Here is a 230,686-nt window from a genome sequence, read left to right as displayed (position 1 = left end):
CAGCTGGCCGAGGTCGCGCGCCTCGACCGCCTCGTGCGGCGCGAGCAGCTCCGCCGCGCCTCGACGAGCGGTCTCGTGACGGCCCTGCTGTCGCTGCTGTCGGGCGCCGCGGTGGTCGCCTCGGTGTCGGCGGCTGCGCCCTCGGTCGCCGCGGGAGAGCTGTCCGGGCCCGCGTTCGCGCTCGTGGCGCTCGTGCCGCTGGCCGTCTTCGAGGTCGTCGGCAGCGTGCCCGTGGCCGTGCTCGCCTGGCGGCGGGTGCGCGCGAGCGGCGACCGCGTCGACGCCGCGGTGCCCGAGGCCGTCCCCGAGGGCGTCGTCGACGAGTCCCTCGACGACCTCGACGCCGACCGCGCTGCCTCGAGGTCGGCCGACGTGCGCGCGGTGCAGGGCGTAGGAGGCGCACCCGGCTCCGGCACGGACGCGACGTCCGTCGACGCCCCGGCCCCGGCCTCCTACCCTGCCCCGGTCCCGGCCCCCGGCCCGCGGGGCGAGGCGCTCGTGGTGCCCGCCGCGGGGGCGCCGGTGTTCGAGCTGACCGGGCTCTCGGCACGGTGGCCGGGCCAGGGCGGCGACGCCCTCCGCGACGTCGACCTCGTCGTGCGCGCGGGGGACCGGATCGTCGTCGAGGGCCCGAGCGGCGGCGGCAAGAGCACGCTCGCGGCGGTGCTCGTGCGGTTCCTCGAGCACGGAGGCTCGTACCGCGTCTGCGGACGGTCCGCCCGCGACGTGCCGGGGGAGCGGGTGCGCGAGGTCGTGGGCCTGCTCGAGCAGGACCCGTGGCTCTTCGACGACGACGTGCGGCAGAACCTGCTGTTCGCGCGCGACACCGCGTCCGACGCCGAGCTGGAGGCCGTGCTCGACCGGGTCGGGCTCGGGCCGTGGCTGGCCGAGCGCGGCGGCCTCCGAGCGCGGATCGGGGAACGGGGTGCCCTCGTCTCGGGCGGTCAGGCGCAGCGGATCTCGCTCGCCCGGGCGCTGCTGCGGGGGTTCCCCGTGCTCGTGCTCGACGAGCCGACGGCGGGCGTCGACCCGGAGCAGGCGGCGCAGCTCGTCGACGACGTGCTCCGCACGGCGCGGCAGGACGGCCGGACCGTGCTGCTCGCCAGCCACGTGCCCGTCCCCGAGGAGCTCGTCACCCGACGCCTGCGCGTCGAGGACGGCCGAGTGCGGGAGCTGCCGACCCGGCCGTGACCGGCGGCGGGGCGACCGCCTGGCGCCGTGGCCTCGGGGCGTCGGCGCGGACGGCGGCGTCAGGGCGACCGCGTCGACGCGACCACGTCGGGGCGGTCACGTCGGGTCGCTGGGGCAGAGGGGCGGCGTCGGGGCCGCCGGGTCAGAGGGGCCGGCGCAGCGCGTCGAGCCGGGCGCGCCAGGAGCGCAGGCGGCCGGGCTGCTCGGCGAGGGCCGGACCGTCGACCCAGCGGGTCGCGATGCGAACCCCGTGCAGGGCACTGAGCGACCAGACCTCGAGCCCGTCGAGCTCGTCGGGTCGGCGCCGCTCGTGCAGCACGTCGACGCCCAGGGCGGCGGCCAGGGCGAGGACCGTCCGCAGCGTGACGCCGGGCAGCCGGGCGACGTCGGCGGGGGGCAGGCAGAGCGCATCGCCCTCCCACCAGACGAGGGAGCTCCAGGCGCCCTCGACGATCGTGCCGTCGGGGGCGAGCAGCACGGCCTCCTCGGCGCCCGAGGGAGCGACGGCCTCGCGGAGCGCGCCGAGCGCGGCCAGGTCGGGGCCCTTGACCAGCGGGGCGGTGCGCGGGTCCGTGGGGGCGGTCGCCAGGACGACGTCGCGGCGCCGCTCGGGCGCGGGGCGCAGGTGCAGCCGCAGGAGGAGGCCCGTGCCCTCGTCGGCCCGGTCGTGGCGGCGACCGTGGTCGTGGTCGTGGTCGTTCTCGCGGTCGTGGTCGTGCTCGTGGTCGGTGGGCACCCGTTCCACGAGCTCGACGCGCGGGAACCACGCCCCCTCGCGCGGGAGTGCGGCGACGACGGCCGACCAGAAGCCCGCCACCTCGGCGGTGAGGGCGGGCACGGCGTCCGCCACGGACCCGGCGAACCGGTCGCGGTGCACGTCGAGCGCCCGCACCAGCCCGTCGTCGACCAGCCACGAGTCGGCGACCAGCACGCTGCCCACAGCCCCGCCCTCGTCGGGCACCCACCCGTCGTCGGACCACCGGGACACCTTCGCGACGTTCACCCGCCCAGGCTAAGCGCCCCACCCCTCCTGCCCCCGCCGGCGCCCGCGCGCGCCCAGCCTGCCCCGGCCCGCCCCCCAACCTGCCCAGCCTGCCCCGGAGACCAGCCCCACTTCCGAAAAGGCGACAGGAGGGTGGTGCCCGGCCGGGCTTCCGGTCCTCCTGGCGGCGTGTCGTGGGTCGGATGTCGCGTTCGGCGGCGCAGCCGCGGCTGCACGCGCGTCGGCCGTCAGGAGGCGCGGCTCGGCCGCGCCCCGGACCTCCAGTTCCGACAAGGCGACAGGACGGTGGTGCCCGGCCGGACTTCGGGTTCTCCTGGCGGCGTGTTGCCCGCCCGCTGTCGCGTTCGGCGGCGCAGCCGCGGCTGCACGCACGCCGGCCGTCAGGAGGCGCGGCTCGGCCTCGCCCCGGACCTCCAGTTCCGACAAGGCGACAGGACGGTGGTGCCCGGCCGGACTTCGGGTCCTCCTGGCGGCGTGTCGCCCGGCCGCTGTCGCGTTCGGCAGCCCGGTGCCGCCGGACGGGTGCTCCGGCGCGGCCGGAAGGGCAGCCCGGCGCCGCCGGACGGGCGGCCCGGCCCGCCCTCCTAGACTCGTCGGGTGGTCCACGAACTGCTGCGGTCGGTGCTGCCCTGGCGCGATCCGGAGGCGGTGGTCGCCTCCGCCCTCGTGCCCTCCGACGTCGCCTGGCACGACGCCGGGGCCGGTGCGGCCACGGGCACCTCGACGGTGGGCTGGGGCCCCGCCCTCACGGGGTGCGCCGGCGACGGGACCCTCGAGGCGGCGTGGGCAGTCCTCCGGGCGGAGCTGCCCCCGCCGACGCCCGTGCCCGCAGGAGGCGCGCCCGATCCGACGGGGTGGGCGGGCTGGCTGGGCCACGGCACCGGCCGCTGGCTGCTCGGCCTCGACCCGCAGCACCTCCAGCACGGTGACGCGCAGCCCTCGCAGCAGCACCCGCAGCACGGCGATCCCCTGAACTCGCAGCACTCGCAGCACCCGCAGCACCCGCAGCACGGCGACCCCCTGAACTCGCAGCACTCGCAGCACTCGCAGCACGGCGACCCCCTGGACCCGCAGCACCCGCAGCACCCGCAGCACGGCGACCCCCACCAGCCCACGCCCGACCTCGCCCTGCTCCGGCTCGACCACGTGCTCACCTTCGACCACGCGACGGGTGTCGTCGAGGCGACGAGCGTCGGCGACCCCGCCTGGCACGACGACCTCGCGGCCGCCTGGCCCGACGTGCCCGTCGCCCTGCCCGAGCCCGCGCACGTCGAGGCCGGTTCGCGCGTCGCGCGGTGGGACGTCGACGGCGACGACTACCTCGACCTGGTGCGGCGCTGCCAGGCCGCGATCCGCGACGGCGAGGCGTACCAGTTGTGCCTCACGACGACCGTCACCGTCGAGGGGCCGACGGACGCGCTCGCGACGTACGCGCGACTCCGGCGGTCCTCGCCCGCACCGCACGCCTGGTTCGTGCGCGTCGGCGGCACGGCCCTGCTCTGTGCGTCGCCCGAGCGCGCGCTCGCCGTCGGCGCGGACGGCGTCGTCGCCTCGTCGCCCATCAAGGGGACCCGCCCGCGGTACGCCGAGCCCGAGCGCGACGCAGCCTCGGCCCGGGAGCTGCTCGCGAGCGAGAAGGAGCGCGCCGAGAACCTCATGATCGTCGACCTGGTCCGCAACGACCTCAGCCGGGTCTGCCGCCTGGGCACGGTCGCCGTCACCGAGCTGCTCGCGCTGCACTCGCACCCGCACGTGCACCAGCTGGTGAGCACCGTCCGCGGCGAGCTGCGGCCCGGGGCGACCGTGCTCGACGCCCTGGCGGCGTGCCTGCCCGCGGGCTCGATGACGGGGGCGCCGAAGCGCCGGGCCGTGCAGCTGCTCGACGCGTGGGAGCCCCGGCCGCGCGGCGCCTACGCGGGCGTCGTCGGCCGGATCGGCAGCGACGGCACCGCCGACCTCGCCATGGTGATCCGGTCGCTCGTCGTCGGTCAGGACCGCACCACCCTCGGCGTCGGGGGCGGGATCACGTCGTCGTCGGTGCCCGCCGACGAGATGCAGGAGGCGCGCCTCAAGGCCGCCGCGCCCCTCGCCGCGCTCGGTGCTCGCTGAGGGCGACCCGCGCCTCCAGCCGTCGTTCGCCGCGGCTGCCCCGACTCGCTACTGTGGTGCGGGGCCACGCCCGCACGACGTCGTGCCCGCGGGGCCTCGCCTGTCCGACCAGGAGCGATTGAGAGTCCCGTGGCCCACGAGCACGACACCACCGACGTCCGCTACGACGTCTCCCGCCTGCAGGAGAAGTGGCAGCGCATCTGGGAGGAGGCGAAGCCCTTCGCCGTCGACCCCGACGACACGCGGCCGCGCAAGTACATCCTCGACATGTTCCCCTACCCGTCGGGCGACCTGCACATGGGGCATGCCGAGCAGTACGCCCTCGGCGACATGGTGACGCGCTACTGGCGGCAGCAGGGCTTCAACGTGCTGCACCCGATCGGCTGGGACAGCTTCGGCCTGCCCGCCGAGAACGCGGCCATCAAGCGCGGGGTCGACCCGCGCGAGTGGACCTACGCCAACATCGAGCAGCAGAAGCAGAGCATGAAGCTCTACGCGCCCAGCTTCGACTGGGACCGCGTGCTGCACACCAGCGACCCCGAGTACTACAAGTGGAACCAGTGGCTGTTCCTCAAGATGTACGAGAAGGGCCTCGCCTACCGCAAGGACAGCTGGGTCAACTGGGACCCGGTCGACCAGACCGTGCTCGCGAACGAGCAGGTGCTCGCCGACGGCACGTCGGAGCGCTCGGGCGCCGTGGTCGTGAAGAAGAAGCTCACGCAGTGGTACTTCAAGATCACCGACTACGCGGACCGCCTCCTCGACGACCTCAACCAGCTCGAGGGCCACTGGCCGACCAAGGTGCTCAACATGCAGCGCAACTGGATCGGCCGGTCGGTGGGCGCCGAGGTGCACTTCGAGGTCGAGGGCCGCGACGAGCGCGTCACGGTCTTCACCACGCGGCCCGACACCCTCTGGGGCGCGACGTTCCTCGTCGTGGCGCCCGACTCCGACCTCGCCGCCGAGCTCGTGGCCGACGCCACCGACGACGTGCGCGCCGCGTTCGACGAGTACCTCGTGCAGGTGCAGAAGTCGACCGAGATCGAGCGCCAGTCGACCGACCGTCCGAAGACGGGCGTGCCCCTCGGCCGCGTCGCGGTGAACCCGGTCACGGGGTCGCCGATGCCGATCTGGGCCGCCGACTACGTCCTCGCCGACTACGGCCACGGGGCCGTCATGGCCGTGCCCGCGCACGACCAGCGCGACCTCGACTTCGCGCTCGCCTACGAGCTGCCGGTCCGCGTCGTCGTCGACACGAACGCTCCCGTGACGGGCGTGATCCCCAAGCTCGACCTCGACGAGCACGGCCAGGCGATCCTGCCCGATGACGTGCCAGTCCTCGACCCCGCGCGCACCGGCGTGGCGCTCACGGGTGAGGGCCGTCTCATGGACTCCGGGCCGCTCACCGGGCTCAGCAAGTCGAACGCCATCAAGCGCGTCGTCGAGCTGCTCGAGGCCTCCGGCAGCGGTCGCGCCGCCAAGACCTACCGGCTGCGCGACTGGCTCATCTCGCGCCAGCGCTTCTGGGGCACGCCGATCCCGATCGTGCACGGCGCCGACGGCGTCGAGGTGCCCGTGCCCGAGTCGGAGCTGCCCGTGCTGCTGCCGTCGACCGAGGGGCTCGACCTCAAGCCCAAGGGGTCGTCGCCGCTCGGCGCCGCGACCGACTGGGTCGAGGTGCCCGACCCGCGCGACGGTTCGCCGGCCCGCCGCGACGCAGACACGATGGACACCTTCGTCGACAGCTCGTGGTACTTCCTGCGGTTCCTCGACCCGAAGAACGCCGACGCCGCGTTCGACCCGAAGCTCGCGTCGAAGTGGGCACCCGTCGACCAGTACGTCGGCGGCGTCGAGCACGCGATCCTGCACCTGCTGTACGCCCGCTTCATCACGAAGGTGCTCTTCGACCTCGGCCACGTCGACTTCACCGAGCCCTTCACGGCGCTGCTCAACCAGGGCATGGTCCTGCAGGACGGCGCCAAGATGAGCAAGAGCAAGGGCAACGTCGTGAGCCTCTCGGAGGAGATCGACAAGCACGGCGTCGACGCGATCCGCCTCACCATGGCCTTCGCCGGGCCCCCCGAGGACGACATCGACTGGGCGGACGTCTCGCCCGGCGCGTCGGCGAAGTTCCTGGCGCGGGCGTTCCGCCTCGCCGAGGACGTCGCGAGCGCGCCCGGCGTCGACCTCCGCGACGGCGACCAGGCGTTGCGCCGGGTCACCCACCGGTTCCTCGCCGACGCCCCCGGGCTCAGCGAGGCGTTCAAGTACAACGTCGTCGTCGCGCGCCTCATGGAGCTCGTCAACGCGGTGCGCAAGGCCATCGACTCGGGCCCCGGCGCCGGCGACCCCGCCGTGCGCGAGGCCACTGAGACGGTCGCCCTCGGCTTGTCGCTCTTCGCGCCCTACACGTCGAGCGAGATGTGGGAGGTGCTCGGCCACGACGGCCTCGGCATCGCCACGGCCGGCTGGCGCAAGGCCGACCCGAACCTCCTGGTCGAGTCGAGCGTGACGGCCGTCGTGCAGGTCAACGGCAAGGTGCGCGATCGCCTCGAGGTCTCGCCCAAGATCGACGGCGACGAGTTGGAGGCCCTGGCGCGCGCATCGGCGGCCGTGCAGCGCGCGATCGGCGACGGCGAGATCGTCAAGGTCGTCGTCAAGGCGCCGCGCATGGTGAACATCGCGGTGAAGAAGACCGACTGACGGCGGCTGCTGCTGCTCCGTCGACGACGGCCGCTCCGGGTGCCCCGGGGCGGCCGTCGTCGCGTGCGGGGCGTGCTCGGGGACGGTTGCGTGCTCGGGTGTCGGTGGGGCGATCGTGAAGAGGCGCTGAGGGGCGGAGCACGCCCTCCGCGATCAGGAGGTGCCGGTCGTCCGATCGCCCGCGCGCCGATGCCGCTGGGCGGCACGCTGCTCGTCCTTGAGCATGCGGAGGGCGAGGCCGATGCTGACGCCCCCGGCGATGACGAGCAGGCCGCCGAGGACGTTCTCCGCAGGGGCCAGCGTCGCGCCGACCACCACCGCGAAGATCGAGAAGACCAAGAACCAGGCCGTCGTCAGCCTCACGTGACGGCCTTGTCGGTGTCGTCGGGGAGCGTCGTCGTGTCCATCCGTCGACTGTACGGACACTGCCTCGGGCCCGAAAGCCCCCGCGTCGCGCGCGGCACCATCCCTCCTCCCCAGTCGGTGGTGCCCGCAGCCGTCCCCTCCCGTCCTGACGCTCACCCGCCGTGCGAGGCCCGTCTGCGTAACGTGCCGCCCATGACCGTGACGTTCACGCGCGCCGACGACCCGGCGCGGCCGAAGGGGCCGCGCTGGCGGGTGGGCGTGGGCGCGGTGGTCGTGCTGCTGCTCGTGCTCGCCGCCGTCGCCGTGGCGGTCACGGCCTTCTCGTCGGGGAGCGGTTCGACCGAGCTGGTCGACGGCGACGCGTCCGGGTCGGGTGCGTCCTCGGGGTCGCCCTTCGGTGACGCGACGGCAGGAGGCTCGACCGCCGACCCCGGGTCGGGTGCCGGCCCGGTGTCGGGCTCGGTCTTCGTGCACGTGCTCGGCCAGGTGGTCACGCCGGGGCTCTACGAGGTGCCGGCGGGCTCACGGCTGGTCGACGTCGTCGCGGCCGCGGGCGGCTTCACCGCCGACGCGGACCAGGGCGGAGTGAACCTGGCGCGGACGGTCGCGGACGGCGAGCAGGTGCGCGTCCCCGCTGTGGGGGAGGAGCCTCCTGCCCCCGAGGGCGGCGGTGCCGGCGCAGGAGGCGCGGCCCTGGGCAGCGGCCCGGCTGACGGCCTCGTGCACCTCGGCACGGCGACGGCCGCCGATCTCGAGACGCTGCCCGGGGTGGGGCCGGCCACGAGCGCCGCGATCCTCGCCTGGCGGGACGAGCACGGGGGCTTCCGCACGGTCGACGACCTGCTCGAGGTGCCGGGCATCGGCGAGAAGACGCTCGAGAAGCTGCGGCCGCTGGTGGCGCCGTGAGCGGGGAGGGACGTGTCGGCCTCCTCGCGTCCGACCCGTTGAGGTGGGAGGGCGCGCTGGCTACCCTGGGGCGACCGGCCCGGGTCCGGGCCTGAAGGAGGGGGACGATGTCCGACACCATCCTGGCGGTCGCCGTGGCGGGGCTCGTCCTCGTCGCCTATGCCGCGCTCGTCGTCACCGCCGTCGTCCAGGTCGTGCGGAGCGCCGTCATCGCTCGCGCCTCGAAGCTCGCCTGGCTGGTCGCCCTCGTCGTCGTGCCCCTGCTCGGTGCCGTCGCCTGGTTCCTCGTCGGAGACAGGACCCCGCAGCTCGAGGCCGCGCTGAGCACCGCCGGGCGGTAGGGAGTCGGTCCAGCCCGTTCGCCGGAGCGCCGACAGCGGCGTGCGCACCACTCGGCCGGGCCGCGCTCCAAGAGGATGCCGCCCGCACTTAGCGCGTCGCCGTGAGGGGCTCGCCGGCGCGAGCACGGCGCGCCATCGGTGGGCGCCGGCCGCGGCGTCGGCGGTGATCGTGGGAGCCGCTGTCGCCGAGATCGTCCGACACCATCCGGACTGGGCGTGGTCGGGCGCGATCCTGGTCGCCGGTGTCCTCGTCGGGTCGCTGCCGACGGAAGCGGCAGCGCTCCGTGACCACCCGATGGCGGCTGGTACGGGACTCCTGACGCGCCTGTGGATCGTGCTGAGGGAACGTCGTCGTCTGCGGGAGCACGAGTGCGCGCCGGCGGACGCGGCGGACGAGGCCGCGCCGCACGCCTGATCGACCCTCCGCGAGGGGCCTCTGCGAGGATCGAGGCATGGACGAGCCCTTCGACATCGAGGAACGCTGGCCGAAGCTCTTCGAGGAGCTCGAGGCGAGGCAGCGTCGCGCCGTCGTGCAGTCGCTCGCCTCGTCGTGGCACGAGGGCTGGGTGCCCGATCGCGAGGACGTGGCCGACCTCGTGGCCGAGGCCACCGGCGAGATCGACGCTGAAGAGTACCGCCGGCGCACCGACGCCAAGGCGGAGCGCCTGCGCGGGACCGGCGGACGGCCGAGCGCCGCGGGCGCGAGCTCGAGCTAGGTCAGACGCGACAGGGGCACAGGCTGCAGCGTCAGCTGCAGCTGCACGACCCCTCGAGAGAGCGCTCCATGGAGCAGTCGGGGCAGACCTCGCCGTAGAGCTTCGCCGTCGAGGGGGAGCCGTCCGGGTAGCGGTGGCGGTTCTCGGGCAGGAGGACCGTCCACTCGCCGGGTCGCTCGATGGTGGGCCCGACGCTGCAGCCGGGGGCGGCGCGCCGGGCCTCGTCCTCGGAGACGAAGGCGCTGGCGTGGCCGTAGGTGATCCAGAGGTCGGGCCCGTCGCCCGAGCGCACGAGGCGCACGCCTCGCTGGCTGTCCTCGAAGAGGCAGCCGACGGGCACGGTCTCGACGATGCTCCGGTACGTGGGGACGTTCTCGTCGGGGGAGCCGCGGACGTCGATCGCCGCGTCGAGGGATGCGTACTCGCGGTCGGTCTTCCTCGCGCTGCTCCTTCGGGTCGTGCTGCGCAGCGCTCGGTACCGGCCGCTCTCGGCACCGTAGCGGGGTGCTCGAGCGAAAGAGAAGACCCCCGTCGCCCAGGAAGGGCGACGAGGGTCGACGTGTGGTGTCAGTGTCAGCTGGCGGGCGAGCCTTCTGCTTAACGCCGGTGCCTGCGCGCACGGACGCTGAGGAGGATCACGTACCCCCAGAGGACGACGGCTGTACCGAAGCCCATCCAGGGCTCTAGCGAGCCACGCAGCTCGGGCCTCGAGAAGTAGAGCCCGAGGATCACCGCCGTTCCGCCGTAGAGGACGAGTCCGAGAGCGGCTACCCAGGGCGTCCTGAGCTCGCGCAGCATGGTGAAGGACCTCGTTCCACGGTCGCTCATGGTCGCTCCTCACGATCGTGACTCGCCGGCCGAGCGGCTAGCACGGCCCAGGCCCCCACGTTGGCACAGGGGCCGGATCCAGACAAGTCGGTCTCCGAGGACCCCTCGCATGATCAGCTGCTGGCCCGCCGGAGGTGAGCGAGTCCCACGCGGCAGGCCGCGGCGAGAAGCCCCGATGAGCCGGTCTGCGCCCGAGCGCCACTCGACGAGACATGGTCCGTGTGGAGTCGAGCGACGAGTCGTGCCCGCACCTCGGGCGACGCGTCAGCGCTCCCAGCTCTCCTCCCCATGTGCGACCGTGCGCGCCGCAGAGGTGGCGTCTGTGGGTTCCTCGTACCACCGCGTCACGAGGCGAGAAGGTCGTTCGGTGATGACCATCGACTGTCCGTTCCGCCGGCGTGGACTGCCCGCGCCGAGATCCTCGGGCGCGGTCCTCGCGAGCCAGGGGCGTCGGGTGGTCGAGCTCGTCCTGGGGGCACCGTGAGCGACCGCCCGAGGCAGGTCGACATCCGTTCGACGGCCGCTGCCGGGGCCGCGTGGGCGACGTTGGTGGTCGTCCTGCCCGCGCCGGCGGTCCTCCTGCCGGTGGCGGTCGCGACCGGCGTCGCGTGCGTCATCGCCCTGGCCGTGGGCGTGCTCGTCGGCAGGCGTGCCCCGGGTGCGACGGCGGCGTCGGTGCTCGCGTTCGTCGCCCTGCTGGCCGGGGCGGCAGCGGTGGTGACGGGGTCGGCGGCGGCGCGTCTGGAGGGGCACCGGCCGGAGGCGCTGGTCGCCCTGCGCGGTCACGTGGTCGTCGTCGAGGGGGTCGTCTCCGGGACGGCCGGCGAGGGGGCGAGGTCGCTGAGGCTCGGCGTGGACCGGGTGACCTCTGGCGCCGAGGTCTGGAGCGGTCGGCCGGTGTCGGTCCGCGTGCTGTCGCCGCGCCTGGGCGAGCGGGTGGTCCCGGGGGAGCGCGTGCGCCTGCGGGCGGCGTTGCTCGACGGCCTGGGGGGCGACGGGCCCGAGGAGGGCGGCTCGGTCGCGTTCCTCGCGGCGGGTCGCTCGACGCCGGTCGTGGTCGGCGAGGCGCGGGGGCCGTGGTCGTGGCTCGAGGGCCCGCGGTCGGCGTTCCGGGCGGTCGCGGCCGACCTGCCGGGGGACGGGGGAGCACTGCTGCCCGGCCTCGTCGTGGGTGACACGAGCGCGGTCGACGACGACCTCGACACCGCGATGAAGACGGCCTCGCTCACGCACCTCACGGCCGTGAGCGGCTCGAACTGCGCCGTCCTCGTCGCCGCCGTGACCGTCGTCGGCGGGCTGCTGCGGTGGCCGCGCGCCGTGCGGGTCGTGGTGGCGATCGGCGTGCTCGGGGCGTTCCTGCTCGTCGTCACGGCGGAGGCGAGCATCGTGCGCGCCACGGTCATGGCGGTCGTCGTGCTCGTGCACGCGGCGGCGGGGCGGCCGCTCGGCGGGCTGCCGGTGCTCGCCCTCGCGGTGACGGGCCTCCTGCTCGTCGACCCGTGGTGGGCGCGCGACGTCGGCTTCGCGTTGAGCGTGCTCGCGACGGGCGGTCTCGTGGTGCTGTCGGGGCCGCTCGCGGGCCTGATGTCGCGCGTGCTGCCCGAGCCGTTGGCGCTCGTCCTCGCGATCCCCGCGGCGGCCCAGCTGGCCTGCCAGCCGGTGCTGCTCGTGCTCGAACCGGTCGTGCCCGTGCACGGCGTGACGGCGAACCTGCTGGCGGCCCCCGCGGCGCCCCTCGCCACGGGCCTCGGCCTGGTGGCGCTGGTGCTCGCGCCCTGGGCCCCCGACGCGGCGGGCGTCGTCGCGGGCGCCGCGTGGCTGCCCGCCAGCTGGATCGGCGCGGTCGCCCGGACCACGGCCTCCTGGCCGGCCGCGAGCGCGTCCCTGTCGCCCGGTGCCGCCACGGTGGCCGGGGCGGCCGTCGCGTGCGGCCTCGTCGCTGCCCTCGTGCTCACGCGAGGGAGGGCCCGCGTCGTCGTCGCCGCGGTCCTCGTCGTCGCGGTCGTGGTCGTCGGTGGCACCGCCGTGGGGCGCAGGGCAGGGTCGCGTCTGTCGGTGCCGGGCGACTGGGCCGTCGCCCAGTGCGACGTGGGGCAGGGTGACGCCGTCCTCGTGCGCTCGGCCGGGGCGGTCGCGCTCGTCGACGTCGGCGACGACGAGCCCGCCCTGCGGCGCTGCCTCGACCTGCTGGGCGTCGACGGGGTCGACCTGCTCGTGCTCACGCACTTCGACCGCGACCACGTCGGGGCCGTCGCCGCCGTCGTGGACCGCGTCGACGCCGCGCTGGTCGGCCCCCAGGACACGGCCAGCGACCGAGCCGTCGTCGGCCGACTCACGGCGGCGGGGGTCCGCGTGGCCGAGGCGCACCCCGGCGACGCCGGGACCCTCGGCGAGCTCGGCTGGCAGGTGCTCTGGCCGCCCGACGGCACTCGCTCCGGCAACGACGCCAGCGTGACGACGCGCTGGGGCCCGCTGCCCGGGTGCTCCTCGGGCTGTCTCTCGCTGCTCGACCTCGGTGACCTCGGCGAGACCGCGCAGCGCCGCCTCCTCGCCGCGACGGCCGACAGCGCAGGAGGCCCGGTGGACGTCCTCAAGGTCGCCCACCACGGCTCGGCCGACACCAGCGCCGAGCTCGTGCGGGCCGTCTCTCCGCGGGTGGCGCTCATCGGCGTCGGTGCCGACAACACCTACGGGCACCCGACGCCGAGCGCGCTCGAGACGCTCGCGGAGGTCGGTGCGACCGTCACCCGGACCGACCAGGACGGCACGGCCGTCGTCGTCCCCGGCCCCGACGGGCTCCGGCTCTGGCGGGAGCGGCGGTCGAGCGGGCAGGTCCACGGGCGGGCCACCGCGCCCGACGGGACGGCGGCGCGCCTCGCGGAGCAGCCGGATCAGCCGCGTCTGCCCCGCGCGCGACGAGCGCGGACGAGGGCGAGCACCAGCTGCCCGCCGCCCACCAGGATCCCGCCGACGAGCATCGACTGCCAGAGGGACAGGTCCAGCGCTTCCGTCAGGGACCACGCGACGGCCAAGGCCACGACGAAGAGGACGGCGTCCGTGACCGTGCGAGAGACGGGGCGGGTCGACGACGGCCGTTCGACCAGTGCGTGCGGATCGACGGGCGCGGCAGGCCGGGGGCCCCCGGTCGTGGTCACAGGGACAGGATGCACCACGCACGGCGTCGAGGGGAAGGCGACCGCGCGTCGGCCTCCGGGGAGGGCACGGGGCCATGCTGGTGGGGAGTCGTCGCCGGTTCTCCCGGCCAGAGCGGGCTCGCCGCGAGCGGCCCACCGCGCGTGCTCGCGCTCGAGGGGAGGGTGCGTGGTCGTCGCCGTCGTCGTGTGGATCGGCGCACTGCTCGCCGTCGCACTGGGCGTCGCCGTGGTGCGGTCGCGGACCGTCCTGGGCGTGACGGCGGGCCTCCTGCTCTTCGTGCTCGGCGCGGGCCTGGCCGTGGTCGGCACGTTCCTCGTGGTGCTCCTCCGCAGCTCCGGTGCGGCATCGCCCTGACCGCCCCCGTCGGCGGCCCTCGGTAGTCTGGAGGTCGGCCCAGAACGGACGGGGCCCCGAGGAGGACCGTGGCCGCCAGGACGCCGAGCAAGGCGAAGAAGACCGCCGTCGCCATCGACCAGGTCGGCTGGGACCGCATCCGGCCCGCCTCCGTCGTGCTCGTCACCGGGCCCGAGCAGTTCCTCGCCGAGCGCGCGATCCGTCAGCTCCGCGACCAGCTCGCCGCCGAGGACCCCGCGCTCGAGGTGCACGACCTCGAGGCGGACCACTACCAACCGGGCGAGCTCGTCACCCTGGCCAGCCCGTCGCTCTTCGGCGAGCCGCGCCTCATCCGCGCGACGGCTGTCGAGAAGTGCAGCGACGCGTTCCTCACCGAGGCCCTGCGCTACGTCGAGTCGCCGGCCGACGACACCGTCCTCGTGCTCCGCCACGGCGGGGGAGTGCGCGGCAAGAAGCTCCTCGACGCCATCCGGGGCGGATCGGGTGCCGGCATCGAGGTCGTCTGCGCCGAGCTCAAGCGCGACAGCGACAAGCTCGACTTCGCCGCCGCCGAGTTCGCGGCCGAGCGCCGTCGCATCAGCCCCGGCGCCCTCCGCGCCCTGGTGCAGGCCTTCTCCGACGACCTCGCCGAGCTCGCCAGCGCCTGCCAGCAGCTGCTCGCGGACGCGGCCGCCGAGATCACCGAGACGACCGTCGAGAAGTACTACTCGGGCCGCATCGAGACCAACGCGTTCAAGGTCGCCGACATGGCGATCGCCGGGCAGCAGGGCGACGCGCTCGTGCTCCTGCGCCACGCCCTGCACTCGGGGGCCGATCCCGTCCCGGTCGTGGCGGCCTTCGCGAGCAAGATCCGCACCATGGCCAAGGTCTCGGGCGAGCACGGCGGCTCCGGTCAGCTCGCCTCGCGCCTCGGCCTCGCGCCCTGGCAGGTCGAGCGCGCCCAGCGCGACCTGCGCGGCTGGACCGACGACGGTCTCGGCCGGTGCATCGAGATGCTCGCCGAGACCGACGCGGCCGTGAAGGGCGCCGAGCGCGACCCTGTCTACGCGCTCGAGCGCATGGTCACGAGCGTCGCCACCCGCGGCCGCCTCTAGCGGCTGACCGAGCGAGGGTCCCCTCGGCTCGGGCGTCCACCGCGGCCTCGCGAGGGTGTCCACGACCGGGGGGTCCGGAGTCGCGGACACCCACCGTTCGCAGACACCCACCGTTCGCGGACACCCACCGTTCGCGGTCACCCTCGGTGGGGACCGTCTCCCGCGAGGGTGTCCACGACCGGGCGATCGGGACGTGCCTGCACCGACGGTTCGTGGACACCCTCCGCAGGAGGGTGTCCACGAACGGCAGCAGAACGGCGCCGGGACCAGCAGTTCGTGGACACCGTCGGGGGGCTGAGGTCCGGCCCGATCGGGGAACCCGCCCGGCCGCCCGCCCCCGGGCACGACGAAGCCCCGGGCACGACGAAGCCCCGGGCAGGACGGAGCCCCGGGCAGGACGGAGCCCCGGGCAGGACGGAGCCCCGGGCAGGACGGAGCCCCGGGCACGACGGAGCCCCGGGCACGACGGAGCCCCGGGCACGACGGAGCCCCGGGCACGACGGAGCCCCGGGCACGACGGACCCCCGCGCACGACGAAGCCCCGAGCTCGAGGAGCTCGGGGCTTCGGTCAGCAGCGGTGCTGGCTCAGAGGGAGCCGACCAGCTTGCTGATGGAGGACTTGCGGTTCGCAGCCTGGTTCTTGTGGATGACGCCCTTGCTGGCGGCCTTGTCGAGCTTCTTGCTGGCGAGGACGAGGGCCTTGGTGGCCTTCTCCTTGTCGCCGGCGGTGACGGCGGTGCGGGTCGCGCGGATGGCGGTCTTGAGCTCGCTCTTGACGGCCTTGTTGCGCTCCTGGGCCTTCTTGTTGGTGCCGATGCGCTTGATCTGCGACTTGATGTTTGCCACGGGGGACTACCTTCTTGGTTCTGCGCCTCCGATCGAGGCGATCGGGGCGGCATACGGACGGATTCCTCGCGTCGCGACCGAGAGGGGATCTGACGCGCAAGCCAGCAGGCAACGTTACCAGGGCGGGCCCTGGCATACAACGGTGCTGGCGGTGGCGTGTCGCGGGGTGCCTCGACCAGCGTAGTACCGTCGGGCCATGCCGCAGCTCGCACCGCACATCCCCTCCGTGCCCGTGTCGGGCATCCGGCGCGTCTTCGAGATCGCCGCGAAGCTCGACGACGTGACGATGCTCGCCATCGGCGAGCCCGACGTGCCCGTCGCGCGGCACATCGGCGACGCCGCCCGCCGGGCCTGGAGCGAGGACCGCACGGGCTACGCGCCCAACGGCGGCATCGCGCCCCTGCGCGAGGCCCTCGTGGCGAAGCTGGCCCGCGAGAACGACCTCCACGTCGACGTCGAGCAGGTCTGGGTCACGGTCGGGGCGACGCAGGCGCTGCACCAGGCGATGACCCTGCTGCTCGCCGCGGGCGACGAGGTGCTCGTGCCCGACCCCGGCTACACGACCTTCACGATGAGCGCCCGCATGCTCGACGCGCAGCCGGTGCCGTACTCCCTGACGCCCGGGCGGGGGTTCCTGCCCGACGACGACGAGCTCGAGGGGCTGGTCACGCCGCGCACGCGGGCGATGGTCGTCAACTCGCCCTCGAACCCGCTCGGCGTCGTCTGGCCCGAGGAGGTCCTGCGCCGGGTGCTCACCTTCGCCCGCCGGCACGACCTCTGGGTGATCAGCGACGAGGTCTACGAGTACTTCACCTACGGGCAGCCGCACGTGAGCCTCGCGTCCCTCGACGAGGACGACCGCGTCTTCAGCGCCTTCTCGTTGAGCAAGACCTACGCGATGACCGGGGTCCGGGTCGGCTACCTCGTGACTCCCCGGGGCATGGCGGAGACGATGCGCACGGTGCAGGAGGCGATGATCAGCTGCGTCGCCGAGCCCGACCAGCACGCGGCGCTGGCCGCCGTGACGGGCGACCACCAGTCGGTCGCCGACGCGCGCGACCACTACCGCACGAACCTCGAGCTGTGCCGCGGCCTGCTCGACGCGAAGGGCCTGCGCTACCTCGACCCGGCCGGTGCCTTCTACCTGTGGATCGACGTGGAGCACGTCACCGGGGGCGACGTGGCGGACTGGGCCGAGCGCCTCCTGCTCGAGCAGCGGGTCGCGGTGGCACCGGGCAGCGCCTTCGGCCGCTCGGGCGAGGGCTGGATCCGCGTCAGCCTCGCCTCCTCGCAGGAGGCCCTCCGTCGGGGCCTGGCCGCCCTGCCCGACGGCCCCCGGCCCCCGGCCTGATCGGGGGGTCAGCCCCCTGGGGCAGGTCGGTCGGCGTCCGCAGACTGGAGGCATGACCACGACCACCGCCCCCACCCCGACCCTGACCGACTCGTCCTCCGCCCCCGCCTCGTCGGGTACCTCGTCGCCGTTGAGCCTCTCGAGCCTCGTCCTCGGCCTGGCCTCGATCGTCACGGGTTCGCTGTTCCTCGTCCCCATCGCCGGCCTGGTGCTCGCGCTGATGGCCCGCACCCGTGAGCCGGAGTCGCGCAGCACCTGGATCATCGGCCTGCTCCTCAACGCGATCATGCTGGGCATCGCCGTCGGCGGCGTGCTGCTCGTCGGGGTCGGGATGGCGTTCCTCGGCCTGGGGCGCGCCCTCTCCTGACCGCCGGCCGCCCTGCAGGCCGGGGGCCGGACCGGTCCGCGGGAGGTCCGGCCCTCCGACGTCCGGGAGCATGGGAGAATCGACGGGACCATCGCCGCCCACCCCCAGAGGACCGTGTGAGCCCCCAAGCCTCCCGTGCGCTCGAGCCGGCGTCGACCGCGCCCGAGTCCATCCGCAACTTCTGCATCATCGCGCACATCGACCACGGCAAGTCGACCCTCGCCGACCGCATGCTCGGCATCACCGGCGTCGTCGAGTCCCGCGCGATGCGCGCGCAGTACCTCGACCGCATGGACATCGAGCGCGAGCGCGGCATCACGATCAAGAGCCAGGCCGTGCGCATGCCGTGGGAGCGCGGCGGCGAGACGTTCGCCCTCAACATGATCGACACGCCCGGCCACGTCGACTTCAGCTACGAGGTCAGCCGGTCCCTCGCCGCGTGCGAGGGCGCGATCCTGCTCGTCGACGCGGCCCAGGGCATCGAGGCGCAGACGCTCGCCAACCTCTACCTGGCCCTCGAGAACGACCTCGAGATCATCCCGGTGCTCAACAAGATCGACCTGCCGGCCGCCGACCCCGAGAAGTACGCGGCCGAGCTCGCGGGCCTCATCGGCGGCGACCCGGACGACGTCCTCCGCGTGAGCGGCAAGACCGGCATGGGCGTCGAGGAGCTGCTCGACCGGGTCGTCGACCGCATCCCCGCGCCGGTCGGCGTCAAGGACGCCCCGCCGCGCGCCATGATCTTCGACTCGGTCTACGACAGCTACCGCGGCGTCGTCACCTACGTGCGCATGATCGACGGCTCGCTGGGGCCGCGCGAGAAGATCCAGATGATGTCGACCCGGTCGACGCACGAGATCCTCGAGATCGGCGTCTCGTCGCCCGAGCCCGTCGCGAGCCAGGGGCTCTCGGTCGGCGAGGTCGGGTACCTCATCACCGGCGTGAAGGACGTCCGCCAGTCGAAGGTCGGTGACACCGTCACCACGGCCCAGCGCCCCGCGACCGAGGCGCTGCCCGGGTACACCGAGCCGCTGCCCATGGTGTTCTCGGGCCTCTACCCGATCGACGGCAGCGACTACCCCGACCTCCGCGAGGCGCTCGACAAGCTCAAGCTGTCCGACGCGGCCCTCGTCTACGAGCCCGAGACGTCGGTGGCCCTCGGCTTCGGCTTCCGCTGCGGGTTCCTCGGCCTGCTGCACCTCGAGATCATCACCGAGCGCCTGCAGCGCGAGTTCGGCCTCGACCTCATCACGACGGCGCCGAGCGTCATCTACCAGGTCACGACGGAGGACAAGAAGACCGTCACCGTCACGAACCCGAGCGAGTTCCCCACCGGGGCCAAGATCGCGAGCGTCACCGAGCCCATGGTGCGCGCCGCGATCCTCGCGCCGAAGGACTACGTCGGCGTCATCATGGAGCTCTGCCAGCAGCGCCGGGGCACCCTGCAGGGCATGGAGTACCTGGGCGAGGACCGGGTCGAGATCCGCTACGCCATGCCGCTCGGCGAGATCGTCTTCGACTTCTTCGACAACCTCAAGTCGCGCACGGCGGGCTACGCGTCGCTCGACTACGAGCCCATGGGCGACCAGGAGGCCGACCTCGTCAAGGTGGACATCCTCCTGCAGGGCGAGCAGGTCGACGCGTTCAGCGCCATCGTGCACCGTGACAAGGCCTACGCCTACGGCGTGCTCATGACGGGTCGGCTGCGGGAGCTCATCCCGCGCCAGCAGTTCGAGGTGCCGATCCAGGCCGCGATCGGAGCCCGCATCATCGCGCGCGAGAGCATCCGCGCGATCCGCAAGGACGTCCTCGCGAAGTGCTACGGCGGCGACATCACCCGCAAGCGCAAGCTGCTCGAGAAGCAGAAGGAGGGCAAGAAGCGCATGAAGACCATCGGCCGGGTCGACGTGCCGCAGGAGGCCTTCATCGCCGCCCTGAGCGGCGACACGGAGAAGAAGGGCGGCAAGTAGCCGTGCGCCGTGCCACGCACACCGAGACGACGACGACCTACGGCGAGGTGGGCGCCACGCAGGCGCCCGACCTGCTGAGGTACCCGCCGAAGGGCTTCGTGGCCGCCGAGTACCGGACGCGCGTGGGCCACGGCGACGCGCGGTTCCAGGCCGCGGTCGCGGCGACCATGACCTGGAAGATCCAGGAGCGCAGCGGCATCCGCGTGCGCGTCGACTCGGTGCCGCCCGTGGAGGAGCAGGGCTACACGCCCGTCGTCTTCGACGACGACGGCGCGCCCGTCCAGGCCGCCGACTGGTCGGCCGACGGCGGCGAGTCGCACTACGCGCCCGACGGCACGCCGTTCCTCACCGCGGGCACGACCGCGACGCTCTCGATCGACGCCTACGGCCGCACCGTCGAGGCCCCCGTGCGGGTCGTCTACGTCGTGGACGAGCCCCGCCGCAAGGGCTTCGGCTACGGCACCCTCGAGGGCCACCCCGAGAGCGGCGAGGAGTCCTGGGTCGTGGACCAGACCGACGACGGCTCGGTGTGGCTGACCATCCGGGTCTTCTCGAGGCCCAGCTCGTGGCGGTGGCGCCTCGTCGCGCCGGCGCTCCGCCGTCAGCAGGCGGTCTACACGAAGCGCTACCTGGCTGCGCTGCTCGTCGCCGAGCCCGGCGACGGCCCGCAGCAGATCGAGGCGAAGGGCGAGGGCGCCCTGCCCCTCGACTGATGCCCAGCGCCCTCCCCCTCGCCGATCCGGCTCCCGCCGACGGTCGGCTCCCCGCCTCCGTCGTCGACGGCGTCGACGCCCGCCGCTTCGGCGTCTACCTGCACGTGCCGTTCTGCCGGGTGCGCTGCGGGTACTGCGACTTCAACACGTACACGGGCGACGAGCTCCGCGGTGCGCGCCGCGACGACTACGCCGGCCAGGCCGTGCAAGAGGTCCGGCTCGCCGGCGAGGTCCTCCGCGACGCGGGCCTGCCCGAGCGTCGGGCGTCGACCGTGTTCTTCGGCGGGGGCACCCCGACCATGCTGCCCAGCACCGACCTCGCCGAGATGCTGCGCAGCGTCGTCGACACGTGGGGCGTCGAACCGGGGGCCGAGGTCACGACCGAGGCGAACCCCGACAGCGTCGACGAGCGCTACCTCGCCGACCTCGCCGCCGCCGGCTTCACGCGCGTGAGCTTCGGCGTGCAGAGCGCCCTGCCGCACGTGCTCGCCACGCTCGAGCGCACGCACGACCCCGAGCGCGTGCCGCACGTGGTCCGGTGGGCGCGCGCAGCGGGCCTCGACGTCAGCCTCGACCTCATCTACTCGACGCCGGGGGAGTCCCTCGACGACTGGCGCCGCAGCCTCGACGTCGCGATCGAGCAGCAGCCCGACCACCTGTCGGCCTACGCGCTCATCGTGGAGGACGGCACGAAGCTCGCACGGCAGATCCGCCGTGGCGAGGTCGCGCAGCCCGACGACGACCTCGCCGCCGACATGTACGAGCTCGCCGACGAGCGCCTCGCCGGCGCCGGCTACGACTGGTACGAGGTGAGCAACTGGTCGCGGGGCGTCGAGCACCGCTCGCGCCACAACCTCGCCTACTGGCAGGGGCACGACTGGTGGGGCGTGGGGCCGGGCGCGCACAGCCACGTCGGGGGCGTCCGCTGGTGGAACGTCAAGCACCCGGCCGCCTACGCGCAGCGCATGGCCGCCGGGGAGTCGCCCGGCGCGGGGCGCGAGACCCTCGACGACGAGACGCGACGGATCGAACGGGTGCTGCTCGCCGTCCGCACGCGCGACGGCCTGCCCACGGCCGACCTCGACGCCGACGGTCGCGCCGCGGTCGCCGGGCTCATCGCCGACGGCTGGGTCGAGGGGCGCGCCGCGCTCGGCGGCCGCGTCGTGCTCACCCGGACCGGGCGGCTCATGGCCGACGGCGTGGTCGCTCGACTGCTGCCGTCCTGACGGACCGGAGCGGGCCTCCTGCACGTCGACCGCGCCTCCTGGGCCGGGCCGGACGCACAGGAGGCGCGCCCCCGTCGGGAGCGCGCCTCGCGTCGTGCCGGTGCCCGGCTACTGGCGGATGAACTCGATGGTCAGCGGGTAGCGGTACCACTGGCCCTTGTTGGCCGCGATGGCCGCGATGATCGAGAAGACGATCGCGACGATGCCGGCCGCGAACAGCACGATGAACCCGATGAAGATCGTGGAGAGGATGCCTCCGACGACGTACGCGATGAGCAGCGTCAGCTGGAAGTTCAGCGCCTGGCGGGTGTGCTCGCGGATGAAAGGGCCGCGGTCCTTGAGGACGAGGTAGCCGACGAGCGCGGGGATCGCGTAGAAGAGGATCCCGCCGAGGTGGATCAGGGTGGCCCAGAGCTTCTCGTCCTCGGGGCGCATCGGCTGGGCCGGCTGCTGGTAGCCGCCGGCGGGCTGGCCGTACTGCTGCTGGCCGTACGGCTGCTGGCCGTACTGCTGCTGGCCGTACTGGCCCTGCTGCTGGCCGTACTGCTGCGGGCCCTGCTGGCCCGGGCCGGGCTCACCGGGCCGGCCGGCGGGGTCGTGGGGCTGCTGCGGAGGGAGGTCGCTCATGGCCCCGAGCATAGGGCCGACACCTCCGAGCCGAGTAGGCCGCACGACGGAGGTGTCGTACCATTGGCAGTCGGACCCCGCGAGTGCCAAGGGCGGGGCGTCCACCGGCGAGGACGAGAAGGAGGTGCGCCGTGGTCTCAGAACGCGGCCTCGAGGTCCTCCGCGTCATCGTGCACGACTACGTCGCGTCGCGCGAGCCCGTGGGGTCGAAGTCGATCGTGGAGCGCCACCAGTTCGGCGTCTCGGCGGCGACGATCCGCAACGACATGGCGCTGCTCGAAGAAGAAGAGCTGATCGCCGCCCCGCACACGTCGTCGGGCCGCGTGCCCACCGACAAGGGCTACCGGCTGTTCGTCGACCAGCTCGCCGACCGGCGGCCGCTCTCGGCGGCCCAGCGCCAGGCCATCGAGACGTTCCTCGGCGACAGCACCGACCTCGACGAGGTGCTCTCGCGCACCGTGCGCCTGCTGTCGCAGCTCACCAACCAGGTCGCGCTGGTGCAGTACCCGTCGTTCTCGCGGGCCCGCGTGCGCCACGTCGAGCTCGTGCGCCTGGGCGACACGCGCGTCATGACCGTCCTGATCGCCGACAGCGGCCAGGTCGAGCAGCGCGTCGTCGAGGCGGGCACCCCCGTCGACGAGGCCTTCCTGCACGAGGTGCGCACGGCCGTCAACGAGGCCGCTTCGGGTCGTCCGCTGACGGAGGCGGCACGTGAGCTCGCGACGCTGCCCGACCGGTGGCCGCCGCGCGAGGCGCAGCTCGTCGGCAGGCTCGTCGCGAGCCTCGTCGAGCAGCTCGCCGCCGGGCGACAGGACCGCCTCGTCATGGCGGGTGCCGCCAACCTGGTGCGCACCGAGGACGACTTCAGCGGCAGCCTCTTCCCCGTCCTGGAGGCCATCGAGGAGCAGGTCGCCCTGCTCCGCCTCTTCGGCGAGATGCAGCTCGACGCGGTCGAGGTGGCGGCGAGCATCGGCCGCGAGAACGCCTCCTTCGGGCTCGCGCAGACGAGCGTGCTCGCCAGCGGCTACACGTCCTCAGGCAGCGAGGTCGCGCGCCTCGGCGTGCTGGGCCCGCTGCGCATGGACTACTCGACCAACATGGCCGCGGTGCGCGCCGTCGCCCGCTACCTGACCAGCCTGCTGGGCGACCGCTGACCGCGGTCGACCGGCTCCACCACACCACCCCCAACACGAGGCAGACGAACCAGTGGCAGATCATTACGACGTGCTCGGAGTCGACCGTTCGGCGACGCCGGAGGAGATCAAGAAGGCGTACCGCAAGCTCGCCCGCGAGCTCCACCCCGACGTGAACCCGAGCCCCGACGCCTCCGAGCGCTTCAAGGACGTCACGCACGCCTACGACGTGCTCAGCGACCCCCAGCAGCGCCAGCAGTACGACCTCGGTCCGCAGCCCGGCTTCGGCGGCGGCGGGGGAGCGGCGGGCTTCGGCGACATCTTCGACGCCTTCTTCGGCGGCGGGGGCGGCGGGCAGCGCCAGGGTCCGCGGTCGCGTCGCGAGCGCGGCCAGGACGCCCTGCTGCGCCTCGAGGTCGAGCTCGACGAGATCGTGTTCGGCACGCAGCGCGACATCGAGGTCGACACCGCGGTGCTCTGCGAGACCTGCAACGGCTCGTGCGCGGCCCCCGGCACCTCGCCGCAGACCTGCGACATCTGCCACGGCTCCGGCCAGATCCAGCGCACCGTCCGCTCGCTCCTCGGCAACGTCATGACCTCGAGCCCCTGCGGCACCTGCCGCGGCTACGGCACCGTCATCCCGCAGCCCTGCCCCACCTGCCAGGGCCAGGGCCGCGTCCGCGCGCGCCGCACGATCCCCATCGACATCCCCGCGGGCGTCGACACGGGCCTCCGGCTGCAGCTGCCGGGCCAGGGCGAGGTCGGCCAGGCCGGCGGGCCGAACGGCGACCTCTACCTCGAGGTCAAGGTCGCGCACCACGACACCTACAGCCGCAACGGCGACGACCTGCTCGCGACGCTCGAGGTGCAGATGTCCGACGCGATCCTCGGCACGACGACGACCCTGCAGGGGCTCGACGGCGAGGTCGAGCTCGAGATCAAGCCCGGCACCCAGAGCGCCGACGTGCTGACCGTGCGCGAGCGCGGCGTCACCAAGCTGCGCGGTCAGGGCCGCGGCGACCTCAAGATCGGCGTCCAGGTCGTCACCCCGACCAAGCTCAGCCACAAGGAGCGCGAGCTGATCGAGAAGTTCGCCGCGGGCCGCAAGGGCAAGGAGCCCGAGCTGTCGCACTTCCAGCAGGGCCTCTTCGGCAAGCTGCGCGACCGGTTCCTCAACTTCTGACCGTGGCGCACGCGTACCTCGTCGACGACCTCGCCGCGACCGAGCCCGGTGCGACCGTCGTCGTGACCGGGCAGGAGGCCCGTCACGCCGTCACCGTCAGCCGCGTCCGCCTCGGCGAGGCCCTGCGGGTCGGCGACGGGCGAGGCCTCGTCGTCGACGGCGAGGTCGTCGAGGCGGCCCCGGACCGGCTCGTCCTGCGCGTCGACCGCGTCCGCACCGAGCCCGTGCCCGCGCGCAGGTTGGTCCTCGTGCAGGCGCTCGCCAAGGGAGACCGTGACGAGCTCGCCGTGCAGGCGGCCACCGAGCTGGGCGTCGACGAGGTCGTGCCCTGGGCGGCCGCCCGCAGCGTCTCGCGCTGGCAGGGCCCGAAGGTCGAGAAGGGCCTGGCCCGGTGGCGCACGATCGTGCGCGAGGCCACCAAGCAGGCCGTGCGGGCGCACGTGCCGACCGTGTCGTCCGTGGCGGGCGTCCGCGACCTGGCCGCGCGCGCCTCCGGCTCGCTCGTGCTCGTCCTCGAGCCCACGGCCGAGCGCGCCCTGTCGAGCGTCGAGCTCGGCGCCACGGGCGACGTCGTGGTCGTCGTGGGGCCCGAAGGGGGCATCGCGCCGCACGAGCTCGACGCGCTCCGCGAGGCGGGCGCCGTGCCGGTGCGCCTGGGCGACAGCGTGCTCCGCACCTCCACCGCGGGTCCCGCCGCGCTGGCCGTGCTCGCCGTGGGGCTCGGCCGCTGGTGACCGGTGCCCGTCCGGCGTCGGACCCCGCCGGTAGCATGGACGGCATGTCCGAGCAGAGCACCGGGGCGCCCGAGCCCAGCGTCTTCAGCCGCATCGTCGCGCGCGAGATCCCCGCCGACATCGTGCACGAGACCGAGACCCTCGTCGCGTTCCGCGACATCAGCCCGCAGGCGCCCGTGCACCTGCTGGTCGTCCCCAAGACCGAGCGCTACCGCGACGTCGTCGAGCTCGCGGCGGGCGATCCGGCCCTCCTCGCCGAGATGGTCGCGGCAGCAGGGGCGCTCTCGCGCTCCGCCGACGCGTTCGGCGAGCACGCCGGCGGGGAGTTCCGCCTCGTGTTCAACACCGGCCCGTCGGCCGGACAGACCGTGTTCCACGTGCACGCCCACGTCCTCGGCGGACCCCTGGAGGAAGGCACCCTTGCCCACTGACGACACCACCGCGACGCCCCAGGGCGACGCCCCCACGGCCACCGCCACGACCACGGTCGACGGCGTCGCCATGGTTCAGCTGCTCGGCCCGCAGGACCGGCTCCTCCGCGCCGTCGAACGCCAGTGCCCCTCGGTCCGCGTGCTCGTGCGCGGCAACGAGGTCACGCTCGAGGGCCCCGAGGCCGACGTGCGCCGCGCCGACGAGCTCGTCGCCGAGCTCGTCGCCATGGTGCGCGGCGGGCACGACCTGGGCCCGGCCGAGGTCGACACCTCGGCACGCATCCTCGACGCCGGCCAGGGCCACCCCGCCGACCTCTTCGGCCAACCGATCCTCACCAGTCGCGGCAAGGCGATCCGGGCCAAGACCGTCGGCCAGCGCCAGTACGTCGACGCGATCGACGACCACACCATCGTCTTCGGCATCGGGCCGGCGGGCACAGGCAAGACCTACCTCGCCATGGCGAAGGCCGTCCAGGCCCTCCAGCGGCGCGAGGTCGAGCGGATCATCCTCACGCGTCCGGCGGTCGAGGCGGGCGAGCGCCTGGGGTTCCTGCCCGGTTCGCTGACGGACAAGATCGACCCGTACCTCCGGCCGCTCTACGACGCCCTCAACGAGATGATGGACCCCGAGATCGTGCCCAAGCTGCTCGCGGCCGGCACGGTCGAGGTGGCGCCCCTCGCCTACATGCGCGGCCGCACCCTGAACAACGCCTTCGTCGTCCTCGACGAGGCCCAGAACACGACGCCCGAGCAGATGAAGATGTTCCTCACGCGCCTCGGCCACGGCTCGCGCATGGTCGTCACGGGAGACGTCACGCAGGTCGACCTGCCCACCGGGGCCAGCGGCCTGCAGCTGGTCACCCGCGTGCTCGACGACATCGACGACATCCACTTCGCCCGGCTCAGCAGCGACGACGTCGTCCGCCACACGCTCGTGGGGCAGATCGTCGACGCCTACACCAAGTACGACGCCGAGCGGCAGGCCGAGTCGTTCCGCCGTTCCGGCGAGGCCGGGCAGGCACCGGGTGATCGGCCGCACCGTGCCGCCCCGCCCCGCGACCGCCTGCCGAAGGGAGGAGCCCGATGACCATCGAGCTGAACAACGAGTCCGGCGTCGAGACCGACGAGCTGGCGATCCAGCGCCTCGCCGCGTTCGCGCTCGAGCGCATGCACGTGCACCCCGACGCCGAGCTGGCCATCGTGCTCGTCGACGAGGGCGCGATGGAGCAGCTGCACGTCCAGTGGATGGACGAGCCAGGGCCCACCGACGTGCTGAGCTTCCCGATGGACGAGCTGCGCCCCGGCAGCGAGGACGACCCGACGCCCCCCGGGCTGCTCGGCGACATCGTCGTCTGCCCGCAGGTGGCCACCACCCAGGCCGAGACGGCGGGGCACACGCCCCTCGACGAGATGCTCCTGCTCACGTGCCACGGGGTCCTGCACCTGCTGGGCTTCGACCACGCCGAGCCCGACGAGGAGCGCGAGATGTTCGGCCTGCAGCGCGAGATCCTCGCCGCCTTCGCCAGCTCCGATCCCCGGTGACGCCGTGCTGGTGACGGTCCTCGTCGTCGTCGCGGTGGTGCTCGTCGTCCTCGGCGGCCTCCTCGCGGCGGTCGACTCCGCCCTGGGCGTGCTCAGCCGCGGCGACCTGGCCGAGGAGGCCGAGGCCCACCCCCGCTCGCGCGGGTCCCTGCTCGCGATCTCCTCCGACGTGGGCGCGCACGCCAACGCCGTCAACTTCATGCGGGTCCTCGCCGAGTCCTCCGCAGCGGTGCTCGTCACCCTCGCGTTCGCGACGACGGTCGACCGGCTGTGGCTGGCCCTCCTGCTGAGCGCCCTCATCATGACGATCGTCTCGTTCGTCCTCGTGGGCAGCAGCCCGCGCAGCGTCGGGCGGGCGCACCCGCGGGGTCTCGTCCGCGGCACCTCCGGCCTCGTCCGTGGCCTCCGGCTCGTCCTGGGCCCCGTCGCGTCGGCGCTCGTGGCCCTCGGCGACCGGGTCACGCCCGGTCGGCCCCGGACGGCGTCGTTCTCGTCCGAGGAGCAGCTGCTCAGCATGGTCGACGAGGCCACCGAGCTCGACGTCCTCGAGGAGGACGACCGCGAGCTCATCCACTCCATCTTCGAGTTCAACGACACCGTCGTCCGTGAGGTCATGGTCCCGCGCACCGACATGGTCGCGATCGAGGCGACCGCGTCGATCGGCACGGCCATGAGCCTCCTGCTGGCCCGCGGCGTCTCGCGCGTCCCCGTCGTCGGTCGTGACAGCGACGACGTCGTGGGCGTGGTGCACCTGCGCGACCTCGCCCGTCGGGTCCACGAGCGCGTCGAGGGCGGCGATGCCGCCGTCACCGACGTCTCGCGCCCACCGCTGTTCGTCCCCGAGTCGAAGAAGGCCGACGAGACGTTGCGCCAGATGCAGCTCGAGAAGAACCACCTCGCGCTCGTCGTCGACGAGTACGGCGGCATCGCCGGCCTCGTCACCCTCGAGGACCTCATCGAGGAGCTCGTCGGCGACATCAGCGACGAGTACGACCGGGCCGTCGCGCCGCACCGCGAGATCGCCGAGGGCGTCCACCGGGTCAGCGTGCGGCTCCCCGTCGACGAGCTCGGCGACCTCTTCGGCCTCGAGCTCGACGACGACGACGTGGACACCGTCGGGGGGCTCATCACCAAGGCGCTCGGGCGGCTCCCCGAGGCCGGCGCGAGCGTCTCGGTCTCGGGCCTCGTGCTCACCGCCGACCGCACCGTCGGCCGCCGCCGAGACCTGCAGACCGTGCTCGTGGAGCGAGACCGGGCACTCGCCGACGCGCAGGTCGCGTTCGGCACCGACGACAGCGAGGACACCCGATGACCGACCAGCAGCCCGCCCCGCACCGCGCAGGGTTCGCCACCTTCGTGGGCCGGCCCAACGTCGGCAAGTCGACGCTCACCAACGCGCTCGTGGGCGAGAAGGTCGCCATCACCTCGTCCAAGCCGCAGACGACCCGGCGGGCCATCCGCGGCATCCTGCACCGCCCGGGCGGTCAGCTCGTGCTCGTCGACACCCCCGGCATGCACCGACCCAGGACCCTGCTCGGCGAGCGGCTCAACGACGTCGTGCAGACCACGCTCGGCGACGTCGACGTCATCGTGTTCTGCGTGCCCGCCGACGAGAAGCTCGGCCCCGGCGACCGGTTCATCAACGAGCAGCTCGACCAGTACCCGCGCGCCAAGAAGGTCGCCGTCGTCACGAAGACCGACACCACGTCGCGTCCACAGGTCGCCGCCCAGCTGCTCGCCGTGAGCGAGCTGCGCGAGTGGGGGACCATCGTGCCGCTCTCGGCCGTCGAGGGCGTGCAGCTCGAGATCCTCGTCGACGAGCTCATCGCGCTCATGCCCCCGTCGCCGCCGATGTACCCCTCCGACGCCGTGACCGAGGAGGACGCCCAGGACCGCATCGCCGAGTACATCCGCGAGGCCGCGCTCGAGGGGGCGCGCGACGAGCTGCCCCACTCGCTCACGGTGACCATCGACGACATGGTGCAGCGCGACGACCAGGCGATCCTCGACGTCTACGCCAACCTCTTCGTCGAGCGCGACAGCCAGAAGGCCATCGTCATCGGGCGGGGCGGCGAGCGGCTCCGCGAGGTCGGCCAGCGCGCCCGCGCCCAGATCGAGCCCCTCGTCGGGCAGCAGGTCTACCTCTCCATCCGCGTCAAGGTCGCCAAGGACTGGCAGCGCGATCCGAAGCTCCTGGGCCGCCTCGGGTTCTGAGCCGAGCCGGGCCGAGCCGAGCCGAGCCGAGCCGGGTCGTGCTCCGCCGCCGGATGGCGGGGTCCGACCGCAGGATGATCCTGCTCGGTCGCACGTCTCTGCGACGGCCGTCGGCTTGGTGCGCACGCCGCGCAGCCCTAGCGTGGAGCCATGCAGCTCCGACGACCGACGCCCACGCGCGTCGTCGTCGTGGACTCGGTGCTCGCCCTGCTGCTGTTCGTGGTCGGCGTGCTCGCGCTCGGCGACCTCGCCGGGCCCCGGGGCGTGGTCGCCGGTCTCGGGCTCTGCCTCGCGCTCGCGCTGCGCAGGCTGGCACCGGGGTTCGCCCTGACGCTGTCCTGGGCCGTCGCCGTCGGCGAGATGGTGTCGCGGCTCACGCCCGGCCTCGCGAACCTCGCGATCTGCGCCGTGCTCTACGCGACGGCCGCCAGGGGATCGGACCGCACCAAGTGGGCGGGCCTCATCTCGGTCGGCGTCGGCGCCGTCGTCGGCACGTTCTACCTCGTCGTCGTGCAGCAGATCTACTGGAACGGCTCCGGGCTCTCGGGCATCAGCGACCTCATCCAGATGCTCCTCCAGTTCGGCATCATCTTCCTCGGGTTCCTGGGACTGCTCGGACTGCCCTGGGTGGGCGGCCTCCTCGTGCGCACCCGTTCCTCGGCCCGGCTCAGCCGGGAGGCCCTCGGCGTGGCAGAGCAGGAGCAGGCCCGTGCCGAGTCCGAGGCCGCCCGGGCCGAGCGCGACGCCGCCCGTGCCGAGCGCGAGGCGGCCCGGGCCGAACGCGACATCGCCGTGGAGCAGGAGCGCAACCGCATCGCCCGCGACATGCACGACGTCGTCGCGCACTCGCTCGCCGTGGTCATCGCACAGGCCGACGGCGCCCGCTACGCGGCACGAGCCGACCCTGCCAGCGTCGACGAGGCCCTCCAGACCATCGGCAGCACCGCGCGCGAGGCCCTCGGCGACGTCCGCGTGCTGCTCGGGCAGCTCCGCCACAGCCAGGGCGAGGCGCCGCAGCCGGCCCTCGGCGACCTCGACAAGCTCGTCGAGCAGATGCGCGCCTCCGGCCTGCGCATCGAACGGCACGAGTTCGGGCAGCCCCAGCAGCTCGGCACGAACCGTCAGCTGGCCGTCTACCGCATCGTGCAGGAGTCCCTCACCAACGCCCTCCGGCACGGCGACCGCGAGCAGCCCGTCGACCTCGTCTTCGAATGGCGCTACGACACCCTGCACCTGTTCGTCACCAACGTCGTGCGGCCGCCGACCCAGCCGGTCCCCACCGACGCGGGGACCCACGGGGTCGGGCGCACCGTCTCAGGAGGCGCGACCGAGGACCGCCGCGGAGGTCACGGCCTCGACGGCATGCGCGAGCGCGCCGTCCTCGCCGGGGGATCGCTCACCACGCAGCACGCCGACGGCACGTTCGCCGTCCACGCCGTCGTCCCCACGACGGCCCTGACCCAGGAGGTGGGCATCCGATGACGGACCTGACCAGCACCGACCCGACCAGCACCGACACCCGGGGTGACCGCGTCCGCGTCGCCCTCGTCGACGACCAGGCGCTCTTCCGCGCCGGCATCAAGATGCTCGTCGCCTCCCAGGCCGACCTCGCCTTCGTCGGCGAGGCCAGCAACGGCGAAGAGGGCGTCCGCATGATCGCCGAGACGCGCCCCGACGTGGTGCTCATGGACATCCGCATGCCCGTCATGGACGGCATCGCCGCCACCACGGCCGTGCTCGCCGAGGCCGAGCAGGCGCGGCGCCGGCCACCGCGGATCGTCGTGCTCACGACCTTCGACCTCGACGAGGCCGCGACGCGCGCCATCCGCGGCGGCGCCAGCGGGTTCGTGCTCAAGGACGCGGACCCGGAGTTCCTCCTCGCCGCCATCCGGACCGTCCACGCCGGCAACGCCGTCATCGCCGCCTCCGCCACCCGCGAGCTGTTCGAGCACTTCGACGGCCGGGCCGCCCGGGCCGCGGCCGTGCCCGCCGCCTTCGGCACCCTCACCACGCGCGAGCGCGACATCTTCGACCTCGCCGCACGAGGGCTCAGCAACGGCGAGATCGCCGCCCGCGAGTTCCTCAGCGAGGCCACCGTGAAGACCCACATCAGCCGCGTGCTCTCCAAGCTGTCGCTCCGCGACCGCGTGCAGCTCGTCGTCTACGCGTACGAGCACGGGCTGGCGCAGTAGGGCGAACGGGGCGGGGCCGCCCGGGGCGGACGGTCCCGACGACCGAGGCGGGCCTCCTGTCGGGGCCGGGTGCGCCTCCTGCGGTCGGGTGCGCCTCCTGCCGGGGCGGTGCTAGCCTCGGCACGTGCTGTTCGGCCTGCTCCTCCTTAGCTGCCGCGACGAGTCCTAGACCCAGGCCTCCCTCGTCGCGGTGTTCGTCGTCGGCCGATCGACCCCCGACCAGGAGACACGCCCCGTGAAGAACGCACAGCAGCCCTCGGGCATGCCGATCCACAAGTACCGCCCCTTCCACGAGCAGATCACCGTGGACCTGCCCGACCGCACCTGGCCCGCGAAGCGCACCACCGAGGCGCCCCGCTGGTGCGCCGTCGACCTGCGCGACGGCAACCAGGCGCTCATCGACCCCATGAGCCCCGAGCGCAAGCGGCTCATGTTCGACCTGCTCGTGCGCATGGGCTACAAGGAGATCGAGGTCGGGTTCCCGAGCGCCTCGCAGACCGACTTCGACTTCGTGCGCAGCCTCATCGAGGAGGGTGCGATCCCCGACGACGTCACCATCCAGGTGCTGACCCAGGCCCGAGAGCACCTCATAGCCCGCACCTACGAGTCCATCGCCGGGGCGAAGCAGGCCATCGTGCACCTGTACAACTCGACCAGCGTGCTGCAGCGCGAGGTCGTGTTCCGCACCGACCGCCAGGGCATCGTCGACATCGCGCTCGAGGGCGTCCGCCTCTGCCGCGCCGCCGAGGCGACGATCCCCGAGACCACGGTGCTGTACGAGTACTCGCCCGAGAGCTACACGGGCACCGAGCTCGACTTCGCCCTCGAGATCTGCAACGCCGTCATCGAGGCCTTCGACGCGACGCCCGAGCGGCCCGTGATCGTCAACCTGCCCGCGACCGTCGAGATGGCGACGCCCAACGTCTACGCCGACAGCATCGAGTGGATGCACCGCCACCTCGTGCGCCGCGACAGCGTCGTGCTGTCGCTGCACCCGCACAACGACCGCGGCACCGGGATCGCCGCCGCCGAACTGGGCTACCTCGCCGGCGCCGACCGCATCGAGGGGTGCCTCTTCGGCAACGGGGAGCGCACCGGCAACGTCGACCTGGTGGCGCTGGGCCTCAACCTGTTCACGCAGGGCATCGACCCGCAGATCGACTTCAGCGACCTCGACGCCATCAAGCGCACCGCCGAGCACTGCAACCAGCTGCCCGTGCACGAGCGCAGCCCCTGGTCGGGCGACCTCGTCTACACGGCGTTCAGCGGCTCGCACCAGGACGCCATCAAGAAGGGCTTCGAAGCCATGGCCGCCGAGGCCGAGGCGACGGGCCGGAGCGTCGACGACCTGGTGTGGGCCGTGCCGTACCTGCCGGTCGACCCCAAGGACCTCGGCCGCAGCTACGAGGCCGTGATCCGCGTCAACTCGCAGTCCGGCAAGGGCGGCGTCGCCTACCTGCTCAAGGCAGACCACGCCCTGGACCTGCCCCGCAAGCTGCAGGTCGAGTTCAGCGGCGTCGTGCAGTCCCGCACCGACGCACAGGGCGGCGAGCTCACGAGCGAGGCCATCTGGACCGTCTTCCAGGACGAGTACCTGCCCGCCGCGGACGACACCGCCAAGTGGGGGCGCTTCGAGCTGACCCGCACGTCGACGGCGAGTGACCTCGACGGGGAGACCCGCCTCGACGTGACCCTGCGCGACGGCGAGCAGGTGGAGCGCACGTCGGGCCACGGCAACGGGCCGATCGCCGCGTTCCTCGCGGTCCTCGCCGAGCGCGGCGTCCAGGTCTCGCTGTATGACTACGTGGAGCACACGCTGAGCGCCGGCGGCGACGCACAGGCCGCCGCGTACGTCGAGCTCGACGTCGACGGGACGCGCCTCTGGGGCGTCGGCATCGACGCGGACATCTCGACCGCGTCGCTGAAGGCCATCGTCTCCGCGGTGAACCGTGCCGTGCGGCGCGCGGCCGCCCCTGCCCGCGAGGCCGTCCCGGCCTGAGCCGGGGCGGTCGGGTAGGGTCAGGCCCCTGGGCCGGGCCCTTCAGGGCTGGGCCCTGCTGGGACGGCCCTTGCCGGCCTGGGCCCGGCCGGGTCGGCCCCTGCCGGGTCGGCCCCTGGCGGCCTGGGCCCTGCCGGCCTGGCCTTGCCGGCCTGTGCCCTACTGGACGGCCCCTGTCGGCCTGGGCCTTGCCGGGTCGGGCCTTGTCGGCCTGAGCCTTGCCGGCCTGGGCCCGCCCGCCCGCCAGGCCTGGGCCCGCAGGGCCGGGCCGCTTCGCTCAGCGCCGCTGCCCTGCTGTCGGCAACTCCTCCTGCCGGTGCGGTGTCCCCATGTCGGCAACTCCTCCTGTCGGTGCGGTGTTCCCATGTCGGCAACTCCTCCTGTCGGTGCGGGGGGACACGGTCGGAGGGCCTCCAGGCCGTTCCCGTCGCACGGGTGGGGAGTTGCCGACCTGGCGGCGGAGGCGGCCGGGCCCCGGGTGCCACCCCGCTGCACCTGCAGTGCACCTGGCACGGGCCCGTGTCGGCAATTCCTCCTGAGCGCGTCGTCGGCCACGAGGGTGGCCCCCGGAGTTCGTCCTGGGGGCGTGAGTGAGGAGTTGCCGACAGGACGGCCCGTTGCAGGAGCGTTGTCGCCGACCCGCGCGAGCGCTCCGGTGCAGGCTCAGGGGACAGGAGCCTCGCCCCAGGACCCCAGGACCCCAGGACCCCAGGACCCCAGGACCCCAGGGCTCCAGGAGGCCACTGCTCCAGGCACAAGCGGGCTGTCGGCAACTCCGCCCGGACGCTCTCGCTGCCACGGGAAGAGCGGTCCAGCGCACCGCCGCGTGCGTGGATGAGGAGTTGCCGGCGTCGACCCGGCGCCAGTGAAGTCGGCTCGGCAAGGCCGACGTCGGGCCGGGGACGGCGCTGGCGCCAGCGCGGCTGGCGCCAGCGCCGGCGCCAGCGCGGCTGGCTCAGCGCGGCCGACGCCAGCGCGGCAGCCGGCTCAGGGCACGCTGCTCCGGAAGCGTCCAGCCGAAGCGCACGGCGAGCATCCTGATGACGACGGTGAGCGACACGCCCACGACGGCGGCGGGCACGACCTCGACCCCTAGCGAGGTGAGGACGACCAGCACGGCTGTCCCGACCCCCGCCGCGACGGCGTAGAGCGAACCGACGTGCATCATCGCGATGGTGAGGTTCATGAGAAGGTCGCGCACGACCGAGCCACCGACGGCGCTGACGACCCCGACGAAGACGGCCGGGATCTCCGGCAGGCCGAGCGAGAGCGCCTTGGTCGAGCCGATGGCGCCGAACAGTCCGATGGTGAGGGCGTCGAGGAGCGTGATCGGTCCCGCCAGGCGGGTGAAGGCCCGGTGCAGCAGCATCCCGAGCAGGGCGGCGCCCACGGCCACGAGCAGGTACCAGTTGCTGGTCATGGCCCGTGGCACGACGCCGAGCAGCAGGTCGCGGAGGACGCCCCCGCCGAGCCCCGTGGCGGTGCCGATGATGGCGACGCCGAGCAGGTCGAGCCGGCGGTCCTTGAACTCGGCGGCGAAGAGGGCCCCCTGCAGGCTGCCGATGCCGACGGCCAGGAGATCGGCCCAGAGGGGGATCACGAAGGCTGTGGCGGACACCCGACGTTTGTACCACGCGTGGGATGCTTGAGCCGTGCCCGTCTACCGTGATGAATGCGTCGTCCTGCGCACCCACAAGCTGGGCGAGGCCGATCGCATCCTCACGATGCTCAGCCGGGAGCACGGCAAGATCCGCGCGGTCGCGAAGGGCGTGCGCCGCACCGCCTCGAAGTTCGGCGCGCGGCTCGAGCCGATGATGGTGGCCGACGTGCAGCTGTACGAGGGCAGGAGCCTCGACGTCGTCACGCAGGCCGAGTCGCTCGGGTCGTACGGTGCGCTGATCGCCTCGGACTACGGTGCCTGGACCGCGGCGAGCGTCATGGTCGAGACGGCGGACAAGCTCACGGAGGCCGAGGCGGGACTCCAGCAGTACCTGTTGCTGGTGGGTGCCCTCCGGAGCCTCTCGCGGCGCGCGCACGACCCGCAGCTCACGCTCGACTCGTACCTCTTGCGGGCGCTGAGCGTCGCGGGCTGGTCGCCGAGCTTCGGCGACTGCGCGGTCTCGGGGGCACCGGGGCCGCACTCGGCGTTCGTGGTGCAGCTCGGCGGCGTGGTCGCCGACGAGCACGCGCCGCCCGGGGTGCCGCGCCTCGATCCGGGCACCCTGGAGCTCCTGGGCGCCCTGCTCACCGGGGAGTGGGACGTCGCGGAGGCCGCGGCCGACGGCACGCGCGACAAGGCCAGCGGCGTCGTCGCCGCCTACACCCAGTGGCACCTGGAGCGGGGGCTGCGCTCGCTGCAGCACGTCGACCGTGCCGTCCGAGGAGGACCATGAAGCCGAAGACCCACCGCGACGCCGCCGAGTACCGGCCGCTCGACTGGACGGGCCTGACGCCGCCGCCGATGCCCCGGTCGGCGGTGCCGGAGCACGTCGCGATCGTCATGGACGGCAACGGCCGGTGGGCGAACGCCCGCGGCCTCACGCGCATCGAGGGGCACAGGGCCGGTGAGATGAGCCTGCTCGACGTGGTCGCCGGGGCGATCCAGATCGGCGTGAAGCACCTCAGCGTCTACGCGTTCTCCACCGAGAACTGGAAGCGCTCGCCCGAGGAGGTGGCGTTCCTCATGGGCTTCAACCGTGACGTCCTGCACAGGAGGCGCGACCAGTTGAACGAGTGGGGCGTGCGCGTGCGGTGGGCTGGCCGCAAGCCGCGGCTGTGGTCGTCGGTGATCAAGGAGCTGCAGTTCGCCGAGCGCCTGACGGCGGGCAACGACGTGCTCACGCTGACGATGTGCGTGAACTACGGCGGCCGCACGGAGATCGCGGACGCGGTGCGCGGCATCGCCGACGACGTGGCGGCGGGGCGCCTCAAGCCGTCCGGGGTCTCCGAGAAGCTGATCCAGCGGCGGCTCTACACGGCCGACCTGCCCGACGTCGACCTCTTCGTGCGCAGCTCGGGCGAGCAGCGCACGAGCAACTTCCTGCTCTGGCAGTCGGCGTACGCCGAGATGGTGTTCCTGGACCAGCTCTGGCCGGACTTCACGCGCACCGACCTGTGGGAGGCGATCGACCTCTACGCGCGACGGACCAGGAGGTTCGGGGGAGCGGTCGACGCCCCGAGCGCCCCTGGCGCCCCCCTCACCGCGGACGACCAGTAGGCCAGGGGCCGCGGGCGCTAGAACTGCACGTTCGCGCCGAGGAAGATCCGCTCGGCCGGCCAGAGGAACTGCAGCGTGAGCGGCCCGTCCGTCGGCCGGTGGAACCAGGCGTTCGCGAAGACGACCGACTCGCCGGGCAGCAGCGCCCACGTCGACGCCCCCTCGGGGAACTGCGTCGCGAGCTCGGTGGTGTAGCCCTGCTCGGCGAGGAGGTCCTGGCCGGCGAAGGTGTCCTGCTGGGCGAGGTCGTTGCCGTAGGACGAGTAGTCGGCGCTCAGGTCGGTGAGGTCGAGGCGCTGCTCGGAGTTGTTCACGAGCACGTACGCTGTCGCCTCGACGGTGGTGCCAGCGGGGTAGGGGTCGGTGCCGTCGGGGCGTGCGTAGATGGAGGGCTCCGTCGTCGTGATCTGCCCGACGCGGTAGATGTAGATCGTGAGGTCCTGGTAGTTGACCTGGTTGAGCAGCTCGCCGTCGGGGACGAGGTCGGAGGGCGCGGGCGCGCCCGTGCCCGGGTCGGGCGTGACCTGCGGCTGCGGGGCGGACGTGGCCGCGCCTCCTGACCCCTGGCCGGTGCCCGGCACCGGCGTCAGCTCGCTGACGTCGGGGTAGCACGCGGTCAGCGCGACGAGCGTGGTCGCCGTGAGGGCGAGCGAGGCGAGCAGTCGTGAGCGCACTGAGGGGCCTTCCGAGTCCGGTCCCGCCAGCCTAGCCCGGGCCCCCGATGCCGCCCGTCGGTGCTAGGCCGGCTCCCGCGGTGACTGGCAGGAGGCCGTGGTCGGCCGGGTCCAGGCCCGTCGCCGCCGCCACGACCGCCCGCACGCTCGGCACCCGACGGGCGCCGCGGCCGTGCACCACGTGGACCCGGCGGGCGTGCTCCTCGCCCAGCGCGACGAGGCGGACGCCGTCCGGCACGGCGGCGCTGACGAGCGCGAGCCCGGGCAGGAGGGCGACGCCGAGCCCGGCAGCGACCATGCCGAGCACCGCGAGGGCGTTGTCGGTCTCGAGCACGATCTCGGGCACGAAGCCCGCGGCGGCGGCGACGTCGAGGAGGTGGCCGCGGCAGCGGGGGCAGCCGGCGATCCAACGCGCGTCGACGAGGCCGCCGAGGTCGTCGCCTGCGGTGAAGGGGTGGTCGACGGGGAGCACGAGCACCGTGCGGTCGACGAAGGGCGTGCGGGCGACGAGGTCGTCGCTCTCCTGCGGCGACGAGGCCCCGGCGTGGCTGAACGTGAGGGCCACGTCGACGGTGCCCGCGCGCAGGGCCGCGAGGGCCTCGGGGGGTTCGGCCTCGAGGTACTCGAGCCGGAGGCCCGGGTGGGCGGCGCCGAGCCGCGAGAAGACGGCGGGCACGAGCGTCGACGACGCGCTGGGGAACCCGGCGACGCGCACGCGCCCGCTCGTGAGCCCGGCGAGGTCGTCGAGGTCCTGCCGGGCCGCGTCGAGGGCGGCCTGCACGTGCACGGCGTGCTCCGCGAGCCGTCGGCCCGCCTCGGTGAGCACGAGCGACCGCCCCGTGCGGGCGACCAGCGGGTGGCCGGCGCGCTGCTCGGCACGACGGAGCTGCTGGCTCGCGGCGGGCTGGCTGTAGCCCAGCCGGGTCGCGGCCGCCGTGAGGGTGCCCGTGTCGGCGAGGGCGCGCACGAGGCGGAGGGTCTGCAGGTCGAGCTCGTCGTCCATCACGCCAGCTTATGGGAGTCATGTCGTACTGGGCGTTGTGTGATGCTGCCGGTCGGCGGAACCTGGGTCCATGAGCACGACCGCACTCCTCCCCGCCGCCGAGGCGCCGTCGCTCTGGGCGCCGTCGCCGGGCTACCTCGCGGCGTGCACGCTCGGCCTGCCGATGCGTGCGACGGTCCAGGCTCAGCGTGCCGACCTCGACGACTGGGCCGCCGGGCGGGCGACGCCCCTCACCTACGGGGCCGCGGTCGAGCGGGGCCGCGCCGCCTACGCGCGGCTGGTCGGGGTCCCGGTCGACCGGGTGGCCCTCGCCGGCCAGACCTCGACCGCCGTCGCCAGCGTCGCGGCCGCGGTGCCCGACGGCGCCGAGGTCGTCGTGCCGTACGGCGACTTCAGCTCGCTCGTGTGGCCGTTCCTCGTGCAGGCGCACCGGGGCGTCACGGTGCGGCACGTGCCGCTCGCCGAGCTGCAGGAGGCCGTGGGGCCCGGCACCTTCCTGGTCGCCTGGTCCGCGGTCCAGTCCGCCACGGGCGAGATCGCCGACTCGGCGGCGTTCGAGGCCGCGGCCGCTCGGCACGGCGCGTTCACGCTCTGCGACCTCACCCAGGCGGCCGGCGTGCTGCCCGTCGACGCCAGTCGCTGGGACGTCAGCGTCTGCCACGCCTACAAGTGGCTGTGCTGCCCCCGGGGCGTCGGCCTCACGACATTCTCCGACCGGGCGCTCGAGCTCGTGCGCCCGGTCCAGGCCGGCTGGTACGCCGGCGAGGACGTCTGGTCGTCCTGCTACGGGCCCGAGATGCACCTCGCGGGCGACGCCCGCGCCCACGACGTCTCGCCCGCCTGGCAGGCGTGGGCGGGCGCGCTGCCCGCCCTCGAGGCCTTCGCCTCCCTCGACGTCGCCGACGTCGCACGGCGGCTCGGCGAGCTCGGCGGGATGCTGTCCTCGGCGCTCGACCTCGAGCCCCAGCGGCGGCCCGTCGTCACCTGGCCCGATGCGGACGGTGCCGACCTCGCGGCCCTCAGCGCCGCGGGGCTCGTCGCCTCCGGTCGGGCCGGACGCGCCCGCGTCGCCTTCCACCTGTGGAACGACGAGGACGACGTCGAGCGCGTCGTCGCGGCCGTGCGGGGGCGCCGCCGGGGGTGACCGGCGGGGCTCGTCGGGGCGCGACTCCTGCGCTCGGGGCTCCTCCACAGGCGTGGAGCGTGCTCCTCCCGGGCAGCTGCGCCCCACCCGGACGAGGCCCGCGCGAGGCGGCCGGTAGACTCGCCGGGTACGTGACCGACCGGGCACCCAGCTCGGGCATCGACCCATCGGAGCACCAGTGGCAGCACCCAACCGTCTCGATTCCGTCATCGCCCTGGCCAAGCGCCGCGGCTTCGTCTTCCAGTCGGGCGAGATCTACGGTGGCTCCCGGTCCGCGTGGGACTACGGGCCCCTCGGCGTGGCGCTGAAGGAGAACATCAAGCGCCAGTGGTGGCAGACCATGGTGCAGGGGCGCGACGACGTCGTCGGGCTCGACTCCGCGGTCATCCTGCCGCGCCAGGTGTGGGAGGCCTCCGGGCACGTCGAGGTCTTCAGCGACCCGCTCGTCGAGTCGCTGCACACCCACAAGCGCTACCGCGCCGACCACCTGCTCGAGGCGTACGAGGCCAAGCACGGCCACCCGCCCGAGAACGGGCTCGCCGACGTGCGCGACCCCGAGACCGGGCAGCCCGGCTCGTGGACCGAGCCGCAGAACTTCTCCGGCCTGCTCAAGACGTTCCTCGGGCCCGTCGACAACGAGCAGGGCATGGCCTACCTGCGCCCCGAGACGGCGCAGGGCATCTTCACCAACTTCGACAACGTGCTGCAGTCGTCGCGCATCAAGCCCCCGTTCGGCATCGGCCAGATCGGCAAGAGCTTCCGCAACGAGATCACGCCCGGCAACTTCATCTTCCGCACCCGCGAGTTCGAGCAGATGGAGATGGAGTTCTTCGTCGAGCCCGGCACCGACGAGGAATGGCACCAGTACTGGATCGACCAGCGCTTCCAGTGGTACGTCGACCTCGGCATCGACCCCGAGAACCTGCGGCTCTACGAGCACGCGGCCGAGAAGCTGTCGCACTACTCCAAGCGCACCGTCGACATCGAGTACCGCTTCCGCTTCACGGGCGGCGAGTTCGGCGAGCTCGAGGGCATCGCCAACCGCACCGACTACGACCTGCGGACCCACGCCGAGGCCTCCGGCAAGGACCTCTCCTACTTCGACCAGGCCAAGAACGAACGCTGGACCCCGTACGTCATCGAGCCCGCAGCGGGTCTCACCCGCTCGCTCATGGCGTTCCTCGTCGACGCCTACACGGAGGACGAAGCCCCCAACGCCAAGGGCGGCGTCGACAAGCGCACCGTGCTCAAGCTCGACCGTCGCCTCGCGCCCGTCAAGGTCGCCGTGCTGCCGCTCAGCCGCAACGAGCAGCTGTCGCCGATGGCCCGGGGGCTCGCCAGCGACCTCCGCAAGTACTGGAACATCGACTTCGACGACGCCGGCGCCATCGGTCGCCGCTACCGCCGCCAGGACGAGATCGGCACGCCGTTCTGCGTCACCGTCGACTTCGACTCGCTCGAGGACGACGCCGTGACCGTGCGCGAGCGCGACACCATGGCCCAGACGCGCATGCCCCTCGCCGAGCTGCGGCCGTACCTGGCCGAGCAGCTGCTCGGCGCGTAGCCCGCGCCGCGCCGCGGCCGCGGGGCGGCGCGTCCGCTCCGCGGTGCGGCGGCGCGGCCGCTCGTAGCTCGCACGGTCGCGTGCGCGTGCGTGCGTGCGCGTGCGCGTCCGCGTGCACGCCCGGGTGCTCGTCCGCATGTCTTCCTGCGAGTCCCTGCGCGTCCGCGTCCGCGTGCACGCCCGGGTGCTCGTCCGCATGTCTTCCTGCGAGTCCCTGCGCGTCCGCGTGTCCCCGTGCGTCCGCGCGCGTCTGTGTGCCGCCCCCTGCGCCTCCTGCGTCGGCAACTCCTCACCCTTGCTCTTCGTGGGCCTCCTCCCTGTTCGGGCGGGGCCCGTCGTGGCACAGGCGAGGAGTTGCCGACGGGCCCAGGTCGTGGGTGCCGGCCGACGACCTGCTGAGAAGCACTCGCACGACGCGGTCGCCCCCTGCGCATCCGCTGTGGCCGCGGCGGCGGCCGCTGTCGCCGCCGCGGCCTCTGCCGCTCCCGCCCCCGCCGCCGTTGCCCCCCGCTGCCGCCGCTACCGTCGGTCGGCAACTCCTCACCCAGGGGCCAGTGGATGCGAGCGCGGGGCGGATCAGCGCCTTCCGCGACATGGAGGAGGAGTTGCCGACCGGGGCGGGTCGGGTCGGGGCGGGGACTCGTGCTGCACACGCGGTGTGGCGGGCCGACCGTCCCCAGGTGGGCTCGACCGTGCGCCAGGGCTGACGCGTCATCGCCGAGGCTTCCGCCATGACGACGATCCGACGACTCGTGGACGACGCAGGGGGACTGCTGCACAAGCACGACCTCGTGGCAGCGGGAGCGACCGACCGGCACCTCACTGCCGCCGTGCGCTTCGGTGGGGTGAGGCGGCCCCGACGGGGGTGGTACTCGACCTGGGATCCGAGCGACCCCAGGTTCATCGCGGTGGCCGTGGGCGGTCGCGTGACCGGTGCGGCCGCGCTGCACCTGCTCGGGGCCTGGATGTGGCGTCGTCCGCGACTCACCGTGTCGGTCCCGCGAGGTGCCTCGCGGCTCCGTCCTCGCCGCGATGCCACGGTGGTCTGGGACGATCCGGACCTCAGCACGCGGGGCACGACGTGGGCCGTCGACCCCCAGGACGCACTCGCCAGGATGGTCGACGAGGTCTCGTTCGAAGATGCCGTGGCCGTCGCCACCTGGGCGGTACGAGAGGGCCTGGTGCGGCGCGAGGAGCTGAGGGATGCGCTGGGGGCACGACGCTCCGACGCAGCTGATCTCGCGGAGTGGGTGGAGGAGGCGTGCGAGAGCTTCCTCGAGGTCGTCGCCCTCGTCCGGTTGCGGCTCCTGGGGCACGACGTGCGGGTGCAGGGTCCCGTGGGCGTCCGACAGCGCGTCGACCTCGTCGTCGGGGACACCATCGCGTTGGAGCTCGATGGCCGAGCCACGCACGAGTCGACGTTCGTGGCAGACCGGTCCAAGGACCTCACGATCCTGGCCGAGGCGATGGTCCCCGTGCGGCTCCCCTACGCCCTCGTGCGCGACGAGTGGGATCGCGTCGCCGCGACGCTCGAGCTGGTGCTGCGCCAGCACGGCGGCTGTGGTCGGGCGGCACCGAGCCGTGCCGTCGGCAAGTCCTCCTCCTGGTCGGTGCTGGGGCCTCGGGGCAAGCGGCTGTGGCGGTTGCGCCGACGGGGCCGACGTGCGGGAGGAGTTGCCGACGAGGCGGGGGCGAGGGAGCGGCCGTGGACGAGCGCGGGCGGGTCGGACGCTGGGGAGGAGTTGCCGACGGGGGCGGGGGCGAGGGGAGCGGCCGCGGACGGGGCGGACCCAGGGGCAGTGCGAGGGCAGGCAGGAGGCCGGGGCAGGAGGCTGGGGCAGGGAGCGCGGGAATGCGGCACGGGTGCGGGCGGTTGGGCGCTGACGTGACCACGACTGCATCTCCCGCGACCACCTCGACCATCGCCGTGAAGGTCGACATCTGGTCGGACATCGCGTGCCCCTGGTGCTTCATCGGCAAGCGCACCTTCGAGGAGGCCGTCCGTCGGATGCCCGAGCTGGACGTCGAGATCGAGTACCACTCCTTCGAGCTGTCGCCCGACACCCCGGAGGACTTCGAGGGCGACGAGGTCGCGTTCCTCGCGCAGCACAAGGGCATGCCCGAGGACCAGGTCCGCCAGATGCTCGCGATGGTCACCGGCAGGGCCGCAGACGTGGGACTGGCCTACGACTTCGACCGTCTGCAGCACACGAACACGGTGACGGCGCACCGGCTGCTCCACCTCGCGAAGCAGCACGGCGTGCAGCTGGAGATGAAGGAGCGCCTGCTCCGGGCGTACTTCGAGGAGGGCCGCCACGTGGGCCGCGTCGCCGACCTCGCGGATCTCGCCGTCGAGGTGGGCCTGGACCGGGACGAGGTCGTCGCGACGCTGGAGTCCGACGCGTTCCTCGACGCCGTGCGGGCCGACCAGGCGCAGGCCCAGGCGTTCGGGATCAATGGCGTGCCGTTCTTCGTCCTCGACGGCCGCTACGGCGTCTCGGGTGCGCAGGCGCCCGAGACGTTCGTGCAGGTGCTCGAGCGCGTGCGCGACGAGGCGGGCACGGCGTGACCGCCCCGGCGTTCACCATGCTGGGCGATGCGGACGCGGTCGCCTGCGTCGGCGACTCGTGCGCGCTGCCCGGCTCGTCGGTGTCCGAGGAGGCGGCAACGGCGGGGCGGCGGTCCGACGACGAGGCACCGGCCGAGCAGGCACCGGCCGAGCAGGCCCCGGCCGAGGGGCACCGGTCGAGCCGGCTCCCTGACGCGGGCGTGGGGAGCGTGACCGACCTCGGGGCAGGTCGCTGACGGTCGAGTGCGCCACCTGTCCGGCACCCGTCAGGACGGTGCACCAGCGGTCCCAGGAGGCCGGTGCGGCTCAGGAGGCCCCACGCGCCCCGTACGAGGAGGGCCAGCCCTCAGCGCTGAGCGCCCAGCCCTCAGCCCCCGCGCTCAGCGCTCGGCGTCGGTGATGTCCGCCACGACGGCGTCGACGGACGCCAGGAGCGCTCCGGCGTCGACGAAGGCGCTGCGTCCGGGGCCGCCGGCGCCGAGGGCGACGCGGCCGGTGATCCGCTCGTCGGCGTACACGGGCCACGGTGTCGTGCTGCCGAGGGGCGTGATCGTGCCGCGGGCGTGCCCGGTGGCCTCGAGGGCGAGCTCGGGGGAGGGGAGCGACAGCTTGTTGACGCCGACGGCGGCGCGGAGGCGCGCCCAGGAGAGCTGGCGTCCGCCGGGCACGAGCGCGAACAGGTAGCTGCCGTCGTGCCGACGCACGACGAGGGACTTGACGAGGGACCCGGGAGCGATGCCGAGCAGGGCCGCGGCCTCCGGGAGGTCGGCGGCCTCGGGGCGGGCGACGATCTCGACGTCGAGGCCGCGCCTCCTGGCGTCGTCGAGCACGCGCTGGGTGCCTTCGGGCATGTCGGGGTCCACGGGTAGAATCGTACCGATGTCCACGTCCACGCTGCCCGCTCCCGGGCTCACGATCGGCCCGATCCAGGTCGACAGTCCCGTCGTCCTCGCGCCCATGGCCGGCATCACGAACACGGCGTACCGCCGGCTCTGCCGCGAGTATGGCGCTGGCCTCTACGTCAGCGAGATGATCACGAGCCGTGCCCTGGTCGAGCGCACTCCCGAGTCGATGCGGCTGATCCAGCACCACGAGAGCGAGACGCCCCGCAGCATCCAGCTGTACGGGGTCGAGCCGGGCACGGTCGCCGAGGCCGTGACGATGCTCGTGGCCGAGGACCGCGCCGACCACATCGACCTCAACTTCGGCTGCCCCGTGCCCAAGGTCACGCGGCGGGGCGGCGGTTCTGCCCTGCCCTGGAAGACCTCGCTCTTCCGCGCGATCGTCGAGGGTGCTGTGCGCGCGGCCGGCGACGTCCCGGTCACGGTGAAGATGCGCAAGGGCATCGACGCAGACCACCTGACCTACCTGGAGGCGGCCCGTGCGGCGGAGGGCGCGGGCGTCGCGAGCATCGCCCTGCACGCGCGCACCGCAGCCGACTTCTACTCGGGCACCGCCGACTGGTCGGCGATCGCGACCCTGAAGGAGGCGATCACGAGCGTTCCGGTCCTCGGCAACGGCGACATCTGGTCGGCCGCCGATGCCCTGCGCATGGTCGACGAGACCGGGTGCGACGGCGTGGTCGTGGGTCGTGGCTGCCTCGGGCGACCCTGGCTGTTCGGCGATCTCGCGGCGGCCTTCCGCGGCGAGGAGCAGAAGGCCGAACCGACGCTGGGCGAGGTCGCCCGGGCCTTCCGCCGGCACGCGGAGCTGCTGGTCGAGTTCTACGAGGGCGACGAGCCGCACGCCTGCCGCGACATCCGCAAGCACGTCGCCTGGTACTTCAAGGGGTATCCGGTGGGCGGCGACGTCCGTGCCGCCCTGGCGATGGTCGACTCCCTGCAGCAGATCGACGACCTGCTGGCCACGCTCGACGCCGACCAGGCGTACCCGGGTGCCGACGCCGAGGGCCCGCGCGGGCGTGCCGGCAGCCCCAAGCGGCCCTCCCTGCCCGACCGGTGGCTCGAGAGCCGCGAGCTGGACGAGGCCTTCCGGGCCGAGCTGACCGCGGCCGAGCTGCACCACAGCGGTGGCTGACCTGCGCACCGACGACGCCCCGGCCGGCGGGGACCACGTCACCCGAGACACGAGGGAGGCCCGTGTGCACCCCGACGCGCTGAGCGTGGGCTACGACGCCGCCGATTCCGAGCGCTGGCTGCCCGAGCAGCACTCGAGCCGGCGCAGCGACTTCGCCCGCGACCGTGCTCGCCTGCTGCACTCGAGCGCCCTGCGTCGGCTGGCGGCGAAGACGCAGGTGCTGAGCCCGACGGCCGGCCTCGACTTCGCCCGCAACCGCCTCACCCACTCGCTGGAGGTCGCGCAGGTGGGTCGCGAGCTCGCGACGAGCCTGGGCCTCGACCCCGACGTGGTCGACACGGCGTGCCTGGCCCACGACCTCGGCCATCCGCCGTTCGGGCACAACGGGGAGAAGGCCCTCAACGAGTGGTCGGCCGACATCGGCGGCTTCGAGGGCAACGCGCAGACCCTGCGCCTGCTGACCCGGATCGAGCCGAAGGTGATCGACGCCTCCGGGCGCAGCTACGGGCTCAACCTCACCCGGGCGAGCCTCGACGCGAGCTGCAAGTACCCGTGGCCGGCGGCGCAGGGCATCCCCGACCCGGGCGGTCGCATGAAGTTCGGCTTCTACGACGACGACACGGAGGCGTTCGAGTGGCTGCGCGCCGGTGCGCCCCGCCGTCGGCGCTGCGTCGAGGCCCAGGTGATGGACCTGAGCGACGACATCGCCTATTCGGTGCACGACTTCGAGGACGCCGTGGTCAACGGCTACATCGACGTCGCGGCGCTGGGCGCGAAGGTCGACCACGAGTCGCTCGTGTCGGCGATGCACGCCTGGGTGGGCGGCGAGCTCAGCCACGAGGAGCTGGACGAGGCCTTCGACCGGCTGACGTCGCTGCCGTCCTGGCTCGAGTCGTACGACGGCGGTCGCCTCGACCAGGCCCGGCTGAAGGACCTCACGAGCCAGCTCATCGGGCGGTTCGCGGCGTCGGCGACGCAGGCGACGCGGGAGTCCTACGCGCAGAGCTCGATCGTGCGCTTCGGGGCGAGCGTCGTCGTGTCGCCCGACGTCATCGGCGAGATCGCGGCACTGAAGGGCATCGTGGCCGCGTTCGTCATGACGCAGGGCACGCGGCGTCCGCTCTACGAGCGTCAGCGCGAGGTGCTGTCGTCGCTCGCCGACGAGCTGTGGCGCCGGGGCCCGGACGAGCTCGACGCGGGCTTCGCGCTCGACTGGCGCGAGGCTCCTGACGACGCGGGCAGGAGGCGCGTGGTCGTCGACCAGGTCGCCTCGCTCACGGACCAGAGCGCGATGGCGTGGCACGACCGCCTGGTCGGTCCTGCGGGCACGACGCCCCTCCCCACCGAGGTGGCCGCTCCCAGCGCGGCTCCCGGCGGCGCGGCCTAGGATCGTCCGGTGGCCGGCCTGATCCAACGCAACGACATCGACGAGGTCCGGTCGCGCACGAACATCGCCGACATCGTGGGCGACCACGTCACGCTGAAGGGCGCGGGCGTCGGGTCGCTGAAGGGCCTCTGCCCCTTCCACGACGAGCGCACGCCCAGCTTCCACGTGCGGCCGCAGGTGGGGCGCTACCACTGCTTCGGTTGCGGGGAGGACGGGGACGTCTTCAGCTTCCTGCAGAAGGTGGACCACACGACGTTCCAGGAGGCCGTGGAGCGCCTCGCGGCGCGCATCGGCTTCACGCTGCACTACGAGGACGGCGGCCAGGCCAGCGACCACGGCGGCCGGGCCCGGCTGCTCAGCGCGAACGAGGCGGCACGCGAGTTCTTCGCGGAGCACCTCACGGCGGCCGACGCCGAGCCGGCGAGGAGGTTCCTGGGCGAGCGCGGCTTCGACCCGCAGGCGGCCGAGCGCTTCGGCGTCGGCTTCGCGCCGAAGTCGTTCGACGCGCTCCGCTCGCACCTCAAGGGGCGGGGATTCACCGACGACGAGATGGTCACGGCCGGCCTGCTGAGCCAGGGGGACCGCAGTGCGTACGACCGCTTCCGCGGGCGACTGGTGTGGCCGATCCGCGACGTGACGGGCACGACCATCGGCTTCGGGGCGCGCCGTCTGCTCGAGGACGACAAGGGCCCGAAGTACCTCAACACCCCCGAGACCCCCGTGTACCACAAGGGCCAGGTGCTCTACGGGCTCGACCTGGCCCGCCGCGACATCTCGAAGGGCAAGCAGGTCGTCATCGTCGAGGGCTACACCGACGTCATGGCGTGCCACTTGGCCGGGGTGACGACGGCGGTGGCGACCTGCGGCACGTCCTTCGGCGTCGACCACATCAAGGTGCTGCGCCCGATGCTCGGCGACGTCGGCGGCGTCGACGCGTCGAGCCTGGGCGAGGTGGTGTTCACCTTCGATCCCGACGAGGCCGGGCAGCGGGCGGCGTCCCGCGCGTTCTCGGAGGAGGGACGCTTCGCGGCGCAGACCTTCGTCGCGGTCGCGCCCGAGGGCCTCGATCCGTGCGACCTGCGCCTGCGTCGCGGCGACGACGCCGTGCGTCGGCTCGTGTCGACGAAGCGCCCGATGTTCGAGTTCATGATCCGCCGCACGCTCGAGGGCCACGACCTCGAGACGGTCGAGGGTCGGGTCGCTGCGCTCCGGGCCTCGGCTCCCGTGGTGGCGGGCATCCGCGACCAGTCGCTGACGCAGGGCTACGTCCGCACGGTGGCGGGCTGGCTGGGGCTGGACCCGTCCGAGGTGCAGGTCGCGGTCGACGCGGCGGCGCGCGGCACGGCGTCGACGCCCGCGCTCGAGCAGCGGTCGGGCTCAGGAGGCGCGACCCGCTCCGGCGAGGCGTCCGGCGGGAGCGGGTCCGCCGCGACGAGCCTGCAGCCGGTCGGCGGCGGCTCCGGGGCGATGTCGATCACCAGCCTGCCCCCGGTGGCGGCGGAGCCGGCGCCGTCCGCGCCGAGCCTGCTCGACCTGCCGCCCGACCTGACGACCAGGCAGGAGCGCGACGCGCTCATGGCGATCCTGCAGCAGCCGACCGTGGTGGGGTCCGACCTGGTCGCGCGCGCGGTGGGCGTCACCCTGACGACCCCGTCCCTCGCGGTGGTGAAGGACGCCGTCGCCGTCAGCCTGGACCACCTCGACGACCCACGGTGGCTCGACGTCGTGCTGGAGCAGACGCCCGAGTGGTACGCGCCCCTCGTGAAGGAGCTCGCGGTGGCACCGCTGCCCGAGCGCGAGGGCCGCGAGATCACGACCTACTGCCAGGGCATCGTCCGCAGCCTCGTCGAGCGCGACCTCCTGCGCCGCAAGGCGGAGCTGATGGGCCAGCTCATGCGCACCGACGCGCGGGTCGACCCCGAGCGGCACCGCGAGCTCCAGCGCGTCCTCGTCGAGGTCGAGGCGGAGCGCCGCAGCGTCCGCACCGAGTAGGCGCGCCGCAGCCCTCAGGGCCTCCCCGACGGCTGTCGCGCGGGCCGCGACCACTCCTCGCCACGTGGTCGCCACTGTTGCGAGCGTGTGAAATCTGCGCCCCCGAGTGCGGCCGCGACCGGCGCGTGTGTTACGAATGAACGTCCCCACGACGGCGTGCGAGTACAGCGGCACGCCAGGCGGACCTCCGCACACACCAGAAAGAGGTACCGGAATGACGTCCGAACCCCAGCTCGGCAGGCGCGTCCTCGCCGTCGTCGGCGGCACCGCCGCCAGCGTCCTCGTCCTCGCGGGCTGCGCCTCCGGCGGCTCGACCGACGCGGCGCTCAACGGCATCACGGTCGGCACCACCGACGTGGTCACGTCGCTCGACCCGGCCGGCTCGTACGACAACGGCTCGTTCGCCGTGCAGAACCAGGTCTTCCCGTTCCTCATGAACTCGCCCTACGGCAGCCCCGACGTCGAGCCCGACATCGCCGAGTCGGCCGAGTTCACCGACCCGACGACCTTCACGGTCACCCTCAAGGAGGGCCTGGAGTTCGCCAACGGCAACGCGCTCACCTCGAGCGACGTCAAGTTCTCGTTCGACCGCCAGCTTGCGATCGCCGACCCCAACGGCCCGTCGTCGCTGCTCGGCAACCTGGCGTCGGTCGAGGCCCCCGACGACACGACGGTCGTGTTCACGCTCAACGGCGCCGACCAGACCTGGCCGCAGATCCTGTCGAGCCCGGCCGGCCCGATCGTCGACGAGGACGTCTTCAGCGCCACGGCCCTGACCCCCGCCGACGACATCGTCACGGCGAACGCCTTCGGCGGCCAGTACTCGATCACCGACTACCGCGAGAACGAGCTCATCGCGTACGAGAAGAACGACGCGTACCAGGGCGTCCTCGGCGAGGCGAAGAACGACAGCGTCACCGCCACGTACTTCACGGAGGAGACCGACCTCAAGCTCGCCGTGCAGAACGGCGACGTCGACGTCGCGAACCGCAGCCTGAGCCCCACCGACCTCGCCGACCTGGCGAAGGACGAGGCCCTCACGGTGCACAACGGCCCCGGCGGCGAGATCCGCTACATGGTCTTCAACCTGAACACGATGCCCTTCGGCTCCACGCAGCCCGACGCCGACCCGGCGAAGGCCCTGGCCGTCCGCCAGGCCATCGCGGACACGGTCGACCGTGAGGCGCTCGCGCAGGACGTCTACAACAACACGTACGAGCCGCTCTACTCGGTCGTGCCCGAGGGCCTGACCGGCGCGACGACGCCGCTGGAGTCGATGTACGGCGACGGCGAGGGCGGCCCCGACGTCGACGCGGCCAGCTCGAAGCTGTCCGACGCCGGCGTCACCACGCCCGTCGCGATCGACCTGCAGTACAGCCCCGACCACTACGGCGCGTCGAGCGACGAGGAGTACGCCCTCGTGAAGTCGCAGCTGGAGGCCAGCGGCCTCTTCACGGTGAACCTGCAGTCCACGCTGTGGGACACCTACTCGACCGAGCGCCGCGAGGACGCCTACCCCGTGTACCAGCTGGGCTGGTTCCCGGACTTCTCGGACGCCGACAACTACCTGTCGCCGTTCTTCGTGAAGGACAACTTCGTCGGCAACCACTACGACTCCGCCGAGGTGCAGGACCTCCTCACGCAGGAGATCGCCGAGGAGGACCCCGCCGCGCGCGAGGCCCTCATCGGTGACATCCAGGAGGCCGTCGCGACCGACCTGCCCACGCTGCCGCTGCTCCAGGGCACGCAGGTCGTCGTGAGCTCGTCCGACGTCCAGGGCGTCGAGGACACCCTCGACGCGTCGTTCAAGTTCCGGTACGGGGCCCTGAGCCTCTAGCGTCGACCCGACCGCAGCACCAGAGGGGGCGTCCCGCCACGCGGGGCGCCCCCTCCGGCGCGGCACCTGTCCCACCCCGCCGCCGACCGCGCCCGCCCGGGCTCGCGCGGCCCCCGCAGCCCCACCGAAAGGCACCGCACGTGACGTCGCTCATCGAGGCACCCCCCGCGCCAGGAGGCCCCGGCGCGGGCAGGGCGCCGGGTCGCGTCCGGACCGGGGGCGGCTTCGGCCGCTACCTCGTGGTCCGGGCCCTGCTCATCGTCCCGACCGTGTTCATCCTCGTCACGCTCGTCTTCTTCCTGATGCGCGTCGTCGGCAACCCGATCACGGCCTCGGTCGGCGGGCGCCTGACGGAGGCCCAGCTGCAGGAGCGCCTCGCCGCGGCGGGCTACGACCGGCCGATCGTCGTCCAGTACCTCGAGTACCTGGGCCAGATCGTGCGCGGCGACTTCGGCACGACGGTGACGGACAACCGTCAGATCAGCGAGGTGCTGGTCACCTACGGCGCGGCGACCGTCGAGCTCGTCTTCTACGCGCTGATCGTCGCGCTGGTGCTGGGCGTGCCGCTCGGCATGCTCGCGGCCTACCTCCGCGACCGCTGGCCCGACGCGATCCTCCGCGTGCTGGCGATCCTCGCCTACGCGACGCCCGTCTTCTTCGCGGGCCTGCTGCTCAAGCTGACCTTCTCGGTGGCGCTCGGCTGGCTGCCCCTGGGCGGCCGAGCGAGCACCCGGGTGGCGATCGCGCTGGGCCGCATCGAGAGCCCGACGGGCATCTACCTCGTCGACGCGCTGCGCACGGGCAACGCGACGATCATCACCGACGTGCTCTCGCACGCCGTCCTGCCGGCGCTGACCCTGGGCCTCCTGACGGCGGGCATCTTCCTGCGCCTGGTGCGCACCAACGTCATCGGCACGCTCGGCTCGGAGTACGTCGACGCGGCCCGTTCGCGCGGGGTGCCCGAGCTGCGGCTGGTCCGCAAGCACGCGCTGAAGCCGGCGATGATCCCGATCATCACGGTGATGGGCCTGCAGATCGCGATGCTGCTGGGCGGCTCGGTGCTCACCGAGACGACGTTCGGCTGGCGCGGCCTCGGCTTCCAGCTGCAGCAGTACCTGTCGGCGCGCGACTTCGTCGCCGTGCAGGGCATCGTCGCCGTGCTGGCGGTCATCGTCGCCGTCACGAACTTCGTCGTCGACGTCGTCGCGGCGATCATCGACCCGAGGGTGAGGTACTGACATGAGCGGCACGACCAGCACGGCCGCGGCTCCGGCCCCCGGCCCCGCTCCCGTCCCCGCCGTCCGGGACGACCCCCGCGGCCCCTGGTGGCACCGGCTGCCGGTGGTCGCGCAGTTGCGCCGCAGCGTCGGCCTGCAGCGCGGCATGCTCGTCGCGGGGCTCGTGATCCTCGCGGTGTTCCTGCTCACGGCGCTCCTGGCGCCCGTGATCGCCCCCTACGGCTTCGGTCAGCTCGGCGACGACGGGGGAGCCTTCGCCCGTCAGGCGCCGCCCTCGGCGGAGCACCTCTGGGGCACGACCGTCGGCGGGTACGACGTGTTCAGCCGCGTCGTGTGGGGAACCCGCACGGCCCTCGCGGTCATCGTCGTCGCGGTGGTCCTGTCGATCACGCTGGGCGTCGCGCTCGGCCTGGTCTCGGGCTACCTGGGCGGCTGGCTGGACCGGGTCCTCGTGGTCGTCGCGGACGCCGTCTACGCGTTCCCGTCGCTGCTGCTCGCGATCGTCGTCTCGATCGTCATCAGCGGTGGGCAGTCGTCCCTCTGGGGCGGGATCCTCGCGGCCGGCATCTCGATCACGGTCGTCTACGTGCCGCAGTACTTCCGGGTGGTGCGCGCCGAGGCGGTGCGCCTGCGCAGCGAAGCCTTCGTCGAGTCGGCGAAGGTCAACGGCAGCAGCGTCGGGCGCATCATGGGCAAGCACGTGCTCCGCAACGCGACGCGCAGCCTGCCGCTGATCCTCACGCTCAACGCCTCCGAGGCGATCCTCACGCTCGCGGCCCTGGGGTTCCTGGGGTTCGGCATCGGACCGACGTCCGCCGCGGAGTGGGGCTACGACCTCAACCGCGCGCTCTCCGACACGGCGAGCGGCATCTGGTGGACGGGCGTCTTCCCGGGCTCCGCGATCGTGCTCGTGGTGCTCGGCATCACCCTGGTCGGCGAGAGCCTGAACGACCTCGCCGACCCGCGCCTGCGCACCCGCCGCCGCGCGGGCCGCACGCCGAAGCAGAAGGCGGCCACGGCCGCGACGACCGAGGAGGCCCGCGCATGAGCGCACCGATCGCAGGAGGCGCGACGCCCGCCCGCCAGGACCGCGAGGTCGCGGTCGACATCCGTGACCTCGAGGTCACCTTCGCGACCGACGGCGGCGACGTGCACGCGGTGCGCGGCGTCGACCTCGACGTGCGCCGTGGCGAGGTCCTCGCGATCGTGGGGGAGTCGGGCAGCGGCAAGACCGTGACCGCCAAGACGATCCTCGGCCTGCTGCCGGAGACGGCGACGGCCACGGGCGCGGTCGTGCTCTCGGGCGAGGACGTCCTCTCGGTGGGGGCGGCCCGCGTCCGCGAGATGCGCGGCACCGACGTGGCGATGGTGTTCCAGGAGCCCTCGACGGCCCTGAACCCCGTCTACACGGTGGGCTGGCAGATCGCGGAGGGGCTGCGCGCCCACGGCAAGCTGTCGAAGAAGGAGGGGCGGGCCAAGGCCGTCGAGGTGCTCCGCAAGGTGGGCATCCCCGACCCCGAGACCCGCGTGGACCACTACCCGCACCAGTTCTCGGGCGGACAGAAGCAGCGCGTCGTCATCGCCATGGCGCTCGTGCTCGACCCGGCGGTCATCGTGGCCGACGAGCCGACCACGGCGCTCGACGTGACGGTCCAGGCCGAGATCCTGGACCTCCTGCGCCGTTGCCGCGACGAGTTCGGCACGGCGGTCGTGCTCATCACGCACAACATGGGCGTCGTCGCCGACCTGGCCGACCGCGTGGCCGTCATGTACCTCGGCGAGGTCGTCGAGCAGGCGTCGGCGCGCGAGCTGTTCGCCGCGCCGCAGGCCGACTACACGAAGGCGCTGCTCGGCTCGGTGCCGCGCCTCGAGGCGCGCGGCCGGCAGGAGCAGCGCACCGAGGGCCGCGAGGTCGTCGTGCGCGCGCGGGGCCTCGAGATCGAGTACCCGGGTCGCTTCGGCCGGTCGGGGTTCCGGGCCGTCAAGGGCGTCGACTTCTCGATCGCCAAGGGCGAGGTGCTCGGCCTGGTCGGCGAGAGCGGGTCGGGCAAGACGACCATCGGCCGTGCCATCGCGGGGCTCACGCCCGTGACCGGTGGTTCGCTCGAGGTGCTCGGCACGGAGATGCGCGGCGTGCGGGAGCGCGACTTCCGGCCGCTGCGCGCCGACATCGGCTTCGTCTTCCAGGACCCGGCGTCGAGCTTCAACCCGCTGCTCACCATCGCCGAGTGCGTCGCCGAACCGCTCATCGTGCACGGCCGCGCGAAGGACGCGCGTCGGGCCCGGAAGCGCGTCGACGAGCTGCTCGAGGCCGTGCAGCTGCCGCGGGCGTTCGGCGACCGGTACCCGCACGAGCTCAGCGGCGGTCAGCGGCAGCGCGCCAGCCTGGCCCGCTCGTTGGCGCTCGAGCCCTCGCTGCTCGTGGCCGACGAGCCGACCAGCGCCCTCGACGTGTCGGTGCAGGCCCGCGTGCTGGAGCTCTTCGCCGAGCTGCAGGCCGACCTCGGCTTCGCGGCGCTGTTCATCAGCCACGACCTCGCGGTGGTGAACATGCTCGCCGACAGCATCGGCGTGCTCTTCCACGGTGACCTCGTCGAGCAGGGCCCCAACGACCAGGTGCTGGGCGCACCGCAGCACCCGTACACGCAGCGCCTGCTGGCCAGCCTGCCGGTGCCGGACCCGGTCGAGCAGGCCGACCGGCGCCTCCGGCTGGCCGAGCTGGACCGTTCCGCCCGTGACGGAGCCGCCTGATGGCGGCGCCCGTGCTCGACGCGGCGAGGCCGGTCCAGCTCGACGACCTGTCGCTGCTCTACCCCGCGCACGGTGGGCAGTCCGAGGTGCGGGCCGTCGACGGCGTCACCTTCTCGGTGCGCCCGGGTGAGATCCTCGCCGTCCTGGGCGAGAGCGGCTCGGGCAAGTCGACCCTGGCCCGGGCCCTCGCCGGGGGTGCCGCGCACGGTCGCCCGGCGGCGGGGCAGCCCCGCGTCGTCGGTGGCCGCATCTCGTTGTTCGGCGCCGACCTCGCGACGCTCCGCACCAAGCACCGCATCGCCCTGGCCAGCCGCATCGGGTACCTCGCGCAGGACGACGGCGACCGCCTCAGCCCCGACTACACGGTCGGCGAGACGATCGCGGCGCCCCTCTACGAGCGCGACAAGCACTTCGACCGCACCGAGGCGGGGCGGTTGGCCTCGCAGCTCGTCGACGCCGTGCACCTCCCGCTGAGCACGCTGCTCAAGCAGACCTGGGAGCTCAGCTCCGGGCAGCGCCAGCGGGTCGCGCTCGCGCGCAGCCTCGTGCTCGAGCCGCGGCTGCTCGTCGCCGACGAGCCCGCGCGCGGCGTCGACGTGCTCGTGCGCCAGGCCGTGCTCGACGTCATCAAGAACCTGCACCGGGACCGCCGCTTCTCGGCCGTCGTCGTCACGTCGTCGATCGCGGAGGCCCGCGCGGTCACCGATCGCATCGCCGTCATGCGCGGCGGCCGCCTGGTCGGCCTGGGCCCCGTTGACGAGGTGCTGCGCGACGGCGTCGACCCCTACGTGAAGGTGCTGTCGCACACGACCCCCATCGACGTGATCCGTCCCGAGGAGCGCGGCCCCGACGGCGCGGTCGAGGGAGCGCCCCGATGAGCGCGTCCGCCCGCGGTCACCGCGCGCGCCTCGCTCCGGAGGCCCCGGTCGCCCCCGAGCGTCGGCCGGGGCCCGGCGCGGTGAGCGTCGGGCCCCGTCCGTCGGCGCGCTTCGTCGAGGCCGTCGAGGCCGGGGGAGCGACCGTGGTGCCGATCGGCCCGGACACCCGGGGCCTGGTCTGGCTCTCGTACACCGCTGCGGACGAGCTCGGTCGCGTGCTCGACGAGCACCCCGGGATCGGCTGGGTGCAGCTGCCCTGGGCCGGCGTCGACGCCTTCTCGGCCGTGCTGCGGGAGCACGCCGACCGCCACGACCTGCTCTGGACGAGCGCCAAGGGCGCCTACGCCGAGCCCGTCGCCGAGCACGCCCTCGTGCTCACGCTCGCGCTGCTGCGCCTCGTCCGCAAGCGCGTCACGGCGCGCAGCTGGGCCACCGAGCAGGAGGGTCGCTCCCTGTACGGCAGGAGGGTCGTGGTGGTCGGTGCCGGCGGCATCGCCCGCGAGTTCCTGCGCCTGCTCGCGCCCTTCGAGTGCGAGACCGTCGTCGTGCGCCGCTCGGCCGAGCCCGTGCCCGAGGCGGACCGCACGGTCACGACCGGGGCGCTGCACGACGAGCTCCGGAGCGCCGACGTGGTGCTGCTCGCCGCGGCCATGACCGACGAGACGGCCCAGCTGGTCGGGGCCGAGGAGCTCGCGCTGCTGCCCGCGACGGCCGTGCTCGTGAACGTCGCGCGCGGCCCGCTGGTCGACACGGACGCGCTCGTCGCCGCCCTGCGCGAGGAGCGGCTCTGGGGGGCGGGTCTCGACGTCACCGACCCCGAGCCGCTGCCCGACGGGCACCCGCTCTGGACGGAGCCACGGGCGATCGTGACGCCGCACCAGGCGGACACGCCCGAGATGACGGCGCCGCTCCTGGCCGAGCGGATCCGGCTCAACGTGCGGGCGCTGGGCGGCGACGGCGAGTTCGTCGGCGTCGTCGACCCCGTGGCGGGGTACTGAACGGGGAGGTGTCACGCAGGGGCGCCGGGAGGTGCTACTGTTGTCACCGCTGTGAGGGGCGAGAGCCCGGAGCAGTTGCCATTCCTCGATAGCTCAATTGGCAGAGCAGCCGGCTGTTAACCGGCAGGTTCTTGGTTCGAGTCCAAGTCGGGGAGCGAAGGCCCAGCGGCTCCACCCGCTGGGCCTTTCTCGTTCCCGGGCTCGTTCAGCCGCCGACGACGTCGAGCGCCTGCTCGACCGTCCTCACGCTGAGCGGCATGCCGGTGCCCCAGAGGCGCGCCTTCAGCGCCCCGTACCGGCGACCGCCGTCGTCGGTGACGTAGCCGAGCAGCTGGTCGCCCTCGGTGACGGCGTAGACGGCGGTCACGGAGCCGGCCCTCTCGTGCGACAGGCTGAGCACGAAGTCGCGGTCGTGGTGCCGCACGGTCCGGGGCTCCGCGGTCACGAGCTGGTGGAGGCGTGCGTCGAGGGTCGTCATGACCGGACCCTAGCGGGTGCGCGCGCGCGCGAGCCGCGTGGCGCGAACCGCGTGGCGGGGCCGCGCGGGCCTCCTGCGCGAGCGGCGCACCGGCCCGGCGCGCGCCTCCTGCGCTCAGCCCTCGGGGTGGTCGCGACCGGGCAGCCAGCTCTGGCCGGGGGAGCCCCAGCTGTGCCTGCGGATCGACTTGGCGGCGCCCTTCCACCAGGGGTGCTCGAGGCGGTCGGCGTAGAGCACGCCGTCGAGGTGGTCGTACTCGTGCTGGAAGATGCGGGCGAGCCAGCCCGCCGCCTCGATCTCGAAGGCGCGGCCCTCGAGATCGGTGGCCCGCAGCAGCACGCGGTCGGCGCGGCGCAGCGGCCAGCGGTCGCCCGGGATCGACAGGCAGCCTTCCGACTCGTCGTCCTCGTCGAGCTCGTCGAGGGAGACCGGGCTCTGCCACAGCGTCGGGTCGATCGCCTCGCCGCGGTGCTCGACGCCGTCGTCGTCGGTCCAGCCCCAGACGAAGACGCGCAGGCCCACGCCGACCTGGGGCGCGGCGAGGCCGACGCCCGGGGCGGCGTCCATGGTCTCGTAGAGGTCGGCGACGAGGGTGCGCAGCGCGTCGTCGATCGCTCCGACCTCGGCGGCTCGGGCGTGGAGGACCGGCTCGCCGGTGATGATGATGGGTCGTACGGCCATTCGTCCAGGGTACCGACGCGCCGCCCGGTACCGTGGTGGCCGTGACGACGGACCTCGTGAGCCTGACGCCGTACCAGGCGGCGGGCATCCCCCTCGCGCTCGTCGGGGCCGTCTTCCTCGCCCTCGGCGCCCAGCTGCAGCACCAGGGCGTCGAGAAGGTCGAGAGCCGCAGCGGGGCTCAGGCCGGCATGAGCACCAGGCAGGTGCTCGCGCTGCTCGGCCGACCCTCGTGGGTCATGGGCACCGTGATGCTGGGCCTCGCGATCGTCCTGCAGCTCACCAGCCTCCGCCTGGCGCCGCTGCTCGTCGTGCAGCCCCTCGGCGCCGTCGCCCTCGTCGTCACGGCCGTGCTGCACAGCCGCACGAGCGGTCGCTCCTTGACCCGGGGCGCGAAGCGGGCCATCGCGCTCTGCGTCGGCGGCGTCGGCCTCTTCGTGACCGTGGCCGCGTTCTACGCCGTCGAGCCGCCCATCGACCGGCGGCAGCTCGTCACGGTGCTCGTGCTGCTCACGGCGGTGCTCGCCCTGTTCGGCGTGCTCTTCCGCCTCGTGCGCCGGCGGCGCAGCGCGCTGTTCTACATCATCGGCGCGGGAGTCCTCTACGGCTTCGTCGCGACCCTCGCCAAGATCGTGCTCAACCGCCTGTTCTCGGGCGCCTTCGACGGCCTCACGGTGCTCTGCGTCGTGTTCCTGCTGGCCGCTGGCGCCCTGGGCGGCTACTTCGTGCAGAACGCCTACTCGTCGGGCCCGCCGCACCTCGTCATCGCCGGGCTCACGGTCGTCGACCCGCTCGTGGCGGTCGGCATCGGCATCATGGTTCTGGGCGAGGCGACGGAGGTCGACGCGTTCGGCACGGTGGCGTTCCTCGTCGCCGGCACCGTCGCCGTCACCGGCGTCTTCCAGCTCGCCAAGTACAACCCGCAGCGGCGGTGACCGACGTGCCCCGCCCGCCCACCGCCTCCTGCGCTGCCCGCACCCGCCCCACGGGTGGGACCGACCGCCCCACGATGAGGACCGACCGACCGTGACCCCCTCGAAGCACTCCCAGGCCGACGCCGACCGTCTGACGATCCTGCTGGCCGGCGACACGTTCCCGCCCGACGTGAACGGCGCCGCGAACTTCACCGAGCGCCTCGCGATCGGGCTCGCCGAGCGCGGGCACGACGTGCACGTGCTGGCGCCCGCGGCGAGCCGCAAGCACGGCACGTTCCTCGAGGAGCACGGGGGCAGCACCCTCACGGTGCACCGCCTCAAGAGCACCCGCTGGCCCCTGCACGACTGGCTGCGCTTCGCGACGCCGTGGAAGGTCCGCCCCCAGGCCGGCGAGCTGCTCGACCGCCTGCGGCCGGACGTCGTGCACATCCAGTCCCACGTCGTCATCGGCCGCGGCGTGACCAAGGCCGCCGCGGAGCGCGGGATCCGCCTCATCGCGACGAACCACTTCATGGCCGAGAACCTCATCGAGCACACCGGCCTGCCGCACGCCGTGCGCTCCACGGCGATCCGCCTCGCGTGGAACGACGCGAGCAAGACGCTGCGGCAGATGTCCGCCATCACGACGCCGACGCAGCGGGCCGCCACGTTCCTCGAGAACACGGTGGACGTGCACGACGTCCTCGCGATCTCGTGCGGCATCAAGGCCTCCGACTACGTCGCCCGCACCGACCGCCCGCGCGAGAACCGCATCGTGTTCGTGGGCCGCGTGACCGGCGAGAAGCAGATCGACGTGCTGCTGCGCGCGATGACGAAGCTCGACCCCGCGCTCGACGCGACCCTCACGATCATCGGGGGCGGCGACCTCCTGAAGCAGCTGCAGCAGATGGCCGTCGACCTCGGCATCGGCAACCGCGTCACCTTTGCGGGCTACGCGAGCGACACGGACCTGCGCCGCACCCTCACCGACTCGGCCGTCTTCGCGATGCCGTCGACGGCCGAGCTGCAGAGCATCGCCAGCCTCGAGGCGATGGCCAGCGGCCTGCCGATCGTCGTGGCCGACGCCATGGCGCTGCCGCACCTCGTCGACGAGGGGAGGAACGGCCACCTGTTCCGTCCGGGCGACGCCGACGACCTCGCGGCGAAGCTCACGCAGGTGCTGACGCTCGACGACGACGCCTACCTCGCGATGCGTCGCGCGAGCCTCGCGATGATCGAGGGGCACGACATCGACCGCACGGTGAGCGTGTTCGAGAGCCTGTATCGTGGGCAGCCGGTGGCCGAGGCCATCCGTCAGGGGCGGTAGCTCAGCCGGTCAGAGCAGGCGACTCATAATCGCTCGGTCACGGGTTCAAGTCCCGTCCGCCCTACCGCGCGGTGGGTCCCTGCGACGCCCTGTCGGCCGTCGGTGGCAGCATGGCCCCGTGTTCACGAGACGATCCACGGGCCAGGGCGACGAGACCGAGCGGGCGAGGGGCGAGGCCGCCATCGGCGTCGGCGCGCAGGTGTTCGTGCTGAGCAGCGACGAAGACGGCACGACGCCGTGGCCCGAGGGGCCGACGGGCGTCGTCGTCCGCGCAGGAGGCTCGGCCTGGCAGGGCGTGACCGGCATCAGCGGGTCGCGGCGCAGCTGGACGGTCGAGTTCTCCGAGCCCCAGCGCGACCGCGACGGCGAGGGTCCTTTCGTGAGCGCCCAGGTGCCGGAGCGCTACCTGCGCCTCGCGCCGGTCGGCGACTGGAGCTGACCCGGGGGACCGACCCGCCCGGCCGGGTCCGCGGGAATGCCCGGGCGGCGCGTACCGTTGGCACGATTGCATGCGAACGCATGCAGTTTCGAGCGAAGGTGGACAGCATGCAGGTCGAGATCGGCGTCTTCAGCGTCGGGGACATCACCGTGGACCCGACCACGGGGCGTGCCCCCACCGAGGCGGAGCGCCTCCAGGCCATGGTCGCGATCGCGAAGAAGACCGAGGAGGTCGGGCTCGACGTCTTCGCCGCGGGGGAGCACCACAACCCGCCCTTCGTGAACTCGTCGCCCACCACGCTGCTGGCCTACGTCGCCGCGCAGACCGAGCGCCTGCAGCTGTCGACGGCCACGACGCTCATCACGACGAACGACCCGGTGAAGATCGCCGAGGACTTCGCGATGCTGCAGCACCTCTCGGGCGGTCGCGTCGACCTCACGCTCGGCCGGGGCAACACGGGCCCGGTCTACCCCTGGTTCGGCAAGGACATCCGCCAGGGCATCCCGCTCGCCATCGAGAACTACGCGCTGCTGCACCGCCTCTGGCGCGAGGACGTCGTCGACTGGAAGGGCCGCTTCCGCACCCCGCTGCAGGGCTTCACCGCGACGCCCCGCCCGCTCGACGACGTCGCGCCCTTCGTCTGGCACGGCTCCATCCGCAGCCCCGAGATCGCCGAGCAGGCGGCCTACTACGGTGACGGCTTCTTCGCGAACCACATCTTCTGGCCGCCGTCGCACACCAAGCAGATGGTCGACCTCTACCGCTCGCGGTACGAGCACCACGGACACGGGCGGGCCGACCAGGCCATCGTCGGCCTCGGCGGCCAGGTGTTCCTCGCGAAGAACTCGCAGGACGCCGTGCGGCAGTTCCGCCCCTACTTCGACGAGGCCCCCGTCTACGGCCACGGCCCGAGCCTCGAGGACTTCACCCGTCAGACGCCGCTCACCGTCGGCAGCCCGCAGGAGGTCATCGACCGCACGCTGGGCTTCCGGGACTACGTGGGCGACTACCAGCGCCAGCTGTTCCTCATCGACCACGCCGGCCTGCCGCTCGGCACGGTGCTCGACCAGCTCGAGCTGCTCGGCGAGCACGTGGTGCCGGTGCTGCGCCGGGAGCTCGCGCAGGGCCGTCCCGAGCACGTGCCCGACGCGCCCTCGCACGCCTCGCTCGTCGCCGCGCGCGACGCGGCGGCGAGCACCGACGCCGCGTCCGCGAGGCCCGCCGCGGGCCAGGAGGTCGCCGCGTGACCACGAAGCACCTCGTCGTCCTCAGCGCGGGCCTGTCCGTCCCCTCGTCGAGCCGGCTGCTCGCCGACCGCCTCACCGAGGCGGCCGTGCGCCGACTCGGGGCGCTCGGCGACGAGGTCTCCGTCGAGGTCGTCGAGCTGCGCGACCTCGCCCACGAGGTCACCGACCACCTGCTGACGGGCTTCGCGCCGGAGGCGCTGGCCGCCGCGCAGCGGTCCGTCACGGCCGCCGACGGCCTCGTCGCGGTCACCCCGATCTTCTCCGCCTCCTACAGCGGCCTCTTCAAGTCGTTCGTCGACGTGCTCGAGCCCACGGCGTTGGCGGGTACGCCCGTCCTGCTGGGTGCCACGGGCGGCACGGCCCGGCACAGCCTCGCTCTCGAGCACGCCGTGCGCCCGCTCTTCGCCTACCTGCGCGCGGTCGTCGTGCCGACGGCCGTCTTCGCCGCGAGCGAGGACTGGGGCGGTGACGCCGGTGCCGCCGGGACGGACGTCGCCAGCGGGCTCGGGGAGCGCCTCGACCGTGCCGCCGCCGAGCTCGCGGAGCTCGTGCACCGGCACGAGACCGTCCGCGAGGACCCCTTCGAGTCCGTCGTGCCGTTCGAGGAGCAGCTGCGCCGCCTCTCCGGGGACGCGTCGTGAGCACCGCCACCGATCCCGCCGACGCGGTCCGGGCCTCCGGCCAGGCCGAGCTGGACCGCTTCCACGCCCTGCGCCGTGCGCACGTGACGGGCCCCACGGGACCGCTCGCGCTCGTGCAGACGCAGTGGATCGACCACGAGCAGCCCGTCTGGGGCGTGCCGGGCCGGTGGGCTCCGGCGCCGGCCGTGGGCACGGGCCTCCTGCTCACCGCCGAGGCGGCCGACGGCGTCGAGGTCGACGGCGAGCTCGTCGACGGGACGGTGCTCGTCGCCCCCGACGACGCCGTCGTGCCGGGCCGGGTCCGCTTCGGCGCGACCACGACCGGCACGGTCGTCACGGACGACGACGGCTCGAGCGCCGCGTTGCGCGTGTGGGACTCGGCCTCGGAGGGCGTGCAGCGCTTCGGGTCGATCAGTGCCTACCCCTACGACCCCGACTGGGTGATCACGGCCGAGTTCGTGCCCACCGAGCCCGGCACCGAGGTCGACGTGCGGCACCAGGCCGACCTCGACCTCAGTCGGCCCAAGCCCCTGCCGGGCCTGATCCGCTTCGAGCGCGACGGGACCCCCTACGAGCTGGCGGCCTTCCCCAGCGGCACGGGCGACCGGCTGCAGCTCGTCTTCGGCGACGCCACCAACGGCGACGGGAGCTACTCGGTCGGCCGGTTCCTCTTCCCGGTCCCGGCGGGCGACGGCACGATCGTGCTCGACCTCAACCGCGCCGTGCTGCCGCCGTGCGCCTTCTCGTACGCCTTCAACTGCCCGGTGCCGCCGGCGCAGAACCGCTTCACGGTGCCGATCGAGGCGGGCGAGCGGCACGTCCTCGACCGTGAGGGCCGTCCGCTGCACTGATCCGCTCCCGGGTCGTCGTCCCACCTCGCCCAGGAGCAGGAGGCCGAACGCAGGAGGCGCGACGCGCCCGGCCCGGTCGGTGGCACCTGACAGGATCGACCTCGTGATCACGCTGCTGCACCGCCTGCCGACGGGCGACGTCGAGCTCACCGAGCTCGACGCCGCCGGCCGTGCGCTCGGGGAGCCGGTCGTGGTCCCGGACGACGACTGGATCGACGAGGTCCGACGGCGCGAGGCCACCACGGCGCCGCGCTGGGCCTGGGACGACACGCCCCGCTGGTACCCCCGCCTGCTCGCCGCCGGGGTCGAGCTGGGCCGGTGCCTCGACCTGCGGCTCTGCCACGCGATCCTCCGCGGTTCGGCCGCGACCGTCGGCAGCGAGCTGCACGGTGCGCGCCGGGGTCCGTGGGACGCCCCGCAGTCCGCGCCGGTCGCCACCGACGCCCTCGTGGTCGTCGAGCCCGAGTCGCTGCCCGACCCGCTCGCCGAGCTGCGGCGACAGCGCGCGGCCGTCGAGTCCAGCCCCGGTCGGGCGGGGCTCGAGCTGCTCCTCACGGCCGAGTCGACCGGAGCCCTCGTCGCGGCCGAGATGCACGACGCCGGCGTGCCGTGGTCGGTCGAGGTGCACGACCGGCTGCTCACCGAGCTGCTCGGACCTCGCCCCGCCGCCGGTCAGCGGCCCCCGGCCATGCAGCAGGAGCTCGAGCGCGTGCGCGTGGCGCTCGACGACCCGCAGCTCAACCCGGACTCCCCGGCCGACCTGGTGCGCTCCCTGCGCCGCGCGGGCGTCCCGGTGTCCTCCACCCGTCAGTGGGAGCTGCAGCAGCACGAGCACCCCGCCATCGGACCCCTGCTGCGGTACAAGAAGCTGCAGCGCCTGCTCGTCGCCCACGGGTGGTCCTGGCTGGACCAGTGGGTCCACGGTGGTCGCTTCCGACCCGAGTACGTGCCCGGAGGCGTGGTCACCGGTCGCTGGGCGTCGAGCGGCGGGGGCGCCCTGCAGCTGCCGAAGGCCGTGCGCGCGGCCGTGGTGGCCGACCCCGGCCACGTGCTCGTCGTCGCCGACGTCGCCCAGCTCGAGCCGCGCGTGCTCGCGGGCCTCGCCCGTGATCCGGCCATGGCCTCGGCCGGGGCGGGCGACCTGTACGAGGGGATCGTGAGCAGTGGTGCCGTGGCCACCCGGCAGGAGGCGAAGGGGGCGATGCTCGGCGCCATGTACGGTGCCACGCGCGGTGAGAGCGGCCGCCTCCTGCCGAGGCTGGCCCGGGCCTTCCCGCGCGCGATGGCGCTCGTGGAGGAGGCCGCGCGCACGGGCGAGCAGGGCGGCGTGGTGAGCACGCTGCTCGGTCGCAGCTCGCCCCGCCCCGGCGACGCCGCGGCGCGGGAGGCGTTCCCGCCCGAGACGGCCGGGCCACCCGTCGACGGCGACGCGCGCGCGTGGGGCCGTTTCACCCGCAACTTCGTCGTGCAGGGCACCGCTGCCGAGTGGGCGCTGTGCTGGCTCGGCGTCCTCCGCCGTCGTCTCCGGGCACGCGAGGCCGCGGGGGAGGGCCGTGCGCGGCTCGTGTTCTTCCTGCACGACGAGGTCGTCGTCCAGGCGCCGGACGACCTCGCCGACGCCGTGGCCGACGACGTGCGCGAGTCCGCCGCAGAGGCCGGGCGCCTGCTGTTCGGCGACGCCCCGCTGACGTTCCCGCTCACCGTCGAGGTCGTCCGCGACTACGGGCAGGCGAGCTAGCACCAGGTCGGGCGGCGGTTCACAGTCGTTGCACGGTTGTGATGCCGCGCGGCCACCTGCGATGATCGCTGCAGCGGCGACAGCCGTACAACTTCACATGCTCGGTTCCGTGCACGCAGGTCGATGGGGAAGTCGCACCTGACGGATGGAGGAACCGTGACCACTGCAACGGCAAGGGGAGTGCTCTACCTGCACTCGGCCCCTCGAGCGCTGTGCCCCCACGTCGAGTGGGCGGTCGGTCGTGCCCTCGGGCACGGCGTCAACTTCGCCTGGGTGCCCCAGCCCGTGCTCCAGGGCGCCCAGCGCACGGAGTTCACCTGGGAGGGCGAGCCCGGCGCGGGCGCCCGCATCGCCTCTGCCCTCCGGGGCTGGGACCACCTGCGCTACGAGGTGACCGAGGACCCGGGCCCCGGCTGGGACGGTGGCCGGTGGATGCACACCCCCGACCTCGGCGTCTTCTACGCGCAGACCGACGCGGCGGGCAACGCCGTGGTGCCGGAGGACCGCGTGCGGTACGCGATGGACGTCGCGGGGAGCAACATGGTCGAGCTGCACCGCGAGCTGCGGCTCGCCCTCGGGCAGGCCTGGGACGACGAGCTGGAGCCGTTCCGCTGGTCGGGCGAGGGCAACCCCGTCGTCTGGCTGCACAAGGTGGGTTGACCCGCCGCCGACGCACCTCCCGTCACGGCGAAGGCCGGCACCCCCGCGGGGTGCCGGCCTTCGCCGTGCGCCGGCCCGGATCGCGCCGGGCCGCCCGCCCTAGACGGCGCGGAACGCCGCGACGGCGTTGTGCCCGCCGAAGCCGAACGAGTTGCTGAGGGCCACGATGTCGCCCTCGGGCAGGGCGCGGGGCTCGCCGACGACGACGTCGAGGTCGATCTCCTCGTCCATCTGCGTCACGTTGATGGTCGGCGGGGCGACGCGCTCGTGCAGGGCCTTGACCGTGAAGAGCGCCTCGACGGCACCGGCGCCGCCGAGCAGGTGCCCGGTGGACGACTTGGTCGCCGACACGATGAGCTTCGACGTGTGGTCGCCGAACACGCGCTTGAGGGCGCGGTACTCGGCGATGTCGCCGACCGGGGTGCTCGTGGCGTGGGCGTTGACGTGCACGACCTGGTCGCGCTCCACGCCGGCCCGCTCGAGCGTGGTGACGACGGCGCGCGCGGCTCCCGAGCCCTCGGGGTCGGGTGCGGTGATGTGGTACGAGTCGCTCGTGACGTCGCCGCCGATCAGCTCGGCGTAGATGCGGGCGCCGCGGGCGAGCGCGTGCTCCTCGGTCTCGAGCACGAGGGCGGCACCGCCCTCGCCGAGCACGAAGCCGTCGCGCGTGACGTCGTAGGGGCGGGACGCGGTGGCCGGGTCGTCGTTCCGGCGGGAGAGGGCCTGCATGGCGGCGAACGACGCGAGGGGCATCGGGTGCGTCGCCGCCTCCGAACCGCCGGCGACGACGATGTCGGCGAGGCCCGCCTGGAGGTGGTCGTAGGCGTTGACGATCGACTCGGTGCTCGACGCGCAGGCCGAGACGACCGTGCGGGCCCCGGCGCGAGCGCCGAGGTCCATCGAGATCGCGGCGGCCGGCCCGTTGGGCATGAGCATGGGCACGGTCATCGGGAGGACGCGGCGGGGGCCCTTCTCGCGGAGGGTGTCCCAGCCGTCGAGCAGCGTCCAGACGCCGCCGATGCCGGTGGCCCAGTCGACGAGGAACCGCTCGGGGACGACCTCGGGGGAGCCCGCGTCGGCCCAGGCCTCACGGGCCGCGATGAGGGCGAACTGGCTCGAGGGGTCGAGGCGCTTGACCTCGCGGCGGTCGAGCACGTCGGCCGAGGGGACCTTGGCCTGACCGGCGAAGGTCACGGGCAGGTCGTACTTCGCGACCCAGTCGTGCTCGAGCGTGCTGATGCCGGACTCGCCGGCGAGGAGTGCGGTCCAGCTCTCGGCGGCGGTGCCGCCGAGGGGCGTGGTGCCACCGAGTCCGGTGACGACGATCTTCTTGGTCATGACGGTGCTCCTGGGAACGGTGGGCGACGGATCGCCCGACGAGGCGACCGGCCGGCCCGAGGGGCCGGCCGGTCGAGGGGGACGTCTAGCCCTGTGCCTTCGTGATGAAGTTCACGGCGTCGCCGACGGTCTTGAGGTTCTTGACCTCTTCGTCGGGGATCTTGACGTCGAACTTCTCTTCGGCGTTGACGACGATGGTCATCATCGAGATGGAGTCGATGTCGAGGTCGTCGGTGAACGACTTGTCCATCTCGACGGTGTCGGTCGCGATGCCGGTCTCGTCGTTGACGAGCTCGGCCAGGCCGGCGAGGACTTCTTCGGTGGACTGTGCCATGGTGTTCTTCTCCTAGGGGTGTTCGTGATGACCGGGGTCGATCCTACCCAGGTCGTGCGCGCCGCAGGGCGCGGCGCGCGTGGGTGGGATCAGGGCAGGACGACGACCTGGGCGCCGAACACGAGGCCCGCGCCGAAGCCGATCTGGAGGGCGAGTCCACCGCTCAGCTCGGGCTGTTCCTGCAGCAGGCGGTGGGTCGCGAGCGGGATGCTCGCGGCGGACGTGTTGCCCGTCGTGGCGATGTCGCGGCCGATGGCGACGGTGTCGGGGAGGCCGAGCTGCTTGGCGAACTCGTCGACGATGCGCATGTTGGCCTGGTGCGGCACGAAGGCCGAGAGCTGGTCGGCGGTGACGCCGGCGCGCTCCAGCGCGAGCTTGGCGACCTTCACCATCTCCCAGACGGCCCACCGGAAGACCGTCTGGCCCTCCTGGCGCAGCGTCGGCCACGCGACGGAACCGGCACCCTCGCGGTACTCCTGCATCGTGCTCGTCATGCGGATGGCGTCCCACTTCGAGCCGTCGGAGCCCCAGACCGTCGGCGCGATGCCGGGCACGTCGCTGGGGCCGACGACCGCCGCGCCCGCGCCGTCGCCGAGCAGGAACGAGATGCTCCGGTCGGTCGGGTCGATGTGGTCGCTGAGCTTCTCGGCCCCCACGACGAGCACGTGCTCGGCGAGGCCCGACTTGATGAAGGAGTCGGCCTGGGCGATGCCGTAGGCGTAGCCGGCGCACGCCGCCGAGATGTCGTAGGCAGCGGCGGGGTTCGCGCCGACCCGCTCGGCGAGGAGGGAGGCGACGGACGGGGTCGCGACGCCGCCGGAGATCGTCGAGACGAGCACGATGCCGATCTGGTCCGGGCGGATGCCGGCCTTCTCGATGGCCTCCTTCGAGGCCTGCTCGGCGAGGTCGATCACGTGCACGTCGCGCGAGGCGCGGACGCGGGTGACGACGCCCGTGCGCTGACGGATCCACTCGTCGGACGAGTCGATCGGGCCGACGATGTCGTCGTTCGGCACGACGAGCTCGCCGCGCGCGGCGCCGAGCGACAAGATGCGGGTGAACTCGACGCCCGTCGTCTGCTTCAGCTGGGGAAGGGTCCGGGTCATGATGCTGCTCCCTCGAGGAGGTCGACGGCGGCCGCGAGGTCGTCGGGCGTCTTCACGGCGACCGAGGGGACGCCCTTCAGTCCGCGCTTGGCGAGGCCGGTGAGGGCACCGGCAGGGGCGAGCTCGACGAGGCCGGTCACGCCCGCTGCCTCGAAGGACCGCATCACGGCGTCCCAGCGCACGGGCGACGACACCTGGCCGACGAGCAGGTCGACGAACGCGCGGCCGGAGGCGACGGCGGAGCCGTCGGCGTTGGTCCAGAGCGTCGTGGTCGGGTCGGCCACCGCGACGGGCGCCGCGGCGGTGCGCAGGCGCTCGACGGCAGAGGCCATGTAGGTGGTGTGGAAGGCGCCGGCGACGGCGAGCGGCACGACTCGTGCCCGGGTCGGCGGCTGCTCGGCGAGGGCGGCGAGGGCGTCGAGCGCGCCCGCGACGACGAGCTGGCCGCCGCCGTTGTGGTTCGCGGGGGCGAGGCCCAGCTCGTCGAGGCGTGTCCGCAGCTCGGCCTCGTCGCCGCCCAGCACGGCGCTCATGCCGGTGGGGGTCTCGGCGGCGGCGGCGGCCATGGCGCGACCCCGCTCGGCGACGAGGGCGACCGCGTCGTCCTCGTCGAGGACGCCCGCGACGGCCGCGGCGGTGAACTCGCCGACGCTGTGACCGGCGACCCCCGTCATGCGCGACCGGTCGACGCGCGCGAAGAGGGCCCGGGCGGTGAGGAGCCCGGCGGCCACGATGAGCGGCTGCGCCACGGCGGTGTCGCGGATGGTCTCGGCGTCGGAGGTCGTGCCGTGCGCGACGAGGTCGGTGCCGGCGGCCTCCGACCAGCGGCCGAGGGTCTCGCGGGCGCCGGGCTCGGCGAGCCACGGGTCGAGGAATCCTGGGGTCTGGGAGCCCTGTCCGGGCGCGAGGACGACGATCACCGGACCATCATGCCAAGCCGGGGGAGCGATCCGGTGGAGGTCGACCACAGGAGAACCGGCGAGTCGTTGGAGGAGTCCACCACGGGCGTGCCGGTGGACGCGGGCCGGACCTCGAGGGCGTCGTGCTCAGCGTGCGCGTGACGGGCGCGGCTGACGACGGCGGGCCGACTGGGCCTCCGGGTCCGCGATCGAGCCGAGGACGAGGGCCGACTGCAGGATGAGCGCCTCCCGGGCCCCGGTGGCGTCCCAGCCGATGACCTCGGAGACGCGCTTCAGTCGGTAGCGCACCGTATTGGGGTGCACGAAGAGCTCGCGGGCCGTGGCCTCGAGCGATCGGCCGTTGTCGAGGTAGCACCACAGCGTGGTGAGCAGTTCGGTCGAGTGCGCCTTCAGCGGCCGGTACACCTTGGTGACGAGGGTGGCGCGGGCCAGGGGGTCGCCCGCGAGGGCCCGTTCGGGCAGGAGGTCGTCGGCCAGCGCCGGGCGGGGCGCGTTGCGCCAGGAGCGGGCGACGGCGAAGCCCGCGAGGGCGGCCTTGGCGCTCCCGGACGCCTCCACCAGGCTCGGCACCGCCGGCCCCAGGACGAGGTGGCCCTCGCCGAAGCCGGGCTCCAGGGCCTTCGCGATCTCCGTGAAGGAGGGGCGACGCACCGACTCGACCGCCGGGTCGTCGTCGGCTCCCTCGGACGGTCCGTCGCTCTCGGCGCGACCGATGACGAGGACGAGACGGCTGCCCTGCACGCCGATGAGCACGTCGGCGTCCAGGTGACGGGAGGTCCGGCGGAGCACGTCGACGTCGAGCACGCGAGGGGTGTTGCCGACGAGCACGGAGACCTCGCCGTGGCCGTGCCAGCCGAGGGCCGCGATGCGGCTCGGCAGTTCGTCGTCGTACTCGCCGCTGAGGATCGAGTCGACGACGAGGGCCTCGAGCCGGGCGTCCCAGAGCCCGCGCGCCTCGGCCGCCCGCGCGTAGACGTCGGCGGCCGCGAAGGCGATCTCGCGCGAGTAGAGCAGGATCGCCTCGCGCACCGAGTCGTCGCCGTCCTTGACGCGCTCCTCGACCACCTCGACGGTCACCCGGATCAGCTGCAGCGTCTGGGTGAGGCTGACGGAGCGCAGGAGCTCACGGGGGGCCGCGCCGAAGACGTCGGCAGCGATCCACGGCGTGCTCTTCGGGTCGTCGAACCAGCTGATGAACGAGGTGATGCCCGCCTGGGCGACGAGGCCCACGGCGGAGCGCCGCCCCGGCGGCATGTCGCCGTACCAGGGCAGTGTCTCCTCCAGGCGGGTGATCGTCAGCGTCGCGAGCTCTCCCGAGACCGCCCGCAGCCACGCCAACGTGCGCTGCTTGTCCGCCGGGCCGGGCCCTGCGGCCCCGCCCGGCGTTCGCGTCGTGCTCACGGACCGGGTCAGCTCTCCCCGCCGGCCACGCCGCTCGTGCCGGCCGCCACGTCGTGCAGGCGGTACTTGTCGATCGCCTGCTGCACGACCGCCGCGTCGACCTCGCCGCGGCGGGCCAGGGCCTGCAGCGTGCGCACGACGAGCGACGGCCCGTCGATGTGGAAGAACCGGCGGGCGGCGGCCCGGGTGTCGGAGAAGCCGAACCCGTCCGCACCGAGCGTCAGGTAGTCACCGGGCACGAAGGGACGGATCTGGTCCGGGACCGCGTGCATGAAGTCGCTCACGGCCACGACGGGGCCCTCGGCGCCCTGGAGCGCCTGGGTCACGTAGGGCGTGCGCGGCTCCTCGGACGGGTGGAGGAAGTTGTGCTCGTCGGCCTCGAGGCCGTCGCGGCGCAGCTCGTTCCACGACGTGACGCTCCAGACGTCGGCGGCGACGTTCCAGTCGTCGGCGAGCAGCTGCTGGGCCTCGAGGGCCCACGGCACGCCCACGCCCGAGGCGAGGAGCTGGGCGCGCGGGCCCAGGTTCTCGGCCGCGCGCAGCTTGTAGATGCCCCGCACGACGCCCTCGACGTCCAGGTCGTCGGGCTCGGCCGGCTGCTGCAGCGGCTCGTTGTACACCGTGAGGTAGTACATGACGTTCGGGTCCGGGTGCTCGCCGCCGTACATGCGCTCGATGCCGGCCCGCACGATGTGGCCGATCTCGTAGCCGTAGGCGGGGTCGTAGGACACGACCGCCGGGTTCGTCGACGCGAGCAGCAGCGAGTGGCCGTCGGCGTGCTGGAGGCCCTCGCCGGTCAGGGTCGTGCGGCCGGCCGTGGCTCCGATGATGAAGCCGCGCGCCATCTGGTCGCCCGCCGCCCACATGGCGTCGCCCGTGCGCTGGAAGCCGAACATCGAGTAGAAGACGTAGACCGGGATGAGCGGCTCGCCCTGCGTCGAGTACGACGTGCCCACCGCGGTGAAGGCCGCGAAGGCGCCCGCCTCGTTGATGCCCACGTGCAGGATCTGCCCCTGGGGGCTCTCCTTGTAGGCCAGCAGCAGCTCGCGGTCGACCGACGTGTAGTGCTGCCCCTTGGGGTTGTAGATCTTCGACGTCGGGAAGTAGGCGTCCATGCCGAACGTGCGCGCCTCGTCGGGGATGATCGGCACGATGCGGTGCCCGAAGTCGGGAGCGCGCAGGAGGTCCTTCAGGAGGCGCGCGAAGGCCATGGTCGTCGCGACCTGCTGCTTGCCCGAGCCCTTCTTGACCACGGAGTAGGTCTTCTCCTCGGGGAGCGGGACCTGCGTGTACTTCGAGCGGCGTTCCGGGACGTGCCCGCCCAGCGCGCGGCGGCGCTCCTGCAGGTACTCGATCGCCTCGTCGCCCTCGCCGGGGTGGTAGTAGGGCGGCAGGTACGGGTCCGCCTCGAGCTGCGCGTCGCTGATCGGGACGCGCATCTCGTCGCGGAACTGCTTGAGGTTGTCGAGCGTGAGCTTCTTCATCTGGTGGGTCGCGTTGCGCCCCTCGAACGACGGGCCCAGGCCGTAGCCCTTGACCGTCTTCGCCAGGATCACCGTCGGCTGGCCCTTGTGCTCGGCCGCGGCCTTGAAGGCGGCGTAGACCTTGCGGTAGTCCTGGCCACCGCGCTTGAGGTTCCAGACCTGGTCGTCGGTGTAGCCCTCGACGAGCTTCAGCGCCCGCGGGTCGCGGCCGAAGAAGTTCTCGCGCACGTAGGCGCCGCTCTCGGCCTTGTAGGTCTGGAAGTCGCCGTCGGGGGTGCTGTTCATGAGGTCGAGCAGGGCGCCCTCGGTGTCGCGGGCGAGCAGGTCGTCCCACTCGCGGCCCCAGACGACCTTGATGACGTTCCAACCGGCACCACGGAAGAAGCTCTCGAGCTCCTGGATGATCTTGCCGTTGCCCCGCACCGGGCCGTCGAGGCGCTGCAGGTTGCAGTTGATGACGAAGTTGAGGTTGTCGAGACCGTCGTTGGCCGCGACCTGGAGCTGACCGCGGCTCTCGACCTCGTCCATCTCGCCGTCGCCGAGGAACGCCCAGACCTGCTGGTCGGAGGCGTCCTTGATGCCGCGGTTCGTGAGGTACTTGGCGAGCTGGGCCTGGTAGATCGCGTTGATCGGGCCGAGGCCCATCGAGACCGTCGGGAACTGCCAGAACTCGGGCATGAGCCGCGGGTGCGGGTACGAGCTCAGCGCGTGGCCGGCGCGGCTCTTCTCCTGGCGGAAGCCGTCGAGGTCGTCGGTGCCGATGCGGCCCTCGAGGTAGGCGCGGGCGTACATGCCGGGGGAGGCGTGGCCCTGGAAGAAGATCTGGTCGCCGCCGCCGGGGGCGTCCTGTCCGCGGAAGAAGTGGTTGTAGCCGACCTCGTAGAGGGCCGCGCTCGACGCGTAGGTCGAGATATGGCCGCCGACCGAGATGCCGGGGCGCTGCGCGCGGTGCACGGTGACGGCGGCGTTCCAGCGGATCCACCGGCGGTAGCGGCGCTCGAGCTCCTCGTCGCCCGGGAACTCGGGCTCGTCGCCCGCGGCGATGGTGTTGACGTAGTCGGTGGTGGGGACCATCGGCACGCCGAGGTGCAGTTCGCTCGAGCGCTTGAGCACGCTCTGCACGATCTCGCGCGCACGCTCGTGGCCCTGGTCCCGGACGAGTCCTTCGAGGGACTCGCGCCACTCGGCGGTCTCCTGGGGGTCCTGGTCGGTCGCCTCGACCGAGCGGGGGTCCTGGTCGTCAAACGTCACCGTTGACCTCAATCATCGTCTGGAGCCCCGACGCCCGGTCCGGGCGGGGGAGCTTCGTGCTGAACAGCGCCGGGACGCTGCGTGTGGTGGACAGGCACGCCGGGCACGTCGCGCGGATCACGCGCGGACGCTCACCTGACGCGTCCACCCTAGTTCCTCCGGCGGGCGCAGGAGGTCCGTGCACGCTGGGAGGACGACGCCCGCGACCGGCCGCGACGGGCGTAGGATCGCTGACCGTGTCAGACGCCGGCCACCCTGGCCGACGCGGAAGGAACGCGACCATGGCGCTGCAGGACGACGTGCAGGCACCCGACTTCGACCTGCCGAACCAGTTCGGCGAACGCGTGCGGCTGTCCGACTTCCGGGGGGTCAAGCCCGTGGCGCTCGTGTTCTTCCCCCTGGCGTTCTCGAGCACCTGCACCCAGGAGCTCTGCGACCTCCGCGACAACCTGGCGATGTTCCGCGACGCCCGCGTCGAGCTGCTCGGCGTCTCCGTCGACTCGAAGGCGACGCTGCGGGCGTTCGCCGAGGGCGAGGGCTACGACTTCGACCTGCTGGCCGACTTCTGGCCGCACGGCGAGGTGGCCCGCGAGTACGGCGTGTTCCTCGAGAACAAGGGCTTCGCGACCCGGGCGACGTTCGTCGTCGACACGGCCGGCACCATCCGGCAGCACTTCCTCACCGAACCGGGGCAGGCCCGATCGCTCGAGGACTACCGCGAGGCGCTGGACGTGCTCGTGCCCCAGACGGCCTGACCGGGCCGGGCGCCCCTCCTGACGGGACCGGGCGCGCCTCCTGAGCGGGCCGGGCGGGCCTCCTGACCGTCGGTGCCTCGCGCGGTCAGTCGTCGGCGCGCACCCACGTGCCCTGGCCGGTGCCGTCGTCCGTGAAGGCGGGCACGTCGGACGCCGTCTCCTCGACGAGCACCTCGGGCTGCGCGTCGATCTGCTCGACGAGGGCGTCCGTGAGCACGGCCGTGCCGAACGTCGTGGAGGCCCCGCGCACCCGACGGCGGCGGTTGCGCACCGGGCGCGTGACGACGGCGACGGGCGTCCGGAGGCGGCGGTAGAGGATCCGCCCGAGGGTCACGCCCCCGGCGAGGCCGACGCCGACCATGCCCGCCTGCAGCAGCTGTTGGGTACCGCCGGCGTCGGGGGTCTCCGACGTGAGGTCGAGCACGCCCTGGTAGATCATGAGGCCGGGCAGCAGGGGGACGATGCCGCAGACGGTGGTCACCCCGGCGGGCACGCGGGTGCGGTCGCCGAGCCACTCGCCGACGAGCCCGAGCACGAGGGCGGGCGCGGCGCTGGCCACCAGGGGAGCGCTCCCGAGGCCGGTGAGGGTGTCGTAGCCGAGCCACGCTCCGGCGCCCGCGGCGGCGGCCACGAGGGCGGCGCGGGGAGGGGCGTGCGACGAGACCGCCCAGGCGCCGGCGGCGAGGGCGGCGCCCAGCACCTGCACGCCCGCGGGCCAGGGCCGCGCGTACGAGTCGACGAGGACCAGCTCGACCCCGAGGGTGCGGCCCACGTCGAGCACGGCGCCGATGCCGATGACGATGCCCAGGGTGAGCAGCACCACCTCGAGCAGGCGACCGCTCGCCGTCAGCGGGAACCCGTTGATCGCGTCGTCGGCGGCGCCCACGAGCGACATCCCGGCGAGGAGCACGACGATGCCGGAGGCCACGACCAAGGAGGGCGGCAGGCTCGCGAACTCGACCGGCAGGCTGGGCAGCAGGGCCAGCAGTCCGACCGCGACCGACGTGGCGATCACCGCCCCGGCGATCTGCTGGAAGAACGGCGGCAGGCCCCAGCGGTGCAGTGCCCGCGTGGCCGTGTCGATGAGCGCGGTGGTGGCGGCGGCGAGGACCACGACGAGCGGGCCGCCGCCGAGCAGCAGCGCGACGCCGGCCGCCATGACGGCGAGCACGAGCGTCACGACGCCGCGGCGGTAGCGGTGGGGCTCGACGAGGATCGCGTCGAGGCGGGCGTGGGCGTCCTCGACGTCGTGCCGCGCAGTGTCGCGGGCCTCGGCGTCGTCGAGCAGGTCGGAGACCTGCTGCACCTCGCGCGGGCCCTCCGTGAGGTCGTGCAGGAGGGCCGTCACGCGGGCGAGGCGCTCGTAGTCGGCGGTGCGCACCTCGACGACACGGAGGACGCTCACGCCGGGGGAGTCGTCGCCGCCGTCGTGGACGACGAGGATCGATGTGAACGTGAGGTCGACCGCGCACTCGATGCCGAAGGCACGGCAGACGCGGCGGATGCCCTCGGTCACGTCGGTGGCGGCGGCCCCCAGCGAGAGCAGCGTCTCGCCGACGCGGACGGCCAGCTCGAGCACGCTGCGCACGGTCCGCTCGGCCAGCAGGGCGCGCTGGGTGCGGCGGCTCACGGGGCTGGCGGGGCCCTGCCCGCTGAGCTTCCGGGAGACCTGGCTGAGGAGACTTCGCGGGCGCACGGGGGCAGCGTATCTGCCGCGTGCCGGAGCCGCCCGTGCCCGGCGCGTCGCCTGCGGTGCGGCTCGTCGCGGGCGATCGGGCGCCGGACGGGTATCGTGGGGCGTCCGGCCGCTGCGGCCGCCGGGGCCTTTAGCTCAGGTGGTAGAGCGCCACGTTTACACCGTGGATGTCGTCGGTTCGAGCCCGGCAGGGCCCACCACGGACGTGCCGGATCGGCACGCGATCGGCAGCAGCTGAGCGCTCCGCCGTTTCCTCGGTCCGCGCCCCGTGTCGGTGTCGCGACCGCCACCACCTGTCAGCGTGCCGGACCTCGTCCGCGGGCCCCTCCGCTGCGTCTGTCGCGGGGGCATCGGAACGGGTCCCCGCGGCGTGGTCGGTCACGACCTCGTCGTGGCGAACGCGCAGGGCTCGCCGCCTCCGACTCGAGGAGGAGACGACCTCGACGGTGAGGAAGGGGCGCTCGACGGCGGGGCGTGTTGGTCCTCGTCAAGGAGCCGTCTCGGTCCGGCGCCGGGCACGCAGGAACAGGGCGAACGTGACTACAGCAGCGAGGGCTGCCACGACCGTGAACGTCGCGGCCGTGCGCCCGACCTCCTGCGCGAGCAGCTGAGTCCCGTACTGCTCCTTGGTCTCGACGATGTCGACGCCCACCGGCACGAGCGACGGGAAGACGGGCGCACCGTACCCGGCAGCCGCTGTCGCGAAGGCACAGGCCCCTGCTGCGACCAGGGCTACGACGGCCAGGGCGACGGAGGTGTTGCGGAGCAGGCGTGTGCGGGGCATGGCCCGACCCTAGGGCGCTGCGGGACAGCGCGACGGCGACTCCCTCAGGGTGCGGGGCGACGACGGGTCGTAGGAGCACGTCCCGTGATGCCGGACAGCCTGTGCAAGATAGAGCGCCCAGGGCGTGCGTCGCTCCGTTCGTGCCCTAGCCAGCAGAGGGCGATCGCGGCCACACTGGCGACATGATGACGAAGAAGTCCGTCGCCGCTCTCGGTGCTCTGGCCTGCACGCTCGTCCTCGCCGGCTGTGCGACCTCGAGCACGCAAGCCCTGCTGGACGAGCCCCAGGTCGCCGAGGACGCGCTGCCCGACCTGTCCTCCCTCGAGGACGGGGGGCCGATCGAGCCGTCGACGTCGAGGCTGCTGGGCGAGGCGGAGGGGGCGCGCTTCTGGGCTGGCCGCGACGAGGGCGGCGACTTCTGCATCCTGTCGATGCCCCTCGACGCTCCCGATCAGCCGATCATCGGTTGCACGAGCGGTGACGGCGACGGCCTGGGCCTCAGCGGGAGGAGCGTGCCGACGGTGTCGTGGCACCCCGATGGCGCGCCGGAGCGGAGCGAGGGCGACACCGTCCTCCGCGACCACCTGCTGGTGCGCGCGCCGTACGCCTCTGGCGGCTCGCGCTGAACCGCGTGCCACGGGCGCCGCGGAGAGCGTCTGCGTCTTCGGCGGGCACGCCGGGGAACGCGAGCACGCCGGCGAAGGCCGGCTCGTCACCCTGCCGGCCGCCGTCAAGCTCGCCCGGCGCACCGCTGTGCCGGTCATCGACACGTCGCGAGGGACCGCACGTGCGCCGGCGTTGCCCGCTCCGCATCTCCGCGGCGTCCGTCGCTCTCGCCCGGGACCACGCCGCCCGGGACCTCGAGATCCAGTACATCCGCGAGTACTACGACAGCCGGGACCGGGTCGTGGACCGAGCCCCGCGCGACGACCCGCCGCCCTGCTACGGCACCAGCGGGCACTGCCCCCGCGGGTAGATCGGGCCTGCCAGGAGGTGAACTGGCGGGAGGGGCGCCGTCCTCCGCGGCGCGTCCTGCGGACGGCTGATGGGCGAGGCAGCTCGCAGGCACCAGGGACCCGGACCCGGACCCGGGCGAGCACAGCCGTCGGGGAGAGCGATCGTGGAGGAGACGCGGGGCTGCGAAGCCCCACGGCACGGCCCCCCCTGCAGACGAGGGTGGGCGGTGGTGCCGTCGTCGTCCGCTACAGCGGCGCGACCTCGCCCGGGCGCGGGGCCCGCAGCTGGTGCAGGGCGGGCGCGTGCAACGGCGTCGTCTCCCAGCGGACGTCGGCCGAGTCACCCTCGAGCACGAGGTGCAGGCGGTGCGGGGTCTCGACGAACACGACGTCGACGTGCAGGGCTGCCCCGTGCCGGCCCGCGGTGACCGCGAGGGCTCCCGTGACGGCCCAGCCGCCGAGGACGAGGTCGGCCTCGAGCGCGGCGTCGCCCTCGTGCAGCAGCAGGCGCCACGACGACCCGTCGCCCGCGAGCTCGACCGCGGTCAAGGTCGGCTGCTCGCTCGACAGCGCGGGCGTGAAGGAGCCTGCTCGCAGCTCATCGGCGCCCGCCTGGTCCTCCAGGGGCGCCAAGGCCAGCGCGGCGGTGCGCTGCGCGAGCGCCTGGTCCGCGGCCTCGTCGCCCGGGCCGTCGAGGGCGGGCAGGAGGTGCGTCCAGGCCAGGTCGAGGACGGCCTGCATGTCGACCGACTGGCCGGTGAGGGCGACGACGGCGTCGTGCTCGGGCAGCACGACGCAGAACTGGCCGTAGGCGCCGTCGCCGCGGTAGCCGTGGCGCGCCCTCCAGAACTGGAAGCCGTAGCCCTGGCTCCAGTCGGCGTTCGCCTCGTCGGGGTTCGCCACCTGGACCCGGGTCGCCTCCTCCACGTAGGAGGCGGGCAGCAGCTGCCGGCCCTGCCACGCGCCCCGCTGGAGCCACAGCTGGCCCAGCAGCGCGACGGCCTCGGTCTGCGCGTGGAGGCCGCTGAAGCCGATCTCGCGACCGTTGCCGTCGCGCTGCCAGCTCGCCTCGCCGATGCCGAGCGGCTCGAAGAGGCGAGGGCGCAGGTACTCGGTGAGCGACAGCCCGGAGGTGCGCTGCACGATGGCCGCGACGGCGTAGGTGCAGGGCTGGTTGTAGGCGAAGACGGAGCCGGGCTCGGCCTCGGGCGGCGTGAGCAGGAACCCGCGGACGAGGTCGACGGGGTCGGCCTGCAGGGCCCGGTCGAGGGCCTCGGTCAGGTGCCCGCTCGACATGGCGAGCACGTCGCGGACGCGCATCGACCGGCTGCGCGGGTCGGTCACGTCGGCGTCGAGCTCCGGGAAGTGGCTGAGGACGGTGTCGTCCAGGCCGAGCAGGCCCTCCTCGACCGCGAAGGCCACGGCGGTCGAGGTGAAGCTCTTGCTCAGCGAGTAGAGCAGGTGCACGCGGTCGGCCGCGTAGGGCGACCACCAGCCCTGCGCGACGACCGAGCCGTGCCGGACCACGACGAGGCCGTGCGGTTCGACGCCCGGCGTGGACTCGAGCCCGTCGACGAAGGCGAGGATGCCGCTGGCGTCGACGCCCTGGGCGGAGGGGGCACTGGTGGGCAGGGCGGCGATGGTCATGCCGCCGAGGCTAGTCCCGGACCCGCCGTCCAGGCCTCGCGGACCGGGTCACCAGCCCAGCGTGCCGGGGGCTCCCTTGAACGGGCCGACGACGCGCGACGTCACCCAGCCGCCGTAGAAGTCGCCCTCCTGCGGCTCGACGAGCTCGCCGTCGACGGCGCACGAGTCCATGCGTCCCGGGTAGACGGCGACGTGGTCGACGAGCATCTCGTAGCCGGGCCACGGCGTGGGGTAGGTCCAGGCCGCCGAGGAGGCCCGCTCGCCGCCCCCGACGACGTCGAGGTACCGGGCCCGTCCCTTGAACTCGCACGTGCTCGAGCCGCCCGCGGGCTCCAGGGCCCCGGGCACGAAGGAGGAGCGGGGCAGGTAGTAGACGGGCGGGTGGCTGGTCTCGAGGACGCGGAACGACGCCGTGGCGTCCGCGACCACGGCCCCGCCGAGGCGCACGACGAGGCGCTCGGTGCTCGCCTCGACGCGCGGCGGACGCGGGTAGTCCCACACCGACTCCTGCCCCGGTCCGGGCTGCTCGGGGCGGACGGGTTCGCGCTTCGCTCTCATGGGGGCAGTCTCCTCCGTCCGACTGGACGTGCCGGGCGGCGCCCCGCGACGTCGGCTCCCGGCGCCGTGCGCGCACCACCTAGGGTCGACGGGTGACCCGCTCCTACCCGTCGACGATCGCCGCGGCCGTCGAGCACGAGACCGTGGTGCGGAAGTCGCGCTTCCTCACCCGCGTCGTGCCGGTCGCGAGCACGCGGGAGGCCGACGAGGTGGTCGCCGACGCGCGGCGCCGCGGCCGGGACGCGAACCACCACTGCTCCGCGACGGTGACGGGGGCGCTCGCGGACCAGGCGCGGTCCTCGGACGACGGCGAGCCCTCCGGCACGGCAGGGGTCCCGATGCTCGAGGTGCTCCGCCGCCGGGACCTCACCGATCTCGTGGCCGTCGTCACGCGCTGGTTCGGCGGGATCGAGCTCGGCGCCGGCGGGCTCGTGCGCGCCTACTCGACGGCGACGTCGGAGGCCCTCGACCGCGCGACCCTCGTCCGACGGGCGTCGCGTCGACAGGTGACGTTCGACGTGCCGCACGCCGACGCGGGTCGGCTCGAGCACGTCCTGCGCGAGTGGGTGCGGCACCACGACGCGACCCTCGGCCCCGTCACGTACGGGCAGCGGGCGTCCTTCGAGCTGTGGGTGCCCGACCCCGGGATCGAGCGGCTCCGGGCCGACCTCGCCGCGGAGTCCGCCGGGGCCCTCCTGCCGGTGCTCGGTGAGGAGCGCGTCGTCGACCTGGCCCCGCGCTGACGTGCCGCGGCCCGGGCGACGGGAGACCCGTGCCGCCCGGACCGCGCCGGACTCAGGACCGCGCGCGCCGTCGGCGACGGGCCACGAGGACCCCGCCCGTCGCCGCCAGCAGCGCACCGAGACCGACGAGCAGCAGGAGGCCCGGGTCGGCTCCGGTGAACGCGAGCCGGTCGCGCTCGTCACCAGCCGCGACGGTGGCCGTGCCCGGTCCCTCGATGCCGGGTGCGCCTCCTGCGCCGGGGCCGGTCGGGCCTCCTGCGCCCGGGGCCGCGGGTTCGACAGGCACGGCCGGGGGCGCCGAGGGGTCGCTCGGTGCCGGGTCGACGGGCGCGGGCTCGGTCGGCGCCGGATCGGTCGGGGAAGGGTCGCCGGGGACCGGGTCGCCCGGCGCAGGCTCGGGCACGGGCTCGGGCTCGACGGCGGCGGGCACGACGCGGAGCGTGCTCACGCCCGAGCGGGCCACGGCGCCGTAGGGGTCCGTCGCCGTCACGTACCAGCCCAGGTCGCCGAGGGGCGCGTCCGGCCAGGCGACGGTCGTCTGGGTGCCGCTGGGGACGTCGGCGACCGAGCCGATCAGCTGCGTCGACTGCACCTCGGCCGTGAAGGCGTTCGTGCGGAGGGTCGCCGCGTGCGGGTCGAGGCCGGCGATGGCGTAGGGGATCGTGAACTCCTGGTGCTGCAGCTCGAGCGACGGGTCGTCCGAGTCGTAGCGGCCGAGCGAGGGCGAGTACGTGCGCACCGTGATCTGCTGGCCGACGTTGTCGAAGTGCAGCAGGCGGAGGAACCCCTGACCGCCCTCGGGCAGCCCCTGGTAGTCGAAGAGCATCTGGGTCACCGTGCGGTCGGGCGCACCGTCGCCGTCGTCGTCGAACTGGTCGTACCGCGTGAAGGCGTCGTGGTAGTGCCCGCTCATCACCATGGAGACGTTCGGGTTGGTCGCGACGACCTCGTCGTAGATGCGCTGCGGGACCGGCCCGAGGCCGCCCGTCGTGAGCATGTACTCGTGCAGGTTGATGATCGCGGTGCGCTCGGGGTACTGCGCGAGGACCTCGTTCATCCAGGCGATCTCGGCGTCGCCGGGAGCCCAGCCCATCGACAGCACCAGCAGGTCGACGCCGCCCGTGCTGACCAGGTCGTAGTGGCCGCGGTTGTCGAGGTGGCTGCCGCCGTACCAGGGGTTGCCCGCGTAGCGGTCCTCGCCGAACCACTGCGAGTACCCCGTGTAGTCGTCGTTCTTCTGGTCGACGTCGTGGTTGCCCGCGAGCACGCCGTAGGGGAGCCCGGCCGCGTCGAGGCGGTCGTACTGCACGTCGGCGCGCTGCCACTGCTCGGCCACCGTGCCGTCGTCGACGATGTCGCCCGTGTGGAACAGGTACTGCAGGTTGAGGTCGTCGCGCTCGGCGAGCAGGTAGTCGTGGATCGCCACCTGGTGCTCGTGGTTCGCCGGGTCGGAGTTGTAGTACTGCGTGTCCGACTCCCAGGCGAGCGTGAAGTCGTACGACGAACGTGGCGTGTCCGCGGCGTTCGCGGGCGTGACGGGCGTCTCGCGCGTCGACCGGGGCGCACCGGCGAAGCCCTCCGAGTGCTGCACGAGCACCTGCAGGGTGCCGTCCGCCGCGACGTGCCCGGCCGCGGGGACCGTGGCGGTGAGGGCGAACTCGACGTCGTCGGGGTCGACCGTCACGAAGCGGTCGACCTCCTGCCACTCGCCGGTGGCGACGTCACGGACGTACATCAGGACCTTCGATCCCGTGTCGGCGGAGCCCGTCCAGGTCAGCTTCGTGAGGTGGTCGGGACCGGCCTCGGCGGGCACCGCCACGTCGAAGACCTGGTACGGCAGGGCGGTGTCGGAGCTGATCTCGGTGTCGACCCCGTCGACCCCGCCGATCGCCGCGACCTCGTCGGCGCTGAGCGCTCGGGCGCCCGCGGCGGACGCCGACGTCTCGCCGTCGACCTGCGTCGCGACGTCGGTCGTGCCCGAGCGGCTCGTCACGCCGCCGTTCTCGGCGTCGAGCTCCCAGCCGCGCGACACGTCGACGCGCAGGGCGTCGCCGCTCGGGTCGTCGACCCGCGCCCGCAGCTCGACCTCGCCCTCGGTCACCTCGGCGCCGTCGACCGGGGTCACGGTCTGCGCGCTCGGCCGCTCGACCGGGGTCGTGAAGCGCACCTCGGTGACGGTGACGTTGCCCACGGCGTCGGTGGCGGTCAGCGACAGCACGTGCTCGCCGCCGGGCAGGTCGACCGAGGAGGCACGGAAGGGCAGCTGCACGGGCTCGCCGTCCAACGTCGTGGTGAACGTCTCGAGGCCCGAGCCCGGGTCGGTCGCGGTGCCCGTGAGCAGGAACTCGCCGCGGTACTCGCGGCCCTGCTCGACGTCGGTCGCGACGACGGGCGCGGTGTTGTCGACCAGGACGCGCCTCGACACGGTCGTCGCGCCTCCTGCGTCGGTGCCCGTCGCTGCCGTGACCGTGTGGGTGCCGTCGGGGACCGTCGTGGTGTCCCAGGCGTGCGACAGCGCCCCGAAGGCATCGGCCGGCACGTCGAACACGGCGTCGTAGACGTCGAGCTTGCCGGTGCTGTCGCCCATCTGCAGCACCCGCGCCGGGTCGTCGTACCCGGCCGGGCGCAGCGTGCGACCGTCGGGGAGCACGAGCCGCAGGTTCTGGATCGTGAAGTCGTCGTTGTTCTCGGGGCTGATCTCCGGCGCCGCCTTCGTGCCGGCCCAGACGCTGAGGGTGAGCGGCTGCCCGGGGCGCACGGCGCCCAGCGGGACCTCGGTCGGGATCGTCTCGACGCCCTCGAAGATGCCGTCGTCGAAGATCGTGAGGACGTCGTCGCCGAGCAGCACGCCGTTGCGGAAGAACGTGTTGACGCCACCCGCCTCGAAGGCGAAGTAGGCCTCGCGCTCGAGCGCGCGCGACACGTCCGTCACGGGCTCGCCGTCGATCGAGAGCCGCACGTCCGGCGGGGTCGCCGAACCGGCCGCGGCCACGGGGACCGTGCCGCGCACGGCCTGGCCCTCGGCGACGTTCAGCCGCACGGGGGCGTCGTCCCGCCCGCTGATCGGCACCGTGCGGGGCTCGGTGGTCGTCGTGCCGGAGCCGTCGACGACCTCGAGCGAGTACCGCAGCCACCGCTTGCCGTAGAGGTCCACGCCGGGCACGGACCAGGTGTAGGTGTCGCGGGGACCGGCCGTGTCGGCGGGGTCGGCGTGCGTGCCCACGAGGTCGACGACCACGGGGGAGGCGTCCACGTCGTTCTGTGCCGTCAGGCGGACCGTCCGCACGCCGACGTCGTCGGTCACGGTGAAGCGGACGTCGAAGTCCTGCGCGGGGTCGTCCACCGAGGCGGCGGTGCGGTCGACGACGACGGGCGCGGTGGTGTCGACGGGCGACACGACGAGGCCCGTGGGCACCTGATCGGCGGTGACGACGCCGGGGCTCGCGGGCGCCGTGCGCAGCAGCACCTGCTTGGTCGGGTCGGCGGCGTCAGCGCCGTACTGGACGCCCTGATCGGGGTCGACGTCGTCCTGGCCGGCGACGAGGTTGTAGTAGGCGCGGTTCAGGCCGACGCCCGCGTTCGTCACGATCTCCATGCCGCGGGCGGAGCCGTTCGCCATGCCCGCCGAGGCGACCTCGAGCAGCTGCCCCTCCGCGAGCGACGAACCGAAGTGCGCGTCGAAGTCGGCGTGCGTGAGGGCGCCGTTCTGACCGTTCTCGATCCACAGCACGAGCGTGCCGCCCGGCTCGATCATCGCCTCCCGCGGGGTCGACGGCCAGAGCACCGTGGACGAGTTCTGGGTCTCGTCGACCGGGTACAGGTAGCGGAGCGAGTAGTCCGAGAAGTCCAGCGCACGGTCGCTGCCGTTGTACAGCTCGACGAACTCGTAGCCGTCGGCGCTGCCCACGTTGGTGGAGTCGGGCAGCAGCTCGGTGATCTGCAGGGGGGCCGCCAGGAGGTCCGGGTCGGGGAGCGGTACCGGTCCGGGCGACGGCGTGGTCGGCACGGGCGTCGAGGTCGGGGTCGGCACGGGCGTCGGCGCCTCCGTCGGCCCCGGAGTCGGCCCCGCCGTGGGCGTGGGCGTGGGCGCCGGCTCACCGGGCGTCGGCACGGAGGTCGGGTCGGGCGTGGGCTCGGGGTCGCCGGGGGCTGGCACGGGCGCCGCGGGCAGGCCGAGCTGCGCGGGGTCGACGGCGCCGGGCGTCGGGGTGGCCCTCGACGCGAGGAGCGCCGCGGAGGGCTGCGCGGGATCGGCCGGGCGACCGAACTGCGCCACGGTGCCCGCCGAGACCGAGCCGCTCGGGTAGAACGACCACGAGACCGCGGAGCCGTCGGCGGTCGTGACGCGGATGCCGCGGCCACCGCCGTTGGCCATGCCGGGCTGGCCCGTGACCGGGACCACCGGGTACGACGCGGGCGCGCCTCCTGCCCCTGCCCAGGCGGCACGGAACTCGTCGACCGTGCGCGCCGAGGAGTCGACGCTGCCCGAGGTGTACGTGAGCCACAGCACGACCGGCACGCCGACCGGGAGCACCGTGCCCGCGGGGACCGCGAGCGGCACGTCGCGGGTCCGGTCGTCGGAGTCGACGTACGTGTAGGCGAGCGAGACGCCGCCCTCGCCGAGCACGACGTCCGCCTCCGTCGTGTTGACGACCTCGACGTACTCGAAGTCGTCGGCGCCGACGCCGTCGGGCGCGATCTCGGTGACGAGGACGTCGCCCACAGGAGGCGCGGCCAGGGCCGGCGCCGCGCCCCCGGCGACGAGGGCGCCCACGAGGGCGGAGGCGGCGAGGGTGGCGGTGCTGCGGCGCATGCGGTGGGTCCCCTGGGATCGACGGGTGGAGCCCTGCGAACCTAGGGCGCCCGCGCGACCGGGGGATGAACGACGAGTGTCGGGTGAGGGCGGCTCGCTGCTCGCGGCTCGTGCGCCGGACACGACGACGCCGGTCGGGCCCGAGGTGCGGGCCCGACCGGCGTCGTCGGTCGGCGGCGGGGCGTCAGCTCGCGCTGACCGCCTGGTCGCGCTTCGGCAGCACCCAGCCGGGCCGCACGAAGTGGCAGGTGTAGCCGTTCGGCTGCTTCTCGAGGTAGTCCTGGTGCTCCTCCTCGGCCTCCCAGAAGTCGCCCGCCGGGCTGACCTCGGTGACGACCTTCCCGGGCCACAGGCCCGAGGCGTCGACGTCGGCGATGGTGTCGAGCGCGACGTCGCGCTGCTGGTCGCTCGTGTAGAAGATCGCCGAGCGGTAGCTGTCGCCGATGTCGTTGCCCTGACGGTCCTTCGTCGACGGGTCGTGGATCTGGAAGAAGAACTCCAGGACCTCGCGGTACGAGGTCAGCGCCGGGTCGAAGACGATCTCGACGGCCTCGGCGTGCCCCGCGTGGTTGCGGTAGGTGGCGTTCGCGACGTGGCCGCCGGAGTAGCCGACGCGGGTCGAGACGATGCCCGGCCGACGACGGAGCAGCTGCTGGGCGCCCCAGAAGCAGCCGCCCGCGAGGATCGCGGTCTCGGTGGTCCCGCTCGGGGCGGGGGTGGACTCGGGGGAGAAGAGCGTCATGTAGCGACCGTATCCTTCGGATTCGAGAGCGGAGTGGGGGACGAAGCGGAGCGACGCCGAGTTGATGCAGTAGCGGAGCCCGCCCGCGGCGGTGGGGCCGTCGGTGAAGACGTGCCCGAGGTGGCTGTCGCCGGCCGCCGAGCGGACCTCGGTGCGCCGGAAGAAGAGCCCCTCCCGGCGTTCGACGACGTGCTCGGGGTCGATCGGTCGGGTGAAGCTCGGCCACCCGGTGCGGCTGTCGAACTTGTCGACGGAGGCGAAGAGCGGCTCGCCCGAGACCACGTCCACGTAGATGCCGGGCTCGGTGGAGTCCCAGTAGGCGTTGCGGAACGCGGGCTCGGTGCCGCCGCCCTCGACGATGCGGCGCTGGCCGGGCGTGAGCCGGGCGAGCGCGTCGGGGTCCTTGCGGTACGGGGTCGTCATGGTGCCTCCTCTTCGGAGCGGTCGCGCACCCGGAGTGGTGCGGTCGGCTCCAGGGGGTGCAACGCACGAGCCCCCGCGGGTGTTCCGCCCCGTCCGCCCTGTCCGCCCTGCGCCGCGTGCCGGGCGCTCCCTGCGAGACTGGCGCCATGAGCCTCCTGCGCCTGAACGACGTCACCGTCCGCTTCGAGCAGCGCCCCGTGCTGCGCGAGGCGTTCTTCCGTCTCGAGCAGGGCGACCGCGTCGGCCTCATCGGGCGGAACGGCTCGGGCAAGTCGACGCTGCTCAAGCTCGTGCTCGACCAGGTGCAGCCGGACGAGGGCACCGTCACCGTCGAGGACGGCCTGCGTCTCGGCTACTTCTCCCAGTTCAGCGAGCTCGACGGCACGCGCACGGTCACCGAGGTGCTCGAGGAGCTGTTCGACGAGGTGCGGGGGAGGGAGCGCGAGCTGGCCGAGCTCGACGGTGCCATCGCGCTCGCCGCGGTCGACCCCGACCAGGGCGACGAGCTCATGCGCCTGATCGAGCGGCAGTCGGAGCTCTTCGCCGAGATGGACCGCCTCGACGGCTGGGACGTGCCGCGCCGCATCGACACCGCGCTCACGGTGCTCGGCTTCGACGAGGCGCACCGCGCGAGCCCCATCGACGACCTCAGCGGCGGCTGGCGCAACCGGGCTGCCCTCGCGAAGATCCTCCTCGAGCAGCCCGACGTGCTGCTGCTCGACGAGCCGACGAACTTCCTCGACGTCGCCGGCGTCGAGTGGCTCGAGCAGTGGTTCCGCGACTTCCGTGGTGCCGCGATCGTCGTCTCGCACGACCGGCAGTTCCTCGACGCGGTCGTCACGCGCATCGTCGAGGTCGAGGCGTTCCACCTGCACGAGTACCCGGGCTCCTTCGCCGAGTACGTCGTGCAGAAGCAGTTCAGGCTGAAGTCCATCGAGCAGCAGTTCGCCCACGAGCACGAGCTGCTCGCCTTCGAGGCCGAGGGCATCAGCGACCGGCGCGAGGCCGCCAAGGCGGCGCGGGCGGCCCGGTCAGGAGGCGCGACCGGCCTCACGAAGGACCTCGCGAAGGTCAAGAAGCAGCGGGCCCCGCGCCCCGTCGACCAGATCATCACCGAGATCTACGGCGGGCTGCACGTCAAGGACGTGCTCTGCCGCGTCGACGGCCTGGGCAAGGCGTACGGCGACAAGACGCTGTTCGACGGGCTCTCGTTCGAGGTGCGCAAGCGCGACCGGCTCGTGGTCGTCGGCGCGAACGGCAGCGGCAAGAGCACGCTGCTGCGCGTGCTCGAGGGGTCGGAGAAGGCGGACCGCGGGCACGTCGACTGGGCCGGAGGAGCGCGCGTCGTGTCGTACAACGCCGTGCTGGCCGAGCTGGACGACGCCGACACCGTGACGCACGCGGTGAACGCCATGCCCGACAGCCTCGCCCTGCGGGCCACGCGCAAGTCGGTGGCGCGGTTCCTCGCCATGTTCCAGTTCTCGGAGGCGGACCTGCAGCAGCGCCTCGGCGCGCTCTCCGGCGGTCAGCGCGCCCGTGTCGCGATGGCCCAGTGCCTCCTCTCGGGGGCGAGCGTGCTGCTGCTCGACGAGCCCACGAACCACCTCGACATGGCGAGCACGCAGGTGATGGAGCGCGCCCTCGTGCACTTCCCGGGCGCGGTCGTCGTCGTGAGCCACGACCGGTTCTTCAGCGACAAGGTCGCGAACCGCCGCCTGGTCTTCGGCGCCGAGGGCGCGGAGGTCGGCGAGCTCGAGCTCAGCGCCGTCTGAGGCTCACCGGCGCCGGTCGTCCCGGGCGCGCAGGAGGCTCAGGCCGGGTCCGCGCGTCGCAGCAGGTCGACGACGGTCGCCTCGGCCGCGGCGTCCATCGCCGTGATCGCGAACGAGGTCGGCCACAGGCTGCCGTCGTCGAGCCGCGCGCCGTCCTGGAACCCGAGCGTCGAGTACCGCGTGCCGAACTTCGTCGCGGGCTGGAAGAACGCGACGACCGTGCCGTCCTCGCGGGCGTAGGCCGGGAACCCGTACCACGTCCTCGGGGCCAGGCGCGGGGCGTGCTCGGCCACGAGGGCGTGCACGCGCTCGGCGAGGGCGCGTTCCTCGTCGGGCAGGGCGGCGATGGCCTCGTCGGCGTCCCGGGCGGCAGCCGCCACCTTGTCGGCGGCCTTCTGGCGGCGCGCCTCCGCGCGCACCTCGGCGGCACGCTGCTTCACCGCGGCGCGCTCCGCCGCGCTCAGCCCGTCGTCGGCCATGTGGTCGTCCCTCCGTCGCGTGGCGCCCATGCTGGCAGCGCGGGGTGCCCGTGGCAAGGGACGCCTCCTGCCCCTCACGGACGAGCGAGGGCGCCCCGCCGGCTCTCGCCGGGCGGGGCGCCCTCGGGGGTGGGTGCCAGGAGGTCAGTCCCGGTCGCCCTCCGTGCGGCTGCCGGGGGCAGCGCCCTCGGCGACGGTCGCGTCGTCGGCGTCGGTCGCCGCATCGGTGCCTGCCGCGTCGGCCTCGGCCGGGTCGGCCCCTGCCGCATCGGCCTCCGCCGCCGCGTACGACGCGCTGAGCGCCTCGTCGGCGTCGTGCTCGACCCAGGCCAGGTCGTCCTGCGAGTGGTCGTAGGCGGTGGGCACCAGCGCGAAGTCGTCGCCGTACTCCTCGAGGCCGTTGCGCACGCTGTGGCGCACCACCCGCTCGGCGTACTGGTCGCGCAGGATCAGCGGATCGCGACGGAGGTCCTTCGTGAACGCGATCATGATGAAGGCCATGATGATCGCGAACGGCAGCGCGGCGATGATCGTCACGTTCTGCAACGCGCTCAGGCCGGCGCCCTCCTCACCACCCGCGACGAGCAGCACCGCGGCGATGGCGCCGACGAGCACGCCCCAGACGATCGTCACCCAGCGGGACGGCTCGGGGCGGCCCTGCTGAGAGAGCGTGCCCATGACCAGCGAGGCCGAGTCCGCGCCCGTGACGAAGAAGATCGCGACGAGCACGGCAGCGATGACCGTCGTGACCCCCGCCAGCGGCAAGCTGCCCAACATGCCGAAGAGGACCTCCTCGGGCGGGCTGCTCGGCAGGTCGGCACCGTTCATCTGCTGGTCGATGGCCGTCGTGCCGAGGATCGCGAACCAGATGAACGAGACGATCGACGGGACGAGCACGACCACCGAGACGAACTGGCGCAACGTGCGACCGCGCGAGATCTTCGCGATGAACATGCCCACGAAGGGGGACCACGAGATCCACCAGGCCCAGTAGAAGATGGTCCAGCCCGAGAGGAAGGCCTGCGCCTCCTCGCCCTGCGAGCCGGAGCGGCCGATCATCATCGGCAGGTCGCCCACGAACTGCGCCGCCACGGACGGGATCACGTCGAGGATCAACATCGAGGGGCCCACGAAGAACACGAACAGCGCGAGCAGGAGCGCCATGACCGTGTTGATGTTCGACAGCGCCCGGATGCCGCGCGACACCCCCGACACCGCCGAGATGATGAACGCGATCGTGAGGACCGTGATGACGCCGACGAGCAGGGCGTTGCCCGCCGCGCCGATGCCCGTCACGAGCTCGACCCCGTGGCCGATCTGCAGGGCACCCAGGCCGAGCGAGGCCGCCGTGCCGAAGAGGGTGACGATGATGGCGAAGACGTCGATGGTCTTGCCGATCGGACCCTGCGTGCGGTCCTCGCCGAGCAGGGGCGCGAAGATCGACGAGATGAGGGGCGTGCGGCCGCGACGGTAGGCGCCGTAGGCGATGGCACCGCCGATGAGCGCGTAGAACGACCACGCCTGGGGCCCCCAGTGGTACAGCACCTGCGTGAGCGCCGTGTGCATCGCCTCCACCGTCTCGGCCTCGTCGGTGCCCGGCGGCGGGCTCTCGAAGAACGTCAACGGCTCGGCGGCGCCCCAGAAGACCAGGCCGATGCCCATGCCCGCGGCGAAGAGCATCGAGATCCACGAGAACATCGAGAACTCGGGCGCCTCGTCGTCCCGGCCCAGGCGGATGCGCCCGAAGCGGCCGAAGCCGACCCAGAGCATGAAGACCAGGATCACCGTGGCGATCGAGGTGAAGAACCAGCCCGTGTACTCGATGACCCAGCCGAGGACGGAGCTCGCGGTGGACGCGAGCGTGCCGCCGCCCAGCACGCCCCAGGCGAGGAACGCGACGGTGAAGACGAGGGCGACGCCGAAGACGACGCGGTCGGTGCGGAAGACTCGTCCGGTCTGCTCGACGCCGAGGCCCGGGATCAGCGCCGGGTGGACGCCGCTGGGCGGTGGTTCGGTGAAGTCGCGCACGAGGCGGCGCGCGCCACCGCTGCGGGCGGGTCGGGAGGGGTCGGCCGGGCCGGACGGACGGGGATGGTGCTCGTTTCCTTGCATGGTGGGCAATTCTCCGACGGATGGGAGCCACGGCCCAATCGGGCCCCCGCGTCGAGCACCGCGCTCTCGGAGCGACGGAGCCTCGCGGCGTCGCGGCGTCGCGGCGTCGGAGCGTCGGAGCGTCAGGGCGACGCCGGGCGCCGGGCCGCCGGTCCGGCGAGCGCCGTCGTGCGCGACGCGACCTCGCGCTGCAGGACGAGCGCCGCGCCACCGATCGCCGCGGCGTCGGCGACCGAGGGGGAGAGCTCGACCCGCACCCCGTGCCGGCCGCGCGGGAAGAAGTCCTCGGCCGTGCGCCTCCTGACCACGTCGAGGTAGAGCGCGCCCGCCGTCGACAGGGACGGCCCGGCGAGCACGACCGAGTCGAGGTCGAGCAGGTTCGCCATCGAGACGACGGCGTTCGCCAGGTGGTCGGCGGAGGCGGCGACGAGGCGCGCGGCCAGAGGGTCGCCGTGCACGGCGGCCGAGGCCACGACCGCGAAGTCGGCGAAGGGGTCGCCCGCGCCGTCGAGTGCGAACGAGGCGCTCTCGCCCGCGTCGAGAGCGGCCCGCGCCGCCAGGGCGACGCTGACGGGACCGGCGAGCTGCTCGACCGTGACGCGGTGCGCGAGCGGCCCGGGGCCACGCGTGGTCATGCGCCCCAGCTCGCCCGCGTTCGAGCTGGCGCCCCGGTGCACCACGCCGTCGAGCACGATGCCGGCGCCGATGCCGGCGCCGAAGTAGACCGTGGCGTGCGCGCGGGAGTCGCCGACGGTGCCCGTCCAGCACTCTCCCACGGCCGCCGCGGTCGCGTCGTTGTCGAGGACCACGTCGAGTCCCGTCACGGCCTCGACGGCGTCGGCCAGGGCGAAGCCGGCCCAGGCCTCGAGCGGGGGAGCGCCCAGGATGCTCCCGGTGCGGAGGTCGATCGGCCCCGGGGTGACGAGGCCGAGCCCCGACACGTCGGCGACGAGGACGCCGAGCCCGTCGAGGAACCGCAGGACGGCGTCGCCGATGCGGTCGACCGCTGCTCGCGGCGCCTCGCCCCACACGCCCGAGGTGCGCAGGCGGCCCACCACGCTCCCGCCGAGGTCGGTCAGCACGACCGTGACGGCGTCGGCGCCGAGCTGGACCCCGACCGCGTGCCGGGCCGAGGGGTCGATGTCGAGCAGGACGCGGGGCTTGCCCCCGGTCGACTCCCGGCGACCGGCCTCGACGACGAGGCCGTCGCTGAGCAGCTGGCGCACGACGGTCGACATGGTGGCCTGCGTGAAGCCGGTCAGTCCGGCGAGCTCGACGCGGCTCACGGGCCCGCGGGCCCGGATGACGTCGAAGACGAGACCGCGGCTCGTCGGTGCGGCCGACAGCGGCCGGGGCTTGCTCATGTGGTGCCTCCCGCCGGTATCGTAGGCGGAGCCGACTTTCTCAAGTCGATTGACAAAGGCGTCACGGTTCCACCGCGCCGCCCTTCCCACCGGACGAGGGCTGACATGACCACCACACCGCTCACCACCGACTGGACCGTCGAGGCCGTCTCGGGCCCCGTGCCCGAGGCCCTGCGCGGTCGACGACTGCGGGCCACCGTGCCGGGGACCGCCCACACCGACCTCCTCGCCGCGGGCGAGATCACCGACCCCTTCGACGGCGACGCGGAGGCGGCGCAGCAGTGGATCGGCGACACGGTGTGGCGCTGGCGCACGACGTTCACCTGGCAGGACGACGGGTCCGACCGCCACGACCTCGTCGCCGGCGGGCTCGACACCGTCGCGCGCGTCGAGCTCAACGGGGCGCTCGTCGCCGAGACCGAGAACCAGCACCGGAGCTGGCGCTGGGACGTCCGACCCGCGCTCGTCGACGGTGAGAACGAGCTCGTCGTGACGTTCGCGGCCCCCGTGCCCGAGGTCGACGCCCGTGCCGCCGAGCACGGAGCCCTGCCCCACGTCAACCACCACCACTTCAACATGCTCCGCAAGGCCGCCTACGACTTCGGCTGGGACTGGGGCATCGACGCGGCCACGAGCGGGATCTGGCGCCCGATCGGCCTCGAGTCCTGGTCGGGCGTGCGCGTCGCGTCGGTCCGGCCGCTCGTCGACGTCGTCGACGGCGACGGCGTGCTCGACGCACGGGTCGCGCTCGAGTGGGCCGATCCGGCGGGCGCGACCGGCGCCTCCGGCCAGCTGGTCGAGGTGACCGTCGGCGACGTCGTCGGGCAGCTCGAGGTCGAGCACGGCCAGCAGGCGGCGCGCCTGAGGCTGGTCGTGCCCGGTGCGCAGCGCTGGTGGCCGCGCGGGCACGGCGAGCAGCCCCTCTACGACGTGCAGGTGGCGCTGCCCGGGACCGACGCCGCGACGTGGTCGGGCCGCGTGGGGTTCCGGACCGTCGAGCTCGACACCACGCCCGACGAGCACGGCACGCCCTTCGTGCTGAAGGTCAACGGCGAGGTCGTCCAGGTCCGAGGCGCGAACTGGATCCCCGAGCACGCCTTCCTGCCCGAGGTCGACCGCGCCCGGTACCGACGCCGCGTCGGCGACGCGGTCGACGCGGGCATGAACCTCCTGCGCGTCTGGGGCGGTGGCATCTACGAGTCCGAGGACTTCTACGACGCCTGCGACGAGGCCGGGCTGCTCGTCTGGCAGGACTTCCCGTTCGCCTGTGCGGCCTACGCCGAGGAGGACTGGCTCGCCGTCGAGGTCGAGGCGGAGGCGCGCGAGCACATCGCCCGGTTGAGCGCGCACGCCTCGCTCGCGATCTGGAACGGCGCGAACGAGAACCTGTGGGGCCACCTCGACTGGGGCTGGCGCGAGGAGCTCGGGGACCGCACCTGGGGCGAGGGCTACTACCTCGACCTGCTGCCGCGCCTCGTGGCCGAGGTGGACGGCACGAGGCCCTACTCGGCCGGGAGCCCGTTCTCGTTCCGCGACGGCGTGCACCCCAACGATCCCTCGCACGGCACCCTGCACGTGTGGGACGTCTGGAACGAGCGCGACTACACCGCGTACGGCGAGTACCGGGCCCGGTTCGTCTCGGAGTTCGGGTTCCAGGGGCCGCCCGCGTGGTCCACCCTCACGGCGGTCGTCCACGACGAACCGCTCGACCCGTACGGGCACGAGATGCTCGTCCACCAGAAAGCGGACGACGGCAACGGCAAGCTCGAGCGCGGCCTGCACGGCCACCTGCCCGTGCCGGCGACGATCGAGGACTGGCACTGGGCGACGCAGCTCAACCAGGCCGCGGCCGTCCGGTTCGGCATCGAGCACTTCCGGTCGCTGGGGCCGCTCTGCACGGGCGTCGTCGTCTGGCAGCTCAACGACGACTGGCCGGTCGTCTCGTGGGCGGCCGTCGACTTCGCCGGGCACCGCAAGCCGCTGTGGCACGCTCTCAGGGCCGTCTACGAACCGCGCCTGGCCTCGGTGCAGCCCCGCGGCTCCGGTCGTGCGCTCGTGCTCGCGAACGACGAGCCCGAGCCGTGGACGGGGACCGCGACGCTGCGGGTGACCGACCACGACGGGACGGTGCGCCAGGAGGCCGCGCTCGAGGTCGCCGTCGAGGCGCGCTCGAGCGTCGAGGTGCCCGTGCCGGAGGCGCTGCTGGCGCTCGACGCCGCCACGCAGGTGCTCGTGGTCGAGCTGCCCGGCTTCGGGGTCGGGCGCACGATCTGGGACCCGGCCGAGGTCGTCGACCAGCACCTCGACCGGTCGCCCCTCGACGTGCAGGCGAGGCGCGAGGGCGACGAGGTCGTCGTCACGGTCGTCGCCCGGTCCTACGCCCGTGACGTGACGCTCCTGGTCGACCGGGTGGACCCCGCCGCCGTCGTCGACCGCGGCCTGGTGACGCTGCTCGCGGGCGAGGGCGCCGAGTTCCGGGTGCGCGCCCCGGGCGGCACCGACGCGGCCGCCTTCACCCGTGCGGACGTCGTGCGCCACGCGGGCGACCTGCTGCCCCCGAGCTGAGCGGGGCCGGGGCACCGGGAGGCGCGGGTCGTCCCCGCGCGCCCCGGCCCCCGCCTGTGGGAGCATGCCCCCGTGCCCCGCTCCACCGCCCCCGCCCCCGGACGCCCCGTACCGAGGGGCGAGCGGCCCGTCGTCGGCGTCGCCCAGCGCCGTGCCCCGTTCAGCGCCGGGCTGGACCCGTTCCGGACGGAGTTCCTCGCCGGGCTCGAGGCGGAGGTGACCCGCTCGGGCGGGGACGTCCTCCTGCAGCTCGTCGCCGACCGCGACGAGGAGCTCGCGTGCTTCGTGCGCTGGGCCGGGCTCGGCGGGGTGCGGGGAGCCGTGATCATGGACGTGGTGCAGGACGACCCTCGGCTGCCCCTGCTCGAACGACTGGGCACGCCCACGGTCGTCCTCGGCCACGCCGACGGCCCCCGCGGCGCCGCGCGGGTCGAGGTCGACGACGCCGCCGCGATGCGGACGGCCGTGCGCGCCCTCGTCGAGCTCGGGCACCGCTCCCTCGGGAGGGTCGCGGGTCCTGCTGAGCTGTGGCACACGCGGGTCCGGACGGAGGCCTTCGACGCGACCCTCCTCGAGCTCGGCGCCTCCGGGCGCTCGCTCGACGGCGACTACACGACGCGTCGTGGACGCGAGGCGACGCGGGAGCTCCTGAGCGAGGTCGACCGTCCGACGGCCGTCGTCTACGACAACGACGCGATGGCCCTCGGCGGCCTCGGGGCCGCCGAGGAGCTGGGCCTCGCGGTGCCCCGCGACGTGTCGCTGCTGGCCTGGGACGACTCGCCGCCCTGCCAGCTCGCCGTGCCGGCGCTGAGCGTCGTGGGTCGCGACGTGCCCGCCCTCGGCGCCGCGGCCGGTCGTGCGCTGCTCGACCTGATGGCCGGGGGGCGGCCCGCGACCGTCGTCGCGGGCCGGGCGCGCGTCGTGGTGCGGGCCACGACGGCACCGCCCGCGGCCCGCTGAGCTGCCGCGACCTCGGCGGGTGCGTGCTGGCCCCCGTCCTCGCGGTGCTCGCCCTCGGCCCTCCTGCCCCTGCCCTCGTGGTTGGCCCCCGGTCGCCCCGACCCGACCCATGCGTGCGGATACTTCCTTGACGTCCTTTCTTTAGTGGTCTAAGAATGGGGTCGCAGAGCGCCCCGTGCTCTCGTGACAACGTCGTCAGCACTGCCGTCCGGCCGTGCCAGGGAAAGGATCAACGATGTTCCTCCGTCCTCCTCAGGGTCGCCGCACCGCACGTCGGGCGCTCGTCGCCGGCGCGGCCGCGGCCGCTTCGCTCACGCTCGTCCTCACCGGGTGCTCCTCCGGCGGCGGCTCGAGCTCCGGCGCCTCCGACACGCTCGTCGTGTACACCGGCCAGGCCGGCGACTACCAGGCCAACTTCAACCCCTTCTCGCCCTCCTCCATCGGCGGCATCGGCTCCATCTACGAGCCCCTGTTCTTCGTGACGAACGTCAACACCGAGGAGTACGTCCCGCTGCTCGGCACCGCGTACGAGTGGAACGACGACGGCACCGAGCTCACCGTGAGCCTCCGCGACGACGCGACCTGGTCCGACGGCGAGGCCTTCACCGCCGACGACGTCGTGTTCACGTTCGAGATGCTGCTGGCCAACCCCTCCGTCAACACGGGCGGCTTCGCCGGCACGGTCACCGCCACCGACGACACGACGGTCGTCTTCGGCTTCGACGAGCCCGCCTACGTCAAGGCCCCCACCTTCCTCGGCCGCACGTCGATCGTCCCCGAGCACCTCTGGGCCGACGTCGACCCCGCCACCGACGTCATGGCCCAGCCGGTCGGCACCGGCCCCTTCACGCTCGAGGACTTCAAGCCGCAGGCGTTCACCCTCGCCGCCAACGCCGACTACTGGGACGGCGAGCCCGCCGTGCAGCAGGTCCGCTACCTGTCGCTCTCGGGCAACACCGCGGGAGCCGACGCCCTCGCCGCGGGCACCATCGACTGGCAGACCGGCCCCGTGCCGGACATCCAGAACGTCAGCGAGAACTACCCCGGCTACGACGCCGTGACGATCCCGCAGAACCAGGTCGCGCTCGTGACCTGCTCCGAGGCCGAGCTCGGCTGCGAGGGCCCGCAGACCGACCCCGCCGTCCGTCAGGCGATCTACGCGGCCCTGAACCGCGACCAGGTCAACAGCCTGGCCTTCCAGGACACCGCGAGCGAGGTCTCGCCCACCTTCGCGCTCACCACCACGCAGTCCGACCTCATCAGCGCCGCCGTCGCCGAGCCCGTCGCCCCGTCGACGCCCGACGTCGACCGCGCCGCCGAGCTGCTCGAGGGCGCCGGCTGGGCCAAGGGGGCCGACGGCATCTACGCCAAGGACGGCGAGCCGCTCACCCTCACGGTCGAGGTCGTGACCGGTTGGACCGACTACATCACCGCGATCGACACCATGGCGCAGCAGCTCCGGCAGGCCGGCATCGGCCTCGACGCCGCGCAGTCGTCGTGGAACGAGTGGACCGACAAGCAGGTCAAGGGCACCTTCGAGCTCGCCATCGACGCCCTCGGCCAGGGGCCCGTCTCCGACCCGTACTACCTCTACGAGCAGTACTTCAACAGTGCCTACACGGCTCCGGTGGGGGAGTCCGCCCCCAGCAACCGCTCGCGCTTCAGCGACCCCGAGGTCGACCAGGCACTGGCCGCGCTGACCGGCATCGACCCCGAGGACACGGCGGCGCGCCAGGTCCACTTCGACGCCATCCAGGCGAAGGTCGTCGAGGAGATGCCGTACATCCCCGTCCTCACCGGTGGCACGACGAGCGAGTTCCACGCGTCCAAGTTCACCGGGTGGCCGACCGAGGACGACCTCTACGCCTTCCCGGCGATCTGGGCCTCGCCCGACAACGCCCAGGTGTTCAAGCGGCTCCAGCCGACCGGGGAGTGACCGTGACCGAGGAGGAGCGTCCGAGCGCGACGGGAGCACGCCCGTGAACTACTTCGTGCGGAAGCTGGGGTTCTACGCCGTCGCCCTCTGGGCGGCGCTGACCCTCAACTTCATGATCCCGCGGCTGCTGCCCGGCGATCCCGTCGACATCCTGCTGGCCAAGCTGCAGCAGCGTGGCGGCGTGGTGACCCCGGACACCCGCAAGGCCTACGCGCTCCTCCTCGGGGGCGACTCCGACGAGCCGCTGCTCGTCCAGTACGGGCAGTACCTCGTCAACCTCGTCCGTGGCGACCTCGGCATCTCGGTGGGCTACTTCCCGACCCCCGTCACCGAGGTGATCGGGTCCTCGCTGCCGTGGACCATCGTGCTCGTCGGCCTCGCCACCGTCATCGGTGCGGTGCTCGGCGTGACCCTCGGCGCCCTCGTCGGGTGGAAGCCCGGCACCTGGCTCGACTCGCTCGTGCCCGCCACCACGCTGCTCGCGGCGGTGCCGTACTTCTGGCTCGCGCTGATCCTCGTCTACGTGCTCGCCACGACCCTCCGGCTGTTCCCCTCGCAGGGCGGCTACGACGTCGTGCTCGACCCGGGGTGGGACCTCGAGTTCGTCCTCAGCGCCGTCGAGTACGGGTTCCTGCCCGCGCTCACCATCGTCATCGCGTCCCTCGGCGGCTGGCTGCTCGGCATGCGCAACATGATGGTCTCGACCCTGTCGGAGGACTACGTGCTCACGGCGCAGGCCAAGGGTCTCAGCCAGGGGCGCATCCTGCGCGGCTACGCCGCCCGCAACGCGGTCTTGCCCTCCGTCGCCGGGTTCGCGATCTCGCTGGGCTTCGTCGTCTCCGGGTCGATCGTCACCGAGCAGGTGTTCTCCTACCCGGGCATCGGCGGCAAGCTCCTCTCGGCCGTGACCAACAACGACTACGCCCTGATGCAGGGGATCTTCCTCTTCATCACGCTCGCCGTCCTCGGAGCGAACCTCGTCGTCGACCTCTTCTACGGGATCATCGATCCCCGCACCCGGGCGCGCAGCTGATGCCGCGCCCGAGCTCGGCCGCACCGCCGACGCCACGCCCGACCCCGGACAGGAGGTCCCGACCATGACCAACGTCTCACCCGGCACCGAGCCCGCCATCACGGACTCCACCGAGCAGCTCGCCGCGGGGTCCGCCGATCTCGGCCGGCCGCCCCGGTCAGCCTGGCGCCTCATGCTGCCGACCATGACCCCGTGGCTCGCGGCGGGCCTGGTCCTCATCGGTGCCATCACCCTCTTCGGCGTCCTCGGGCCGCTCGTCGTGGGCGACCCGGCGACGATCCGTGACTCGGGACTCCAGGGCCCGAGCGCGGAGCACTGGCTGGGCACCACCCAGACCGGGCAGGACGTCCTCGCTCAACTGGCGCACGCGACGCGGGGGTCCCTGCAGATCGGGCTCCTCGTGGGCGTGCTCGCCACGATCCTCTCGGCGTTCTTCGGGATCCTGGGCGCCTACCTCGGCGGCGTCGCCGACGAGGCGTTCTCGCTCTTCTCCAACGTGTTCCTCGTCATCCCCGGCCTGCCGCTCGTCATCGTCATCTCGGGCTTCGTGCCGCGGGAACAGCGCGGCCTCTGGACCATCGGCGTGGTGCTCGCCATCACGGGCTGGGCCGCGTCGTCGCGCGTCCTCAGGGCACAGACCCTGTCGATCCGCAACCGCGACTACGTGGCCGCGTCGCGGGTCGCGGGGGAGCGCCCGTGGCGGGTCATCGCCGTGGAGATCCTGCCGAACCTCCTGCCCGTCCTCGCGTCGCAGTTCGTGTTCGCCGTGATCGCCGCGATCCTCGGCGAGGCAGGGCTGTCGTTCCTCGGCCTCGGCGCCTCCAACGCGTCGACCCTCGGCACGATGCTCTTCTACGCGCAGAACGGCTTCGCCCTGTCGCTCGGTGCCTGGTGGTGGTTCGTGCCCCCGGGGCTCGTCATCGCCCTCTTCGGCACCGGCCTGTCGCTCGTGAACTTCTCGATCGACGAGATCATCGACCCCAAGCTCAAGAACGCGAGGCTGCACCGTCGCCGGGCACGCCTCGTCAGGAGGACCGCATGACCCCCGTCGCGTCCGCCCCCGCCGCACAGCGGGCACACGCCGGCAGGAGGCCCGCGGTGCTCACCGTCGAGGACCTCACCGTCGTCTACGAGGTCGAGCACCCCGTCACCGCCGTCTCGCACGCCACGTTCTCGCTCGCGCCAGGGGAGATCCTCGGCCTCGCGGGGGAGTCCGGCTGCGGCAAGACCACCCTCGCGTACGCGATCAACCGGCTGCACCGGCCGCCGGCCGCCATCACGTCCGGCCGGGTCACCTTCCACGACCGGGACGGCACCGACGTTGACCTGCTGGCGCTCGAGTCCGAGGAGCTGCGGGCCTTCCGCTGGTCCAAGCTCTCGATGGTCTTCCAGGGGGCGATGAACGCCCTGAACCCCGTGACCACCGTGCGGACGCAGCTCGAGGACGTCCTCCGCACGCACCAGCCGGGGCTCGCGAAAAGTGCTCGACGCGAGCGAGCCGCGGAGGTCCTCCGCCGCGTGGGCGTCGACCCCGTGCGCTCGTCGTCGTACCCGCACGAGCTCTCGGGCGGCATGCGGCAGCGCGTCATGATCGCCATGGCGATGCTGCTCGAACCGCAGATCATGATCATGGACGAGCCGACCACGGCGCTCGACGTGGTCGTGCAGCGGGACATCCTGCGCGAGATCGTGCGGCTGCGCGACGAGCTCGACTTCGCGGTCGTCTTCATCACGCACGACCTCCCGCTGCTGCTCGAGATCAGCGACCGCATCGCGGTCATGCTCCGCGGCGAGATCGTCGAGCTGGCCGCCGCCGACCAGCTCTACGCCGCACCCGCGCACCCCTACACCCGGCGCCTCCTGCGCTCCTTCCCCAGCCTCAGCGGCTCGCGGGGCGCGTTCATCCGCACCGGCGTCGACGAGGGGTCGCCCGCCGAGACCGACACCAGGACCGTCGTGCTGCCCGACCCCGACGACCGAGAGGACCACCTGCGATGACCCACGTCCGCGTCACCGACCTCACCAAGGACTTCAGCATCGGCAGCGGCCTGCGCCGCCGGGCCTTCCGCGCCGTCGACTCCGTCTCGTTCGACCTCGCGCCCGGGCGCACCGTCGCCCTCGTGGGCGAGTCGGGCTCGGGCAAGTCCACCATCGCCAGGATGCTCGCCCGGCTCGAGAAGCCCAGCTCGGGCAGCATCGACGTCACCCTCGACGACGGCACGCCCGTGCAGGGGTCGCTCTACCGCCGTCACGTGCAGATGGTGTTCCAGGACCCGTTCGCCTCGCTCAACCCCTTCCACTCGATCGAGCACCACCTCGCCCGTCCGCTGCGCCTGCACGGACGCACCCGGGGTGCCGAGGCCACCCACGAGCGCGCGCTCGACCTGCTCGAGAGGGTCAACCTGCGGCCGGCGGACGACCTCGCGGCCCGCCGCCCGCACGAGCTCTCGGGCGGCCAGCGCCAGCGGGTCGCCATCGCCCGCGCGCTCGCCCCCGGGGCCCAGGTGCTCATCGCGGACGAGCCCGTGTCGATGCTCGACGTCTCCATTCGACTCGGCGTGCTGAACCTGCTCGGACGGCTGCAGCGCGAGGACCAACTCGCCGTGCTCTACATCACCCACGACCTCGCCACGGCGAGGCACTTCTCCGACGACATCCTCGTGCTCTACAAGGGGCGCGTCGTCGAGCGCGGCCCTGCCGACGCGGTCATCCTCGACCCCCACCACGACTACACCAAGCTGCTCGCCCAGGCCGCGCCCGATCCCGAGCGCGTGGGCAAGGTCGTGTCCGGCGAGGCCGTCGTCGACCGCTCGCTGCTCGACGCAACGGTCTGCTACGACCACCACCTCGGAGCGTGGACCGGGACGGAGCGGGCGGAGCCGGTGCGCGTCTGAGCCCTGGCCGGGGCGGCACTGGCAGGGTGGAGCGATGACCGACCTCCGCGACCCGAGCTACCTCGACCTCGACGCCGTGCGGGCCGCGGTCGTCGGCGAGCGCGGCGGCCAGGTGGACGACAGCATCCCGCAGCTCGCCGACGCCGACCCCGACCTCTGCGCCCTCGCCGTGGTGCTGCCCGACGGTTCGACGCGGGTGAGCGAACAGGCGGACGTGACCTTCAGCATCCAGTCGGCCGTGAAGCCGTTCCTCTTCGCGCTCGCCCTCGCCGACACCGACGGGGCCGCGCTCGACCAGGTCGGGATCGAACCGACCGGGGAGGCGTTCGACGCGATCATGCTCGAGAGCGGCACGGGTCGACCGCCGAACCCCATGGTCAACGCCGGTGCCCTGCTCACCGCCTCGCTCGTCGACGGCGGCGATGCGCGCGGGCGCGCAGAACGGATCCGGCGGGGGCTGTCCGCCTTCGCCGGCCGCGACTTGCGGGTCGACGAGGACGTCGCGAGCGCGGAGCACCTGCTCGGCGACCGCAACCACGCGCTGGCGCACCTCATGCGCTCGGAGGGCACCCTCGGGCTCAGCGCCGACGACGCCGTCGCCGCCTACGCGTCCTCCTGCGCCGTGCTCGTCGACACCGCCGCGCTCGCCGTCATGGGGGCGACCCTCGCGCTCGGGGGCGTCAACCCGGTGTCGGGGGAGCGGGTCGTGTCCGCCCGGGTCGCGCGGGACGTCGTCGCGGTCATGGCGACCTGCGGCGTCTACGACGGGTCGGGGCGATGGATGCGCAGCGTCGGCGTGCCCGCGAAGTCGAGCGTCTCGGGGGCCCTCGTCCTCAGCGCGCCGCGCGTGCTCGGGGCGGCCGTCGTCAGCCCGCCGCTCGACGACCAGGGCACGAGCGTGCGCGGCAGGCTCGCCAGCGAGCGCCTCAGCGCCGAGCTCGGCCTGCACCTCTTCGGCTGAGCGCGCCCCGCCCCGCGCTGCCCCGTGCTGGCCCGTGCTGGCCCGCGCTGGCTTGCCCTGCCCGCTCTGTCCTACCCGCCCTGCCCGGCGGCCCGGTCGGCAACTCCTCACCCGTGTCCCGGGCGGCAACTCCTCACTCGTGTCCCGCGTGCCGCCGGACCAGGCCCGTCCGGCGCGACCGGGAGCACCCAGGAGGAGTTCCCGACCTCGGCGGACCGGGCCCGCCGACCAGCGCCGGCCGGTCGCGACGGCGCCAGGAGGTGCACCGTGGAGGGCATGACCGACCAGCCCTCCACCCCGTCCTCCACCGCCCGCGCCGTCTTCTTCGACATCGACGGCACCCTGGTCGACTCGAACTACGCCCACGTCGACGCCTGGGTGAAGGCGTTCCGCGACGTCGGGCACCCCGTGCAGGCCTGGCGCATCCACCGCTCGATCGGCAAGGACGCGTCGCTGCTGGTCGAGGGCCTCCTCGGAGAGGACCTCGCCGCGCAGCTCACCGACCGGGTGAAGGAGGCGCACACCGCGCACTACGCCGACCACCTGGGCGAGGGCACCGACCTGCACGTGTTCGAGGGCGCGACCGAGCTCCTGGCGGAGCTGTCCCGTCGCGGCCACCAGGTCGTGCTGGCGACGAGCGCCCCCGAGGAGGAGCTCGCGTTCCTCCGCGAGCTGCTCGACGTCGAGGACGCCCTCTGGGCGGTCACCTCGTCCGAGGACGTCCAGACCGCGAAGCCCGACCCCGGCGTCGTCGAGGTCGCGCTGCAGCAGGCCGGAGTCGCGCCCGACCGGGCCGTCATGGTCGGCGACGCGACGTGGGACGTCGAGGCCGCTGCCAGGGCCGGCGTCGCCAGCGTCGGCGTCCTCACGGGTGGCTTCTCGCGCGACGAGCTCTCGCAGGCAGGGGCCTCGTCCGTCTACGACGACGTCGCGGCCCTGCTCGCCGACCTCGACGGCGGTCCGCTCGGGGGCTGACGCCCGACCTCGTCACGGCCCGTGGGCCGTCCTCGGTCGTGGATCGCGGCCCCCTCGGTACGACGGACGGGCGGCCCGGCACGCTGCCGGACCCGCCCGTCGGTCTCCCTCCGCGTCAGGTGCGCAGGGCCTTCCTGCGGACGACGAGCGTCGCCGTCCCGGCGCTCAGCAGCCCGAGTGCCAGCACGAGCCAGCCCAGGGACGATCCGCCGGTCCAGGCGAGGGCGCCCTGACCCCCGGCCGCGACGACCGGGGCAGGTGCCCCGGGGGCACCGGCACCAGGAGCCTCCGCACCGGGGGCACCGGGGGCGCCGGGAGCGCCGGGCCCGTCGGGTCCCCCCGGAGCGCCCGGTCCGTCCGCGTCGTCCTCGTCCTCGTCCCCGACAGGAGGCGCCACGGGTGCCGCCACGACGACGACCGCGGCGCTCTCCACCGGCTCGGCGTCGACGAACCCGTCCGCAGCGGCGGTGACGCGAGCACGGAGCTCGCGCCCCTCGGTCCTCTCCGGCACGACGAACGCCCCTGCGTCGACGGCGGCCGCGACCGATGCCCTGCGGGGGGCGTCGCCGGCACTCGTCACGGGTTCGCCGTCGAGCAGCCACTCGATCGACGGCGCGGACTCCGCGGGGTCGACGTCGACGACGGCGCGGACCTCGGCACCGACGCGGGGCTCACCGGCGACGACCACCGAGCGGACGACCGCCTGACGCGCGACGTCGACCGTGGTGGTGGTCGTCGTGCTGCCGTCGGGCGAGGTGACGACGATCCGCGCGACCGGGTCGCCCTCGCTCGCCGGCGTGACGACGACCTCGGCCTGCGCGTCGGTCGCGATCGCGGTGACGGCGGGCCACCGGCTGCCGGGCGTCGTCACGGAGTACGCCTGCTCGGCGGTCGTGGGGTCGAAGCTCTCGACCGGCGCCCCGTCGACCCGCAGGGCGGCGAGCGTGCTCACCGACGACGGACCGGCGACGGGCTCGTACAGCTCGACCTCCGACACCGTCAGGTGCGTGTCGGCGTACGCGTCCATGACCACTCGGACGCCCGTCGTCGACACGGTGTCGAAGCTGGCCGTGACGACGGGGGCGCCCGACGTCGGCGTCGGCACGGGCTGCGCCAGCTCGTAGCCGGGCAGCGGCTGCCAGCTGCCGTCCGCCGACCGCTCCTCGAGCCGGACGCTCTCGGCCCAGCTCGTGGCCGAGCCGTCCGGGTAGAACCGGACCACGACCTCCTGCAGGTCCCGCGGGGCGTCGAAGGAGTAGGCGAGCCAGCTCTGCGCCGGCTTGCCGGTGGGCACCCAGTTCGACCAGCCCTTGTCGCCCGCGACGCCGTTGCGCGTGCGGTCGGCGGGGTAGCCGGGCTCGGTCGACGACGCGCTCGCCGTCACGCCGGGGTCGGGCGCGAGGTCGGGCAGCGTGGCGTCGGTGACGACCAGGGAGAGGGTGGCGGTCAGGCTGTCACCGTCGACGGTCGCGGTGCCGGGCACCGTGACGACGCCGACCGAGGCCAGTGCCTCGTCGGTGACGCCCGAGAGGTCCCACGTGACGGGCACGTCGAACGTCAGCTCGGAGGCTCCGACCCGGGCGGGCGCCGTCCCGGGGACGGCGGGGCCGACCCGCGCGGCGCTGCTGCCCACGGCGACGGTGAGCGACACGGGGTCGGTGAGGGTGAGCCCGCCCACGTCCACCTGGGCGGTGACGGCGAAGTCGCTGCCGAACACGTCGGTCGCGACGCCGGGCACGTCGACCCGTCCGGTGCGCTCCCACGCGTCGTCCGCGGGGACGGTCCAGGCGACGGTCGCCGGGCCTCCGGGACCCCACGCATAGCGCGTGGCGATCGAGGCCGGCAGCGCAGGAGGCACGCCCGCGTCGGTCCGGACGGCCACCGTCTGGTCCGCGGCCGGGGCGAGGTCGCGGGCCTCCCAGCGCTGGTTCGCGCCGTCGTTCGAGCCGTAGACGCCGACAGAGGCTCCCTCCTCGGTCGACTGGCCGCCGACGTCGAGGGCCTGCGCCACGCCCTCGCCGACGAGGCCGAAGGTCCGGCCGTCGGTCGCGGTGACCCACCAGCGCGTGGCGGGGTCGGTCGCGGCCGCCGCCGCGTCGAGGCTGCGCAGGGCGGTGCCGGAGGCCGTGGCCGCCAGGAACCTCCCGTCCCGCGACTGCAGGGTCACCCGACGCTCGTCACCGGACGCGGTGGGCACGGCGCGCACGGTCCACGCTTGGCGCTCCGCGGCCGGCTGCGTGGTGGCGGGGGAGGCGAGCTCGGTGGCGGCACCGGTCGCGCCCCCTGCCGCGAGGGCCTTGCCGCTCTGCACGCCGACGAACTGCAGCTCGTCGCCGTCGCGCACGGCAGGGGCGTCCGCCGCGACGCCCGAGACGCCCGCGATCTCGAACGTCGTCACCGACTTCGCCGGGACCTCGAGCGTCGCGGTGCCCGCGGCGACGTCGACCGCCACGGCCGTGCCCGGCACGACGCCGGTCGTGGTCGGGTCGACGCCCTCGGGCGCCTCGGTCGTCGTGTACGGAGTGACCGTGGCGCCCTCGGCGACCGAGCCGAAGCGGGACAGGTCGAGCGTGACGGTACGGCCCTCGGCGCTCGTGTTGCGGTGCACCACCGTCGCGCCGGCCCCGTCGGGGCGCACGGCCGCCGTGCTGTCGACGTCGTCCACGGCCACCAGGCGGTCGCCCTCCGAGATGAAGGCCGTGAAGTTGCGCAGGGCCGCGAACTTCGAGTTGACCTCGACGTGGCAGGTCTCGACGGCCGAGGCGTCACCGCCGGCGTCAGCCACGCGGCGCTCGCTCTTCCACACCTCGACGCCGTCGACCGTGTAGGGACGGCAGTCGAGGTCGATGAACATCGAGCCCCAGTTGAGGTCCTCGCCCTGGGGCTCCATGTTGTAGAGGTCCTCGACGGGCTGCCAGAGCACCCAGGCGTCGGGCTCGAGCTCGCGGAGGTCGTCCATCACGCGACCGGCCATGCCGAGCCCGTTCTCGATGTCCCGCGGAGCCCAGCCGTCCACCCAGCTGCCCTCGATCTCGCTCATCCACAGCGGCTTGTCCGCCTGCTTCGCGAGATCGCGGACGCCCAGGCGCCCGCTGGTGCCGTAGGTGTGCACGTTCATGCGGCCCACGACGTCCCGCGTGGCCTGCGGGTAGGCGGCCCAGTTGCGGGCGAAGGTGCCCGGGTTCGTCTCGTCCATCGCCGCGACGAACGCGTCGGTGGTCGTGCCCGGCTCGGCCAGTTCGGCGGCGAGGGCGTCGGTCACCGACACCTGCTGCTGGGGCGAGACGTGCATGCCCTCCTGGCGGCCGCCAACGGGCACGTCGTCGCGCAGCTGCGTGGACCAGTAGTCCGTGTTCGGCTCGTTGAACGGGTCGATCGACTCGACCTCGATGCCGTGCTCGGCCTCCAGCCGCTCGGTGACCCGCGTGAGGTAGGCGACGAACGCTGCCTCTGCCTCCGGCTTCAGCTGGCGAGCCGTGGCGTCGAAGCCGCCCGAGACGTAGCCGCTCTCGGTCATGAAGTAGGGCGCGGAGTTGGCGAACGTCTCCCAGTGGCTGATCTGGTCGTCTGCGGCGAGGCGGTCGACCCACCACCGCTGCGTCGCGTCGGCGCCGGCGTCGTAGTGGGCCGGGTCGTCCGGGTCCCACGCCTCGAGCAGGGCTCCGCGCTCGGCGTGGGTCGTGGCGGTGCCGCCGTACGTGCCGGCCGAGGCGTCGGGGTCGGCCTGCCACCAGCCCTCGACGGCACCGCCGGCACGGAGGTAGTCCTCCACGTCGCTGGCGTTGCCGCCGCCGACGTTGTACCGCGCGATGGTGAGGTCGAGGCCGTCCTCGCCGAAGACCGCCTGGTAGAGGTCCTCGCGGAGCTCCTCGGGGTAACCGCCGGTCGCGTTCGCGAACCAGACGAGGCTCGTGCCCCAGCCCTCGAAGGGGTCGCCCGCGTACCAGGGGTTCGGGGTGATCGTCGTGCCCGTCGCTGCCGCGGGTGCGGCGCTCGCCGTGGCACCGGTGCCGGTCGGCGGCAGGCCGGTCGTGAGGCCCACCGCGGCGAGCGCCGTGGCCGTGGCGCCCGCGAGGAGCCTGCTGCGAGCGGATCGTGGTCGTCGCATCATCGTCGATGCAGTCCTTCCGTCGTGCGAGCGGCCTCCCTCCCCGGCGACCGCGCCGGTCGTCGTCGACCGGTCCCCGAACCGTAGCGTGATAACGCAAACATGCACCAGGGGTTCTACCCCTGCCCGAGGGGGAGCGAGGGGTGGTCTAGGCCGTGGCGTCGTACCGGTCGTGCGCCTCGGCCACCTGCCCGTAGTGCTCGACCGCCCAGGCCTGGAGCGCCGCGAGCGGTCCCTGCAGGGTGCGGCCGGCCTCGGTGAGCTCGTAGACCACCCGCGGCGGGACCTCGGCGTGCACCGTCCGCGTCACGAGCCCGTCACGCTCGAGCGCGCGCAGGGTCTGCGTCAGCATCTTCTGCGAGATGCCCTGGATCTGGCGGCGGATCTCGGAGAAGCGGCGGGGACCGGGGGCGAGGGTCCCGACGACGAGGACCGTCCAGCGGTCGCCGATCCGGTCGAGCAGTCGTCGGCTGGGGCAGCCCGCGACGTAGGGGTCGACCGGGACCATCGTGGTGTCCGTCACGCTGCCTGCTCTCTCCTGGGTACCACGTCAGCGTAGCGGTGGGCACGAGGGGAGCCCGCCGGGGTAGGTCCGACCGTCGGGCCGTCGGGCCCAGCGTCGCTCGCCGGGCTCGTCTTCCCGTCGGCAAGTCCTCACCCCTGTCGCGGCCGACGTGCGCGCTCCTCGTCGCTGCCCCGCTGCGGCTGGCGCCGTGCCGCCGTCTCGCCGTCTCGCCGTCTCGCCGTGCCGTCGTGCCGTCGGGCCGTCGGGCCGCTGGCAACTCCTCACTCCCGTCCTGGCGCATCTCGATGGCGGGATGAACACGGGGGGCGCGACGCCTGGCTCCGCCGCACGGAGGAGTTGCCGACCGGGAGAGGGGGGGACCGTGGTGGGGAGTTGCCGACGCGGCGACGCGCGACCCTGTCCGGGGCGCGCGGCCGATGCTGCTCCGGTCGGGGTCGACGGTTAGCCTCGTCCGATGTCCCGTCGCCGTCCCTCCCTGTCCCTGCTCGCCGTGACGGTCGCCGCCGGGGTCCTCCTCGCCTCCGGCTGCACGACGACGACCGTCGTCGACGCGGACGCCGTCGTCACGCGCGTGCCGGACGCTCCGGTGACCGTGGTGGCGGACCCGGCGCCCGAAGCGCGGGCGCTGGCCACGAGCGCCGCCTTCTTCGCGTCGTCGCCTCTCGTCGTGCTGGCGCCCGTCGGCGACCCTGGCGCGATCGCCGAGGCCGCCGAACGGGCCGAGGAGTGGGGCGTGCCGTTGCTGCTCGGACCGGAGGCGGGCGCTGCCGCGGACGACGCGCACGAGGCCGCAGGCGCCGACGGCGCCGTCGAGGGATCCACCGCCTCCGCGAGCGGCTCGCCGCAGGACGGGGCTGCCCAGGAGGCCTCGCCCCTGGCCGGCGAGCTGGGCCGGTTGGGGGCGCGGCGCGTCGCGACGCTCGGCGACGTCGTCGTCCCGGAGGGCGCCGACGTCGAGTCCGGCCCGGCCGCCGACGTGAGCGAGGGCGACGTCCCCGACCGCGGCGACGCCCGCGAGGACGCTCTCGTGCTGACCGCCGCGTCCACGGGCCCCGACACCGAGGCCGCGGCCGCGACCGCGCGAGCAGCGGGGGCCGAGGTCGAGGCCGCACCCGAGGGCGGTAGCGACCTGCGGTCCCGGGCCGCGGTGGACCTCCTGCACGGCTCGACGACGACGCGCACGGTGCTGCTGGGCACCGACTTCGGTGCTCTGCCGGACCCCGCCTGGACCGTCGCCGCCGCCCGCACCGGCGCGCAGCTGCCCGGGGGCGGCCAGGCCGTCTTCGACCAGCGCCGGTACGTCGCCCTGTACGGAGCCCCGGAGGCACCCGTGCTCGGCGTGCTGGGCGAGCAGGGGCCGGAGGCCGCGGCCCGGCGGGCGGCGCAGCTCACGGCCGAGTACGAGGACGTCTCGGACCGTCCCGTGCTGCCCATGATGGAGATCATCGCGACCGTCGCGGCCGGCGACCCGGGCCCCGACGGCGACTACTCGAACGAGCTCTCCGTCGAGGCGCTGCTGCCCTACGTCGAGGCGGCGGAGGCCGCGGGGCAGTACGTGGTCATCGACCTGCAGCCGGGGCGGACGGACTTCTTGACCCAGGCGAAGCGGTACGAGGAGCTGCTGCGACGCCCCGGCGTCGGGCTGGCGCTCGACCCGGAGTGGCGCCTCGCCCCCGACCAGGTGCACCTGCGTCAGATCGGCGGTGTGGACGCGTCCGAGGTGGACGCGGTGTCGAGCTGGCTCGCCGACCTCGTCCGGGACGGGGCCCTGCCGCAGAAGATGTTCGTGCTGCACCAGTTCACGGCGGGCATGCTGCGCGACCGGGCGGCGATCGACGTGTCGCGTCCCGAGCTGGCGACCGTGATCCACGTCGACGGGCAGGGTTCGCAGCCCGACAAGAAGGCCACCTGGGACTACCTGCACCAGGGTGCGCCCGAGGGGATCCACTGGGGCTGGAAGAACTTCTACGACGAGGACGAGCCGATGCTGTCCCCGGCGCAGACCATGGCCGACGTGGCACCGGTGCCGGACATCGTCACGTACCAGTGACGCGGGCGATGAAGGTCCGCTCGTCCCGCTGCTAACGTTCGGGCATGACGGACGAGCGGCTCAGGGACGAGCTCCGGGCTTTCGTGGCAGAACGCGACTGGGCACGGTTCCACTCGCCGGAGAACCTCGCAAAGAGCGTGGCGATCGAGGCGGGGGAACTCCTGGAGTGCTTCCAGTGGGGTGATGCTGCTGACCCTGCCTCTGTGCGCGACGAAATTGCGGACGTCCTGACCTACTGCTTCTTGTTGGCCGACCGTCTCGGTCTCGATCCCGTCACCATCGTGCGCGACAAGCTAGAGGTCACCCGCGGGAAGTACCCCTCCGAGACCGTGCGGGGTCGTAGCGTCAAGTACGACCGGTTGTGATCGTGGCCTCGTTCGCGATCGAGAAGCTCTCGTTCACCCAGGAGCACGTCCGTCTGTGGCGGCAACTCGATCCCCGCTTCGTGAACTGGCCGGTCGTCTACGTCCTGGACGATGGTCGGCGCGTGTACGTGGGGGAGACCGTCAACGCTGCGGCGCGGATGAGGCAGCACCTCGAGTCCGAACAGCGCGGTTCGCTGAGGGCCGTGCGCCTCGTCCTCGACGACACCTTCAACAAGTCGGTGTGCCTCGACCTCGAGTCCAGGCTCATCGCCCTCTTCGCAGCCGACGGACGGTACGAGGTGCTCAACGGCAACCAGGGCATCGTGGACGCCGACTACTACGACCGGTCGACGTACCAGGACACCTTCGACGCGATCTTCGACTCCTTGCGCGCGGACTCCCTGTTCACGCGGACCGTTCCCGAGATCGAGAACAGCGAGCTCTTCAAGCTCTCGCCCTACAAGGCGCTCGATCGAGGACAAGCGATCGTCATGGAGGGCATCCTCGAGGGCCTCTTCGACGATCTGGAGCGGGGGCGTGGAGGAGCGCTGGTCGTGCAGGGTGAACCTGGCACGGGCAAGACGATCGTGGCGGTCTACCTGGCGAAGCTCCTGCACGACATCGCGCATGGCCGAGGCAAGGACGACCCCGACGCTGACGCCCTGTTCTCCGACTTCTTCGTCCAGGAGCACCGCGATCTGCTCGCGGGTCTCCGCTTCGGTCTCGTCGTCCCGCAGCAGTCGCTCCGGACGTCGCTCAAGCGGGTGTTCGCCAAGACGCCCGGGCTCGACCGCAGCATGGTGCTCACGCCTTTCGACGTCGGCAAGTCGGCGGAGAAGTACGACCTGCTGGTGGTCGACGAGGCGCACAGGCTCAATCACCGCGCCAATCAGGCCTCGGGGCCGCAGAACGCCAGCTTCGCCGCCGTGAACGAGGCTCTGTTCGGCCGCGACGAAGATCACTACACGCAGCTCGACTGGATCAGGGAGCAGAGCCGGCACCAGATCTACCTGCTCGACACGGAACAGAGCGTGCGGCCTGCCGATCTTCCCGCCCGCGTCCAGCAGGAGCTCGTGGATGCCGCTGCCCTCGATGACCGGCACTATCGGCTCGCCACGCAGATGCGGATGCGCGCTGGGGAGGACTTCGTGGGGTACGTGCGGTCATTCCTCCGGGGCGAGCAGCCCGCGCGCCAGTCCTTCTCGGACTACGACTTCAGGCTCTTCGATGATCTCGGGGAGATGCACGACGCCATCAGGGCCAAGGACGAGGAGTTCGGGCTCGCTCGTCTCGTGGCGGGGTACGCGTGGGAATGGCGGAGCAAGAAGGATCGGAACGCGATCGACATCGAGATCGACGGGAGGCATCTCCGGTGGAACAGTTCGCAGAAGGACTGGATCACGTCGACGGGGGCTGTGGACGAGGTCGGCAGCATCCACACCGTGCAGGGGTTCGACCTCAATTATGTCGGGGTCGTCATCGGCCCGGACCTCCGCTGGGACGCCCAGGCGGGGCGGATGGTCTTCGATCGGGCGCACTACTTCGACAAGAAGGGCATGGAGAACAATCCCCGCCTCGGCATCACCTACACCGATGACGATCTGCTCCGCTTCGTGAGGAACATCTATGCGGTCCTCCTCACGAGGGGCATCCGCGGAGCGTACGTCTACGTGTGCGACCCTGCCCTCCGGGAACGCCTACGGCCACTCACGTGACGCGCCCGGCGCCCGCGTCTCCGCCCTGCGGCGACCCGCGAGGGGCGCACCTCCGCGCCTCCTGAGCAGAACGACACCCGTCGTACATCGTGGCGCTGCGAAGCATAAGGTGGGACGCATGCGAGCACTCCAGTACACGAAGATCGGTCAGGCCCCCGAGGTCGTCGAGATCCCCAAGCCCAGCGTCGGGCCCGGGCAGGTCCTGCTCAAGGTCACGGCCGCGGGCGTCTGCCACTCCGACGAGTACGTCATGTCCCTCAGCGAGGAGGAGTACACGGCGGGCGGCTACCCCCTGCCGCTCACGCTGGGCCACGAGGGCGCCGGCATCGTCGAGGAGCTCGGCGAGGGCGTCGAGCACCTCCAGGTCGGCGACGCCGTCGCGGTCTACGGCCCGTGGGGCTGCGGTCGCTGCCTGCCCTGCTCCCAGGGCAAGGAGAACTACTGCCTCAACGCCGCCGCCGAGGGCATCAAGCCGCCCGGGCTCGGCGCGCCCGGCTCGATGGCCGAGTACATGATCGTCGACGACCCGCGCCACCTGGCGCCCCTGGGCGACCTGGACCCGGTCGCGAACGTGTCCCTCACCGACGCCGGCCTCACCCCCTACCACGCGATCAAGCAGTCCCTCCCGAAGCTCGGTGCCGGCAGCTACGCCGTCGTCATCGGCACGGGCGGCCTCGGCCACGTCGCGATCCAGATCCTGAAGGCCCTCACCGGCGCGCAGATCATCGCGCTCGACGTCAACGACGAGAAGCTCGAGCTGGCGCAGCACGTCGGCGCGCACCACACGGTGCTCAGCGACGAGAACGCCGTCGAGGGCGTCAAGGCCATCACGGGCGAGCGGGGCGCCCAGGCCGTCTTCGACTTCGTCGGTGCCGCGCCCACCCTGAGGACGGCCACGGCCGTCGTCGGCGCCGAGGGCGACCTCACGGTCGTCGGCATCGGTGGTGGCAACCTCGAGTACGGCTTCGGCACGATCGCCTACGACGTCGCCGTGCGCATCCCGTACTGGGGCAGCCGTTCCGAGCTGGTCGAGGTCCTCGACCTGGCCCGCAACGGGCAGGTCTCGGTCGAGACGCAGCAGTACTCCCTCGACGACGGCCCGAAGGCCTACGAGGCGCTGCACGCCGGCACGGTCCGCGGTCGCGCCGTCATCGTCCCGTAGCGAGCACGGCGCAGGAGGCGCGACCCGGCCACCCCGGTCGGCCCACGCCCGGCTCGTCCCGGCCCGCGCCTCCTGCCCCCGTCGAGGGCCCGTGGTGCACCCGCACCCCGGACCCTGCGCCGTGAGGGCACGTCCGTCGTGCCGCCACGTAACCGACGCGCCAGGCCTCCTGCTCCGCGCGCGCCCCGCGCCCGCACCCGCGCCCCGACCGTGCAGGCCGTGCACGGCTCCGGCACCTGCCCGGCCGACTGCCAGCCCCCGGTCAGGCGGGCCGACCGGACGGGTCCGTACGGTCGGAGGGGCGGCCTCGTCGGGCCGCGCGACGAGAGGACGACCCATGCGCCTGACCGACACGAGCGACCTCTGGTGGAAGACCGCGGTGTTCTACAACCTCGACGTCGAGACGTTCCTCGACCACGACGACGACGGCGTCGGCGACCTCGAGGGGTTGGCGCACCGGCTCGACCACCTCGCCGAACTGGGCGTGACCTGCCTCTGGCTGGCGCCGTTCTACCCGTCGCCGCAGCGCGACAACGGCTACGACATCGAGGACTACTACGGCGTCGACCCGCGCTACGGGCACCTGGGCGATCTCGTCGAGGTGGTCCGCACGGCGCACGACCGGGGCATGCGGGTCATCGTCGACCTCGTCGTGAACCACACGAGCGACCAGCACCCGTGGTTCCGGCAGGCGCGCAGCAGCCCGGACAGCCCGTACCGCCGCTTCTACCAGTGGCGCGACGAGGTCCCCGAGGGTGCCCCGTCGAGCATGTTCCCCGACGTCGAGGACGGCGTCTGGCGCTTCGACGACGAGGCCGGCCAGTACTACAAGCACTCGTTCTACCGCCACCAGCCCGACCTGGCCACCGACGACCCGGTGGTGCGCGAGGAGATCGCGAAGGTCATGGGCTTCTGGCTGCAGCTGGGCATCGACGGCTTCCGGGTCGACGCCGTCCCGCACCTCATCGACGGGGAGGACGGCCCGGAGCACGACTTCCTCCAGGCGCTGCGCAAGTACCTGTCGCGGCGCAACGGACAGGCCGTGCTGCTGGGGGAGGTCAACCTGCCCTACGACGAGATGATGCGCTTCTTCGGCGACGAGGACGGCGACGAGCTCACCATGCAGTTCGACTTCGTGGCCAACCAGGCGCTCTACCTCTCGCTCGCCCGGCAGGACGCGACGCCGCTGCGCGAGGCGCTCGAGTCCCGCCCGGCCCTGGCCCGCAGCAACCAGTGGGGCAACTTCGTCCGCAACCACGACGAGCTGACCCTCGACCAGCTGAGCGACTCGGAGCGCGAGGAGGTGTTCGCCGCCTTCGCGCCCGAGCAGGGGCAGCGCGTCCACGGGCGCGGCATCACGCGACGCCTGCCGCCCATGCTCGAGGGCGACCCCCGGCGCGTGCGCATGGTCTACAGCCTCCTGTTCTCGCTGCCCGGTGCGCCGGTGCTGTACTACGGCGAGGAGATCGGCATGGGCGAGGACCCGACGATCGAGGGCAGCCGCGCCGCCGTGCGCACGCCGATGCAGTGGACGACGGGGCCGAACGGCGGGTTCTCCGCCGCGGACGCCGACGACCTCGTGGCCGCGGTCGTGCCCGGCGGCAACGGCCCCGAGCACGTCTCGGTCTCGGCGCAGCGCCACGACCCCGACTCGATGCTCCGCTTCGTCTCGAGCCTGACCCGGGCCTACCGCGCGGCGCCCGAGATCGGCTGGGGTGCCCTCACGGTGCTCGACCAGCCGCACGCGTGCGTCCTCGCGCACTCGGTCGACAGCGAGCTGGGCCTGCTCGTCGCGGCGCACAACTTCGCCCCCGACGGCCGCGTCCTCGACCTCACGATCGAGGGGGCCGACGACGACTGGCTCGTGGTCGACGTCCTGGGCGACACGGGGGTGCCGGTGCCGCTCGCAGGAGGCACGTTGTCGGTGGACATCGCCGGCTACGGGCACCGCTGGTGGCGCATCGTGCGGCCGGGGGAGAAGCGCCTGCTCTGACGAGCAGTCGTCGGGACCGCGGCGCGCGCCCGACCCGTCGGCACGCCGGGGGCCGGTGGGGCACAGGCCGGCGCGGTGGGGTCCGCGCCGCCCGCAGTCCTAGCGACCGCTGAGCTCGGCGCTGCCGGAGCCGTGGCCCGCAGGTTCGACGAGCAGGCAGGTGACGTCGCGCTCTCCCGTCCGCCAGGCCTCGGCCGAGGGCCAGTACATCGCGTAGTCGAGCTCGGACTCCTCCCACTCGGCGCCGACGTAGGGCTCGAAGAGGGCGTAGCAGCCCTCGTCGCCCAGCTGCTGGGCGCGGTCGTCGCCGGGGAAGCGGCCGTCGGCGAGCGCGACCGTGCCGAAGACCTCGTACTGGTGGTCGGTGCCGCAGTGGTGGACGTCGACGAAGAGCTGCGTCTCGTCGTCCAGGTCGTCGGTCTCGTCGAAGCACTGGCCGACGACGAGGTCGAAGACGAGGTCGTCCCCGCCGGCGGCGTCGAGGTCGACGTCGGGGCCGTAGCCGTTCCCCGCCGCGAGGACGGTGCCGCCGATCACGACGACGCCCGCGAGGACGAGCCCGGCGACGGTCCAGGCGGACCGGCGGCGCGGCGTCGCCACCGTCGCCGTCGCGGGGGCCGCAGCGCTGGCGGGGGTCCCCGCGGCCGGATCGCCCGTCGCGGAGGCGGTGCCGGCGGAGGCGGTGCCGCTGGTCGCGGCCCTGGCCGGCACGGGCCCGAGCGCGGCCGGCGCCCACGCGTGCGCGTCCCGGCCGAGGGCGTCGACGACGAGCTCGACGGGCGCGTCGGCGGCCACGCCGAGGTCGTGGGCGGCCGGCACGCGCAGCGGCGTCACGGCGGGCGGGCCGAGCTGCACGGGGACGACGGACCAGGCGGTGGGCTGGTGGAACACGTCGAGGGCGACGTCGCCGCCGAGGTGCACCCGGAGCGCGGCGACGCCCGCCACGCGGACAGGTTCGACCAGGAGGTCGGGCCTCCGTGCGGCGATCGCGCCGTCGAGGGCGAGCAGGGCGGCATCGGGGCCGAGCAGGGGCTGGTGGGTGTCGGGCACGGCGTCCTCGGGGCGTCGGGGCGCGGGTCGGTCCGCGCCGTCGATGGAGCGTAGCGGGCGGGCGACCCGGGTCGTCCTCCCCCGTGCGGGGGACGCGAGGCCGGGCCGCGCCCCCTCGTGGACGGGCCCGCGTGCAGGAACACCCGGTCGCACCGGCGAGCCGCCCGGGCTCGCGACCACCTCGCACGTAGCATGCCCGCATGACCGACGACCTGGACACGCTGCAGGCGAGGCCGACCGACCCCGTGCTCGACGCCCCCGACCTGAGCCCTGCCGCCGCGCCGCGACCCACGTCGGTGCCCTCGCACCGCGCCGACGTGGCCCCCGAGGCCGTCGTCCGCAACGAGGTCGACGAGCCCCGGCCGGCGAGCGTCGCCCGGCACTCCACCGACACCTCCGCGATCACGCTGCCCGTCCTGCCGGTCGCGGTCGACCCCTCGTTGCCGCAGCCGCCCGAGCGCCTGACCCTCGACGACGGCGACCTGGTCCGCCTCGTCGAGCGCCGCCTCACCGACACGGCGATGATCGACCTCCTCGCCGTCGTGCAGGCGCAGCTCGACGCCCGCCAGGTCGAGGCCGAGCGCTTCGCCGCCTGGGAGTCCGCGATCAGCCGCTTCGACGGCGACGAGGCCGCCGAGGTGCTCGAGCGCACCCGGCTGCGCTTCACGGGCGTGATCCCCGTGCAGCGACCCGCCGAGGCGCAGGAGGCCCCGGTCGCCCCCGCCCCGCCCGTCACCCTCGCCGCGGCCGTGCCCGCCGTCGCCGCCGTGCCCGCCCCTGACGCCGTGCTCGCCGCCGCGCCGGCCGCGGTGACGGCCGAGCCCGTCCCGCCGGTGGAGCCGCCGGTCGACCACACCCTGGACGCTCCGTCCCGGGCTGCCGGGGGCTCCGCTCTCGAGGCGCCGGCTGCCGGCGGGGTCGCCGGCGTCCCCGACGTCGGGTCGTGGCCCGTGCCGAGCTCGGCGCCCGCCGTCGACGAGGCCCCACCCGCGGCCGACGCGCCGTCGTCCCGGGGGCCGCGTGCGGCCCTCCTGGCCCGTCCGCTCGTGCTCGGGGCGCTCGGCGCGGCGGCCCTCGTCCTGCTCGCGGCCGTCGTCCTCGTGCTGGCCGCCCCGTCGACCCTCGGCGCGGGCCTGCTCGCGACCCTCGCGGTCCCCGCGGTCGCCGGCCTGGCCGCGGTCGGTGCGCTCGTGTCGCTCGCCGCCGGCCCCGCCGATGTCGATCGGATCCGCGCCCGGGGCCCGGTGGCGGTCGTCGTCGGCCTCGTGCTCGCCACCGTGCTCGGTCTCGGCGTGCTCGTGCCGACCGTCGGCCGGCTGGCCTGGCAGGGCTTCCTCCTCCGCGCCTCCGGCGTCGAGGGCCTCTCCGTGGGCGTGGGGTTCGTCGCGGCCGTGCTCGTCGCCGGGGCCGTGGCGTTCGTCGCCTCGGTGCTCCTCACCGGCTTCCGCTCCGCTCCCGCCGTCGACCGCGCCTGAGCCTCGTCGCCGGTGGGACGACCCGCCGGTAGGCTGGGCGGGTGCCCACCCTCGCAGCCGTCAACGCCGTCGTCGAACGGCTCTGGCCGCTCTCGGGTGCCGAGGGCTGGGACGCCCCCGGTCTCCTGGTCGGTGACCCCGAGCAGGGGGTCGCGCACGTGCACCTGGCCGTCGACGCGGTGCTCGACACCGTCGACGAGGCCGTCGAGGTCGGCGCCGACCTGCTGCTCGTGCACCACCCGTTGCTGCTCCGCGGCGTGAAGACCGTCGCCGAGAGCACGACGAAGGGCGCGGTCGTCGCGCGCCTGATCCGTGCCGGTGCCGCCCTGGTCGCCGCCCACACCAACGCCGACGTCGTCGGCACGGGCACCTCGCGCGTCCTCGCCGACCGGCTCGGCCTGCTCGAGCAGCAGCCGGTCGTGCCGTCGAGCGCGCCGGGGACGGGCCTCGGCGTCGTGGGGGAGCTGCCGCGACCGATGACCCTCGTCGCCCTCGCCTCGCAGCTCGGGGAGATCCTGCCGCCCACCGCCTCGGGCGTCCGCGTCGCGGGCGAGAGCGACCGCGTGGTCCGCCGTGTCGCGCTGTGCGGTGGGGCCGGGGACTCCCTGCTCGGCGAGCCCGCGGTGCTCGACGCCGACGTCTACATCACCAGCGACCTGCGCCACCACCCCGCCTCCGACGCCCGCGACCTGCACCGGCTCGGCCGAGGTCCCGCCCTGGTCGACGTGTCGCACTGGGCGAGCGAGTGGCTCTGGCTCGAGACCGCCGCGGCGCAGCTGCGCGCCGAGCTGCCCGACGTCGAGGTCACCGTCAGCGACCTCCGCACCGACCCCTGGGACTTCGCCGTGGTCCAGTAGACCCTCCGCCGTCGTCCAGCGGACGACGCCCGCCCGCCCGCACCCACCGATGGAGGCCGCCATGCCGCTCACCGCCAGCCCCGCCGACCAGGCGCTCCTGCTCGACCTGCAGAAGCTCGACACCACGCTGCAGCAGATCGCCCACCGTCTCGCCAACCTCCCCGAGACGGCCGTCCTGGCCACGCTCGAGGGTGACGCGGCCCGCCTGCGCAGCCGACTCTCCAGTGAGCACGGTGCCTGGGAGGACGCGCAGGCCGAGCTCCGCCGCGTCGAGTCCGACGTGACGCTCGTCGAGACGCGCATCGCCCGTGACGAGCAGCGCCTCGCGTCGAGCTCGTCGTCGAAGGACGCCCAGGCCCTGCAGGGCGAGCTGGCCACCCTCGGCAAGCGCCGCGGCGACCTCGAGGAGGTCCAGCTCGAGGTGATGGAGCGCGTCGAGGGGCTCGGCGCCGTCGTCTCGACGACGGAGAGCGAGCTCGCCGAGCTCGAGGTGCGCCGCCGAGACGCCGTCTCGTCGCGCGAGAGCTCCTCGGCCGAGCTCGAGACGGAGCGGGTGCACGTCGTCCGTGACCGGGAGGTCCTCGCCGGCAAGGTGCCCGCGGAGCTGTTGGCCCTCTACGAGCGCCAGCGCCAGCGCTACGGCGTGGGCGCCTCGCTCCTGCGCGGCGGGGTGTCGAGCGCGAGCGGCGTCGCCCTGACGGGCAGCGACCTGGCTCGCGTGCGCGCTGCCGCCCGCGACGAGGTCGTCCTCTGCCCCGACAGCGACGCGATCCTCGTCCGTACGGACGAGTCCGGCATCTGACCGGACCCGGTACCACGGTCGCCGCCGCTCGAGGCGCGGTCGCGACGCAGGGCTCGACGCGTGCCCGCGGGGCGTCGGCCCGCGAGGATGAGGTCCGCCGACCGCGACCGCGACCGCGACCGCGAGCGTCCGGCGTGCCGGCGTGCCGTCGTGCCGTCGTGACGCCGTGCCGGGCCGCGTGGCGTCGGGCGCGCCGAACGCGACCTCCCGGCGGTGACACGCCGTCCCCGGACCGGTCGGGCGGGTGCGGTGACCCCCTGGGGTCGCCTTCTCGCGCAGGAGTCGCTCCTGGAACTGCGGGGGGTCGGAGGTGAGGGGGACGCGCGACCGCTAGGCTGTCCCGTGCGAACGGGCCGACGAGACGGTCGCGTCGCCGCCGGTCCGCCGGCGGTGCCGAGGAACGTCCGGGCTCCACAGAGCAGGGCGGTGGGTAACACCCACCCGGGGCGACCCGCGAGAACAGTGCAACAGAGAGCAGACCGCCACGGGCGCCGCGAGGCGCACGGGGCAAGGGTGAAACGGTGGTGCAAGAGACCACCAGCGGTCCAGGTGACTGGCCGGCTGTGCAAACCTCGCCCGGAGCAAGGTCAGACAGAGGACGATGAGGCTGCTCGCCGAGTCCTCGGGTAGACCGCTGGAGCGGCACGGCAACGTGTCGCCGAGAGAGATGGCCGTCGATGGCACCCTCGGGTGCCGGGACAGAACCCGGCGTACCAGTCGACCCGTTCGCGCTCACGTGGCGGAGGGCCGGAGGCCCGGTGCAGGGATCCCCGCACCGGGCCTCCGGCCCTTCGTCGTCCTCCTGACGGCCCGTGCCTCAGCGCTGGGGCGCGCTCTCGGCGGCGAGGGCGGCCGCGCCCATGATGCCGGCGTTGTTGCGGAGCTCCGCCGGGACGATCTGCGCCCGGAGGTCGAGCAGGGGCAGGAACTTCTCGTGGTGCTTCGAGACGCCGCCGCCGACGATGATGAGGCGTGGGTAGAGGAGCGCCTCGAGGTGCGAGTAGTACTTCTGCAGCCGCTTCGCCCAGTGCTCGTAGCTGATCTCGTCGCGCTCCTTCGCTGCGTAGGAGGCCTTCGTCTCGTAGTCCTTGCCGTCGATCTCGAGGTGCCCGAGCTCGGCGTTGACGATGAGCGTGCCGTCGTGGATGAGCGCCGTCCCGATCCCGGTGCCGAGCGTCGTCATGACGACCAGGCCGTCGACGCCCTTGGCGGCGCCGAACCTGGTCTCGGCATAGCCGGCGGCGTCGGCGTCGTTCACGAAGTGGATCGATCGACCGAGGGTCGTCTCGAAGAGGCGCTCCGCCTCGAAGCCGATCCACTTCTTCGACACGTTCGCGGCCGAGAGAGTCCTGCCGTCCATGATCGCGGCGGGGAAGCACACGCCCACCGGGAGGTCGGTCTCGTCGACGGCGAGCTCCTCGACGATGTCCTTGACGACGCTCACGATGTCGTCGGGCTCGCCGCCCTTGGGGGTGTCCTTCTTGATGCGGTCGGTGAGGAGCTCGCCGGAGTCGAGGTCGACGATCGCCCCCTTGATGCCGGTGCCGCCGATGTCGATGCCGACTGCCTTGCGTGCCACGGTGGGCCTTCCTAGGAGAGGGTCAGGATGTCGGCACCGCGTTCGGTGACGACGAGGGTGTGCTCGAACTGGGCCGTGAGGCTCCTGTCGCGCGTGGTCACGGTCCAGTCGTCCGACCAGACGTCGGCCTCGATGCCGCCGAGGGTGAGCATGGGCTCGATGGTGAACACCATGCCGACCTCGATCACGTCGTCGTACTGCGGGGCGTCGTAGTGGGGGATGATCAGTCCCGAGTGGAAGGCCGGGCCGACCCCGTGGCCCGTGTAGTCGCGCACGACCCCGTAGCCGAAGCGGGCGGCGTAGGACTCGATGGCGCGACCGATGACGTTGACCCGTCGTCCCGGTGCGACGGCCTTGACGCCGCGGCGGAGCGCCTCCCGGGTGCGGTCGACGAGGTCGACGGTCGTCTGCGGTGCCTCGCCGACGACCATCGTGCGGTTCAGGTCGCCGTGCACGCCGTCCTTGAAGGCCGTCACGTCGATGTTGATCAGGTCGCCCTCCACGAGGACCGTGTCGTCGGGGATGCCGTGGCAGATGACCTCGTTCACCGAGGTGCACGACGACTTGGGGAACCCCCGGTACCCCAGCGTCGAGGGGTAGGCGTCGTGCGACACCAGGAACTCGTGGACGATGCGGTCGAGCTCGTCGGTCGTCACGCCCGGGCGGATCGCGGCCTCGGCGGCGTCGATGGCCTGGGACGCGAGGCGGCCGCTCGCACGGATGCGCTCGACGGTCTCGGCGTCGTGCACGTCACCACCGGTGTACGGAGCAGGACCGGGCTTGCCGACGTACTCCGGACGCGGGATCGAGGCGGGGACCGCGCGCATCGGGCCGACCCGGCCGGCGGTCAGGTGGCCGTTCTCGTCCCTGGGCATGCCGACCAGCCTAGGGGAGCGGCGCGGACGCCGCCCGCCCGCCGGTCACCCCTGGGGGACGACGTCGAAGCCGTCCCCCGTGCGCACGAGCTCGCCGTCCGGCAGGTAGAGGACGACGTCGTCGATCTGCACCCGTTCGAACTCGTCGGGCGCCTCGTCGAGGAGGGCCCGGAGCTCGTCGTCGAGCGGGAACCGGGAGTCGGTGCCGAGCAGGAGGGCGTCGAAGGGGCCGTCCGCAGGATCGGCGCTGGCCTCGTCCCCGAGGTACACCTCGACGGTGAGCGGGCGCAGCTGGCCCGTGAGGACGTGCGGTGCGTCGAGCCCCGCGTCCTCGAGGGTCGACTCGACGAGGGCGATGCCCCGGGGCTCCTGGGCCGCCACGCTGACGCTCAGCCGGGCCGAGCAGAACGCGAGGACCAGCACGAGCGCGACCGACAGGAGGCGCAGCAGCAGGGGGCGTCCCGCCTGGAAGGCCCGCGCGTAGCCGATCGCGGCCAGGGCGGTCACGGGCCACATCCAGGCGTAGTAGTAGGCGGGCAGCGAGATGGCCGAGAAGACCAGGTAGAAGGCCAGGAGGAGGACGGCGACACTGCCGATGTAGGCCACCAGGCGGTCCGGCCGGAGGACGAGCGCCAGGACCACGCCCGCGGCGAGGACGGCGGTCAGGAGGACGCCCGTGCCCGCCACCTGGAAGTAGAGGTCCGCCCACCACGGCGGGAACCTGTAGCGCTCCCCGGCCACGGAGACCCAGTGACCCGCGGCGGCGTGCTCGCCCTGGAAGTCGAGCATGTAGGTGATGGCGGAGACGAGTCCCATGGGGGCCCACGCGACGACGAAGACCACGGCGAAGGAGGCGACGAAGATGAGCCCTCCGACGAGGGCGTCCCGCCACCGACGGTGCAGGAGGGGCAAGAGCAGGAAGGCGGGCAGGACCACCGCGGTCGAGACCTTCGAGGTGACGGACAGGGCCATGAGGGCGCCCGCCAGCGCGACCCACGGCCATCGCCCGGTGCGCATCCACGTCCATGCCGCCGCCAGGGCAGCGACCGCGAAGAACACCATGACCGGGTCGAGGAGGGCCAACCGGTCGATGCGGACCGGGTCACCCGCGATGCCGCGCGGCGTGGTCATCCATGCGCCGGCCGCGACGAGGCCGCCGTACCAGCCGATCTCGCGCCGGAGCCAGAGGAACGTCACGATGCCGCCGAGGACGACCACGGCAGCGGGCACGACGCGCCCGGCCGTGAGGCCGTCGCCGAGCACGAGCTGGGCGAGCCCCATGAGGTACTTCGCCGTCGGGGGGTGCTCCCGGTTGGGGGCGAAGTCACCCTCCAGGTACTGGGCGCCGGCGTCGACGTAGATGGGTTCGTCGACCTGCACGGCCGCCGCGTCGAGCAGCCAGAACGACTGGTAGGCACCCCACGCGAAGACCAGGACGAGCACGAGGACCCGGGTCGCCGGTGCGTCGAAGAACGTCCTGAGACCGTCCCCCTTCGGGGAGCGGGCACGGTGGGGGGCGACGACGGGCGAACTCACGTCGACAACTGTGCCATGCACCCGCCCGCCCCCAGTAGCCTGCCCGCATGGCATCCGAGTTCTGGTTCAACCTCACCACGCACCAGGTGGAAGAGGGCAAGCAGTCACCCGCGGTGGACCGCGCCGGCCCGTACGCGACGCGTGCCGAGGCCGAGCAGGCCCTGGCCCGCATCCGGTCCCGCAACGAGGCGTGGGACGCCGAGGACGCCGAGGACCGCTGACCACCTGACGCGACCCGTGCCGGGCACGGGTCGCGCTCAGCCGAGCCGCGCGGCGTCCACTACCGTGGTCGCTGGACGAAAGGGCCGTACGCATGGACAAGCAGAGGGACTTCGTGCTCCGCACGATCGAGGAGCGCGGCGTCAAGTTCATCCGCCTCTGGTTCACGGACGTGATCGGGACGCTCAAGTCGGTGGCCATCGCGCCGGCCGAGGTCGAGGGCGCGTTCACCGAGGGGCTCGGGTTCGACGGGTCGGCCATCGAGGGGCTGACCCGCTCCTACGAGGCCGACGTGCTCGCGCACCCGGACCCCACGACGTTCCAGATCCTCCCGTGGCGCGGCGAGGTCGACCCGACGGCCCGCATGTTCTGCGACATCACGACGCCCGACGGCCAGCCCGCGGTGGCCGATCCGCGCAACGTGCTCAAGCGCACGCTCGCCCGTGCCGCCGACCGTGGGTTCACCTTCTACACGCACCCCGAGGTCGAGTTCTACCTGCTCAAGAGCAGCTCGGTGGGTCCGGAGGGGCCGGTCCCCGTCGACTCGGCCGGCTACTTCGACAACGTCCCCGGCGGCACGGCGCACGACTTCCGTCGGCGGTCGGTGCGCATGCTCGAAGACCTCGGCATCTCGGTCGAGTTCAGCCACCACGAGGCCGGGCCCGGCCAGAACGAGATCGACCTGCGCTACGCCGACGCCCTGACGACGGCCGACAACATCATGACCTTCCGCACCGTCGTGAAGGAGGTGGCGATCGAGCAGGGCGTCTACGCGACGTTCATGCCGAAGCCGTTCTCCGGTCACCCCGGTTCGGGCATGCACACGCACATGTCGCTCTTCGAGGGCGACGGCAACGCCTTCTACGAGCCGGGTGCCGAGTACCAGCTGTCGCGCACGGGGCGCCAGTTCATCGCGGGCCTGTTGAGGCACGCCCCCGAGATCACGGCCGTGACGAACCAGTTCGTCAACAGCTACAAGCGCCTCTGGGGCGGCGACGAGGCCCCCAGCTTCGCCACCTGGGGCCACAACAACCGTTCCGCGCTCGTGCGCGTGCCGCTCTACAAGCCGAACAAGGGCAACTCGTCCCGCGTCGAGTACCGCGCCATCGACTCGGCGGCGAACCCCTACCTCGCCTTCTCGCTCATGCTGGCCGCCGGCCTCAAGGGCATCGACGAGGGCTACGAGCTGCCCGCCGAGGCCCAGGACGACGTCTGGGCCCTCAGCGACGCCGAGCGCCGTGCCCTCGGTTACCGGCAGCTGCCCGCGAGCCTCGACCACGCCCTCTCGATCATGGAGGACAGCGAGCTCGTCGCGGAGACGCTCGGCGAGCAGGTGTTCAACTACGTGCTGCTCAACAAGCGGCAGGAGTGGCGCGACTACCGGGCCCAGGTGACGCCGTTCGAGCTGCGCTCGAACCTCGAGATCCTCTGACCGCCCGCCGCTGACGTGCCGCGTTCGTCGACAGGGCTGTCGGACCTCGCCCGGCTCGGTTTCGCCGAGCTCGCGTCGAGCCGTGCCCTGCTCGACGAGCTCCGGGAGCGTGCCCCCGCGCTCGACGCGGTCACGGCGTCGTTCGCCGACGCGCCCGACCCCGACTCGGCCCTGCGCGACCTGCGGTCGTTGCTCGACCGGGACGAGGGGCGCGTGGTGGGCCTGCTCGAGAGCGGAGCCGGCCCCCGCCTCCTGCGCGTGCTGGGAGCCTCGTCGGGCCTGGGCGAGTTCCTCGTCCGACGGCCCGAGCAGCTCGACGTCCTGGCCCTGCCCTGCGAGCGCCCCTCCGACGGCACGGCGTACGCGGCCGACCTCCGCGCCTGCGTCGACGGTCTGACGGGACCGGAGGCGCGCGTCGCGCTGCGCGTGCGCTACCGGCACCACCTGCTGCGGATCGCCGTGTTCGACCTCGAGAGCGGCGACGCCGTCCGCGACCTCGACGTGGTGGCGGCGGGCCTGGCCGACCTCGCGGGGGCGGCGCTCGACGCCGCGATCGAGGTCGCGCGGCGGGAGCTGACCTTCCCCGAGGCCGACGTCGCCCGCACCCGGTTGGCCGTGCTGGGCATGGGCAAGACGGGGGCGCGCGAGCTCAACTACCTCAGCGACGTCGACGTCGTGCACGTCGCGGAGGGCGTCGAGGGGCTCGAGCAGGGGCGCGCGGTCGAGATCGCGACGCGGCTCGCCATCGGCATGGTCAAGGTCGTGTCCGAGCTGGCCCCCGAGCCCGGCCTGTGGGAGGTCGACGCCAACCTGCGTCCCGAGGGGCAGGACGGCGCGCTCGTCCGCACCCTCGACAGCCACGTCGCCTACTACGAGCGCTGGGCGAAGGGGTGGGAGTTCCAGGCCCTGCTCAAGGCGAGGCCGATCGCGGGCGACCCCGGGCTCGGTGCGCGGTACGTGGAGCGCCTCGCCCCCTTCGTGTGGTCCGCGGCGTCGCGCGAGAACTTCGTGGAGTCGGTGCAGCGCATGCGGGAGCGGGTGACCGACCTCCTGCCCGCCGACGAGGCCGACCGGCAGCTGAAGCTCGGCCCCGGCGGCCTGCGCGACGTCGAGTTCACGATCCAGCTGTTGCAGCTGGTGCACGGGCAGGCCGACGAGGCGGTCCGCCAGCGGGCGACCCTCGACGCCCTGGGGGCCCTGGCCCGCGGCGGGTACGTGGGGCGTGCGGAGGCCGCCGAGTTCGACGCCGACTACCGCCTGCTGCGCCTGCTCGAGCACCGGATCCAGCTCTCCGCGCTGCGCCGGACCCACCTCATGCCCGAGGACGAGGGCCAGCTGCGGGCCCTCGCGCGATCCACGCGGCTCGCCCGCGACGGGCGCGAGCTCGTCGAGCGGTGGCGGGGCGTGCAACGCCGGGTCCGCACCCTGCACGAGCGCCTGTTCTACCGGCCGTTGCTCTCGGCCGTCGCGGCGCGCCCCGAGGAGGACCTCGCCCTCAGCTCGGACCAGGCCGCCGCCCGCCTGGCCGCCATCGGGTTCGCCGACCCGAAGGGCGCCCTGAAGCACCTCGCCGCGCTCACGGGCGGGGTGTCGCGCCGTGCCAGCATCCAGCGCCACCTCCTGCCGGCCATGCTGCAGTGGTTCGCCGACGGCACGGACCCCGACCTGGGCCTCCTGGCCTTCCGCCGCCTCAGCGACGGCCTGGGGGAGTCGTACTGGTACCTGCGCATGCTGCGCGACTCGTCGGGCGCCGCGCACCGGCTCACGACCGTGCTCTCGTCGTCGCGTTTCGTGGCCGACCTGCTGGAGAAGATCCCGGAAGCCGCGGCCTGGCTCGAGCAGGACGCCGACCTGCGGCCCCGTCCCCTGCAGCAACTGCTCGACGAGACGCGCGCGACGGTCGCGCGGCACGACTCGGTGGACGCCGCCGCCGCCGTGCTCCGTCAGGCCCGTCGGCGCGAGGTGCTCCGCCTGGCCCTCGGGGGCATCCTGGGCCTCGTCGACATCGACGACCTCGGTGCGGGGCTCACGGCCGTGACCACCGCGGCCGTGACCGGGGCCCTCGAGCTCGCACGCCGGGGCGTCGACGACCTCGAGCTCGCCGTCATCGGGATGGGCCGCTACGGCGGTGCCGAGCTGGGCTTCGGCTCGGACGCCGACGTCCTCTACGTGCACCGCGCGCCCGAGGGCGACGACACGGCGCAGCGCCGCGCCCAGAAGATCGTGGCCGAGATGTCGCGCCTGACGGCGGACGCGCTGGTGCCGCTCGACCTCGACGCGGGCCTCCGGCCGGAGGGCGCCAACGGCCCGGTCGTGCGCTCGCTCGCGTCGTACCGGGCCTACTACGCCCGTTGGTCGCTCACCTGGGAGGCGCAGTCGCTGCTGCGGGCCCGGGACGTCGCGGGCGACGAGGCCCTGCGCCGCGACTTCCTGGCCCTGGCCGACGAGGTCCGTTACCCCGAGGCCCTCGCCGAGCAGGAGGTGCGCGAGGTCAAGCGCATCAAGGCGCGGGTCGAGGCGGAACGGCTCCCCAAGGGCGCCGAGCCGTCGCGGCACCTCAAGCTGGGCCGCGGCAGCCTCAGCGACGTGGAGTGGTACGTGCAGCTGCTGCAGCTGCAGCACGGAGCGCGCGTACCGGGGCTGCGGACGCCGAGCACGCTGGGGGCCCTGGCCGCGGCGAAGGAGGCGGGGCTGTTGGACCCCGGCGACGCGGACCTCCTGCGGCAGGCGTGGCTGCTGGCCTCGCGCGCCCGTTCGGCGGTCGTGCTCTGGACCGCGCGGACCGCCGACGTGCTGCCGACGGACCGCCGCCAGCTCGAGGGCGTGGCGCGGTTGCTCGAGTACCCGCCCGGCTCCGCGACGCGCCTCGAGGAGGACTACCTCGGCGTGACGCGACGCGCGCGAGCGGTCTTCGAGCGGGGCTTCTACGGCGTCGAGGACCCGCCCGCGCCCACCGTCTGAGGCGTTCCGCGGCCGGCGACACGCCCGGGATGCGTCGATCGACCGTGTCGGGCCAAGATCGTCGGGCGGATGTGCGGACGTACCCCGTCCCTGAGGGTGCGTACCCCGTTCGAGGGGCGCCGCCTGGTCGCCGCGTGTCGGTGACCTGAGCGGCCACCTCGCCCAGGATCGCGTGACGGAATCCCGCGCGAGCAGCGCGCGTCCGTGCGTCACCACCCCCTGATCAGCACTTCCCTGCCCCGCGGCGGGGTCGTGCCGTGGGTCGATCGCGCGGCCCCGGCCTCGGCGGCGTGCGGCCTGGCCCCCGGTCGGGGGACGGTCGGCATTCTGTCCGACAGCACCCGGGGGACCAGTGCGTACCCCGCGACGGCGTCGCGCGCCCCGGGGCAGACCGACCTGTCGCTCGCACTCGCGGCGTCCCGCAGGATGAGTGCCACCCGATGCTCCAGTTCCCCGACGACGCGGAATCCACCCCCCATCCCCCCTTCGAGGCGGTCCATCGTGTTGACGTTCATCCTGCAGATCAGGCACATGCTCGGCGGTCATCCCGAGCTCTATCTCTTCGCCGCGTACTCGGCGCTCATCTGGCTCCTGTGGGTCCTCAAGGTCGTGCTCTCGCGCCGCTACCGACCCTTCACGGGGGAGTTCCACGGCAGCACGAGCGTCGTCGTCCCCGTCGTCGACGAGCCGCTCGACCTCTTCCGCGACGTGATCGGACGCATGGTCGAGCAGGGCCCGGGCGAGATCATCGTCGTCATCAACGGTGCCCCCAACCCCGAGCTCGCCGCGGTCTGCGACGAGTTCGGTCCGCTCGTGCGGTGGACCCACACGCCGATCCCCGGCAAGCGGAACGCCGTCATGATCGGCACCGAGATGAGCCGCGGCGACATCACGGTGCTCGTCGACAGCGACACGGTCTGGACGCCCGGCACCCTCAGCGAGCTCGTGCGCCCCTTCGCCGAGGCGACCGTGGGCGGCGTGACCACGCGCCAGCGCATCCTGCAGCCCGAGCGCAGCTGGATCACGCGCTGGGCCGACTGGCTCGAGAACAGCCGCGCGCTCTACTCGATGCCGGCGCAGAGCGTCCTCGGGCAGATCGGCTGCCTGCCCGGTCGGACCATCGCCTTCCGTCGCGAGATCCTCACGCGGGTCATGGACCGCTTCATGCACGAGAGGTTCATGGGCGTTTTCCTCGAGGTGAGCGACGACCGCACGCTGACCAACCTCACCCTCAAGGAGGGCTACCGCACCGTGTACCAGTACTCGAGCCTGGTCTACACGGACGCGCCGCTCCAGGTGCGGAAGCTCTGGAAGCAGCAGCTGCGCTGGGCACGCGGAAGCCAGTACAACACCCTGCGGATGATGCCCTGGATGCTGGGCCACGCGCCGGTCCTGGCGCTGTTCTTCGCCATGGACATCGTGCTGCCGTTCGTGCTCCTGGGCGTCGTCGGCGGGTGGATCTACCGCGGCCTGACCGGCCAGGGCGTGAACCTCTACCAGGGGATCCTCGACGAGTACGGCGTCTCCACGGGGCTCCTCGCCATCGTCGCCCTCATGGTGCTCTCGAGCGTGCTCAGCATGGCCATCCGGCAGATGCGGCACCTCGCCGAGAAGCCGTCGGACTTCTTCCGGCTGCCCGTCTTCATCATCGTCTCGACGTTCTTCCTCATGCCGATCCGCATCATCGGCTTCTTCCGCATGGGCCACGCCAGCGGGTGGGGAACGCGGGCCGGCGCCTACGCCGGTGGTCCGGCCGACGCCGCGCTGCAGGACGAGCTGGCCGGTCGCCCCGGTGACGTCCTGCCGGACGACTCGCTCGCGGCCCTCGAGCGCCAGTTCGACGCGACGCCGGGAGACGCCTTCGACGACCTCGTCGGGGGGAGGTCCCACGCGGACGACGCGACGCAGCCGGCCGACGGGGGCAGCGCCTCCGGTGCCCTGCACGCCGCCCACGACCCCGGGGCCGTGCTCGTGACGAGCCGTCGCAGCGCACGGACGGCCGCCGAGGAGGACGCCGCCGGCGTCGCCGAGGTCGCCGCCCCGGGGGCCGTGCACGACACCCCCACCGCCCACCCCGTCACCGCGCGCCGCCGCCTGAACCCGAAGGCCGGGTTCCCGTACCTGATCGGCGCCGCCGTCATCGCCCTGGAGGTCCTGACCCTTGTCTGAGCCGACGCAGCAGTTCGTCGCCCCCGTCCACCTGCAGACGGGGTCCTGGTGGGCCGCCTCGGAGGGCAACGCCCGCCGCACGGCCCTGGGCGCCACCGCCGTGGCGCTCGTCCTCGCCATGATCACCTGGCTGATCTGGGTCTCGCCCGGTGACAACGCGGTCCGCACCGCGGTGCAGCAGGCCGTCGGCGGCCCGGCCGCCTCCACGGTGTCCACCCTCAAGGCCGACCGGTCCGCCCTGCTCGACCAGCTGCTCAGCGCGGAACGGCAGCTGAGCGAGAGCAAGGCGAGCCTCGCCGAGGTCCAGCAGCAGAACTGGTCGAACGAGGCGGCGCTCACCGAGGCCGAGGCCCAGCTGGCGTCCGCCCGGGCCGCGGTGCGGTCCGCCGAGCAGGCCGCGGGCTCGGGGGGCGCGGGTGCAGGAGGCGCGGGCGCGGCCGGCGGGTCCGGGTCCGCCGGTCGCGGCTCCGGGGACGGCCCGGGAGCCGACGACGGTGCCGGGAACGGCAGCGGGAGCGGATCCGGCTCCGGCTCCGGCGGCGGCGCTGGTGACGACCAGGGACCCGTCGGCCCCGCGCCGGTCACGGCTCCGCCCCTGTCGGAGATCCTCGCCGCCGACTCGACGGACCGCCTCTACGGCCTGTACACCGAACAGGCGCCCTTCAACTGGTCGACGTACGACTCGATCACCGAGAAGGTGGGCGCCGAGACGAACATGGTCGGGTTCTTCCAGGGCTTCGACCAGGACTTCCGTCCCGACGCCGTGCAGCGGGCCTGGTCCGAGGGCCGCCTGCCCGTGCTGACCTGGGAGTCGCAGCCCCTCCGGTCCGGCAACGACGCGGTCGACCAGCCCGACTACTCGCTGTCGCACATCGTGGACGGCGACTTCGACGAGTACCTGACGCGCTACGCCGACGACATCGTCGCGAACGGGCTCCCGCTCGGCCTGCGCTTCGACCACGAGATGAACGGCGCCTGGTACCCCTGGTCGACGGGCGTCAACGGCAACGAGGAGGGCGACTACGTCGCTGCGTGGCAGCACGTGCACGATCTCTTCGAGGCCCGCGGGGCCAACGAGTACGTGGCCTGGATCTGGGCCCCCAGCCGCGTCGACCGTCTCGGCGCCAAGCACACGGCCGAGTACCTGGAGCAGTTCTGGCCCGGCCCCGAGTACGTCGACTGGGTCGGCATGACCGGGTACTACCGGCCTCCCTACGACGAGCGGTCGAAGCCGACCTTCGAGAGCACGTTCGCGAAGACCATCGACCAGCTGCGCACCGTGGCCCCGGGCAAGAAGATCCTGCTCGCCGAGGTCGGTGCGAGCGAGTCCGGGGGCTCGGTGTCCAGCCCGGGTGAGAAGGCGCGCTGGATGTCGTCGCTCTTCGACGCGCTCGGCTCCGGCGAGTACGACGACGTGATCGGCTTCGGCTACTTCAACCTCGTCGCGACGACGATCGTCGCCGACGGCGACGGGAAGACCCGCACCACGAACGACTGGCGCCTGGACTCGCGCGCCGACTCCCTCGAGGCCTTCCGCGTCGGCATCCGCCGCACGGACACCGGCTTCTCCCTCGACCCCACGTCCTGATCCGCAGGAGGAGAGCACCATGACCGAGAACGACCGCACCACCGACCCGGCCGCGCTCGAGGACGCCCTCGCGGGCGACGCCTCCGGCCGCCCCCGCATCAGCGTCATCGGCACCGGCTACCTCGGGGCGACCCACGCGGCCGCCATGGCCGAGATGGGCTTCGACGTCATCGGCGTCGACGCCGACCCCGCGAAGGTCGCGGCCCTCGCCGAGGGACGCGTGCCCTTCTTCGAGCCCGGCCTGCCCGAGCTGATCGTCGAGCACGTCTCGTCGGGCCGCCTCGCGTTCACCACGGACCTGGCTGGGGCCGTCGCGCTGTCCGACGTGCACTTCGTCTGCGTGGGCACCCCGCAGCGGCGGGGCAGCCACGCCGCCGACCTCAGCTACGTCGAGGAGGCGACACGGGCGGTGGCCGCGGCCATGAGCCACGACGGCCTCGTCGTCGGCAAGTCCACGGTGCCCGTGGGAACGGCCGCCCGGCTGCGCGAGATCGTCGCCGCCGAGGTCCGGCCGGGCATCCGGGCCGACCTGGTCTGGAACCCGGAGTTCCTCCGCGAGGGCCACGCGGTGGACGACACCCTGCGCCCCGACCGCATCGTCCTCGGTGGGACGGACGCGTCCAGCGAAGCGCTGTTGCGCGAGGTGTACGCGCAGCCGATCGCGACCGGCACGCCCGTCATCTCGTGCGACCTGCCCACGGCCGAGCTGGTCAAGGTCAGCGCCAACGCGTTCCTGGCGACGAAGATCTCGTTCATCAACGCCATCAGCGAGCTCTGCGAGGTCGCCGGTGCGGACGTAACGACCCTGGCGGACGCCCTCGGGCACGACGACCGGATCGGGCGGAAGTTCCTGAACGCCGGGCTGGGCTTCGGCGGCGGTTGCCTGCCGAAGGACATCCGCGCCCTGGTGCACCGGGCGAACGAGCTCGGCGCGCACCGGGCCGTCGGCCTCATGCAGCAGGTCGACGAGATCAACATGGCGCAGCGCCAGCGGGTCATCGACCTGGCGATCGAGGCGTGCGGGGGTTCGGTGCTGAACCGGCGGGTGGCCGTGCTCGGGGCCGCGTTCAAGCCCCACACGGACGACGTGCGCGACTCGCCGGCCCTCAACGTCGCGGCGGCCCTGCACCTGCGGGGCGCCCAGGTGCTCGTCGTCGACCCGGAGGCGACCGCGACGGCGCAGCGGAGCTTCCCGACCCTGGCCTTCGCCGACACCGCCGCCGAGGCCGTCACGGACGCGGACGTCGTGCTGCTGCTCACCGAGTGGCCGGAGTTCGTCACGGCGGATGCCGCCGGCCTCGCGGAGGTGGCGGCGAACCCGGTCGTCATCGATGCGCGCAACGCGCTGGACGCGGCGGTCTGGTCGGCCGCGGGGTGGGAGGTGCGGCCGCTCGGTGCCCCCGCGACGGCGCGCGCCCGGCGCACCCTCGCACCGGCGGCCCTCCCGGCCTGAGCGAGGACGACGCGACCCCTGCCTCCGGTCAGGAGGCGGGGGTCGCGTCTCGTCGTCGCCGTCGCATCGTGCGGGGTGCCGCTCAGGTCCGCGGGCCGTCACCCAGCCAGCGCAGGAGGTTCTTGGTGCGGGCCTCTCGGATGTGCGCGGGCTTCGCCTTCTCCCGTTCGAGGGCACGGAGGGCCTCGCGGTGGGCCTCGGCCATGTCGGCGCTCACGTAGCGGGGGGTCGTGGTCGGGTTCACGGTGGTCACGTCAGGCCTCCTCGTGGTCGTGCCGGGGACCGTCCGGTCCGATGGCGTCCAGTGTAGGTGGCGCCGCAGGGGTCCGCACGGCCGCCGCGCGCTGGGCGCGGGGGAGGGCCAAGGACTCGGCCACGGCGAGCAGGCGGGCCAGGACCAGCACGAAGTCGCGGTCCTCCTCGGAGAGGCCGCCGGGCTCGAGCACGTTGAGGGTGAGCATGCCGAAGGGGATGCCGCCGGCCCGGACGGGCGCGGAGATGTAGGACCGGTACGCCTTGCCGGGCAGGTCGACCTCTTCGCGCAGCAGTGCCCGGTCGCCCTCGTCGACGAGCCGCCAGACACCGGGCTCGGTGCCCGAGGCCTCGTCGAACTCCGTCGTGAACTCGTCGGTGCGCGAGCGTTGGGCGATCGCGCCGCGGGGTGACATGACCCGCAGGGGCGCGGAGAGGTCGTCCACCCGGAAGTAGGCCGCGCGGGGCTGCTCGTCCTTGACGAGGTCGCAGGCCCGCTCGACCACCTTCTGGCGGAACCCGCTGATGGTGGTGCGCCGTTCGTCGGCGTCGAGGCCCGCGAGGTCTTGCAGGGCCGCCAGGGTGGAGAGGAACGCACCGTTCGTGACGGTCGCGATGCGGATCCGCTCGGCCTGCAGGAGGTCCTCCAGCGATCGTGCCGCGTCGCGGAGCCCTGCCGCCGCGCGCTCCTCGAGCACCCAGACGACGAACGCCAGGCAGGCCGTCGCGACCGCGGCGACGAGCGTGATCACGCGAGGGGCGGTGGACTCGGGCTGCGACCAGGCCGCCCAGCCTGCGCCGGCGGTGGCGATCGCGAGCAGCGACGTCGCGAGTCGCGCGAGGAGGACCCACCGGGTGAGGGTGGGGGCTGTTGCGGTCGCCGTCGTGGTCACGAGGACGAGCGTGCCACGTGCCGCCGACACCCGGCCGGAGCACGTGCGACGGTCGGAGGCGAGGGCGCGGCCTCCGTGCGCGAGGGCCCCGCACCGAGCGGTGCGGGGCCCTCGCGGTGCCGGGTCGAGCGTCAGACGCCGAAGTAGAGCTCGAACTCGAACGGGTGCGGACGCTGCGCCATCGGCAGGATCTCCTTCTCGCGCTTGTACGCGATCCAGGTCTCGATGAGGTCCTGGGTGAAGACGTTGCCCTTGGTGAGGAACTCGTGGTCCGCCTCGAGCGCGTCGAGGGCGGCGTCGAGGGACGCGGGGACCTGGGGGATGCCCTTGGCCTCCTCGGGGGGCAGCTCGTAGAGGTCCTTGTCGACCGGCTCGTGCGGCTCGATGCGGTTCTGGATGCCGTCGAGGCCCGCCATGAGCTGCGCGGCGAAGGCCAGGTACGGGTTCGAGGCCGCGTCGGGGACGCGGAACTCGATGCGCTTGGCCTTCGGGTTGGTGCCCGTGATCGGGATGCGGATCGCGGCCGAGCGGTTGCCCGCCGAGTAGACGAGGTTGACGGGGGCCTCGAAGCCGGGGATCAGGCGGTGGTACGAGTTGATCGACGGGTTCGTGAAGGCGAGGACCGCGGGGGCGTGCTTGAGCAGGCCTCCGATGTACCAGCGGGCGACGTCCGAGAGGCCGCCGTAGCCGTTCTCGTCGTAGAAGAGCGGCGACCCGTCGCGCCACAGGGACTGGTGCGTGTGCATGCCGGAGCCGTTGTCGCCGAAGAGCGGCTTGGGCATGAACGTGGCGACCTTGCCCCACTGCTCCGCCGTGTTCTTGACGATGTACTTGAACTTCAGGATGTCGTCCGCCGCGTGGACCATCGTGTCGAACTTGTAGTTGATCTCCTGCTGGCCGCCCGTGCCCACCTCGTGGTGCGCGCGCTCGAGCTCGAGGCCGGCGTCGATCAGGCGGAGGCTGATGTCGTCGCGGAGGTCGGCGGTCTTGTCGACCGGGCTCACCGGGAAGTAGCCGCCCTTGTAGGCCGTCTTGTTGCCGAGGTTGCCGCCCTCCTCGACGCGACCGGTGTTCCAGGCGCCCTCCTCGCTGTCGACGCTGTAGGAGCTGGAGTGCTGGTTCACCTCGTAGCGGACGTCGTCGAAGATGTAGAACTCGGCCTCGGGGGCGAAGAACGCCGTGTCGGCGATGCCGGTGCTGGCGAGGTAGGCCTCGGCCTTCTTGGCGACCTGGCGCGGGTCGCGGCTGTACAGCTCGCCGTTGCGCGGGTTGAAGATGTCGAAGACGAGGATCAGGGTGCGCTCGGCGCGGAAGGGGTCGACGTACCCGGTGGTCACGTCGGGGATGAGCTGCATGTCGGACTCGTGGATCGACGCGAAGCCGCGGATCGACGAACCGTCGAAGAGCTGCCCGACGGAGAAGAACTCCTCGTCGACCGTGGACGCGGGGATGTTGAAGTGCTGCTGCACGCCGGGAAGGTCGGTGAAGCGGATGTCGAGGAACTTGACCTCGGTCTCCTTGATGAACTTCAGCACCTCGGAAGAATCACTGAACATGCGGGATGTCTCTCCTGTGCGCTCGGGGACGGAAGCACGACGCTTCCTCGGTCGAGGGTAGGCAGGGGCGATTTCGCCCCGGTGTCCCTCGTGTTTCGGACATGTTACGAGGCGGCCCGTCGGTAGTCTGGACGGATGCCAAGCAGCGCCCTCCCGCCTCGCCCGCCCCGGCCTCCTGGCGGGTCCGACGACGGCGCCCAGCGCTGGCCCGGCGAGAGGCTCGGGCTGCCCGGTTCCGGCCCGCGGAGCGTCGGTCGCCTGGGACGCCGCGTGGCGGCCCTCGCCGTCGACTGGGCCCTGGCCACGGTGGTGAGCGTCGCGTTCTTCGACTACGACGGCCTCGCGACGCTGGCCGTGTTCGCGATCGCGCAGATCGCGTTCCTCGCGACGGTGGGCGGCAGCATCGGGCACCTCGCGCTGCGCCTGCGCGTCGTACCGATGGCGGGCGGCCCGCTCGGCCTGTGGCGCCCCGTGGTGCGCACCCTGCTCATCTGCCTCGTCGTCCCCGCCGTGGTGTGGGACGCCGACCAGCGCGGGCTGCACGACCGCTTCGCCGGCACGGTGCTCGTCCGCGTCTGACGCCCGGCGCGTCCGACGCCCTCGGTCGGCGCGGGGCGCCGATCAGCGAGGGGTGCCGATCAGCGAGGGGTGCCGATCAGCGAGGGGTGCCGATCAGCGCGGGCGACCCGAACGGACCTTGAACGGATCGACGCCCTTGGGGATCGGCAGGCCGTTGCGACCGAGCGACTGCAGCCGGTTGCTCACGGCGAGGACCTCGGTGCGGTTGATGGCCTTCTTGAGCTTGTTCATGCGCGCCGCGAGCTTGTGCAGCGGCACGGCGTCCCCGTCGCGACCGACGTGGAGGACGGTGACGGGCACGTCGGGGAGGATCCGGGCGACCTTGCGGCGCTCCTCGTCGACGAGCCGCTTGGTGGGGGCGGCACCGCCCTCGGCGATGAGCACGACGCCCGGGCGGCCCACGGCGCGGTAGACGGCGACCTGCGAGCGTCCCTGCACGGCGACGGGCATCTCGCTGGCCTTCCAGGTGCGGCGCAGCCCGCTCTTCATGACGGCTCCCACGGCACCGGGCTGTCCCTCGATCTGGCCGTACGCGGCACGTTCGGCCCTGCGGCCGAGCACGAGCAGCAGGAGGAGGACGCCGAGCATGACGCCGACGAGGACGTAGAGGACCAGCGCGAGCACGTTGCCGCCCGTGAGGAACACGCCCGCGGCGACGCCGAGGAGGATCGGCACGAGGAGGGCGACGAGCATCAGGGGCAGGACGGCCTTGTCGAGCTTGCGCGTCGTCTTGAAGATCTGCCACATCTGCGCGATGCGGCCCGGCTCCTTCGGGGGCTTCGGGGCGGTGTTCTCCTGTGACGTGCGTCGTGCCATGACGATCATCGTACGGGTTCGCCGTCCGTCACGGGTCCTCCACAGCCGTCGCCGAGGTCGGACGCCCCGCAGGAGGCGCAGGAGGCGCGGTCGGGCGTCTCCCTCGGGGGCAGTCTCGCTGCATGGCCGACCCCGACCCCGACACCGACACCCGCTCCACGCTGCCCGTGACCGGTCCGGCCTCGATGGGCTGGCTCGTCGCGCTGGAGGGGGTGCAGCACCCGCACCTGGCGCGCCCCGTCGACGCGTGGCACGACCGTGACGGAACGCTCCACCTGCGGGTGGCGGTGCCCGACGGCGTGACGCTCCGGGAGTGGGCGGACGCCCGGGGGCCGCTGGACCCGGGCGAGGCGGTGACGGTCCTCCTGCCCGTCCTGGCCGCCGTCGGGCACCTCCGGCACCGGGGCGTGCGCGTCGTCGGCCTGGGCCTCGGGGACGTGCTCGTGGACGCGAGGGGCGCACCCGTGCTCGCGAGGGCCGACCTCGACGGCCCGGGATCGGGGAGCGTCGACGACGGGCTCGCGGGCGTGCTCGCGTTCGTCGCCACGGTGCTCGAGGGCGTGCGCTGGCCGCCCGGAGCGGAGTCCCCGGCGGCACCCCTCGGACGGGCCTCGCAGCTCGTGGAGGTCGTCGAGCTCGTGCACGACCTCGCGGAGCCCCTCCCGTTGGCCACGACGGTCCGCGGGGCCGCGTCGGTGCCGCCCGCCGCTCCGCCGGAGCCTCCTGCGCCTCCTGCCTGGACGGCGCTGCTGCCCGAGTCGGAGGTCGTCGATCGAGCGCTCGCGTGGTGGGCACGGAGCGGGCCCGGCGGCCTCGTCGCGGGGCTCCGCGCCGTGCGCCCGCGCTTCTGGGCGACGGGCGTCGCCGTCCTGGGCGCGTTGGTGGCGTCCGCGTCGCTCGTCGGCGACAGGGGCGCCGACGGCACGCCGCTCGGGGACCCGGCAACCCGGCCCTCGGCCGCCGCTGCCCCGTCCGGGCCCGTCACGGACGGACCACCGCGGACTCCCCTCCCGGACGTCGCGTCCGCGGAGGACCCGCTCGCGGACGCGGACGCACGCGTCGACGCCGGGGAGCAGGTCGGTGCGAGCGGGGACGCCGGCGCGGATGCTGGCACGGCGGTCCGCGCGGACGATCCCGCGGCAGCCGCCCGTGTCCTGCTGCGGGCGAGGGAGGAGTGCCTGCGGGAGCTGGACGCTGCGTGCCTGCACGAGGTGGACCACGCCTCGTCGCCCCTCCTCGGCGACGACCTCGCGTTCCTGGCCGAGCCGGCAGGAGCCCCGCGCGAGTCCGGCGCGTGCACCGGCCTCACCGAGACCGCACGCTGGGGCGGCTCAGCCCTGCTGCGCTGCGAACGGGACGGGACGACAGCGGCCTCCGTCCTCGTGGTGAGGACGGAGGCCGGATGGCGCCTGCGCGAGGTCGCCCCGTCAGGAGGGGGGCCGTGACCCCTAGATGCCGAGCTTGCCGCGGAAGTCGCCGCCCTCGAGGCGGTCCTTGACCGCGACGAGGAACCGCGCTGCGTCGGCACCGTCGACGATGCGGTGGTCGTACGACAGGGCCAGGTAGACCATCGAACGGATCGCGATCGACTCCGACCCGTCCGCCTTCACGACGACCGGGCGCTTGACGACGACGCCCGTGCCCAGGATCGCCACCTGCGGGAGGAACACCACGGGGGTGTCGAACAGCGCGCCGCGCGACCCGGTGTTCGTCACGGTGAAGGTGCCACCGGCCAGCTCGTCGGGGCCGAGCTTGTTGTCCCGCGTGCGCGAGGCCAGGTCGGCGATGGCGCCCGCGAGGCCGGCGAGGTCGAGGTCGCCCGCGTTCTTGATGACCGGCGTGAGCAGGCCGCGCTCGGTGTCGACGGCCATGCTGATGTTCTCCGTCGGCGGGTAGACGATCGAGTCGCCGTCCACCGTGGCGTTGAGCTTCGGGTGCGCCTGCAGGGCCTCGGCTGCCGCCAGCGTGAAGAACGGCAGGAACGACAGCTTGTTGCCGGTCTTCTGCTGGAACTCGCCCTTGACCTCGTCACGGAAGCGCGCGACCTTCGTCACGTCGACCTCGACGACGCTGGTGAGCTGCGCCGTCGACTGCATCGACTGCACGGCCCGCTCCGCGACGACCTTGCGCAGGCGCGACATCTTCTCGGTCGTGCCGCGGAGGGGGGAGACCTCGACGGGAGCGGCGGCCGTGGCCTCCGGGGTCGTCGCGGCGGACGCCTTCTCGGCGGCCTCGAGGACGTCCTCCTTGCGGATGCGCCCCCCGACGCCGCTGCCGGTGAGCGTCGACAGGTCGACGCCCTTCTCGTTCGCGAGCTTTCGGACGAGCGGCGTCACGTAGCCGACCGGACCGGAGGAGGCCGGCGCTGCGGGCTCGGCCTGGGCGGCGGGCGCGGCCGGCGCGGCGGGCTCGGAGGAGGCGGGCTGCTGCGGTGCGGCGGCCTGCTGCGGTGCCGGGGCCTCCTGGGCGGGAGCGGGGTCGACGGACTCCGCGGGGGCGATGGCGTCGGACGAGCCGCCCTCTCCGGGTGCGGGGGCAGCGTCGGACGGGACGACGGCGTCCTCGGCCTGCTCCTCCTGGGCGGGCTCGGGCTGCGGGGCCTCGGCCTGCTGCGGCTCGGCCTCGGGCTCGGCGGGCTGCTCGGCCGGGGCGGAGCTGCCGTCGCCGATGCGCACGAGGGCGGTGCCGACCTCGACCGTCTCGTCCTCGGGCACGAGGATCTCCTCCACGACGCCGGCGATCGGCGAGGGGATCTCGGTGTCGACCTTGTCCGTCGAGACCTCGAGCAGGGGCTCGTCGACCTCCACGCGGTCGCCCACGTTCTTCAGCCAGCGGGTGACCGTGCCCTCGGTGACACTCTCACCGAGTGCCGGGAGGTTGACGGATTCGCTCATCAGTGGAACTCCTTTGACGACTTCATGTCTCGTTGTGTGGGCTGTCTCGCGCGACTACATCGCGTGGAGCGGCTTGCCCGCGAGCGCGAGCATGGCCTCTCCGAGTGCTTCGTTCTGGGTGGGGTGGGCGTGCACCAGGGGCGCGACGTCCTCCGGGTAGGCCTCCCAGTTGACCGTGAGCTGCGCCTCGCCGATGAGCTCGCCGACGCGGGCGCCGATCATGTGGACGCCGACGACGGGTCCGTCGACCACGCGGACGACCTTGACCGAACCGCTCGTGCCGATGATGTGGCTCTTGCCGTTGCCGGCCAGGTTGTAGTCGTAGGTCGCGATCTTGTCGGCGCCGTACTTCTCGCCGGCCTTGGCCTCGGTGTAGCCCACGGACGCGACCTCGGGGTCGCTGTAGGTGACCTTGGGGATGTTGACGTCCTCGATGACCTGCGGCTTCAGGCCCGCGATCTCCTCGGCGACGAAGATGCCGTGCTGGAAGCTGCGGTGCGCGAGCTGGAGGCCGGGGACGATGTCGCCGAGGGCGTAGACGCCGGGCACGTTCGTGGCGAGGCGCTCGTTCGTGAGCACGAACCCGCGGTCCATGGTGATGCCGACCTCTTCGTAGCCGAGGCCCGCGGTGCTCGGGCCGCGACCGACCGCGACGAGCAGGAGGTCGGCCTCGATGGTGGTGCCGTCCTCCAGGGTGACGACGACGCCGTCGTCGCTCTGCGTCACGCCCTGGAAGCGCTTGCCGAGCGAGAAGCGGATGCCGCGCTTGCGGAAGGCGCGCTCGAACTGCTTGCTGATCGACTCCTCCTCGTTGGGCACGAGGTGGGGGAGCGCCTCGACGATGTCGACCTCGGCGCCGAAGCTCTTCCAGACGCTGGCGAACTCGACGCCGATGACGCCGCCGCCGAGGATGGCGACGCGGGACGGCACGTGGTCGAGCGCCAGGGCCTGCTCGCTCGTGATGACGCGGCCGCCGATCTCGAGGCCCGGCAGGCTGCGCGAGTACGAGCCGGTGGCGAGCACGACGTTCTTCGCGGTGATCGTCTCGTCGCCCACCTGGACGGTCGTGGGCGACGTGAGCCGGCCCTCGCCCTGCACGACGGTGATGCCGCGGGCCTTCACGAGGCCCTGCAGGCCCTTGAACTTGCTCGAGACGATGCCCTCGCGGTAGGACGTCACGGCGCCCATGTCGATGCCGTGGAAGTCGGTGTGCACGCCGTACTTGGCGGACTCCCGGGACACGTCGGCCACCTCGGCCGAGTGGAGCAGCGCCTTCGTGGGGATGCAGCCGCGGTGCAGGCAGGTGCCCCCGAGCTTGTCCTTCTCGACGATGACGACCGTCATGCCCAGCTCGGAGGCGCGCAGGGCAGCCGCGTAACCGCCGCTCCCGCCACCGAGCACCACCAGGTCAACATTCTGTTCCGACACCCAGCAACTCCCTCGTGCGTCCGGACGAGTCCTGCCCGCACGACTGCCGTGTCGACGTCGGCGGGTGGACCGATCTGCGCGGGATCGTCCCGCCCCTCGACCCTACTACCCGGCTGCGACGTCGGCGGCCAGGCCGAGCAGCGTCCGGACGGCGACGCCCGTCGACCCCTTGGGCGTGTAGCCGTAGCCGCCGGCCTTGTTGTTCGACGGGCCGGCGATGTCGATGTGCGCCCACGGGATCTGCCCGTCGCCGCCCTCGCGGTCGCCCACGAACTCGCGCAGGAACACGCCCGCGAGCAGCATGCCCGCGGCCGTGTTGCCCGGGGTGGCGTTCACCAGGTCCGCCACGTCGGACGACAGGCGGGCCCGGAGCTCGCGCGGCAGCGGCATGCGCCACGCGGTCTCGCCCGCGGCGTCGGCCGCGGCCACCACCGCGTCGGCGAACCCGTCGTTGCCCATGACGCCCGCCGTGCGCATGCCGAGCGCGACGACCTGCGCGCCGGTCAGCGTGGCGACGTCGACGATCATGTCGGGCTGCTCCTCGCTCGCGGCGACGAGGCCGTCGGCCATGACGAGGCGGCCCTCGGCGTCGGTGTTGGTCACCTCGACCGTCGTGCCGCCGCGGATCGTGAGGACGTCGTCGGGGCGGATGGCGGTGCCGCTCGGCATGTTCTCGGCGACGCAGAGCCAGGTCGTCACCTTCACGGGGAGGGCGAGCCGCGCGATCGCGACGGTCGCGGCGAGCACCGTGGCCGCACCCGTCATGTCGTCCTTCATGCCGAGCATGCTCGCGGCGGGCTTGAGGGACAGGCCGCCCGTGTCGTAGGTGATGCCCTTGCCGACCAGCGCGAGGTGCTTGGTCGCGCCCTCGGGGCTCCAGGTGAGCTTCACCAGTCGGGGCCCGCGCGACGAGCCCTGGCCCACGCCGAGGATCCCGCCGTAGCCGCCCTCGCGCAGGGCGTCCTCGGCCAGCACCTCGACCTCGACGTCGAGGTCGGCCGCGAGCGAGACCGCCGCGTCGGCCAGGTCGGCCGGGGCGAGCTGCTGGGGCGGGGTGTTGGACAGGTCGCGGACCGTGTGGACCGCCTGCGCGACGGTCGCGGCGGCCGCGACCGCGGCCTCCTGCACCTCGACGCCGGTCGCGAGGACCACCTCGGAGGCGTGGCGACGCTGCTCGCCGGCGGACGAGCCGCGGAAGGCGTCGAAGGCGTAGGCGCCCAGGGCCGCGCCCTCGAGGGCGGCACGCGCCTCGTCCTCGCTCGCGACGGGCAGGTCGAGGACGACGCGGTCGACGGCGGTCGACTGGCGCACGGCCGAGCCGGCGGCGTAGCGGAGCGCGTCGGCGTCCGCCGTGCGGCCGAGCCCGATGGTCGCGACGATCGTCGCCGCGACGGCGTCCGCGGGGAGGCGCACGAGCTCGTCCTCGGCACCGGTGACGCCCAGGGCGCGCAGGTCGAGGCCCGACAGGAGGCCCGTGACGGCCTCGTCGGCGCTGGTGACGACGGCTCCGTCGTCGCCCTGGCGCACGCCGACGACGAGGACGTCGGCCTCGAGGGCCGAGGGCAGGGAGGTGGACACGGAGAGCGCGGGGACGGTCATGCACCGATGCTATCGGCGACACGTGTTCGCTCTGGGCACGTCGCCGGCGGCGCTGCCGTGCAGGTGCGCTGCCTAGCATGGGAGCATGCAGGACCCCACCGCGCTCTACGACCTCACCGACGCCGCCGACGCCGTGCCGGCGGGGCTCCCGCTCGTCGCCGGCCTCACGGGCTTCGCCGACGCCGGCAGCGCCGTGAGCCAGCTCGGGCAGTACGCCCTCGACACGCTGGAGCACCAGGTGCTCGCGACGTTCGACGCCGACGAGCTCCTCGACTACCGGGCGCGGCGTCCCGTCATCACGTTCGACCAGGACCACATCACCGAGTGGGCACCGCCCGCCCTGACGTTGTCGCTCGCGAGCGACGACCTGGGTCAGCAGTTCCTGCTGCTGACCGGCTTCGAGCCCGACTTCCAGTGGGAGCGCTTCACGGCCGCGCTGCTCGACCTCGTCGACCGCTTCGCGGTGGCGTCGACGACGTGGGTGCACGCGATCCCCATGCCGGTCCCGCACACCCGTCCCCTGGGCGTGACCGTCAGCGGCAACCGACCGGAGCTCGTCGAGTCGCTCTCGGTCTGGCGGCCGGTGACCCAGGCGCCCGCGAACGCCCTGCACCTGCTGGAGCACCGCCTGACGCAGGTCGGGCACCCCGTCGCGGGCTTCGTCCTCCTCGTCCCCCACTACCTGGCCGACACGGAGTTCCCCGAGGCGGCCGTCACGGCCCTGGCGAGCATCAGCGCCGCCACCGGGCTGATCTTCCCGACGGACGCCCTCCGGGGCGAGGGGCGCGACTTCCTCGTGAAGGTCGAGGAGCAGGTCCAGGGCAACGCCGAGCTCACCCGGCTCGTCACGACGCTCGAGGAGCGCCACGACACCTACATGGAGGGCAACCCGCTGCCCTCGCCGCTCACCGACCAGGACGGCCAGGTGCCGAGCGCCGACGCCCTCGCTGCCGAGCTCGAGAAGTTCCTGGCGACGCGTCGCGAGCCCGGGGAGGGCTGATCCCACGGTCCGCCCCTGGACGGCGGACCCCGGTCCGCCCGGGGGATAGGTTCGTCGGGTGAACTCCGCCCGCGCCTGGTCCGTCTGGGGCGCCGCCGTGCTGGCCTACGTCGTCGCCGTCCTGCAGCGCTCGTCGCTGGGCGTGTCCGGCGTCGAGGCCCAGGACATCTTCGGCATCTCGGCGTCGACCCTGTCGACCCTCGCCGTCGTCCAGCTCGTCGTCTACGCCGGCCTGCAGATCCCGGTCGGCGTGCTCCTCGACCGGTTCGGACCCCGCACGGTGATCGCCGCCGGTGCCGTGCTGCTCGCGGTGGGGCAGCTCGTGGTAGCGCTGTCGCCCCCCGTCATCGGCGTCGCGGTGGTCGGACGGATCCTGGTCGGGGCGGGCGACGCGATGACCTTCATCTCGGTCATGCGCCTCCTGCCGTCCTGGTTCCGTGGCCCGGTCCTGCCCCAGGTGTCCCAGTGGACGGGCAACGTCGGGCAGATCGGCCAGGTGCTGTCCGCCGTGCCGTTGTCGGTCGTGCTGCACGCGGCCGGCTGGACGCCGGCGTTCCTGTCGGCCGCGGCGCTCTCGGTGCTCGGCGCGGTGCTCGTCGTCCTCGTCGTGCGGGACGCCCCCGACGGCGTGGGCACGCTCCGGCAGGGGACGACCTGGCAGGAGGCCGGCCGTCAGCTGCGCGAGGCCGTCCGTCGGCCCGGCACGCGCCTGGGCTTCTGGTCGCACTACGTGACGCAGTCCTCCGGCACGGTCTTCACGCTCCTCTGGGGCGTGCCGTTCCTCGTGAGCGGGCTGGGCTGGACGCCGGGGGAGGCCGCCGGGGCGCTCACGACCATCGTCGTCACCGGCGTCGTGGCGGGACCCGTGCTGGGCCTCCTGACGGCCCGGTACCCGTTGCGCCGCTCGAACCTCGTCCTGGGCATCGTCACGCTGGTCGGCACGGCGTGGACCCTCGTGCTCGCCTGGCCGGGCGGTCCGCCGACGCCCGTCGTGTGGGTCCTCGTGGTGGTCCTGGGGATCGGCGGCCCCGGGTCGCTCATCGGCTTCGACTTCGCGCGGACCTTCAACCCGTTGCGCAGCCTCGGGGTGGCCAACGGCGTGGTCAACGTCGGCGGTTTCCTCGCGAGCTTCGTCATGATGTTCCTCATCGGGGTCGTGCTCGACCAGGTCGACGCGGCGAGGGTCGCCGGGGGAGCCGCGAGCGACCTCTTCGCCCTGGGCTCGTTCCGCCTCGCGTTCCTCGTGCAGTACGTCGTCGTCGGGGCGGGCGTGGTCGGCCTGCTGGTCGACCGGCGCCGGACCCGGGCGGGCCTGCGCCTCGAGGAGGGGATCGAGGTCGCGCCCCTGTGGGTGGCCCTCGACCGGCGGCTCCGACGTCGGCGCGGCCGCGACGGGGACGCGTCCCGCCCCTGAGCGTCCGCGGCCCTCGGATGTGCGACAATGGAGGGAAGGACCCGTTCTCGTCCCCCGACCTGGCGTCGAGGGCTTGACATGGGTCCTCGTACTGCCCTGATCTGATCGCCAGCACGGAGCTCTGCACGACCTGGGGGGCCTCGCGTCGTCGCCCGACGGCACCGGCATCGATCGGCCTGGACCGTACCCGAGAACTGAAAGGTGTCCGCATGGCTACCCGCACCGCGAAGCCCGTCGACGAGCCGACCCCCGAGGTCGACGTCGAGGCCGCGACCGACGCCCCGGAGGCGGCGGCGAAGAAGGCGCCCGTCAAGCGCGCGCCCGCGAAGAAGACGACCGCTGCCGCCAAGAAGGCGACGACGGCGAAGGCCGCCAAGGCGGCCGAGCCCGAGGAGGCCCCCGACGACGTCGAGGTGCCCGCCGAGGCCGACGACGCCGCCGCCGACGCCCCCGAGGGCTCCGAGGCGGCCAAGGGCGCCGTCCCCGAGACGTTGCCCACGGGCGCGCTCGTCATCTCCCAGGACGACGACGACGAGGTGCCGGTCTACTCGACGACCATCACGGGCGCCACGGCCGACCCGGTCAAGGACTACCTCAAGCAGATCGGCAAGGTCGCCCTGCTGAACGCCGCCGAGGAGGTCGAGCTCGCCATGCGCATCGAGGCCGGCCTCTTCGCCGAGGACAAGCTCGCCAACAGCACGGGCCTCAGCCGTGAGCTGGAGCGCGAGCTGCGCTGGGTCGCGCGCGACGGGCAGCGGGCGAAGAGCCACCTCCTGGGCGCCAACCTCCGCCTGGTCGTGAGCCTCGCGAAGCGCTACACCGGTCGCGGGATGCAGTTCCTCGACCTCATCCAGGAGGGCAACCTCGGCCTCATCCGTGCGGTCGAGAAGTTCGACTACACCAAGGGCTTCAAGTTCTCGACCTACGCCACGTGGTGGATCCGCCAGGCCATCACGCGCGCGATGGCCGATCAGGCCCGCACGATCCGCATCCCCGTGCACATGGTCGAGGTCATCAACAAGCTGGCCCGCGTCCAGCGCCAGATGCTCCAGGACCTCGGTCGCGAGCCGACCCCCGAGGAGCTCTCGCGCGAGCTCGACATGACGCCCGAGAAGGTCGTCGAGGTGCAGAAGTACGGCCGCGAGCCCATCTCGCTGCACACCCCCCTCGGCGAGGACGGCGACAGCGAGTTCGGCGACCTCATCGAGGACACCGAGGCGGTCGTCCCGGCCGACGCGGTGGGCTTCACGATGCTCCAGAAGCAGCTCGAGTCCCTCCTCGACAGCCTCTCCGAGCGGGAGGCCGGCGTGATCCGCATGCGCTTCGGCCTGGGCGACGGCATGCCGAAGACGCTCGACCAGATCGGAGACACCTTCGGCGTGACGCGCGAGCGCATCCGCCAGATCGAGTCCAAGACGATGGCGAAGCTGCGCCACCCGTCCCGGTCGCAGTCGCTCCGCGACTACCTCGAGTAAGCCGTGCGGTACCTCCTGCCGGTCCTGGCCGGTCGACTCGTCAGGGCTGCCGCCCGTCTCCGGGGCGGCGGCTCGGCCTACCCCGGCCGCACCGTCCTCGCCCTGGCGCCGGACTTCCTCTCGCACGTGGCGGGGCAGTTCGAGCGCGGCGTCGTGTTCGTGCTCGGCTCCAACGGCAAGTCGACGACGACCATGATGCTCACCGAGACCCTCCGGGCCCACGGGCTGAAGGTCTTCACGAACCCCACGGGCGCCAACCTGCCCCAGGGCATCGCGTCGGCGTTCCTCCGCGAGGTCACGCCGTTCGGCCGGGTGCGGCACGACATCGGCGTCATCGAGGTCGACGAGGCGTTCGCGGTGGAGCTCACGCGGTCGCTGCACCCGTCGACGGTGCTCATGCTCAACGTGCAGGTCGACCAGCTCTACCGCTTCTTCGAGACGGAGCGGGTCGGCACGATGATGACCGACACCGCGGCGCTCTCGACGCGGGCGGTCGTCACGAACCGCGACGACCAGCACCTGGGCTCGTACGAGCCCCTCGCGGGGCAGACGGTGACGCGCTTCGGCGCGTCCGCCGACGTCGTGGCCGCGTCGCCGAACGGCCTGCAGAACGCCTCGGACTTCACGCGGGAGCACGGGGGTCCGCTGGACGCCCAGACCGAGGTGGTCGCCCTCACCCCGACCGGCGCGACGCTGAGCTCGGGCGGGCGCGAGATCGACGTGCGGCTGCCGGCCAAGGGCCTGCACTACGCCGTCGACGCCGCCGCTGCCGTGCAGACGGCGTCCGTCGTCCTGGGCCGACCGGTCGACCCGGCCGCCGTGCAGCGGGCGTTCTCGTCGATGAAGCCCGCCTACGGGCGCGGCGAGCGCATGCCCCTGGGCGGTGACGAGGCCGAGTTCATCATGTTCAAGAACGCGGCGAGCCTGCAGTTGAACCTCGACGCGCTGCCCCAGGACGCCGAGCAGGTCCTCCTCGCGATCGACGAGGGCACGCCCGACATCTCCTGGATCTACGACATCGACTTCTCGCACCTCGACCACGTCGACGTGCTGGCCGGTGCGAAGGCCTGGCAGCTGGCGCTGCGCCTCGAGCACGACGGCATCCCGGTGCACGTCATCGAGGAGGACATCTCCGCCGCGATCCGCCGCATGCGGGCCCTGCCGACGGCCGCCGACGGCACGAAGCACTTCATCACCAACTACGAGCAGATGATGCTCGCCCGCCGGATCCTCGGCCACCCCGACCTGGAGAAGACCGCGTGAGCGCTCCCGTCGTCCGCCTCGTCCACCTGTACCCCGAAGCGCTGGGCGTCAGCGGCGACCGCGGCAACGTGGCGACGCTCGTCGAACGGCTCCGACGCGGCGGCGTCGAGAGCGAGGTCGTCGAGCACCGCGTCGGCGACGACGTGCCGTCCTCGGCCGACGTGGTCCTGCTCGGCCACGGTCCGCTGTCGGGCGTGCGCAGCGTGGCCGCGGACGCCCGTGGCCTCCGGTCCTTCCTCGACGACACCGCCGCCTCCGGCGCACCCGTGGTCGCCGTCGGTGGTGGCCTCGAGCTGCTGAGCCAGGGCGTGGTGACGGTCGAGGGCGAGACGGTCGAGGGCGTCGGGTTCTTCGCTGCGACCTCACGCCGAGGGGCGCCGCGTCGCACCAACTACTTCCAGGTGACGACCACGCACGAGGGCGACGAGCTGACGCTCTACGGCTTCGAGGACCACGCCGCGCACCTCGAGCTCGCCGACGGTGCGCAGCCCTTCGGTCGCGTCGTGCACGGCGGCGGCAACGGCTCGGCGGGCGCTGAGGGCGTCGTGCGCGGCACGTCGTTCGGGACCCAGCTGAAGGGCCCCCTGCTGCCGCTCAACCCGGTCCTGGCGGACCGCGTGCTCGCGGCCGCGCTGCGTCGTCACGGGGTGGAATGGACCCCCGGGGACGCCCACGGCAAGCTGGACGAGTACGCAGCAGCCTCGCAGCGCGTCATCGCGGACAACCTCGAGCGGACCTTCAAGGCCATGTGACCCGGCCCCGCACCACGCACGAAGGGCGTGCCTCCCTCAGGAGGCACGCCCGTCGTGCGTGGTGCGCCCGAGGGGCGCGCGGTCAGTCCTCGAGCAGCTTCGCGCTCTCGTCGAGCCACTCCACGGCGTTCGGCTGGAGCTTGTCCTTGAACTTGGCGCCGTGGTGGGCGCAGAACAGGAGGTCGCCGGTCGCCATCGTCGCACGGATGTACGCCTGGGCTCCGCAGCTGTCACAACGGTCGGCGGCGGTGAGCTGGTAACGGGAGCCGAGCTCGTCGACGGCGGTCTGGTCGGTGGCCATCTGAGTCATGTGATGCTCCTCCTGACGGTGGTGCGGTGGGTGGGTGACACTCATCCAAACACGTCGACCTCCCGCTCGTGGGAGATCGGGCCGGATTTCGCTCATCGCGTAGCCGAGCACCGGGAGGTGCGGGGCCGGGTGTCGAACGGGCCGGGACGACCGCGCTCGATAGGATGGAACACCGGTCGGGCCCCGGGCATTCCGCGAGGCCGACCCCCGTCGCAGCAAGGAGCCCCTTGGCCACGTCTGACTACTCGGCCCGCCACCTGTCCGTCCTCGAGGGGCTGGAGGCCGTGCGCAAGCGCCCCGGCATGTACATCGGGTCGACCGACAGCCGTGGCCTCATGCACTGCCTGTGGGAGATCATCGACAACTCCGTCGACGAGGCCCTCGGCGGCCACGGCGACGCGATCGCCGTCGTGCTGCACGCCGACGACAGCGTCGAGGTGCGCGACACGGCGCGCGGCATCCCCGTCGACATCGAGCCCAAGACGGGCCTCTCCGGGGTCGAGGTGGTCTTCACGAAGCTGCACGCCGGCGGCAAGTTCGGTGGCGGCTCCTACGCGTCCTCCGGCGGGCTGCACGGCGTCGGCGCCAGCGTCGTCAACGCGCTCTCGGAACGCCTCGACGTGGAGGTGGACCGCGGGGGCAAGACCTGGGCGATGTCCTTCCACCGCGGCGAGCCGGGCACCTTCGACGACGGCGGCGGCGAGCCCACCCCCGACGCCCCCTTCACGCCGTTCCTCGCGGGGAGCGAGCTGCGCGAGGTGGGCCGGGTGAAGAAGGGCGTCACGGGGACGCGCATCCGGTACTGGGCGGACCGGCAGGTCTTCACCCGGGGGGCGACCTTCCAGACCGACGACCTCACCGCGAGGGCGCGGCAGACGGCGTTCCTCATCCCCGGGCTGACGCTGACCATCCGCGACGAGCGGCCGGGCCAGCTCACGGACGGCGGCTTCCCGACCGAGCACGCGTTCCGGTTCGACGGCGGCATCAGCGAGTACGTCGAGTTCCTCGCCCCCGACACGGCCGTCACCGACACCTGGCGTCTGCAGGGGACGGGCTCGTACACCGAGACCGTGCCCGTGCTGACGGAGTCGGGTGCCATGGTGAGCAAGGAGCTCGAGCGCGAGTGCGAGGTCGACATCGCGCTGCGCTGGGGGAGCGGGTACGAGGGCGTCTTCCGCAGCTACGTCAACATCATCGCGACGCCCAAGGGCGGCACGCACCAGACGGGCTTCGAGGCCGGGCTGCTCAAGGCGGTCCGCCAGCAGGTCGAGGCCTCTGCGCGCAAGCTCAAGGTCGGCAACGACAAGGTCGAGAAGGACGACGTCCTCGCGGGCCTCACGGCGGTCCTCACCGTGCGCTTGCCGGAGCCGCAGTTCGAGGGCCAGACGAAGGAGATCCTCGGCACGCCCGCCGTGCGCGCGATCGTCTCGAACGTCGTGACGACGGGCATCGCCGACCTGTTCGCCTCCACCCGGCGCGAGGACAAGGCGCAGACGGGGGTCGTGCTCGAGAAGGTCGTCGCCGAGATGAAGTCGCGCATCGCGGCTCGGGCGCACAAGGAGACCCAGCGGCGCAAGAACGCCCTCGAGAACTCGACGCTGCCCGCGAAGCTCGTGGACTGCCGGTCGCACGACGTCGCGTCGAGCGAGCTGTTCATCGTCGAGGGCGACAGCGCGCTCGGCACGGCCAAGCTCGCGCGCAACAGCGAGTACCAGGCGCTGCTGCCGATCCGCGGCAAGATCCTGAACGTGCAGAAGGCCTCGGTCAGCGACATGCTCTCGAACGTCGAGTGCGCGTCGATCATCCAGGTCGTCGGCGCGGGCTCCGGTCGCTCGTTCGACCTCGCGGCGGCGCGCTACGGCAAGGTCATCATCATGAGCGACGCCGACGTGGACGGCGCGCACATCCGCACGCTGCTGCTCACGCTCTTCTTCCGTTACATGCGCCCCATGATCGAGGAGGGGCGCGTCTTCGCCGCCGTGCCGCCCCTGCACCGCGTCGTCGTCGTCCACCCGGGCAGCAAGCCCAACGAGACGATCTACACGTACTCCGAGAAGGAGCTCAAGGGCGTCCTCGCCGGGCTGAAGCGCACGAACAAGAAGTTCCAGGACCCGATCCAGCGCTACAAGGGCCTGGGCGAGATGGACGCCGAGCAGCTCGCGACGACGACCATGGACCGGTCGGCGCGCACGCTGCGGCGGGTCCGCGTCGACGACGCCGAGAACGCCGCCCGCGTGTTCGAGCTGCTCATGGGCAACGACGTGGCCCCCCGCAAGGAGTTCATCATCGACGGCTCCGGCCTGGACCGCGACCGCATCGACGTCTGACCTCTCGGGCAGGAGGCGCGCGGTCGGGCCGGCTCGCGCCTCCTGCCCGGTGCGGGCCGGGTCCGTCCGCCGCCCGCGGCCGCGGCCGTGGTGCGTCGTCAGGCCTGCGGCTCGGCCCCGGCCTCTTCGCCGGTCGCGGCGTCCGTGACGTGCGCGATCGAGGCGCCGACGCTGCCCACGACGCCGTCGAGCGGCGTGCCGGACGCGTCCCGGCGGGCGCCGGGCTCGGGGAGGGCCCGCACCTGCCCGCCCTCGCCGACCGCCAGCGCGGGGGACGGTCCGACCCAGGCCAGGGTCAGGGCGTCCTCGCCCTTGAGCAGTGCGTGGCTGCGCACGCCACCCGTGGCGCGGCCCTTCGCGGGGAACTCGGTGAAGGCGCTGACCTTGGCCCGGCCCGGATCCGTGCCCGCGATCGTCGACGCGCTCGACGACACGGTCACGACGACGGCGTCGCCCCCCTCGGGGACGCTGCCGAAGAACAGCACGCTCGCCCCGTCGGGAACGCTGATGCCCGCGACGCCACCGCCTGCGACGCCCTGGGGTCGGACGGCGGAGGCCGGGAACCGCAGCAGCTGCGTGCCCGACGTGACGAAGACGAGCTCGTCGTCGTCGGTGCCCTGGGCGACGCCCACGACCCGGTCGCCGGGCTTGAGCGCGATCACCGGGAAGTCGGGCTTGGTCGGGTACTGCCCGGGTGCCACGCGCTTGACGACGCCCCGGGCGGTGCCCAGCGCGATCGTGCGGTCGGCCTCGAGCGAGACGAGGCCCAGCACGACCTCCTTGCGGTCGGTGATGCCCACGTAGTCGCGCACCGGCACGCCCGCACCGAGCTGCACGGAGCTCGGCGGCACGGCGGGCAGGTCGACCGGCGTGAAGCGGATGAGGCGTCCCGTCGACGTGACGGCACCGATCTCGCTGCGCGTGCTCGTGTCGACCGCGGACCGGATCGCGTCGTGCGCCGTGCGCCGCGTCGGCGGGGTGGGCGCACCCGCGGCGGGGTCCTGGTGGTCGACGCGCAGGAGGCGCCCCGTCGTCGAGAGGAAGACGCGGGTGGGCGTGTCGGCGATCTCGAGCACCGGTGCGGCCCCGCGTCGACCGGAGGTGGCGGCGCTCGGCGCCGCCTCGGTGAGGAGGGTCCGGCGCGGCGTGCCGAACCGTTCGGCGATCTCGGCGAGCTCGTCGCTCACGAGGACGCGGAGACGGGCCGGGTCGGCGAGCAGCGCGCGCAGCTCGTCGATCTGGGCCTGCAGCTCGTCGCGCTCCCGCTCGAGCTCGACGCGGCTGAACCTGGTGAGCCGACGCAGCTGCAGGTCGAGGATGTACTCGGCCTGCACGTCGCTGAGGTCGAAGACCTCGATGAGCCGGGCCTTCGCCGTGGGGGTGTCGTCGCTCGTGCGGATCACCTGGATGACCTCGTCGATGTCGACGATCGCGATGAGCAGGCCCTCGACGAGGTGGAGGCGGTCCTCCTTCTTGCCGAGGCGCCACCGGCTGCGCCGCGTGACGACCTCGATCCGGTGCCCCACGTAGACCTGCAGCAGCTCGCGGAGTCCGAGCGTGCGCGGCTGGCCCTCGACGAGCGCGACGGCGTTGATGCTGAAGCCGTCCTCCAGGGGCGTGTAGCGGTACAGCTGCTGCAGCACGGCCTCGGGGCTGAAGCCGGTCTTGATGCCGATGACGAGCCGGAGGCCGTGGCGCCGGTCCGTGAGGTCGGTGACGTCCGTGATGCCCGTGAGCTTCTTGGCCTGGACGCCGTCCTTGATCTTCTCGATGACCTTCTCGGGGCCGACGAGGTAGGGGAGCTCCGTGACGACGAGCCCGCTCTTGCGGGCGGTCACGGCCTCGACGCTCACCTTGGCGCGGGTCTTGAAGCTGCCGCGGCCCGTCGCGTAGGCGTCGCGGACGCCGGCCAGGCCGGAGATGGTCCCGCCCGTGGGCAGGTCGGGCCCGGGCACGAAGGCCATGAGGTCGTCGAGGGTGGCGTCGGGGTGCTCGAGGAGGTGGCGCGCGGCGCCGACGACCTCGACGAGGTTGTGCGGTGCCATGTTCGTGGCCATGCCGACCGCGATGCCGCTGGCGCCGTTGACGAGGAGGTTGGGGAACGCCGCGGGCAGCACGTCGGGCTGCATGAGCTGGTTGTCGTAGTTCGGGACGAAGTCCACGACGTCCTCGCCGAGGCTCGCGGTGAGGGCCAGGGCGGGCTCGGCGAGCCGAGCCTCGGTGTAGCGCGGGGCCGCGGGGCCGTCGTCGAGCGAGCCGAAGTTGCCGTGCCCGTCGATGAGGGGCACGCGCATGGTGAAGGGCTGCGCCTGCCGGACCATGGCGTCGTAGATCGCCGTGTCGCCGTGCGGGTGCAGCTTGCCCATCACCTCGCCGACGACGCGCGCGCTCTTCACGTGGCCGCGGTCCGGGCGCAGGCCCATCTCGGACATCTGGTAGAGGATGCGCCGCTGGACGGGCTTGAGGCCGTCGCGCGCGTCGGGGAGCGCCCGGGAGTAGATGACCGAGTAGGCGTACTCGAGGAACGAGCCCTGCATCTCGGCCGAGACGTCGACGTCCTCGATCCGCTCGCCGTGGTCTGCCGGGCTGGGGGTGTCGGTGGTCGTCATGGCCTCTTCGCGTGGGGTGGCGTCACCGGTGGGAGACTGGTGGAGATGTCCTCCATCGTACCGAGGCGCCCCGACGGCGCCGTCACGCTCGCCGACGTGGTCCCCTCCTGCCTCGCGACGCTCGCGGGCGCGCCCAACGCGCTCTCACTGCCTCCTGCCCGTTCGGCCGTCGTGCTGCTCGTCGACGGGCTCGGCTCGTCGTCCCTCGCCCAGCGCAAGGGGCACGCCCGCACGTTGACGGGCGTCAAGGGGTCGTTGTGGTCGGGGTTCCCGTCGACGACGGCCGCCGCCCTCGCGACGCTGACGACGGGGGCCGCCCCGGGCGAGCACGGCCTCGTGGGCTTCACGGTCCTCGACCCCGACAACGACCGCGTCGTGAAGCAGCTCTCCGGCTGGGACGCCCTCATGACGCCGGACCGCTGGCCGCGCCGGCGCCCGCTCTTCGAGTCCGCGCCGGCCGGGCTCGTGCACGCGGTGGGGGCCAAGCGCTACCGGTCGTCCGGGCTGACCCACGCGATCCTCTCGGGGGCCGACTACGTGGTCGCCGAGACCCTCGGGGAGCGCGTCGACCGGGCTCTCGACCTCGTCACCCGCCCCGAGCCCGCGCTCGTCTACCTGTACGTGCCCGAGCTCGACATGGCGGCCCACCGCCTGGGGTGGCAGTCGCCCGAGTGGACGGCCCTGCTCGAGGACCTCGACGGAGAGGTGCGGCGCCTCGAGGCCGCCCTCCCGCGCGACGTCGGGCTCCTCGTCACGGCCGACCACGGCATGGTCGACGTGCCCGAGCACAGGAGGCTCGTCTTCGGGCAGCAGGCGGACCTGGTCGCGGGCGTGCGGCACGTCGCGGGCGACCCGCGCGTCCTCCAGCTGCACCTGGAGCCGGACGCGACCCCCGAGCACCGCGGCGCCCTGGTCGAGGCGTGGCGTCGCGCCGAGGGAGAGCGGGCCTGGGTCGTGACGCGCGAGGAGGCGGTGGCGGCGGGCTGGTTCGGTCCCGTGGACCCCGTCGTGGCGCCGAGGATCGGCGACGTCCTCGTGGCGGCCCGCAAGTCGGTGGCCTGGTGGGACGGCCGGTCGACCGGCGGAGCGCCCGGCGACATGGTGGGGCACCACGGCTCCTGGTCGGACGACGAGACGCGCGTGCCGCTCCTGCGCTTCGGCGCCTACTCCGCCTGACGGCGGCGACGCGTCAGGAGGGGTCCTCCGGGCGGGCCCCGAAGACGATGTCGTCCCAGCTCGGCATGGCGGTCCGACCGCGCCGCTTCGTCGCCGGTGCCGGCCGCTCCTCGGCGGGCCGGGCCTCCTGACGTCGGTCCTGGCGGGGCGGGGGCGTGCGCGACGCCATCGGCGGGCGGGTGCGCGACGCCTGCCGCTCGGGCGGCTGGGCGACCTCGTGCTCGTCGTCGGAGGCCTCCGGGGTGCGCCAGGCGTCGAGGGGCACGTCGACGACCCGGACGGTGCCCGGCGCCGGGTGCCGGGGGCGCAGGTCGGCGTCGGGCGCCGTGCGGGCCGCCTCGCGCTCGCCCCGGCGGCGGCGGAGGGCCTCGAGGAGGTCCTCGGTCTGGTCGTGCACGGGCCCCGGGGCGTCCGGGTCGCGGTTGACGGCGGCGAGCGACGCGGGGGAGCGGACGTCGCTGCGCTGGCGCTCCGGTGCCGCGTCGACGAAGGGGTCGAACGGCTCGGGCTCGAGCTCGAAGGCGCCGCTGTCGAAGCGCCCGGAGTCGTCGCCGCGGGCGGCCCGGTCGTCGTCCCCGACGGCGCGGAGGCGGGGCACGAGGGGACCGACGTCGGCCGAGTGCTGCGAGAGCACCTGCGCGTCGCCGGCCTGGGGCGCGAGGGAGGAGGTCTTCGGGTCGAACCGCCAGACGGCCTCGCGCTCGACCTCGCGCGTGACGTAGGCCACGCGGACGAGCCAGCCGTGCTCGGCGTCCTTGTAGGAGGACCAGGTTCGGTCGCTCGCCTCGGCCGCCGCGAGGCGTGCGTCGATGACGGCGCCGAAGGTGCCGCCCGTCGAGTCGGAGAGCACGGCGTCGGCCACCGTGACCGGGACGCCCCGCGCGGTCTGGAGCACGAACGACCGCTCGGCGAGCACAGGGCCCTCGAAGCGCCGGACCTGGTCGACGCTCGCCCCGGTGAGGGCGGCGACCTCCTCGGTCGTGCGGCCCGCGCGCACGAGCGCCTGGATCTGGCGCGGGGGCGCCTTGTGCTCGGTGACCGCGACCTCGCCGCCGGTCTGCCGCAGCTTCGACCGGAGCGCCTGGTCGACGGGCAGCCGGTACTCCTCACCGTCGTCGGTCGCGACGACGAGCGCCCCGTCCACCGGACGGACGACCCGGAGTTCTCGCATGGTGCCTCCACAAGCTCTTCGACAAGCGTCGCGCGTCGTGCGCGCGAGGCCTCGGCGCAAGGGTCGCACGGCGCGGCTCCCGGGCCCGGGAACACACCGGGCGCGCCGTGCGTTGGAGGGGGTGCGAGGGGCTCCGGGACCCGCTCCCGGAGGCCGTTCGAACGGGTTTGCGGTTTGTGGGCGACTGATGCAAACTGTGCCCGCCGATCACGGCGCACGAGTCCCTTCGGACACACGATCACCACAGAACTGGACGGGCATGGCCACCGATTACGACGCACCTCGCAAGAACGACGACGACGGCTCCGAGTCGATCGAGGCGCTCAAGGAGCGGGTCCCCGACAAGATGTCCGGCGTGGTGGACAACGACGACGCCGACAACCCCGGCAGCTTCGAGCTGGCCGGCCAGGACCTCTCCGACCTGGACCTCGACGTGGTCGTCCTGCCCCCGCAGGTCGACGAGTTCACCTGCGTGGAGTGCTTCCTCGTGAAGCACCGCTCGCAGCTCGACCACGAGACCAAGCTCGGCCCTATCTGCCGGGAGTGCGCCGCCTGAGGTCGTCGAGGGCCCGCACCAGCTCCTCCGGCCGACGGGTGGAGACGAGCCAGTAAGGAGCAGGGTCCGCCTCGTCGGTGAGCGCGACGCGCACCACCGGCGACACCCAACCACGGAAGAGGGTCCAGGCTCGCGCGTCGAGCCCGGGCCCTCGCTGCGTGGTGGCGTCGGCACCGCGGTGCGCCGTCGCCTCGCCGACCTCGGCCGGCAGGAGGCGCGCGGGACCGGCCCGGAAGCCCTCCTCGTCGACGACGAGCACCGGGCTCGAGGCCAGGAGCGCGACGACGACCGCGGCGTAGAGCGCGACGGCGACGACGACCCCCACGGGCACGCTGATCGGCACGAACACGAGGAGCGTGGCGGGCAGCAGCAGGGCGGTGGCGACAAAGAGGGCGATCGGGGGGAGCAGTCGCTCGCGGTAGGTCGGCATGGGACCATTCGACCAGACTTCCTGCACTACCCTCGACACGTGACCCAGACCCTCGACGTGCCGATCCTGGCCGACCAGGTCCCGACCTACGCGCACCCCGGCGACGCCGGTGCCGACCTCGTGTCCACCGAGGCGCTCGTCCTCCGCGCGGGGGAGCGCGCCCTCGTCGGGACGGGCGTCTCGATCGCCCTCCCCGAGGGGCACGCCGCCTTCGTCGTCCCCCGCAGCGGGCTGGCCGCCAAGCACGGCATCACCGTCGTGAACTCGCCCGGCACCGTCGACGCGGGCTACCGCGGCGAGATCAAGGTGACCCTGCTCAACACCGATCGCGCCGCCGACCACGAGATCGCCGTCGGCGACGCGATCGCCCAGCTCGTCGTCGTGCCCGTCGTCCGGGCCCGCTTCGTGCCCGTCGACGCGCTCCCCGAGAGCGCCCGCGGCACCGGCGGCTTCGGATCGACCGGCTACGCCCGTACCCACCAAGGAGCACCGTGAAGAAGCTGCAGCTGCGCCGCACCAAGCCGGCCGCCCCGGTCGAGCCCGACGCCGGCGTCGAGCCCTCCGAGGTCCCGATCGACGTCGAGCAGGCCGACGTCGACGACGTCACGGTCGACGTCGAGTCGCTCGAGCCCGCCGAGGCGGACGTCTTCGACGACTCCAAGTCGGCACCGGCCGACCGGGCCGAGGCCGGCCCGCTCGACGAGGCCGAGGCGAACCCGGTGCGTCCCTACGTCGACCTGGGCGGCGTGAAGATCCTGCCGCGCGAGGGCCTGCACCTGCGCCTCGAGGTGGAGGAGGGCAGCAAGCGCGTCGTGGCCGTCGGGCTCGACTTCGCCCGGTCCACGCTGCAGGTCCAGCCGTTCGCCGCGCCGCGCAGTGCGGGCCTCTGGAACGAGATCCGCGAGCAGATCGTGGAGCAGATCCACCGTCAGGGCGGCACGACCGCCGAGGTCGACGGCCCGTTCGGGCCCGAGGTGCGCGCCGAGATCCCGGTCATGGGCGGCGACACGACGACGAAGCGCGTGGCGCGGTTCATCGGCGTCGACGGACCGCGCTGGTTCCTCCGTGGCGTGATCGCCGGCCAGGCGACGGTCGACGCGGAGGCGGCGGAGAAGATCGAGGACCTCTTCCGCAGCGTCGTGGTCGTCCGGGGCACGACCCCCATGCCGCCGCGCGACCTCATCCCCCTCAGCATGCCGAAGGCCGCCGCCGGCGACGCCGGCACCGGGTCGACCGCGGTCTGAGGTCGCCGTGCCCGACGACGCCGCGACCGGGGAGGCCGGTCGCACGCCCGACGAGGACCCCGCCCTCTCGTTGACCGAGCAGCTGCGCACCGCCGCGAGGCGGGCGGGCATCGGCCAGGTCGCCCCGGGGGAGGTGCCGACGGCCGGCGCCCTGCTCTCGGCCATCGGCGGCGTGCGAGGGCTGGTCGAGTCGATCCTGCCCGGCTTCGTCTTCGTCGTCGTCTTCACCCTCACGCGGGAGCTCGCGCCCGCCGTGCTCGTCCCGCTCGGCGTCGCCCTCTGCTTCGTCGTCGCCCGCGCGGTGCAGCGCGGCCCGGTGGCGCAGGCCCTCGTGGGGGTCCTGGGCATCGCGGTCAGCGCGGCCCTGGCCCTGCTCACCGGACGGGCGGAGGACAACTTCGTCCCCGGGCTCCTCGTGAACGCCGTCAGCCTCACGGGCCTCCTGGTCAGCCTCGCCGTGCGCTGGCCCTTCGTCGGCGTCGTGGCCGGGCTGCTCACCAACGAGGGAACGGCCTGGCGGGAGGACCGCGCCAAGCGCCGGGTCCTCGTCCTGGCGACGTGGCTGTGGGCGGGCCTGTTCGCCGCGCGTCTCGCGGTCCAGCTGCCGCTCTACCTCGCCGGCGCGGTGACGCCCCTCGCGGCCGCCAAGCTCGTCATGGGCGTCCCGCTCTACGCCGCCCTGCTCTGGGTGACCTGGTTGCTGGTGCGCACGGTCTACCGGGGCCGCGCCGAGGCCGACGCACCGAGCGGTCGCGAGGCCTGACGCGCCTCCGGTGCTAGATTTGTCTCGACATCGAGACACATGCCAGGAGCCGGGCCGGGGTGCACTGCCGCACCCAGGGTCCCCTGACTGGCGCACGACCAGGTCCCCGGTCAAGATGGGGCGCAGTCAGCAAGGGAGACGGCACATGTCAGCGATCAACAGCTTCGGCTCGAAGGACGGTCTCAGGGTCGGGTCGACCGACTACGAGGTCTACCGCATCGACGCGGTGGACGGCTCGGAGCGGCTGCCCTTCAGCCTCAAGGTCCTGCTCGAGAACCTGCTCCGGACCGAGGACGGCGCGAACGTCACGGCCGAGCAGATCCGGGCCCTCGGCGGGTGGCGGCCCGAGGCGGACCCCGACACCGAGATCCAGTTCACCCCGGCGCGCGTGGTGATGCAGGACTTCACCGGCGTGCCCTGCATCGTCGACCTCGCGACCATGCGCGAGGCGGTCGCCGAGCTCGGGGGCGACCCGACGAGGATCAACCCGCTGGCCCCCGCCGAGCTGGTCATCGACCACTCCGTCATCGCCGACCTGTTCGGCTCCGCGAACGCCCTCGAGCGCAACGTCGAGATCGAGTACGAGCGCAACGGCGAGCGCTACCAGTTCCTCCGCTGGGGGCAGACGGCCTTCGAGGACTTCAAGGTCGTCCCGCCGGGCACCGGCATCGTGCACCAGGTCAACATCGAGTACCTGGCGCGCGTGACCTACGCGCGCGAGGTCGGCGGGGTGCTCCAGGCCTACCCCGACACGCTCGTCGGCACCGACTCCCACACGACGATGGTCAACGGGCTCGGCGTCCTCGGCTGGGGCGTCGGCGGCATCGAGGCCGAGGCGGCCATGCTCGGCCAGCCCGTGTCGATGCTCATCCCCAAGGTCGTGGGCTTCAAGCTCTCCGGCGCGATCCCCACGGGCGTCACGGCGACCGACGTCGTCCTCACCATCACGCAGGAGCTCCGCAAGCACGGCGTGGTCGGCAAGTTCGTCGAGTTCTACGGGGAGGGCGTCGCCGAGGTCCCGCTCGCGAACCGCGCCACGATCGGCAACATGAGCCCCGAGTTCGGCTCGACTGCCGCGATCTTCCCCATCGACGACGTGACCCTCGACTACCTGCGCCTCACGGGCCGCAGCGAGGAGCAGGTCGAGCTCGTCGAGGCCTACGCCAAGCTGCAGGGCCTCTGGCACGACCCGAGCGTCGAGCCCGCCTTCAGCGAGTACCTCGAGCTCGACCTCGCCACGGTCGTGCCCTCCATCGCCGGGCCCAAGCGCCCCCAGGACCGCATCGAGCTCACGGCCGCGAAGTCGCAGTTCGAGGTCGACCTCGAGCACTACGCGACCACGGACCACTCCGTGGTGGACGCCGCCGTCGAGGGCACCTTCCCGGCGTCCGACCCGATCGGCTTCACGGCGGAGGACGACGACCAGGACGCCGAGCACGTGCACTCGCACACCTCGCACGCGCCCGCCAGGGTCACGAAGCCGACGCAGGTCTCCCTGGAGGACGGCTCGTCCTTCACCCTCGACCACGGCGCCGTCGCCATCGCGGCGATCACGTCCTGCACGAACACGTCCAACCCGTCGGTGATGCTCGCCGCGGGGCTGCTGGCCCGCAACGCCAGCAAGAAGGGCCTCAAGGCCAAGCCGTGGGTGAAGACCACGCTGGCCCCCGGCTCCAAGGTCGTCACGGACTACTACGAGAAGGCCGGACTCACGACCTACCTCGAGGACCTCGGCTTCTACACGGTGGGCTACGGCTGCACCACCTGCATCGGCAACTCGGGCCCCCTCGAGGACGAGATCTCGGCGGCCGTCCAGGACGCCGACCTCGCCGTGACCGCGGTGCTCTCGGGCAACCGCAACTTCGAGGGCCGCATCAACCCCGACGTCAAGATGAACTACCTGGCGAGCCCGCCCCTGGTGATCGCCTACGCGCTGGCCGGGTCGATGAACTTCGACTTCGACCGGGACGCCCTCGGCACGGGCGAGGACGGCACCGACGTCTACCTGCGCGACATCTGGCCCGACGCGGCCGAGGTCCAGCAGACCATCGACTCGTCGATCGACACGGACATGTTCGTGCACGAGTACTCCGGCGTCTTCGACGGTGACGAGCGCTGGCGTTCGCTCCCCACGCCCACCGGTGCCACGTTCGAGTGGGACGCCGAGTCGACCTACGTGCGCAAGCCCCCGTACTTCGAGGGCATGACGCTCGAGACGACCCCCGTCACCGACATCTCGGGCGCGCGCGTGCTCGCGGCCCTCGGCGACTCGGTCACCACCGACCACATCAGCCCCGCGGGGTCGATCAAGGTCGACAGCCCCGCCGGCCGGTACCTCGACGAGCACGGGGTGGACCGCAAGGACTTCAACTCGTACGGCTCGCGCCGGGGCAACCACGAGGTGATGATCCGGGGCACCTTCGCGAACATCCGCCTGAAGAACCAGCTGCTGGACGGCGTCGAGGGCGGGTACACCCGCGACTTCACGCAGCCCGACGCCCCGCAGTCGTTCATCTTCGACGCGAGCACGCGCTACCAAGAGCAGGGCACGCCCCTGGTGATCCTCGGCGGCAAGGAGTACGGCTCGGGGTCGTCGCGCGACTGGGCGGCCAAGGGCACGAACCTCCTGGGCGTCAAGGCGGTCATCACCGAGAGCTTCGAACGGATCCACCGTTCGAACCTCATCGGCATGGGTGTCGTGCCGCTGCAGTTCCCCGAGGGCGAGAGCTGGGCGTCGCTCGGCCTCGACGGCACGGAGAGCATCAGCATCAGCGGGCTCGAGCAGCTCAACGAGGGCACGACGCCGCGCACCGTCCACGTCGTGGCCGAGCCGACCGAGCACTCGCGACCCGGAGCCTCGACGATCGAGTTCGACGCGGTCGTCCGCATCGACACCCCCGGCGAGGCGGACTACTACCGCAACGGCGGCATCCTGCAGTACGTGCTGCGCAGCCTCGTCTGAGGCCCGACCGGAGGCCCCCCGTCCGCGCCGCGCGGACCGGGGGCCTTCCCGGCGACGTCCGGGGGCGGTGCCTACACTGGGACCGGCTGCCTCCTGTCCAGTAGGCGGAAAGGAGCCACAGATGGCCATTCTCGAGACGATCCACGATCCGCGCGACCTCGACGCGCTCGACGGCGAGCAGATGGTCGAGCTGGCGGGCGAGATCCGGCGGTTCCTGGTCACCGAGGTGTCGAAGACCGGCGGCCACCTGGGGCCGAACCTCGGCGTCGTCGAGCTCACGCTCGCCCTGCACCGGGTGTTCCGTTCGCCGCACGACGCGTTCGTCTTCGACACGGGTCACCAGTCCTACGTGCACAAGCTGCTCACGGGGCGCCAGGACTTCAGCGGCCTCCGCCTCCGCGGTGGCCTCGCCGGCTACCCGCAGCGCCGCGAGTCCGAGCACGACATCGTCGAGTCGTCCCACGCGTCCAGCTCGCTCTCGTGGGCGGACGGCATCTCGCGCGGGTTCCAGCTCACGGGCCAGGCCGACCGCCACGTCGTCGCCGTCGTGGGCGACGGCGCCCTGACGGGCGGCATGACCTGGGAGGCCCTCAACAACATCAGTGACGACAACGGCCGTCGGCTCACGATCGTCGTCAACGACAACGGGCGCTCGTACGCGCCCACCATCGGCGGCATGGCGCGGTTCCTCAACACCGTCCGCACGCGCAGCACCTACCGCGACCTCCACCGGGGCAGCGAGCAGTTCTTCGGCCACCTCGGGCACCCCGGGCGGGCGCTCTACCGGGGGGTCCGCGGTGGGCTGCACGGGTTCCTGAGCCGCTTCACGAACAACGAGGCGCTCTACTCGAACCTCGACATCAAGTACATCGGGCCGATCGACGGGCACGACCAGGCGGCCATGGAAGAGGCGCTCAGCCAGGCACGCGACTACGGCGCGCCCGTGATCGTGCACGCCATCACCGAGAAGGGCCGCGGCTACGAGCCCGCGCGCGCCGACGTCGCGGACCAGTTCCACGCGGTCGGGCAGATCGACCCCGAGACGGGCGAACCGCTCGGGACGACCGCCGCCCGCTCGTGGACGAGCGTCTTCGCGGACGAGGTCCTCGCCATCGCCGACGACGACCCCTCCGTGGTGGGCATCACGGCGGCCATGCTCCGCCCGGTGGGCCTGCACAAGATGGCCGAGGCGCACCCGACGCGCGTGCTCGACGTGGGCATCGCGGAGCAGCACGCCGTGACGAGCGCGGCGGGGCTGGCCTTCGCGGGCCTGCACCCCGTCGTCGCCCTCTACGCCACCTTCGTCAACCGTGCCTTCGACCAGGTCCTCATGGACGTCGGCCTGCACCGGGCCGGCGTGACGTTCGTGCTCGACCGCGCCGGCGTCACGGGCCCGGACGGGCCCAGCCACCACGGCATGTGGGACCTCGCGATCCTCCAGGTCGTGCCGCACATCCGGTTGGCCGCGCCGCGCGACGCCAGTCGCCTCCGCGAGGAGCTCCGTGAGGCCGTCGCCGTGCAGGACGCCCCGACGGTGCTGCGCTTCTCGAAGGGCACCGTGGGCGCCGAGCACGAGGCCCTGGAGCGCCTGCACGACGGGGTCGACGTCCTGGCCCGCGGCGGGCGCCCCGACGTGCTGCTCGTCTGCGTGGGCCCCATGGCCACGACGGGCCTCGACGTCGCCGAGCGGCTCGCCGACCAGGGCATCGGCGCGACCGTCGTCGACCCCCGGTGGGTCGTGCCCGTCCCCGGTTCGATCATCGACCTCGCCCGCGAGCACCGTCTCGTCGTGACCATCGAGGACGGCGTCCGCGTGGGCGGCATCGGCACGCGCGTCCGCCAGGACCTCCGCCGCGCCGGCGTCGACACGGCGGTCACCGAGCTGGGCCTTCCGGACGAGTTCCTCGACCACGGCTCACGGGCCGAGATCCTCGAGGAGGTCGGCCTCACGCCCCAGCACATCGCCCGCGACGTCGTCGCGCAGGTCCTGGGCAGCAAGATCCCGGTGGCGCGGCCCCTCGAGGACGACGAGGCAGAGTCCCCGAGCGCGGAGGCGCGCCGCGACTGACCGGGTCGACGGGGCGGACGGGGCGTCCGCCTCCTGACCACCGGGGCCCCTGGCCGACGACGACGGCCCCCTCGCCGGTGCGAGGGGGCCGTCGTCGTCGGACCGTCAGCGGTCGACGCCGCGGACCAGGGGATCGTGGAACGGGCGCCCGCGGACCCGCTCGGAGGCCCCCACCCGGTCGAGGTAGGGCGTGACTCCGCCCATCTGGAACGGCCACCCGGCCCCGAGCACGAGGCAGAGGTCGACGTCCTCGGCGGCCGCGACGACGTGGTCGTCGAGCATGCGGCCGATCTCGTCGGCGAGGCCGTCCTCGACGCGGCGGCGCAGCTGGTCCTCGCTGAGGGCCGTGCCCCTGCCCGCCGCGAGCCGGACCGCCTCACGGTCGAAGCCCTTGCGCCGCCCCTTGGCGTCGCGCTCGAGGATCGATCCGTGCTCTGCGAGCCGGTGCAGGGCCTCGCTGCGGTGGAACCGGTCCGGGAAGGCCGCGTGGTGCGTGTCGAGCACGTGCGCGCCGACCGTGAGCCCGACGAGCTCGAGCAGCTCGAACGGCGTCATGGGCAGCCCGAAGGGTGCGAGGGACCGGTCGACGACCTCGAACGGCGTGCCCGTCTCGACCGCGTGCATGGCCTCGCCGAGCAGCCTCGCGAGCACGCGGTTGACGACGAAGCCGGGGGAGTCCGCGGTGATGACGGCGCTCTTGCGCAGCGCCTTCGCGGTGGCCATGGCCGTGCTCAGCGTGGCCTCGTCGGTGCTGCCTGTGCGGACGACCTCGACGAGCGGCATGACGGCCACGGGGTTGAAGAAGTGGAACCCCACGAGCCGGCCGGGGTGCGCCAGTCGGGCCCCGATCTCGGCGACCGACAGCGACGAGGTGTTCGTCGCGAGGACGGTCTCCTCGCCCACGACGGCCTCGACGTCGGCGAAGACCTGCTGCTTGACCTCGAGCTCCTCGAAGACGGCCTCGATGACCCAGTCGGCGTCGGCGAAGTCGGCGAGGTCCGTGGTGCCCACGACGAGCGCCTCGAGCCGGTTGGACTCGTCCGGGGAGATGCGCCCCTTCTCGGCCAGCGCGACGATCTCCGCGCGGATGCGCGACACGGCCGCGTCGACCCGGGCCTGGTCGAGGTCCGTGATGACCACCGGCACCTGCAGGCGGCGCACGAAGAGGAGCGCGAACTGGCTCGCCATGAGCCCGGCGCCCACGATGCCGACCTTGCCGATGCGCCGCGCGAGGTCGGGGGAGGGGGCTCCCGCCGGCTTCTTGGCGCGCTTCTGCACGAGGTCGAAGGCGTACATGCTCGCGCGGAACTGGTCGCCGGCCACGAGGTCGGCGAGGGCTTCGTCCTCGGCGGCGAAGCCCGTGGCGCGGTCGGTGCGCTTCGCGGCGGCGAGCAGGTCGAGGGCCGCGTAGGGCGCCTTCGCGACGGTGCCGAGGCGCTGCTCGAGCTGGCCCCGGGCGATCTTCACGGCAGCGTCCCACTTGACGGCCCGCTCGAGGCGACCGGGGGCGTGGGGCCGCTCGACGCGGACCCTCCCGGTGACGACGTCGTCGGCCCAGCGGATGGAGTCCTCCAGGAAGGCCGTCGCGTCGAAGACGACGTCGACGATGCCGAGCTCGGCGGCCCGGGCGGGCTTCAGCGTGCGGTTGTTCTTCAGCGGGTTCGAGACGACCACCTCGAGGGCGCCCTCGATGCCGATGAGGTTGGGCAGCAACCAGGCCCCGCCCCACCCGGGCACGATGCCGAGGAACACCTCGGGCAGCGCCAGCGCGGCGGCCGAGGAGTCGAGGGTGCGGTGGTCGGCGTGCAGGGCGATCTCGAGCCCCCCGCCGAGGGCGAGGCCGTTGACGAAGGCGAACGTCGGCACCCCCGCGTCGTGCAGCTTGCCGAGCACCGCGTGGCCCAGCCGGGCCAGCTCGAGGGCGACGTCGCGGCTGGGGATCTGGCCGACCTTGCTGAGGTCGGCGCCGGCCGCGAGGACGTACGGCTTGCCGGTCACGGCGAGGGCCGCGATCTCGCCCCGGGCCGCGCGGGCCCGTTGGGCGTCGAGGGCGTCGCCGAGCTCGTGCAACGAGACCGGCCCGAGCGTGTTCGGTCGCGTGTGGTCGCGTCCGTTGTCGAGGGTCACGAGCGCGAGCACGCCCCCGGAGGGGAGCGGCACGTCGGTGACCGTCGCGTGCGTCACGACCTCGTCGGCGGAGAGCTCGAGGAGTGCGTCGGTGGAGGTGGTCACTTGCGGCCTGCCTTCTTCGTCCAGTGCGGGTTCTCCCAGATGACGCTCCCGCCCTGCCCGAGGCCGACGCACATCGCGGTGAGGCCGTAGCGCACCTCCGGGTGCTGCTCGAACTGGCGCGCCAGCTGGATCATGAGGCGGACGCCCGAGGACGCGAGCGGGTGGCCGACGGCGATGGCACCGCCCCAGGGGTTGACGCGGGCGTCGTCGTCGTCGATGCCGAAGTGGTCGAGGAACGACAGCACCTGCACGGCGAAGGCCTCGTTCAGCTCGAACAGCCCGATGTCGTCGATGCCGAGCCCTGCCTTGCGCAGCGCCTTCTCGGTCGAGGGCACCGGACCGAGGCCCATGACCTCGGGCTCGACGCCGGCGAACGCGAAGCTCACCAGGCGCATCTTGACGCCGAGGCCGAGCTCGCGGGCGGCGTCGGCGCTGGCCAGGAGGCTCACCGTGGCCCCGTCGTTGAGCCCGGAGGAGTTGCCCGCGGTGACCCGGCCGTGCGGTCGGAAGGGGGTCCGGAGGCCGGCGAGGCCCTCGAGGGTCGTATCCGGTCGGGGCGCCTCGTCACGGGTCGCCAGGCCCCAGCCCGTCCCCGTGCGGATGGCGACGGGGACGAGATCGGGCTGGATGTGGCCCGCCTCGTAGGCCGCGGCCAGCTTCTGCTGCGAGCGGAGCGCGTAGCGGTCGCTGCGCTCCTTCGTCAGCTGCGGGAACCGGTCGTGGATGCGCTCCGCCGTGGCGCCCATGTTGAGGGCGTCCCCGCCGACGAGCTTCTCGGCGACGAAGCGGGGGTTCGGGTCGGCGTCGAAGCCCATCGGGTGCCGTCCCATGTGCTCGACGCCGCCGGCGATCGCGACGTCGTAGGCGCCGAAGGCGATGCCCCCGGCCAGGGTCGTGACGCTCGTCATGGCACCCGCGCACATCCTGTCGATGGCGAAGCCCGGCACGCTGCGGGGCAGTCCCGCCAGCAGGGCGGTCGTGCGGCCCAGCGTCAGGCCCTGGTCGCCGGTCTGGGTCGTCGCCGCGACGGCGACGTCGTCCACGCGGTCGGGGGGCAGCGACGGGTTGCGGTCCAGGAGGCCCTTCATGGCCTTGACGACGAGGTCGTCGGCCCTGGTCCCCCAGTACATGCCCTTCTCGCCCGCTCGCCCGAAGGGGGTGCGGACCCCGTCGACGAAGACGACTTCTGTTCTCTCGGCCACGTTGCCTCCAGTGCTCGGAACGCTCCGATCCTAGGGAGGCCGCCCCCTCGGGGAGGGATCGTCCGTGGGTTCCTACGAAGCGGCGGCGGCCTCGGCAGGAGGCGCTTGGCGGGCCTCGACAAACGCCTGGGCGATCTCGATGGCGGTCGCCCGGACCTGCCAGGGTCGGGCCCCCAGGCGCAGGAGGGCCGTGGCGACCTCGCCGGGGCCGGAGGGCGAGGGCGCGTCCCAGCACACGCGGCGCAGGTGCTCGGGGGTGAGCAGGTTCTCGACGGGGACGTCGAGGCCCTCCGCCACGGCGGCGACGCGGGGCCGGGCGGCCTTGTAGCGGGCGTCGGCCTCGGGCGCCTTGTCCGCCCACGAACGGGGCGGGGGCAGGGCGTCGGACGACGGACCACGGCTCGACGGCAGGTCGCTGGTCGCGAGCCCGCGCTCGACGGCGGCCCACCACCGGTCCAGCTCGCTGCGGCTGGCCCGACCCACGAACTCCTTGAGGCCGGCCAGGGCCCGCTTGTCGCCGGGCAGCGCCTTGGCGGCGGCGACGAGCGAGCCGTCGGGGACGAGCCGGCCCGGCGCCGTGTCGACCTCGCGGGCGTACTCGTCGCGGGCGAGCCAGAGCTCGCGAGCGACCGCGAGGCCGCGGCCGCCCCGGACGGTGTGCAGGCCGTTGAGCTTGCGCCACGGGTCGACGCGCGCCGGCTTGGCCTCCTTCGCGAGGGTCGCGGCGAACTCCTCCCGGGCGATGGCGAGCTTGCCGGCCTCGTCGAGGACGCGCTCCATCTCGTCGCGCAGGTCGACGAGCAGCTCGACGTCGAGCGCCGCGTAGACGAGCCAGCTCTGCGGGAGCGGCCGCGTGGACCAGTCCGCCGCGCTGTGCTCCTTCGCCAGGTGCACGCCGAGCAGCTGCTCGACCACCGCGCCGAGGCCGACCTTGGGCATCCCCGCGATGCGGGCCCCGAGCTCGGTGTCGAAGATGCGCTCGGGGTCGAGGCCGACCTCGCGCAGGCAGGCCAGGTCCTGGCTGGCGGCGTGGAGCACCCACTCCTCGCGACCCACGGCCTCCTGCAGCTCGTCGAAGCGGCCGATCGCGGGCGGGTCGAAGAGGAACAGCCCGGCGCCCCGCCGGAAGACCTGGATGAGATAGGCGCGCTGCGAGTAGCGGTAGCCGGAGGCGCGCTCGGCGTCGATCGAGATCGGGCCCTCGCCGGCACGGAGCACCTCGACGGCGGCGAGGTAGCCCTCGCGGTCGGCGATGACGTCGACCTCGCCGTGGACGGAGTCCGCGGTGCGGACGACGGGATCGACGGACACGGCGTCGGAGGGGCTAGGCACGACCGACCCTCCTCGAGGCCAGGAGGGTCACGCCCTCGACGGTGGGTGGCAGTCCGGCGAGCGTGCAGACGAGCTCGCTCCACGCCTCGACGTGGGGCGCGAGCTCGGTCGACGTCGGGCTCCAGGAGGCGCGCAGCTCGAGCTGAGCGCCGTCGCCCTGGTCGGCGAGCTCGCCGTAGCCGGTGGACAGGATCTTGGTGGCCGTGCCGGAGGGCACCGCGTAGCGTGCGCCGCGGGCGTCGAGCGAGTCGACGAGCCAGCTCCAGGCGACGTCGGCCACGAACGGGTCGAGGGCGAGCTCGGTCTCGAGCGGTGCCTGCGCGTAGGCCACGACGCGGAGGGGGCCGCCCCAGGCCTCGGGCTCGGCGTCGTCCCAGAGGAGGACGAAGCGGCCGGTCCCCAGGTCGGCGTCGGCGCGGCCGGAGGCGCCCACGACGTCGCCCGCGAGGGCCAGCGCGTGCACGGCCAGGCCGCCGGGTGCGGGGATCTCGGTGACGCTCAGCTCGTCGCGCGCGGTGGCGCGTCGGAGGCTGTCCACGGCCGCCGCGAACTCGGCGGGGAAGGGCGTCGACCCTGGTTCGTTGGACACCCCAGCAGACTAGGCTCGAAGCAGATGCACAGGCGGGCGGCACGCCGGGACCCCGGCACCCGCGTCCGCGCGGCAGGCCCGCGACGCGTGCGGCAGCGCCGTAGTACGCCCGTGCCCGACGACGACCGGAGCCGCCCGTGGCCGACACCGCCGCCCGCACCGACCGATCCCGCCCGCTGCTCGTGCTGGGGCTGACCCTCGGCGGCGTCGCCGTGACGGCCCTCGGCGCCCTCGCCGTGGGCGTGGTCGCGGGCGCCCGCCTCATCGTCACGCCCGCTCGTCGACGCTCCGACGACGTGCGCGTGCTCTCGGTGGCGGCCGACGGGGCCGCCGTGACGCTGAGCAGCGACGCGGACACGCGGCTCCCCGGGCGCTACAGCTTCTGGTTCGACCGGGGCCGTGGCCACGCCCGCCTCGGCGAGGTGCTCCGCGACGACGGCCGCCGGGTCGAGCGCGTCGTCGAGCGGGTCACCGCCGGCGACCTCCGCACGGCCCGCTCCGGGCGGCTCGGGGGCTGGTGGTGGCTCGACCCGGGCGACGCCGGCCTGCCCTTCGACGAGGTGACCGTGCCCACGCCCCACGGGGGTGCGCCGGCCTGGGTCGTGCCCGCGCGCGAGAGCGACGCCGACAGCGGCGACCTGCAGGGCGGGCGCTGGATGATCGCCGTCCACGGACGCGGCGTCACCCGCGCCGAGACGCTCCGCACCGTGCCGCCCTTCCGCGACGCCGGCTGGTCGTCGCTCGTCGTCTCGTACCGGAACGACGGCGAGGCACCCCGCTCGCCCGACGGCCGCTACGCCCTGGGCGACGAGGAGTGGGAGGACGTCGAGGCGGCCCTGCGCTGGGTCGCCGACCGCGGTGCCACGGACGTCGTGCTCGTCGGGTGGTCGATGGGCGGCGCGACGGTCCTGCAGGCGGCGACCCGGGCCTCCGGCCGCGAGCTCGTGACGGGGATCGTGCTCGAGTCGCCCGTCGTCGACTGGCGGACCACCCTCCGGGCGCAGGGCGACGCCATGCACCTGCCGCGGCCCGTGCAGGAGGTCGTGCTGCGCGTCCTCGCCTCGCCCCTGCTCAGCCGGGTCAGCGGTCGTCGCGCGCCCATCGACCTCGACCGTCTCGACCTCGTGGCGCACGCCGACCGGCTGTCGGTCCCCGTCCTCCTGCTGCACAGCGACGACGACGGATTCGTCCCCTCGACCGCGTCGCACGCCCTGGCCGCGGCCCGCCCGGACCTCGTGCAGCTCGAGGTGTTCACGGTCGCACGGCACACCAAGCTCTGGAACCTCGACCCCGAGCGCTTCGACCGGGCGATCAGCGGGTGGCTGGCCCGCCTCGCACCGTCCAGCGCGCGTAGAGGGCCGAGTCGGCGTCCCTGAGCAGCTGCACCAGCTCCAGGTGGGAGGCGTCGAACCGCTCGCTGCCTAGGGCGGGCAGGCCGCTCCCGACGACGACCGGTGACGTCGTGAGGCAGAGCTCGTCGACGAGGCCGTCACGGAGCAGCTGCCCGGCGAGCGACGGCCCGCCCTCGCAGACGAGGGAGCGGTGGCCGCGCTCGCGCAGGAGGGCGACCACGGCGGACGGTTCCAGGCGCCCGGAGCCGTCGTCGGGCAGGGCGACGACGGTCGCGAGCTCGGCGACCGCCGGGCCCAGGGCCGCCCGTGCCGTGGCGACCGCGGCCTCCGGGCACACGACGACGACGCGGTCGGCCCGCTCGGGATCGAGCCGGTGCCCGCTGAGGTCGCCGCTCGCCGTGAGCACGACGAGCGCCGCCGACCGGGGCACCCGGTACCCCTCGGCCCGGACGCTCGCCGCCCCGACCAGCACGGCGTCCGCGAGGTCCCGGACGGCCGCGAGCACGGCCCGGTCGACCGGGTTGCTGAGGCTGTCGGACGTCCCGTCGCCCCCGGCGGCGTCCCCGCTGACCGCGGCGACGAGGTTGAGGCGCAGCCACTCGCCCGCAGGAGGCGCGTACCGCCTCCGCAGCTCGGCCCGGCCCGCGTCCGTGGCCGCGTCGAGCGGGGCGGCTCCGGCGGGGAGCAGCGACTCGAGGATCACGCGCCGGCGAGCCGGGCGCGCACCTGGCGCTTGACCCGGGCGAGCATGCCCGTCATGCCGCGGATGCGCAGCGGGCTCACCGCCTCCGTGAGCCCCAGCGTCTGGGGGTAGTCGTCGGGGACGGCGTCGAGCACCTGCTCGGGCGTGAGGCCGTCGAGGCCCTGGGCGAGGATCGAGGCGAACCCCCGCGTGGTCGGCGCCTCGCGGGGCGCCGTCGCGTGCACGCCCACGACGCCCTCCGTCACCTCGACGAAGAGGTACACGGGGGACTGGCACTCCTCGACGCGCTCCAGCAGGTCGGGGTGGTCGGCGTAGCGGGCCGGCAGCTCGGGCAGCTCGCCCGAGAACTCGAGCAGCAGCTGGAGGCGGTCCTTGAGCCCGAGGGCGAGGAACTCGTCGCGGATCTCGGCCAGGGAGGCGGGGAGGACGGTCGCGTCGGTCACCGGGCCGGCACCTCGCCCGGCTCGGTGCCCTGGACGATCGGGACGCGGACGGCGCTGCCCCACTCGGTCCAGGAGCCGTCGTAGTTGCGGACGCGCTCGAAGCCCATCAGGTGGTGCAGCACGAACCAGGTGTGGCTCGACCGCTCGCCGATGCGGCAGTACGCGACGACGTCGTCGCCGTCGCGGAGGCCCGCGCCCTCGCGGTAGACGGCGTCGAGGTCGGCGATCGGGCGGAAGGTGCCGTCCTCGGCCGCGGCCCGGGCCCACGGCACGTTCTGCGCGCTGGGGATGTGCCCGGCGCGCAGGGCGCCCTCCTCCGGGTAGGCCGGTGCCGTGGTGCGCGCACCGCTGTACTCCTCGGGGGAGCGCACGTCGACGAGGGGGTTCCCGAGGTGCGCGAGGACGTCCTCCTTGAAGGCGCGGATCGACTCGTCGCGACGCTCGACCACCGGGTAGTCGGCGCGGGCGACGACGGGCTCGTCGGTGGTCAGCTCGCGGCCCTCGGCCTGCCACGCCGCGCGGCCGCCGTCGAGCAGGCGGACGTCCTCGTGGCCGAAGAGGGAGAAGACCCACAGGGCGTACGCCGCCCACCAGTTGCTCTTGTCGCCGTAGACGACGATCGTGCTGTCGCGGGCGACGCCCCTGCTCGACATGAGCTCGGCGAAGGCCTCCGGCCCGATGTAGTCGCGCTGCACCGGGTCGTTGAGGTCGACGTGCCAGTCGACCTTCACCGCGCCGGGGACGTGCCCGGTCTCGTAGAGGAGGACGTCCTCGTCGGACTCGACCACCACGAGGCCCGGTTCGCCGAGGTGCTCGGCGAGCCACTCGGTGCTCACGAGGCGCTCGGGGTGCGCGTACTCGGAGAAGCGGGGCGACGGGTCGGGGGCGACGGGCATGCTGGTCCTCACTGGTGCGGTCCCCGGGCTGGTCCCGGGGGCGGTCGGTGCGGCACGGTCGACGTAGACTCGGCCGTGCCGTGCCCGTCGAGGGTACGCAGCCTCGCTGCGAGCCGCCCGCGCACGGACCACCCTGACACAGACCAGCGACCGGTCGCCCGGCCGCCCGAGCCCGACGAGGCCGCCCGATGCCGTCCGACCCCCGCAGCACGGTGCTGTCGCTCACCGACCGCCAGCCCACCATCACGGGCGCCGAGATCGTCGCGCACCTCGTCCCGCCCCGTCAGTTCGAGCAGGCCTCGGTCGAGACCTACCGGCCCGACGACGACTTCCCGTCGCAGCAGGAGGCGCGCGACGCGGTCGCGGCGTTCGGGGCCGGAGGCGCCGGGCCCGCCCGTCGCGGCCTGTTCCGCCGGCGCGCGGCCGGCCCCGACCTCCTGCCCGGCCTGTACCTCGACGGCGGGTTCGGCGTCGGCAAGACGCACCTGCTGGCCGCCCTGTGGCACCGGACGCCCGGTCGCCGCTACTTCGGCACGTTCATCGAGTACACGGCCCTCGTGGGCGCCGTCGGGTACCAGGGGGCCGCCGACCAGCTGCGCGGTGCGTCGCTCGTCTGCATCGACGAGTTCGAGCTGGACGACCCTGGCGACACCATGATGATGACCCGCCTGCTGGGCGAGCTGGCGGACGGAGGCACCCGCATCGCCGCGACGTCGAACACGCCCCCGGCCGCGCTCGGGGAGGGCCGGTTCGCCGCCGCGGACTTCCTCCGCGAGATCCAGGGCCTGTCGGACCGCTTCACCACCCTCCGCATCGACGGGCACGACTACCGCCGGCGGGAGACGAGCGCCTCGGCCCGCGTCGTCGACGACCTCGACGCCGCGGTGGCGGGGGAGCGGGGCACCGTCGCGCTCGACGACTTCGCCGCCGTCGTGCAGCACCTGGGGACCGTCCACCCCAGCCGGTACGTGAAGCTGCTGGACGGGCTCGACGTCGTCGCCCTCCGCGACGTGGCGCCGCTCGCCGACCAGACGAGCGCGCTGCGCCTCGTCGCGTTCGTCGACCGCCTCTACGACGCCCAGGTCAAGGTCGTCGCCTCGGGCACGCCGCTCGACCAGGTCTTCGGCGACGACATGCTCGCCGGCGGTTACCGCAAGAAGTACCTGCGGGCCGTCTCGAGGCTCGTGGCCCTCACGTCGCTCTGAGGGCGCAGCGCGCACGGTGCGGTGCGCCCGACGTCGGTAACACGCTGTTCACACCGGGTGCCATCTCGTTACGTCGCCGAAACAGGGGCGACCGGGCGGTGAAACGTCCCCTCGCGACACTGGTCCCGCACCTCAGGCACCACCGGGCACGCGCGGCGACGCGGCCGGGGCCGGGGTGCCTCCCCGGCACAGCACTCGAGAGGTGACCTCACCATGGACCAGGGCAACACCGCCTTCATCTTGATCGCCGCAGCACTCGTGCTGCTCATGACCCCAGGACTCGCCTTCTTCTACGGCGGGCTCGTCAAGGCGAAGAGCGTCATCAGCATGATGATGCTCAGCTTCGGGGCCATGGCCCTCATCGGCGTCCTCTGGGTGCTCTACGGCTACGCGATCGCCTTCTCCAACGGCCCGGACGGTCCTGCGGCGTCGCCCAGCTTCGTCGGCATCGACGGCGTGTTCGGCATCGACCCCAGCGCCCTGGGCCTGCAGCAGCTCTACGTCGACGCGGTCGCCGGTGGCGACGCCGCGTACCCGACCATGGCCTTCGCCGCCTTCCAGGCCACCTTCGCGATCCTCACCGTCGCACTCATCTCGGGTGCCATCGCCGACCGCGCCAAGTTCGGCGCCTGGATGGTCTTCGCCGGCGTCTGGGCGACGGTCGTCTACTTCCCGGTCGCGAGCTGGGTCTTCAACTTCACGCTCGGCGACGACGGCTCGGTCGTCGACGGCGGATGGATCGCCCAGCTGGGTGCCATCGACTTCGCCGGTGGCACCGCGGTGCACATCAACGCCGGTGCGGCGGCCCTCGCCCTGGCGCTCGTGCTCGGCAAGCGCGTCGGCTTCGCCAAGGGCGCCGACAAGCCCCACAACCCGCCCTTCGTCCTCCTGGGCGCCGGCCTCCTCTGGTTCGGCTGGTTCGGCTTCAACGCCGGTTCCGAGCTCGCCGCCGACGGCATCGCCGCGGTCGCCTTCATCAACACGATCGGCGCTCCCGCCGCCGCGATCATCGGCTGGCTCGTCGTCGAGAAGGTCAAGGACGGCAAGGCCACGTCGGTCGGTGCCGCCTCGGGCGCCGTCGCCGGCCTCGTCGCCATCACCCCCGCCTGCGCCTCGCTCACGCCCGGCTGGTCCCTCGTCCTGGGTCTCGTCGCCGGTGCCGTCTGCGCCCTCGCGATCGACCTCAAGTTCCGCCTCGGCTTCGACGACTCGCTCGACGTCGTGGGCATCCACCTCGTCGGCGGCCTCATCGGCACGCTCTACCTCGGCATCTTCGCCCGCGACACCGGCCTGATCTACTCGGGCTCGTTCGAGCAGCTGGGCATCCAGGCCCTCGCCGCCGTGGCCGTGCTGGTCTACTCGTTCGTCCTGGCCTTCCTCATCGGCCTGGCCGTCGAGAAGACCATCGGGTTCCGCGTCAAGAACGAGGACGAGGTCGCCGGCATCGACCTCGCGATCCACGGCGAGGCCGGGTACGTGCTGGAGAACAGCCGCCACTGACCCGTCGCGCACCGTCGAGGGCCCCGACCACCCGGTCGGGGCCCTCCGTCGTCCCCGGACCGCGTCGGGCCTCCTGCCGGCTCTCCGCCTGTCGGCGCCCCGAGTGCTCCTCGTCGCTCGCCCCGGGGGACGTCCGGTCTCCTGGGACGTCTCCGCACCGCTGCCGTCCTCCGGCCGACAAGGCGACCGCCGGGGCAGGTGGGGCGTCCTCCTGGGGCTCGGGTGCGGCGTGTCGGTCCGGCGCTGTCGCGTTCGGCGCTCGGCGACCGCACGAGGTGCGGGCCGGCAGGAGGTGCGGGCCGGCAGGAGGCGCGGGGTGGCGTCGCGGATCGGCAGGAGGCCACGACGGGGTGCGGGGAGGTCGGGTGCGGGGCGGAGCGGACCAGGGCGGTGGTCCGTCAGGTGGTGGTCAGCGGCGCGACGTGCCGGGGAACGACGAAGGCCCCCGGAGAACCGGGGGCCTTCTGTGTGTGAGCGATACTGGGATCGAACCAGCGACCTCTTCCGTGTCAGGGAAGCGCGCTACCGCTGCGCCAATCGCTCATGTCGTGTTCAGTTGTGGACCTGACGGAGACAGGGGCCTTCGTCGGGTGGAGGTGGAGACGGGATTTGAACCCGCGTGAACGGCTTTGCAGGCCGGTGCCTCGCCTCTCGGCCACTCCACCATGGTGAACGGCCCCCAGAGGGAAGTCCACCAGTTGGTGGACCACCTCTCTGGTGAGCTTTCACTCGAGCGGATGACGAGATTCGAACTCGCGACCCTCACCTTGGCAAGGTGATGCGCTACCACTGCGCCACATCCGCATTTCGTTCGCGTTCCTGCGAACAAGGAAGACAATACACACGTCCTGGGGCGACCACAAATCGAGCGATGTTCGTGTCTCGCGGGGCCTGCCTGAGGCTCCTGCGCGCCGCGCACGGGCCCTGGTCGACGCGCCGATGAGCGCGCCGGTTCGCGCCGGACGCGGTCGGTGCACTACGCTCGACGAGTCCCACACGGGCGATTGGCGCAGTTGGTAGCGCGCTTCCTTCACACGGAAGAGGTCATCGGTTCGAGCCCGGTATCGCCCACGAGAATGAGCCCCGGTCAGCCGGGGCTTCTTTCGTATACCGGGAGTCCAAGAGGGCAGCTGGTGCTGGCCTTGGACACGCTCTGGACCCGAGCTGGGCTGATGCGAGCGGATGTTCCTCGCCGTGATGACCCCGTGCTGTCGGGCGTTCATCTCGGCATCACCGTCACTGACCCCTGGAGCGGCCCAGCGCGCTCCCGGCTGACGACCCAGGTCATCATGCCGGCGCGCCGTCACGGGCGCCGTTTAGTGCTGTCGGATCGCGTCTGCGTGCCCAGCGGTACGCGTTACATGCTCGTTGGAAGCGCGGTCGTTCATCGGGACACCTTCTCGAGCTGCTTTTGCCCAGCTGCGGTCAAGTGACGCCTGGCCTGCGCATCCGCGTATGCCTGTCCCGCACAAATGCCCGGTGAAAGGGGTCTGAACGCTGCAGTCGCTTCGTGCTCATCGGATACGCCCGCGTCTCGACCTCAAGGCAAGATCTCGCCGCCCAACGTGACGGCCTGAAGGCGCTCGGCGTCGACGACGAGCACGTGCACGTCGACCACGGACTGTCGGGGACGACTCGAGCGCGATCGGGCCTGCGCGAGGCACTAGCTGCGTGCCGTGCCGGCGACGTCCTCGTCGTCACCAAGCTCGATCGCCTCGCCCGGTCGCTGCGGGATGCGACGGACATCGCCGACGAGCTCACGAAGAAGGGCGTGGCCCTGAACCTCAGGGGAGCGGTCTACGACCCCGCCGACCCCGTCGGCCGGCTCCTCTTCAACGTCCTCGGCATGGTGGCCGAGTTCAAGGCCGACCTCATCCGTGCCCGCACCCGCGAGGGCATGGCGATCGCCAAGGCCGCCGGCAAGCTCCGCGGACGCAAGCCCAAGCTCACCCCGTCGCAGGAGAAGCACCTCGTGCAGCTGCACCGCACCGGCGCCCACACCACCAGCGAGATCGCCGAGCTCTTCGGCGTCGCCCGTTCGACGGTTTATCGTGCGATCCAACGAGGGGAGCAGGCATGAGGAGTTTCTTCCGGCGAGGCAAGGCCTCGTCGAGGCAGTCCTTCGCTGGCGGGCCCGAAGCGCTTGCGACAGAGCCCTACGTCCGTGTCCGGGTGCGGCTCGAGCAGGACGACGGTTGGCCGCCTGCTGAGTCGGAGGGGCTGTGGGCACAGGAGCACCCCGGAGGGACGTACCTGCTCGCCAACGCACCGTTCTTCGCCTTCGGCCTCTCGAACGGCGACTTGGTCCGCGGGGCGCCCGATGAGGACGGCGTGATCTGGTTCATCCAACGAGTCCAGAGAAGCGGCAGCCTCACGGTGCGGATCATCACGACCGACCCGGCGGATCCCTTGGAGCACGTCGTGGCGGAGTTTGAGCCCCATGGGGTGAGCGGCGAGAGCATGGAGCGTCCTCGTCTGCTGGCCCTCGATCTGCCACCAGGCTCGGACCTCGCCAGCGCCAAGACGCTGCTTGCAGCCGGCGTCGCCTCTGGCCGCTGGCACGTCGAGGAATCTGACGTCAGCAAGGAGTGGGCCGCCCTCTGAGGCGCAGCCACGATCGTCCGACAAAGGATCCATGTTCGGGTACCGAGACGGTCGTGACCTACTGCTGACGTCGCCCCCAGCGGAGCTGAAGGCCCCCAACGCCGGCGACGATGCCAGCGACGATGACAGCCACTCCCATCGGGACCACCGCCCCGGACTCATCGCGCCAACCCGCGATGACGAAGAAGCCCAGGGGCAGCATCAAGGCCCCCGCGATGGTCGAGACTGCGCCAGCTCGGCGCTTAGATGCTCGGCTGGTCGTCATGATGCCGAGGCTAGCGACTCGACGGTCCCGTTAGACGATCCGTCTCCGGCCTTTAGGGTGCCGCAGTCTGGTACGGCGCTAACGTGCCTATGTCCACTTTTCGACGATCGGAGCCGTTCGTGCCAACCCGAACCGCGCAAGAGATCGTCGATGCTGCTCGCGCTCGCTTCGACGACGGTCAGCACCGTGCCGCTTGGGACTCGTTGCTCGTGTGGGCGCGCCGCGAACCCGGTGAGCTCGCCTACCGCGACGCTCTTTCCGAGTTCTACCGGCGGGTAGGCAACCCCGACCAGGCCGCGCGGTGGGGCGCACACGACCTCGCCCGACTCGACGACCGCGAACGACGTGCGCTGCACCGATCCCTGCTGCAGTTCAAGACTGGGGAGCAAGTCCGCGCGTACCTCGTTCTCCCGGGAGGGTTACCCTGCGAGGTCACGGAGCACTTAGGGTCTCGCCGTCACCAGAGGCTCGTGAGGTGGGGCCAGATGGCCTCTGACTAGGAGAGAGCCGCAATCGTCGGTAGCGCAGCCGGTGGCGTGGGGGTCCTGCTCGGGCTCGTCGTAATCGTGGTGATGGCCTCCATCGGTGATCCTGAGGCACAGAGCGCCACGCAGGCGCTGAGCACGCTTGCGCTGGCGGCGGCCGTGGTCATCGGCGTGCTCTGGGCCGTGGCGAGCGGACTCGGTGGTTGGTCACTGCGGAGTTGCCTATTGCCGCTCTCGTCATCGGGGCCGGCCTGCTGCTTGCACGCGCTGACATGACATCGCCTCTGCCCTTCGGCTGAGGCATGCGCTGTGTCGCGATAGACGATGGGTCAGTGGGGCTCACCTGGGATGCTGAGCCCGTGATCGACGTTGCAGACCTGACCCTGTCCGACGCCGAGCGCCGGCAGCTCATTACGTGGACGAGCGCGTGTGCTGTGCGACTGCTTCCGATTTTTGACGCCGACTCGCCCAGCGACAGTCGCCTACGTGATGCCTTGGCAGGCTCCGAGCTGTTCACCGCCGAGCAGCTTGGGGTCGGAGCTATGCGCAAGCTCGCTTTCGGCTGCCACGCGGCAGCTCGTGAAGCGCGCTCGCCTGAGGCGACGGCGGTTGCACGGGTCGTTGGTCAAGCTATGGCCGTGGCGCACATGGCCGGTCACAGTCGTGAGATCGCCCGGTACACGAGGAAGGCTCTCTCCGGCTCTGCCCTCGACGTCGAACTGGCGTGGCAGCGCGAGCACGTGCCACCGCAGTTCGCCGCCTACGTCTTCGTCGACGGCGTCCAATAGCCGATCCGTCACCGAGATCAGTTTCGGACTGACCTCTCGAGACAGGCCGAGCCCTGCGGCTACGGGGGAGCGACCTACCGGCGCGTCCGTCCGGTGGCCGATCCTGCTGCGGGCGCGGGCGCGGGCGCGTCTGGCGCCACCAAGCTGGCACGAGCGCACCCGCCTCACACGACGATAATTCGCCCGTCGTGCTTGACCTGGTAGCACTCGTAGTGCGGATCGTCATCAAAGACCTCGAGGGAGCTCGACTCGCCAAACTCGATTCGAAGCGTCCCCTGCCCGCTGTCGAACGCTCGGGTGACCGTCATGCCGAGTAGGTCAACCAGATGGCTGGCCCCCGTCCGTGCGCTCTCGTAGGTCGAGCTGCCGGTGCTCGTAGTGACGCGGTAGCTCGTCTGGACCGAGAGGCGCACGGTCGGCAGGGAGAAGTTCAGTTGGACGTCGTTCTGGCCGATGCAGACCTGGTCCAGTGTCGTGCCGGACCAGAAGGACAGATCGAGATCGAGAGGAAGGCCGTACACCTCGTGTCACGCCACCACATCAGCGGTGCGGCGCGGCGGCATCGCTGTGGACAAAGCCGGGCCGTGGTCTTCGAAGCCTGAACGGTCAGGGTCTGCGGAGGATGCGCATGCCGATCCGGCGGCGGCGGAGTCCTGATTGGTCATTTCTGCATCATGGCCGAGAGGCGTCGTTGGTATCGACCATGTCGTAGGCCGTGGTGTCGCAGTAGACGATCGGTCATCCGGGCTTGGTCGTGCTCCGTCGGCTTTCGGAGCTGGTCGTCCGGTCGGGCCCTGGCAAGGTCTCGAGCATGAAGATCATCAGCGACGTCGACCGGGGAGCGTGGTTGGCAGGCCTCATGCACGGATGGGCGCAGGTGGGTTCCGTGGCTGGACACGGGTTCGAGGCGTACGTGCGCCTCCTGCACCCCAGGCCTTGGAAGCGCGGCGACGAGGAGGACTGGTCCCGCCGCCGCTGGGCTGACATCGCTACCCGGCGGGGGCGAGTCATGCACCCCCTGGTGCAGTGGGAGCGGCTCCTCGAGGTCGACGAGTCGCGCCACTCGAGCGACGTCGGCTGGCTCGATCCGCTCGTGCTCGCCGAGCTCGCGCCTCTCCTCGCCGCGGCCACGACGACGCCGGACGACGCCGTCGCGGCGTTCTGGGAAGGAGGCAGCGGGCAGAAGCTCCGGACCCCGGCCGTCCTCGAGCTGCCTGATCCGGCGCGCGTGCTCGCGCAGACGAGTCTGACCGAAGTCGGCGACCCCGACTGGGGGCACACGATGCGCCTGGGCTGGAGGAACGGACTGCGGACGCCGTCGCTGCAGTTGCTCTGGCCCGAGGACCACGCGTGGGTATTGGCGACCGAGATCGACTGGGACTCGACGATCGTCGCTGGCGGCCGTGCCCTCGCCGACGCGATTCTTGCCGACGGGCGCTTTGAGGCCTTCGAGGTGCGCCACGACTTTGACCTTTCCTCGCGCGGGGACACCGTCAATCGGCCGTGAGTGCGCCCGATAGGGGATCGGCTGCCGGGCAGAATGTCTAAGTGAGGCTCTTCTCGATGTCTCGTTCGAGCCTGGTGAAGCGCTCCTCGTAGACGGCGTAGTGAGCGCGCGTCGCGACCAAGTAGCTACCCTCATCGCTTCTCATCTTCAGGGTGAGCGCACTACCCGCTCCCTGAGGGGTGATGGACCACGTGACCATCGTGGGAAGTCGTTTTCTGCCCGCTTGCAGGAGCCCACCCAGAAATCGGTACGCAGTTCGAGACCCTAGGTCGACGCTGCCGGTGTGTGCTGTGGTGACAGGCTGGCTCGTGAGCCCTTGGAGGAATGCAACTAGCCGGCTGGCGGCCACATCCGGGGGCAGATCCGTTGCAATGTCAGCGTTGTATTCGGCACAGGCTCGATCGGCATCCCTATTCATAGCGCACGGCGCAGGTGTGGGGTCGTGGTGCCCGATAGACGATCCCTCACCAAGAACGATTCCGGACTGACCTATCAAGACAGGCCGAGTCCCTTAGCTGCGGGGGATCGACCCGCCGGCGCGGTCGTCCGGTGGCCGATCGGTGACTGCGAGGATGAACTGGTGGGACCATGGTGTCGTGGAAGGGGAGAGCGTCGTCGTTGATCCCGTGACGCAGGTCGAGTTGGTCGTGCCGCCAGGGATCTCTGCGGAGCGAGTCTTCGCGCGTGAGCGTCGCTGCCGAGACCGTGAGTTGCGGTCGATCCGGTTTTTCGTCGACTGGGGTCATGCCTATCCTCTCTGGGAGGACGGCACGGGCAAGTACACGATGGAGCCTGAGGACTACGGGCTCTCGATGGAGCTTGCTCACCGGCTGCGCGAGTGGTGCCAGTTCTTCGAGCGGCACCTCGCTGAAACGGGGTGGGACACCGCGGACCAGAAGGATGCTTGGCTCTTTGAAGGGGATCTTCTGGCCGATGCGCTCGAGCTCGAGGTCTACGACTTCGCGCAGGTTCAGCGTGAGTTCCGCTACGATTCGGGCTGACCGTCACCTGCCCGATAGACGATTCGTTCATGGGACGACTGCCGAGTCGAAGATCCCGTTAGCGTGAGACCTGCGAGGAGGGCACATGCAGGCTGAATGGGACGAGTCGTACTTCGGCGCGCAGCAAGAGGATCCGTCGACCTACTGGGTCTGCTTCTGGACAACTGACGACATAGAGCATGCTGCGACGCACGATCCGCATCGCATCACCGGTGCAAGATCGATCGAGGAGGTCCTTGATTGGGTGCACGAGGTAAAGGGGGAGCGTCGCTTCGAGCTGTTCGTAGAGACGCTCGATCCCTCTGAGACGCGAACGGATGGCTGGAGTGACTATCGAAAGCTCGTCCGTCTTGGTGGCGACTTCAGGCCCGGGAACTTGACCTCCACGCTTACAGCCTCCGAAAACTGATACAACCACCCCTGAGTCGTAGATGCCGTCGCGTCCGGTAGGGGATCGGCCATGGCGACGACCTGGGCGTGCTCGCGCCAAGCTCCGAGCTTCAGGGTCGGTACGTTGTGGCCATGCAGCCGATGTCGCCCAGGAAGATCTACCTTCTGTGCGCGCTCGGCGTCTTGATCGGCGTCGTCTTGCTCGTCTGGCTCGACGGAGCCTTCATGGTGCTTGCTTCGGGGCCCATCGGTTGGTCTCTGGGGGTGGCCCTTCGCACCTGGTGGAAGAGGCACGGTTGGAATCCCGGCATCACAGTCGTCGAGGACGGGCCTGCAGGAGATGCGTCGATCGACGATCACCACGAATGACGGCCACGACGCGCACCGTGCTTCATGTCGGGTGCTCGCAGAGGAACAGCGACGCGTCGCACGTCCCGGCGATGCTCCAGTAGACGATGACCCGGCCGCGGATCAGAACCGCGAGTGGCGTCGCACGACGAACCTCTTGGCCACTGCCAGAACGAGAAGCGTCACCCCGAGGGGCAAGAGGGCCGAGAGTGCCTGCGTGGCGAAGCGGGTGCTGGCGCGGAGCGCCAGTCCGACTACGGCGCACGTCACAGTGATGCGCGTCCACAGTGCTTGCTGCTGTGAAGTCATCTCGAACAGTTGCACAGCAGACGAGCTGCACCCCCGTGTCCGGTAGGGGATCCATCTCTGGACGCTGTGGCAAGGCTTGATACTCGTCTCATGAGCAACCCCGTCGCGCTATCAGGTCGTGCACTGCATCGGCGTCTAAGGGAGACGATGTGCCCGGCTTGCGAGCACCCCTGGGAGGAGCACGCGGGCTTGGCCGACAAGGAGCCGGCGGTCTGCGGGGAATGCCAGTTCGAGGAGGACCACGGGCAGCTGGTCGAGGGCCGACAGAAGTGCCGGAATGCCGTTCCTGATGAGATTGTCGTACCTCTGACCGCTCGAGAATCAGAGCGAGCAGTGGCCGTTCCCCGAAGGATCTTCTTCAGGTCAGACAAGTGCTGATCGCGGTTCGGCACCTCCTGATGCCTTGCCCCTTGGCCAGACGTGCCGAAAAGGCGAGGCCGTTCATCGACAGACGGGTGTCCCTGGAGGGGATCGGTCATCGGTCATCGGTCATCGGTGCTCGTTCGTGCTCCGTCGGTCGTCTGAGCCGGTCGTCCGGCTCGTGCTCTGGGCTGGGTCTCCAGCATCGAGACATCAGCGACGTCCGTCGTGGAGGGTGCTTCGTCGGTCTCGAGCGCGGGCGAGGGCAGCGGGGCTCGGTCGCTGGACACTCATGTGAGGCGTACACGCGGCTCCTGCGACGCGGCACCGGGAGCGCGGGAGCGAGGTCTTCCCATGGCGCGGCCGTCGGGCTGGTGTCCCTGCCCGGCGTGACGCATGGGCGAGCATTCCCGTTGCATCTCGGTGAGCTCAGCGACGCGCTGGACAGGGACTCGCCGTACGGCGGCGTCAGATGGCCGACCAGCCGCCGTCGGAGGCGAGGATCACGCCGTTGACGTTGGTGGCGTCGTCGCTCGCCAGCCAGGTGATGGACGCAGCCATGACGTCGGCGTCGACGGGAGCCGGGATGGTCGCCTGCATGAGCGGGCCGAGGACCGCTGCCGCGACCTCCGATCGCATCGGGGCCTCGATGTTGGTCAGGGTCGGTCCCGGGGCCACCGCGTTCGTGCGGATCCCGTGCCCTGCGTAGATGACGGCGGTGTTCTTCGTCATCCCGGCGACGGCGTGCTTGGACGCCGTGTAGGCGAGGCCCGCGGCCGAGCCTCGGAGCGATGCCTCCGACGCGACGTTGACGATCGCTCCTCGGCCTGCTTCCAGCATGAGGGGGAGGACGGCGCGTGTGAGGCGCATGACGGCCGTGACGTTGACGGCGAAGACGAAGTCCCAGGCGTCGTCGTCGATCTCTGCTGCCGGGACGAAGCCGTCCATGACCCCCGCGACGTTGGCCAGGGCGTCGACACGTCCCTGGGCTGCACGGACGACGGCCTCGATGCCGTCCTGGCTGGTGATGTCTCCTGCGACGGGGACGAGGTCCAGGTCGGGGTTCTCGGCGACGAGCTGGTCCAGACGATCGGCGACGACGTCGGCGGCGACGACGCGGGCACCTTCGCGGGCGAAACGGAGCGCACAGGCGCGGCCGATGCCGCTCCCGGCTCCCGTGACGATGACGGTCTTGCCGGAGAAACGCAGGGGGACGGTGGTGTTCTCGGTCACGGGGGTCCTCTCAGGGTGACGCGGTGCGTCGGCTGTGGATGGGTGGGTTCGTCGAGGTGGCACGGGAAGGGCTGGCTGGCCAGGAGCGCGGGGGCGATCAGGGTGCCAGGGCCCGCCGGGCCCTGGCACCGAGCCAGGCCAGGCTGGGCTTCGGGAAGCGCTCGAAGGTCTCGCGATCGACGGCGATGAGACCGAAGGTCGGGTCCCAGTGTCCCCACTCGTAGTTGTCCAGGGCTGACCAGTGCAGATAGCCGCGGACATCGGCCCCGTCCGCGACGGCTGCTTCGAGGCCTTCGAGTGCTCCTTGCATGTACCGGATGCGCTGCGCATCGTCCGCAGTGGCGATGCCGTTCTCGGTGACGAGGAGGGGGACCGCGCTGACGTCGTGCGCGTGCCGCAGGGCCATGCCTAGGGCGTCCGGCCGGTAGGCAGCACCGGTGAGGGAGTTGTCAGGATGCGGCGGGTGCGGAACGAGTCCGTCCGCGTCGACGGCCTGTGACGAGTACGACTGCACACCGAGGAAGTCGTCGTCCCGCGACGCCTCGAGGTAGAGGTCCTCCCAGACCCACCGCACCTCGCGCAGGACGTCCTCGGCTCCTGGTGTCGCGGTGAGCGCGGAGCACGCGATCGTCCAACCGACCTTCGCCGTCGTGCGGTCCCGGAGCAGGGCGCGTGCCTGGTGGTGGAGCTCGATGAGACGTGCGCCGATCTCCGGGTCTGGGTCCGGGAGCTCGGCCACCCGGCCCGAGCCCGGCTGGTCCTCGAGGGTCGGGCTGAGCCACTCGCCGAGCTCGCCCGACTCGGCCATCTCGCGGGCCTTGATCATCATGGACAGCATGTTCGGCTCGTTGAACGTGATGAGCCATTCGACGTCGTCGAGGACGGGGATGACTGCCTCGAGGTACGCCTTCCAGCGGCGGGGGGCCGTCTCCCCGGTCCAGCCCCCCTCTTCGGCGAACCAGAGCGGGATCGTGAAGTGGTTCAGGGTGATCACGGGCGTCAGGCCCAGCTCGATGGACGTGTCGATCATGCGCCGGTAGTGGGCGAGCTCGGCTCGGGAGACGTGTCCTGGGCGTGGCTCGATGCGTGCCCACTCGATGCCGAAGCGGTACGAGTTCAGTCCCGCGTCGGCGAGGAGCTGCATGTCCTCGCGATAGCGGTGGTAGCTGTCGACGGCATCACCGCTGGGTTCCATGCCGGGCATGGTCGTCTCGTTCTTCCACCAGTCGCTGGCGAGGTTGTTGCCCTCGATCTGGTGCGGAGCGGAGGAAGCGCCCCAGAGGAAGTCGTCGCTGTGGTCGTTCATGGTTCCTCCGCGTCAGGAGTGGTTCGTCGACAATGGTGCGGGCTGGCCGAGGGGAGCAGGGGCGACGTCCAGGTCGACGACGACGGGGTCGAGACCGTCGGCGGTGACCGTGACCCGGACGGGGCCTGTCCCGGTGGGCCTGACGATCGCGAGCAGCCGACCGTCGAAGGTGTCGTGGCTGGCAGCGGTGAAGGGCTGGTCGTTGTCGGGACGGCCGCTGCCGAGCGCCTGGAGAATCCCTGCCCCCTCGACTGTGACATGGACGGTGCGGCGGTCCTGCGTGGACAGTCCCCCTGCGTCGTCCTGCAGTTCGACGTCGATGTGGGCGAGGTCCTGGTGGTCGTGTCGCAACTGGGTGCGATCGGGCGTGACGGCGAGCCGGGTCACGCCGGCGACGGTCGTGAGGGTGGTGCGGCTGTGCTCGGCGCCGTCCTTGAACGCGATGGCGGTGATCTCGCCGCGCTCGTAGGTGACCTCCCACGTGGCGAGGTGATCGTGCTCGGGGCCGGTCGGCGCGGTCCCGTACGATCTGCCGTTGACCCACAGCTCGACCTCGTCGGCATCGCTGTAGACCTCGACGGTCAGGGGATGCCCGTCCTCGACGTCCCAGCTCCAGGTCGCGAGGGAGTCGCTCCAGGCCCAGAGCCCCGGGACGACGGTGCGGTGATGGTTCTCGGGCCGCAGGACCGCGATGTACGGCTCGTGCCGCAGACCGAAGACCGTCTCGCGGTAGTACGACATGCTGCGGCGGTGGCCGAGGATGTCGTGGTCTCCTGTCCACGCGGTCAGCCAGGGGTAGGGCGCCTCGAAGGACGACGGGGCGTCGGCGTACTGCACCCGACCCGCACCGGCCTCGCCCAGGTAGTCCCACCCGGTCCAGGTGAAGTCGCCGATGACGTGGTCGTGGGCGAGGACCTGCCGCCAGTACTCGGCGATCCTGGTGGGGAAGGTCTCGCTGCCGACGATGACGCGGTTCGGGAACAGCTCGTGGTCGAGGGCGTACCGGCCGTCGCCGTAGTTCATGCCCGCGACGTCGAGGACGGAGAACGACTCCGCGGTCTTCTCGCTCACCTGGGGCGAGGCGCTGACCTGGTTCATGAAGTCGGCGGCGGAGTTCATGAGGCCGTTGACGCCGCCGTCACCAGCGTCGGCCTCCCCACCGCTGTGGGCGTGCATGCCGGCGACGATGTCGGGCAGGACGGACACGAAGCCGTTGATGCCGTTGGTCACCAGGCGTGTGTCGTCGAGGGACCGGATCTTCTCGGCCAGGGCTCGTCCCCAGGTCGAGCCCAGGGGGTCGCCGGTCTCGAGGATCTCGTTGCCGATGGAGTAGAAGATGACGCTCGGGTGGTTGAAGTCCTTGTCGACCAGGGACTCGACGTCACGTTCCCACCACTCGCCGAAGCTCAGCGAGTAGTCGAACGACGACTTGCCCTCGAGCCACATGTCGAAGGTCTCGTCCATGACGAGCATCCCGGCTCGGTCGCACGCCGTGAGCATCGCGGTGCTCAGGGGGTTGTGCGAGCTCCGGATCGCGTTGAAGCCGGCCTGCTTGAGCAGGTCGATGCGGCGCTCGTCGGCGCGCGCGATGGTCGCGGACCCGAGCAGGCCGTTGTCGTGGTGGACGCAGGCGCCTCGGAGCTTGACGGTCGACCCGTTGATGCGCAGGCCGCGGACGGGGTCGACGTCGATCGTGCGGATGCCGAAGGTCGTCTCGACGACGTGGGCCCGGTGCTCGTCGACCTGGAGGTGGGACCGCAGTCCGTAGAGGTGGGGCGCGTCGACGTCCCACAGCTGCGGGTCGTCGACGTAGATGCGCTGTCGGACCGTGGCCCTCGCTCCGGCGCGCACGGTGACGGGTGCCTCGTCGGCGCGGAACTCACGACCGCCGGGGGCCGTGGCGGTCGTTGCGAGCTTCGCGGTCACCGTGCGCAAGGAGCGGTTCTCGACCGTCGTGGCGACGTGGACCACGCTGTGGGTGCCCTCGATCGTGGGGGTGGTGACCTTCACGCCGTTGTCGGCGACGTGCACGAGGTCGGTCACGATCAGGGTCGTGTCGCGGTAGATGCCGGCTCCTGTGTACCAGCGGGAGTCGTCGTGGGAGCGGGCGTCGACGCGGATCGTGTTGGCCTGTCCGTACCGGAGGAACGGGTCGAGCTCGACGGTGAAGGCGCTGTACCCGTTGGGTCGCTGGGTTGCGAAGGCGCCGTTGACGAACACCATGGCGTCACGGTAGACACCCTCGAACTCCACGGCGACCCGACGGTCCTGCCAGTCCTCGGGGGCGTCGAAGGTCTTCTGGTACTCGAACGTGCCGTCGGGGAAGTAGCCGCTCCGTCCGCCCGAGTCGGCCTCGGGCGTGCGGTGCGTGCTGATCACGGCGTCGTGGGGCAGCGTGACCTCGGTGCTGCCCTGCCGTGCTCCTGCCAGTTGGGCGTAGGGGCTGACCTTGGGGCGGACGGTCCAGTCTGCGTTGAACGATGTGCGGGTCAAGGGGAGTCCTCCCGGGGGTGGTGGCGGTTCGAAGAGCGAGATGCCCTGGCAAGGGCGCGGTGGTGTGCTCAGGGCTCGACCTGGACGCTGGTCGTCGAGAGCGTCGCGCGACGCCCGAGGCTGATGGGGATGATGGCCGCCGCACCGAGGACGGCGAAGAGCGCCGCGACCCAGTACACGGACCCGTACTCACCGCCCGCCAGGAAGAGGACTGCGGCGGCGGCGAACGGGCCGATGGCCTGGGGGACCTGGTTGGCCAAGTTCAGGGTCGACAGGAACCGGCCGTTCTGGTTCTCGTCGTCGGGGAGCACGTCGAGCTGCAACGCCTGGTCGACGGCCCCGTAGATGCCGATGGCGAGGGAGCAGATCGTCGATCCGATGATGTACTGGGGCACAGATGCCGCGGTGGCGATGGTGATCAGCCCGGCGCCGAGCACCAGGGCGCTGACGATCAGGAACGGCTTTCGCGTGCCGAGCTTGTCGGAGAGCCAGCCGGAGCCGAGAGCTCCGAGGATGGCTGCCGGGATCCCGATCGTGCCGACGAGGGCGACGAGGACGGCGACCTCGGCAGCGGTCATGCCGAGCCGGGTCGTGAGCAGGTACACCGAGTAGATCTGCATGAAGGCGATGGCGCAGAAGACGAGCGCCTTGCTGAGCCACACCCAGGCGATGTTGGGGTACCTGCGAGGACTGAACCAGAAGCCCTGGAACAGAGCGCCGAGCTTGAGGGCCCGGTGCTCCTCCGACACCTGCCGGTCGTGCATCGTGGCGATGAACACCACCAGGCCGAGGAACGCGACCAGCCCGGGGGCGAGGAACATCAAGGACGGCGTTTCCGCGAAGGCCCCGGCGAGGGTGATGCCAGCGATCGGCGCGACCTGGGTGATGGTGCCGTTGATGCCCATCACGCGGCCGCGCTGGGAAGCGGGCAGATGGTCCCCGAAGTAGGCCAGGATCATGACCGAGGAGAAGGTGTACCCGAGGAACGCCACGAGCCACCCGGCTACGAGGAGCACGACGGAGTCCGTCAGGCCGACCACCGACGCGCCGATCAGGCCGAGGGCTCCGCCGAGGATGAGCCAGGGTCGACGGCGTCCCAGCCGTGAACGAGTCCGGTCGCTGAGGACCCCCACCATCGGCGTCAGGAAGATGGCCACGATGCCGGGGATGCCGACGGCCAGGGCGAGGACGTAGTCGCGGGAGTCCGGGGCTACGGACCCTACCCGGACCGCGAGAGAGAAAGCCGTCGGCGCGACGAACGCCACGTACAACGTGAACTGCGCGACGAAGACGGGGAGGAGCTGGCGCACCCGCATGCGCGGCACCGGGCGGCTGAGAGCGACCTCGCCGAGTTGAGCAGCTGCGAGGCCCGCTGCCGCGGATGGTCCCGTCGGCACCGGGCTCACCAGGTCCTCAGCAGGGTCGTGTCGTTCGGTCATGTCAAAACTCCGTCGGTTTGAGCTCGTGAGCCGGGCGAGCAACGCCCGGCGGGCCAAACCATACCTGTATCTGGTTTTCGGGACAAGCCAAAACCAGACCGAGGTCTTGCGTTAAGGTCGAGGCATGGTCGGACGCGGTACCTACGCCAAGGGCGACGCCAAGCGACAGGAGATCCTCGACACGGCCCTTCGCCTCGTCGAGGAGAAGGGTTACGCCGCCGTGACGCTCCGTGAGATCGCGGCCGAGACGAACTTGACGAAGAACGGTCTGCTGCACCACTTCACCTCGCGCGACGAGATCTTCGTCGGGGTGCTCCGCCGGCGTGACGACCTCGCTCGGACTCGGTACGCGGGCTTGTCGCATGCTCCTGTCGGCGTCGTGGACCATCTCGGTGAGCTCTCGGGCATGCCGGGGCTGGCGGAGATCTACGCTCGTCTCTCGGTGGAGGCAGCCCGCTCCGAGCATCCTGCCCACGCGTACTTCGCTGAACGCTACGACGCCGTCCGCGGCGCGTTCCGAGAGATGTTCGAGAGGTTCGAGGCGTCAGGAGACCTGCTCCCCGACCTGGATCCCGAGACGTGCGCGACGCTGCTCATGGCATCCACGGAGGGCCTGCAGATCCAGTGGCTCTACGACTCCTCCATCGATCTCGAGGGTCACATCACGTCGTTCTTCGCCCTCTGCGGCGTGAGCCTCGCCCCTTCTGAGCTGCCTGCAGCGATCCGGCCGTAGCCGCTCGAGTACCGCTCAGCCCGGGGCTCTGCTCGCCCCGCTGAGGTCGACGGAAGGGCATCACGGTCCAGCGGGCCAGTCATCGACGTGGTCTCTGGGTCGCTGTCCGTGCCGACGCTGGGCCTGCTGCGCGGACAGGTGACGTCTGATCCGGCTCGCCCGGTGAGGTCGGCCTGGAGGGACGCCGTCGTACGCGTGCCTCACCCGCAGGGGTTCCGCGACCATGTCGTCCGTGTCGCTCGGAATCGTGAGCCGAGAGTGACGACCACGTGGCTCGCCGCCGACGTCGGCGTCCACCCGAGGACGCACTGCGGCCCCCTCCGCCGGGGGTCAGCTCGACGGGGGCCACTTCGACAGCTGTCGCCGTGACCGGCGGGCGCGGCCCGGTCCGTCGTCGGGTCCGGCCTCAGTCGCTCGGCACGGGGATCGGCGTCGGGTCCTGGTCGTCGTTCGTGCAGAGCACCACCTCGGTCGGGGGTACGTCGGGGTCGCAGATCTTCACGTCCACCTCTTCGCCGTCGATCTCGGTCGTGAAGGAGAAGGCTCCGTACGCGACCCCCTCGTACTCCTCGCCCGTGAGGTCGGTGCCGCACGCCTCGTCGAGGTAGGCCGCCGCCTCCTGGGACTCGGGATCTGAGCGGTCGACGAGGCCGCACGAGGTGAGCGTCGCGGCCGTCGTGGCGGCGACGGTCAGGCCGAACGAGATCCGTGCGAGGGCCCGGGTGCGGGCGGCACGGGGCCGGAGGGGCGCGGCAGGAGGAGGATCCGTCCTGTCCCCGACGCGAGTGCCGGGCGCACGGGCGGGTCTGCCCCCGAACGGATGGGTGCCGACCCGGCGTCGCCACGTGGCGGTGCCGCCCTCGTTCGGCCACCATGGGGCCAGGACGTCGACAGGGGGCTGAGATGGACGCACCACCACCCGCAGCGGGTGCGGAGGGGACCGAAGCGCAGGGGCCACCCGCCGTGGCAGGGCGGGGGACGGGCATCGCCCTCGCGATCCCGCTGCCGATCGCCCTCGTCGTCGGCTGGACGGTGCAGCTCGGGACACTCCTGGGCCGCGACTTCGGGTCCTCCGACGGGCGCGCGGGCGAGACGACCGTGCTCGTCGGGCTCCTCGCCGGAGCGGTGCTCGGCGTGGGGGCGCCCGTCGCGGTCCTCGTGCTCGAGGCCCGGGCCCGGCGCCGCGATCCCCGCCGCTCGTCCGTGGCGTTCGCCGCGGCGATCGTGGTCCTGGTGATCGGCGTGCTCACGAGCGGACTCGTCGCGGGCGCCCAGGTCCCGGTCGCGATCGCCGACCTGCACCGGCGGGCCCAGCCGCCCACCGAGGCCGAGTCGCGCCACCCCGGGCAGGAGGCCGGCGACGAGCTGCGCAGGATCGGTGACGGGACCGTCGTGGCCCTCGGCGGCGACCCCGCGGTCGGGCGCGACGGCCCGGGCGCGGCCGCCCGTCTGGGCAGCGAGGAGTGCGTCCTCGACAACGGCGGCCCCGGCGTCTCGTGGCGGTACTCGTACGCCGCGGACCAGCTCGTCGACGACGTCGGCGCACCGCTGCTGCCCGAGGGCGCGGACGAGATCCCCGGCACGCGGAGCGATCTGGGCGGGGTCCGCGAGTTCTGGGCGGGCGAGGGCATCGGGGCGGACCGTGACGACGTGGGCTTCGACCAGGTCGTCCCCGTCTCGGACCAGCTCGAGCGCTGGTCGTACGCGCGGTCCGGGCCGACGGTCGTCCTCGTCGGCACGTGCGTCGTCCCGTGATGGAGAGCAGCGGCAGGAGCCCCTCGCGCACCCGGTCCTGGGGGCGGTCCCGCCAAGACGCCGAACGGTCCGTGCGCCACCCTGTACTCGTGCCCTAGCATCGCCGCATGTCGACCCTGGTCCCCGCCTTCACCATCGCGTTCCTGGCCGCCCTGATCATCCCGATGATCGTCACGACGCTCGTCCGGCGGGGCGACCGCCGCCGCGGGCCCGCGGGCCTCGAGCCCGACGCCGTGACCGGCGTCCTCTTCTCGGTGCGGCCCCGCCGGTGGCAGCACGTGGTGATCCGGGTCCTGGGCGTCCTGTTCGTGGTGGTCGGCGGCTTCTTCGCCCTCGCCGTGGTCGTCGTCGCGAGCGACGCCGACGGTGCCCCGATGGAGACCGGCGCCGTGGTCACGCCGTTCGCGATCCTCGGGGCGGGGGCGGCCCTCCTGGTCCTGGCCAGCTCCCTGGCGCGGACGCGGATGGACGTCCTGCCCGACCGCATGGTCGTCCGGCGCGGGTTCCGGGCCGAGCGCGTCGTGCCCCTCACGGAGATCGCGGAGATCGCCCCGTTGGCCAACCAGTACGGCGGCATCCAGGCGCGCGGCGCCGACCGGTCGCGGTTGTTCTACTCGATGGGCCTCGACCTGCACCACGCCGACCTGCTCGAGCACCTGCAGCGCCGTCGTCCCGATCTCCTGGCTCCGCCGCAGCAGGAGTGGGCACCGCCCGCGCCGCCGGCGGGTTGACCTCCCCAGGCCTTCCGGCGCCTCCTGCGGCGCCGTCACGGGCCGGGTCGCCCCTCGACGCGGGTCGCGGCCACGCGGGCGGTCCACCGACGGTGTCCCGGGCCGCGGCGTAGGGTCGCGCGCATGACAGATCTCGCCGGCGCGGTGGTGCTCGTGGTCGGAGCGTCCGGGGGCCTCGGCCTGCGCCTGGCCGCCATGCTCGAGGACGAGGGCGCCCTCGTCGTCCGCACCGCGCGGGGGAGCGATCCGGAGCGGGCCCAGGGGGCGCTCCTCGCGGACCTCCGCGACCGGTCGGCGCCGGCCACCCTGGTCGGTGCCGTGCTGGAGCGGCACGGGCGGCTCGACGGCGTGGTCGTGGCGGCGGGCCTCGTCGCCTTCGGCCCCGCGGTAGAGCTCGACGACGACGTCCTCGACGACCTCCTGGCGGTCAACGCGACGGGCCCGATCCGCCTGCTGCGCGAGGCGCACGCCGCACTGGCCGACTCCGCGGCGCAGGGGCGCGAGCCCTTCGTCGTGACCCTCAGCGGCGTGGTCGCCGAGTCGCCCACGTCGGGCATGGCGGCCTACTCCGCGTCGAAGGCGACCCTCGCGGCTTTCGTGGCAGCGGCCTCCCGTGAGCACAGGAGGTCCGGCATCCGCCTGCTGGACGCCAGGCCCGGTCACACGGACACGGGCCTCGCGAGCCGGGCGATCGCCGGACGCGCGCCGTCCTTCGGCTCGGCCCTCGACCCCGACGTGGTGGCCGAGCGGATCGTGCGCGCCGTCGTCGACGGGGACCGGGACCTGCCGAGCACGGCCTTCAGCGGCTGAGGCGCGCGGCCAGGTACGGCGCCGTGCGGCTCTCGGTCGACGCCGCCACCTCGGCCGGCGTGCCGACCGCGACGACGCGGCCACCGCCGTCCCCGCCGGCCGGCCCGAGGTCGACGACGTGGTCGGCCGCGGCCACGACGTCCATGGCGTGCTCGACGACCACGACGGTGCTGCCGGCGTCGACGAGGCGCTGCAGCTGCCCTACGAGCAGTTCGACGTCGGCCGGGTGCAGCCCCGTGGTGGGCTCGTCGAGGAGGTACAGGGTGCGACCCGTGCGCGCCCGCTGCAGCTCGGTGGCGAGCTTGATGCGCTGCGCCTCGCCCCCGGAGAGCTCGGGCGCGGGCTGCCCCAGGCGCAGGTAGCCCAGGCCGACCTCGCGCAGGGTCCGCAGGCTACGGGCCGCGGCCGGCACGTCCGCGAGGAACGGCTCGGCCTCGTCGACCGTGAGGCCCAGCACGTCGGCGATCGTGGCCCCGTGCCACGTGACCTCGAGGGTCTCGGCGGCGTAGCGCGAGCCGTGGCACTCGGGGCAGGGCGCCCAGCTGCCGGGGAGGAAGAGCAGCTCGACCGAGACGGAGCCCTCGCCCTGGCACACCTCGCAGCGGCCGCCCGCGACGTTGAACGAGAAGCGCCCCGCGGTCCAGCCGCGCGACCTCGCGCCGTCGGTGGCGGCGAAGGCGGCCCGCACGGCGTCGAAGAGGCCGGTGTAGGTGGCGAGGTTCGACCGCGGCGTGCGGCCGATGGGCTTCTGGTCGACCTCCACCACGCGGTCCACGAGCTCGTGCTCGGTCGCGCGCGCGGGCAGCACCTGCCCCACGAGGGTCGACTTGCCGGAGCCGCTCACGCCGGTGACGGCCGTGAGCACGCCGAGGGGCAGGTCGACGTCGAGGTCCCGCAGGTTGTGGGCCGTGACGTGGCGCAGCTCGAGCGTGCCGATCGGCGTGCGTCGCGGCCCGTCCGCACCGCTCCGCGCCGCCGGGTCCAGGAACCGCCGCGTCACCGACGCCTCGACCTCGTGCAGCCCCTCGACCGGCCCGCTGTAGAGGACCTGCCCGCCCTGCCCGCCGGCACCGGGCCCCACGTCGACGATCCAGTCCGCCCGGCGCACGAGGTCCATGTCGTGCTCGACCACGAAGACGCTGTTGCCGCCGGCCCGCAGCTCGTCGAGCACCTCGACGAGCTGCTCGGCGTCGGCGGGGTGCAGGCCCGCGGAGGGCTCGTCGAGCACGTAGACGACGCCGAAGAGCCCGGAGCGCAGCTGCGTCGCGATGCGCAGGCGCTGGGTCTCGCCGGGGGAGAGCGTCGGGGTCGCCCGGTCGAGGCTGAGGTAGCCGAGGCCGAGCCCCGTGAGCACCTCGGCCCGGCCGAGCAGGTCGCGGGCGAGCGCGACGGCGACCTCGGTCCCCTCGCCCGAGCTGGCCCGTGAGGTCGCGGCGGCCGCGCCGGTGAGCTCGGCCGTGGGGCGCAGCACCTCGACCAGCTGCGCGAGGGGGAGCGCGGCCAGGTCGGCGACGGTGCGCCCCGCGAAGGTCACGGCGAGCGCCGCGCGGGTGAGGCCGGTCCCGCCGCAGAGCGAGCACGGCCCGCTCTCGACGAAGCGGAGCGCCTTGGCCCGCTGCTGTTCGCTGGCCGAGTCGGCGAGGGTGTGCAGCACGTACGAGCGCGCGCTCCAGAAGCGCCCCTTGTAGGGCTTGGCGACGCGGTCGCGCTGGGGGACGACCTCGACGACGGGCTGCTCCTCGGTGAAGAGCAGCCAGTCGCGGTCGGCGCGCGGCAGGTCGCGCCACGGCACGTCGAGGTCGTGGCCGAGCACGGCGGTGACGTCGCGCAGGTTCTTGCCCTGCCAGGCGCCCGGCCAGGCGGTGATGGCGCCCTCCCGGATCGTGAGGGAGGCGTCGTGCACGGCCGACGCCTCGGTGACCTCGTGCGCCGTGCCCAGCCCGTGGCAGCGGGGGCAGGCGCCGGCGGCCGTGTTCGGCGAGAAGGAGTCGCTCTCGAGGCGCTCGGTGCCCTCGGGGTAGCTGCCGGCCCGCGAGTAGAGCATGCGCACCGAGTTGGACAGCGTCGTCAGCGTGCCCACGGTCGACCGGGAGCTCGCGGTGCCGCGGCGCTGCTGCAGGGCCACGGCGGGCGGCAGCCCCGTGATCTCGTCGACCCGGGGCGTGCTGCCCTGGGCGATGAGGCGGCGCGCGTAGGGCGCGACCGACTCGAGGTAGCGTCGTTGGGCCTCGGCGAAGATGGTGCCGAACGCGAGCGAGGACTTGCCCGACCCCGACACGCCCGTGAAGGCCACGAGCGCGTCGCGCGGCACGTCGACGTCGACGGCGCGGAGGTTGTTCTCGCGCGCTCCCCGCACCCGGACGAAGCCGTCCGCGGCGGCGGGGTCGGGAGGGCAGGAGGCGCGGGGCGAGGACGAGGGCATCCGGGCGATGCTAGGCGCTGGGTCGGGTCGTCGCCCCTCGCGCCCTCCGTGCATGCTCGAAGATGACTGCATCGGCCCCACATCGATCATGGGCTTGCAGGATGCTCGTCCTACCCCCAGAATCGTGCCACGGACGGCGCAGGGCTCGTCCCGACAGGGAGGCACCACGATGACCGTCCGCCCCATCTCCGCCCGCCGGGTCGCCCCGGCCGTGACCGCCGGGCTCGCGCTCGCCCTCACGGGCCTGCTCGCGCCTCCTGCCTCGGCCGCCCCCATCGTCACCACCGTCGACTACGCCGGGAGCGACGCCGTCGTCGCGAACCCCGAGCGCGGCTTCTACCACCACACCGAGACCCACTACCGTGCCGGCGGCGAGGGCTGGGCGCCCCTCGACGCCGCGCAGCTCGAGGCCTGGCGGTCCGAGGGCGTGACGCAGGTGCTGCGCGTCGTCTACCTCGAGGCCTTCGTGGGCACGCCCACGCTCGACCAGGACCTCCTCGAGCGGCTGCAGGCCGACTACGACACGGCCCGCGGGTCGGGCGTCGGCGTCATCACGCGCTTCGCCTACGTGCAGGGCGGGTCCTTCCCGTACACGGCGCCCTACGGCGACGCGCCCGTCGAGGTCGTCCTGGCGCACGTCCGCCAGCTCGGGCCCGTCCTCCGGGCGAACGCCGACGTGATCCCCGTGGTGCAGTCCGGCTTCATCGGGCTGTGGGGCGAGGGCTACTACACGGACGACTTCGCCTCCGACCCGGCGAACCCGGGACTGCTCACCGAGGAGGACCAGGCCAAGCGCCGTGCCGTCTACGAGGCGCTCCTGGCCGAGCTGCCCGCCGACCGCAGCATCCAGCTGCGCACGATGGCGATGAAGCAGTCGATGTTCGGGGTGCCGAGCGGCGTCGAGGGCGCCCTCACCGACGAGCAGGCCCACGACGGCTCGGCGCTCTCGCGGGTCGGCCACCACAACGACTGCTTCCTCGCGGCTCCCGACGACTGGGGCACGTTCCTCAGCGACCCGATCACGCTCGACCAGGAGTACCTCGAGCAGGAGACCCGCTCGGTGCCCATGGGCGGCGAGACCTGCAACGTGAACCCGCCGCGCTCGGAGTGGGCCAGCGCCTCGGCCGAGATGGAGCGGTACCACTACAGCTACCTCAACCGCGACTACCAGCCCGACGTCCTCGCCAGCTGGGGCGAGGCCGGGCTCACGGAGGCCGCGCAGCGCCTCGGCTACCGCTTCGTGCTCGAGCAGAGCCGGCTCACCGACGACGGGGCAGGAGGCGCGACCCTCGCCGTCGACGTCAGGAACGACGGCTGGGCGGCCCCGTACAACGCCCGCCCGGCGGAGCTCGTGCTCCGCGACGGGGCCGGCGAGACCCTCACCGTGCCGCTCGAGACGGACGTGCGGGACTGGGCCGCCGGCAACACGACCACGGTGACCGCCGAGCTCGAGGAGCTGCCCGAGGGCACCTGGTCGGTCGGCCTCGCGATGCCGTCGGCCTCGGCCTCCGTCGCGGACGACCCGCGCTTCGCCGTGCAGGTGGCGAACGAGGGCACCTGGGACGCGTCGACCGGGATCAACGACCTCGGTCAGCAGGTCGTCGTCGCCGCGGAGGCCGCCGTGCCGCCGACGGGCGCGCCGACCGCGCCGGGCGTGGTCGCGCCTCCTGCCGTCGTGGAGCCCGTCGTCGACCCCGTCGTGGACGAGCCCGCCGTGGCGCGCACGCCGGCCCGGGCCGCGCTGGCCGAGACCGGCGCGGACCAGGCGCCCCTCGCCCTCGCCGCGCTCGGGATGCTGCTGCTCGGCGCCGCAGGGGCCCTCCTCGCCCGACGCCGCGCGATGCCGATCCGCTCGACGCCCGACCAGGGCTGAGCGCGCGCCGCGGGCGCCGTCGCACGCCGGTCAGGCGGCGACGGCACCCCGGCTCTGCGCCGGCCGGGTGCGAGCGGTCGACGGACCCAGGGGCGCGCCGCCGGCGAGCGCCGCGGACGCCGCGCGGTGGAACGTCGTGACGGCGTCCCACCAGTAGCGGCGGCGTCGCAGGCCGCAGGTGACCAGCGCGCCGCCGTGGTCGAGGACGAGCACCGTGGCCGCCCCTGCCGCGACGCCCGTCCAGACGAGGCCGACGGCCGCGCGCAGCGGGCCGGGGACGCCGGCGAAGCCCTGTCGCAGGCGGTCCACCTGGAACCGCAGGTGGTCGCGCTCGTCCGTCGCGATGCGGCGGCCGATGCCGCGCAGCACCGGGTCGGGGGCGTCGTCCGCGAGGGCGACGAACCAGCCGAGGGAGACGGCCTCCGCGACGAGGAAGAGCGCGATCTCCGTGCGCAGCCCGAGGGAGCGCCGGAGGACCGTGAACGCCGCGTCGGACCAGTGCGCCTCGAGCTCGTCACCGCCGAGATGGGCCAGGCCGCGGCGGAACAGGGCCGCGTGCCGCTGCTCCTCGGCGACGAGGAGCTCGAGCGCCCGGACGTAGCCCGGGTCGCCCGACGCCCTCGCCTTCCCGAGGAGCCGGGCGCCGTCGCCGTCCTCGCCGAGGGCGAAGCGCTGGAAGGAACGGACGAAGGCCGCGCGCTCGGCGTCGGGGAGCGTGCAGGGGGAGCCCCAGGGCACCTCGGCCTCGAGGGCGCGCTGCCGCGTGGGTGCGGTCTCGAAGTGCGTGGTCCAGTCGTCGTAGGTCATGGGGCGACGGTACGGAGCCGTGGCGGGGCCGCGCGTCCGTCGCTCGGCCACGCGTCCTGGACCGCGGGACCCGCTCGCGTGGTCCTCCCGACGGAGGGCGCGTCCGCCCGTCGGTCGGGCGGGCCCGCGGAGCCTGACCGACACGTGTCGGGCAATGCGGCCCGGCCGACGAGCAGGAGCGCGCCCGGTGCCATCCGGACGCCGAGGGTCGAGGCCTCCCTGCGCCAGGTCGACGCGGACGACCCCGAGGGTGCCGCCGAGCAGTCCGTCCAGGGGGACCCGACGGAGCGCGACGGCGGAGATCGCGAGCGTCGTGGCGTTCCTGCTCTCCGACGACGCCACCCGCGTCGACGCGGCCGTCGTGCCCATCGACGGCGGGCCGTCCACTCCGTGCTGACGGGACGCGTCCGCGGCCCCGGGTGGCCGCCGGTGTCGGTGGCCGCCCCTAGCCTTGCCGTCGTGCCGGAGCCGATCGACAGCTGGTGGGCGCGACGACAGCGGTCGCGCGGTCTCGACGTGCCGTACGCGCCGGGCACGTACCGCGACTCCTGGGCCCGGTACCCGGTGCTCGTGCGGCAGTACCGGCCGGAGCACAACCAGGGCGTCCTGCTCAGCCAGGTGCCGCCGGCCGCCGACGTCTGGCTGTGCTGGCAGTGCGACGCGGGGCACCTCTTCGTGGCGACGCCCGACGAGCAGCGGCACCGTCCGGGCCGTGAACGCCGACGCTCGTCGTGGTGCCCGTCGTGCAGCGCCCTCGCCGACCCGCGTCGGCTGCCCGCCCTGCCGATGGACCCGGGGCGCAAGGCCGAGGCGCCGGGGGCGCTGCCGCCCCCACCAGGCGAGGGCGGCGGAGCGGTCGCGGACTCGGCCGAACGGCTCGAGCGCCTGCGCCGGCTCGCCGGGGCGGGCGGCAGCCCTCGTCCTCCGCGTGCGGGTGCCCGTCGGGCGGCCGAGCGCGGCCCCTGCTCGAAGACCCCCGACCTGCCGGTGGGGGAGCCCTTCGCGAGCGCCTGCGCACCCCCGCCGGCCTCGGCCGTCGAGGAGCGCCTCCGGGCCGACCTGGCCGCGGCCCTGACCTTCACGCCCGGCCTCAACGCGGTTCGGCTCGGGGCTCCGTTCTTCGACCACCTCGAGGCGTGGCCCGACATCGTGCTGCCCGAGCTGCGGATCGCGGTCGAGTACGACTCGACCGGTCGGCACGGGCTCGAGCACGTCGGGCACCGCGAGGCCGCCGACCGGCGCAAGGACCGCGCGCTGCGACGGGCCGGGTGGGAGGTCGTGCGCCTGCGCACGGGGCGCCTGGAGCCGCTCGGGCCCCACGACCTCGTGCTCGCGGGGATCGGCCGCAGCACCGTGCCGCGCCTTCTCGACGTGTTCCGCGAGGTGCGCGGCGACCTCTACGTCGACGCCTGGCTGCGCTGAGCGGCATCCTGCTGCGGGCTCACGGCGGTACTCGCGCAGCCGCTGTGCGACGTCGCGCTCAGCCGCGGAGCGCGAGCGCCTCGCTGACCCAGCGGGCGCTCAGCCGCGGAGCGCGAGCGCCTCGCTGACCCAGCGGGCGTGCTGCCGCCACGGGTCGTCGACGCCCGCCCGCAGCAGGGCGGCCCGGGCCAGGATCTCGGGCGAGGCCACGAACCACTCGGTGCGTCCGTGCCGGTGCTCGGCGAACTCGACGTGGCGACGGTGCTCGACGACGCGGTCGCCCCGTTCGAAGGCCAACAGCTCGTCGTGCCAGAGCCGGGCCAGTCGCTGCCGGGGGTTCGCCGTGGTGCCGATCTTGACCCGGTCGCCGAAGCGCAGGTAGTACACGACGTCGACGCGCGGCGGGGGCAGCTCGCCGTCGGGCACCTCGCCGAGCCGCCACTCGCAGACGGCGCACTGCCAGCCGGAGGCGCGGTGCACCCCGTGGCGTGACGCGCAGGCCGGGCACGGGGTCGGCAGCAGGTCGACGACCCCGTGCCCGGCCGCGTGGTGCTCTGCGGCGAGCGCCAGGTGCTGCGGGCACAGCGGCACGGGTGAGCCGGGCTCGACGGGCCTCGGGCAGGGCTCGTCGTCGGCGGCGCAGGCCCGCACGAGGGCCGGGGCACGGTTCTCGGTCACGGTGCGACGCTAGGCCGCACCACCGACGCCGGCCGCACCACCGGCGCCGGCCGCACCACCCACGGGTGGGCGGTCAGTCCTCCTGCTCGCGGCTGCGTCGGGTCTCGCGGTCGTTGGCCCGGGCGATCGCGTCGACGAGCTCGTCCTTCGTCATGCGGCTGCGTCCGCGCACGTCGAGGCGACGGGCGACCTCGAGCAGGTGCTGCTTCGAGGCGTTCGCGTCGACGCCGCCGCGGGTGCCCGCACCGCGGTCGGCCGCACCGGCGTCAGAGGGACCCGAGGAGGCCTTGCGCTCCCAGTGGTCGCCGACCTTCTCGTACTCGTGCTTGAGGGCCGACCAGGCGGTGCGCTGCGCCCGCTCGCCCTCGCCGTAGCTGTCGACGGCGGAGCGGTGCGCGGCGCTCCACAGGTCGCGGGCGTGCGCGTCGGAGCGCTCGAGGGTGCTGGGCAGGTCGTCATCGGGCTGGGCCACGGTCGTCCTCCGGGGTCGTCGGGAAGGTGCGGTCCGGCCCATCCTGCCCCGCGCCTCCTGCCGGCCGTGAGGGAACCGTGAGGATCGGGCCACGCGGCGTGAGGAAAGCGTGAGGACCGCCGTCGGGCGCCCGACGGAGGTGTCTCATGGCTCGACGTGCCACCCGGCACCGGGCCTCGCGGCCCGTCAGACCCTCAGGAGTGACCCGTGCTGGACATCGTGCACGTTCTCGTCGTGATCGCGGCCTTCGCCGTGGTCGCCCTCGTCGGCAAGGGGGTCGAGAAGCTGTGAGCGTGCTCGACCTCGGAGCGGTGGTCCTCGCCGTCGCCGCCCTCGCCTTCCTCGTGCGGGCGCTCGTCGCGCCCGAGGACGACTGATGGCCGCCCTGGCCGGCGTGCTGCAGGTGCTCGCCGTCGCAGCCGTCCTCGTCGCGATCCACCGTCCCCTCGGCGACCACATGGCCCGCACCTGGTCGTCGACCCGCGACCTGCGCGTCGAGCGCGGCTTCTACCGCCTCGTCGGCGTCGACCCCGCGTCGGAGCAGACCTGGCCGCAGTACCTCCGCGGCGTCCTGGCCTTCTCGGTCGTGGGCGTGCTGCTCGTCTACCTGCTCCAGCGCACGCAGGCGCTCCTCCCGCTGTCGCTCGGGCTGTCCGCCGTGCCCGAGGGGCTCGCCTTCAACACGGCGGCGTCGTTCGTCACCAACACGAACTGGCAGTCGTACTCGCCCGAGCTCGTGATGGGCCACCTGGTGCAGCTCGCCGGACTCGCCGTGCAGAACTTCACCTCCGCGGCCGTCGGCCTCGCGGTCGCCGTCGCCCTGGTCCGCGGCCTGGCCCGGACGCGCAGCGCCACGCTGGGCAACGTGTGGGTCGACGTGACTCGCGGGCTCGTCCGCCTGCTCCTGCCGCTGTCGCTGCTGGCCGCGGTCGTCCTCCTCGCCGGCGGCGTCGTGCAGAGCTTCGCCGGACCCGAGCAGGTGACGACCCTCACGGGCGGCTCGGCGACGATCCCCGGCGGACCGGTCGCCTCGCAGGAGGCGATCAAGCTGCTCGGCACCAACGGCGGCGGCTTCTTCAACGCGAACTCGGCGCACCCGTTCGAGAACCCGACCCCGTGGACGAGCGCCTTCTCCATCGTGCTCATGCTGGCGATCCCGTTCTCGCTGCCGCGCACGTTCGGCACGATGCTGGGCGACCGCCGTCAGGGCACGGCCATCGCGGCCGTCATGGCCACGATCTTCGCCGTGTCGCTCACGCTGCTCACCTGGGCCGAGCTGCGCGGCGCGGGCACGGCGCCCGAGCTCGCAGGAGGCGCGATGGAGGGCAAGGAGGTCCGCTTCGGCATCTGGGGCTCCACCCTGTTCGGGTCGACCTCGACGCTCACCTCCACGGGCGCGGTCAACTCGATGCACGACTCCTTCACCGCGCTCGGCGGCACGCTGCCGATGATCAACATGATGCTGGGCGAGATCGCCCCCGGCGGCGTGGGCTCCGGCCTCTACGGCATGCTCGTGCTCGCCGTGGTCACGGTGTTCATCGCGGGGCTCCTCGTCGGACGCACGCCCGAGTACCTGGGCAAGAAGATCGGGCCGCGCGAGATCAAGCTCGCGAGCCTGTACATCCTCGTGACCCCCGTCCTCGTGCTCGGCGGCACGGCCCTCAGCTTCGCGATCCCCGCCGTCCGCGCCGACGTCGAGGCCACCTCGATCTGGAACCCCGGGCTGCACGGCTTCTCGGAGGTGCTCTACGCCTTCACGAGCGCCTCCAACAACAACGGCTCGGCCTTCGCCGGGCTCACCGCCAGCACCCCCTGGTTCACGACCGCGCTCGGCCTCGCGATGATCCTCGGCCGCTTCGTGCCGATCGTGCTCGTCCTCGCCCTGGCCGGCTCCTTCGCCGCCCAGGACCGCGTGCCCGCCACCAGCGGGACGCTCCCCACGCACCGCCCGCAGTTCGTCGGCATGCTCACCGGCGTCGCCGTGGTCGTGACCGCGCTCACCTACTTCCCGGTCCTCGCACTGGGACCGCTCGCCGAAGGGCTGAACTGACCATGACCGCACCGACCCCGCACGCGCCCGCCGAGGCGCCCGAGACCGCCGCCGGAGACGCCGAGGCCACCGCCGCACCGGCGCGGGCCGACCGCACGCGGCGTCCCTTCACCCTCGCCCAGGTGGGCGCCGCGCTCCCCGGCGCCTTCCGCAAGCTCGACCCGCGCGTCCTGCGCCGCTCGCCCGTGATGTTCCTCGTCGAGGTCGGCGCCGCCTACGTGACGGTGCTCGCGATCGTGGGCAGCGTCACGGGCGAGGCCCAGACCTCGGGCGGCTCGCCCGTGCCCGGCTCCTTCACCTGGGCCATCGCCGTCTGGCTCTGGCTCACGGTGCTGTTCGCCGCGCTCGCCGAGTCCGTGGCGGAGGGCCGCGGCAAGGCGCAGGCGCAAGCGCTGAGGGCCACCCGCACGAGCACGACCGCGCGCCGCCTCGTCGACCACGACGCCAGCGGCGACCCGGCCGGCGAGCACGCCGCCACCGAGGAGGTCGCGAGCGCCGACCTGGCGCTCGGCGACGTCGTCGTGGTCACCGCCGGCGAGCTCGTCCCCGGCGACGGCGACGTCGTGCACGGCATCGCCAGCATCGACGAGTCCGCCGTCACGGGGGAGTCCGCGCCCGTCATCCGCGAGTCCGGCGGCGACCGCAGCGCCGTCACGGGCGGCACCCGCGTGCTCTCCGACCGCATCGTGGTGCGCATCACCTCGAAGCCCGGCGAGACCTTCGTCGACCGCATGATCCGCCTCGTCGAGGGGGCCTCTCGGCAGAAGACCCCCAACGAGATCGCGCTCGACATCCTGCTGGCCAGCCTCTCGATCGTGTTCCTCGTCGTGGTGCTCACCCTCAACCCGATGGCGTCCTACTCCGACGCCTCGGTGAGCGTCCCCGTGCTGATCGCCCTGCTCGTCTGCCTCGTGCCCACCACCATCGGCGCGCTGCTCTCCGCCATCGGCATCGCCGGCATGGACCGGCTCGTGCAGCACAACGTGCTCGCCATGTCGGGTCGCGCCGTCGAGGCCGCCGGCGACGTCACCACCCTGCTGCTCGACAAGACCGGCACCATCACCTACGGCAACCGCCGCGCCACCGACGTCGTCCCGCTCGACGGGGTCAGCCGGGCCGAGCTCGTCGACGCCGCGGCCACCTCGTCGCTCGCCGACCCGACGCCGGAGGGCACGAGCGTCGTCGCGCTCGCCGAGGCGTCGGGCTGGCACCGCGACCCGTCCCGGGGCGGCGAGGTCGTCCCGTTCACGGCCCAGACCCGCATGAGCGGCCTGGACCTGCCCGACGGCACGCTGGTGCGCAAGGGGGCGGCGGCCGCGGTCGTCGCCTGGGTCGAGGCCGAGGCTGCGTTGAGCGCCGGGCAGCGCGAGGAGCTGACCGCCCACGTCGAGGCCGTCTCGCAGGCGGGCGGCACGCCGCTCGTCGTGGCGGTCCGCCCGGCAGGAGGCGCGCCCCGGGTCCTCGGGGTCGTCCAGCTCTCGGACGTGGTCAAGGAGGGCCTCGCCGAACGCTTCGCCGAGCTGCGCAGCATGGGGATCCGCACCGTCATGGTGACGGGCGACAACCCGCTCACCGCCCGGGCCATCGCCGCCGAGGCCGGCGTCGACGACGTGCTCGCCGAGGCGACGCCCGAGGACAAGCTCGCCCTGATCCGGCGCGAGCAGGAGGGCGGCGCGCTCGTCGCGATGACGGGCGACGGCACCAACGACGCCCCCGCCCTGGCCCAGGCCGACGTCGGCATGGCCATGAACACGGGCACGTCGGCGGCCAAGGAGGCCGGCAACATGGTCGACCTCGACAGCGACCCGACGAAGCTCATCGACGTGGTGCGCATCGGCAAGCAGCTGCTCATCACCCGTGGTGCCCTCACGACGTTCTCGATCGCGAACGACGTCGCGAAGTACTTCGCGATCATCCCCGCGATGTTCGCGGGCGCGTTCCCGGGGCTCGGGCTGCTCAACGTCATGCAGCTGTCGTCGCCGGCCTCGGCGATCCTCTCGGCCGTGGTCTTCAACGCGCTGGTCATCGTCGCGCTCATCCCGCTCGCCCTCAAGGGCGTCCGCTACCGGGCGGCCTCGGCGTCGAGCATCCTGAGCCGCAACCTGCTCGTCTACGGCCTCGGCGGCGTCGTCGCGCCGTTCCTGGGCATCAAGGCGATCGACCTCGTCGTCAGCCTCCTGCCCGGCTTCTGAGCCCCCGGAACCGCACCCCACCCTCCTGCGCCCCCGGAACCGCACCCCACCCTCCTGCGCCCCCGGCGCACCGCACGAACAGGAGCACCACATGGACCTCCGCAGCACCGCACGTCAGCTCGGCGTCGCCACCAGGGCGATGCTCGTCCTCACCGTCGTCCTCGGCCTCGGCTACACGGCCCTCGTCACGGGCCTGGGTCAGCTCGTCCTGCCCGGTCAGGCGAACGGCAGTCGGGTCGAGCACGACGGCGCCGTCGTCGGCTCGGCCCTCATCGGCCAGGGCTTCCTCGACGCCGACGGCGACCCGCTCCCCGAGTGGTTCCAGCCGCGGCCCTCGGCGGCCGGCGACGGCTGGGACGGCGCCGCCTCGAGCGGCAGCAACCTCGGGCCCGAGAACGACGACCTCGTGGCCGCCGTCGAGGAGCGCCGGGCCGCCGTCGCCGAGCTCGACGGCGTCGACCCGGCGAGCGTGCCCGTCGACGCGCTCACGGCCTCCGGCTCGGGCCTCGACCCCCACGTGAGCCCGGCGTACGCGCGTCAGCAGGCGGCCCGGGTCGCCGAGGCCCGGGGCCTCCCCGTGGCCGAGGTGGAGCGCCTGGTCGAGGAGCACGTGACGGGCCGCGACCTGGGGTTCCTGGGCGAGCCCCGCGTCGACGTGCTCGAGCTCAACGTGGCCCTCGCCGATCGCTGAGCCCGGGATCTGTGAGGATGGCGCCATGACACGAGGTCGGTTCCGGGTGCTGCTGGGCGCGGCGCCCGGCGTCGGCAAGACCGTGACGATGCTCGAGGAGGGCGCGCGGCTCGCCGGCGAGGGACGGGACGTCGTCGTCGCGGTCGTCGAGACGCACGGCCGGGCCGGCACGGCCGCCCTCGTCGAGGGGCTCGAGGTCGTCCCGCGGCGCGAGGTGCTGCACCGGGGCGTGGCGCTCAGCGAGCTCGACCTCGACGCGGTCCTCGCCCGCCGGCCCGACGTCGCCCTCGTCGACGAGCTGGCCCACACGAACGCGCCGGGGCTCCGCCACGAGAAGCGGTGGCAGGACGTCACGGCCCTGCTCGACGCCGGGATCGACGTGCTCACGACGGTCAACGTGCAGCACGTCGAGTCGCTGAGCGACGTCGTCGAGAAGATCACGGGGGCCGCGCAGCGCGAGACGGTGCCCGACGCCGTGCTGCGGGGCGCGGACCAGGTCGAGGTCGTCGACCTCGCCCCGCAGGCGCTCCGCGACCGGCTCGCGGCCGGGCACGTCTACCCGGCGGGCCGGATCGACGCCGCCCTGTCGAACTACTTCAGGCTCGGCAACCTCACCGCCCTGCGGGAGCTGGCCCTGCTCTGGCTGGCCGACGAGGTCGAGAGCGCGCTCCGCACCTACCGGTCCGAGCAGGGCATCGACGCCACGTGGGAGGCGCGCGAGCGCGTCGTGGTAGCGGTCACGGGAGGTCCGGAGGGCGAGACGCTCGTCCGTCGCGGCGCGCGCATCGCGGCCCGCTCGTCGGGCGGCGACCTCGTCGTCGTGCACGTCAGCGCGCAGGACGGCCTGGTGGGGGCCGAGCCGGGCGCGCTCGCCGCCCAGCGCGCGCTCACGGAGAAGCTCGGCGGCAGCTGGCACGAGGTGGTCGGCGACGACGTGCCCCGCGCCCTCGTCGAGTTCGCGCGGGCGCTGGGCGCGACGCAGCTCGTGCTCGGCGTGAGCCGTCGCAGCCGACTGCAGACGGCGCTGACCGGACCGGGCATCGGCGCCACGGTGGTGCGCGACTCGGGCGACATCGACGTGCACATGGTCACCCACGCGGCGGCGGCCGGCGGGCGCCTCGCCCTGCCGCGCACCGGCGGCGCCCTCTCGGTGCGACGGAGGCTGGCCGGTGCCGCGCTGGCCCTGGTCGGCGGGCCGCTCGTCTCGTGGTTGCTGGTCAGCCAGCGCAGCGCCGACAGCCTCACGAGCGACGTGCTGGCGTTCCAGCTGCTCGTCGTGGTCGTGGCGCTGGTGGGCGGGATCTGGCCCGCCCTGCTCGCGGCGGTGCTCTCCGGCCTCACCCTCGACTTCTTCTTCGTCGAGCCCTACCGCTCGATCACGGTCGGCGAGCCCTTCCACCTGCTCGCCCTCGTGCTCTACGTGGTCAACGCGGTGCTCGTGAGCAGCGTCGTCGACCGGGCCGCCCGACGGGCGCGCGCGGCGGCGAGGGCGCGCAGCGAGGCCGAGCTGCTCGCGAGCGTGGCGGGCGGGGTGCTGCGCGGGCAGGACGCCCTCCAGGCCCTGCTGGAGCGCACCCGAGAGGCGTTCCGGCTCCGGGCCGTGCGCGTCCGGAGCGACGGCGTGCTCGTGCACGAGGTCGGCGACCCGTGCCCGGCCCCGCGCACGGACGCGGTCGAGCCGCGCGAGGAGCCCGACGTGACGGTCGTCGCGGCGGGGGAGCGCGCCACGCTCGAGCTGGTGGGGCCCGCCCTCGACGCCTCGGAGCAGAGGCTCGTCTCGGTCGTCGCCGCCCAGGTCGAGGCGGCGCTCGAGCGCGCGAGCCTCAGCGCCACGGCCGACCGGGCCGAGCCGCTGGCGCAGGTCGACCGGGTGCGCACGGCCCTGCTGGCGGCCGTGGGCCACGACCTGCGACGACCGCTCGCCTCGGCGACGGCGGCCGTGACGGGCCTCCGGTCGCCCACCGTCCGCTGGAGCGACGACGACCGTGACGAGCTGCTCGCCACGGCCGAGGAGAGCCTCGGTGCCCTCACCGCGCTGCTCACCGACCTGCTCGACGTCAGCCGCGTGCAGGCCGGCTCGCTCGCGGTCTCCCTCGCCCCGGTCGACCTCGACGACGTCGTCGCGGGCGCGCTCGACGAGCTCGACCCCGACCCCGGGCGCCTGCGCCTCGACCTCGACGGCGAGGCCCCGGCCGTCGTCGCCGACGCGGTGCTCCTGCAGCGCGTCGTGGTGAACCTGCTCGACAACGCGCTCCGCCACGCCCCGGTCGACCGACCCGTGCTCGTCGCGGCGAGCGCCTTCGGCGGCGTCGTCGAGCTGCGCATCGTCGACCACGGCCCGGGCATCGCGCCCGACCGTCGCGACGAGGTGTTCCTGCCCTTCCAGCGCCTGGGCGACGTCGACAACACGACCGGCCTCGGCCTCGGCCTGGCGCTCTCCCGCGGCTTCGCCGAGGGCATGGGCGGCACGCTCGTCGCCGAGGACACCCCGGGCGGCGGCCTCACCATGGTCGTCTCCCTGCCCGCCGACCCCAGCGCTCCGGAGGCTGCCGCGTGAAGATCCTGCTCGCCGACGACGACCCGCAGATCGTGCGGGCGCTCACCGTGACCCTCGGCGCCGTCGGCTACGACGTGGTCGCGGCGGCCGACGGTGCCGAGGCGCTGCGGCTCGCGGTGTCCGAGCACCCCGACATCGTGGTCCTCGACCTCGGCATGCCGCACCTCGACGGCGTCTCCGTGATCGAGGGCCTGCGCGGCTGGACGCAGGTGCCCGTGCTCGTCATGAGCGGGCGCACGGGCGCGGCCGACAAGGTCGAGGCCCTCGACGCGGGCGCGGACGACTACGTGACCAAGCCGTTCGCGATGGACGAGCTGCTGGCGCGCCTCCGGGCGCTGACGCGTCGCGTGCCCGCGGGCACGGAGCGCCCCGTGGCGACCTTCGGCGACGTGCGGGTCGACCTCGGGGCCCGCACGGTCGTCCGCGGGTCGGGGTCGGCGGCGCAGCAGGTGCGGCTCACCCCGACCGAGTGGCGCCTGCTCGACCTGCTCGTGCGCAACCCGGGGCGGCTCGTCACGCGCGAGACCGTGCTCACCGAGGTGTGGGGCCCGACCCACACCCGCGACACGGGGTACCTGCGCCTCTACGTGGGCCAGCTGCGCAAGAAGCTCGAGCCGGAGCCCGCGCGGCCCCGGCACCTGCTGACGGTGCCGGGCATGGGCTACCGGTTCGTGCCCTCGGGCGACGCCTCCGACCCCGGGCCCGACGCGCCGGCGTGACCGCTCGGCCGCGGCCGGGCGTCAGGAGGAGCGGGCAGCACGACGAGGTCCAGGTGCGCCCGCAGGCCCCCGGGCACGTCGACGTCGCCGGGGGCGAGCAGCCACTGCAGCTGCAGGCCGTCCCAGAGGGCGACGAGGCCCGCGGCGGCCGCGTCGGGGTCCACGCCGTCCCGGAGGCGGCCGGCCGCGGCGAGCCGGCGGAAGTCCTCGGCGTACTCGTCGCGCAAGCGGGCGAACCGGGCGGCGACGTGCGGTCGCCCGGGGTTGCCGTCGGTGACGGCCTCGCCCGCGAGGACGGCGTAGAGCGCGATGAGGCCGGGCACCTCGGCGTTGGCCTCGGCCTGCGCGACGACGCGGTCGACGAGGTCGTCGCTGCGGGCGGTGCCGGCGGCGCGCTCGGCCGCGACGACGTCGCGTCGCTCGAGCACGGCCTGGAGCAGGTCGCCCTTGGCGCGGAAGTAGTACAGCAGGCTGGTCTGGCTCATGCCGACCGCGTCCGCCACCTGCTGGAGGGAGCCGCCGCGGTAGCCGTTCGCGGCGAAGACGGCGAAGGCGGCGTCGACGATCGCCGCGCGGCGCTCGGCCGACTTCGCGTAGGGCCCGCGCGCACTCGTCATGCGGGTCACCCTAGGCGCGGCGACCCGCCCGGCACCAATTTCGAGTGGCCACTCGAACGCGTGGTACCGTCGCTCGACCGCGGTGACGCGGCCCCCGCACCTCCGTGCCGGCCCCGGCCGGCACCCGCCCCACGACGAAGTGAGCCGCCATGAACGCCCCGCGCACCCCGCACCCGGTCGACTACCTGACGGACACCGGTCCCGGTTCGGGCCTCCGCTCGCCGGCACGCTCGTGGCTGGCCACGGACGCCCCCACGCTGTCGCTCGACGGGGAGTGGGCCTTCCGGCTGCTCGCGGGTGCCCCGGGCACGGTGGGCGGGCGCGGGGTCCTCCCCGAGGGAGAGCCCGTCGAGGGCGTCGCCGACCCGGAGCTCGACGACTCGGGCTGGGAGCGGATCGCCGTGCCCTCGCACTGGGTGCTCACGGGCGACGGCGAGCGGGGACGTCCCGCCTACACCAACGTGCAGTTCCCGTTCCCGACGGAGCCGCCCGCCGTGCCCGACGCGAACCCGACGGGCGACCACCGTCGTCGCTTCACCCTGCCGGACGACTTCGCCGGCGCCGAGCGCGTGCTGCTCCGCTTCGACGGCGTCGAGTCGCGCTGGGCGGTCTGGCTCAACGGCGAGCACGTCGGCGTCGGCACCGGCAGTCGCCTCGCCCAGGAGTTCGACGTCACGGAGCTCCTCCGTGCCGGCGAGAACGTGCTCGCGGTGCGCGTGCACCAGTGGTCGGCGGCCAGCTACGTCGAGGACCAGGACCAGTGGTGGCTGCCGGGCATCTTCCGCAGCGTGACGCTGCAGGCGCGCCCCGTCGGCGGCGTCGACGACGTCTGGCTGACGACCCCGTGGCACGGCACCGCGGGCGACGAGGCCGGCGCCGCGACGATCGTGCCCGAGCTCACGGTCACCGAGGCCGCGTGGCCCGTGACCCTGCGCGTGCCCGAGCTCGGCGTGGACGTGCGCTGGGAGGGGCCGGCGGACGTCGCGCCCGTCGAGGTCGCCGCGGCCGAGCCGTGGAACGCCGAGCGCCCCCGCCTCTACGACGCGACGGTCTCCACGGCCACCGAGACCGTGTCCCTGCGCCTGGGGTTCCGGACCGTCCGCATCGAGGGCGACCTCTTCACGGTCAACGGCCGCCGCGTCGTGCTGCACGGCGTCAACCGGCACGAGACGCACCCCGACCGCGGCCGCGTGTTCGACGAGGCCGACGCGCGCGCCGACCTCGAGCTCATGAAGCGGTCCAACGTCAACGCGATCCGCACCAGCCACTACCCGCCGCACCCGCGCCTCCTGGACCTCGCCGACGAGCTCGGCTTCTGGGTCGTGCTCGAGTGCGACCTCGAGACGCACGGCTTCGAGCGTCACGGCTGGGCCGAGAACCCGAGCGACGACCCGCGCTGGCACGACGCCTACGTCGACCGCATGGTGCGCACCGTCGAGCGCGACAAGAACCACCCGAGCATCGTGCTCTGGTCCCTGGGCAACGAGTCCGGCACGGGGCGCAACCTCGCCGCGATGTCGGCCTGGACGCACGCGCGCGACGCGGGCCGCCCCGTGCACTACGAGGGCGACTACACCGGCGCCTACACCGACGTCTACTCGCGCATGTACTCCTTCGTCGACGAGACGCGCGCGATCGGGGCGGGCGACGCCTCCGTGCCGCTGCTCGGCTGCACGCCCGCCGAGGCGGCGCGGCAGCGGTCGAAGCCGTTCCTGCTGTGCGAGTACGTGCACGCGATGGGCAACGGCCCGGGGGCCATCGACGACTACGAGGCGCTCGTCGACGCGTACCCGCGCCTGCACGGCGGCTTCGTCTGGGAGTGGCGCGACCACGGCCTGCGCACCCGCACGGCCGACGGCACCGCCTACTTCGGCTACGGCGGCGACTTCGGCGAGGTCGTGCACGACGGCAACTTCGTCATGGACGGCCTTCTGCTCAGCGACGGCACCCCGACCCCGGGGCTGCACGAGTGGGCCCAGGTCGTGGCGCCCGTGCGCCTCGCGGTCGCGTCGTCCGGCGTGACCGTGACGAACCTCCGGCACTCGGCACCGACCGACGACGTCGAGGTGCGCTGGTCCGCCGAGCACGACGGCGTCGTCGTCGCCGAGGGCGTCCTCGACGTGCCGGTGCTCGCCGCGGGTGCGGCGACGACGGTGCCCCTGCCCGACGTGACGGTCGCCGAGCACGCCGAGACCTGGCTGACGCTGCGGGCCGTGCAGCGCGCGGCGACGAGCTGGTCACCGGCCGGGCACGTCCTCTCGACGGCACAGCGGGACCTGACCCCGCGCCGGACGCTCGTGCGCACGGCACCGCGCCCGACGGCACCGGTCGCGCAGGAGGCCCGGTTCGACGGCCTCGGGTCGGGTCGCCTCGCGCTCGGCCCCGCCGAGTTCGTCGACGGTCGCCTCGTCGCCCTCGGCGGCGCGCCCGTGGACGGTCCGCGGCTCGAGCTCTGGCGGGCTCCGACGGACAACGACCGCGGCACCGGGCACCTGCCGGAGGACCGCGACCGTGACCCGCGTCGGGACCGGCACCGGGCCGACGCCTACATCCGGCGCTCGGAGCCCACGGCGGAGGAGACCTGGCTGCGTGCCGGGCTCGACCGCATGGTCGGCCGTGTCGAGGAGCTGCACGCCGACCAGCGCGGCGTGCACGTGCGCACCCGGTGGGCCGCCGCCGACGCTCGCGACGCCGTGACCGTCGACGAACGCTGGACGCTCGACGCCGACGGCGCGGTCGTGCTGGCCCTCGACCTGGTCCCGACGGCCGACTGGGACCTCACCTGGCCCCGCGCGGGCGTGCGGTTCGACCTGCCCCTCGACGTGCAGCGGGCAGCATGGTTCGGCACCGGTCCCCGCGAGTCGTACCCCGACAGTCGTCGGTCGGCGCTCGTCGGCCGGTTCGAGGCCGACGTCGACGACCTCGTCGTCGAGTACGCCCGGCCGCAGGAGAGCGGGCACCGCTCCGCCCTCCGCTCGCTCGAGCTGACGCGCGGGGGAGCGTCGGCGCCGTGGCTGCGCGTGGACGCGGACCCCGACGCCTCGGGGCGCCGGCCCGGCTTCGGCCTGCGCCGGCACACCGGCCAGCAGGTGGCCGCGGCGGGGCACCCGCACGAGCTCCCCGCGCCCGTGGCGACGCACCTCTGGGTCGACGCGGCCCAGCACGGCCTCGGCTCGCACGCCTGCGGACCCGACGTGGCGCCCGAGCACGTGCTCCGGCCGGGTGCGCACGCGCTGCGCCTGCGCTTCAGCGCGGTCGGCTGACGCCTTCTCGTAAGAGCGGTTCCGGGGGAGCGGTCTCGGACCGGACCCTCGGTCGAGGGAGCGGGATCAGGCCCTGGGGGAAGGCTTCATGTCGTAGGTGACCCACGGAGTGGCGGTTGCGACCTCGTCGTACACGCCCCGCGCGACGGCATTGTCCGCAGCGGTGATCCAACGGAGCACGTTCGCCCCTTCGCGAGCCGCGAGGGCGGCCGCTTCGTGCAGGAGCGCTGTGGCGACACCGGCGCCGCGGGAGTCGGGGTCGGTGAACAGATCATCGAGGTAGAGGCCCATCGCGGCTGTGGACGGCCGAGCGAACCGGCGGAGGTTGGCGAGTCCCACCAGGGCGTCGTCCACGGTCGCCACGAGGCCGATGAGTCCGTGCTGTGCGTGGGAGACCCACTCCCACGTGGTGCGGACGGCTCGCGCATCGTCGTCGAGCTGGTAGAAGCTCCGATAACCGGTGTAGAGCCGCGACCACTCGTTCTCGTCGGACTCGGTGACTCGCCGCACATCGATCGCCATGCGCTCAGCCTAGGGGAAGCAGTGTGGCGGACCCGGGTCGCAGCTTTCCACGAGCGCTCGACGCCGATCGATTCCCTCCGGGGTAGATCCGCGTTCCTGTGACGGAGGTCGGAGCGGCGTCCGCCAGGCGGTCGTTCATCGGGACGCCTATACGCGTCCGTGTCGGTCGCTCGAGGTCAAGTGGCGCCTGGCCTGCGGATCCGCGTACGCCTGTCCCGTAAAAATACCCGGTGAAGGGGGTTTGAACGCTGCAGTCGCTTCGTGCTCATCGGATACGCCCGCGTCTCGACCTCGGGGCAGGATCTCGCAGGACAACGTGACGGTCTTGCAGCGCTCGGTGCACCCGACCGCCCGAATGCGCCTATTTGGGACTAAGCAAGTCACGTTCACGAGCATCCAGAGATGGACCTCGAGGATCTCGTCAACGTCCGCTTCCCGGTCGTCTTCCATGGTGGCGCTGATTTCACCGTCGACTCTGCGGCCAAGTACCTTCGCACGGATCCGGTGGCACCTCCGGTACCGGTGACGCTCCCCTCGGTTCTCGATCTGTGGCAACGACTCCACTATGCTCGCCTGGTCGAGTGGGAGCGTGGACGCCGAGTAGTGGTGCACGCCAAACCTTTGGGTGAGCACAACGCTGTCACCGGGGAGTGGGAGCTGAGTCGGCGGCAGCAAAGCGCTCCTCGTGCTGCCCGATTGACGATCGACTACCTGGCCGTTGGCTCTACGGGAGGCTCACTCGATAGTCACGCCTGCTCTGGTCAGCGCTGGTGTGATCCGTGCGTGGGTCGCTCGGTCGGCTCGTGCCGAGGGCGAGGTACAGCAGCACGAGATCGACGAGGGGCAAGAAGCCGAGCAGGGCGTACCAGCCGGGCAGGTCGCGGTCTTGGAGTCGTCGGCATCCCAGCGCGAGGTTCGGCACCAGGGTCGCGATGCACCAGATCAGCAGCACCCACTGTGAGGGCGGGCCTCCATGCAGGAAGGTGACGGGGCCGAGGTGCGAGCCGGCCGGAGCTTCGTGGACCGTGATGCCGAAGATGCTCTGGCCGATGCCGAGGAAGCCGGGAACGTTCTGGTAGCTGGCGTTCTCGCCCGAGTCAGCGGGCATGCCGGTCAGCAGGGGCACCAGCCAGAGGGTGAGCGCCACGACGGCGACGTCGGTCGCTCGGATCCACCAGAACTCGCTCCTGCTCGATCTGCCTCGGAACGAGAGACTGCCCGACCAGAACCGGTGGACCGCGGTCGACCAGTCGCATCCGATCGCAGGACCTGCACGTCGTCCGTGCTCGGCTGTTCCGTCGCCCGACTCGGACGCGTGGGCGGTCGGGCGTGGCTGCACGACCTGAAGCTAGCGGTCCGGGCGCCCCGTGCCTACCCACACGTGGAGGGGGTCAGGTCCGCTCCGTAACGTCGAGACGCGTCGCCACGGGCGTCTCGGCATCACCGTCGTCGAGGACGCGCCTGCCGGAGGCGCGTCCATCGACCAGCACCGCGGATGACGGCCGCGGGCCTGGACTCGACAGGCCCCGTGCGACGCCCCCCCAGCGATCCGGCCGAGCGCCGCCCCGCCCCTCCACGGCACCGCGCCTCCTGTCGGGACTAGTCGTCCCAGGCCCCCTGCTGCCGGTCCATCCAGGTGACCACCGCTGCGTGGGGTGTGGTGAGGACGGCCAGGACGACGAGGTACACGCCCAGGCCCGCACTGCCGAGGGCCACGCCCACGGCTGACAGGATGGCCACGGCGACGGCCGTGATCGGCCATGCCTGTCGGAGGAACCGTCCGAAGGGTGCCGCGACCCGCCCCCGCGCGAGCTCGCCGGCGCCTTCCGGGTCCGTGAGCTCGAGGCGGACGACGTGCCGGACCGAGTGCCAGAGGGTGAAGTAGAGGCCCACGGCGAGCACCGGGGGCACGACGGCGAAGAAGGCGGAGAGCACGGCGAGCTCCGTGACCGTCCTCGTCAGGGGGCGACCGGCACGGCGGACGGCGAGCACCTCGGCGACGACGAGGGCGGCGACGACCGCGGCCGCTGCGACGCGCCACGGTGCCGGCACGCCGAGGTGCGGGCCAGCGTCGTCCGCCAGGAGCCGCACGGCTCCGTCCGTGACGCGCACGTAGTCGTCGGGGTGGGTGACGAGCGGGACGAGCATCGGGAGGGCGCCCCGGGCGGCGACGGTGAGCGCCGCGGCCGCCCTCCCGCGGGTGCCGTCGCCGAGCAGGTGATCGACCCAGCGGTCTCCCTGGCCCCAGTGGAACCACGTGAGCAGGATGAACGAGGCGAAGCCCGTGAGCGGCGCCGCTACCCACAGCGCCGCCGTGGCCGACCCGAGGACGACGTAGAGCGCGACGACGGCGGCGACGGAGGCCAGCAGTCGTCCGTCTCGGCGGAGGCGGACCGGGACCACGTGGTCGAGCGCTCCGTGGGGCAGGCCGACGACGAGGACGCTGACCGCGAACGGCACGATCTGCACGGCCGCGGGGACGTCGACTCCCCGGGCTCCGAGTGCGCCGACCACGACCGTCACGACCGCGAGGGTCGCTGTGACGGGAGCGAGGATCCGTCGACGCACGACCTGGCGCAAGGCCTCCGTGGACGGCGCCCCGGGCACGTCGGGGACGTCGTCGGGTGGGCGGTGGACGACGATCACGTCGTGGCCGTCCTCAGCGACGGGGCCCGTGAAGCGGTCCATCGCGCGGCGAGCCTCTCCTGCAGCGTGCGGACCGCGGCCCCGAGGAAGGGAGCCTTGGGGAGGACGAGGACGATCCGGAGCTCGTCCACGAGCGTCGACCGCTCGGTGAGGAAGCGGACGACGAGGGGGCCCGGCAGGGTGAAGAGGCGGCGGAACGCCTCCGGGGCTGCACCGGGCCGGTGACGGAGGAACCGCAGGAACACCGCGTCGAGCGCCCTGGTCCTGGTGCGGTCGCGGAAGGCTGGGGCCGGCGTCCCCGCGAGGAGGTGGTCGACGACGACCCGTGCGTGGCGGTGGGCGCGGGCGTAGCCGTAGCCGCTGCTCGGCCGGACGACGCCGGCCACCACGGCGAGGCTGCCGTCCGACGACGACGGGCGGCGGGAGGGCGCGTCGGTCATGGGCACGCAGCCGCTCTCGGAGCCGGTGACGGTCCATTCGTCGTCGTGCAGCGTCCAGCGGTCGCGGACGTAGTCGTGGACGTGCGCGCGGAAGTCGACGGGCGCGTGGCGTTCGGGGGTGAAGACGGTGCTCTCGACGAGCGCCACGGTCGGGGAGACGGGGAGGACGTAGACGAAGCGCACCTGGTCGGCCGGGGCGCTCGTGAAGTCCATGAGCGTGACCGTGGTGGGGTCGAACACCGGGCGGACGGTCTCGATCCACAGGCCGACGAAGCGCTGGTGCAGGAGCACGGTGCCCCGCACCGGGTCGGCACCGCCGCGCCCGGTGGCGTCGACGACCTGTCGGGCCTCGATGCGCCCCACGCCGGACGAGACGGCGTACCGGCCGTCGGGCAGGCGGTCGTGGTCGTGGACCGGGGCTCCGTCCAGGACGGTGACGCGGCCCCTGCCCTCGAGGCGCCGGTCGACGGCGGTGCGCCGGTCGTCGGCCCGCACCATGCGGTAGGGGTGCTCCGGGTCGGCGCCGGTGCTGGTGCCCCGGCGGGTCCGGACCTCCCAGCGGTCCCAGGAGGCGGTCCCCGCCTCCGGCACGGGGTCCGAGGCGTCGTCCCAGGAGCACCAGACGCGGCGGTCGGGGCGGGTCCGGCCCTCGAGGACGACGACGTCGAGGTCGGGTGCGCGCTCGGCGAGCTGGAGGGCGACGGCCAGTCCTGAGCAGCCGCCGCCGAGGACCACGACGTCCACCGTCCGGGAGGTGAGGGGAGCGGGGGTGCCCCCGCGGGGGTGCAGGACGGTGGTGTCCTGCACCCCCGCGGCGCGGGTGCCCGTCATGTCAGCGACGGGGTGCACGTCCGCCACGCGTGCCGGCCGGGTCGGTCGTGGTGACGGTGCGGAGCGTGGCCGGCGCGGGCGGCGCGGCGTCGGTGAGTTTCTCGGAGGAGATCCACACGGACTCGGGGTGGGTGTCCACGCCCTGCTCGACGTCGTGGGCCGAGCGGATCTTCGCGATCTTGTGGATCATCGAGCCGAAGCCGACCTTGGCGACGATGTCGGCGGCGGAGAGGACGACCTGCATCCAGGTGAGGACCGCGCCGCCGTGGCCCCAGCCCTGCAGGCCGAAGACGATCGGGTAGGCGAACCACGTGACGATGAGCAGGATGCCGGCGTTGCGCAGCGTGGCCGGGACGGCCGTGCCCCGGAGGTCGCGGCTGCCCTTGACGACGACGTAGATCACCAGGACGTAGAGCACGACCATGAACAGGCCCGAGATGACGCCCCACAGCCAGAGGGCGCTCTCGTCGGTGCCGGAGTCGATGACGACGCCACCGATGAACCCGGTGCTGATCATGAGGAACGCTGCCGCGATGCCGACCGTGCGCGCACGGCGGGCGGCAGCGCCGGCGAGGGTGGCGACGGCGAGGAGCTCGATGACGAGCAGCGGCACGGTGACCGTCCAGTCGAAGTACCGCGGCGCCCACGAGAGGATCGCGGCGGCCTCGGGCACCCAGGTGTCGCCCTCTCGGACGTACCCGAAGGTGAAGGCGAGCACGAGGACGACGTAGGACAGGAAGGCGACGCCGGTGATGCACAGGCCCGCGTAGACGGCTGGGCGGTAGCGCTGGGTGATCTCCTTCGTCGACACGAGGGACTTCACGAAGAACGCGAAGAGCGCGAGGCCCGCGACGGCCAGGGCGTAGACGATGATCGAGTGCTCCGCCAACGTCAGGGGCGCGTTCCAGGGAGCGAGGGCATCGGACACGGGGGTGTTCCTTTCGGGCAGGGACCGCGGTGGGCGGTCCGTTCTCGACCCGTGCGGACGGGCCGCCCGGGGCCAGCGGGCTCGGCCCGGGGGCTGCGGGTCTGCCGACCTCTTGGAGACAAGCACCCGAGAAGATCGGACGTGTCACCCCTGGGGGTGAATTGATGGACTCATGCGTTCACCGGCCACTCCGATCACCGTCGCCCTCGTCAACGACTACGAACTGGTCGTCCGTGGCCTCGCGCGGATGCTCGAGCCCTTCGCCGACCGCGTCGAGGTCGTCGAGCTCGACGCCCGAGAACGCGTGGGCACCGCTGTCGACGTCGCGCTGTACGACACGTTCGCGCAGCCGCGACGCGACGACGAGGACGTCAGCCGCCTGGTGTCGAACCCCCTCAACCGGCACGTGGCGGTCTTCACCTGGAAGATGGACCAGGACCTCATCGATGCCGCCCTCGCACGCGGCGCCACCGGTTACTTCCCCAAGAGCCTGCCCGCCGCCGACCTGGTGTCCGGGCTCGAGGAGGTCGCCGCGGGCCGCGACGCCGTCCACGGCCCTCAGCGACGCGTCCGCAGCGGGCCCGGCATCGACTGGCCCGGACGGGACCTCGGCATCTCGGACCGCGAGTCCGAGATCCTCGCGCTCGTGACGCAGGGCAAGAGCAACGCCGAGATCGCGGTCCTCACCTACCTCAGCCCCAACACGGTCAAGACCCACATCCGCACCCTCTACAGCAAGATCGGCGCCACCAACCGCGTCGAGGCCGTCCTGTGGGGCACCGACCACGGCTTCCGCCCCGATCACCACAGCGTCCGACTGGCCCGTGCCACCGGCGGCGATCGCGCCTCCGGGTAGCAGGCACCAGCAGCACGGACGCCCGCCTCGGGGCCGTCAGGGCGTCGATCCCAGGAGGCGCCCGGTCCAGTCGCGCAGGGCTGCGGCGGCCCGACGAGACAGGGTCGCTCCCGGCACCATGCTGCTCGACCCGTGGAACGCCCCCGGCCACACGTGCAGCTCCGCCTGCACGCCGGCCGCCCAGAGCGCGCTGGCGTAGGCGACGGTCTCGTCGCGGAACACCTCGGTGCTGCCGCAGTCGACGTACGCCGGCGGGAGGCCCGCGAGGTCGGTCGCGCGGCCGGGGGCCGCGTAGATCGACACGTCGTCACCGCCGCGACGGTCGCCGAGGTAGGCGTCCCAGCCGAACCGGGTCATCTCCCGGTCGGCGACGCCCACACCGTCGAACTGCCGGGCGGAAGCGGTCGCGTCGCGGTCGTCGAGCATGGGACTGACCAGCACCTGGCCGACCACGGCCGGCCCCTGCCTGTCCCGGGCGAGGAGCGCCGTGCCCGCCGCGAGCCCGGCCCCGGCGCTCTGGCCGACGAGGACGATGCGATCCGGGTCGACGTCGAGCTCGGCGGCGTGCTCGCCGACCCAGACGAGGCCGGCGTAGCAGTCCTCGACCGGGTACGGGTCGGGGTGCTCCGGAGCGAGACGGTAGTCGGGGCTGACGAGGACGACGTCGTGCACGAGCAACCAGTCGTCGTAGGAGTCGAGGTTGCCGAGGTGGTGGCCGAACATCATGCCGCCGCCGTGGATCGCGTAGGCGCAGGCCGCCGTGCCGGTGCGGCCGATGCGCTGGACGACCGCGAGGGCGATCGGGTCGCCGAGGTGCCCGGGCACCGTGACGCTGCGCCTCTCGAGGCCGCGGGCCCGCAGCCCTTCGTCGAGCTCGGCCTCCGTCCGGTCCAGCTGTCGCATCTGCGGCAGCATCGCGGTCTCGAGGCGGAAGCGGCCGCGGGCGTCCATCGCCTCCAGGAAGGGCACGAGCTCGGGGTCGAAGGGCGGGCGGGGCAGGGCGGTGGTCTCAAGCACGGCTGGTCTCCTCGGTGCAGGTGGTCGAGCTGGTCGGTGTCGGTGTAGGTGTCGGTGTCGGTGCCGGTGTGGCGGTGGGAGCGGGCGTCGCGGTGGGAGCGGGCGTCGCGGGGGCGCCGGGACGACGAACGCCGTCGGTCGGGCCGGGGGCTGCCCCTCTCCTGGTGGTCCGAGCTCGGAGCACCCCGACCGCGACGAGCAGGGCAGCGCCGAGGGCGAGTCCCAGCCCGGCCCCGGTCAGGGCGTCCTGGAACGTCGCGAGCCGTGGGGCCGTCCAGGTCGCCGTGGTGGTGCTCCCGGGGACGGAGGCGGCGACGATCGTCCCCACCACGGTGAGCGCCGCGGCGCTCGCGAGCTCGCTCGACGTGTCGACGAGCGCGGCCCCGACCGAGGTCCGGTCGGCGGGCAGCCCGGTCAGCACGGAGGCACCGGCGACGACGCCGACGACCCGCATGCCGGCGGCGACGAGCACGAGGGCGACCAGCACCCAGCCGTAGCCGTGACGGCCCAGGACACCGAAGACGACGAGGCCGGAGACGACGGCGGTGGCGCTCGTCCACGAGGCGCGGCCGAGGCCGACCCGGTGCACGAAGGGCGCGACGAGCCGCCCGCCGGCGAGGAGCACGACGACCTGCGGCAGCGTCCCGACGGCGGCGAGGGCCGGCGGCCAGCCCCAGACGACCTGCAGCTGGAGGGTCACGAGGTACGACAGCCCGGCGACGGCCAGGCCCGACGCGGCCTTGAAGGCGAGACCGCTCGACACGAGCGGTCGGGCGAGCAGGTCGGGGTCGACCAGGGGGTGCCGTGCCGTGCGTGCCCGGGCGACGGACCCGACTGCGCAGGCGACGGTCGAGGCGAGGCTCGCCCAGGCCCACCAGGAGGTGCTCCCCGCCTCGACGAGGACGGTCGGCGTGACGAGCGTGCCCGCCACGGTCGCGGTGCCGAGCAGGGCACCGACGACGTCGATCGGCTCGCGCCGGAGATCCGAGGCCTCGTCACGGGCGGCACCGGCGCGGATGCCCAGGAGGGCGACCAGTGCGATCGGCGCATCGACGAGCAGCAGCACCTGCCACGGCGCGACGGCCAGCACGAGACCACCGACGGTCGGCCCGACGGCCAGGCCCACGAGCCCCGCGGTCGAGACGACGGTGAGCGCGCGCACGCGGAGGCCCTCGTCGTCGAAGAGCCGGAAGGTCAACGCCAGGGAACCCGGGGTCGTCATCGCGGCAGCCACGCCCATCAGCACCCGGACGGCGATGAGCTGCTCCGTGGTCGTGACCGCTGCCGTCGCGAGGCTGGCCCCGGCCAGCAGCACGAGGCCGGACAGCATCACGCGACGGCGACCTGCGCGGTCGGCGACCGCGCCGAAGAACAGCATGAGCCCCCCGAAGGCGAGGGAGTACGCGCCCGGCACCCAGTTCAGCTGCGTCGCGGACGAGCCCAGGTCGCGGCCGATCGTCGGCAGGGCGACGTTCAGCACGGAGCCGTCGAGCATCTCGACCAGGAACACGGCGGACAGCCCGGTGAGGGCGACCCAGGCGTCGGAGAGGCGAGGTGGCGCACCGTCGTCGTGCGGACGACCGCGGAGGGGAGAGGGACTGGGGGACACGGGGACGCACTCCTTCGAGGGAAGAAGTGACGACTCGTCGGAGCCGCGTGCGTGTGCGTCGCGGGGCGCGGCGCCTTTTACCTCAGTGCTGCCGATCCTACACGGGCACGACCCGGCCCGTCGTCCACCTCTCGCGCTCGTCCGCCGGCGACGTGACCCTGCCCGACGGATCCGCGTTGCGTCCTCGCAGCCGCATCCTCGGTCCGCGCCGTGCGCCGGCGTCAGTCCCGGTCGAGCCCGTCCACCACGACGTCCCAGAGCGCGTCCGCGACCTCGGCCTTCGAACCGGTGGCCTCGCCCAGCACCTCGCCCGCCACGTCGACGGCGACGACCGCGCTGTCGACATCGCCGAAGCCACGTGACCAGCCGACGGCGTTGAGGGCGAGCACGTCGGCGCCCTTCCGTGCCGCCTTCGCCCGGCCGAGCGCCAGCAGCTCCTGCCGGTCGGACGCGGTCTCGGCGGCGAAGCCCACGATCACCTGCGCCGCCGGTGCCCGCCCCTCGGCGCGATCGCCGACGAGGCCCGCCAGCACGTCGGGGGTCCGCACGAGGCGCAGCAGCACCTCCTCGACGCCGTCCTCCTTCTTCACCTTGACGTCGGACACCTCGGCGGGGCGGTGGTCCGCGACGGCGGCGGCCATGACGACCACGTCGGCCGACGCGGCCGACCGGACCACGGCCTCCTGCAGCTCGGCCGCCGACTCGACGTCGACGACCGTCGCGACCGCGGCGAGCGCCCTGCGCACGTCGTCGTCGACGACCGCGGCGACGGCCGTCACCGTCGCACCGCGCCGTGCGGCCGCCCGCGCGAGCTCGAGGCCCTGCCGTCCGCTCGAGCGGTTGCCGATCCAGCGCACCGGGTCGAGCGCCTCGCGCGTGCCGCCCAGCGACACGACGACGTCGAGCCCGGCGAGGTCCTGCCGGGGCCGCGCGACGGCCAGGGCGCGCTCGACGATCTCGTCGGGCTCGAGCATCCTGCCGGGTCCGCTGTCACCGCCCGTGAGCGGGCCGTCGGCCGGGCCCGCGACGACGACGCCGCGCGAGCGCAGCAGGTCGACGTTCGCCCGCGTCGCGGGGTGCCGCCACATCTCGGTGTGCATCGCGGGCGCGACCACGACGGGCGCGGTGGTCGCGAGGATCGTCGTGCCGAGGAGGTCGTCGGACTGCCCGCTGGCCAGCCGCGAGAGCGTGGCCGCGGTCGCGGGGGCGACGACGACGAGGTCGGCCCGTCGGCCGAGGGCGACGTGGCGCACCTCGGCGACGTCGTCCCACACCGAGCTCGTGACGGGGTTGCGGCTGATCGCCTCGAGGGTCGGCAGGCCCACGAAGCGCAGGGCCGCCTCGGTCGGCACGACGTGCACGTCGTGCCCGCGCGTGACGAAGCCGCGGACCACCGAGACCGCCTTGTAGGCCGCGATGCCACCGCTGATGCCGACCACGACCGTGAGCGGCGCGCCGTCCCCACCGGGGGCGGACCGGGCCGCACCAGGGGGCGACCCGGGCGCGTCGGGCTGCTCGGAGGGTGCGGGCAGGTCGTGGTCGTGCACGGGGGCTCCTCTCCGGCGACACGGCGCCGGGTAGCGTTCAGGGGTCCACGATGCCGCACCCGGCGGCGCCGTGCCGCGCGGGCGCCCCGTCCGCCGCGCCCCAGGAGGACCCGTGTGCACCGTCGTCGTCTCGTTCGAGCCCGCCGCCGCGTGGCCCGTGATGCTGCTCGGCCTCCGCGACGAGCAGCCCGGGCGCCCCTGGGACCCGCCGGGTGCGTGGTGGCCCGACCTCGGCGCGCACGTCGAGGGGATCCGCGACCGTGAGGCAGGAGGCGCGTGGCTGGCCACGTCGAGCGCCCCGCCCCGCCTCGCCGTCGTCCTCAACCGGCGCGAGCAGCCCACGCCGCCCGCGGGAGGCTTCACCACGCGCGGCGCGCTGCCGCTCGACGCCGTCGTGCACGGCTCGCTGCCCACCGGCCCGCACACGTCGCGGACCTACAACCTCGTGACGGCCGACGCGCACGGGGTCGTGCACGCGAGCTGGGACGGCAGGACGAGCACGTCGTCCCCGCTCGGGACGGGCGTGCACGTCGTCACGCACGGGGCGGTCGACGACGGGGCGGTGCCCCGCGTCGCGCGCTGGGCCCCGTCCTTCCGTGCTGCCGCCCGCCCGGACGGCCCCCTGCCGGGGCCGGGGGAGGGCGAGGGGTCGTGGGGCGCCTGGCTCGACGTGCTGCGCGCGAGCGCGCGCCTGCCCGTCACCGACGACGCCGCCATCGTGCGCGCCGACGCGGTCGGGGGCGCGGTCCTGCGGTCGCTCTCGGTGAGCGCCGTGGCCCTGTCGGCGACCGCCGTGGCGCACGCGCACGTCCGCCTCGATCCTGATCGACCGGTCGACGAGGTCCTCGCGGAGCGGGCGCTCCAGCGCTCGCGTCCGTAACCTGGCGTCACGGGGAACACCCGGAGCCCCGTCCGCGTTGAGGATCGGGTGCCGCCCCAGGAGGGCGGAGCCCCGTCCCGATCGGCCCACCCGCCGGTCCCGCACCCCCGAAGGATCCCCGTGACCAGCAGCCTCCGTCGCCCCCGCACCGCCCGTCTCGCCGCCGTCGGCGTCCTGGCCGCCGCCGCGTTCGGCCTCGCGGCCTGCGCGCCCGCCTCGACGGACGGAGTCGTCGCCGGGTCCACCGGTGGCGCCACGGCCGAGCCCGAGGCCGGCACGAGCCTCGCCGACGTGCAGGACGCCGGCGTGCTCGTCGTCGGCACCGAGGGCACCTACAAGCCCTTCAGCTTCCACGCCGACGGCGGGGCGGGGGACCTCACCGGCTACGACGTCGAGGTCGTCCGCGCGGTCGCCGAGAAGCTGGGCGTCGAGGCCCGGTTCGAGGAGACCCAGTGGGACGCGATCTTCGCGGGCCTCGACGCGGGCCGCTTCGACCTCATCGCCAACCAGGTGTCGATCAATCCCGAGCGCCAGGCCCGCTACTCGTTCAGCGAGCCGTACACGGTCAGCCGCGGCGTCGTGCTCGTGCCCGCCGACAGCACCGACATCACCTCGCTGGCCGACCTCGACGGCCGGACCACCGCGCAGTCGCAGTCGAGCAACTGGTACACGACCGCCACCGACGCCGGCGCCACCGTCGAGGTCGTGGAGGGCTGGTCCGAGTCGATCGCGCTCCTCGAGCAGGGGCGCATCGACGCCACGGTCAACGACGAGCTGACCTGGCTCGACTACGCGCAGACCGAGCCCGAGAAGTCGAAGGCCGTCAAGGTCGCCGCCGAGACGGACGACGTGAGCGAGAGCGCCTTCGTCGTGCGGCCCGGCTCGGACGACCTCGTCGACGCCGTCGACGCGGCCCTCGAGGAGCTCCGCGCCGACGGCACCCTCGCCGCCCTCTCGGACGAGTACTTCGGCCAGGACGTCAGCCAGTAGCTCGTGCAGTCCTCCCTCGACCTCTTCCTCCGGTCCTTCTGGCCCATCGCGTCCGGTGCGCTCGTGGGCACGATCCCGCTGGCGCTCGCGTCGTTCGCCATCGGGCTCGTGATCGCGCTCGTCGTCGCCCTCATGCGGCTGTCGGAGCAGCGCCTCCTGCGCGGCCTGGCCAGGCTGTACATCTCGGTGATCCGCGGCACGCCCCTCCTCGTGCAGCTGTTCATCGTGTTCTACGGGCTGCCGAGCATCGGCGTGAAGATCGACCCGTGGCCGAGCGCGATCATCGCGTTCTCGCTCAACGTGGGCGGCTACGCGGCCGAGGTCATCCGGGCGTCGATCCTGTCCGTGCCGAAGGGGCAGTGGGAGGCCGCGCACACGGTCGGCATGTCGCGCGGGCTGGCCCTGCGGCGGATCGTCCTGCCGCAGGCCGCCCGCGTGTCGGTGCCGCCGCTGTCGAACACCTTCATCAGCCTCGTCAAGGACACCTCGCTCGCCTCGGTGATCCTGGTCACCGAGCTATTCCGGCAGGCCCGCCAGATCGCCACGGTCTCGAGCGAGTTCATGCTGCTCTACCTCGAGGCCGCCCTGATCTACTGGCTGATCTGCCTCGTGCTCAGCGCCGGGCAGGACGCGCTCGAGAAGCGATTGGACCGCCATGTCGCCCACTGATCCGACCGTCCCCCCGTCGCGGGGCGACGGCACCCCGTCGCCGGTGCTGAGCGTCCGCGGCCTGCGCAAGTCGTTCGGCGACGTCGAGGTCCTCCGCGGCATCGACCTCGACGTCGTGCCGGGCGAGGTCGTCGCCCTCATCGGGGCGTCCGGCTCGGGCAAGACGACCTTCCTCCGCAGCCTCAACGGGCTCGAGGTGCCGACGGGAGGCGTCGTGACGCCGCGCGACGGCCGCCCGATCGACTTCGACCGGGCCGTCCCGAAGCGCGAGCTGCTGCGCCTCCGCGACCAGTCGGCCATGGTGTTCCAGCAGTTCAACCTGTTCCCGCACCTCACCGTCCTGCAGAACGTCACCGAGGGGCCCGTGCGCGTGCAGCGCCGACCCGCTGCCGAGGTCCGCGAGGAGGCCCTCGCGCTGCTCGACCGCGTCGGCCTGCGCGACCGGGCCGACGCCTACCCTGTCGAGCTCTCGGGCGGCCAGCAGCAGCGCGTCGGCATCGTCCGCGCCCTCGCACTGCGCCCCGACCTCCTGCTCTTCGACGAGCCCACGAGCGCGCTCGACCCCGAGCTCGTCGGCGACGTGCTCTCGGTCATGCGCCAGCTGGCCGAGGAGGGCTGGACGATGATCGTCGTCACCCACGAGCTCGACTTCGCCCGCCGCGTCGCCAGCGAGGTGGTCTTCCTCGACGGCGGCGTCGTCGTCGAGCGCGGGCGCCCCGACGAGGTGCTCACCCGCCCCGCGCACCCGCGCACGCAGCGGTTCCTGCGTCGGCTGCTCGACCCGCTCGACGACTAGGCGGTGCGCCCCGGCCGAGGGCGTGTCAGCCGAGCTCGAGCACGTCGAGCCGGTCCCGGAGGTACGCGGCGAAGGGGCGGACGTCGCCCACCGTCGGTCCCCACTGGACCACCACCTCCTGCCCCCGGAGGGTGAGGCGGCCCGGGAACGGGTCGCCCGGGTCGAGCAGGGCGCCGGGCTCGAGCGTGAGGGGCACGACGTCCCAGTGGACGGCCTCGCCCTCGCGGAACCGCCCGCGCGCGGCGGCCCGGCGCGCGTCCTTGCGGGCCTCGACGCCGGCGGAGAGGTCCTGTGAGCGCGTCGGCTCGAGGGCGCGCGTGACGCGTCCCGTCGCCAGGAGGCCCCCGTCGGCCGAGAGCAGCAGCACGCCGAGGCGCCAGGCGCGCCCCGTCGGGACCATGACGGGGGCGCGGCGGATCGGACCCAGCGCGCGCGGCGTGCGCAGCACGGCGACGGCCTCGTCGGGGACCGCCCGGTCGCGGAGCTCGCCCACGGCAGCGCGGAGGGCCCCCCGGGCCGTCGCGACGGCGACCGCCGCCCGCGCGTGCTCGTCGTGCTGCGCGGGGGCCGGGCCGGGTGCGTCCATGCCCCGAGCCTGGCACCTCCGAGCCGGGACCGTCGAGCGGGCCGCGACGGGGGAGCGGCTCGGTAAGCTGGGACGTCCCTCGACCCCCAGGAGCCGTCCCATCGTGCCTGCACCGTCCAGCCCCGAGTCCACCCCCGCCGCCGAGCTCGGACCGGTCGAGGTCACGACGCCGACGACCGGCACCGAGCTCTTCACCGATCGCTCCGTCGTCGCGCTCCGCGTCGGGGGCGAGCTCCGCGACCTCGCCTCGGCGCTGGTCCCCGGTGACGTCGCCGAGCCCGTGACGATCGGGTCGGCCGACGGGCTCGCCGTGCTCCGCCACTCGGCCGCGCACGTCCTGGCCCAGGCCGTCCAGGGGATCAACCCGGAGGCGCGGCTCGGCATCGGCCCGCCCGTCACCGACGGCTTCTACTACGACTTCGACGTCGCCGAGCCCTTCACCCCCGACGACCTCAAGGCCATCGAGAAGGGCATGGAGCGGATCATCCGCCAGGGGCAGCGCTTCGTGCGTCGCGTCGTGACCGAGGCCGAGGCCCGCGAGGAGCTCGCCGACGAGCCCTTCAAGCTCGAGCTCATCGGCCTCAAGGGCGGCGGCTCCGACGAGCTCGGCGACGACGGCGAGTCCGTCGAGGTCGGCGGGGCCGAGCTCACCATCTACGACAACGTCGACCCGAAGAGCGGCGACGTGATCTGGAGCGACCTCTGCCGCGGCCCGCACGTGCCCTCGACGCGCGTGCTCGGCAACGCCACCAAGCTGCTGCGCGTGGCCGCCGCCTACTGGCGCGGCTCCGAGAAGAACCCCCAGCTGCAGCGCGTCTACGGCACCGCGTGGCCCACGAAGGACGAGCTGCGCGCCTACCAGCTGCGCCTCGAGGAGGCCGCCAAGCGCGACCACCGCAAGCTCGGCGCCGAGCTCGACCTCTTCTCGTTCCCCGACGAGATCGGGTCCGGGCTGGCGATCTTCCACCCGAAGGGCGGCGTCGTCCGGCGCGAGATGGAGGACTACTCCCGCCGGCGCCACGAGGCCGAGGGCTACGAGTTCGTCTACACCCCCCACATCACGAAGTCGTCCCTCTACGAGACCTCCGGCCACCTCGGCTGGTACGCCGACGGCATGTTCCCGGCCATGAAGCTCGACGAGGCCCGCAACGAGGAGGGCGAGGTGACGCGCCAGGGCGCCGACTACTACCTCAAGCCCATGAACTGCCCGATGCACATCCTCGCCTACCGTTCGCAGCCGCGGTCCTACCGCGACCTGCCGATGCGCCTGTTCGAGTTCGGCACCGTGTACCGCAACGAGAAGTCCGGCGTCATCCACGGGCTGACGCGCGTGCGCGGCATGACCCAGGACGACGCCCACATCTTCACGACGCGCGAGAAGATGAAGGAGGAGCTGACCAGCACGCTCGACTTCGTGCTGTCCCTCCTGCGCGACTACGGCCTCGACGACTTCTACCTCGAGCTCTCCACGAAGGACCCGTCGAAGTACGTCGGCGACGACGACGTCTGGGACGAGGCCACGACCACCCTCCGCGAGGTGGCCGAGGCGAGCGGCCTCGAGCTCGTCCCCGACCCGGGCGGCGC

The 230,686-nt window shown here is 73.2% G+C and carries 191 protein-coding genes, 7 tRNA genes, 1 other RNA gene and 1 pseudogene (2 of these 200 only partly in view); 126 read left to right on the top strand and 74 right to left on the bottom strand.

The features are described 5' to 3' along the window. A protein-coding gene (locus ACYVHQ_RS04490) for an amino acid ABC transporter ATP-binding/permease protein (protein WP_460510937.1) crosses the window boundary here: on the top strand, positions 1-1,191 show its 3' portion. It extends 645 nt beyond the left edge of the window; only the last 1,191 of its 1,836 coding nucleotides appear in the window; its start codon lies beyond the left edge, outside the window; its stop codon occupies positions 1,189-1,191. A 142-nt stretch (positions 1,192-1,333) separates the two neighbouring features. Here the strand turns inward: ACYVHQ_RS04490 and ACYVHQ_RS04485 are convergent, their stop codons facing one another. Further along, positions 1,334-2,194 (bottom strand): aminotransferase class IV, encoded by an 861-nt coding sequence (locus ACYVHQ_RS04485; protein ID WP_460510936.1) that lies wholly within the window; start codon positions 2,192-2,194, stop codon positions 1,334-1,336. A gap of 597 nt (positions 2,195-2,791) precedes the next feature. On the opposite strand from ACYVHQ_RS04485, the gene ACYVHQ_RS04480 reads away from it, so the two are divergent. Together ACYVHQ_RS04480 and leuS are read left to right on the top strand one after the other, a co-directional pair. Further along, entirely contained in the window at positions 2,792-4,303 is a 1,512-nt protein-coding gene (locus ACYVHQ_RS04480) for an anthranilate synthase component I family protein (protein WP_460510935.1), read from the top strand. A gap of 129 nt (positions 4,304-4,432) precedes the next feature. Beyond that, positions 4,433-7,006: a leucine--tRNA ligase gene (gene leuS, locus ACYVHQ_RS04475; protein ID WP_460510934.1), complete on the top strand. Its 2,574-nt coding sequence runs from the start codon at positions 4,433-4,435 to the stop codon at positions 7,004-7,006. A gap of 153 nt (positions 7,007-7,159) precedes the next feature. Here leuS and ACYVHQ_RS04470 read toward each other — a convergent pair whose 3' ends face one another. Continuing rightward, a complete protein-coding gene (locus ACYVHQ_RS04470; protein ID WP_460510933.1) occupies positions 7,160-7,369 on the bottom strand; it encodes a hypothetical protein in 210 nt (69 codons plus the stop codon). Positions 7,370-7,564: 195 nt separating this feature from the next. Here ACYVHQ_RS04470 and ACYVHQ_RS04465 point away from each other — a divergent pair, with 195 nt between their 5' ends. The 4 genes from ACYVHQ_RS04465 to ACYVHQ_RS04450 all read left to right on the top strand — a co-directional run bounded on the left by ACYVHQ_RS04465 (position 7,565) and on the right by ACYVHQ_RS04450 (position 9,335). After that, positions 7,565-8,278 carry a helix-hairpin-helix domain-containing protein gene (locus ACYVHQ_RS04465; RefSeq protein ID WP_460510932.1) on the top strand — a complete coding sequence of 238 codons (714 nt, stop codon included), beginning with the start codon at positions 7,565-7,567 and terminating at the stop codon, positions 8,276-8,278. Positions 8,279-8,385: 107 nt separating this feature from the next. After that, a complete protein-coding gene (locus ACYVHQ_RS04460; protein ID WP_460510931.1) occupies positions 8,386-8,619 on the top strand; it encodes a PLDc N-terminal domain-containing protein in 234 nt (77 codons plus the stop codon). 163 nt (positions 8,620-8,782) lie between these two features. Then, positions 8,783-9,034: a hypothetical protein gene (locus tag ACYVHQ_RS04455; protein WP_460510930.1), complete on the top strand. Its 252-nt coding sequence runs from the start codon at positions 8,783-8,785 to the stop codon at positions 9,032-9,034. 37 nt (positions 9,035-9,071) lie between these two features. Beyond that, positions 9,072-9,335, top strand: coding sequence for an antitoxin VbhA family protein (locus tag ACYVHQ_RS04450; protein WP_460510929.1), 264 nt, complete (start codon positions 9,072-9,074; stop codon positions 9,333-9,335). Between the two features lie 31 nt (positions 9,336-9,366). On the opposite strand, the gene ACYVHQ_RS04445 is transcribed toward ACYVHQ_RS04450, so the two are convergent. After that, on the bottom strand, positions 9,367-9,675 hold the full coding sequence (locus ACYVHQ_RS04445) for a hypothetical protein (RefSeq protein ID WP_460510928.1): 309 nt from the start codon (positions 9,673-9,675) through the stop codon (positions 9,367-9,369). Between the two features lie 257 nt (positions 9,676-9,932). Continuing rightward, positions 9,933-10,163: a hypothetical protein gene (locus ACYVHQ_RS04440; RefSeq protein WP_460510927.1), complete on the bottom strand. Its 231-nt coding sequence runs from the start codon at positions 10,161-10,163 to the stop codon at positions 9,933-9,935. Between the two features lie 480 nt (positions 10,164-10,643). On the opposite strand from ACYVHQ_RS04440, the gene ACYVHQ_RS04435 reads away from it, so the two are divergent. Together ACYVHQ_RS04435 and holA are read left to right on the top strand one after the other, a co-directional pair. After that, positions 10,644-13,673, top strand: a complete 3,030-nt coding sequence (locus ACYVHQ_RS04435; RefSeq protein ID WP_460510926.1) for a ComEC/Rec2 family competence protein — start codon at positions 10,644-10,646, stop codon at positions 13,671-13,673. A 68-nt stretch (positions 13,674-13,741) separates the two neighbouring features. Continuing rightward, positions 13,742-14,767, top strand: a complete 1,026-nt coding sequence (gene holA, locus ACYVHQ_RS04430) for a DNA polymerase III subunit delta (protein WP_460510925.1) — start codon at positions 13,742-13,744, stop codon at positions 14,765-14,767. 585 nt (positions 14,768-15,352) lie between these two features. Here the strand turns inward: holA and rpsT are convergent. Beyond that, positions 15,353-15,613 (bottom strand): 30S ribosomal protein S20, encoded by a 261-nt coding sequence (gene rpsT, locus ACYVHQ_RS04425; protein ID WP_460510923.1) that lies wholly within the window; start codon positions 15,611-15,613, stop codon positions 15,353-15,355. Between the two features lie 196 nt (positions 15,614-15,809). Between rpsT and ACYVHQ_RS04420 the strand changes: the two genes are divergently transcribed. The 5 genes from ACYVHQ_RS04420 (at position 15,810) to hemW (ending at position 21,240) form a co-directional block, all read left to right on the top strand. Beyond that, positions 15,810-16,964, top strand: coding sequence for a pyridoxal phosphate-dependent aminotransferase (locus ACYVHQ_RS04420; protein ID WP_460510921.1), 1,155 nt, complete (start codon positions 15,810-15,812; stop codon positions 16,962-16,964). Between the two features lie 52 nt (positions 16,965-17,016). Continuing rightward, positions 17,017-17,331, top strand: coding sequence for a hypothetical protein (locus ACYVHQ_RS04415; RefSeq protein WP_460510919.1), 315 nt, complete (start codon positions 17,017-17,019; stop codon positions 17,329-17,331). Between the two features lie 116 nt (positions 17,332-17,447). Next, a complete protein-coding gene (gene lepA / locus ACYVHQ_RS04410; protein ID WP_460510917.1) occupies positions 17,448-19,301 on the top strand; it encodes a translation elongation factor 4 in 1,854 nt (617 codons plus the stop codon). Between the two features lie 2 nt (positions 19,302-19,303). Then, positions 19,304-20,014, top strand: a complete 711-nt coding sequence (locus tag ACYVHQ_RS04405) for a DUF1990 family protein (RefSeq protein WP_460510916.1) — start codon at positions 19,304-19,306, stop codon at positions 20,012-20,014. Beyond that, on the top strand, positions 20,014-21,240 hold the full coding sequence (gene hemW, locus ACYVHQ_RS04400) for a radical SAM family heme chaperone HemW (RefSeq protein WP_460510915.1): 1,227 nt from the start codon (positions 20,014-20,016) through the stop codon (positions 21,238-21,240). The genes ACYVHQ_RS04405 and hemW overlap by 1 nt, the downstream gene beginning before the upstream one ends. Before the next feature lie 108 nt (positions 21,241-21,348). Here the strand turns inward: hemW and ACYVHQ_RS04395 are convergent, their stop codons facing one another. After that, positions 21,349-21,867 carry a DUF4870 domain-containing protein gene (locus tag ACYVHQ_RS04395; protein ID WP_460510914.1) on the bottom strand — a complete coding sequence of 173 codons (519 nt, stop codon included), beginning with the start codon at positions 21,865-21,867 and terminating at the stop codon, positions 21,349-21,351. 131 nt (positions 21,868-21,998) lie between these two features. Here ACYVHQ_RS04395 and hrcA point away from each other — a divergent pair, with 131 nt between their 5' ends. From hrcA to leuA, 11 genes are all read left to right on the top strand, one after another. Beyond that, entirely contained in the window at positions 21,999-23,021 is a 1,023-nt protein-coding gene (gene hrcA / locus ACYVHQ_RS04390; protein WP_460510913.1) for a heat-inducible transcriptional repressor HrcA, read from the top strand. 52 nt (positions 23,022-23,073) lie between these two features. Beyond that, positions 23,074-24,183: a molecular chaperone DnaJ gene (gene dnaJ / locus ACYVHQ_RS04385; RefSeq protein WP_460510912.1), complete on the top strand. Its 1,110-nt coding sequence runs from the start codon at positions 23,074-23,076 to the stop codon at positions 24,181-24,183. A gap of 2 nt (positions 24,184-24,185) precedes the next feature. Further along, positions 24,186-24,917 (top strand): 16S rRNA (uracil(1498)-N(3))-methyltransferase, encoded by a 732-nt coding sequence (locus ACYVHQ_RS04380; RefSeq protein ID WP_460510911.1) that lies wholly within the window; start codon positions 24,186-24,188, stop codon positions 24,915-24,917. Positions 24,918-24,961: 44 nt separating this feature from the next. After that, positions 24,962-25,348, top strand: coding sequence for a histidine triad nucleotide-binding protein (locus ACYVHQ_RS04375; RefSeq protein WP_460510910.1), 387 nt, complete (start codon positions 24,962-24,964; stop codon positions 25,346-25,348). A gap of 70 nt (positions 25,349-25,418) precedes the next feature. Further along, positions 25,419-26,435 (top strand): PhoH family protein, encoded by a 1,017-nt coding sequence (locus ACYVHQ_RS04370; RefSeq protein WP_460511240.1) that lies wholly within the window; start codon positions 25,419-25,421, stop codon positions 26,433-26,435. Beyond that, on the top strand, positions 26,432-26,890 hold the full coding sequence (ybeY, locus tag ACYVHQ_RS04365; RefSeq protein WP_460510909.1) for an rRNA maturation RNase YbeY: 459 nt from the start codon (positions 26,432-26,434) through the stop codon (positions 26,888-26,890). The genes ACYVHQ_RS04370 and ybeY overlap by 4 nt, the downstream gene beginning before the upstream one ends. A gap of 4 nt (positions 26,891-26,894) precedes the next feature. After that, positions 26,895-28,202 (top strand): hemolysin family protein, encoded by a 1,308-nt coding sequence (locus ACYVHQ_RS04360; protein WP_460510908.1) that lies wholly within the window; start codon positions 26,895-26,897, stop codon positions 28,200-28,202. Beyond that, positions 28,199-29,104 carry a GTPase Era gene (era, locus tag ACYVHQ_RS04355; protein ID WP_460510907.1) on the top strand — a complete coding sequence of 302 codons (906 nt, stop codon included), beginning with the start codon at positions 28,199-28,201 and terminating at the stop codon, positions 29,102-29,104. Before ACYVHQ_RS04360 ends, era begins: the two co-directional genes overlap by 4 nt. A 150-nt stretch (positions 29,105-29,254) precedes the next feature. Further along, the gene (locus tag ACYVHQ_RS04350) at positions 29,255-30,586 is read left to right on the top strand and encodes a sensor histidine kinase (protein WP_460510905.1); all 1,332 of its coding nucleotides are present in this window, start codon (positions 29,255-29,257) and stop codon (positions 30,584-30,586) included. Continuing rightward, complete coding sequence (locus ACYVHQ_RS04345; RefSeq protein WP_460510904.1) at positions 30,583-31,296, top strand: response regulator; 714 nt, start codon at positions 30,583-30,585, stop codon at positions 31,294-31,296. Before ACYVHQ_RS04350 ends, ACYVHQ_RS04345 begins: the two co-directional genes overlap by 4 nt. 235 nt (positions 31,297-31,531) lie before the next feature. Next, a complete protein-coding gene (leuA, locus tag ACYVHQ_RS04340) occupies positions 31,532-33,295 on the top strand; it encodes a 2-isopropylmalate synthase (protein ID WP_460510903.1) in 1,764 nt (587 codons plus the stop codon). A gap of 955 nt (positions 33,296-34,250) precedes the next feature. On the opposite strand, the gene ACYVHQ_RS04335 is transcribed toward leuA, so the two are convergent. Further along, complete coding sequence (locus ACYVHQ_RS04335; protein WP_460510902.1) at positions 34,251-34,913, bottom strand: trimeric intracellular cation channel family protein; 663 nt, start codon at positions 34,911-34,913, stop codon at positions 34,251-34,253. Between the two features lie 34 nt (positions 34,914-34,947). Here ACYVHQ_RS04335 and recO point away from each other — a divergent pair, with 34 nt between their 5' ends. Both recO and ACYVHQ_RS04325 read left to right on the top strand, forming a co-directional pair. Further along, a complete protein-coding gene (gene recO, locus ACYVHQ_RS04330) occupies positions 34,948-35,688 on the top strand; it encodes a DNA repair protein RecO (RefSeq protein WP_460510901.1) in 741 nt (246 codons plus the stop codon). Beyond that, positions 35,685-36,512, top strand: a complete 828-nt coding sequence (locus ACYVHQ_RS04325) for an isoprenyl transferase (RefSeq protein WP_460510900.1) — start codon at positions 35,685-35,687, stop codon at positions 36,510-36,512. The genes recO and ACYVHQ_RS04325 overlap by 4 nt, the downstream gene beginning before the upstream one ends. Positions 36,513-36,529: 17 nt before the next feature. On the opposite strand, the gene ACYVHQ_RS04320 is transcribed toward ACYVHQ_RS04325, so the two are convergent. Further along, the gene (locus tag ACYVHQ_RS04320) at positions 36,530-37,186 is read right to left on the bottom strand and encodes a hypothetical protein (protein WP_460510899.1); all 657 of its coding nucleotides are present in this window, start codon (positions 37,184-37,186) and stop codon (positions 36,530-36,532) included. 31 nt (positions 37,187-37,217) lie between these two features. Further along, entirely contained in the window at positions 37,218-38,189 is a 972-nt protein-coding gene (locus ACYVHQ_RS04315) for a LysR family transcriptional regulator (RefSeq protein WP_460510898.1), read from the bottom strand. 70 nt (positions 38,190-38,259) lie between these two features. Between ACYVHQ_RS04315 and ACYVHQ_RS04310 the strand changes: the two genes are divergently transcribed. The 5 genes from ACYVHQ_RS04310 to ACYVHQ_RS04290 all read left to right on the top strand — a co-directional run bounded on the left by ACYVHQ_RS04310 (position 38,260) and on the right by ACYVHQ_RS04290 (position 43,702). Continuing rightward, positions 38,260-39,333: an aminotransferase class V-fold PLP-dependent enzyme gene (locus ACYVHQ_RS04310; protein WP_460510897.1), complete on the top strand. Its 1,074-nt coding sequence runs from the start codon at positions 38,260-38,262 to the stop codon at positions 39,331-39,333. 178 nt (positions 39,334-39,511) lie between these two features. Further along, on the top strand, positions 39,512-40,897 hold the full coding sequence (locus ACYVHQ_RS04305) for a glycine--tRNA ligase (RefSeq protein ID WP_460510896.1): 1,386 nt from the start codon (positions 39,512-39,514) through the stop codon (positions 40,895-40,897). A 731-nt stretch (positions 40,898-41,628) separates the two neighbouring features. Next, positions 41,629-42,786 (top strand): hypothetical protein, encoded by a 1,158-nt coding sequence (locus ACYVHQ_RS04300; RefSeq protein WP_460510895.1) that lies wholly within the window; start codon positions 41,629-41,631, stop codon positions 42,784-42,786. After that, a complete protein-coding gene (locus ACYVHQ_RS04295; protein WP_460510894.1) occupies positions 42,783-43,466 on the top strand; it encodes a DsbA family oxidoreductase in 684 nt (227 codons plus the stop codon). The genes ACYVHQ_RS04300 and ACYVHQ_RS04295 overlap by 4 nt, the downstream gene beginning before the upstream one ends. Beyond that, on the top strand, positions 43,463-43,702 hold the full coding sequence (locus ACYVHQ_RS04290) for a hypothetical protein (RefSeq protein WP_460510893.1): 240 nt from the start codon (positions 43,463-43,465) through the stop codon (positions 43,700-43,702). Before ACYVHQ_RS04295 ends, ACYVHQ_RS04290 begins: the two co-directional genes overlap by 4 nt. A gap of 144 nt (positions 43,703-43,846) precedes the next feature. Here ACYVHQ_RS04290 and ACYVHQ_RS04285 read toward each other — a convergent pair whose 3' ends face one another. Beyond that, positions 43,847-44,317 carry an aminoacyl-tRNA deacylase gene (locus tag ACYVHQ_RS04285; protein ID WP_460510892.1) on the bottom strand — a complete coding sequence of 157 codons (471 nt, stop codon included), beginning with the start codon at positions 44,315-44,317 and terminating at the stop codon, positions 43,847-43,849. 28 nt (positions 44,318-44,345) lie between these two features. Here ACYVHQ_RS04285 and dusB point away from each other — a divergent pair, with 28 nt between their 5' ends. From dusB to ACYVHQ_RS04230, 11 genes and pseudogenes are all read left to right on the top strand, one after another. Further along, complete coding sequence (gene dusB, locus ACYVHQ_RS04280; RefSeq protein WP_460510891.1) at positions 44,346-45,503, top strand: tRNA dihydrouridine synthase DusB; 1,158 nt, start codon at positions 44,346-44,348, stop codon at positions 45,501-45,503. 64 nt (positions 45,504-45,567) lie between these two features. Next, positions 45,568-46,890, top strand: coding sequence for a deoxyguanosinetriphosphate triphosphohydrolase (locus ACYVHQ_RS04275; RefSeq protein ID WP_460511239.1), 1,323 nt, complete (start codon positions 45,568-45,570; stop codon positions 46,888-46,890). A 9-nt stretch (positions 46,891-46,899) separates the two neighbouring features. Then, a complete protein-coding gene (gene dnaG, locus ACYVHQ_RS04270; protein ID WP_460510890.1) occupies positions 46,900-48,882 on the top strand; it encodes a DNA primase in 1,983 nt (660 codons plus the stop codon). 214 nt (positions 48,883-49,096) lie between these two features. Then, entirely contained in the window at positions 49,097-50,719 is a 1,623-nt protein-coding gene (locus ACYVHQ_RS04265) for an ABC transporter substrate-binding protein (protein ID WP_460510889.1), read from the top strand. Positions 50,720-50,859: 140 nt separating this feature from the next. After that, a pseudogene (locus ACYVHQ_RS04260) lies at positions 50,860-51,156 on the top strand (ABC transporter permease); the annotation flags it as partial. 135 nt (positions 51,157-51,291) lie between these two features. Next, on the top strand, positions 51,292-51,957 hold the full coding sequence (locus ACYVHQ_RS04255) for an ABC transporter permease (protein WP_460511238.1): 666 nt from the start codon (positions 51,292-51,294) through the stop codon (positions 51,955-51,957). 1 nt (position 51,958) lies between these two features. Continuing rightward, positions 51,959-53,005 carry an ABC transporter permease gene (locus ACYVHQ_RS04250; protein ID WP_460510888.1) on the top strand — a complete coding sequence of 349 codons (1,047 nt, stop codon included), beginning with the start codon at positions 51,959-51,961 and terminating at the stop codon, positions 53,003-53,005. Then, positions 53,002-54,708 (top strand): ABC transporter ATP-binding protein, encoded by a 1,707-nt coding sequence (locus ACYVHQ_RS04245; RefSeq protein WP_460510887.1) that lies wholly within the window; start codon positions 53,002-53,004, stop codon positions 54,706-54,708. The genes ACYVHQ_RS04250 and ACYVHQ_RS04245 overlap by 4 nt, the downstream gene beginning before the upstream one ends. Further along, a complete protein-coding gene (locus ACYVHQ_RS04240; protein WP_460510886.1) occupies positions 54,708-55,586 on the top strand; it encodes an ATP-binding cassette domain-containing protein in 879 nt (292 codons plus the stop codon). The genes ACYVHQ_RS04245 and ACYVHQ_RS04240 overlap by 1 nt, the downstream gene beginning before the upstream one ends. Next, positions 55,583-56,584, top strand: coding sequence for a D-isomer specific 2-hydroxyacid dehydrogenase family protein (locus ACYVHQ_RS04235; RefSeq protein ID WP_460510885.1), 1,002 nt, complete (start codon positions 55,583-55,585; stop codon positions 56,582-56,584). The genes ACYVHQ_RS04240 and ACYVHQ_RS04235 overlap by 4 nt, the downstream gene beginning before the upstream one ends. A gap of 82 nt (positions 56,585-56,666) precedes the next feature. Continuing rightward, positions 56,667-56,739, top strand: a tRNA-Asn gene (locus tag ACYVHQ_RS04230). Between the two features lie 50 nt (positions 56,740-56,789). Here ACYVHQ_RS04230 and ACYVHQ_RS04225 read toward each other — a convergent pair. Continuing rightward, positions 56,790-57,062 (bottom strand): hypothetical protein, encoded by a 273-nt coding sequence (locus ACYVHQ_RS04225; RefSeq protein WP_460510884.1) that lies wholly within the window; start codon positions 57,060-57,062, stop codon positions 56,790-56,792. A gap of 114 nt (positions 57,063-57,176) precedes the next feature. Then, the gene (def, locus tag ACYVHQ_RS04220) at positions 57,177-57,743 is read right to left on the bottom strand and encodes a peptide deformylase (RefSeq protein WP_460510883.1); all 567 of its coding nucleotides are present in this window, start codon (positions 57,741-57,743) and stop codon (positions 57,177-57,179) included. Positions 57,744-57,784: 41 nt separating this feature from the next. On the opposite strand from def, the gene ACYVHQ_RS04215 reads away from it, so the two are divergent. The 9 genes from ACYVHQ_RS04215 to ACYVHQ_RS04175 all read left to right on the top strand — a co-directional run bounded on the left by ACYVHQ_RS04215 (position 57,785) and on the right by ACYVHQ_RS04175 (position 65,557). Continuing rightward, positions 57,785-58,675 (top strand): DMT family transporter, encoded by an 891-nt coding sequence (locus ACYVHQ_RS04215; protein ID WP_460510882.1) that lies wholly within the window; start codon positions 57,785-57,787, stop codon positions 58,673-58,675. A 91-nt stretch (positions 58,676-58,766) separates the two neighbouring features. After that, positions 58,767-59,981, top strand: a complete 1,215-nt coding sequence (locus ACYVHQ_RS04210) for a glycosyltransferase (RefSeq protein WP_460510881.1) — start codon at positions 58,767-58,769, stop codon at positions 59,979-59,981. Then, positions 59,972-60,045: transfer RNA gene (locus ACYVHQ_RS04205), tRNA-Ile, on the top strand. The genes ACYVHQ_RS04210 and ACYVHQ_RS04205 overlap by 10 nt, the downstream gene beginning before the upstream one ends. 54 nt (positions 60,046-60,099) lie before the next feature. Further along, a complete protein-coding gene (locus tag ACYVHQ_RS04200; RefSeq protein WP_460510880.1) occupies positions 60,100-60,420 on the top strand; it encodes a hypothetical protein in 321 nt (106 codons plus the stop codon). A 107-nt stretch (positions 60,421-60,527) separates the two neighbouring features. Beyond that, on the top strand, positions 60,528-61,667 hold the full coding sequence (locus tag ACYVHQ_RS04195) for an LLM class flavin-dependent oxidoreductase (protein WP_460510879.1): 1,140 nt from the start codon (positions 60,528-60,530) through the stop codon (positions 61,665-61,667). Next, positions 61,664-62,308 carry an FMN reductase gene (locus ACYVHQ_RS04190; protein WP_460510878.1) on the top strand — a complete coding sequence of 215 codons (645 nt, stop codon included), beginning with the start codon at positions 61,664-61,666 and terminating at the stop codon, positions 62,306-62,308. Before ACYVHQ_RS04195 ends, ACYVHQ_RS04190 begins: the two co-directional genes overlap by 4 nt. Continuing rightward, positions 62,305-63,159: a DUF1684 domain-containing protein gene (locus ACYVHQ_RS04185; protein WP_460510877.1), complete on the top strand. Its 855-nt coding sequence runs from the start codon at positions 62,305-62,307 to the stop codon at positions 63,157-63,159. The genes ACYVHQ_RS04190 and ACYVHQ_RS04185 overlap by 4 nt, the downstream gene beginning before the upstream one ends. A gap of 103 nt (positions 63,160-63,262) precedes the next feature. Continuing rightward, positions 63,263-64,897, top strand: coding sequence for a bifunctional 3'-5' exonuclease/DNA polymerase (locus tag ACYVHQ_RS04180; RefSeq protein WP_460510875.1), 1,635 nt, complete (start codon positions 63,263-63,265; stop codon positions 64,895-64,897). Positions 64,898-65,020: 123 nt separating this feature from the next. Beyond that, positions 65,021-65,557, top strand: coding sequence for a DUF3145 domain-containing protein (locus ACYVHQ_RS04175; RefSeq protein WP_460510874.1), 537 nt, complete (start codon positions 65,021-65,023; stop codon positions 65,555-65,557). Between the two features lie 99 nt (positions 65,558-65,656). Here ACYVHQ_RS04175 and ACYVHQ_RS04170 read toward each other — a convergent pair whose 3' ends face one another. The 6 genes from ACYVHQ_RS04170 to aceE all read right to left on the bottom strand — a co-directional run bounded on the left by ACYVHQ_RS04170 (position 65,657) and on the right by aceE (position 73,391). Next, entirely contained in the window at positions 65,657-66,895 is a 1,239-nt protein-coding gene (locus ACYVHQ_RS04170; RefSeq protein WP_460510873.1) for a beta-ketoacyl-[acyl-carrier-protein] synthase family protein, read from the bottom strand. Between the two features lie 85 nt (positions 66,896-66,980). Beyond that, positions 66,981-67,229 (bottom strand): acyl carrier protein, encoded by a 249-nt coding sequence (locus ACYVHQ_RS04165; RefSeq protein WP_460510872.1) that lies wholly within the window; start codon positions 67,227-67,229, stop codon positions 66,981-66,983. An 89-nt stretch (positions 67,230-67,318) separates the two neighbouring features. Further along, entirely contained in the window at positions 67,319-68,335 is a 1,017-nt protein-coding gene (locus ACYVHQ_RS04160) for a beta-ketoacyl-ACP synthase III (protein ID WP_460510871.1), read from the bottom strand. Next, positions 68,332-69,255, bottom strand: a complete 924-nt coding sequence (locus tag ACYVHQ_RS04155) for an ACP S-malonyltransferase (protein ID WP_460510870.1) — start codon at positions 69,253-69,255, stop codon at positions 68,332-68,334. Before ACYVHQ_RS04155 ends, ACYVHQ_RS04160 begins: the two co-directional genes overlap by 4 nt. 126 nt (positions 69,256-69,381) lie before the next feature. After that, positions 69,382-70,656: a PucR family transcriptional regulator gene (locus tag ACYVHQ_RS04150; RefSeq protein WP_460510869.1), complete on the bottom strand. Its 1,275-nt coding sequence runs from the start codon at positions 70,654-70,656 to the stop codon at positions 69,382-69,384. A gap of 8 nt (positions 70,657-70,664) precedes the next feature. After that, positions 70,665-73,391 carry a pyruvate dehydrogenase (acetyl-transferring), homodimeric type gene (aceE, locus tag ACYVHQ_RS04145; RefSeq protein ID WP_460510868.1) on the bottom strand — a complete coding sequence of 909 codons (2,727 nt, stop codon included), beginning with the start codon at positions 73,389-73,391 and terminating at the stop codon, positions 70,665-70,667. 281 nt (positions 73,392-73,672) lie between these two features. Here aceE and ACYVHQ_RS04140 point away from each other — a divergent pair, with 281 nt between their 5' ends. Then, a complete protein-coding gene (locus tag ACYVHQ_RS04140; RefSeq protein ID WP_460510867.1) occupies positions 73,673-74,146 on the top strand; it encodes a peroxiredoxin in 474 nt (157 codons plus the stop codon). A gap of 85 nt (positions 74,147-74,231) precedes the next feature. On the opposite strand, the gene ACYVHQ_RS04135 is transcribed toward ACYVHQ_RS04140, so the two are convergent. Then, positions 74,232-75,842, bottom strand: a complete 1,611-nt coding sequence (locus tag ACYVHQ_RS04135) for a threonine/serine exporter family protein (protein ID WP_460510866.1) — start codon at positions 75,840-75,842, stop codon at positions 74,232-74,234. A 124-nt stretch (positions 75,843-75,966) separates the two neighbouring features. Here ACYVHQ_RS04135 and ACYVHQ_RS04130 point away from each other — a divergent pair. After that, positions 75,967-76,042, top strand: a tRNA-Val gene (locus ACYVHQ_RS04130). A 287-nt stretch (positions 76,043-76,329) separates the two neighbouring features. Here ACYVHQ_RS04130 and ACYVHQ_RS04125 read toward each other — a convergent pair. Then, the gene (locus ACYVHQ_RS04125) at positions 76,330-76,626 is read right to left on the bottom strand and encodes a hypothetical protein (RefSeq protein WP_460510865.1); all 297 of its coding nucleotides are present in this window, start codon (positions 76,624-76,626) and stop codon (positions 76,330-76,332) included. Between the two features lie 182 nt (positions 76,627-76,808). On the opposite strand from ACYVHQ_RS04125, the gene ACYVHQ_RS04120 reads away from it, so the two are divergent. Beyond that, positions 76,809-77,252, top strand: a complete 444-nt coding sequence (locus ACYVHQ_RS04120; protein ID WP_460510864.1) for a hypothetical protein — start codon at positions 76,809-76,811, stop codon at positions 77,250-77,252. Between the two features lie 161 nt (positions 77,253-77,413). After that, positions 77,414-77,602, top strand: coding sequence for a hypothetical protein (locus ACYVHQ_RS04115; RefSeq protein ID WP_460510863.1), 189 nt, complete (start codon positions 77,414-77,416; stop codon positions 77,600-77,602). Positions 77,603-77,828: 226 nt separating this feature from the next. On the opposite strand, the gene ACYVHQ_RS04110 is transcribed toward ACYVHQ_RS04115, so the two are convergent. Beyond that, complete coding sequence (locus ACYVHQ_RS04110) at positions 77,829-79,229, bottom strand: serine hydrolase domain-containing protein (RefSeq protein WP_460510862.1); 1,401 nt, start codon at positions 79,227-79,229, stop codon at positions 77,829-77,831. Positions 79,230-79,277: 48 nt separating this feature from the next. Then, on the bottom strand, positions 79,278-79,787 hold the full coding sequence (locus ACYVHQ_RS04105; RefSeq protein WP_460510861.1) for a DUF427 domain-containing protein: 510 nt from the start codon (positions 79,785-79,787) through the stop codon (positions 79,278-79,280). Between the two features lie 92 nt (positions 79,788-79,879). Here ACYVHQ_RS04105 and ACYVHQ_RS04100 point away from each other — a divergent pair, with 92 nt between their 5' ends. After that, positions 79,880-80,530: an IMPACT family protein gene (locus ACYVHQ_RS04100; RefSeq protein ID WP_460510860.1), complete on the top strand. Its 651-nt coding sequence runs from the start codon at positions 79,880-79,882 to the stop codon at positions 80,528-80,530. Positions 80,531-80,582: 52 nt separating this feature from the next. On the opposite strand, the gene ACYVHQ_RS04095 is transcribed toward ACYVHQ_RS04100, so the two are convergent. Continuing rightward, positions 80,583-85,343, bottom strand: a complete 4,761-nt coding sequence (locus tag ACYVHQ_RS04095) for a lamin tail domain-containing protein (protein WP_460510859.1) — start codon at positions 85,341-85,343, stop codon at positions 80,583-80,585. Positions 85,344-85,527: 184 nt separating this feature from the next. Then, positions 85,528-86,508 (bottom strand): bifunctional methionine sulfoxide reductase B/A protein, encoded by a 981-nt coding sequence (locus ACYVHQ_RS04090; protein ID WP_460510858.1) that lies wholly within the window; start codon positions 86,506-86,508, stop codon positions 85,528-85,530. Between the two features lie 146 nt (positions 86,509-86,654). Here ACYVHQ_RS04090 and ACYVHQ_RS04085 point away from each other — a divergent pair, with 146 nt between their 5' ends. After that, entirely contained in the window at positions 86,655-88,280 is a 1,626-nt protein-coding gene (locus ACYVHQ_RS04085) for an ABC-F family ATP-binding cassette domain-containing protein (protein WP_460510857.1), read from the top strand. A 38-nt stretch (positions 88,281-88,318) separates the two neighbouring features. Here ACYVHQ_RS04085 and ACYVHQ_RS04080 read toward each other — a convergent pair whose 3' ends face one another. The 3 genes from ACYVHQ_RS04080 to ACYVHQ_RS04070 all read right to left on the bottom strand — a co-directional run bounded on the left by ACYVHQ_RS04080 (position 88,319) and on the right by ACYVHQ_RS04070 (position 92,235). After that, on the bottom strand, positions 88,319-88,759 hold the full coding sequence (locus tag ACYVHQ_RS04080; RefSeq protein WP_460510856.1) for a hypothetical protein: 441 nt from the start codon (positions 88,757-88,759) through the stop codon (positions 88,319-88,321). A gap of 144 nt (positions 88,760-88,903) precedes the next feature. Next, a complete protein-coding gene (locus tag ACYVHQ_RS04075; protein WP_460510855.1) occupies positions 88,904-90,871 on the bottom strand; it encodes a BCCT family transporter in 1,968 nt (655 codons plus the stop codon). A gap of 122 nt (positions 90,872-90,993) precedes the next feature. Continuing rightward, positions 90,994-92,235, bottom strand: a complete 1,242-nt coding sequence (locus ACYVHQ_RS04070) for an ROK family transcriptional regulator (RefSeq protein WP_460510854.1) — start codon at positions 92,233-92,235, stop codon at positions 90,994-90,996. A 105-nt stretch (positions 92,236-92,340) separates the two neighbouring features. Between ACYVHQ_RS04070 and ACYVHQ_RS04065 the strand changes: the two genes are divergently transcribed. The 9 genes from ACYVHQ_RS04065 to ACYVHQ_RS04025 all read left to right on the top strand — a co-directional run bounded on the left by ACYVHQ_RS04065 (position 92,341) and on the right by ACYVHQ_RS04025 (position 103,559). Next, positions 92,341-94,800: a glycoside hydrolase family 2 protein gene (locus tag ACYVHQ_RS04065; RefSeq protein WP_460510853.1), complete on the top strand. Its 2,460-nt coding sequence runs from the start codon at positions 92,341-92,343 to the stop codon at positions 94,798-94,800. A 72-nt stretch (positions 94,801-94,872) separates the two neighbouring features. Next, a complete protein-coding gene (locus tag ACYVHQ_RS04060; RefSeq protein ID WP_460510852.1) occupies positions 94,873-95,760 on the top strand; it encodes a LacI family DNA-binding transcriptional regulator in 888 nt (295 codons plus the stop codon). A 235-nt stretch (positions 95,761-95,995) separates the two neighbouring features. Next, positions 95,996-97,696, top strand: coding sequence for an ABC transporter substrate-binding protein (locus ACYVHQ_RS04055; protein WP_460510851.1), 1,701 nt, complete (start codon positions 95,996-95,998; stop codon positions 97,694-97,696). 43 nt (positions 97,697-97,739) lie between these two features. Then, the gene (locus tag ACYVHQ_RS04050; RefSeq protein ID WP_460510850.1) at positions 97,740-98,729 is read left to right on the top strand and encodes an ABC transporter permease; all 990 of its coding nucleotides are present in this window, start codon (positions 97,740-97,742) and stop codon (positions 98,727-98,729) included. A gap of 64 nt (positions 98,730-98,793) precedes the next feature. Next, complete coding sequence (locus ACYVHQ_RS04045; protein ID WP_460510849.1) at positions 98,794-99,771, top strand: ABC transporter permease; 978 nt, start codon at positions 98,794-98,796, stop codon at positions 99,769-99,771. After that, entirely contained in the window at positions 99,768-100,727 is a 960-nt protein-coding gene (locus ACYVHQ_RS04040) for an ABC transporter ATP-binding protein (protein ID WP_460510848.1), read from the top strand. Before ACYVHQ_RS04045 ends, ACYVHQ_RS04040 begins: the two co-directional genes overlap by 4 nt. Next, entirely contained in the window at positions 100,724-101,623 is a 900-nt protein-coding gene (locus ACYVHQ_RS04035) for an ABC transporter ATP-binding protein (protein WP_460510847.1), read from the top strand. The genes ACYVHQ_RS04040 and ACYVHQ_RS04035 overlap by 4 nt, the downstream gene beginning before the upstream one ends. Positions 101,624-101,657: 34 nt before the next feature. Continuing rightward, the gene (glsA, locus tag ACYVHQ_RS04030; protein ID WP_460510846.1) at positions 101,658-102,584 is read left to right on the top strand and encodes a glutaminase A; all 927 of its coding nucleotides are present in this window, start codon (positions 101,658-101,660) and stop codon (positions 102,582-102,584) included. A 276-nt stretch (positions 102,585-102,860) separates the two neighbouring features. Then, the gene (locus tag ACYVHQ_RS04025; protein ID WP_460510845.1) at positions 102,861-103,559 is read left to right on the top strand and encodes an HAD family hydrolase; all 699 of its coding nucleotides are present in this window, start codon (positions 102,861-102,863) and stop codon (positions 103,557-103,559) included. A 115-nt stretch (positions 103,560-103,674) separates the two neighbouring features. Here ACYVHQ_RS04025 and ACYVHQ_RS04020 read toward each other — a convergent pair whose 3' ends face one another. Further along, positions 103,675-107,670: an RICIN domain-containing protein gene (locus ACYVHQ_RS04020; RefSeq protein ID WP_460510844.1), complete on the bottom strand. Its 3,996-nt coding sequence runs from the start codon at positions 107,668-107,670 to the stop codon at positions 103,675-103,677. A gap of 145 nt (positions 107,671-107,815) precedes the next feature. Beyond that, positions 107,816-108,175 (bottom strand): winged helix-turn-helix transcriptional regulator, encoded by a 360-nt coding sequence (locus ACYVHQ_RS04015; protein WP_460511236.1) that lies wholly within the window; start codon positions 108,173-108,175, stop codon positions 107,816-107,818. 472 nt (positions 108,176-108,647) lie between these two features. On the opposite strand from ACYVHQ_RS04015, the gene ACYVHQ_RS04010 reads away from it, so the two are divergent. The 5 genes from ACYVHQ_RS04010 to ACYVHQ_RS03990 all read left to right on the top strand — a co-directional run bounded on the left by ACYVHQ_RS04010 (position 108,648) and on the right by ACYVHQ_RS03990 (position 115,478). Beyond that, entirely contained in the window at positions 108,648-110,243 is a 1,596-nt protein-coding gene (locus ACYVHQ_RS04010) for a hypothetical protein (protein WP_460510843.1), read from the top strand. A 44-nt stretch (positions 110,244-110,287) separates the two neighbouring features. After that, positions 110,288-110,608: a nucleotide pyrophosphohydrolase gene (locus tag ACYVHQ_RS04005; protein ID WP_460510842.1), complete on the top strand. Its 321-nt coding sequence runs from the start codon at positions 110,288-110,290 to the stop codon at positions 110,606-110,608. After that, positions 110,605-112,323: a DNA/RNA helicase domain-containing protein gene (locus ACYVHQ_RS04000; RefSeq protein ID WP_460510841.1), complete on the top strand. Its 1,719-nt coding sequence runs from the start codon at positions 110,605-110,607 to the stop codon at positions 112,321-112,323. Before ACYVHQ_RS04005 ends, ACYVHQ_RS04000 begins: the two co-directional genes overlap by 4 nt. A 118-nt stretch (positions 112,324-112,441) precedes the next feature. Beyond that, the gene (locus ACYVHQ_RS03995; protein WP_460510840.1) at positions 112,442-113,485 is read left to right on the top strand and encodes an NAD(P)-dependent alcohol dehydrogenase; all 1,044 of its coding nucleotides are present in this window, start codon (positions 112,442-112,444) and stop codon (positions 113,483-113,485) included. Positions 113,486-113,822: 337 nt separating this feature from the next. Beyond that, positions 113,823-115,478 (top strand): alpha-amylase family protein, encoded by a 1,656-nt coding sequence (locus tag ACYVHQ_RS03990; protein WP_460510839.1) that lies wholly within the window; start codon positions 113,823-113,825, stop codon positions 115,476-115,478. A 99-nt stretch (positions 115,479-115,577) separates the two neighbouring features. Here the strand turns inward: ACYVHQ_RS03990 and ACYVHQ_RS03985 are convergent, their stop codons facing one another. Beyond that, complete coding sequence (locus ACYVHQ_RS03985; RefSeq protein ID WP_460510838.1) at positions 115,578-116,528, bottom strand: septum formation family protein; 951 nt, start codon at positions 116,526-116,528, stop codon at positions 115,578-115,580. Positions 116,529-116,728: 200 nt separating this feature from the next. Here ACYVHQ_RS03985 and ACYVHQ_RS03980 point away from each other — a divergent pair, with 200 nt between their 5' ends. From ACYVHQ_RS03980 to rnpB, 4 genes are all read left to right on the top strand, one after another. After that, positions 116,729-118,003 carry a hypothetical protein gene (locus tag ACYVHQ_RS03980; protein WP_460510837.1) on the top strand — a complete coding sequence of 425 codons (1,275 nt, stop codon included), beginning with the start codon at positions 116,729-116,731 and terminating at the stop codon, positions 118,001-118,003. 41 nt (positions 118,004-118,044) lie between these two features. Further along, entirely contained in the window at positions 118,045-118,860 is an 816-nt protein-coding gene (locus ACYVHQ_RS03975; RefSeq protein ID WP_460510836.1) for a Nif3-like dinuclear metal center hexameric protein, read from the top strand. Between the two features lie 61 nt (positions 118,861-118,921). After that, complete coding sequence (locus tag ACYVHQ_RS03970) at positions 118,922-119,662, top strand: zinc ribbon domain-containing protein (protein WP_460510835.1); 741 nt, start codon at positions 118,922-118,924, stop codon at positions 119,660-119,662. Between the two features lie 349 nt (positions 119,663-120,011). Further along, an RNA gene (gene rnpB, locus ACYVHQ_RS03965) (RNase P RNA component class A) lies at positions 120,012-120,391 on the top strand. 88 nt (positions 120,392-120,479) lie between these two features. On the opposite strand, the gene ppgK is transcribed toward rnpB, so the two are convergent. The 3 genes from ppgK to ACYVHQ_RS03950 are packed head-to-tail and all read right to left on the bottom strand — an operon-like array spanning position 120,480 to position 123,652. Then, entirely contained in the window at positions 120,480-121,241 is a 762-nt protein-coding gene (gene ppgK, locus ACYVHQ_RS03960) for a polyphosphate--glucose phosphotransferase (protein ID WP_460510833.1), read from the bottom strand. Between the two features lie 11 nt (positions 121,242-121,252). Then, positions 121,253-122,116, bottom strand: coding sequence for a type I methionyl aminopeptidase (gene map, locus ACYVHQ_RS03955; RefSeq protein WP_460510832.1), 864 nt, complete (start codon positions 122,114-122,116; stop codon positions 121,253-121,255). 45 nt (positions 122,117-122,161) lie between these two features. Then, positions 122,162-123,652 (bottom strand): ArnT family glycosyltransferase, encoded by a 1,491-nt coding sequence (locus ACYVHQ_RS03950; RefSeq protein WP_460510831.1) that lies wholly within the window; start codon positions 123,650-123,652, stop codon positions 122,162-122,164. Between the two features lie 47 nt (positions 123,653-123,699). Between ACYVHQ_RS03950 and ACYVHQ_RS03945 the strand changes: the two genes are divergently transcribed. The 6 genes from ACYVHQ_RS03945 to ACYVHQ_RS03920 all read left to right on the top strand — a co-directional run bounded on the left by ACYVHQ_RS03945 (position 123,700) and on the right by ACYVHQ_RS03920 (position 133,474). Then, on the top strand, positions 123,700-123,873 hold the full coding sequence (locus ACYVHQ_RS03945; RefSeq protein ID WP_460510830.1) for an SPOR domain-containing protein: 174 nt from the start codon (positions 123,700-123,702) through the stop codon (positions 123,871-123,873). Positions 123,874-123,965: 92 nt separating this feature from the next. After that, the gene (locus ACYVHQ_RS03940) at positions 123,966-125,303 is read left to right on the top strand and encodes a glutamine synthetase family protein (RefSeq protein WP_460510829.1); all 1,338 of its coding nucleotides are present in this window, start codon (positions 123,966-123,968) and stop codon (positions 125,301-125,303) included. Positions 125,304-125,318: 15 nt separating this feature from the next. Next, positions 125,319-128,264 carry a bifunctional [glutamine synthetase] adenylyltransferase/[glutamine synthetase]-adenylyl-L-tyrosine phosphorylase gene (locus tag ACYVHQ_RS03935; protein WP_460510828.1) on the top strand — a complete coding sequence of 982 codons (2,946 nt, stop codon included), beginning with the start codon at positions 125,319-125,321 and terminating at the stop codon, positions 128,262-128,264. Positions 128,265-128,795: 531 nt separating this feature from the next. Next, positions 128,796-130,433: a glycosyltransferase gene (locus ACYVHQ_RS03930; RefSeq protein WP_460511235.1), complete on the top strand. Its 1,638-nt coding sequence runs from the start codon at positions 128,796-128,798 to the stop codon at positions 130,431-130,433. Then, positions 130,426-132,021, top strand: coding sequence for a glycoside hydrolase family 26 protein (locus ACYVHQ_RS03925; RefSeq protein ID WP_460510827.1), 1,596 nt, complete (start codon positions 130,426-130,428; stop codon positions 132,019-132,021). The genes ACYVHQ_RS03930 and ACYVHQ_RS03925 overlap by 8 nt, the downstream gene beginning before the upstream one ends. Before the next feature lie 19 nt (positions 132,022-132,040). Continuing rightward, the gene (locus tag ACYVHQ_RS03920) at positions 132,041-133,474 is read left to right on the top strand and encodes a UDP-glucose dehydrogenase family protein (RefSeq protein ID WP_460510826.1); all 1,434 of its coding nucleotides are present in this window, start codon (positions 132,041-132,043) and stop codon (positions 133,472-133,474) included. An 82-nt stretch (positions 133,475-133,556) separates the two neighbouring features. Here the strand turns inward: ACYVHQ_RS03920 and ACYVHQ_RS03915 are convergent, their stop codons facing one another. The 3 genes from ACYVHQ_RS03915 to glnA form a co-directional block, all read right to left on the bottom strand. After that, positions 133,557-133,727: a hypothetical protein gene (locus ACYVHQ_RS03915; RefSeq protein WP_460510825.1), complete on the bottom strand. Its 171-nt coding sequence runs from the start codon at positions 133,725-133,727 to the stop codon at positions 133,557-133,559. A gap of 1 nt (position 133,728) precedes the next feature. Then, complete coding sequence (locus tag ACYVHQ_RS03910) at positions 133,729-134,619, bottom strand: GAF domain-containing protein (protein WP_460510824.1); 891 nt, start codon at positions 134,617-134,619, stop codon at positions 133,729-133,731. A 131-nt stretch (positions 134,620-134,750) separates the two neighbouring features. Further along, a complete protein-coding gene (gene glnA / locus ACYVHQ_RS03905; protein ID WP_460510823.1) occupies positions 134,751-136,175 on the bottom strand; it encodes a type I glutamate--ammonia ligase in 1,425 nt (474 codons plus the stop codon). 135 nt (positions 136,176-136,310) lie between these two features. On the opposite strand from glnA, the gene ACYVHQ_RS03900 reads away from it, so the two are divergent. Next, complete coding sequence (locus ACYVHQ_RS03900) at positions 136,311-136,754, top strand: RDD family protein (RefSeq protein ID WP_460510822.1); 444 nt, start codon at positions 136,311-136,313, stop codon at positions 136,752-136,754. A gap of 93 nt (positions 136,755-136,847) precedes the next feature. Here the strand turns inward: ACYVHQ_RS03900 and ACYVHQ_RS03895 are convergent, their stop codons facing one another. Further along, positions 136,848-137,570: a DUF4191 domain-containing protein gene (locus ACYVHQ_RS03895; RefSeq protein ID WP_460510821.1), complete on the bottom strand. Its 723-nt coding sequence runs from the start codon at positions 137,568-137,570 to the stop codon at positions 136,848-136,850. Between the two features lie 122 nt (positions 137,571-137,692). Between ACYVHQ_RS03895 and ACYVHQ_RS03890 the strand changes: the two genes are divergently transcribed. Continuing rightward, positions 137,693-139,015 carry a serine/threonine-protein kinase gene (locus tag ACYVHQ_RS03890; protein WP_460510820.1) on the top strand — a complete coding sequence of 441 codons (1,323 nt, stop codon included), beginning with the start codon at positions 137,693-137,695 and terminating at the stop codon, positions 139,013-139,015. Between the two features lie 3 nt (positions 139,016-139,018). On the opposite strand, the gene sucB is transcribed toward ACYVHQ_RS03890, so the two are convergent. From sucB to ACYVHQ_RS03875, 3 genes are all read right to left on the bottom strand, one after another. Then, positions 139,019-140,464: a 2-oxoglutarate dehydrogenase, E2 component, dihydrolipoamide succinyltransferase gene (gene sucB / locus ACYVHQ_RS03885; RefSeq protein ID WP_460510818.1), complete on the bottom strand. Its 1,446-nt coding sequence runs from the start codon at positions 140,462-140,464 to the stop codon at positions 139,019-139,021. A 54-nt stretch (positions 140,465-140,518) separates the two neighbouring features. Then, positions 140,519-141,892 carry a dihydrolipoyl dehydrogenase gene (gene lpdA, locus ACYVHQ_RS03880; protein ID WP_460510816.1) on the bottom strand — a complete coding sequence of 458 codons (1,374 nt, stop codon included), beginning with the start codon at positions 141,890-141,892 and terminating at the stop codon, positions 140,519-140,521. Positions 141,893-141,997: 105 nt separating this feature from the next. Next, positions 141,998-143,491, bottom strand: coding sequence for a leucyl aminopeptidase (locus tag ACYVHQ_RS03875; protein WP_460510814.1), 1,494 nt, complete (start codon positions 143,489-143,491; stop codon positions 141,998-142,000). An 85-nt stretch (positions 143,492-143,576) separates the two neighbouring features. Between ACYVHQ_RS03875 and ACYVHQ_RS03870 the strand changes: the two genes are divergently transcribed. From ACYVHQ_RS03870 to ACYVHQ_RS03850, 5 genes are all read left to right on the top strand, one after another. Continuing rightward, complete coding sequence (locus ACYVHQ_RS03870; RefSeq protein ID WP_460510813.1) at positions 143,577-144,491, top strand: proteasome assembly chaperone family protein; 915 nt, start codon at positions 143,577-143,579, stop codon at positions 144,489-144,491. Between the two features lie 58 nt (positions 144,492-144,549). Continuing rightward, the gene (locus tag ACYVHQ_RS03865) at positions 144,550-145,905 is read left to right on the top strand and encodes an MFS transporter (RefSeq protein WP_460510812.1); all 1,356 of its coding nucleotides are present in this window, start codon (positions 144,550-144,552) and stop codon (positions 145,903-145,905) included. Between the two features lie 209 nt (positions 145,906-146,114). Next, on the top strand, positions 146,115-147,380 hold the full coding sequence (locus ACYVHQ_RS03860; RefSeq protein WP_460510811.1) for an RNA polymerase sigma factor: 1,266 nt from the start codon (positions 146,115-146,117) through the stop codon (positions 147,378-147,380). A 3-nt stretch (positions 147,381-147,383) separates the two neighbouring features. Continuing rightward, the gene (locus tag ACYVHQ_RS03855; RefSeq protein ID WP_460510810.1) at positions 147,384-148,643 is read left to right on the top strand and encodes a MurT ligase domain-containing protein; all 1,260 of its coding nucleotides are present in this window, start codon (positions 147,384-147,386) and stop codon (positions 148,641-148,643) included. After that, positions 148,640-149,395: a type 1 glutamine amidotransferase gene (locus ACYVHQ_RS03850; protein ID WP_460510809.1), complete on the top strand. Its 756-nt coding sequence runs from the start codon at positions 148,640-148,642 to the stop codon at positions 149,393-149,395. Before ACYVHQ_RS03855 ends, ACYVHQ_RS03850 begins: the two co-directional genes overlap by 4 nt. An 82-nt stretch (positions 149,396-149,477) precedes the next feature. Here the strand turns inward: ACYVHQ_RS03850 and ACYVHQ_RS03845 are convergent, their stop codons facing one another. Continuing rightward, the gene (locus ACYVHQ_RS03845; RefSeq protein WP_460510808.1) at positions 149,478-149,705 is read right to left on the bottom strand and encodes a DUF7455 domain-containing protein; all 228 of its coding nucleotides are present in this window, start codon (positions 149,703-149,705) and stop codon (positions 149,478-149,480) included. 227 nt (positions 149,706-149,932) lie between these two features. Between ACYVHQ_RS03845 and ACYVHQ_RS03840 the strand changes: the two genes are divergently transcribed. Beyond that, positions 149,933-152,032, top strand: coding sequence for a DNA gyrase/topoisomerase IV subunit B (locus tag ACYVHQ_RS03840; RefSeq protein WP_460510807.1), 2,100 nt, complete (start codon positions 149,933-149,935; stop codon positions 152,030-152,032). Between the two features lie 98 nt (positions 152,033-152,130). Here the strand turns inward: ACYVHQ_RS03840 and ACYVHQ_RS03835 are convergent, their stop codons facing one another. After that, complete coding sequence (locus tag ACYVHQ_RS03835) at positions 152,131-154,641, bottom strand: DNA gyrase/topoisomerase IV subunit A (protein ID WP_460510806.1); 2,511 nt, start codon at positions 154,639-154,641, stop codon at positions 152,131-152,133. Positions 154,642-154,686: 45 nt separating this feature from the next. Between ACYVHQ_RS03835 and ACYVHQ_RS03830 the strand changes: the two genes are divergently transcribed. Then, positions 154,687-155,817, top strand: a complete 1,131-nt coding sequence (locus tag ACYVHQ_RS03830) for an alkaline phosphatase family protein (RefSeq protein ID WP_460510805.1) — start codon at positions 154,687-154,689, stop codon at positions 155,815-155,817. Between the two features lie 13 nt (positions 155,818-155,830). On the opposite strand, the gene sepH is transcribed toward ACYVHQ_RS03830, so the two are convergent. Beyond that, positions 155,831-156,988, bottom strand: a complete 1,158-nt coding sequence (gene sepH / locus ACYVHQ_RS03825; RefSeq protein ID WP_460510804.1) for a septation protein SepH — start codon at positions 156,986-156,988, stop codon at positions 155,831-155,833. A gap of 259 nt (positions 156,989-157,247) precedes the next feature. On the opposite strand from sepH, the gene ACYVHQ_RS03820 reads away from it, so the two are divergent. Continuing rightward, entirely contained in the window at positions 157,248-157,544 is a 297-nt protein-coding gene (locus tag ACYVHQ_RS03820) for a DUF4193 domain-containing protein (protein ID WP_460510803.1), read from the top strand. Here ACYVHQ_RS03820 and ACYVHQ_RS03815 read toward each other — a convergent pair. After that, positions 157,519-157,974, bottom strand: coding sequence for a DUF3093 domain-containing protein (locus ACYVHQ_RS03815; protein WP_460510802.1), 456 nt, complete (start codon positions 157,972-157,974; stop codon positions 157,519-157,521). The two genes, ACYVHQ_RS03820 and ACYVHQ_RS03815, sit on opposite strands and share 26 nt — an antisense overlap. 39 nt (positions 157,975-158,013) lie before the next feature. Between ACYVHQ_RS03815 and dut the strand changes: the two genes are divergently transcribed. From dut to dxs, 5 genes are all read left to right on the top strand, one after another. After that, on the top strand, positions 158,014-158,469 hold the full coding sequence (gene dut, locus ACYVHQ_RS03810) for a dUTP diphosphatase (protein ID WP_460510801.1): 456 nt from the start codon (positions 158,014-158,016) through the stop codon (positions 158,467-158,469). 77 nt (positions 158,470-158,546) lie between these two features. Further along, a complete protein-coding gene (locus tag ACYVHQ_RS03805) occupies positions 158,547-159,218 on the top strand; it encodes a DUF3710 domain-containing protein (protein WP_460511234.1) in 672 nt (223 codons plus the stop codon). A gap of 7 nt (positions 159,219-159,225) precedes the next feature. After that, entirely contained in the window at positions 159,226-159,981 is a 756-nt protein-coding gene (locus ACYVHQ_RS03800; protein ID WP_460510800.1) for a DUF3159 domain-containing protein, read from the top strand. 145 nt (positions 159,982-160,126) lie between these two features. Further along, positions 160,127-162,943, top strand: a complete 2,817-nt coding sequence (gene acnA / locus ACYVHQ_RS03795) for an aconitate hydratase AcnA (RefSeq protein WP_460510799.1) — start codon at positions 160,127-160,129, stop codon at positions 162,941-162,943. A 121-nt stretch (positions 162,944-163,064) separates the two neighbouring features. Next, positions 163,065-165,011 (top strand): 1-deoxy-D-xylulose-5-phosphate synthase, encoded by a 1,947-nt coding sequence (gene dxs / locus ACYVHQ_RS03790; RefSeq protein WP_460510798.1) that lies wholly within the window; start codon positions 163,065-163,067, stop codon positions 165,009-165,011. A gap of 105 nt (positions 165,012-165,116) precedes the next feature. On the opposite strand, the gene ACYVHQ_RS03785 is transcribed toward dxs, so the two are convergent. The 4 genes from ACYVHQ_RS03785 to ACYVHQ_RS03770 form a co-directional block, all read right to left on the bottom strand. Next, positions 165,117-167,243 carry a 3-hydroxyacyl-CoA dehydrogenase NAD-binding domain-containing protein gene (locus tag ACYVHQ_RS03785; RefSeq protein ID WP_460510797.1) on the bottom strand — a complete coding sequence of 709 codons (2,127 nt, stop codon included), beginning with the start codon at positions 167,241-167,243 and terminating at the stop codon, positions 165,117-165,119. Continuing rightward, positions 167,240-168,445, bottom strand: a complete 1,206-nt coding sequence (locus tag ACYVHQ_RS03780; RefSeq protein ID WP_460510796.1) for a thiolase family protein — start codon at positions 168,443-168,445, stop codon at positions 167,240-167,242. Before ACYVHQ_RS03780 ends, ACYVHQ_RS03785 begins: the two co-directional genes overlap by 4 nt. A 72-nt stretch (positions 168,446-168,517) precedes the next feature. Further along, entirely contained in the window at positions 168,518-169,777 is a 1,260-nt protein-coding gene (locus ACYVHQ_RS03775) for an HRDC domain-containing protein (RefSeq protein ID WP_460510795.1), read from the bottom strand. Further along, a complete protein-coding gene (locus ACYVHQ_RS03770; RefSeq protein ID WP_460510794.1) occupies positions 169,770-170,366 on the bottom strand; it encodes a DUF3000 domain-containing protein in 597 nt (198 codons plus the stop codon). The genes ACYVHQ_RS03775 and ACYVHQ_RS03770 overlap by 8 nt, the downstream gene beginning before the upstream one ends. 137 nt (positions 170,367-170,503) lie before the next feature. Here ACYVHQ_RS03770 and ACYVHQ_RS03765 point away from each other — a divergent pair, with 137 nt between their 5' ends. Continuing rightward, positions 170,504-171,742: an alpha/beta hydrolase family protein gene (locus ACYVHQ_RS03765; RefSeq protein ID WP_460510793.1), complete on the top strand. Its 1,239-nt coding sequence runs from the start codon at positions 170,504-170,506 to the stop codon at positions 171,740-171,742. Here ACYVHQ_RS03765 and ACYVHQ_RS03760 read toward each other — a convergent pair. From ACYVHQ_RS03760 to ACYVHQ_RS03750, 3 genes are read right to left on the bottom strand one after another with little or no spacing between them, the layout of a single operon-like run. Then, the gene (locus ACYVHQ_RS03760; RefSeq protein ID WP_460510792.1) at positions 171,678-172,421 is read right to left on the bottom strand and encodes a dihydrofolate reductase family protein; all 744 of its coding nucleotides are present in this window, start codon (positions 172,419-172,421) and stop codon (positions 171,678-171,680) included. The genes ACYVHQ_RS03765 and ACYVHQ_RS03760 overlap by 65 nt on opposite strands. Further along, positions 172,418-172,864: a SufE family protein gene (locus ACYVHQ_RS03755; protein ID WP_460510791.1), complete on the bottom strand. Its 447-nt coding sequence runs from the start codon at positions 172,862-172,864 to the stop codon at positions 172,418-172,420. Before ACYVHQ_RS03755 ends, ACYVHQ_RS03760 begins: the two co-directional genes overlap by 4 nt. Then, entirely contained in the window at positions 172,861-173,760 is a 900-nt protein-coding gene (locus ACYVHQ_RS03750) for a sulfurtransferase (RefSeq protein WP_460510790.1), read from the bottom strand. Before ACYVHQ_RS03750 ends, ACYVHQ_RS03755 begins: the two co-directional genes overlap by 4 nt. 188 nt (positions 173,761-173,948) lie before the next feature. Between ACYVHQ_RS03750 and zapE the strand changes: the two genes are divergently transcribed. Together zapE and ACYVHQ_RS03740 are read left to right on the top strand one after the other, a co-directional pair. After that, complete coding sequence (zapE, locus tag ACYVHQ_RS03745; RefSeq protein WP_460510789.1) at positions 173,949-174,965, top strand: cell division protein ZapE; 1,017 nt, start codon at positions 173,949-173,951, stop codon at positions 174,963-174,965. A 213-nt stretch (positions 174,966-175,178) separates the two neighbouring features. After that, positions 175,179-176,465, top strand: a complete 1,287-nt coding sequence (locus ACYVHQ_RS03740; RefSeq protein ID WP_460510788.1) for an ammonium transporter — start codon at positions 175,179-175,181, stop codon at positions 176,463-176,465. A 471-nt stretch (positions 176,466-176,936) separates the two neighbouring features. Here the strand turns inward: ACYVHQ_RS03740 and ACYVHQ_RS03735 are convergent. The 3 genes from ACYVHQ_RS03735 to ACYVHQ_RS03725 all read right to left on the bottom strand — a co-directional run bounded on the left by ACYVHQ_RS03735 (position 176,937) and on the right by ACYVHQ_RS03725 (position 177,269). Beyond that, positions 176,937-177,008: transfer RNA gene (locus ACYVHQ_RS03735), tRNA-Val, on the bottom strand. Between the two features lie 48 nt (positions 177,009-177,056). Continuing rightward, a tRNA-Cys gene (locus ACYVHQ_RS03730) sits at positions 177,057-177,130 on the bottom strand. A 67-nt stretch (positions 177,131-177,197) separates the two neighbouring features. After that, positions 177,198-177,269 (bottom strand) — tRNA-Gly (locus ACYVHQ_RS03725). A 194-nt stretch (positions 177,270-177,463) separates the two neighbouring features. On the opposite strand from ACYVHQ_RS03725, the gene ACYVHQ_RS03720 reads away from it, so the two are divergent. The 4 genes from ACYVHQ_RS03720 to ACYVHQ_RS03705 all read left to right on the top strand — a co-directional run bounded on the left by ACYVHQ_RS03720 (position 177,464) and on the right by ACYVHQ_RS03705 (position 180,607). Next, a tRNA-Val gene (locus ACYVHQ_RS03720) sits at positions 177,464-177,536 on the top strand. Positions 177,537-177,975: 439 nt separating this feature from the next. Beyond that, entirely contained in the window at positions 177,976-178,545 is a 570-nt protein-coding gene (locus ACYVHQ_RS03715) for a recombinase family protein (RefSeq protein WP_460510787.1), read from the top strand. Further along, positions 178,542-179,069, top strand: coding sequence for a DUF4265 domain-containing protein (locus tag ACYVHQ_RS03710; protein ID WP_460510786.1), 528 nt, complete (start codon positions 178,542-178,544; stop codon positions 179,067-179,069). Before ACYVHQ_RS03715 ends, ACYVHQ_RS03710 begins: the two co-directional genes overlap by 4 nt. Before the next feature lie 1,109 nt (positions 179,070-180,178). Further along, positions 180,179-180,607 (top strand): putative immunity protein, encoded by a 429-nt coding sequence (locus tag ACYVHQ_RS03705; protein ID WP_460510785.1) that lies wholly within the window; start codon positions 180,179-180,181, stop codon positions 180,605-180,607. A 164-nt stretch (positions 180,608-180,771) separates the two neighbouring features. Here ACYVHQ_RS03705 and ACYVHQ_RS03700 read toward each other — a convergent pair whose 3' ends face one another. Beyond that, on the bottom strand, positions 180,772-181,128 hold the full coding sequence (locus ACYVHQ_RS03700) for a DUF6188 family protein (RefSeq protein ID WP_460510784.1): 357 nt from the start codon (positions 181,126-181,128) through the stop codon (positions 180,772-180,774). 290 nt (positions 181,129-181,418) lie between these two features. On the opposite strand from ACYVHQ_RS03700, the gene ACYVHQ_RS03695 reads away from it, so the two are divergent. The 4 genes from ACYVHQ_RS03695 (at position 181,419) to ACYVHQ_RS03680 (ending at position 183,874) form a co-directional block, all read left to right on the top strand. After that, positions 181,419-182,114 carry a hypothetical protein gene (locus ACYVHQ_RS03695; RefSeq protein ID WP_460510783.1) on the top strand — a complete coding sequence of 232 codons (696 nt, stop codon included), beginning with the start codon at positions 181,419-181,421 and terminating at the stop codon, positions 182,112-182,114. Positions 182,115-182,686: 572 nt separating this feature from the next. Further along, a complete protein-coding gene (locus ACYVHQ_RS03690; RefSeq protein WP_460510782.1) occupies positions 182,687-183,115 on the top strand; it encodes a hypothetical protein in 429 nt (142 codons plus the stop codon). An 85-nt stretch (positions 183,116-183,200) separates the two neighbouring features. After that, positions 183,201-183,524 (top strand): hypothetical protein, encoded by a 324-nt coding sequence (locus ACYVHQ_RS03685; RefSeq protein WP_460510781.1) that lies wholly within the window; start codon positions 183,201-183,203, stop codon positions 183,522-183,524. A gap of 113 nt (positions 183,525-183,637) precedes the next feature. Continuing rightward, entirely contained in the window at positions 183,638-183,874 is a 237-nt protein-coding gene (locus ACYVHQ_RS03680; RefSeq protein WP_460510780.1) for a hypothetical protein, read from the top strand. A gap of 1,116 nt (positions 183,875-184,990) precedes the next feature. On the opposite strand, the gene ACYVHQ_RS03675 is transcribed toward ACYVHQ_RS03680, so the two are convergent. The 4 genes from ACYVHQ_RS03675 to ACYVHQ_RS03660 all read right to left on the bottom strand — a co-directional run bounded on the left by ACYVHQ_RS03675 (position 184,991) and on the right by ACYVHQ_RS03660 (position 190,993). Beyond that, on the bottom strand, positions 184,991-185,755 hold the full coding sequence (locus ACYVHQ_RS03675; RefSeq protein ID WP_460510779.1) for an SDR family NAD(P)-dependent oxidoreductase: 765 nt from the start codon (positions 185,753-185,755) through the stop codon (positions 184,991-184,993). 97 nt (positions 185,756-185,852) lie between these two features. Continuing rightward, on the bottom strand, positions 185,853-187,061 hold the full coding sequence (locus tag ACYVHQ_RS03670; RefSeq protein WP_460510778.1) for a glycoside hydrolase family 1 protein: 1,209 nt from the start codon (positions 187,059-187,061) through the stop codon (positions 185,853-185,855). 12 nt (positions 187,062-187,073) lie between these two features. Then, complete coding sequence (locus ACYVHQ_RS03665; protein ID WP_460510777.1) at positions 187,074-189,554, bottom strand: glycoside hydrolase family 2 TIM barrel-domain containing protein; 2,481 nt, start codon at positions 189,552-189,554, stop codon at positions 187,074-187,076. A gap of 68 nt (positions 189,555-189,622) precedes the next feature. Then, positions 189,623-190,993, bottom strand: a complete 1,371-nt coding sequence (locus ACYVHQ_RS03660; RefSeq protein WP_460510775.1) for an MFS transporter — start codon at positions 190,991-190,993, stop codon at positions 189,623-189,625. Between the two features lie 124 nt (positions 190,994-191,117). On the opposite strand from ACYVHQ_RS03660, the gene ACYVHQ_RS03655 reads away from it, so the two are divergent. Further along, complete coding sequence (locus ACYVHQ_RS03655) at positions 191,118-191,726, top strand: TetR/AcrR family transcriptional regulator (RefSeq protein WP_460510774.1); 609 nt, start codon at positions 191,118-191,120, stop codon at positions 191,724-191,726. A gap of 406 nt (positions 191,727-192,132) precedes the next feature. On the opposite strand, the gene ACYVHQ_RS03650 is transcribed toward ACYVHQ_RS03655, so the two are convergent. Then, on the bottom strand, positions 192,133-192,642 hold the full coding sequence (locus tag ACYVHQ_RS03650) for a hypothetical protein (RefSeq protein WP_460510773.1): 510 nt from the start codon (positions 192,640-192,642) through the stop codon (positions 192,133-192,135). Positions 192,643-192,689: 47 nt separating this feature from the next. Here ACYVHQ_RS03650 and ACYVHQ_RS03645 point away from each other — a divergent pair, with 47 nt between their 5' ends. The 3 genes from ACYVHQ_RS03645 to ACYVHQ_RS03635 all read left to right on the top strand — a co-directional run bounded on the left by ACYVHQ_RS03645 (position 192,690) and on the right by ACYVHQ_RS03635 (position 195,022). Then, positions 192,690-193,481, top strand: a complete 792-nt coding sequence (locus ACYVHQ_RS03645; protein ID WP_460510772.1) for a hypothetical protein — start codon at positions 192,690-192,692, stop codon at positions 193,479-193,481. 107 nt (positions 193,482-193,588) lie between these two features. Continuing rightward, positions 193,589-194,212 carry a hypothetical protein gene (locus ACYVHQ_RS03640; protein ID WP_460510771.1) on the top strand — a complete coding sequence of 208 codons (624 nt, stop codon included), beginning with the start codon at positions 193,589-193,591 and terminating at the stop codon, positions 194,210-194,212. Between the two features lie 123 nt (positions 194,213-194,335). Next, positions 194,336-195,022 (top strand): SDR family NAD(P)-dependent oxidoreductase, encoded by a 687-nt coding sequence (locus tag ACYVHQ_RS03635; RefSeq protein WP_460510770.1) that lies wholly within the window; start codon positions 194,336-194,338, stop codon positions 195,020-195,022. Here the strand turns inward: ACYVHQ_RS03635 and ACYVHQ_RS03630 are convergent. Continuing rightward, on the bottom strand, positions 195,012-197,444 hold the full coding sequence (locus ACYVHQ_RS03630; protein ID WP_460510769.1) for an excinuclease ABC subunit UvrA: 2,433 nt from the start codon (positions 197,442-197,444) through the stop codon (positions 195,012-195,014). The genes ACYVHQ_RS03635 and ACYVHQ_RS03630 overlap by 11 nt on opposite strands. A gap of 169 nt (positions 197,445-197,613) precedes the next feature. On the opposite strand from ACYVHQ_RS03630, the gene ACYVHQ_RS03625 reads away from it, so the two are divergent. Further along, positions 197,614-199,317 (top strand): DUF4832 domain-containing protein, encoded by a 1,704-nt coding sequence (locus tag ACYVHQ_RS03625; RefSeq protein WP_460510768.1) that lies wholly within the window; start codon positions 197,614-197,616, stop codon positions 199,315-199,317. A 30-nt stretch (positions 199,318-199,347) separates the two neighbouring features. On the opposite strand, the gene ACYVHQ_RS03620 is transcribed toward ACYVHQ_RS03625, so the two are convergent. Beyond that, on the bottom strand, positions 199,348-200,124 hold the full coding sequence (locus ACYVHQ_RS03620) for a ferritin-like domain-containing protein (protein WP_460510767.1): 777 nt from the start codon (positions 200,122-200,124) through the stop codon (positions 199,348-199,350). 459 nt (positions 200,125-200,583) lie between these two features. Between ACYVHQ_RS03620 and ACYVHQ_RS03615 the strand changes: the two genes are divergently transcribed. Further along, positions 200,584-201,546: a hypothetical protein gene (locus tag ACYVHQ_RS03615; protein ID WP_460510766.1), complete on the top strand. Its 963-nt coding sequence runs from the start codon at positions 200,584-200,586 to the stop codon at positions 201,544-201,546. Positions 201,547-201,645: 99 nt separating this feature from the next. Here the strand turns inward: ACYVHQ_RS03615 and ACYVHQ_RS03610 are convergent, their stop codons facing one another. Both ACYVHQ_RS03610 and ACYVHQ_RS03605 read right to left on the bottom strand, forming a co-directional pair. Further along, the gene (locus ACYVHQ_RS03610) at positions 201,646-202,224 is read right to left on the bottom strand and encodes a GIY-YIG nuclease family protein (RefSeq protein WP_460510764.1); all 579 of its coding nucleotides are present in this window, start codon (positions 202,222-202,224) and stop codon (positions 201,646-201,648) included. A gap of 73 nt (positions 202,225-202,297) precedes the next feature. Next, positions 202,298-202,738 (bottom strand): ChaB family protein, encoded by a 441-nt coding sequence (locus ACYVHQ_RS03605; RefSeq protein WP_460510763.1) that lies wholly within the window; start codon positions 202,736-202,738, stop codon positions 202,298-202,300. Positions 202,739-203,072: 334 nt separating this feature from the next. On the opposite strand from ACYVHQ_RS03605, the gene kdpA reads away from it, so the two are divergent. The 5 genes from kdpA to ACYVHQ_RS03580 all read left to right on the top strand — a co-directional run bounded on the left by kdpA (position 203,073) and on the right by ACYVHQ_RS03580 (position 210,905). Beyond that, positions 203,073-204,746, top strand: a complete 1,674-nt coding sequence (kdpA, locus tag ACYVHQ_RS03600) for a potassium-transporting ATPase subunit KdpA (RefSeq protein WP_460510762.1) — start codon at positions 203,073-203,075, stop codon at positions 204,744-204,746. A gap of 2 nt (positions 204,747-204,748) precedes the next feature. Beyond that, entirely contained in the window at positions 204,749-206,938 is a 2,190-nt protein-coding gene (gene kdpB / locus ACYVHQ_RS03595) for a potassium-transporting ATPase subunit KdpB (RefSeq protein ID WP_460510761.1), read from the top strand. Positions 206,939-207,029: 91 nt separating this feature from the next. Then, positions 207,030-207,629: a K(+)-transporting ATPase subunit C gene (kdpC, locus tag ACYVHQ_RS03590; protein WP_460510760.1), complete on the top strand. Its 600-nt coding sequence runs from the start codon at positions 207,030-207,032 to the stop codon at positions 207,627-207,629. 25 nt (positions 207,630-207,654) lie between these two features. Next, complete coding sequence (locus tag ACYVHQ_RS03585; protein ID WP_460510759.1) at positions 207,655-210,186, top strand: DUF4118 domain-containing protein; 2,532 nt, start codon at positions 207,655-207,657, stop codon at positions 210,184-210,186. Continuing rightward, complete coding sequence (locus ACYVHQ_RS03580) at positions 210,183-210,905, top strand: response regulator (protein ID WP_460510758.1); 723 nt, start codon at positions 210,183-210,185, stop codon at positions 210,903-210,905. The genes ACYVHQ_RS03585 and ACYVHQ_RS03580 overlap by 4 nt, the downstream gene beginning before the upstream one ends. On the opposite strand, the gene ACYVHQ_RS03575 is transcribed toward ACYVHQ_RS03580, so the two are convergent. Continuing rightward, positions 210,848-211,522, bottom strand: coding sequence for a TetR/AcrR family transcriptional regulator (locus ACYVHQ_RS03575; RefSeq protein ID WP_460510757.1), 675 nt, complete (start codon positions 211,520-211,522; stop codon positions 210,848-210,850). The two genes, ACYVHQ_RS03580 and ACYVHQ_RS03575, sit on opposite strands and share 58 nt — an antisense overlap. A gap of 149 nt (positions 211,523-211,671) precedes the next feature. On the opposite strand from ACYVHQ_RS03575, the gene ACYVHQ_RS03570 reads away from it, so the two are divergent. Further along, the gene (locus tag ACYVHQ_RS03570) at positions 211,672-214,785 is read left to right on the top strand and encodes a glycoside hydrolase family 2 TIM barrel-domain containing protein (protein WP_460510756.1); all 3,114 of its coding nucleotides are present in this window, start codon (positions 211,672-211,674) and stop codon (positions 214,783-214,785) included. A 66-nt stretch (positions 214,786-214,851) separates the two neighbouring features. Here the strand turns inward: ACYVHQ_RS03570 and ACYVHQ_RS03565 are convergent, their stop codons facing one another. The 5 genes from ACYVHQ_RS03565 to ACYVHQ_RS03545 form a co-directional block, all read right to left on the bottom strand. Further along, positions 214,852-215,307, bottom strand: a complete 456-nt coding sequence (locus ACYVHQ_RS03565) for a GNAT family N-acetyltransferase (RefSeq protein WP_460510755.1) — start codon at positions 215,305-215,307, stop codon at positions 214,852-214,854. Positions 215,308-216,031: 724 nt separating this feature from the next. After that, positions 216,032-216,646: a DUF805 domain-containing protein gene (locus ACYVHQ_RS03560; protein ID WP_460510754.1), complete on the bottom strand. Its 615-nt coding sequence runs from the start codon at positions 216,644-216,646 to the stop codon at positions 216,032-216,034. Positions 216,647-216,906: 260 nt separating this feature from the next. Continuing rightward, positions 216,907-217,995, bottom strand: a complete 1,089-nt coding sequence (locus ACYVHQ_RS03555; protein WP_460510753.1) for a Brp/Blh family beta-carotene 15,15'-dioxygenase — start codon at positions 217,993-217,995, stop codon at positions 216,907-216,909. Continuing rightward, positions 217,950-219,224 carry a lycopene cyclase family protein gene (locus tag ACYVHQ_RS03550; RefSeq protein ID WP_460510752.1) on the bottom strand — a complete coding sequence of 425 codons (1,275 nt, stop codon included), beginning with the start codon at positions 219,222-219,224 and terminating at the stop codon, positions 217,950-217,952. Before ACYVHQ_RS03550 ends, ACYVHQ_RS03555 begins: the two co-directional genes overlap by 46 nt. A gap of 1 nt (position 219,225) precedes the next feature. Then, complete coding sequence (locus ACYVHQ_RS03545) at positions 219,226-220,152, bottom strand: bacteriorhodopsin (RefSeq protein ID WP_460510751.1); 927 nt, start codon at positions 220,150-220,152, stop codon at positions 219,226-219,228. A 172-nt stretch (positions 220,153-220,324) separates the two neighbouring features. Here ACYVHQ_RS03545 and ACYVHQ_RS03540 point away from each other — a divergent pair, with 172 nt between their 5' ends. Beyond that, complete coding sequence (locus tag ACYVHQ_RS03540) at positions 220,325-221,008, top strand: response regulator transcription factor (protein WP_460510750.1); 684 nt, start codon at positions 220,325-220,327, stop codon at positions 221,006-221,008. A gap of 36 nt (positions 221,009-221,044) precedes the next feature. Here the strand turns inward: ACYVHQ_RS03540 and ACYVHQ_RS03535 are convergent, their stop codons facing one another. The 3 genes from ACYVHQ_RS03535 to coaBC all read right to left on the bottom strand — a co-directional run bounded on the left by ACYVHQ_RS03535 (position 221,045) and on the right by coaBC (position 225,073). Continuing rightward, positions 221,045-222,025 carry an alpha/beta hydrolase gene (locus ACYVHQ_RS03535; protein WP_460510749.1) on the bottom strand — a complete coding sequence of 327 codons (981 nt, stop codon included), beginning with the start codon at positions 222,023-222,025 and terminating at the stop codon, positions 221,045-221,047. After that, entirely contained in the window at positions 222,018-223,634 is a 1,617-nt protein-coding gene (locus tag ACYVHQ_RS03530) for an MFS transporter (protein ID WP_460510748.1), read from the bottom strand. The genes ACYVHQ_RS03535 and ACYVHQ_RS03530 overlap by 8 nt, the downstream gene beginning before the upstream one ends. A gap of 221 nt (positions 223,635-223,855) precedes the next feature. Beyond that, positions 223,856-225,073: a bifunctional phosphopantothenoylcysteine decarboxylase/phosphopantothenate--cysteine ligase CoaBC gene (coaBC, locus tag ACYVHQ_RS03525; RefSeq protein WP_460511233.1), complete on the bottom strand. Its 1,218-nt coding sequence runs from the start codon at positions 225,071-225,073 to the stop codon at positions 223,856-223,858. Positions 225,074-225,293: 220 nt separating this feature from the next. Here coaBC and ACYVHQ_RS03520 point away from each other — a divergent pair, with 220 nt between their 5' ends. From ACYVHQ_RS03520 to ACYVHQ_RS03505, 4 genes are all read left to right on the top strand, one after another. Continuing rightward, the gene (locus ACYVHQ_RS03520) at positions 225,294-226,061 is read left to right on the top strand and encodes an NRDE family protein (protein WP_460510747.1); all 768 of its coding nucleotides are present in this window, start codon (positions 225,294-225,296) and stop codon (positions 226,059-226,061) included. 120 nt (positions 226,062-226,181) lie between these two features. Next, on the top strand, positions 226,182-227,051 hold the full coding sequence (locus ACYVHQ_RS03515) for an amino acid ABC transporter substrate-binding protein (protein WP_460510746.1): 870 nt from the start codon (positions 226,182-226,184) through the stop codon (positions 227,049-227,051). A 3-nt stretch (positions 227,052-227,054) separates the two neighbouring features. Further along, positions 227,055-227,720: an amino acid ABC transporter permease gene (locus ACYVHQ_RS03510; RefSeq protein WP_460510745.1), complete on the top strand. Its 666-nt coding sequence runs from the start codon at positions 227,055-227,057 to the stop codon at positions 227,718-227,720. After that, the gene (locus tag ACYVHQ_RS03505; protein ID WP_460510744.1) at positions 227,707-228,516 is read left to right on the top strand and encodes an amino acid ABC transporter ATP-binding protein; all 810 of its coding nucleotides are present in this window, start codon (positions 227,707-227,709) and stop codon (positions 228,514-228,516) included. Before ACYVHQ_RS03510 ends, ACYVHQ_RS03505 begins: the two co-directional genes overlap by 14 nt. A 25-nt stretch (positions 228,517-228,541) precedes the next feature. Here the strand turns inward: ACYVHQ_RS03505 and ACYVHQ_RS03500 are convergent, their stop codons facing one another. Beyond that, complete coding sequence (locus tag ACYVHQ_RS03500) at positions 228,542-229,102, bottom strand: hypothetical protein (protein ID WP_460510743.1); 561 nt, start codon at positions 229,100-229,102, stop codon at positions 228,542-228,544. 100 nt (positions 229,103-229,202) lie between these two features. On the opposite strand from ACYVHQ_RS03500, the gene thrS reads away from it, so the two are divergent. Further along, positions 229,203-230,686, top strand: the 5' portion of a protein-coding gene (gene thrS, locus ACYVHQ_RS03495) for a threonine--tRNA ligase (RefSeq protein ID WP_460511232.1). Its footprint extends 541 nt past the window's final position; only the first 1,484 of its 2,025 coding nucleotides appear in the window; its start codon is at positions 229,203-229,205; its stop codon lies beyond the right edge, outside the window.

The organism is Frigoribacterium salinisoli (genome assembly GCF_054781095.1).
The sequence above is the reverse complement of the archived record's forward strand: the minus strand, read 5'-3'. Positions and strand labels throughout refer to the sequence as shown.

Bases quoted from the DNA above. Each gene is read 5' to 3' on its own strand.
- ACYVHQ_RS03660 (WP_460510775.1), bottom strand. From the start codon at position 190,993: ATGACCGAACGACACGACCCTGCTGAGGACCTGGTGAGCCCGGTGCCG.
- ACYVHQ_RS04080 (WP_460510856.1), bottom strand. From the start codon at position 88,759: ATGGCCGACGACGGGCTGAGCGCGGCGGAGCGCGCCGCGGTGAAGCAG.
- ACYVHQ_RS04165 (WP_460510872.1), bottom strand. From the start codon at position 67,229: ATGGCACAGTCCACCGAAGAAGTCCTCGCCGGCCTGGCCGAGCTCGTC.
- ACYVHQ_RS03575 (WP_460510757.1), bottom strand. From the start codon at position 211,522: ATGACGAGTGCGCGCGGGCCCTACGCGAAGTCGGCCGAGCGCCGCGCG.
- ACYVHQ_RS03900 (WP_460510822.1), top strand. From the start codon at position 136,311: ATGCCAAGCAGCGCCCTCCCGCCTCGCCCGCCCCGGCCTCCTGGCGGG.
- ACYVHQ_RS04055 (WP_460510851.1), top strand. From the start codon at position 95,996: ATGTTCCTCCGTCCTCCTCAGGGTCGCCGCACCGCACGTCGGGCGCTC.
- glnA (WP_460510823.1), bottom strand. From the start codon at position 136,175: ATGTTCAGTGATTCTTCCGAGGTGCTGAAGTTCATCAAGGAGACCGAG.
- ACYVHQ_RS04010 (WP_460510843.1), top strand. From the start codon at position 108,648: ATGTCCCGTCGCCGTCCCTCCCTGTCCCTGCTCGCCGTGACGGTCGCC.
- ACYVHQ_RS04020 (WP_460510844.1), bottom strand. From the start codon at position 107,670: ATGATGCGACGACCACGATCCGCTCGCAGCAGGCTCCTCGCGGGCGCC.
- ACYVHQ_RS03815 (WP_460510802.1), bottom strand. From the start codon at position 157,974: ATGCCGACCTACCGCGAGCGACTGCTCCCCCCGATCGCCCTCTTTGTC.
- ACYVHQ_RS03685 (WP_460510781.1), top strand. From the start codon at position 183,201: ATGCAGGCTGAATGGGACGAGTCGTACTTCGGCGCGCAGCAAGAGGAT.
- ACYVHQ_RS04235 (WP_460510885.1), top strand. From the start codon at position 55,583: ATGAGCGCGTCCGCCCGCGGTCACCGCGCGCGCCTCGCTCCGGAGGCC.
- ACYVHQ_RS04110 (WP_460510862.1), bottom strand. From the start codon at position 79,229: ATGACCATCGCCGCCCTGCCCACCAGTGCCCCCTCCGCCCAGGGCGTC.
- ACYVHQ_RS04440 (WP_460510927.1), bottom strand. From the start codon at position 10,163: ATGAGCGACCGTGGAACGAGGTCCTTCACCATGCTGCGCGAGCTCAGG.
- ACYVHQ_RS04140 (WP_460510867.1), top strand. From the start codon at position 73,673: ATGGCGCTGCAGGACGACGTGCAGGCACCCGACTTCGACCTGCCGAAC.
- ACYVHQ_RS03920 (WP_460510826.1), top strand. From the start codon at position 132,041: ATGACCGAGAACGACCGCACCACCGACCCGGCCGCGCTCGAGGACGCC.
- ACYVHQ_RS03585 (WP_460510759.1), top strand. From the start codon at position 207,655: ATGACACGAGGTCGGTTCCGGGTGCTGCTGGGCGCGGCGCCCGGCGTC.
- ACYVHQ_RS03750 (WP_460510790.1), bottom strand. From the start codon at position 173,760: ATGCCCGTCGCCCCCGACCCGTCGCCCCGCTTCTCCGAGTACGCGCAC.
- ACYVHQ_RS03970 (WP_460510835.1), top strand. From the start codon at position 118,922: ATGCCGCTCACCGCCAGCCCCGCCGACCAGGCGCTCCTGCTCGACCTG.
- ACYVHQ_RS04300 (WP_460510895.1), top strand. From the start codon at position 41,629: ATGACGACGATCCGACGACTCGTGGACGACGCAGGGGGACTGCTGCAC.
- ACYVHQ_RS03505 (WP_460510744.1), top strand. From the start codon at position 227,707: ATGTCGCCCACTGATCCGACCGTCCCCCCGTCGCGGGGCGACGGCACC.
- ACYVHQ_RS04375 (WP_460510910.1), top strand. From the start codon at position 24,962: ATGTCCGAGCAGAGCACCGGGGCGCCCGAGCCCAGCGTCTTCAGCCGC.
- ACYVHQ_RS04015 (WP_460511236.1), bottom strand. From the start codon at position 108,175: ATGGTCCCGGTCGACCCCTACGTCGCGGGCTGCCCCAGCCGACGACTG.
- ACYVHQ_RS03655 (WP_460510774.1), top strand. From the start codon at position 191,118: ATGGTCGGACGCGGTACCTACGCCAAGGGCGACGCCAAGCGACAGGAG.
- ACYVHQ_RS03620 (WP_460510767.1), bottom strand. From the start codon at position 200,124: ATGACCTACGACGACTGGACCACGCACTTCGAGACCGCACCCACGCGG.
- ACYVHQ_RS03630 (WP_460510769.1), bottom strand. From the start codon at position 197,444: ATGCCCTCGTCCTCGCCCCGCGCCTCCTGCCCTCCCGACCCCGCCGCC.
- ACYVHQ_RS04460 (WP_460510931.1), top strand. From the start codon at position 8,386: ATGTCCGACACCATCCTGGCGGTCGCCGTGGCGGGGCTCGTCCTCGTC.
- ACYVHQ_RS04255 (WP_460511238.1), top strand. From the start codon at position 51,292: ATGCTCGCGGCCTACCTCCGCGACCGCTGGCCCGACGCGATCCTCCGC.
- ACYVHQ_RS03740 (WP_460510788.1), top strand. From the start codon at position 175,179: ATGGACCAGGGCAACACCGCCTTCATCTTGATCGCCGCAGCACTCGTG.
- ACYVHQ_RS04075 (WP_460510855.1), bottom strand. From the start codon at position 90,871: ATGCAAGGAAACGAGCACCATCCCCGTCCGTCCGGCCCGGCCGACCCC.
- ACYVHQ_RS03890 (WP_460510820.1), top strand. From the start codon at position 137,693: ATGGCCGACCCCGACCCCGACACCGACACCCGCTCCACGCTGCCCGTG.
- ACYVHQ_RS03830 (WP_460510805.1), top strand. From the start codon at position 154,687: ATGTCCTCCATCGTACCGAGGCGCCCCGACGGCGCCGTCACGCTCGCC.
- dusB (WP_460510891.1), top strand. From the start codon at position 44,346: ATGTCCACGTCCACGCTGCCCGCTCCCGGGCTCACGATCGGCCCGATC.
- ACYVHQ_RS03550 (WP_460510752.1), bottom strand. From the start codon at position 219,224: ATGACGGGCACCCGCGCCGCGGGGGTGCAGGACACCACCGTCCTGCAC.
- ACYVHQ_RS04120 (WP_460510864.1), top strand. From the start codon at position 76,809: ATGATGACGAAGAAGTCCGTCGCCGCTCTCGGTGCTCTGGCCTGCACG.
- ACYVHQ_RS04315 (WP_460510898.1), bottom strand. From the start codon at position 38,189: ATGGACGACGAGCTCGACCTGCAGACCCTCCGCCTCGTGCGCGCCCTC.
- ACYVHQ_RS04045 (WP_460510849.1), top strand. From the start codon at position 98,794: ATGACCAACGTCTCACCCGGCACCGAGCCCGCCATCACGGACTCCACC.
- ACYVHQ_RS04415 (WP_460510919.1), top strand. From the start codon at position 17,017: ATGACCACGACCACCGCCCCCACCCCGACCCTGACCGACTCGTCCTCC.
- ACYVHQ_RS03945 (WP_460510830.1), top strand. From the start codon at position 123,700: ATGGCATCCGAGTTCTGGTTCAACCTCACCACGCACCAGGTGGAAGAG.
- sucB (WP_460510818.1), bottom strand. From the start codon at position 140,464: ATGAGCGAATCCGTCAACCTCCCGGCACTCGGTGAGAGTGTCACCGAG.
- ACYVHQ_RS03995 (WP_460510840.1), top strand. From the start codon at position 112,442: ATGCGAGCACTCCAGTACACGAAGATCGGTCAGGCCCCCGAGGTCGTC.
- ACYVHQ_RS03565 (WP_460510755.1), bottom strand. From the start codon at position 215,307: ATGGCGATCGATGTGCGGCGAGTCACCGAGTCCGACGAGAACGAGTGG.
- ACYVHQ_RS04350 (WP_460510905.1), top strand. From the start codon at position 29,255: ATGCAGCTCCGACGACCGACGCCCACGCGCGTCGTCGTCGTGGACTCG.
- ACYVHQ_RS03860 (WP_460510811.1), top strand. From the start codon at position 146,115: ATGGCTACCCGCACCGCGAAGCCCGTCGACGAGCCGACCCCCGAGGTC.
- ACYVHQ_RS03835 (WP_460510806.1), bottom strand. From the start codon at position 154,641: ATGACGACCACCGACACCCCCAGCCCGGCAGACCACGGCGAGCGGATC.
- ACYVHQ_RS04160 (WP_460510871.1), bottom strand. From the start codon at position 68,335: ATGACCCGGACCCTTCCCCAGCTGAAGCAGACGACGGGCGTCGAGTTC.
- ACYVHQ_RS03640 (WP_460510771.1), top strand. From the start codon at position 193,589: ATGTCGACCCTGGTCCCCGCCTTCACCATCGCGTTCCTGGCCGCCCTG.
- ACYVHQ_RS03820 (WP_460510803.1), top strand. From the start codon at position 157,248: ATGGCCACCGATTACGACGCACCTCGCAAGAACGACGACGACGGCTCC.
- ACYVHQ_RS04025 (WP_460510845.1), top strand. From the start codon at position 102,861: ATGACCGACCAGCCCTCCACCCCGTCCTCCACCGCCCGCGCCGTCTTC.
- ACYVHQ_RS04325 (WP_460510900.1), top strand. From the start codon at position 35,685: ATGAAGCCGAAGACCCACCGCGACGCCGCCGAGTACCGGCCGCTCGAC.
- ACYVHQ_RS04005 (WP_460510842.1), top strand. From the start codon at position 110,288: ATGACGGACGAGCGGCTCAGGGACGAGCTCCGGGCTTTCGTGGCAGAA.
- ACYVHQ_RS04395 (WP_460510914.1), bottom strand. From the start codon at position 21,867: ATGAGCGACCTCCCTCCGCAGCAGCCCCACGACCCCGCCGGCCGGCCC.
- ACYVHQ_RS03980 (WP_460510837.1), top strand. From the start codon at position 116,729: ATGACCGACGACCTGGACACGCTGCAGGCGAGGCCGACCGACCCCGTG.
- ACYVHQ_RS04285 (WP_460510892.1), bottom strand. From the start codon at position 44,317: ATGCCCGAAGGCACCCAGCGCGTGCTCGACGACGCCAGGAGGCGCGGC.
- ACYVHQ_RS04070 (WP_460510854.1), bottom strand. From the start codon at position 92,235: ATGAGCAAGCCCCGGCCGCTGTCGGCCGCACCGACGAGCCGCGGTCTC.
- ACYVHQ_RS03500 (WP_460510743.1), bottom strand. From the start codon at position 229,102: ATGGACGCACCCGGCCCGGCCCCCGCGCAGCACGACGAGCACGCGCGG.
- ACYVHQ_RS04035 (WP_460510847.1), top strand. From the start codon at position 100,724: ATGACCCACGTCCGCGTCACCGACCTCACCAAGGACTTCAGCATCGGC.
- ACYVHQ_RS03875 (WP_460510814.1), bottom strand. From the start codon at position 143,491: ATGACCGTCCCCGCGCTCTCCGTGTCCACCTCCCTGCCCTCGGCCCTC.
- ACYVHQ_RS04265 (WP_460510889.1), top strand. From the start codon at position 49,097: ATGACGTCCGAACCCCAGCTCGGCAGGCGCGTCCTCGCCGTCGTCGGC.
- ACYVHQ_RS03940 (WP_460510829.1), top strand. From the start codon at position 123,966: ATGGACAAGCAGAGGGACTTCGTGCTCCGCACGATCGAGGAGCGCGGC.
- ACYVHQ_RS04310 (WP_460510897.1), top strand. From the start codon at position 38,260: ATGAGCACGACCGCACTCCTCCCCGCCGCCGAGGCGCCGTCGCTCTGG.
- ACYVHQ_RS03690 (WP_460510782.1), top strand. From the start codon at position 182,687: ATGAACTGGTGGGACCATGGTGTCGTGGAAGGGGAGAGCGTCGTCGTT.
- ACYVHQ_RS04245 (WP_460510887.1), top strand. From the start codon at position 53,002: ATGAGCGCACCGATCGCAGGAGGCGCGACGCCCGCCCGCCAGGACCGC.
- kdpB (WP_460510761.1), top strand. From the start codon at position 204,749: ATGACCGCACCGACCCCGCACGCGCCCGCCGAGGCGCCCGAGACCGCC.
- ACYVHQ_RS03695 (WP_460510783.1), top strand. From the start codon at position 181,419: ATGAAGATCATCAGCGACGTCGACCGGGGAGCGTGGTTGGCAGGCCTC.
- def (WP_460510883.1), bottom strand. From the start codon at position 57,743: ATGGCCGTACGACCCATCATCATCACCGGCGAGCCGGTCCTCCACGCC.
- ACYVHQ_RS04105 (WP_460510861.1), bottom strand. From the start codon at position 79,787: ATGAGAGCGAAGCGCGAACCCGTCCGCCCCGAGCAGCCCGGACCGGGG.
- ACYVHQ_RS03670 (WP_460510778.1), bottom strand. From the start codon at position 187,061: ATGAACGACCACAGCGACGACTTCCTCTGGGGCGCTTCCTCCGCTCCG.
- ACYVHQ_RS04175 (WP_460510874.1), top strand. From the start codon at position 65,021: ATGGGGAAGTCGCACCTGACGGATGGAGGAACCGTGACCACTGCAACG.
- ACYVHQ_RS03555 (WP_460510753.1), bottom strand. From the start codon at position 217,995: ATGGACCGCTTCACGGGCCCCGTCGCTGAGGACGGCCACGACGTGATC.
- ACYVHQ_RS04370 (WP_460511240.1), top strand. From the start codon at position 25,419: ATGGTTCAGCTGCTCGGCCCGCAGGACCGGCTCCTCCGCGCCGTCGAA.
- era (WP_460510907.1), top strand. From the start codon at position 28,199: ATGACCGACCAGCAGCCCGCCCCGCACCGCGCAGGGTTCGCCACCTTC.
- ACYVHQ_RS03870 (WP_460510813.1), top strand. From the start codon at position 143,577: ATGCAGGACCCCACCGCGCTCTACGACCTCACCGACGCCGCCGACGCC.
- ACYVHQ_RS04085 (WP_460510857.1), top strand. From the start codon at position 86,655: ATGAGCCTCCTGCGCCTGAACGACGTCACCGTCCGCTTCGAGCAGCGC.
- ACYVHQ_RS03895 (WP_460510821.1), bottom strand. From the start codon at position 137,570: ATGGCACGACGCACGTCACAGGAGAACACCGCCCCGAAGCCCCCGAAG.
- ACYVHQ_RS04240 (WP_460510886.1), top strand. From the start codon at position 54,708: ATGGCGGCGCCCGTGCTCGACGCGGCGAGGCCGGTCCAGCTCGACGAC.
- ACYVHQ_RS03605 (WP_460510763.1), bottom strand. From the start codon at position 202,738: ATGGGCCGGACCGCACCTTCCCGACGACCCCGGAGGACGACCGTGGCC.
- ACYVHQ_RS04345 (WP_460510904.1), top strand. From the start codon at position 30,583: ATGACGGACCTGACCAGCACCGACCCGACCAGCACCGACACCCGGGGT.
- ACYVHQ_RS03625 (WP_460510768.1), top strand. From the start codon at position 197,614: ATGACCGTCCGCCCCATCTCCGCCCGCCGGGTCGCCCCGGCCGTGACC.
- map (WP_460510832.1), bottom strand. From the start codon at position 122,116: ATGCCCAGGGACGAGAACGGCCACCTGACCGCCGGCCGGGTCGGCCCG.
- ACYVHQ_RS04225 (WP_460510884.1), bottom strand. From the start codon at position 57,062: ATGACGACCCTCGACGCACGCCTCCACCAGCTCGTGACCGCGGAGCCC.
- dxs (WP_460510798.1), top strand. From the start codon at position 163,065: ATGGCCATTCTCGAGACGATCCACGATCCGCGCGACCTCGACGCGCTC.
- ACYVHQ_RS03930 (WP_460511235.1), top strand. From the start codon at position 128,796: ATGCTCGGCGGTCATCCCGAGCTCTATCTCTTCGCCGCGTACTCGGCG.
- ACYVHQ_RS04420 (WP_460510921.1), top strand. From the start codon at position 15,810: ATGCCGCAGCTCGCACCGCACATCCCCTCCGTGCCCGTGTCGGGCATC.
- ACYVHQ_RS03570 (WP_460510756.1), top strand. From the start codon at position 211,672: ATGAACGCCCCGCGCACCCCGCACCCGGTCGACTACCTGACGGACACC.
- ACYVHQ_RS04250 (WP_460510888.1), top strand. From the start codon at position 51,959: ATGAGCGGCACGACCAGCACGGCCGCGGCTCCGGCCCCCGGCCCCGCT.
- zapE (WP_460510789.1), top strand. From the start codon at position 173,949: ATGCCGTCCGACCCCCGCAGCACGGTGCTGTCGCTCACCGACCGCCAG.
- ACYVHQ_RS04195 (WP_460510879.1), top strand. From the start codon at position 60,528: ATGCAGGTCGAGATCGGCGTCTTCAGCGTCGGGGACATCACCGTGGAC.
- ACYVHQ_RS04040 (WP_460510848.1), top strand. From the start codon at position 99,768: ATGACCCCCGTCGCGTCCGCCCCCGCCGCACAGCGGGCACACGCCGGC.
- kdpC (WP_460510760.1), top strand. From the start codon at position 207,030: ATGGACCTCCGCAGCACCGCACGTCAGCTCGGCGTCGCCACCAGGGCG.
- ACYVHQ_RS03540 (WP_460510750.1), top strand. From the start codon at position 220,325: ATGCGTTCACCGGCCACTCCGATCACCGTCGCCCTCGTCAACGACTAC.
- ACYVHQ_RS03710 (WP_460510786.1), top strand. From the start codon at position 178,542: ATGAGGAGTTTCTTCCGGCGAGGCAAGGCCTCGTCGAGGCAGTCCTTC.
- ACYVHQ_RS04170 (WP_460510873.1), bottom strand. From the start codon at position 66,895: ATGACCAAGAAGATCGTCGTCACCGGACTCGGTGGCACCACGCCCCTC.
- ACYVHQ_RS03680 (WP_460510780.1), top strand. From the start codon at position 183,638: ATGCAGCCGATGTCGCCCAGGAAGATCTACCTTCTGTGCGCGCTCGGC.
- ACYVHQ_RS04125 (WP_460510865.1), bottom strand. From the start codon at position 76,626: ATGCCCCGCACACGCCTGCTCCGCAACACCTCCGTCGCCCTGGCCGTC.
- ybeY (WP_460510909.1), top strand. From the start codon at position 26,432: ATGACCATCGAGCTGAACAACGAGTCCGGCGTCGAGACCGACGAGCTG.
- glsA (WP_460510846.1), top strand. From the start codon at position 101,658: ATGACCGACCTCCGCGACCCGAGCTACCTCGACCTCGACGCCGTGCGG.
- kdpA (WP_460510762.1), top strand. From the start codon at position 203,073: ATGGCCGCCCTGGCCGGCGTGCTGCAGGTGCTCGCCGTCGCAGCCGTC.
- ACYVHQ_RS03990 (WP_460510839.1), top strand. From the start codon at position 113,823: ATGCGCCTGACCGACACGAGCGACCTCTGGTGGAAGACCGCGGTGTTC.
- ACYVHQ_RS03635 (WP_460510770.1), top strand. From the start codon at position 194,336: ATGACAGATCTCGCCGGCGCGGTGGTGCTCGTGGTCGGAGCGTCCGGG.
- ACYVHQ_RS03845 (WP_460510808.1), bottom strand. From the start codon at position 149,705: ATGACTCAGATGGCCACCGACCAGACCGCCGTCGACGAGCTCGGCTCC.
- acnA (WP_460510799.1), top strand. From the start codon at position 160,127: ATGTCAGCGATCAACAGCTTCGGCTCGAAGGACGGTCTCAGGGTCGGG.
- ACYVHQ_RS04065 (WP_460510853.1), top strand. From the start codon at position 92,341: ATGACCACCACACCGCTCACCACCGACTGGACCGTCGAGGCCGTCTCG.
- ACYVHQ_RS04465 (WP_460510932.1), top strand. From the start codon at position 7,565: ATGACCGTGACGTTCACGCGCGCCGACGACCCGGCGCGGCCGAAGGGG.
- sepH (WP_460510804.1), bottom strand. From the start codon at position 156,988: ATGCGAGAACTCCGGGTCGTCCGTCCGGTGGACGGGGCGCTCGTCGTC.
- ACYVHQ_RS04095 (WP_460510859.1), bottom strand. From the start codon at position 85,343: ATGCGCCGCAGCACCGCCACCCTCGCCGCCTCCGCCCTCGTGGGCGCC.
- ACYVHQ_RS04090 (WP_460510858.1), bottom strand. From the start codon at position 86,508: ATGACGACCCCGTACCGCAAGGACCCCGACGCGCTCGCCCGGCTCACG.
- hemW (WP_460510915.1), top strand. From the start codon at position 20,014: ATGCCCAGCGCCCTCCCCCTCGCCGATCCGGCTCCCGCCGACGGTCGG.
- ACYVHQ_RS04450 (WP_460510929.1), top strand. From the start codon at position 9,072: ATGGACGAGCCCTTCGACATCGAGGAACGCTGGCCGAAGCTCTTCGAG.